The organism is Vibrio sinensis (genome assembly GCF_003605645.1).
Classification (GTDB): Bacteria; Pseudomonadota; Gammaproteobacteria; order Enterobacterales; family Vibrionaceae; genus Vibrio; species Vibrio sinensis.
In genome coordinates this window covers 55,658-228,056 of the sequence record NZ_QVMU01000005.1, presented here as the reverse complement: position 1 = coordinate 228,056, position 172,399 = coordinate 55,658, and the positions used below count along the sequence as shown (strand labels likewise).

The following is a 172,399-nucleotide window of genomic DNA, read 5'->3' as shown; positions in this document are numbered from 1 at the left end:
TATTCTCTAGAAATAGAGAGAAAGAATTTGCTTGGCGACCATAGCGTTGCGGACCCACCTGACTCCATGCCGAACTCAGAAGTGAAACGCAATAGCGCCGATGGTAGTGTGGGGTCTCCCCATGTGAGAGTAGGACATCGCCAGGCTTTAATATCGTTTTTAGATTGTTCATTGTACGTATTTTATTGCTTACAAGTGATGTCTAAGAACAAAACTAAAATATAGCATCATTAGTATCAGACTAAATTTTAGTAAAGATTTGCGGAGAGATGGCTGAGTGGTTTAAAGCACCGGTCTTGAAAACCGGCGTGGGTTTATAGCCCACCTAGGGTTCAAATCCCTATCTCTCCGCCACTATTTAAGAAACCCGCTGATTTATCAGCGGGTTTTTTGCTATCTAGCGTTTGGTAAATTCAATGTTATTGCTTTCAAATCCAATGATAGTCGGTAATTAATGCCAATATAGGGTACGTATAGATCGCGTATCGGCTTTATCGTGTTTGATAAAATTCGTCTTATCTTCAATATCCAGACATAAAAAAACCGACATGTTAATGCCGGCTCTATTCTAAATTTTCTTATTTAAGCTCGTTGTGCTGCTTTTTGCGTTAATTCATCTTTCTCTGCATCAGACAAGAATGCCAACTCTAAGCCATTAGCTTGTGCTTGACGAATTTGCGCTTGAGACAGGCCAGCTTGCGGCGCAGCAACTTCGTATTCGTAAGGTAATTCAATTCCCTCGACTGCTGGATCATCGGTGTTCAGACACGCTAACACGCCGTGTTCTAGGAACTGTTTAATCGGGTGAGTTGCCAGTGATGCGACTGTACTGGTTTGAATATTAGAGGTTAGGCAAGATTCAATGCCAATATGGTGCTGAGCAAGGTAATCCATTAACTTTGGATCTTCGATAGCTTTAACACCATGACCGATACGAGTCGCGCCTAATTGTTGAATTGCCTGCCACATACTTTCAGCACCAGCGGCTTCACCAGCGTGGACGGTAATATTAAGGCCGGCATCTTTAACTTGAGCAAAGTGCTTCACAAAGCGATCACCAGGTTGACCTAGTTCATCACCCGCTAGATCAACGGCAACAATGTGGTCTTTTTGCGTCAAGATAGCATCCAACTCCTGTTGGCATGCATCGGTACCGAAAGTGCGGCTCATAATGCCAATAAGATTCGCTTTAATACCAAAGTCACGCATACCAGCTTGAACACCATCAACAACGGCTTCTACAACACCAGCAATAGGTAATTTGTGTTTCATAGCCATATAGTAAGGTGAAAAGCGTAATTCAGCGTAGTCGATTTGGGCGTTAAGCGCATCTTCCACATTTTCATAAGCGACACGACGACAAGCATCAAGATCACCAAGAACAGCGACCCCCCAATCAAGTTTAGATAGGAAAGCGATAAGAGATGGTTCAGCTTCTACGATTTGAACATGAGGAGTAAGAGCAGCAACATCGTAAGCTGGTAGAGCAACACCAAATTTTTGGCCTAAATCTAAAATAGTCTGAGTACGGATATTGCCATCTAAATGACGGTGTAAATCGGTCAGTGGTATGTTTTTGGTTATCATAGTCGTCATTCCAATAGTGTGATTTGTGCTAAGTATATGAATCAAACTACTGAGTGTCAGTACAATAAGCACCTTAAAACACGACTAATTGATGATAGTTACTTCATGTTAACTAAATTTGTTGGCCAATGATCATCGGGAACTGGGCTGTTGAACAAATAACCTAAATCTGACTTTTAATTATTTCCAGCGAGATATCGACAAGCTTTTATTGGTTTTGATTTATTGGCGACAGCAAGAGGTGTTAAACGCTGGCCGCCAATGTACTACCGCAAAATGTCGTCGAGTTCTAAATACCCTCAAAGATTCGCTACCTATGTTTCCTAAGGTATTCCCAGAAGTTAATAAAGCTCTTTAAGCTTTCTTGTTAAGGTGTTTCTTCCCCAACCTAATAACTTCGCGGCATCTTGCTTATGACCACCGGTATGTTCAAGAGCGGCTTCGAGTAAAATACGTTCGAATTCAGGTAGCGCATACGAGAGCAACTCTGAATCCCCATGAGCAAGAGCACTCTTAGCCCAACTCGCTAAATGATGTTGCCAATGGTCATCGACTTGGAGTGAGGCTGAAGAGGTATTTTCAGTCAGCTCACTTGGTAAATCGCTCGGTAAAATCTCACTGCCACTGGCCATTACAGTTAACCAACGACAAGTATTCTCAAGTTGGCGCACGTTTCCGGGCCAATCCAGTTTGGTTAGAGCTTCAACAGCACTATCGTGCAAGGTTTTCATCTCGACGCCAAGTTCTTCTGCGGCAGAATTGAGAAAATGCAGTGTGAGCTTTTCGATATCCTGCTTTCGTTCTCGAAGTGCCGGAATATGAATTCGAATGACATTTAAGCGATGGAATAAATCTTCACGAAAATCGCCTTTCTTTACTAAATTTTCAAGGTTTTGATGTGTGGCCGCAACGATACGAACATCCACCTTGATTGGCGAATGTCCACCAACGCGATAGAACTGGCCATCGGCAAGTACGCGTAACAGACGTGTTTGAATATCAAGTGGCATATCGCCAATTTCATCAAGGAATAACGTGCCGCCATTGGCTTGTTCAAATCGTCCTTGGCGAACATTACCTGCACCAGTAAATGCTCCTTTTTCATGGCCAAACAACTCAGACTCAATCAGGTCTTTTGGTATTGCAGCCATGTTTAACGCAATAAAAGGTTTTTTTGCTCTAGGACTATGACGGTGCAGGGCTTGGGCGACAAGTTCTTTACCTGTACCAGATTCTCCGTTGATTAGAACCGAGATCGACGAACGAGATAATCGCCCAATCGCACGAAAGACTTCCTGCATCGCAGGCGCCTCACCAATAATCTCAGGTGTTGCTGCGTTAGGTTCCTCTTCCTTTGCTTGATCTTGTCGTTGCTCTTGGCTATGAGCAATAGCACGCTCCACCAATGTGAGTGTTTCATCGACATCAAAAGGCTTTGGTAGATATTCAAATGCCCCTTGTTGATAAGCATTAACCGCTGCGTCTAAATCGGAATGAGCGGTCATGATGATGACAGGCAGTGTCGGTGAGTGTTCATGAACTTGATTAAGAAGTTCAATACCATCAATGCCCGGCATACGAATATCAGAGACAAGTACATCTGGGGTTTCTCGTTCAAGCGCAAGTAAGACACTTTCCGCATCGGAAAAGGTTTCGCACTTAATGTTCGCGGAAGAGAGCGTTTTCTCTATAACCCAACGAATTGAGCTGTCGTCATCAACGACCCAAACGTATCCTTTACTCATAAAATTGGTTCCTTACAGCCATGAGCTGTCATTTCAATGGGAAGGTAAATCGTAAAGCAAGTTCGCCCCGGCCAGCTTTCAACGTCTATTTTGCCTTTATGTTGATCAATGAGATTTTGAGCAATGGAGAGTCCAAGTCCGGTTCCTCCATCACGTCCGCTGACCATAGGATAAAAAAGCGTATCTTGAAGTTCAGATGGGATACCTGGACCGTTATCAATCACCTCAATTTTTGCGGCGAGCTTATAGCGTTGTCCGTGAATATTTGCTTGATGGACGGTTCTGGTTCGCAACTTAATTTTACCGTGACGCTGAGTTGCGAGGATTTGTCCTGCATTACTGGCAATATTCAGTAGTGCTTGTTCTATCTGGTCAGTATCGATTAAAAGATCAGGGAGGCTAGGATCATAATCTCGCTCAATCTCTATTTTCCCCTCAGCTTCTAGATCGATCAGCTGTCTAACTTTTTCTAAAACAAGGTGAACATTTTCGTATTTCTTCATACCCGGTTTTTGTGGGCCGAGTAATCGATCGACGAGTGCACGTAGACGGTCAGCCTGTTCAATAATGATCTGGGTATATTCTTTTAAGCTAGGATCAGGCAGCATGCGTTCTAGTAACTGCGCAGCTCCACGTAACCCACCTAACGGATTCTTGATCTCGTGTGCTAAACCACGAACGAGAAGTTTCGCCGCTTGCTGCTGTGCGTGTTGGTTTAGCTCTTGAGAGAGACGACGTTGTTGATCGATTTTTCGCATTTCGACCAACAACATTAATTCTTTTTGCCATTCGACAGGACTAGCTGTGACCTCGAGCATTAAAGGGCGACCATCGACAATCAAGGTTACGTCGCTGTCAGTCATGCTTTGTCCACTTTGTAACGGTTGTGTTATCAGAGACAACTCAATCGAAGAGTGCTGAATCAACTGTTTTAGTGGTTGGGCAGAAATGCGTTTTGCGCTTTGTGAAAAGAGCTGCTCTGCCGCAGGGTTGGCATAATGAACGTTTAGCTGTTCATCCATAATCAGTACAGCGGTGACTTGATGATTGAGGATAATATTATCCAATGCTCCATTCACTCGATATGCTCCCTTTATTGCCCATTCAGTTAGCGCACCAAAGTGGTGCAAAGACGGATTGAGTATGGCGCATCAGTACGCGGAGATGAAGAGAAAAAGCAGTGAAAGAGGAGATAATCTCTATTTACTGACCTTAATCGCACTCGCTCGTTTCAAATGCACAGTAATCGTTATAGACGATGCAATAACCTTGCCGAGAGAGACAACTTGAATAGAAATTTGATGCTTACCACGATCAATATTTTTTAGTATCCATCGTTGAGTGGTTTGTGGTGCTCCGTATGATGTGCCACCTAGGATTAGCTGCAATTGTTCATCTGGTTTGAGTTTACGACTTAGTTCTGTTGTGATGACAATTTCCCCTTGGTTATTTCGCAAGGTTTCATTTTGTCGCGGAGAAAGTATTTCAATATTGGTTGCTTCAGTTGCTTCAGCTGTGTCTCTATTTTTATGTAATGGTGTTTTTTTCTGCAGCTCTTCATCTGGTGTAGGGGTTAGGGGAAGTGGTTTATTTTCTAGGGTGATAGGCTGTGCATCTATATGTTGAGGATGGTCGTTAAAATGACGAATTCCTTTACTATCAACCCAGGTATAAATGGTTTGCTTTGATTGAGCGGAAGATAAAAAGCTAATCAGTAGCAAGCTCATGATTAGAATCGCCTTTGCTACATTTTTCATGGTGTTATCTCCTCCTCTCAATCTATGTTGGTCTTTCAGTGAATCATCATAAGTGTCCGCGATAGTCAGAACTGAGAAGAAAAAGAGAAAAAAAAGGCCCGCCTGCGAGGCGAGCCTAAGTAATCATGCAATCAACTTACACTGAGTAGTAAAGTTCAAACTCAAGTGGGTGTGTTGCCATGTTGATTTTCTCAACATCTTGCATTTTTAGCTTGATGTAAGAATCGATGAAGTCATCAGAGAATACGCCGCCAGAAGTTAGGAACTCACGATCTTCGTCTAGTGCTTTTAGAGCCACTTCTAGTGATTCTGCTACTTTTGGAATCTCAGCTGCTTCTTCTGCTGGTAAGTCGTACAAGTCTTTATCCATCGCTTCGCCTGGGTGGATCTTGTTCTTGATACCGTCAAGACCAGCCATTAGTAGACAAGCAAACGCTAGGTATGGGTTAGCTGCTGGATCTGGGAAGCGAGCTTCGATACGACGCGCTTTCGGGCTTGGTACCACTGGGATACGGATAGAAGCAGAACGGTTACGAGCAGAGTATGCAAGCATAACTGGCGCTTCAAAGCCTGGGACTAGACGCTTGTATGAGTTAGTTGATGGGTTAGCAAATGCGTTGATTGCACGAGCGTGTTTGATGATACCGCCAATGTAGTAAAGCGCCATCTCAGATAGGCCGCCGTACTTATCGCCAGCAAACAGGTTTTGGCCATCTTTGTTTAGAGACATGTGAACGTGCATGCCGCTACCGTTGTCACCAACAAGTGGCTTAGGCATGAATGTTGCTGTCTTACCAAATGAGTGTGCTACGTTGTGTACAACGTACTTGTAGATTTGGATCTCATCCGCTTTCGTTGTTAGCGTGTTAAAACGAGTTGCGATTTCGTTCTGGCCCGCAGTCGCTACTTCGTGGTGGTGAGCTTCAACAACAAGGCCCATCTCTTCCATGATTAGACACATTGCAGAACGGATGTCTTGTGATGAGTCAACAGGTGCTACTGGGAAGTAACCGCCTTTAACGCCAGGACGGTGACCTTTGTTACCACCTTCGAAGTCTGCGCCAGTGTTCCATGCTGCTTCAACATCATCGATCTTGAAGAAAGAACCAGACATGTCGTTTGAGTATTTAACATCGTCAAATAGGAAGAACTCTGGCTCTGGACCAACAAGAACAGTGTCAGCTAGACCAGTTGCACGCATGTAGTCTTCAGCGCGTTTTGCGATAGAGCGAGGGTCACGGTCGTAACCTTGCATTGTTGCAGGCTCAAGGATGTCACAACGGATGTTTAGTGTTGCATCTACTGTGAACGGGTCAAGAACAGCTGATGTTGCGTCAGGCATCATCACCATGTCTGATTCGTTAATGCCTTTCCAACCAGCAACTGAAGAACCATCAAACATCTTACCGTCTTCAAAGAAGTCTGCATCGACTTGGTGAGAAGGGATTGAGATGTGTTGCTCTTTACCTTTTGTATCAGTAAAGCGTAGGTCAACAAACTTAACTTCGTTTTCTTGGATCAGCGATAGAACGTTTTCAACTGACATCTTGGATAACCTCCAGTGTTATTAAAGCGGTAATGACTCGACGTATGCACTATAAAGTAATTTATCTCGCATTGATTAATTTTCTATTATTCATCATTAATCGATGCTGATTTCTCTTTAGCTAAAATCGTGCCAAAAAATATAATCCATTAATTTCAGTGCTTTATGTGTTTTCATCATTATTGAGTATAAAAAAACGCACCAAAATGATCATCAAATGCACTAACTTGGTGCGTTCGAGTTAAATTGCACCAAGATGCGACATCCTAGCAACCTATTCAGCCTATTAATTGCACAATAGTCAATGTGTATTGATCGGGGAATTGAGGAAAGTGACTAAAAATCAAGGGTACTTTTTGTCTCAGGCGTCAAAACACGAAAAAATGTTAGAAAAGCTCTGGAGTAGATCACATATTTCTATGCTTTTTGCTAGAATCTGGTACATTATGGTCGTTTTTTTAATCAGCAAATGTCGCTTGAGAACACCCGTTCTTTTACAAAGGGGCATTTCTTCTATTAAGTGAATAATAATCCATGGCTACTCCACAGATTGATAAACTAAGAAATATCGCGATCATCGCGCACGTTGACCACGGTAAAACCACACTTGTTGATAAGCTACTTCAACAATCGGGTACGCTAGAGTCTCGCGGTGAAGCTGAAGAGCGAGTCATGGACTCTAATGACATCGAGAAAGAGCGTGGCATTACCATCCTTGCTAAGAACACAGCAATCAACTGGAATGATTACCACATCAACATCGTAGATACTCCGGGACACGCGGACTTCGGTGGTGAAGTTGAACGTATCATGTCAATGGTAGACTCTGTACTACTTATCGTTGATGCGGTTGACGGCCCAATGCCTCAAACTCGTTTCGTTACTCAAAAAGCATTCGCTCACGGTCTTAAGCCAATCGTTGTAATCAACAAGATTGACCGTCCAGGCGCGCGTCCTGAGTGGGTTATGGATCAAATCTTTGATCTATTCGACAACCTAGGCGCAACTGACGAACAGCTAGACTTCACTACTGTATACGCATCAGCTCTAAACGGCTGGGCGACTATGGAAGAAGGCGAAACTGGCGAGAACATGGAACCATTGTTCCAAGCTGTTGTTGACAACGTAGAAGCTCCAAACGTTGACCTTGACGGTCCACTACAGATGCAAATCTCTCAGCTAGATTACAGCTCATACGTAGGTGTTATCGGTGTTGCTCGTGTTACTCGTGGTAGCGTACGTGCAAACCAACAAGTAACAGTTGTTGGCGCTGATGGTAAAAAACGTAACGGTAAAGTTGGCACAGTAATGGGCTACCTTGGTCTTGAGCGTCACGAAATTGAACAAGCTAACGCGGGTGACATTATTGCAATCACTGGTCTTGGTGAGCTGAAAATTTCAGACACAATCTGTGATCAAAACCACGTTGAAGCGATGACTCCACTTTCTGTTGATGAACCAACAGTAACAATGACGTTCCAAGTAAACACTTCTCCGTTCGCGGGTAAAGAAGGTAAGTTCGTGACTTCACGTAACATCCTTGAGCGTCTACAAAAAGAACTAGTACACAACGTAGCACTACGTGTTGAAGAAACTGACAACCCAGACCGTTTCCGTGTATCAGGCCGTGGTGAACTTCACCTATCTATCCTGATCGAAAACATGCGTCGTGAAGGTTTCGAGCTAGCGGTATCTCGTCCAGAAGTTATCATCAAGAAAGATGAGAACGGTGAACTTTCTGAACCGTTCGAAGTAGTAACTATCGACGTTATGGAAGAGCACCAAGGCGGTGTTATGGAGAAAATTGGTCTACGTAAAGGTGAGCTAACAGATATGGCTCCAGATGGTAAAGGCCGTGTTCGCATGGACTTTATGATGCCTTCTCGTGGTCTAATCGGTTTCCAAACTGAATTCATGACTCTAACTTCAGGTTCTGGTCTTCTTTACCATACGTTTGATCACTACGGTCCACACAAAGGTGGCGTAATTGGTATGCGTAACAACGGCGTTCTAATTTCAAACGCTACTGGTAAAGCACTAACTTACGCACTATTTAACCTTCAAGATCGTGGTCGTTTATTTACTGAGCACGCTGATGAAGTTTATGAAGGTCAAGTTATCGGTATTCATAACCGTTCAAACGACCTAACAGTAAACTGTCTGAAAGGTAAGCAGCTAACGAACGTTCGTGCATCTGGTACTGATGAAGCGCAAACTCTATCTCCAGCAATCAAATTCACACTAGAGCAAGCTCTAGAGTTTATTGATGAAGATGAGCTAGTAGAAGTTACACCAGAAAGCATCCGTATCCGTAAGCGTCACCTAACGGAAAACGATCGTAAACGTGCTGGTCGTGCTCCTAAGTAATTTACTTAGTTAGCCAAGATTGAAAAAACCCTGAGTTATTGATTAACTCAGGGTTTTTTATTGCCTCAAACAAAAGACGGTTGTCGATAGAGAAGAGTTCATGAGACCCATTATTATTACTGGCGGACCTGGCGCGGGAAAAACGACGCTAGTGAACGCATTCGCTAAACAAGGCATTATGACGTTCGAAGAGGGATCTCGTTATCTTATCGAGCAGCAAAGTCAGCTTGATGCAGGTATTTTGCCTTGGACGAATTTGCCTGGATTTGCTCGCCTATGCTTGCAACTGATGAACCAGCAAAAGCAGCAGGCTTATAATCATCCGATTGCTTTTATGGACAGAGCCATTCCGGATATCTGTGCGTATTTGAAAGTGGGCGGTTGTGAGGTTGGTGCTGAGTACGTGGCATCATGCGCTGATTACCATTCACAGGTCTTTGTTTGTCGCCCTGAGGCATCTATTTACGTTCAAGATGAGATACGTCCTCATAGTTTTGAAGAAGCACTACAAATACACGATACTTTAATCGAAACCTATCGAGAGCTTGGTTTTGATGTTATCGAAGTACCTTGGGGGAGCATAACCCAAAGAGTGCAATTTATCGCAATGACGTTGGGCTTTGTGTTAAATGATATCTGTTGAGTCTGAGAGAGTGCGGTATTAGATAGCGCTATTGTTGCAGATATATGGCTTTCACCTAACCAATCATTTAAGAGTGGTTAGGTGAGGAAATAACGCTACTTTTGATTGAGCTTTTGCAAAAACTTATCCGATTCTGCGATAGCCGTATTCATTTGGGCAATGGCATACTGAATTTCTTTTTCTAAGTCACTAAACTCCCCTTGCAGTGAGCCAATCGCGCTCGCATTGAGGTTATGTTTAAGAAATAGAGTGTTATCTCGTAGCGTGTTTAGAACCGGTGTCATTTTCTGTTCCGCGTTCTTCATTGCTCGAATCATACTTCTATATGACGTCTCTGTTTGACGCAGTTTTTGTTCACTGGCTCGGCGTAGTTTACTGCTGGTGTACAACGACAGCTCTTCTTGCCACTCGGCAAATAAGGCTTCAGAAACATCTTCAATGGCAGCGATGCGGCTTCTTACGTTTTCAGCAGCTTGCTCACTGTCTTGGTATTTCGCATTGATGTCATTGTAAACGTCTTCAAGTTCACCACCATTAAAATTAGTTAGTGCTGATAACGCTTCCAGAGCACTGGTGAACTCTTGCTGAGCTTCTTCTTGTGACTCTTTGGCATCTTCAACACGATCGACCATGATATCGCGTTTATGGTAGCCAACTTGTTCCATGGCAGAGTAATACGCAGACTGGCAGCCAGTTAACGTAAATAGTGAGAGTACGATCGCGAGTAGGTAAGGCATCTCAAGTTCCTTTCAATTAGAATGATAGGTGCATAATATACCAAGCTATTCACACAGAAATACGTATCTTGAGATCACTTGGGTATACAAAGAATGAATGAGTTATTGGAGAGATACAAGTTGAAATTCGATTCTATCGTGAAGCAGTTTATCCTATTTTCTCGTTACTTATGGACGAGAGTTATCCATGACCGTATTAATGTTAATGCCGGCTACCTAACCTATATTACGCTTTTATCTTTGGTTCCAATGCTGACGGTCTTGTTGTCGGTATTATCTTCTTTTTCGATTTTTGCCACTGCCGGAGAGGTGATACAAAACTTTGTTATCACACATTTTGTTCCAACGGCGGGGGATGCGGTTAAATCAGCATTGCTCGAATTTATTGCCAATACGGGAAAAATGACAGCGGTGGGTAGTGTGTTTTTATTCGTTGCTGCTTTGATGTTGATTTCCAATATCGACAATAACCTCAACTACATTTGGCGAGTGAAGCAAAAACGTCGTGCTGTTTTTTCATTCTCAATGTACTGGATGGTTTTGACTCTCGGTCCGATCCTAGTGGGAGCGAGCATTGCGGTGACTTCCTATGTGACATCACTGCAAATATTAGACAACCAAGTGTTATCTCAAGCTTACAACCTACTGTTGCGCTGGCTTCCTCTTATCTTGTCGTTTAGTGCTTTTGTCGGCTTGTATATGTTGGTCCCGAATAAACGAGTCCATCTGTCTCACGCATTAGTCGGTGGAATGATTGCCGCTTTGTTGTTTGAACTGAGCAAAAAAGGCTTCGCAATCTACATCACTCAATTCCCATCCTATCAGCTTATTTATGGTGCACTCGCTGCCATCCCTATTTTGTTTATTTGGGTTTATCTGTGTTGGTTGATTGTATTAATTGGTGCTGAGGTCACTGCGGCATTGGGTGAGCGTGAACAGTGGAGTGTGGATACAGACGTGTTAGACTCCTCGCCAGATGTTGTAAAGTATTTAGAAGGAAAACCAAGTGATCGCTCTGATTCAAAGAGTAAGTGAAGCCGCAGTTCGTGTTGACGGTGAAGTTGTTGGTGAAATTGGGCAAGGCTTATTAGTATTGCTTGGCGTTGAAAGGGATGATGATGAAGCGAAAGCGAAGCGCTTAGTGGAACGCGTTTCAACGTATCGTGTCTTTGAAGATGCCGATGGCAAAATGAATCTTAACGTTCAACAAGTGAACGGTCAGGTTTTAGTGGTGTCTCAATTTACATTACCAGCGGACACGAAAAAAGGGACACGAGCAGGCTTTTCTCGTGGTGCTCACCCTCAAGACGCCGAACGCTTGTATGATTACTTCTCGGATCAATGTGAGTTAATTTTACCAACGGCTCGTGGTCGTTTTGCCGCTGATATGAAAGTTTCTTTGATTAATGATGGTCCGGTGACTTTTTGGCTGCAAGTGTAGCTTGTTTGCTTTGCCTATATCTGTTTGTCTAGGTAAAGCAAAACTATTTGATGCGTACACTCAAAGGATTGATATGTTCAAACTCATCACACCCAAAACTGAAAATCAGCTCAACAAGTACTATCAATTTCGTTGGCAAATGCTGCGTGAACCATGGCAAATGCCTATTGGTTCGGAGCGAGATGAATACGATGTGATGAGCCACCATCGAATGATCGTGGATAGTCGTGGTCGGCCAATGGCTATCGGTCGATTGTATATAACGCCTGATAACGAAGGTCAGATTCGTTATATGGCAGTTAAAAGTAATCGTCGTAGTCGTGGTATGGGATCATTGGTGTTGGTGGCGCTGGAATCCTTAGCGCGTCAGGAAGGGGTAAAGCGTTTAGTGTGTAATGCACGTGAAGACGCAATAACCTTTTATGATCATAACGGTTTTGATCGCCGGGGTGAGTTAACTGATGAGCGTGGGCCTGTTCGACACCAACAGATGGTGAAGCATCTTGACCCTATGGCTAATGTGCTACGAAAACCAGATTGGTGTGCCCAATTACAAGAACGCTGGGAACAACAGATTCCGATCAGTGACAAAATGGGCATCAAAATTAATCAGTACACGGGCTATCAATTTGAATGCTCCGCTCAATTGAACCCAAATCTTAACCCTCATAATACGATGTTTGCTGGCTCTGCATTCACATTGGCAACCTTAACTGGCTGGGGAATGACTTGGCTACTGATGAAAGAGCGCAATCTTCAAGGAGATATCGTATTAGCTGATAGCCGAATTCGTTATCGTCACCCCGTAGAAGAAAGCCCTGTCGCTTCAACATCTTTGGATGGTATTAGTGGCGATTTAGATCGCTTAGCGTCTGGGCGTAAAGCGCGTATTGTGATTCACGTGACCATATATAGTGGCACGGTTGCCGCGGTTGATTTTGTTGGAACTTATGTTTTATTACCTAGCAATGAAGCTTAGTAATGAAGCTTAGCAATAAAGCCAAGTGATGAACTCAGGTAATGAGCTTATTAATCCGAGTTCAGCCTAGTTAACCTGAACCTCAAGTTCTTGTGCCGCTTTGGTTTCAGTCGGTTCCATTTCTTTCGTTTTAGAGTCTACCTTAGTCTCTGAGACCGCCGATTCACATTGTTTAGTCAGATATTGCTTAGTCAGATACTGTTTGCCTGTGAATAAATCGAACCAGAGTCGCTGACAGGGCTCTTGATGGGTATAAAGTAAGGTGGCGTAAGCCATTTTTGTCAGGTCAAGGTCACCCATAATTAATGCGTTGTCTTCATTTACATCAGACTTTATTTTAATTCGACCTCTATCCACCACAATAGCGATGTTATCTAAAGAGAATGGCTGAGCGATTTTTTCGTGCGTTGTAGCATCGTTAAGCATCTCATTTGGTGTTTGTTTTAATGATGCACGACCTTGGTGAATATCCGCAAACCCCTCACCGCTTACAGAATGAGCAAACATGGCGTAATCTCCAGATAGCCCTTTCGCTTCGAACTGAATATCAAACAAACCATCGAATGGTAGATGCGGCGCTACAGGGGTAAGTATGGCCTTTAAAGGGAGGCTATCGGCCTCCACATCCAATGACCAAGGGGCACTTTTTTTACTTTTGTCCCACTGGGCAGATGCTCTGAAGTAACCATGTTCTAATGGAAATATGGCTCGCTCAATCGTCAAAACATCCTGATCTGAATGGGCAGAAAAAATCGGTTGGGTGACCAATGTCTTGTCGACGCTAAGGGTGTTTGCTGACAGTTCGATAGAACCTTGCCACAGTCCTAACTGGTGTTGGCGAACTAAGGTGAGGTTTGTACCATCAACTTGTAGCCCAGAAACTTGCCAGAAAGGAGCTTGCTCTATCTGAATAAACTGACTGTTTTCGATATTTAATGACTGGATCGATAACTGCTCCAACTGTTGGCTGCTCAGCCATAGTTGTGCGCCTAATTCATTAGTGTTTTCTAGCCATTTCACACCGCTTAATGTCAGTGAATCAAGCGCCAGTTGCCCTGGTGAAATCAAGCCCGAGAACAATATGCGACCTTCATTTAGATCTGCATCAAAATCTTCGATTTGTATTCCAAGCTCTGAGAATGTGAACTTGGCTGTGGGTGCAATAAGCATAACGTCATGATAACGAGCATTATCAGCATCAAATGAGAGGTAACCTTTTGGCTGATCCCAGATGCTTTTCTCAAGGTCGATGTTTTCTATCGAAGCAGCAAGATTCTCAAACTGTACATCTCCAATCGATAAGTTGCTGCGCATGATATCTAGACTGTTGATATGGTTAACCGGAAAGTTAAACGATGCCAATAATCGGGTGAGTTCCGTTAAGGAAGAAGAGAGTTTAGACGGCGCTGATGTCGAGCGTTCGTGTATTTGAGGTTCTTCTATTAGAGCTTCTTCTAGAGCTTCTTCTATTAGAGATAGGTGCTTAATGGTGACATTCACGAGTGACCATTTTGATTGGTATTGCTCTGCTTGGCCGGTAAAAGAGGCACCTTGCCATTGGAAAGAAGCGCCATACACAGTGCTGTTTTCCGCTTTATTATCAATGTCCAGCAAGATATCGTCGAGGGCTTGCCCTTGCGTGTATAGCTGTTCGATTTCAATTAAGGCCTTGCCGTAAGGCAGGTGTTGAGATTGATTGACCCATTTAGGTTGTTCAATTTGTACGTTTACATTACGTGCTGACCACTCTTTGCCTATAAGATCGACATGCTGAAAAGCGAGTTGCTGTAAAGAGAGGGAGTGGAGAGGTCGAGTGAGCGTTGAATGTAGTTCAATATTTCCCCCATTGATGATTAACGAATCGATGGCGAGCTTGCCATTTTTCCATGGCATCGTGCTGAGCCAAACGCGCACACTTGGAAGGTAGTACGCCTGTTGTTCTACTTGAAACTGAAGCCCCTCTAGTTCGAAATTGAGTGGTGGCGTATAGTGCACATTTTCAACGGAAGCTTGATAGGTGGAATCTTGGGAAAAAAGGGCGTTAACGATATTTTTGGCGTAATGAGTTTGCAGTGCGAAAAATAACGCAGCGATGAGAAGTGCTGTCACAACAATGAGTGCGGTAACGAAAATACAGAGTTTTTTTCTCACAGCTCGTCTTTATCCTTATTAAGCAAAGCGTCTTTCAGTTGATTATATCGCTTTAAGTTGACTGTATAGAGTGGTCTATTTTGCATGCGCAAGCAATAAAAAGCCCCTCGAAAGAGGGGCTTAGGAGTCTAATTTAGCACTCTTACTTGATTTTGTGACTGATTGCTATCAATCAGCAGTGACCAGTTAAACCATAGTCATTAATCTAGTTGAGGACCTGCAGCGACAAGTGATTGACCTTCTGCATTGTCAGTGTACTTATCGAAGTTATTTACAAAGCGTTGAGCAAGATCGCGCGCTTTGCTATCCCATTGTAGAGGATCAACATACGTATCACGTGGGTCAAGGATGCTTGAATCCACGCCAGGTAGTGATGTAGGAACTTCTAAGTTAAAGATTGGGATGTGTCGAGTTTCTGCATGCTCAATTGAACCATCCAGAATCGCATCGATAATGCCGCGCGTATCTTGAATAGAAATACGCTTGCCAGAACCATTCCAACCCGTGTTAACCAAGTAAGCTTCTGCACCCGCCGCTTCCATACGTTTAACCAATACTTCTGCGTATTTTGTTGGGTGTAGAGTTAGGAATGCTGCACCAAAGCAAGAAGAGAAGGTTGGTGTTGGTTCAGTGATGCCACGCTCAGTACCAGCTAGTTTAGCGGTAAAGCCAGATAGGAAGTGGTACTTCGTTTGCTCAGGTGTCAATTTAGACACTGGAGGTAGAACGCCGAACGCATCTGCCGACAAGAAAATAACTTTATTGGCATGACCGCCTTTAGAGACAGGCTTAACGATATTTTCGATATGGTGGATTGGGTAAGAAACACGCGTGTTTTCTGTTTTAGAACCATCGTCAAAGTCGATAGAACCATCGCTACGAACTGTTACGTTCTCTAGTAGCGCATCACGACGAATTGCGTTGTAGATATCAGGCTCAGCTTCTTTAGATAGCTTGATGGTTTTTGCGTAGCAACCACCTTCAAAGTTGAATACGCCGTCATCATCCCAACCGTGCTCATCGTCACCGATTAGCGCACGTTTTGGATCTGTAGATAGAGTTGTTTTACCTGTGCCAGATAGGCCGAAGAATACCGCAACATCGCCATCTTCACCTAAGTTTGCACTACAGTGCATTGATGCAATGCCTTGAAGAGGAAGGAAGTAGTTCATCATTGCGAACATGCCTTTCTTCATCTCACCGCCGTACCAAGTACCGCCGATTAACTGCATACGTTCAGTTAAGTTGAATACTGTGAAGTTTTCAGAGTTCAGACCTTGCTCTTCCCACTTCTGGTTGGTGCATTTCGCGCCATTCATAACCACAAAGTCAGGTTCAAACGTTGCTAGCTCTTCTTCGCTAGGGCGGATGAACATGTTTTTTACGAAGTGCGCTTGCCACGCAACTTCGGTAATTACTCGAATACTTAGGCGAGTATCCGGGTTTGCACCACAATAACCATCGATAACAAATAGGCGTTTGTCAGAAAGTTGAGTTGTTACCAACTCTTTAAGTTCGTTCCATACTTCTTGATTGATCGGTTTGTTGTCGTTTTTCACAGCATCAGAAGTCCACCACATATGTTCTTCTGTTGTTGCATCTTTAACAATGTATTTATCTTTTGGTGAGCGGCCAGTAAAGATGCCTGTGTCGACTGCTACTGCGCCAAGTTCAGTAACAATACCACGCTCGTAACCTTCTAGATCGGCACGAGTTTCTTCTTCAAACAACACTTCGTAGCTCGGGTTGCGCACAACCTCTTTAACGTTATGAAGTCCGTGTTTACTTAGATCAATTGTTGCAGCCTTTGTATGTTCCATAACGGTCATAGGTGCTCCTTGTGGATATTTTTTTGTAGGGATTTTGTAATAATGTTTTTAATTGTTATCTGCTCACCATGCTAGCAACGGGCCGGAGAGAAAACAGGGAGATAGCTCAAAAAACACCCATGATTTCAAAGTTGATTTAGGCGACTCGTCACATATTGGCATGGCCATTTTATCGCGCACGCAAAGCATTGCGCTAGATCAAAAGAATTATTGTTATTTAGAAATTAAGTACAGCATGCGGTAGGGGGTTTTAGTGAAATGGGTAAAATTTGGACACAAAAAAGCCAGCACTAGGCTGGCTTTATGCGGGATTTTCACGTACTTGTTAAAGTGAACGAATTAATGTTAACAGTTGTTAACACTCGCATTGTCACCTAAGAAGCTTAGTGTACAGTCTCATTTCCGCCTTCAACGAACAGAGCTTCAACTTCTGCTTCATCAAATGCGTAAGTGGTACCACAGTAATCACAATGTAGAGAAACGTTGCCATCTTCTGCAAGGATTTGTTTGATCTCCTCACGGTCAACCGTCATGATCGCTGCGCCGCTGCGTTCACGAGAACAGCCACAGTGGAAAGAGACAGGTTGAGGTTCAAATAGGCGAACCGTATCTTGGTTGTACAAGCGGTACAGTAAAACATCGGCTGCTAAACCAAATAGCTCTTCATTTTTCACTGTATTGGTTAGTTGCTCTAAATGTTCAAAATCGTCTGGCGCACCAGTGCCATCTGGCATGATTTGAATCATCATACCTGCAGCGTGAGCTTTACCTTCAAATTCGCCAGTGCGGATCCATAGGCGAGTTTTCAACTGTTCAGAGTTAGCGAAGTAACCCTCGAATACGTCTGCTAGAGTTTCACCGTCTAAGCCAACGACACCTTGGTAGCGTTCGCCTTTCTTAGGTTCAATCGTAATAACAAGGTAGCCTTTACCCATCATCTCGTGCAGCGTTGCGTCATCAGCAATCTCACCTTCCCAGCGAGCAACACCACGGATCTTCTGATCGTGGTCGCCATTGATAACTGCCAATGAAACCGGGCCATCACCTTGAAGTTGCATGGTAATAGAGCCTTCGAATTTCAAAGTTGCTGTTAAAAGAGTCGTAGAAACGAGTAGCTCACCAAGCAGCTTTTGCAGTGCTGCTGGGTATTCCTTGCTGGCAATAATCTGTTGGTACACTTCATCTAGTTGTACCATTTCGCCACGTACAGAAAGATCTTCAAATAGGTAGCGATTTAAAACGTTGTTGGCCATTGAGCGATATCCTCGTAGGTATTTTCTGGCTTTTTACTGAAGCTTAAATTTGATAATGTCGCGGCGCTGCTTTTTATCAGGGCGGCGTTCTGGGCTCGGGTTATGAGCATGAAGCTTGCGGCGAAGTGAATTTTCTTCACGTTTAGCGATGCTGCCAGCGGTTTCCGAATAAAGCGTTTGTGCTTCAGGAGCACCTCGACGATGGCCAGAAATTTTCTCGATAATAACGGTCTTTTCTTCCTGACCTTGGCGAAGCGTAATTTCTGCACCCAGTTCCACCGTTTTGCTGGGTTTGCTGCGCTGGCCATTATAATGAACTTTACCGCCATCGACCATGTTTCGAGCGATTGAACGTGTTTTATAAAAACGTGCCGCCCATAGCCATTTATCGAGTCTTATTGCTTCTTCTGGGGAACCCATGTCGGTCTTTATCCTCTAAGATGATGATTGTTGCTGAGTCGCTGGGTTTATCACTACCGCATTGATGAACTAACAATGGTGATGTAGTGCTCATTTTTCAAGTTACTTTGTGAAAATGAATCTGGAACACCTTGCATCGGCACGATTTTATATTTTGCAAGATACATAATTTGATAGAATAGATGGCTCATAAATCGCATCTGTCATCTATCATGCAGTGTCATCATTTTTCTTGTCTTGGTAATCATTTGCTTCTTCTTTTCTATGCGATGATCAATAAAAAGGTATTTGAGTGAATCAATTTGGCTTTGGGCCTGACAAAGGGCGCAAGTACATACAAAAACTGGTGAAGAATCAGGCACGAGTTAGTGCACTCACTACCGTTGGCTTATTATTTACATCGGCTTGGGTTGCAGGACAGTTAGTGTGGCAGCCATTCATAACGCAACAAGTTGCGACTTGGACTCCGATGACAAGTTCTACCTCAATAAAAGCGGATGCCTCAGTATTCGATATGGCGGGTCTTCAGAACAGCCAATTGTTTGGTCGTTATCAGCAAGACACACCTAAAGTGGTTGAAAAACCTAAATTGGAAGACGCACCTAAAACTCGCCTCAATGTTGTTTTAGTCGGAGTAGTGACCAGCACAACACCAGAAAAAAGTTTAGCGGTGGTAGCAAACCGAGGTAAACAGAATACCTATGGTGTTGGTGAAAGTATTGATGGCACCAGAGCGAAAATCGTTCAGGTACAAGTTGATCGCGTCATCATCGACAACTCAGGACGCAATGAAACGGTGATGCTTGAGGGGTTAAAGTATTCAAAGCCCGTTCAGCAACCAGTGCAACGTAATCAGCAGCCGAGTAAAACCATGACGTCTGCCGAAATGGACAAGATTCGCGCAGATATTAATAAAGATCCTAAACAAATTTTCCAATATGTGCGTATGTCGCAAGTTAAACGCGATGGCAACATCTTGGGATATCGATTGTCTCCAGGGAAAGATAGCCAGCTATTTAATTCGGTTGGCCTGAAATCAGGCGATGTGGCAACACATCTTAATGGCCAAGATTTACGTAATCCGGCGGCAATGACAGAAATTTTTAAAAGCTTATCAGAGATGAGTGAGCTGAATTTAACGGTTGAGCGAGATGGTCAACCTTACGACATCTACATCGAATTATGATACCGACCCAGTGTAAGAGTAATAGGCGTGCAAAGATGAATCCTTTAAGGAGTAAAGAGTGAAGCATTGGCTTAAAAAAAGCGCGTGGCTGTTAGCCGCAAGTTTAGTGGCGCCATCGCTGGTATCAGCAAGCGAATATAGTGCGAGCTTTAAAGGCACAGACATTCAAGAGTTTATCAATATTGTTGGACGTAACTTAGAAAAAACCATCATTGTTGATCCGTCTGTGCGTGGCAAAATTGATGTGCGCAGCTATGACACGCTTAGCGAAGAGCAATACTACAGCTTTTTCCTGAATGTCCTTGAAGTGTATGGCTACGCAGTTGTTGAAATGGACAACGGTGTACTCAAAGTTATTAAGTCAAAAGACGCGAAAACCTCGGCAATTCCAGTCGTGGGCGATGGTCACGTAAAAGGTGATGAAGTTGTGACTCGCGTAGTGGCAGTTCGTAACGTTTCCGTTCGTGAACTATCTCCTTTGCTACGTCAGCTGAACGATAATGCGGGTGCGGGTAACGTAGTTCACTACGATCCAGCCAACATCATCCTGATTACTGGTCGAGCGGCGGTAGTAAACCGTTTGGCAGACATCATCAAACGTGTTGACCAAGCGGGTGACAAAGAGATTGAGGTGGTGGATCTTAAAAACGCTTCTGCCGCTGAAATGGTGCGAATTGTTGATGCATTAAATAAGTCTTCAGATAGTAAGAACACTCCTGCATTTTTGCAGCCTAAGCTAGTAGCGGACGATCGCACTAACTCAATTCTGATTTCGGGTGATCCGCAAGTGCGTAAGCGTCTGCGTAAACTGATCCAGCAACTTGATGTTGAGATGGCGACCAAAGGCAACAACAAAGTGGTCTACTTGAAATACGCGAAAGCGGAAGATCTCGTCGACGTACTAAAAGGTGTCTCTGATAACCTGCAAGCTGAGAAATCATCTGGGAGCCAATCGGCTTCGGCACAACGCTCTAACGTGATGATCGCTGCACATAAAGATACTAACGCGTTAGTGTTAACGGCTCCGCCAGATATTATGAATGCGCTACATGACGTGATAGCTCAGTTAGATATCCGCCGTGCGCAAGTGTTGATTGAAGCGCTGATTGTCGAAATGGCAGAGGGCGATGGTATTAACCTTGGTGTGCAATGGGGCTCATTGGAAACCGGTGCTGTTGTTCAATATGGCAATACGGGCGCGCCGTTAGGGCAAGTGATGATTGGCTTGGAAGAAGCCAAGGATCAAACGAGTACGGAATACTACAATGATAGTAACGGCAATCGAGTTCCTTATACTGTAACTGAATCAGGTAGTTACGATACGTTAGCTTCTGCCCTTGCAGGTGTGAATGGTGCGGCAGTCAGCTTAGTGATGGGCGACTGGACGGCATTAATTAGCGCTGTTTCGACGGATTCTAATTCGAATATTTTGTCTTCACCGAGTATTACCGTTATGGATAACGGCGAAGCTTCTTTCATTGTGGGTGAAGAAGTACCGGTGATTACGGGCTCAGCGGCGGGTTCAAACAACGATAACCCATTCCAAACTGTGGATCGTAAAGAAGTCGGTATTAAGCTTAAAGTCGTACCACAAATTAACGAAGGTAACTCAGTTCAACTTAATATTGAGCAAGAAGTCTCTAACGTGCTTGGTGCAAACGGTGCGGTTGACGTGCGTTTTGCTAAGCGCCAATTGAACACTTCCGTTATCGTGGAAGATGGTCAAATGATCGTGCTTGGTGGCCTTATTGATGAGCGTGCTTTAGAAAGTGAATCAAAAGTACCGCTATTGGGTGATATTCCAATATTGGGTCACTTGTTCAAATCAACCAGTACTCAGGTTGAGAAAAAGAACCTGATGGTATTCATCAAGCCAACCATCATTCGTGATGGTGTGACAGCAGACGGTATTACCCAGCGTAAGTACAACTTTATTCGTGCAGAACAACTCTATAAAGCGGAAGAGGGTTTGAAGTTAATGGCTGACGATCATATTCCAGTATTACCTAAATTTGGTGATGACCGTCGTCATCCTGCTGAAATTCAGGCATTTATTGAACAGATGGAAACGAAGTAATGATCGATGCTGATGTGGCGATGGACTATCGTCGTTTGCCATTTAGTTTTGCGAATCGATTTCACTTGGTGTTGGAATACACACCAAGTGGCTTAACCTTGTGTTATGTCGAGCCAATCGCGATGGAAGCCTTAGTGGAAGTGAAGCGTGTTGTAAATCAGCCGTTTGCTCTGCAAGCCGTATCGAAACAAGAGTTCGAAAGTAAGTTAACCAGCGCCTATCAGCGTGATTCTTCAGAAGCACGTCAGTTGATGGAAGACCTTGGTGCCGATAACGATGACTTCTTTTCGCTCGCAGAAGACTTACCGCAAGATGAAGACTTATTAGAGTCCGAAGATGATGCACCGATCATCAAACTCATCAATGCGATGCTGGGTGAGGCGATCAAAGAAGGCGCGTCGGATATTCACATCGAAACTTTTGAAAAGACGTTGATGATTCGTTTCCGTGTCGATGGTGTATTGCGTGATGTATTGTCACCGAGTCGTAAGCTTGCGCCATTATTAGTGTCTCGTGTGAAAGTAATGGCGAAACTTGATATCGCAGAAAAACGTGTCCCTCAGGATGGTCGTATTTCATTGCGTATTGGAGGTCGTGCTGTCGACGTGCGTGTTTCAACCATGCCGTCGTCTCACGGTGAGCGTGTGGTAATGCGTCTACTAGACAAAAACGCGACCCGTTTAGATTTACACAGCCTAGGTATGACGCCAGAAAACCATGAAAACTTCCGTCATATGATTCAGCGCCCGCATGGGATTATCTTGGTAACAGGGCCGACAGGTTCGGGTAAGTCGACAACCTTGTATGCTGGGTTACAAGAGCTGAATAGCAATGAAAGCAATATTCTGACGGTTGAGGATCCGATTGAATTTGATATTGATGGTATCGGTCAAACACAAGTAAACCCAAAAGTAGATATGACATTTGCTCGCGGTTTACGTGCCATCCTTCGTCAAGATCCGGATGTGGTGATGGTCGGGGAAATTCGTGACTTAGAAACCGCTCAAATTGCGGTTCAAGCTTCATTAACCGGTCACCTTGTTATGTCGACATTGCATACCAACACGGCGATTGGTGCGATCACGCGTTTACGTGATATGGGGATTGAACCGTTTTTGATCTCTTCTTCACTGCTTGGTGTCTTAGCTCAGCGTTTGGTGCGTACATTGTGTTCTAGCTGTAAGGTGCCGTATGCCGCCGACAAAGAACAGAAGAAACTATTTAACCTACAAGAAAGCGATTCGTTAACTCTGTACAAGCCTCATGGTTGCGAACACTGTAATCAGAAAGGTTATCGCGGACGAACCGGTATTCACGAACTGCTGATTGTTGATGAATCGGTACAAGAGCTTATTCACAGCGAAGCGGGTGAACAGACGATTGAAAAAGCAATACGTGGTAAGACGCCAAGTATTCGCCAAGATGGTTTGAAAAAGGTTCTTCGTGGTGTGACTTCGTTAGAGGAAGTGATGCGAGTGACCAAGGAAGCATAATGGCGGCATTTGAATACAAAGCTCTGAATGCGAAAGGCAAAACTCAAAAAGGAGTGATTGAGGGCGATAATGCGCGTCAAGTTCGTGCTCGTTTGAAAGAGCAGGGGCTGATTCCCGTTGATGTAACGGAAGCACGTCAAAAAGCCAGCAAACAAAGCCAATCGACTTCAATGAGCTTCAAGCGCGGTATTAGCACGCCGGACTTAGCGTTGATTACCCGCCAATTAGCCACATTAGTGCAATCTGGTATGCCGCTTGAAGAGTGTTTAAAAGCGGTATCGGAGCAATCTGAGAAACCTCGTATTCGCACCATGTTGCTAGCGGTTCGCTCTAAAGTGACCGAAGGTTATACGTTATCGGATAGTTTGGCGGATTTTCCTCATGTTTTTGATGATCTGTTCCGTTCAATGGTGTCGGCGGGGGAGAAATCTGGTCATCTTGATTCGGTACTAGAGCGTCTGGCTGATTACGCTGAGAATCGCCAAAAAATGCGTTCAAAGCTACAACAAGCGATGATTTATCCGGTGGTGCTGGTGGTTTTTGCTGTCGCTATCGTAGCGTTTTTGTTAGCGGCTGTCGTACCAAAAATTGTGGGTCAGTTTGTTCAAATGGGACAAGAACTACCGCAATCAACACAAATTTTGCTCGCTTCCAGTGAATTTATCCAAAATTGGGGCTTATTGCTCTTAGCTTGCATTGTGATTGTTGGGTATCTGTTTAAATTTGCCCTTACCAAAGCGAGCATTCGCTTAAGTTGGGACAAAAAGGTGATACACATGCCGATTGCCGGCAAGATATCGCGCGGTTTAAATACCTCCCGTTTTGCTCGTACGCTTTCGATTTGTACCTCCAGTGCTATTCCTATTTTAGATGGTATGAAAGTGGCGGTAGACGTGATGTCGAATCATTACGTTAAGCAGCAGGTTTTACTCGCGACAGATAATGTCCGAGAGGGGGTAAGCTTAAGAAAATCACTGGAGCAAACCAAACTTTTTCCGCCCATGATGCTACACATGATCGCCAGTGGTGAACAAAGTGGTGAGTTAGAAAGCATGTTAACTCGAGCTGCAGATAACCAAGACCAGAACTTCGAGTCGACGGTGAATATTGCATTGGGTATTTTCACGCCAGCATTGATTGCTTTGATGGCGGGATTGGTTCTATTTATTGTGATGGCAACTATGATGCCGATTCTAGAAATGAATAATTTAATGAGTGGCTAGTACGCTCTTGTTTTATATTGCACGGCCTAAAAATCAGGGCTATTCAATTCCAACTTCGTGCTTGCCTTTTGGAGAACAAAATGAAAAACAAAACAAAAAAACAAACTGGTTTTACTTTATTAGAAGTGATGGTCGTTGTGGTCATCTTGGGTATTTTGGCTAGCTTCGTGGTACCAAACCTATTGGGTAACAAAGAAAGAGCCGATCAACAAAAAGCGATTACCGATATTGTTGCATTAGAAAATGCACTCGATATGTACAAAATCGACAACCATATCTACCCAACAACGGATCAAGGTTTAGAAGCGCTCGTGAACAAGCCGACCAACCCTGAGCCAAAAAACTACCGTGACGGTGGCTACATTAAGCGTCTACCTAACGACCCATGGGGTAATGAATACCAATACCTAAGCCCTGGCGATAAGAGCTCAGTAGATATCTTCACTCTTGGTGCTGATGGCCAAGAAGGTGGTGAGGGTGCGAGTGTCGATATTGGCAACTGGAATCTGCAAGATTTTCAATAAGGCTATGGCGGCGTAGGCCGCCATTTTTATCTTATGGTGAAGAACAAAGGCTTTACGCTTTTAGAAGTGTTGCTGGTGCTGTTGTTGGTGTCTTTGGCATCGGTTGCAGTGATCAGCACGCTACCAAGCAATAGCAAAGATGAAGCAAAGCAACACGCGAATGCTCTTTGGCAGCGACTGCAACTGCTAAATGAAGAAGCAATGCTCAGTGGCAAGGATTTTGGTTTACGGATTGATGAAGCTAAAAGCCAATACTTTTTGCAGCAAATGAGCGTTGATGGTTGGCAAGCATTAACCGTGAATAAAATTCCCGAGCAAACGGATCTACCAGAAGATATTTCGATCGAGTTGAAGCTTGGGGGAGATGCTTGGCAAGATGATGACCGCTTGTTTAAGCCGGGCAGTTTGTTTGATGAAGAGATGTTTGCGGAGTTTGAAGAGAAAAAGGCGTTGCCACCGCCACAAATTTTTATCGTAGCGAGTGGTGAAGTCACACCCTTTACGATTGCTATTTATCCAAAGAATGACAAGACCAAACAAGATGCTTGGCATGTTGTGGCAAAAGAGAATGGTCAAATACTATTGCTCGCACCGGGAGAGTTGGATGAAGACGCGTAGTCGAGGCATGACACTTATTGAAGTGTTAGTCGCTTTAGCCATTTTTGCTACGGCTGCTATAGCAACGATTCGTTCGGTGAGTCAGCACATCAATACCTTAAATTATTTAGAAGAAAAAACGTTTGCCGCTATGGTTGCTGATAATCAGTTAGCCAAAGTCACGTTACAACCACAGGCGTTAAAAAAACAAACGGGTAAAGAAGAGTTGGCGGGTCGAGAGTGGTTTTGGACGGTAACACCGGTCCCCACTTCTGATGGATTGCTACAAGCGTTTGATGTGAGTGTTTCAGCGAAGAAAACAGGTTCGTCTATCGTGACCGTGAGGAGCTACCTTGCAAAATAAACGAGGTACTGACCACGCCGCTATTCGAAAAAGTCATGTTCATAAGAGCGGCACTCGAAAAACCAGTACTCGAAAAAGCAGTGTTCGAAACAAAGGCTTCACGCTAATCGAAGTACTGGTGGCGATTGCTATTTTTGCGAGCCTAAGTGTGGGCGCATATCAGGTGCTCAATCAAGTACAGCGAAGCAACGAAATTTCACTAGAGCGTGGTCAGCGGTTAAAAACCTTGCAACGCGCACTGGTTTTCATGGACAACGATTTTCGTCAAATGGCGCTGCGTCAATCACGAACCAATGGTGAAGCACCAAGTAAGAACTTGATCCATTGGCAAGATTACTTATTGGATTCGGATGCAAGAGGCGTCATGTTTGCGCGCACCGGATGGCACAATCCTCAGCAGCAATTTCCACGAGGAGAAGTGACTAAGGTTGGTTACCGAATTAAAGATGGTGTCTTAGAGCGTTTGTGGTGGCGTTATGTCGATACCCCAGCCGGACAAGAGCCGATAGTGATGCCTTTGATAGATGGCGTTGAAGAATTCGATATGCGTTTTTTTGATGATAAATCTTGGCAAATGACGTGGGATAAGCCAGGCAAATTACCTGCAGGAGTATCGGTTCGATTGAAGCTAAAAGACTTTGGCGATATTGAACGTATTTACTTAACGGGCGGTGGTGCTCTGGTCGGTGCAAAGGGTGAAAACGATGACAAATAGCGTTCACCTAAAACACGCAACAGGCCAAAGCTCAGTACGTAAAATAGAACAAGAGCGTAAAACAGGTCAAAAACTCAAAAGAGGCCAAAGACGTAACTATGCTCGGCCTAAGCATTCAGCGCGCCAAACAGGTGTCGCCTTGATTGTGGTGTTAATGCTATTAGCGATAATGGCGACCATTGCGGCGACGATGTCGGAACGTTTGTTTAGTCAATTTAAACGTACAGAGAATCAACTCAATTACCAACAAGCTTATTGGTATAGCGTTGGCGTTGAATCGCTAGCCAAGGTGGGTATTGAACAAAGCTTTAAAGACAGTGATAACATTAACTTATCTCAACCTTGGGCATTGGAAGAGCAAACCTATCCACTTGAGAATGCAACCTTGGTCGGGCGTTTAGTCGACAAGCAAGCGTGCTTCAATCTCAATGCACTGGCAAGTGCTGAAGCCAGTACGACAACGGATAAGACGCCATACTTGGTTGAGACACTGCAAGTGTTACTAGAAGAGCAGGGTGTTGAAAATTATCAAGCAGAGATAGCGGCTCAATCTTTGTGGGAATTTGTTGATAACAACGGCGCGATCAATTCGACCGTGGGTGTGGAAGATAGTACTTATGAGTCACTAAAACCCGCTTATATGACAGCAAATTCTCTATTAGCGGATAGCAGTGAATTACGCTCTGTCTATCAAGTGAGTGCTCAAGTGATGGAGAAAGTGCACCCCTTTGTGTGTGCGCTTCCAACCACTGAATTTCGGTTGAATGTGAATACGATCAGTGTCGATAACGCGGCACTGTTGGCGGCGATGTTTCATCCGGCTTTAGCAGAAAGTGATGCAAAAAAAATATTAGAAGATCGCCCTTTTGATGGGTGGGACAATGTCGATGACTTTTTAAGTGAACCCGCATTAGCGAGTGTAAAAGAACAGCAAAAGAAGCAGGTTAAAGGCTACTTAACAGTCGATAGCGCTTACTTTGAATTGGATGCAACCATAGAAGTTGACCACTCGCGAGTGCGAGTTCGAAGCTTACTATTTAGCGATGACAGAGAAACTGCAACGGTAATACGCCGTCGCTTTGGAGGAATCGGTGAGCGAGTTTTTGATCGTTCGGCTGAGCAAAAGTAATACAGCTAATAGGCAATGGTTAGTTTGGTCTGAAAACCAGCATGAAGTGATCGCTAGCGGTGATTTGATGATGGGGCAACCTTTGTCAGACATAGCCTCATATGCAAACCAGAGACCGACAATCGTTCTGTTATCTGGGATGGATGTGATCTTAAAAAACGTCGAGATCCCTGCGGGAGCGAGTCGTCAGTTTGATAGCATGTTGCCGTATCTACTTGAAGATGATATCGCACAAGATGTCGATCAATTGCATTTTAACGTGTTGAACAAACAAGATGGCCGAGCACAGGTTTGTGCTGTGGAGCTCGCTTGGCTAGAGGCGCAGGTCCAACAACTGCAAGAGCAGGGTTTTAACGTACGTAAGGTTCTACCGGATGTACTTGCCTTGCCTGATGTTGAGGGAATAGCGGCGGTTGAATTGGCGGGTAATTGGCTATTAAAGAAATCAGCTTATCAAGGCATGGTGGTTGAATCTGACTGGCTAGCCATGATGGCAAAATCTGACTGGGTTAAAGAGGATGGGGAATATCTACCTCTGAACGCCTACTCTGCGCTGCCGACACTGGAATTGGCAGATGATCAGCAGTGGCACAATGATGAACCACAGTTAGTGATGAGTTTACTGGCCAAACAGGCAATAAAAAGCAAAATTAACCTGTTAACAGGGAAGCTCAAGCCTAAGTCTTCAGCGTTGCGTCACTTAAAAGTTTGGCAAAAAACAGCCGTTGCCGCGGGCGTGCTGGTGGCGGTGTTATTTGTCAGCCATGTGATGCAGACTCAAAATGCAGAAGCACAAGCGGCAGCTTATCGTGCTGAGAGTGAGCGTATATTCCGTTCGGTGATGCAAGGTAAGCAGCGAATTCCAACCGTGAGTTATTTAAAGCGCGAAATGGAACGTGAAACTGCAGTGTTATCGGGTGGCAGCAGTGATGATTCGATTTTGAATTGGTTGGACAAACTGCCAACGGCGCTGGCGAAAGTGCCAGGGTTTATCTTGGTAAGCTTTAAGTTTGATCAAGGTCGTGGTGAGTTACGCTTGCAAGCCCAGAGCAAAGACTTTCAGTCTTTTGAACAAGCAAGAATTGAATTGGCAAAGCAGTTTAATGTGGAACAGGGTCAGCTAAGTAAAACCGGTAACCAAGTGAATGGTACGCTGGTATTAAAGCGTCTGTGAGGAAAACAATCTAATGGCAAATTTACGAGAATCCTTACTACGCTGGTGGGGTAGCATTAGCCTAAGAGAACAACGTCTAGTGATGATTTGTTCTGTATTGCTTACGATAGGCGCGATTTATTGGTTGGTACTTCAACCTGTCGCGCAACGTGCAGAAATGGCTCAAACTCGCATTCAAAGTGAAAAACAGTTATTGAGCTGGGTGAAAAACCAAGCCAATCAAATTGTTGAACTTCGAGCCCAAGGTGGACGTTCTGTTTCTAGCTTGCCACTTAACCAAGCGGTCTCCTCATCGGCTCGCCGTTATAATGTGGAGTTGGTGCGAGTTCAGCCTCGAGGTAAAGAATTACAGGTATGGGTGCAGCCTTTGCCGTTCAACCAATTCCTAAATTGGGTTGCAGATATGCAGGAAAACCATGGCGTTAACGTGATGTTTTTAGATATCGATAAAGCAGACCGAGACGGTATGGTGGAAGTGAAACGCCTACAGTTAAGTAAGGGATGATTCGGTGAAAAAAACAGTGTTACTCATCATTGCGGTTGTTTTGGTTTTTTTGACGAGCGCGATCGTTTCTTTACCTGCCCAGTTGGTTGTGGCGCAAGCGCCATTACCTAACCAGCTGAAAATTAATGGTGTACGTGGCACCCTTTGGCAAGGCCAAGCCAGCAGTGTTGTTTGGCAAGGTACCCAAGTTGGCAATGTGAGTTGGACGATTCAACCACTTAAACTGTTAACCGGTCATGTTGAAGCTAATGTCCGTTTTGGTCGTGGTAGTGATTGGCAGATGAAAGGCCGAGGAACCGTGAGTTATGGAATGTCAGGGATCACCTTGAGTAACTTCATCGCTTCGATGCCAGTGGAACAAGTTGTAAAGATGGCACCACCACTGCCAGTTCCTCTTGGGCTATCAGGTCCATTAGAGCTGAGTATTAAACAACTGAAATATGCCCAGCCTTATTGTGAAAGTGGTCGCGGTGCATTGGTTTGGAATACGAATACGATTGGTACGCCGTTAGCTGATTTAACCGTCGGCCCGGTTGTGGCTGATATCGTGTGTAGTGACAATCGACTCGAAGTGCGTGGCTCAAGTGACAGCGCTCAGGTGAGCAGTGAATTTTCTGCAACGCTATCGTCGGCAAAGCAATACGATGCGAAAGCATGGTTTAAACCGCAAGCAGAATTCCCTGAGGCGCTTGCACAGCAGCTTAAGTGGCTACCGAGTGCTGATGCTAAAGGTCAATATCACTTTAGCTACAAAGGGCGCTTATAATGCTCATATGCATAAATAAAGAGTGAAACACAAACGGCCCCAGTCAATGACTGGGGCCGTTTACATTTGGGGCTAGATAAACCAAGTGAAGTTAGATTTTACGTGTCGGGAAGCTAATCTGTACTTTTAACCCGCCCTCACTGCGATTGTTGACCACGACAGAGCCGTGATGTTGGCTCACTATGCGTTTGACAATCGCTAAGCCCAATCCGGTTCCCTCACTGCCTCGTGCGGTATCACCTCGAGTAAATGGTTCAAATAGTTTTGCAACTTGGCTCGGTTCAATACCTGGGCCATTGTCTTCAATACATAACCAAGCTAGCTTGCTGTCAGCTGTCATCCCCGAACTTACTTTGACCCAGCCATTACCATAGCGAATCGCATTGGTGACTAAGTTGCTTACTGCGCGTTTAATCGCAATAGGGCTACCGTGAGCCTGTTTGATCGTTGGCTCGAATTCCGTATCTATCTGGATGTCATAGCTTCCCTCTGATGTCGCGACATCGGAAGCGATATCATTGAGGTTTACCTTTTCAAATGACTGCACATTGACCGGTTTAAGGTAATCCATAAACTGGCTGATGATTTCATTACACTCTTCAGTATCACTAATAATGCCTTCTGCAAGGTAGCTATCATCAGGTGACATCATTTCAGTGGCGAGTCGGATGCGCGTGAGTGGCGTTCTTAAATCGTGACTAATCCCAGCCATCAATAACGCACGGTCTTCTTCCAAGGCTTGAATGCCTTTAGACATACGGTTGAATGCTCGTGTCACTGAACGAATTTCTGATGCGCCCTTTTCAACTAGCGGTGGAGGAATTTCCCCTCTTCCGACGATCTTTGCGGCTTTCTCTAATGCTATCAGAGGCCGGTTTTGCATTCTAATAAACAGCCAGCCGCCCGCAATAATCAGTAATGCCATCATTAAACTATTATGAAATAAAGGAGCGAAATCCTCTTCTTGCAACTCGGAGAGTGGAATTCGAATCAGTGACCCTGGTAGCGACTCTATCTTCAACCACAAGACATAGCTGTCATCGCCAAGCAACATGCGTACATCGGTCGGTGTGCCGAGTTGATGGCTCATCTCCTCACTCATCAAATCAATCGAAATAGCGTGTTTGTATTCTTGTGCTATTTCGCTATTTTCTGCATGAATGGTGACGCCAAGCTGTTCTAAAACACGTTGGCGGAGCGGAGCATCCATTCCTAGACCATTTTCAAGGTTCTTTGAATCATCAAGCATCAGGTTGATTTCGTAACTCAGGATCTTATTGAACTGCTGCAAACTTGGCATCAATGCATAGTTGAATACCGCGTAGTAGGAGTAAACCTGACTGGCGATCAGCAGCGTGACAAAAAGAAGAATGGATTGAGTTAACGAGCTGCGAATACGCATAGTTAAAATCCTGTTGATGGTGAGAGTATTGGCGGTGGTTTAGCTCGATGATTTCGATAGCGAAAACGGCCGCTTAATTTGATATTGAGCTGGGTACTTAAAGAGCTGAGTACTTAAAGAGATGGCTAAAAAAGCAGGTCGTAAAAAAACAAGTGCGAGAAGATTTTCTCGCACTGACTATTTATTTTAAACGTTATGCTTCTTTGCCGTCTGGGACAAATACATATCCCAAGCCCCATACCGTTTGGATGTAGCGTGGTTTACTTGGGTCAACTTCAAGCATGCGGCGTAAGCGAGAAATTTGCACGTCGATAGAACGTTCCATCGCGGAATATTCACGACCACGAGCCATGTTCATTAGCTTGTCGCGAGAAAGAGGTTCACGCGCGTTGGTCACGAGAGCTTTCAGTACAGCAAACTCACCAGACGTTAGCGGCATTGGCTCTTCACCACGGTACATTTCACGCGTACCTAAGTTCAGACGAAACTCACCAAACTCGACTACAGACTCTTCGCTGCTTGGTGCTCCAGGCAATTCAACAGTTTGACGACGCAGTACCGCTTTAATACGAGCCAATAGCTCACGTGGATTAAACGGCTTTGGTAAATAGTCGTCAGCCCCAACCTCTAAGCCAACAATACGGTCAACTTCGTCACCTTTTGCCGTTAGCATCAAGATAGGTAACGTATTGTTTGCATTACGCAGACGACGACAAATAGAAAGTCCATCTTCGCCCGGTAACATTAGGTCGAGTACCATCAAGTGGAAGTTTTCACGCGTTAATAAGCGATCCATTTGTTCGCCATTCGCTACGCTACGTACTTGGAAACCTTGTTCAGAAAGGTATCGCTCTAAAAGCGCACGCAAACGAGCATCGTCATCAACCACTAATATTTTATGATTTTCCTGCATTGAAACACCTTAATCACAAGCATCTATGTGAAAAATGTATCACTGTTTGGAAAATCGCGCTTGCCCAAATTGTTACTCTTTTTATCTTAAGCTCGGTTTTTGTTGAATATGTTAGCCATATGAACGAATAGTTCTCAATAATGACGCTATTTATGACTCATCTTTTTGAGCGAGCTTGGCTATGTATGGCAAGTTTTTGAAGCGATCTTGCCACGATAAGCCATAACCGATCACCATGTCATCGTTATCCATTTCATAAGCAAAATATTGAGTGAAAGGAATATCAATTCGGCCGGGTTTCACAAACAGTGTCGCGATAGAGACGGATTGTACGCCCTGTTGCTCGGCAAAAAACGCGGCGACTCGCTTCATTGTGCCGCCAGACTCGATCGCATCATCAAGCAAAATGACATGCGCACCATCAATGCTAATATTTTGTTGATAGATAATCGGGGAGTTATTAGTTCGAGACCCCGGAGTATGGTGGCAAGAAACATAATCGAGTTTCACATCAAAGCTGAGCTTTCTAATCAGATCCGCAGTAAACAAAATGCCACCGGGAACGACAGAGATAAACACCACATTTTCGTTTTGGAAAGTGTGGTTTAGCTTCTCCGCTACGATAGAGACCCCATGGTCAATTTGTTCGCTGGAATAAAGAATGTCACCAATGAGGTTAGAGTCGTTCGCTTTATTACTGGATTGCTGTAAATCATTCGCCATCTTGCGTCTCTCGTGATTAGTGATTAGTGATTAGTGATTAGTTACAGGCAGCTGGCAATTTGGAAACGCTGCAAATTCAGTACTATTTTTACCCAATATTTACCCGAGTAAAACTGAACACTATGACTACAAACCATTCCTCATTTCGACGTTTTTCGTCCCAATTATGCGAATATTGGTGTGATAAGAGATAAAAAACCGGAGCAGTTATTCAAACATTTATCATGGTTACTTATTTATGCAGACCGAACTTTATGAAGATCTAGCGTTACGAACGATGGAGATTTTGCAATGAGAGTGTGTTTGCTATTGCCTGTAATGAAAAAACAGCGACAATCAAACTATATCAACTGTGATGGATAACTAGTGTGAGAACTAACCTGATCACCCGTGAGGGCTTCAACCGCCTAAAGACTGAGCTGGATTACTTGTGGCGAGAAGAACGCCCTGAAGTAACGAAGAAAGTGACTTGGGCTGCGAGTTTAGGCGATAGAAGTGAGAACGCTGACTATCAGTACAACAAAAAACGCCTGCGCGAAATCGATCGCCGTGTCCGCTTTTTGCGTAAACGCTTAGAGCAGGTAACCGTCGTTGACTATTCATCGCAGCAAGAAGGTAAGATTTTCTTTGGGGCATGGGTCGAAATTGAAAATGAAGCGGGCGACGTTAAGAAGTTTCGAATTGTGGGTCCAGATGAAATTTATGGCGATGCTAAAGCCTACATTTCTATTGATTCGCCAATGGCGCGAGCTTTACTTAAGAAAGAAGTCGATGATGAGTTTAGTGTGAAAACACCTGAAGGTGAGAAAGAGTGGTTCGTCAATGCCATCGAATACGATAAAACGGTACTCGAATAACATTTTTCCTTTTATGTTTTGTTCTTGTCTCAATGAGGCCATAAAAACACAGTGATGAATTTTTCCCGTGTTCTAATGGCCCATCCTGTCTCAATTTAAATTGAAATTAGTGCTGCATTTTGGTTGCTAGTGCGAAGCGATTCCATGCGTTGATCATGATGATTTGCATCATTGCTTCTGCGACACCTTGCTCGCCTAAAGCATCAATACATGCTTGGTAAGTTGAATCTGAAACACCTCGTTGATGGATTAATGTCATCTCATCCACTAAACGTAGTAGTGCTTGCTCATTTTGAGAAAAACGAGGTGACTCTTCCCATGCAGAAAGTGCAAAGATCTTTTGTTGTTCCATACCAAGTTTAAGTGCCTCTTTAGTGTGCATTTCAATACAATAAGCACAGTGGTTAATGAAAGAGGCTCTTAGCATAATCAGGGCTTTTAGTTCAGGGCTGAGTTCGACAGTTGAAAGGTAACTTTCAACGCCTAATAAGGCTTGTAATGCTTTAGGTTGGATTTTTGCGATATCGATACGATTACTCATGATAGTGCCCTTAATTTGGTTGTTATGTCTCATCGACAGGTAGAATTGTGAGCTAAAATCTCTGAAAGCAGAATAGCCCTATGAGCTAAATGAGTTTTGCGAAATTTGCAAAGGTGGAATAAAGCGTCGTGTTAAATCAAATTAGAGTTTTTGACCAAGTGGTGGTCTCAGGAAGTTTTTCAAAAGCGGGACGAGTGCTGAATATGGCACCCTCATCCGTCTCAAGAACCATCGATAATTTAGAGCATACACTGCAATCGACACTGTTTAGACGAAGTACTCGTCATGTCTCTTTGACAGAAGAGGGGGAGTATTTTTATCAACAGTCCGCCAAAATATTGCTAGAAACGAATTCTCTTATCGCTGAAATGAAAGGTGATAACACCGAACCTAAAGGTGCATTGCGCATCTCTGTATTTGAGAGTTTTGGCAATTTGGTGATAGCGTCAATCTTACCGCGCTTTCTCGCCAAATACCCGCAAGTGACGGTTGAGTTAGATTTAGATAACAATATCGTCGATTTAAATCGTGAAAATATCGACGTCGCAATCCGTATTGGGACGCCTCAGGATAGCAATTTAAAAGCGCGCAAGTTGATGCCTAACTTAACCTCGTTAGTGGCAACACCTGAGTATCTCGCGACTCACCCCAATATTGATCAGCCTGAAGATCTCCATCAGCATAATTGTTTGTTGATCAGCCATGCGCGCCAGCGAAATTACTTCTACTTCTCTAATGATTCAGAGCAGAGAAGAGTCTCTGTATGTGGCAATTTAATCTCAAAAGGTGGTTCACCGTTATTGAGTGCGGCGCTGCAAGGGGCGGGAGTGCTTTTGCTATCAACTTGGATGGTTGAACCTTACTTAAAATCCCAACAGCTGGTGGAAGTGCTACCTCACTGGACCGTCAACCATAGTGAAGAGGGTAGTGGCGAAATCTATGCGATTTATAAAGGTATGGAATACCCGAAACCTCATGTTAGAGCTTGGTTGGACTTTTTGGTCGCAGAGCTTAAGCCTCGTTAATGGGGTAATTTATTTTGCAAAGTGATAAATGCACCGACGGATTTTCCGTGAGGGAATCATCACCATTGTGGCTAGAAAGCTGGATTTTTCACAATTCGCCCTAATATATACACAAACGCCCTTAATAATAGAGATTCAACGGATGAGCCAAGCTATCTGTAATTTGATTGCTCAAGAACTGAATGTTCGTGCTGAGCAAGTCACCGCCGCGGTTAACTTAATTGACGACGGCAATACGGTTCCCTTTATCGCTCGTTACCGTAAAGAGGTAACGGGAGGATTGGATGATACCCAATTGCGTAATTTAGATAGCCGCTTATCCTATCTGCGTGAACTGGAAGATCGCCGTCAAACCATTATTAAATCGATTCAAGACCAAGGCAAAATGACCTCTGAGTTGGAGCGAGATCTTCAACAAGCAGACAGTAAGACACGTTTAGAGGATTTGTACTTACCTTATAAACCTAAGCGTCGTACTAAAGGGCAAATTGCAATTGAAGCTGGTTTAGAACCATTAGCTGATAAGCTATGGAATGATGCGCAGACGGCCCCAGAAACGGAAGCAGCAGGTTATACCAATGCCGATAAAGGCATTGCAGATAACAAAGCGGCACTTGATGGCGCACGTGCGATCATCATGGAACGTATCGCTGAAGACGCTAACCTGTTAGAAAAAATTCGTCACTACTTAAATCGTCATGCTGAACTGACTGCACGTGTTGTGGCAGGTAAAGAGCATGAGGGTGAAAAATTTAAAGACTACTTTGAACACAATGAAGCACTAAGCAAAGTACCATCACATCGTGCGTTAGCAATGCTGCGTGGCCGTAATGAAGGTTTCTTAACGGTTGCGATGAATGCGGATCCTGCTCAAGAAGAGGGTGTTCGTCAGTCTTACTGCGAAACGATTATTTCTGACCACTATGGTATTAGCTTAAGCAGCGCACCTGCGGATGCATGGCGCAAGCAAGTGATCAGCTGGGCATGGCGCATTAAAGTGTCGATGCACATGGAAACTGAATTGATGGGCGCTCTGAAAGAACGTTCAGAAATCGAAGCTATTGAAGTATTCGCAACTAACCTGAAAGACCTATTAATGGCAGCGCCAGCGGGTCCTCGTGCAACATTAGGTCTCGATCCTGGTCTACGTACGGGTTCTAAAATTGCTGTAGTCGATTCAACGGGCAAAGTATTAACGACAGAAACTATCTACCCACACCCACCACAAAAGCAATATGACCAAGCAATGAGCGTGGTGGATAAGCTGGTACGTAAATACAACGTTGATTTGATTGCAATTGGTAATGGTACAGCATCGCGTGAAACCGATAGTTTTGTCGCTGATTTGATTGCTCGCGGTAATCTGAAAGTACAAAAAATCATGGTGAGTGAAGCGGGTGCATCGGTTTACTCTGCATCAGAACTGGCAGCAAAAGAATTTCCAAATATGGATGTTTCTTTACGTGGCGCGGTGTCGATTGCTCGTCGTCTACAAGATCCGCTAGCAGAATTAGTGAAAATCGATCCTAAATCTATTGGTGTGGGCCAATACCAACACGATGTTAGCCAAGCAATGCTGGCGAAGCGTTTGGATGCAGTCGTAGAAGATTGTGTAAACGCTGTGGGTGTAGATGTGAATACTGCATCAGCAGCCTTGCTGACTCGCGTCGCTGGTCTTTCAACCACGATGGCGCAAAATATCGTTGATTACCGTGATGAAAATGGTCGTTTTGAAGCGCGTACTACTTTGAAAAAAGTGGCACGTTTAGGGCCTAAGGCATTTGAACAGTGTGCGGGCTTCTTGCGTATTATGGATGGTAAAAACCCACTGGATGCCTCTTCTGTTCACCCAGAAGCGTACCCAGTTGTAAAAGCGATTGCAGAAAAGAACAGTAAAGCGGTGAAGAGCCTCATTGGTGATACCGAGTTCCTACGTGGCCTGCATGCGGTTGATTACACGAATGACAGCTTTGGTTTACCAACGGTAACCGACATCATCAAAGAGTTGGATAAACCGGGCCGTGACCCTCGTCCTGAGTTTAAAACCGCTACTTTTGCTGACGGTGTAAATAAAGTGTCTGACTTAGAAGTCGGCATGGTACTTGAGGGTGTCGTATCAAACGTGGCGAACTTTGGTGCGTTTGTTGATATCGGTGTGCACCAAGATGGCTTAGTTCATATTTCTGCGCTGACTGACCGTTACGTGTCGGATCCTCGTGAAGTGGTGAAAGCCGGCGATATCGTCAAAGTGAAAGTGATGGAAGTCGACGTGCAGCGTAAGCGTATTGCTTTGTCGATGCGCTTAAGCGATGAACCGGGCCAAGATAATCGTGCTCAGCGCTCTTCTGCGCCTCACTCATCAACACCGCGTTCAACATCGGCCAGCAACACTCGTCACAATACCCAAAAGAATGAGCCTCAAGGCAATGCCATGGGCGGTGCGTTTGCCGCTGCTTTTGCAAAAGCGAAACGCTAAAAGCTTATTTTGATTGGTATAACTTAAACCTATAAAAAATCCCCATCCAGTATTGCTGAATGGGGATTTTGTTTTGTGGCTTTTTCGGTATTTGGTTTTCGGTATTCACCACAGTGGGTGACTACAACACCGCAATGACTTCCGAAGGAGTGTTTGGCGCAACAGCATGCCCGTAGTGAAACTTAATCACGACCCTGCGCTTTGCCATTTTGCCCTCTGCTATCGCTGCATCGATTACACGTTTAGGTAAACGAAACCGCATTGCGTAGCCTGTACCTTGCTGCTCGCTGTAACTGCGAATAGAGATCAGTTCAAACAATCGAGTCAAAGGATCATCTACGGTCTCATGTTGAGATGCTTCAACAGCATGCTCCTCATCACCATAGCTTGGGTGCTCTGATGGATCCCATGCGGTTTGACGCCGCCTTTTATCATCAGCATCGATTTTTCGTTCAGCAGTGGTTTTTGTTAATGCAACGGTTGGTATTATCGGCTCACGTACTTTGTTATCACGTGCAGCTTGCTCCGTTTGAACATTAACCGATGGGGCGATAAGTGGCACACTCACATTCGCTGGTGACACTATCATAACTAAGGCCTCCTCAGCATCGCCCACCCACCAAGTTTGCGCTTGATGGGGGTCGCCTATTTATCGACCAGTTGAGGAAAATATTTAGTACTGAAGAAAACTAAATTTTTAGCAGTGATATCTTAAGGGTTGATAAAATCCACGACTTGTTGGCAAAAAGCATCGAGTTCGGTCATGAATGGCGCATGAGATGAGGCATTAAAAACAAACTGTTGGCTGCTTGGCATTAACTGTGCTGTATCTTCTGCGACTTTTATCGGTACCAGACCATCCAACCGCCCATATAGACGTAAGGTCGGCAGGGTAATATCGGTTAATGATGGACGTAAATCGACATCAGCAAGTAAGGCTAAGCCAGCAAGCAAAGCTTCTGGATTCGGAGCTGGCCTAGAAAGTACCGCCTGTTTCAGAGCTTTGACATCTTGACGAGCCGATGGGCTCCCCATTGCTTGTAGCGCCATAAATCGCTCAATGGTGAGTTGGAAGTCATCAACAAGCTGAGTGGTGAACGCATCCAATACCGTGGGTTGAATGCCGCGCCAAGGTTTACTGGCTGCAAATCGAGGTGAGCTGGCCACCGTGATGAGATGAGAGACTCGCTGAGGTTGAGTTAATGCTATCTGAGTCGCGACTAAACCACCGAGAGACCAACCTAACCAGATAGCCTTATCAGGCGCAGAAGCTAATACTTGTTGGCTCAGTTGCTCTAGAGAATCAAAACTGTGTTGATGGCTATGACCGAAACCCGGTAAGTCGACTACGTGGACACGAAAGTGTTTACTTAATTGCTCGGCGGTTTGCTGCCATACAGCACCATTCATTCCCCAACCGTGGATCAAGACTAAATCAGGCCCTTGTCCTGAGACTTGCCAGAATAGCGGTGTTGTTAAACTCTCAATTTGTGCCACTTATTCCATCCTTTTTACTGCGCTTTGAACGTCACAATCAGTGACTCCCCCTCAAATAGAGTCAGTTATGTTATCGCAATGCGTCATAAAAAGCATACTCGCCGTCTTGCCTAATTGGTGCGACCTATGTCGCTTGCCCATGCATCGACAACTGGCTGTTTCAGGAGGCGCTAATCATGAATCGGTTTGGTTTTGTTTGGTGTGCCAACAGTTATTTGCTGCAGAGCCGAGGTGCCAGCAATGCGGCTTGCCGATGACCGATGAAGTTGAGCAGTGCGGTGCCTGTCTAAAGCAGCCACCGCCTTGGCGCCATCTTTATTGTGTGAGTGATTACCAGTTTCCATTATCGACCTACATTCATCGGCTTAAATACCATCGTCAGTTTTGGCAAGCGAAGCCGTTAGCGCACATATTGGCGGAGCGTATCTCACAGCCTGCTGAATTTATTACTTGGGTCCCTTTGCATTGGCAGAGGAAAATGACACGAGGCTTTAATCAAAGTGAACATCTCGGGTTAGCATTGGCTCGTCAGTTGAATCGTCCTTGTGGTGGGTTATTTAAGCGTACGAGATCGACGCCGCCACAAAAGGGAATGTTGAGGAAAGAGCGCTTACGGAATTTACGTGGTGCATTTCAACTTCGATTGCCACCATCATTACCACCATCTGTGAGCCATGTAGCGATTGTGGATGATGTTGTGACGACAGGAAGTACGGTTCAACAATTGTGTCAAATATTGCTTGATGCAGGGGTAAAAACCATTGATATTTACTGTATATGTCGAACTTCTGCCGCATAATTTTGCGTGGTATTTTTGGAATTTAGTGCAAAGGGCTAGATCTCAGAATTTTCAGGAGTAGAATGGTGAACAAATAGCCTACAAAATTACTCAGGTATTCGTCGTGTCAAATACTACTATTACTATTACCGAAGCTGCTCAAGAACATTTTTCTAAACTTTTGGCCCAGCAGCCGGAAGGAACGAACATTCGTGTCTTTGTAGTGAACCCTGGTACTCAAAATGCTGAGTGTGGTGTTTCTTACTGCCCACCAGAAGCGGTTGAAGCTACTGATACTGAGCTGACATTTGAAAAACTATCTGCTTACGTTGATGAATTAAGTTTGCCATTTTTAGAAGATGCGCAAATTGATTACGTGACGGACAAAATGGGTTCTCAACTTACGTTGAAAGCACCGAACGCAAAAATGCGTAAAGTGGCAGACGATGCGTCATTAATTGAACGTGTTGAATATGTCATTCAAACGCAAGTAAACCCACAGTTAGCTGGCCATGGCGGTCATGTTAGTCTTGTCGAAATTACCGATGACGGCATGGCGATCGTTGCATTTGGCGGCGGCTGTAATGGTTGCTCAATGGTTGATGTAACGCTAAAAGATGGCATCGAGAAAGAACTACTGCAGCAATTCGAGGGTGAATTGACAGCCGTTCGTGATGCAACAGAGCATGATCGTGGTGAGCACTCTTACTACTAATCACAATTTCGTGATGAGGTATATACCCAAACTACTTCAAGATACATGATTCAGAGCGATGTCACTGATGCGATTTCGCGGAAAATAATGCCGCGGAATAGCATTCTATTTCCAAGTTATTTGACAAAGAAATTGAGTCAGTGACACGCTCCCAAAGGGCGAGTTGCCTTGGCTCTCATACTTCGTTAACGATTTTTGATTTAGAACCACTAGATCTTTAAATCGTTGCCTTGCCTGAAAGCCAATGCATTCTCGCTGAAACTCGTATCTTGAGGTTGTTTGGGTATAAGAGACCAGAGGGTTGGCTATTGTGCCAGCCCTTTTTGTTATTTGGCGTAGGAAAAACCATCGAGGTTTTTCTTTTCAATCCGCTGAGTTTTCTCATATATTAGGAAGATAAACAAAGGTAAAGGAGTTCCCCCGTGGCTAAACGTTCACCACCACAGATATTGGCTAAACAGATTGTGGCGCAATCCAAGTTATTCTCTATTGAGTCTCTTGATTTGCGATTTAGTAATGGGGTTGAACGTACCTATGAACGCATGAAGCCAAGTGGTCGACACGCAGTAATGATGGTCCCAGTGACAGAACAAGGGGACATCCTATTAGTGCGTGAATATGCGGCTGGCACAGAACGTTATGAGTTGGGTTTTCCTAAGGGCCTGATTGATCAAGGCGAAACGCCAGCGCAAGCAGCAAACCGTGAATTGAAAGAAGAAATCGGCTTTGGTGCCAATACGCTGATTCCGTTAAAAGATGTGATTCTTGCACCTTCTTATTTTTCTAGCAAAATGACATTATTTGTCGCGCGTGATTTATATCCAGAACAATTGCTGGGGGATGAACCGGAACCGCTAGATGTGGTTCGTTGGCCTCTAGCACAAGCAGAAGAGCTGCTTACTCACCTTGATTTTAGTGAAGCGCGAAGTATTACCGCACTGTTGCTTGCTTTACGTTTGCTAAGAGCATAGCGAACGAAAGCAACAAAGGATGACCTTATGACCATGACCAAAGATTATTCCCATTTATTGCCAGCGGTAATTGAAATCGCTCGCTCTGCTGGGCAACTGATTCTCGATATCTATGAAAATAAGCAGTATGAAGCTTATACCAAAGAAGATCAGACACCAGTGACCAGTGCTGATATCGCCGCACATAAGTTGATTATGAAAGCGCTGAGCGAATTGACGCCGGATATTCCAGTGTTATCGGAAGAGGCCGCAGATATTAGTTTGGAGCAGCGAACGCAATGGGATCGTTATTGGTTAGTTGACCCGTTAGATGGCACACAAGAGTTCATCGCTCGCAGTGGTGACTTTGCGACAATTATTGCTTTGATTGAGAACAATAAGCCAATCATGGGCGTTGTGTATGGCCCTGTTTCTGGTGTGACTTATTACGCTTATCAAGGCAAAGGGGCATGGAAAATTCCAGACATGTCAGAAAGTGTGCGTATTCAAAGCCATAAGCATGTCGGCCCTCAACAAGCGATCGCCATTGCTATCAGTCGTCGCCAAGATATTAACCGCATTACGAGCCGTATGAGCAGTGCATGGAATTATGATTTGGTACCTTTGGGCTCTGCTGCTTTGAAAGCGTGCTTAGTGGCTGAGGGTGCTGTGGATTGTTACTTGCGACTTGGTCCGACTGGTGAATGGGATACGGCGGCAACGCAGTGCATCGTGGAAGAAGCGGGTGGCCGAATTTTGAATACTCAGCTTGAACCCTTGTCGTATAACGAACGAGAAACCTTAGAAAATCCTAATTTCATTGTGCTTGGGGATGAAAGCTTACCTTGGAATGAAATTCTTCAAGATAAAGATTAAAGTTTAGGCCGAGCTAAGTTTTAGCAGAATCCGGTTTAAGCGGAAATAAAAAACAAAGCCCCTGAAGTACTCAGGGGCTTTGTTCGTTCAGATAGAGATCTTTTTAATACTGATGCCAGAAGCATAAAAAGAGTATGAAATTAGGCTTTAGAGTAAACATCTCGCTCACCAAGCCAACGGTCAATAATGGCTGCCGCATTGCTTGGGTAGCTGTCATGAATATAACGCGCAATACGCTGAACTTCAGGGATTAGGCGTTGATCTCGCACTAAATCAGCAATTTTAAAATCGGCCATGCCGGTCTGCTTGGTGCCTAATAGCTCACCCGGACCACGAATTTCCAAATCACGTTGGGCAATAACAAAACCATCGTTGCTCTCTCGCAAAACACTCAGACGCTTTTGCGCCGTCTTAGAGAGAGGCGAATGGTAAAGTAGAACACAATGGCTGGCGACGGAACCCCGACCGACACGGCCACGTAATTGGTGTAATTGAGCCAAACCGAGACGCTCTGGGTTTTCGATGATCATCAAACTGGCATTCGGCACATCAACGCCAACTTCGATCACTGTGGTTGCGACCAATAAGTGCAGCCTGTTCTCTTTGAAATCTTTCATCACGGCTTGTTTTTCAGCCGGTTTCATTCGGCCATGCACCAAACCTATCTTTACGTCTGGTAATGTTCGTTGAAGTTCCTCCGCGGTATCGGCAGCAGCTTGTGCTTCTAATACTTCGGATTCATCGATTAATGTACACACCCAATACGCCTGTTTTCCCTCATTCAGACAGGCGTTACGCACTCGATCAACAATATCATCGCGCTTGGTATCGGGAATGGCGACGGTTTGAATCGGTGTTCGACCGGGCGGCAATTCATCAATCACGGATGTTTCAAGATCCGCGTACGCCGTCATGGCAAGTGTGCGGGGAATGGGCGTCGCCGTCATGATTAACTGGTGTGGATAGGTACCTTGTTTAGCGCCTTTTTCTCTTAATTCAAGTCGTTGATGGACACCAAAACGGTGCTGTTCATCAATAATGACGAGCGCAAGATGCTGAAAATGAACGTGCTCTTGAAACAGAGCGTGAGTCCCTACCACCATTTTGGCTTCGCCACTGGCAATTCGAGCTAACTCGGTTTCTCTGGCTTTCCCTTTTAGCTTGCCGGCGAGCCAACCGACGGGAATGCCCATTTTCTCAAACCAATTAGCAAAGTTTATTGCGTGTTGCTCGGCAAGCAGTTCCGTTGGTGCCATTAGAGCAACTTGGTAACCATGCTCGATAGCGCGCACAGCGGCCAACGCGGCAACTAAGGTTTTTCCTGAACCCACATCCCCTTGTACAAGGCGCATCATCGGATGAGGTTTTTCTAAGTCAGCTTCAATTTCTGTCGTAACACGAGCTTGCGCGTTGGTTGGCGAGAAGGGCAGTTGCGCCAATAATTGCTGCTTGAGATTGTCGCAAGGAGCAAGAGCTAACGCGTTATCTTGCTGCCCTTTGCTGCGCACCGATAACATCGATAAGTTCTGGGCAAGCAACTCTTCCATAATCAAGCGTATCTGAGCAGGGTGCTTACCCTCATCAAATTCGTCTAAATTGATAGTTGGTGGTGGGCGGTGGATAGTGTGTAGTGCTTGTGCGAGAGTGATCTGATGGTTGTATAACCCATCAGGAAGTAACTCTTGTACCGCGGCTTTGTCGAGTAACTCGAGTGCCTGATCCGTCAAGCTACGCAGGGTTAATTGACGTAACCCATCTGTGGTTGGGTATACCGGCGTTAAATTTTGTTCAGATTCTGCTTTTTGGTTCGGCGTATGAAATTTGTAATCAGGATGGTTAATCTCCAATCCGAATCCACCGCGTTTTATTTCACCATAAGCGTGAACGACTTTGCCTTCGGTAAAGTTATTTTTCATTGCTGCGGTGAAATTAAAAAAGCGCAGCGTGAGGGTGCCATTCCCATCACTGATTTTGACCGTCAGCATTTTGCGTCGACCAAAAATGGTATCGACATGCATCACCTTACCTTGAACCGCTGCCCACAATCCGGCGTGCAGTTTGGCGATAGGATAAACACGAGTGCGATCTTCATAGCGCAATGGCAAATGAAACAGCAGATCTTGTACTGAATTGAGGCCGACTTTTTCCAGCTTTTCGGCGACTTTAGCGCCGACGCCTGAGAGCGACGTTAATGGGATAGCTGATAATAGTTGCGACATGCTCAATTTGCTCATAAACGGAATTAATAATAGTTAATCATTGAGCTGTGTTTTTGTACAGGAAAAGTTCTTATCAAACAGAGTTGCGGTAAAAACAGATAAAAGCGTGTGATAGGAGGGAGAGCCCGGGAGTGACCCCGAGCCAAATAGCTTTAGGCTTTTTGCATCTCTTTCCACCAAGCTTCATCTGCGATGATTTGACCCTCATCGTCTAATGGTGGGTAGCTTAGTCCTTTACGCTTGGCGACTTTGGCTAATACCGGATGACCACGTTCGAACAAAATGCGATGGATTACTTCTTCTGGCAGAGAGCTGACTTCCTTGTTGTACATGCCTGCAGCTTCACGTTGACGCTGCGCTTCATACAAAATTACTGCGCTGGCAACCGATACATTTAGGGACTGCACCATTCCCACCATAGGAATAATGATGTCTTGATCTGCCAGCTGTTTTGCTTGTGCAGATGCACCTTCTTTTTCACCACCTAAGATAATGGCGGTTGGCTTGGTGTAATCAATCTCGCGAAAATCAACGGCGGTATCAGATAGGTTAGTAACTAAAACCTGCATCCCTTGTGCCTTTAAGGTTTGAATCGCGTCGGCAATACTGCTGTGGTTATCGACTTCAACCCAGTTTCGAGCACCTGCTGAGGTGTGAGTTAATGTGCGCATTCGATGTGGCCAAACCGCATGGATTTTATGTAATCCAGTCGCATCAGCACTGCGAATAACAGCAGAGACGTTATTAGGTTTGTGTACTTCTTCGAGGCACAGGGTTAAGTCAGTTTGACGAGCTTTAAGGACTTGTTGGATGCGTTGGTAGCGTTCTAAGTTCATAGTATTTATGTGCAGATAAGATAACGATATGGACATCAATAAAATGCCCTTAATATCAATGATGTTAAGGGCATGAGAGTCAGGTGACTAGTTTTTACGACGGCGTACTTTGAGCGTCTGTGGCATGGCTTTGATTCTTCGCATAATGCTTGCCAAGTGAACGCGGTCTTTCGTCGTTAGTAGAACCATAACCGTGTATAAACGGCCATCACGCTCTTCAGTGGTTAAACCGTGAATGTTTGAGCCGGTTTTCGAGATAACATTGGTCAGTTCTGCCAAGGCACCTTGACGGTTCTGAACATCGACTTTGAGTTCAGTAATAAACTCTTGGTCGTAATCTTCAGACCACTCAACGGCCATGTACTTATCAGGTTCACGTTGGTAACCACGTACATTAGGACAGGTTTCACGGTGAACAACAAGGCCACGACCCGGAGAAACGTGCGCAATAATATGGTCATCAGGAATTGGGTGACAGCAATTAGCAAATGTCAGCAAAATACCTTCAGATCCACGAATTGGTAGTTTCTTCCTTGGTTTCCCATCGACGTTTTCGACTTCAGTGAGTTCATCGGCATCGCCTAATAAACGACGAGCAATCACGATACTCATCAGTTCACCAAGACCGATTTCGGCCAATAGCTCTTCCACGGATTCGATTTTAAGTTCGCTTAGTACGTGGTTGATGTTAGCTTCACTAATATCACCTAAAGAACGTTCACCGAGGGCATGATTTAGAAGACGACGCCCAAGAGCAACGGATTCTTCACGACGCATGGTTTTCAGAACTTGACGAATCTTAGTTCGAGCACGAGAAGTTACGACATAGTTCAACCAAGCCGCATTAGGTCGAGCACCCGGCGCACTGATGATTTCGATGGTTTGGCCATTTTTCAGTGACTTGCTAAGAGGGTATGGGTTGCGATCAACACGAGCACCGACACAGGTATTACCTACATCTGTGTGTACCGCATACGCAAAGTCAACCGCCGTTGCACCCACTGGGAGTTCAACGATACGACCTTTTGGTGTGAAGACGTAAATCTCATCTGGGAACAGATCGGATTTTACGTTTTCAATAAATTCGAATGAGTTGCCCGCACTTTGCTGTAGCTCAAGTAAGCTTTGCATCCAGCGCTGAGCTTTCACTTGTGCGGTGGTTCCGGTACGTTCGCCATTACCTTTGTACGACCAATGCGCAGCAACACCTTTGTCCGCCATTTGGTCCATGTCTTCGGTTCGAATTTGAACTTCAACAGGAACACCATGTGGACCTACCATCGAGGTATGCAGAGATTGATAGCCGTTCGCTTTTGGTACGGCAATGTAATCTTTCATACGACTTGGACGAGGCTTGTACAAGCTGTGTACTTGGCCTAATACGCGATAACAGGTATCAGCGCTATCGACGATTACGCGAAATGCATAGATGTCCATGATGGTGTGGAATTTCTGTTCTTTGGTTTTCATCTTGTTATAGATGGAGAACAGATTCTTCTCACGGCCTAAGACTCGTGCAGGTAATCCGACTTCTTCTAAGCGACCTTCGATTTCACTGTGGATGCGTTGAATCATCTCTTTACGATTACCACGAGCCGCTTTAACCACTTCTTTTAATACACGGTAGCGATTTGGATATAGCGCTTCAAAGCCTAACTCTTCGAGTTCAGTTTTGATGTTGTGGATACCAAGGCGGTGGGCTAGAGGAGAGTAAATTTCGAGAGTTTCACGCGCAATACGGCGTTTTTTGTCAGGACGTAATGCACCGAGAGTGCGCATATTGTGGGTTCGGTCAGCCAGTTTAATTAGGATGACTCGAATGTCTTGCACCATGGCAAGAACCATCTTACGGAAGTTCTCAGCTTGCGCTTCTTTGCGATCGCGAAATTTGAGCTTATCAAGCTTAGATACGCCATCGACCAGTTCGGCTACCGTTGTTCCAAATTGAACTTCGAGATCTTCTTTGGTGACATCACAATCTTCGATGACATCATGAAGTAAAGCCGCTTGCAGGGTTTCAATATCCAAGCGCATTTCTGCGAGAATACGTGAAACAGCAACTGGATGGATGATATAGGGTTCCCCGGTCGAACGGGTTTGCCCTTCATGGGCATTTTTCGCTACCACATAAGATTGACGCAGAGCCTCAATTTGAGGCTCTGTTAGATATTCTTGGGCAACGTCTTTGAGGCTATCGAATAGATACAAACTTTAGGCCCGTAAGATAGTTGAGTTAGAAAGTCGATTAACGACTATGAGCGATGCTGCTAACTGCTGCTAGTTCAGCTGCTTCTTGCTCTTGCTGTTCTTGACGCTCACGAGCATCAAGGATCTCTTTAGTGATCAGGCCTTCTTCGATTTCGCGTAGAGCGATAACCGTTGGCTTATCGTTCTCTTCTGGCACAAGTGAATCTTTACCACCAGTTTGCATTTGACGTGCGCGGCGTGCTGAAATTAGAACTAGGTCGAAACGGTTGCCAACTTTTTCTACAGCGTCTTGAACTGTTACGCGTGCCATGAGGACTCCAATAAGTTAACTAAATTTTAGTATGACGAGAAATTATACAGTCTTCACTATCTATATTCTAGCGAGAAGATCGTCTCATCTGTAAACAGCGGTGATTATTCCGCCAATAGCGCGTCAAGCATGCCTTTATATTTAGATGCTTGCTTATCTTGCTTTAATCTTTCTGCACGAATGATGGCTTTAAAATCCATCAAAGCGTTGTCAAAGTCATCATTAATGATTACGTAATCGTATTCATCGTAATGTGAAATCTCTGCTTTTGCTTCCGCCATGCGTTTCGCAATGACAGCTTCGCTGTCTTGACCGCGAGCATTTAAACGACGTTCTAGCTCACCATTTGATGGTGGTAGAATGAAAATACTCTTAGCAAGAGGCATTTGCTCACGAATTTGGCGAGCGCCTTGCCAGTCGATATCGAGAAAGACATCAATGCCTTTTTCTAGATTTTCTTCAATCCAAACACGAGAAGTACCGTAGTAATTACCAAACACTTCTGCATATTCTAGGAACTCTTTCTTTTCGATCAGTTCTTCAAAAAATTCTTTCTGCACGAAATGGTAATGAACACCATCTTGCTCACCCGGACGCATACCGCGTGTCGTGTGTGAAACCGACACTTTCATTGCGTAGGTTGGGTTGGTTTCTAGCATCGCAGAAATTAAGCTGGATTTACCTGCGCCGCTTGGAGCTGACACGATATAAAGAGTACCTTTGCCCATATGTACACTTCCACATTTGGTTGGATGGTTAGCCGATACTTTATATCGACTTACTTTAAAAGATAGCACTGACCAGCGTATTTCATCGAATTGGTGAAATTTAGGCCAGAAAAATGGAGGCGAAGAGTAGCACGTTTCCTCTATTTAGGACAACTAGAACACAATTATTCACCACTTGAGTCAGGTGGTGATGGTGAGTTTTTCTCTATGCCATGAACAGATGGCTTGAAACAAAATTTTCGCCAAAAGGCAAACGTTTGCTTTAATTTGCTTGTTTCGTACGAAATTCATTGAACTCTCATTCAAATTCCTTACAATGCCGCGCAAACGATTTCGTTGCTGTATATGTCTAATAAAATGGTTTAGACGTTTCTACTACCGAGCCTATCTTGGTCACTACAGTACTTCTGTGTAGAAAAGTAATATCTGCATAGAAAAGCAGTATTTGCATGTAAAAGCATAGGTTGCGAAGAAAGGCACCAGTGCATTCATACAGCAATGGAACGTATTGATCTAATTTACGTCCATACCTTTTTATAAAGGTCTAACCCAAGCTGTAAGAGGTTTACTGTGAGTCTCGATTCAACCCTAAAGTCGCAAACTCCCCCTAGAGTCCTTGATTCTGTTTTTAAAATTACTCAACGCAATACTACCGTTGGTACTGAGCTGTACGCTGGTTTCATTACATTCTTAGCGATGAGTTACATTTTGGCAGTAAACCCTGCGATTCTAGGAAGCATTCCTGGGATGGATAAAGGTGCGGTATTTACAGCAACGGCTATCGCTTCTGCTATTGCTACCTTGATTATGGGTATTTGGGGTAACTACCCAGTGATGCTTGCTCCAGGTATGAGCATGAACGGCTTCTTCAAAGGTATGCTATTGAGCAGTTCAGTGGCGTTGGTTTGGCATGAGGCTTTATTCGGTATCTTCCTTTCTGGTGTGCTTTACCTGATTCTTTCAATGACGAATATCCGCAAAGCGTTAATTGAATCGATTCCTGAAGACCTAAAACTCGCGATCACCGTTTCACTTGGCCTTTTCATCGCATTTTTAGGTTTGAAAAACGCAGGTATTATTGTTGCGAACCCAATCATCTTGGTGAGCATGGGCGACATTTCTAACCCGCAAGTGATTATCGCTTATATCAGTATCTTTATCGCACTTGGTTGTATGGTACGTGATATTAAGTTGGCGACGTTTATTTCGTTCATCTCTGCGATCATTCTGACAGTGCTTGCTGATGTCATCATGGGCACCAACAACGCACCAATTCCAGACCAGTTCTTCTCGATGCCGCCAAGTATTGAGGGCAGCTTTGGTAAGGTGTTCGATTTCTCTAATCTCACCACAGACAAGATGTTTGACCTGCTGTTTATCGTCATCATCTTCCTAATTGTCGACTTCTTTGATGGTTTGAGCACAATTATCGGTGTAGGTCGCGATGCCGGCATTATTGATAAAGACGGTAAAGTGCCAAATGCTCGTTCAGCACTGGTTGCAGACGCAGGTGGTACAGTTATTGGTTCGATTTTAGGTACTACATCAATCACTGCATTCTCTGAATCAGGCATCGCATCTTCACAAGGAGCGAAGACAGGTCTTGCTGCAGTGATGGTTGCTGGCTTATTTGCACTATCTCTATTTATGTTCCCATTGTTCTCAGTTTTTTCTGCTGCAATGGTTGCGCCAGCGATGGTAGTTGTCGGCATCTACATGATTGGTCGTTTAGGGCAAATTCAGTGGGAACAAAAAGAGTCTCGCATTGCAGCGTTCTTTACCATTATGTTTACCGTGGTGAGCTTCTCTCCAGCAAATGGTATGGCGATGGGCTTCATCAGCTACGCATTTACCATGGTGGTCGCAGGTAAAGGTAAGCAAGTTCATCCTGTTATTTACGGATTGTGTGTCTTGTTCCTTGCCTACCTAGTGATGCTCTAATCTACAGCTCATGCCTTAGAAGCAATTGATGTGAAAGCCCGCCGTTTAGTCTGCGGGCTTTTTTATTCATTCTTTAGTCGTGATGGGATGAAGCACGTTTTTTGTGTGTTTTTTCTTTATATCAGCATGCTAAACTCATAACGAGTTGATTTTGTATATGGATACCACACATGCCTTCACACTTACCTAAATCATTTAGTCGTCCATTTTTAAAAGTGTTTCACATCCTTGAAGCCGTTTTGCTGGTGGCGATTACATTAGCCACGCTTTTTGCAATGGTGGAGGAGTTTGTGCATGTCTTTGTCGAGAAGCGCATTCAGTTGACGGACATTTTGTTGATGTTTATTTATCTCGAAGTGCTCGCCATGGTGCAGCAGTTTGTCGTCAACGGTAAGATTCCGGTACGTTACCCAATTTATATCGCGATGATGGCCATCGCCCGATACATCACCTTGGGAATGAAAGAACTCGATTCTGCCATGATTGTTTGGCTATCTTTAGCCGCATTTGTGCTGGCTGGTGCGACGTTACTGATTCGAGTCGGGCACCATTATTGGCCCTACGTGGATCCACGCACTGAAGAAAAAGATGAGTAGAGAACTTAATATCGATAATTTCATATTGCTAGTAAATTAGCCTACTAGTAACCACTACGTATAAGTAAATCAATGTAAAGCTCTGTTTTGCTTGTTGCTAATTATTATCTATACCGTTATCGTTGCACGATTAAATTGATTCTTTGACGAGACATTGTGGTGTTCAGTAAAAACATACCCACTATCTGCTTTTTCGTGATAACTCTGATGGCTGTTTTGCTATCGAGTGTTTTCGTTCGTGCAGATGTTTTGTCTACTCAATTTCTGATGTCTAATACCGCAATAGAAGCGGTTCATTGTACCGATCAGGGACTCGATACTCTTTTACAGACTGAATCGGGATGTTGCGATGTTGGCGGCAGTTGCTTGGAAAAACAATGTTGCTCTTCAGGATCAACTCAAGGCAGCTACCTTATTGGTAACTTATTACATTCCTATGAGTCACCTTATCGATTTGTTGTTAATGCAACGCCTTTGACTCTCTATTCAAGTGCAGATATGCGCTCACTCTATCGCCCTCCGATAGCCTAATTCCTATCTCGTAGCACTTTGCTACACCACACTTTTTGTACGAAATCTTTGTGCGAATGTTTCGTGCGTATTTGTTATGCGTGTAAATAAATTTATTTACACCATCCTGTGATGGGAATAAGAAAATGATCTTTATGTCGTTAATTAATACGTTGTGCTTTTCGGCGCAGCGCTCATGCCTAATGCGTATTAGCAGTACAATCACTTTGTTTTGTGTTGGAGGTGGTTATGTTGCGTAAACACCTACCCATGCTATTGTTTTTTTCAGTTTGCTTAATTTGGGGCACGACATGGCTTGCGATGGAAATCGCAGTACAAACCATACCTCCGATTTTTGCCACAGGGCTTCGCTTTTTTATCGCAGCGCCATTATTGATTCTCTTAGCTAAGTTGCTAAAACAGCCTCTATTTTTCCCCAAAGGAAAAATGGTTTGGATGTTAATCGTAGCTATTTTTTATTTTGCGATTCCATTTACTTTAATGATTTTTGGTGAGCAGTATATATCCTCGGGATTAGCTTCGATTATCTTTGCCAATATGCCTATTGCAGTGATGATAACTTCAACCCTTTTCCTTGGTTTGAGGTTACGAAAAGTCCAAATTCTAGGCTTATTGATCGCGGTATGTAGCCTCATCTTAATATTGGTCAATGAGATGAGCTTGGGCGGAGATGATTACCTGCTAGGGTTTGTTTCTTTAGGTGGCGCTGTAATAACACATGCAATGATGTATGTTTTAGTTGAGAAGCACTGTAAAGGCATTCCAGTACTCACGTACAACGCTCTTCCAAGCTTTGTAGCGTCAATCTGTTTGTTTATAACGTCATTGCTAGTTGAGCAGCCAAATATAACCATGTTCGCATTTGATTCTGTCGCAGCCGTGGTTTACTTAGGTTTGTTTGCGAGTGTAGGGGGGATTGTTGCGTACTTTAAGTTGGGGCAAGTTTCGACGCCATTTACGGCTTCAATTTGTTTCTTGTTTTTCCCATTGATCGCTTTGAGTCTATCAACGTGGTTTGCAGGAAACAGTATTTCGATGGCATCTATTTTGTTGATGATCCCATTATTAGGCGGGATTTTTGTGACGAAACTTGAGGTTTCATCATTGAATCAGTGGCATTCAATTCGACAAAGATTAAATGGTAAGCGACGAAAAGAGCTTTCCGCAGACGTTAATATTTGTCAGTCACTGCTCAAATAGCGATGGCCATAACAAACAAAAGCGCGACGAATCGCGCTTTTGTTTTTCTTCAATGAAAAATTATTCAATGTTTTGGATCTGTTCACGCATTTGCTCGATAAGTACTTTTAGCTCAACGCCTGAAGCGGTGATGTCAGTACTAATTGACTTAGATGCTAGTGTGTTTGATTCACGGTTAAACTCTTGCATCATGAAATCAAGACGACGACCCACAGCGCCACCTTTTTTCAAAATGCTAGTGGTCTCTTTTACGTGTGAATCAAGACGGTCAAGTTCTTCAGCAACATCAGATTTTTGAGCCAAGATAATCAGTTCTTGCTCTACGCGAGACGCATCAAGGTCGATCTTGGCATCTTCAAATTTATTCAATAGACGCTCACGTTGCCATTCTAGAATTTCTGGCATACGTGCACGAACTTTAATGACTTCAGCAGAGATAATAGCAAGACGTTGATCGATCAACGCTTTCATGTTCTCGCCTTCACGACCACGAGCTTCAATGAACTCACCGATTGCAGCATCAAAACCAGCAAGAAGGTCTTTGTTTACTGAATCCATGTCTTGTTCAGGAGCTTCCATTACGCCAGGCCATTGCATCACTTGGAATGGGTTCAAACGGCTAGACTCACCAGTCATTTTCATTACTTGCTCAGCGGCGTTGATCACTTGTTGAGCCAGTGTTTCGTTGATTGTAAGCTCGCCTTTTGCTGATGGGTTTGCTTCAAATCGCAATGCGCACTCTACCTTGCCGCGAGCAAGGCGTTGACGAAAGCGCTCACGCAGTACAGGTTCTAAACCACGGAACTGTTCAGGAAGGCGGAAGTAAGTTTCTAGGTAACGTTGGTTTACGCTGCGAATTTCCCATACAGCCGTGCCCCAATCGCCTTTCACTTCTTTGCGCGCGTAAGCGGTCATACTATAAATCATCGAATTTTCCTGTCTTTTATCTATGCTGAAAATTAACTCAGCTATAGTAGCAGGGATAGTGGGTATGGGCGAGAAATAGACTTCTCGCAACCGTTGTCTATTTCCGTTATAATCCTGCTCCAACCAAGCTCAACTCCCCTTAATTAATAGGTAGATGCCCATGCGTCCAAACGATCGCAAGGCGGATCAAATTCGCCCAATCAAAATTACTCGTAATTACACTGCTTACGCTGAAGGCTCGGTTCTTGTTGAGTTTGGCAATACCAAAGTATTGTGTAACGCGACAGTAGAAGACTCAGTTCCACGCTGGATGAAAGGCAAAGGTAAAGGCTGGGTAACCGCTGAATACGGAATGCTACCACGTGCGACACACTCACGTACTCGTCGTGAAGCTGCCAATGGTAAGCAAGGCGGTCGTACTATGGAAATCCAACGCTTGATCGCTCGTAGTTTACGTGCGGTTGTTGATCTAGAAGCGATGGGTGAGTTCATGGTAACAGTTGACTGTGATGTTATCCAAGCTGATGGCGGTACACGTACAGCGTCTATCTCTGGTGCAAGCGTTGCTTTGGCTGATGCATTCCAACACCTTATCGATAGCGGTAAGTTGAAAAAGAACCCAATGAAAGGCCACGTTGCTGCAGTCTCTGTTGGCATCTTGGGTGAAAACATTCTGTGCGATCTTGAATACGTTGAAGATTCAGCAGCAGATACAGATATGAATGTCGTGATGACTGAAGATGGTCGCATGATTGAAGTTCAGGGCACGGCAGAGGGTGAACCATTTACTCATGAGGAGTTGATGGATCTACTGACGGTGGCGAAGAAAGGCATCGCAGATATCGTTGTTGCTCAAAAATCCGCGTTGTCGGAATAATTTGATTTCTTTAATAGCTTCCTAAATGGAGGCTATTTTTTTATTTTCGTTATTGTTTATGAATGGTCTAGTGTATTGGGCCTTTAAGTAGAGATTGAGAGATGAAAGCATACCAGCGTGAGTTTATTGAATTTGCATTAGAGAAGGAAGTTTTGAAGTTTGGTGAATTCACCTTGAAATCAGGACGTAAAAGCCCTTATTTCTTTAATGCTGGCTTATTCAATACCGGTCGTGACTTGGCGCGTTTAGGTCGATTCTACGCAGCTGCTTTGGCTGATTCAGGTATTGAGTTTGATGTATTATTTGGCCCTGCATACAAAGGCATTCCAATTGCGACCACAACAGCGGTTGCACTAGCAGATCACCATGATATCGACACGCCTTACTGCTTTAACCGTAAAGAAGCAAAAGATCACGGTGAGGGTGGCAACTTAGTGGGTAGCGCGCTAGAAGGCCGCATCATGTTGGTTGATGATGTGATTACAGCGGGTACTGCGATTCGTGAATCAATGGAAATCATCCAAGCGAATGGCGCTGATCTAGCGGGTGTTCTTGTTGCGATTGATCGCCAAGAAAAAGGCAAAGGTGAATTGTCTGCGATTCAAGAAGTTGAACGTGACTTTGGCTGTGTCATTATCTCTATCGTAAGTCTGACAGACCTTATCACTTACCTTGAAGAAAAAGGTACTAGTGCTGAGCATTTAGAAGCGGTAAAAGCATATCGCGCTGAATACGGCATCTAACGTATAGAAACGTATTCGATTAAGTTTTTTCAAAGCCCCAAACCTAATGGTTGGGGCTTTTTAGTATAAGCGTTACCGTCGATATGACAGTTCAAAGCTAGCACAGAAGAGCGCTAGGACAAAAGAACACGAATACAGAGCTATTGGTAACGAATGCCTTTAGGCTGACTAGGATCTGCCATTGTTTTGAAGCGCTTGTGTAGCCACATCCATTGAGCTGGCGCACGCATAATAATTTGCTCAACATAGGTGTTCATGTAAGCAGCTGCGGCAGTTTCATCTCGTGGGTAGTCTTGCTCTATCGATGTGTCAGCAATAATGTCGTATTGCCCGTGACGATTTCTGAAACCAGATCCGGGAACGATGGCGCATTTGCTGGTATGAGCGATAATGCTGGTTCCTGTAGTTGTGCTTGCATCAGGCACAGCGAAAAAAGGCACAAAAACGGATTTGTTTCGACCGTAGTCATGGTCTGGAAGATAAAATAGTCGAGCACCTTTGCGCAGCACGCGGATCATCTGTTTGACATCTTTGCGGTCAATCAGCAAGTTACCATTGTGAGTACGTCCCCAGTGCTGAATGAAGTTGTAGGCCGGATTCTTATGTGGTCGATAGACACCATAGCCACCCACGCCCAGTACTGCGAACGCTCGCGCGGTAATTTCTAAATTCAAAGCGTGGACACAGCAAAGCAACACACCTTTGTTCGCGGCTTTGTGTTCATGCAGTACATGAATGTCTTTTTCTACGATAATTCGTTTGAAACGCCAAGTTGGCCAAAACCAAGTGATCCCTGTCTCAATGATGGCCATGCCCGTATTTTTGAAGTTCTCTAATACGATGGCATCACGCTCTTCTTTCGTTTGTTCTGGGAAAGCGAGTTCAAGATTGCGTTCAGTGATAGCTGCTCGTTTTTTTCCGTACTTTAATCCTAAAGTACCTAATGAGCGGCCGAACTTATATAGCAGAGAATAGGGGAGTATGTTGACGATAATGGCAAGAGAGCCAAAACCGAGCCATACACCCCAGTGCTTAGGGTGAAGTAAGGAGAAAGAGAATTCCGGTTTCGTATATTTGTCTTTACTCATAAACCTATCGCTTAACTTATTACTGAATTTGTGCGCTTAAGAGAGCCCAGTACTCTTCAAAATTGGCAGTGGGTGGGTACTTAAAATCAGAACGAACGAAGCGATTTAAACTGCCTTCTACTTGACCAAGAAGTTGGGCTGCAAGGATCTTTTCATCAATAGGAAAAGCTTTGCCTTCTCGTAATTTACGTTCACGAAGTATTTGGCGCAGTGATGTTTCAATACGCTCAAATAATTGATTTATACGGTCACGTAAGCGTTCATTTTCAAACATTAACGCATGTCCAGAAAGAATGCGAGTGAGTCCCGGATTTCGCTCTGCAAAAACAAGGATTAATTGCAAAACTAAGCGAATTCTCGTCAGAGTATCTTTCTCTTCATCAAGAATCCGGTTGATGCGAGACATCAAGGATTCTTCAATAAATTCAATCAAACCCTCGAACATGCGTGCTTTACTTGGGAAGTGGCGGTATAGCGCCGCTTCAGATACGCCAACTTGTTTTGCTAGTTTCGCGGTTGTAATTCGTGATGCGCCATCGGTCGATTCGAGCATTTGCGCTAGCGCTTGTAGTATTTCATCTCGGCGGTTTGTTTTTCTTGTTGCGGACATGAACGCTTTCCTTTAATTGCCACTTTATAGCAAAGAAGATTCGGCCCATTCTTAGTGAAAAGAAGAGGCGGCTATCTGGTATAAGTAAAATTCTCGATTACAGTTGGTTGGCGATAATCTGTAGAATTTGTTGGGCGATATTGTTTTTAGAATCTAAGGTAAGTGCTTGCTCACCTTCTTTCCAGTATACGGTTATCGCATTGTTGTTGCTATTGAATCCTTGGCCTTGGACTGAGACGTCGTTAGCACAAATCATGTCGAGGTTTTTACGCGCTAACTTGCCTCTAGCATACTGTTCAACATCTTGAGTTTCCGCAGCAAAACCGACAGTAAACGGACGTTGGCTAGTTAAAGCTGCGACAGATGCGACGATGTCAGGGTTTTTAACCATGCGCAGTGTCATGTCATCATTATCGCTAGTCTTCTTGATTTTCTGCTCTGCAATGGTTTCTGGGCGGTAGTCTGCAACTGCAGCGCAACTGATAAAGATATCGTTCGCTATTGCTTGCGTCATCACGGCTTGGTGCATTTCTTGTGCACTTTCAACATCAATACGAGTCACGTCTTGAGGTGTTGCTAGGGCAACTGGGCCACTGACAAGAGTCACTGTCGCGCCAAGTTGACGAGCTGCTTGCGCTAAAGCAAAGCCCATTTTTCCTGAGCTATGATTTGAAATATAACGAACAGGATCGATCGCTTCACGAGTTGGACCCGCTGAAATCAGGATGTTTTTCCCGAGTAGCGGCTTCGGGCTAAAGAATGCTTCACACAAATGCACAAGTTGCATTGGCTCTAACATGCGGCCAGGGCCGACATCACCACAAGCTTGTTCGCCAGCAGCTGGTCCCCAAATATGTATGCCACGACGCTCTAAAGTCGCGATGTTTTCTTGTGTCGCAAGGTTACGATACATCTGCTGATTCATTGCAGGAGAGACGGCAATCGGTGCCTCAGAAGCAAGAACTAGAGTCGATAGAAGATCGTTACCCATGCCAGCAGCCATACGTGCGATGAGATCTGCAGTAGCAGGTGCAAGTAAAACCAGATCGGCCCACTTAGCGAGCTCAATGTGGCCCATTGATGCTTCCGCAGCTGGGTCAAGTAAGCTATAGGATACTGGGCGACCCGATACGGCTTGCATGGTTAGCGGAGTAATGAATTCTTTTGCGGCAGCGGTCATCACAACTTGGACCTGCGCGCCACGCTCAATAAGACGACGGGTTAACTCCGCGCATTTGTAAGCAGCAATGCCACCACTGATGCCGAGTAGGATCTTTTTGCCTGCTAATGTTTGCATGATGATCTTTCCTTAAATTTTCTGCGCTAAAGATATCACGCAGCCGCGCTGGACTCTAGAAGTGTGGGCGGATGTTTTTGTATGAATGCTCAAGCTTGTGATGCCTGATAAACAAGTCACTTGCACGCTAGCACTTACTAACTGCCATACCGACTTAGCTAAAATTGACCAGCGTTCTTTCTCGGAGCGTACTCTGCCATATTGTTCCTTAGCATAATGAATCTCAAAGCATGAAGCTTAAGCAACGTTGCAATGCTAAATGAAATGCAGCCATACAGCAGTGACGCAATGAAGTAGGGCGGATGGCCCAAAGCCAAAAGATCAGAACTGAATAGAGAATAGCGAACAGAAAACTGCGAGGAAGCACAATGAAAGGAATTCCAACAGAATCAATGCCGAGAGAGAAGCTGCTCAATCAAGGGCCGCAGTCATTAACAGACGCAGAATTGTTGGCTATTTTTCTCCGAACCGGAACGCAAGGCATGAACGTTCTCGAATTGGCGGATTATTTACTCAAAGATTGTGGATCATTACGTCAACTTTTTGCAGCCAGTTGTGATGAATTTTGTCAGCATCGAGGTCTTGGTGAAGCAACGTATGTTCAATTACAGGCGGTGATTGAAATGACGCAGCGTTATTTGAGTGAAACACTCAAACGTGGAGATGCCTTAACCAGTCCGGAACAAACCAAGTTGTATCTTTCTAGTCGATTAAGGGATCGACAAAGAGAAGCATTTTATGTTCTGTTTTTAGACAATCAGCATCGCGTGATTAAAGATGAAATTCTTTTCGAGGGTACGATTGATTCAGCCTCGGTTTACCCACGAGAAGTCGTTAAACGCTCACTTGAGCATAATGCCGCTGCTTTAATTTTGGCCCACAATCACCCATCCGGTGTCGCAGAGCCGAGTCAGTCAGATCGGCGAATAACTCGTCGATTGTGTGATGCACTGGCTTTGGTCGATATTTCTATTCTTGACCATTTTGTTATCGGTGATGGTGAGGTCGTTTCTTTTGCGGAAAGAGGCTGGCTATGATTATTTTTGATTAATTAGTTTTGAAAAATTTATTTCTCATTTTTCGTGATTAATGAAATTACAGGGGCTTAGAGATGTTTTTTTCCAGATTCTATCGATTATCGCGCTAGGAGTCGGTGGAATAAGGAAAATGCTTGACGAATTGCTCATATTTTAGTTGTGAGATATGTGTTTTCTGCTACAATCGCCCGACATTTTTTTGAACTTAAATCAGCTCTGCTTAAAAAAAGATCACAGAAATCTATAAAAAGGATCTGTTCGGGTCTTGAGCAATGCTAACCAAGTTAGTATAATGCGCGACCTTTGATAGCCTTGTATAGACTTTCTATAGCGGATCTAAACCTCTAACCTTCTGTTTAGAAATAGAAGAGGTTCGGCCACCAAGGTTGATATCGAGCTGAAACGATTTTGGAGAAGACATTTATGTCACGAGTATGCCAAGTAACTGGTAAGCGTCCAGTAACGGGTAACAACCGTTCACACGCACGAAATGCTACTAAGCGTCGTTTTCTGCCGAACCTACAAACTCATCGTTTCTGGGTAGAGAGCGAAAAACGTTTTGTTAAACTACGCCTTACTGCAAAAGGTATGCGCATCATTGACAAGAAAGGCATCGATGCTGTTCTTGTTGAAATCCGTGCACGCGGCGAAAACGTTTAAGAGGAAATAGGCAATGGCAAAGAAAGGCGTTCGTGAAAAAATTCGTCTAGTATCTACTGCAAATACTGGTCACTTTTACACAACTGATAAAAACAAACGTAACATGCCGGGCAAATTTGAGATCAAGAAATTTGATCCAGTTGTTCGTCAACACGTTCTGTACAAAGAAGCTAAAATCAAGTAATTGATTTTTTCTTTGATGTTTATAAAAACCCAGCATTCAGTGTTGGGTTTTTTTATACCTGCAATTTATACATGTCCACCTAAGCGTCATCGAAACCGCACTAACTAGGCTAATTTAAGTAAGCTAATTTAAGCGTAAAATCTCTTAGGCTCAGCCCTTGAAAAGAGCGCCTTACCGACAAAATCTCTCCGATTGCATAAATTCAGTATATACTTCAATCAACTAGACAGTTGTAGGACGGCTACTATGCGAGCTTCTATTTCCCGACGTCGCCGTTGGAATAACATCTTAATCATTGGCGTTGTTGCATTCATGCTTATCTTGAATTTACCGAGCATCATCAAAACCTATTTGATTACGCCTGCACAAGAGAGCCAATATCCCTCTTTACTTCAGCCAGGTCATGATATTAAAGCGATCTATTTTTCTAAGTGGTCACTAGACAAAAATCAGGGGCAGTGGCGCTTAGAACCAATGATGGCTGTGGATGCTGACGAGTTAGTTCAGCGATGGCAAGACCTCGCAGGCACGGAAGTTGGCGATGAAAGCTATCAAAAATTACTACCGCAACTCTCGTCTCCTCAAACGATAGAGATTTGGTATGAAGATCTTGAAGAGCCTCAAAGGATCACTTTCTATCAAACCCCGAACTTCTGGCTACTAAAAAACTGGCAAGATAAATGGATAGCTGTTTCAGTTGAAGCGAGCTACTTATTCCCTTAAGGTATTACTTTCTAAAGGGAATCCACCATGCCAGAGCTACCCGAAGTCGAAGTCAGCCGAATGGGTATTACACCTCATTTAGTGGGTGAAACCATTCAATCCCTCACATTCCGCACGCCTAAATTACGTTGGGATATTCCTCAACAGCTCAAGCAACTAGAGCATCAAGTGATTCGCCGTATTTCTCGACGTGCAAAATACCTCATTATTGAAACCGATGTCGGCAGCGCCATTGTTCATCTTGGTATGTCTGGCTCACTGCGCATTTTAGATGCAGACCTCACAGCGGGTAAACATGACCATGTTGATATCAAGCTGACTAACGGAAAAATCCTCCGCTATAACGATCCGCGCCGTTTTGGAGCTTGGCTTTGGTGTGCGCCAGGCGAAAATCATGCAGTCCTAAACAATATCGGCCCAGAACCGTTAACCGATGAATTCAATGCCGAATACATGTTTGCGAGAGCGCAAGGTAAGCGAGTCACGGTTAAACAGTTCATTATGGACAATAAAATCGTTGTCGGCGTTGGTAACATTTATGCGTGTGAATCTTTGTTCAGTGCTGGCATTAACCCGACGAGAGCTGCGGGGCAAATATCTTTGGTTGAATGGCTGCGTTTAGTTGACGAAATAAAACGAGTATTAGCGAAAGCGATTCAGCAAGGTGGAACCACACTTAAAGACTTCGCCCAAGCTGACGGAAAACCTGGCTACTTCGCACAAGAGCTTTTGGTATATGGTCGAGCGGGTAAACCTTGTACAATTTGCGGTGAATTGATCGAAGAGCAGAAGATAGGTCAAAGGAATACGTTTTTTTGTTCACAGTGTCAGAGGTAGTGTATTTGTCTGATTCGAAAGAAAACAGACAGCAATGCTGAATTACTGACCAAGAAGTCGTGAAACATAGGTTAAGTATCGCTATAATTACTCCCTTTGTTTAAGCCTAAATTGTTGTAGGAGACGCCTTAAATGGTGCAACCCATTGAGCATGTTTTTGTGATTCACGTAAGTGAAGGATATGAAGAGCGAAGACAACACATTGAATCACATCTACCTAAATGTGGTCTCGCTAGTTTTGAGTATATGCTTGATGGTGATATTAAAGACTTAACGACAGATGTATTAGAGTCCCTGTTTAAAGGCAGTTCTCAAAGCGCTCCTGAAAAATCTTGTTTTTATAAGCACTTTCTTGTTTATAAAGCGATTGTAGAGCGCAAGTTACCATTTGCTCTAGTATTAGAAGATGATGCGTATTTAGCTAAAGATTTTTCAAATAAGCTCAAGCGTGTTGTTGATGAAGCTTCAAATTATTCAAATTATTTGATTAATATTGAAAGTGCTTATCTCAGTGTTCCTATTAAATATAGAGTGGCAAATCAACATATCTATCTAGCTAAGTATACAAAAATGACCGGTGGGTATGTTATTGACTATGTTGCAGCTAAAAAAATATATGATTATCTTTTGCTGAATCCGGCTCATCTTCCAATTGATGTTTATCAAAGTGAAATGAGAGATATTATAGGGTTTAATATTTGTTGGTCTCATCCTGCACTAGTTCAACAAGGTAGTAAAAATGGAACATTTGCTAGTTCAATCAATTGTGAAGGTGATTCAATAATTGATAAATGTAAATTTGTGATAAAAAACTATCACAAAAAATACATCTGGAGTCATATAAATAAAAGAGTACTGAGAGTGTTTGAAAATGTTAAATATCATAAATAAAGAAAAAACACTTAGTGTCATATTTTTACTACCATTATTTTGGATGGCCACTGGAATGTTATGGGATGGTGATGGTGATATGCGCCTGGTTCCTATCATTCTAATTGTTTCGCTAATATCGACATTTTATTTCCGGTTTGAGGTTATAAAAGAAAATTTCAAGAATAGTATTTGGATTAAAGCATTATTAGTGAGTGGTGTTTTTTCTATCGTTGCATATCAAACTTATGGTTTTGACTCTCGAGAACTGCGAGCAACGCTTGGTATTTTATTTTTATTATCAATTACACCAAAAAAATATTATACAGTTGAACGTTTACAATGGTTTTTATTTTTTAGTGCGATAACGTGTTTTGTATACGCGTACTATTATCAAGAGATGACTTTACTTAATCGAGGAGCTTGGCCTATTAATGCGATACCATTCGCGACAATTTGTGGGCTAATTTCAGTTTCATCAATAGGTGTTATTTTTTTACAGTTAAATAAGTTATTGAAATGGCTGTCAATTTTTTCTTTAATATTATCTTTTTCTTCTTTGTTGATTAGTCAATCTCGAGGTCCTTTAATCGCATTTGTTTCTATTATTGTGTTTGTGTTGTTTTTTTATGGACTAAAAAAATCCAAATTAAAAACAATTGTTTTTTTATGCTTGGTAATATTAAGTTGCTACTTTATAAGTAATATCCCTATCGTAAAAGAAAGGATAGAGACAACAGTCGCTGAATACAATTCTATTAAAAATGGGAATTATAATACATCCATAGGTTACCGAATAAATATGCAGAAAATTGCATTTAAGCTATGGTGTAAAAAACCTATTATTGGCTACGGGAAAGATATTAGGTATGAATTTGACGAAATGTTATTAAAAGGAGATATTGATAAAGAGTTGCATAGATTCATCACAATGACATTCCATAATGGTTATTTAGATAAGTTTGTCATGTATGGATTGATGGGCGGTGGAATATTTTTATTATTCATTATATATCCAATTATAGTGGCAAGGAAATATCGAGAGACTAATCATTGGATATTACTTATCTTGCTATCTGGGTTTATTGCAATATGTAATCTCTCGGATGCTCCATTTATCAATGCTCAGGCTGCGATTTATTATTTCTTCTTGATTGGTTTTATTATGACGATGCTTGAAAATGAAAGGGAGAAGCAGGATGAAGCTCTTCTATTATCTTAAACACGCCTCTTTAGAGATTCTTCCACAGAGCGTATTTAACTTTAACCGCAGTCGGTTGGAGAAGAAGTACCAAAGCTTGTCTCAAGAAATAACCAATCGAGTGAACTACTACTGTAAGGTAGAAAGTCCTTTTGTGCTTCCTGAAAATGAAACGCAGATTGGAAATTATAGACGCAAAGGCTATACCTCTTATTATTTTGATTTAAAAGAGTTTTTGCATTACTTCCCGAAGCAGTATCGTTTTAAGTATTATTTTGGTGATGAAACGCACATTGAACCTTTACCGACCTTGTTTAAGGCGAGGCCAGTAGCAGGTGACAATCAAAATTCAGTACTGTTTAAACTGGATAAACGTCGTCATTTTCGCTTCGTGAACGATACGCTTTCATTTGATGATAAAAAGGATATGGCGGTCTTTCGCGGTGCAGTAACGCAGCCGCATCGTATCCGTTTTATGCAGGCGTTGTTTGATCATCCGTTAGTTGATGCTGGGCAGTCTAACCCATCTTCCGAGCACCCAGAGTGGCAACAACCCTTTATGTCGGTTGAAGAACAGCTACAGTATAAATTCTTAATTTGCTTAGAGGGCAATGATGTTGCTTCTAACTTAAAGTGGGCGATGTCTTCAAATTCAGTCGTCATTACACCGAAGATGCATTTTGAAACTTGGTTCATGGAAGGAACTTTACAAGCAGGTATACATTACATCGAAGTGAAAGATGATTTTTCCGATTTTGAAGAGAAAATTGAGTATTACCTAGCTCATCCAGAAGAAGCAAAACAAATCATTCGTAATGCACATGAATACCTTAAACCATTTATGAATGAAGAACTTGAGCAGCTTGTCAGCATTAAAGTGTTAGAACGTTATTTTGAGTTGTCCGGCCAACGTCAGAAGAAAGAAGTATGAAAATTTTAGTAATTGGACCGTCATGGGTCGGCGATATGGTGATGTCTCAAGGTTTGTATATTGAGTTAAAATCGCAATATCCAGAGGCGAAAATTGATGTTTTAGCCCCTGCTTGGTGCAAGTCAATCTTAGAAAGAATGCCCCAGATTGATCAAGCCTTGGCAATGCCACTTGGACATGGCGAGTTCGATCTTAAAACTCGTTATAAGATGGGGAGATCATTAGCGAATCAAGGCTATGATCGGGCGTATATTTTACCAAACTCGGCTAAGTCTGCTCTGATTCCATTTTTCGCAGGTATTAAACAGCGCATTGGCTGGAAAGGTGAAATGCGTTATGGCTTGTTGAATGATATTCGTAGCAACAAAAAAGCATTCCAATATATGTTGGAACGTTACGTTGCACTTGCTCATCCCAAATCTGAAATGACGGGAAGCGGGTGCCTTGGTGCGTTGGCTGACTTACCTTACCCGCACTTAACGATTTATAATGAAAGTCAGCAGAGTGCCATTAAACAATTTAACCTAAATCAAGAGCGACCAATCCTTGGTTTATGTCCCGGTGCTGAATTTGGCCCGGCAAAGCGTTGGCCTGATGCACATTTTGCACAAGTTGCGACAGCAATGATTAAGCAAGGTTATCAAGTGTGGCTATTTGGTTCAGCAAAAGATAACGAAGTCACCACTCAGATCATTGAGCAGGTTGAACCGGATTTACAACAATACTGTGCTAATTTGGCAGGTGGCACGAGTTTGATTCAAGCGATTGATCTTATTGGGGCATGCAAAACAGTCGTGAGTAATGACTCTGGGCTTATGCACGTTGCGGCGGCGGTAGGGGGTAATGTGGTCGCGGTTTATGGTTCTAGTTCTCCTAAATATACCCCACCACTAACGGACAAATTAGCAATTCTAAATACGGATATTGATTGTCGTCCGTGTTTTGAACGTACCTGCCCGAAAGGTCATTTAAAATGTTTGGTGGATTTACAACCAAGCAGAGTGATTAATGCTATCCAGCAATTTGAAACGGTAGCTTAAAGCCATGACTGCTATCACTCGTGGCCTATATACGATCTTGCTTGCTCTGGTTAGCCCGCTTCTATTATGGGGTTTATATCGCTCTAAGCCAAATAAACCCTCGTTTGGTAAGCGTTGGAGAGAGCACTTTGGTTTTACTCTTAAAATTGAAAACTCTCGCAATGGGGTGATTTGGCTACATGCAGTTTCTGTCGGGGAAGCTATTGCAAGCAGCAAGTTAATTGCTGAGCTAACAGCAAGATACCCGGATAAAACATTACTGATTACAACGACAACCAGTACCGGTGCTGAACAAATAGCAAAGATCATAAAAAACCTTGGTGCTAGTGATAATATCGTTCACCGTTATATGCCGATCGATTTTTCTTGGTGTGTGCGTCGTTTTATCCGTATCGTTAACCCTGAAATGATGCTGATTATAGAAACAGAAATTTGGCCGAATACGATACATACAGTCGCGAATCGAAATATTCCTATTGTTTTGGTCAATGGTCGTTTATCTGAAAAATCAGCAAGAAATTATCATAGATTGCGCCTGTTAATTGATCCTATATTAAAAAAATTAGCGGAATTACTTGTTGTGCATGGGGCTGACCAAGATCGTTTTATCGCTCTTGGTGTCAGTCAACAAAAAATAAAAACGACAGGGTCGTTAAAGTATGACATTGCGATTGACGATGGGGCGATCACTTTAGGCAATCAACTTCGTGACCAGTTGGGCTGTGAGCGAAAAGTTTGGATTGCCGCCAGTACACATGCGGGGGAAGATGAAAACGTGCTTGCAGCTTACCAACAAGCCAAAGCAATGGTTCCAGAATTACTGTTGGTACTAGTCCCTCGTCACCCAGAACGGTTTGATGATGTCGCTCAGTTAGTTGAATCCTATCAGCTAAAAGTGGTTCGCCGTACTCAATTGGGCGCTAAAGAGTTAGATAATACGGTAGATGTTTACCTAGCAGATACCATGGGCGAGATGATGACGCTGCTTGCAGCAAGCGATATCGTGTTTATGGGCGGTAGCTTACTTGGCCAGAAAGTCGGTGGCCATAATTTTATTGAACCGGCCATACTCGGTAAATTCTGTATAACAGGACCAAGTTATTACAATTTTGCAGATTTAGCCCAACAACTAATGGCAGAAAATGCATTATCAGTGGTTGAAGACAGTGCTTCATTAGCTGACGTATTAATGAGTAATTTAGCAAACCAAAATGAAATGTTTAAAAAAGGGATCGCAGGAAAAGAAGTAGTGGTGCGTAATCAAGGCGCACTGATCAAAACACTTTCTGCTATTGATGCGATTCAAACCAAGAAGAATATACAATGATCAAAACGTTTATTATCCATGTTAGCAAAGGTTATGAAGACCGTCGCCAGCATATCGACACCCATCTTCCGCAAGTCGGTCTAACTGATTATGAATATATGTTGCGTGGTGATATTGATGATTTGAGTGAAGAAATTCGTCATGAGTTTTTTTCTAACGATCTGAATCTTCCGCAGATGTCGTGTTTATATAAGCACTACCTAGTAATGAAAAAAGTGGTTGATGAAAATATTCCTTTAGTTTTGGTATTGGAAGATGATGCATTGTTGGTCCCTGACTTTGTCACTAAGTTAAATACTTATATAGAGGAAGTGCAAGGACAACAAGGTTTTGTTGTTAATATAGAAGAAGCCTCTAATCTAGTACCTTTCTCAGTTCGTAAGCCTAATCAGAACCTTTATTTATGCAAAACAAATAAATTGACGGGTGGTTTGTTGTACGATTTAGAGTTTGCAAAGCGAATGGTTAAGTATTTAGAAAGTACGGTTACCAATGCTCCAATAGATGGTTTAATCGGCAATGAAAGAGAAAATTTACAGTATAATATTTATTGGACCCATCCACCGTTGGTAAGACAAGGAAGTAAAACTGGTCTTTTTGCAAGTGAGTTAAGTGGTAGAACGGCAGGCTTATATGCAACAGTTCGTAGTTGGTTTAAAGAGAATTATAGAACACATGTACGCAGTCATCTTAGCAATAAGCAAAAAGCACTATTTCAGAATATAGATAAGTATTAGGGCGACGACAGGATGGAATCAAAACAGTATCTAACATTTGTTATTTATGGACATGATCTTACTTATTATCAAGGTGCTCGCTTTGGTATTTTGTCTTTTTTAGCAAACTGGCATGGCAAGAATCGGCCACAAGTCGTCGTACTAACAGAAGAAACAGAACATTTTGATGATTTACCAATTCTCGTAATTCCGATAACTTCAGAGCAAAAGAATGATTGGAGCTTAGGAAATAATTATCATTTTCGTATTAAAAATCGAGGATTGAAATATATCTCAAAATATATCAACTTACAGCCTGAAGATAAGTTGGTTTTTCTAGATACGGATACTTACTTCACTCAAGCGACTAATATCTATTTTGATTCGATAACATCAAAAAAGGCGTTGATGTATTTTCCTGAAGTAAAGATCAATGATCTACCTGAATCGAATGAATACGCGATAATACGGAACAAAAATCACCTATTAGCAGATGGTAGTTCTTATCGTGTAACTGATAAATCCACTATGTGGGCGTCAGCGGTTATTGGTGTGACTGGGTCAATGATTAACAGTCTAGATTATGCTGATATGCTTATCACGACTCTTAGAGAAAATGGATGCAGAGCGCATACACTGGAACAATATGCGTTATCTGAAGCTTTATCTCGTGATGTTGAATTAGTCGCAGCAAAAAGCTGGTTAAATCATTATTCAACTAGTGGAAGAAAAGATTGGGGTCGTAAAGTCCTTCAGCGATTTTTTGCACAATATGGGCAGTTATCTTTTGAAGAACAAATAGAACGAGCGAAAAAAGTGAGTTTCGCTCGTCCATTATCAGAAGTTATTCGTGGACATATATACAAAAAGAAGAAAAAGTTACTCGCGTTATTTAAAAATACCTCAAGCAAGTGATTTATAGTTATTTTTACTTATGATGGGAGCAACTGCTCCCATTTTACTTCCCCCATGCCTGCTTAAATAGAGGGATTAATTGTTGAGCACCATACTCACTTAAATGGTCATCATCAAAATACATAGGCTTATTGTTTATATCGCCATCACATGATGTTTCATCACAGAGCCATGGTGCAGGATCTAAAACAGTGACGTTGCAATCTGCTTCAAGCTCTTGATACAACTTGTTCAGTGGTTCAATTCTTCTTTGATATTCATTAAGTGTAATACTTACAGAGATATCATCCTTTCCTTGAAGTAAGTTTTTGTACATTGTCTTTGGAACATTATCTCTAAGCTCTGGGGTTTGCTTAAGCAAATAGACAGGATTAGATTGACTAATTTCACAGACAGTCGCTTTAAATGATTCTAATATCCCTAACTCATAATCTTGTGTAGGTGTTTGATATTTTTTGTCATCAATAATGAGATTTGCCTTATGGCGCAATCCTTTCCAATCATTATCATTTGCTCCCGAAACGTAGAGAGCCGTCCTATTAATAATAAAAACAGGAATGCCGGGGTAAAGAGATTTAACCTTATTTATCGAAGATTCAATGAATAAACCACATTCGGGTGACACCTCTCCTCCATTCAACTCACGTTTGACATTTTTAATGGTTGGGCAAGAACTTCGAGTCCAATCTAAAGTAGAGGTTTTTGAAGGTGCCGATTTTTCTATGCTTCTAACTACTGATTGCGCATGGCTATCACCAAGAACAATAGCACCAATAGGACCATTGCCGTATTGGCACTCAGGAGAATCACCAAATTCGACATGGCATTGCTTACTTTGAGGATTGCGATCATTTATAGCATCCGCAATTGTTAACTCTTGTGTCGTTAATCTCCACAGCATACCTTTACTGTCATAAACCAGTTGACCAAGTAGTGCTGTCAGCAACATTAACAAGAATGGTGGGTAAGTAAGGACTGTTTTCAGGCTGATATTTTGTAGTTTTGGTCGATACTGCTCAATACTTCTATAAGAAATAAAGCCTAACAATATTGAAATGCTCAGGCCCAATAAATTGATTATGTTGGTGTTACTTGTCAGTGTTTTGATGTAAACATTGACCGGCCAGTGCCAGAGGTAAATCGAATATGACCATAACCCTAGACTATTTATTACACGATTACTTAAGTAATCTGTAGAACTTGATTGATTTATATAGAGAATGATTGCCGTTGCAAGGACCGGCAATGCCGTGTAGTAGTTTGGCCAAACATTAGAGCTTGAGAAAATAAAGATACTCACAATCAGAGCAAAAAAACTTATAACATTAATGGCTTTAACATGTTTTAGTGATGATTTTTTATAAGACAATTGTGTCGCGGCGACCCCACCGAGTAATAATTCCCAAGCACGAGTTGGCAATGTGTAATAAACAGATGAGGGGTCGACTTTTGCATAAATTAGACATAGGACAAAACTAAAAGCGGTCAATATCCAAAGTAATTTATTTAGGTATTTAATGCTAAATAGTTTTTTTATGGCCAAGATTATTATCGGGTAAATGAGGTAGAACTGCCATTCAACAGAAAGTGACCAAGTATGTAGTAACCACTTCTCTTGAGCTGCGACATCAAAGTAACCAGATTCTTTTAAATAGGCAATATTCGAGATAAATCCCATACTCATGAGGATATGCTTGCCTAACTTTCTTAAATCCCATGGTGTTAGGTAAATCATGCCGACAATAAGAGTGACGATACACATTATGGCTAAAGCGGGGATTATTCGACTGGCTCGTGCTGCATAAAATTGAGCCAAGGAAAAAGTCTTCTTCTCGATACCGGTAGCGATGATTTTTGTCATTAAAAATCCCGATATAACAAAAAAAATATCGACGCCAACGAAACCACCAGGAAGGTAGTGTGCAAAGAAATGGAAAACAACCACACTGATTACGGCAAAAGCCCGTAATGCGTTAATATCATAGCGAAAATTCATAATTAAATCGTTTCTTCGTAACCAGCAAGGATTGCTGTCCACATAGTATTAGAAAAAGGAATATTGCGGAGACGTTGCTCTTTCAAAAAAGAGCGTTGTAAGCGATCTAGGTTGTTTTTTTTCCAAGATTCACCTTGCTGGCGATAACATTTATCAAAGTCAATAATCCATACTTTTTGCTCTGCATCGAGCAAAATATTATGAATGTTAAGGTCGGTATGATTAACACCAGCATCATGCATGGCACGGATTTGACACCCGATGTCATGCAATGTTCGTTGTTCTAGTTGTTGTTCTTGTAAGACAGCGACAAGATCGCGAGCATTAGCTATTTTCTCAATAATAATATCAGCCTGATAAGTAAAGCCTTGTTTTATTATTCTTGCTGCGACAGGTCTTGGAACATTAACACCCTGTTTGTGGAGGGTATCAAGGAGGACCAGTTCTTGAAAGGCGCGATTTTTCTTTATGCCAGTAAACCAATAGTGATCTTTAACGATTTTTCCGAATAAACCACCGCGATGATAATGTCGAATTGCTAATTCGAGGCGATCTCCTTGTACAAACCAAGTTGTACCACGGCCTTGTGCAGAACCAAGAACTGCTTGTTGTTCTTTCCAAAATTGAATATCAAAGACTCGGTGTATATCTTCACTTAATAATGCAGAGTCATACCAAAAGTGAGTGTTGTTCAATACTAGATGAGTAAACATGAATCTCTGTCGTGGTTGCGGTTATTTATGGCATACTAGACGCAAAAGTATACCAGATCAGCTGACGATTCATGAGCCATTCTTATTCATTTCAGAAAATATTAGTTATTGCGACTCACTGTATTGGAGATAGCTTACTAATAACGACTTTTACCCGCAGCCTAAGGGAAGCATACCCTAATGCCCAGATCGATGTGTTGGTTAACGCGAGAGGGGAAATGGTGTTTGCGACTAATCCGGATATAAATAATTTGGTAGAGATATCGCCAAGAGCGAGTTTTAAAGATTACTTTCGGATTTTACGTGCACGTGGTCGTTATGATCTTGTGGTTAATGAAATGCTGAATGATAGAACCGCGATTTATAGCTTTATATTTGGTAAAAAACGCCTTGGCGCTGTTGATGATAGCCTAAAAGGGGCATGGTTAAAGAAGCGTATCTTCAATTGGCATATTATTGAAAAGCATGTTTTTGAACATAAAATGAGCCGTAGTGCTCGCATGCTTCGTTTAATTGGCGTTGATGTCGTGCCCCGTTTGATTTCACCGGAAGACGCATTACCGGATGCAATTGCCCATTCCTTGCCAGAGCATTATGTTGTGGTTCATGCTCCATCATCCAATGAAATAAAGCAGTGGCCTGTAGAATCTTGGTTTGAGGTGGTGCAGGGAATGCTTAATATGGGATATAAGGTCGTGTTAAGTGGCGCAGCTTTTGAAAGAGATGAAACGATCGTCAATGAGATCTTGGCCCGCCTTCCTCAACACCCTAATTTGTATAGTGTATTAGGCCAGCTGAACTTGGCGCAAACATCCATCTTGCTAAAAAATAGCATGGGATTTGTTGGGCCGGACAGTGGTCCTGGTCATATGGCGTCAGGATACCCAATACCGATTATCTCATTGATCAGTGTTGCTCCAGCGAGTATGTGGTCACCATGGCCTTATCTGCATAAGGTCAATTGTGAGGCCAACTTGTATAAAAACGGAATTGCTCAGCAAACTATCGGTAATGTCACTCTGTTGCAGTCAGAGCGTCGTTGCGTGCCATGCTATAAAAACAAATGTGCAATCAGTGATGATTTTTACTCTCCTTGCTTGCAGGATATTAAACCTCAAAGTGTGATTGAGGCGATAAAAGCTAGAATTCCGATTGGAGATTCTTATGAGTAGAAAGATTCTCGCCCCTAGCTCTATTTGTGTTTTACGTTTGTCGGCGATCGGCGATGTTTGTCATGCATTGTCAGCTGTACAGCGAATTCAAGCCACTTACCCTGAATGCAAGGTGACTTGGGTAATGGGAAAGATTGAAGCTCAATTATTGGGGGATTTACCTAACATACGAGTTGTGGTGTTCGATAAAAAGCAAGGCTTTGCTGGAATGCGAAAAGTATGGGCGCAGTTAGGTAGTGAACGCTTTGACTATTTATTGCATATGCAAGTAGCGCTGCGAGCAAGCTTATTAACGTTAGGAATTAAAGCAAAAATTAAGTTGGGCTTTAGTTGGTCTCGCGCGCGAAAAGAAGCGCAATGGCTTTTTACCAATAAGAAATTACCGGCAACCCAAGCGCCTCATGTACTCGATAATTTTGCACAATTCGCTGATTTCTTAGGGTGTAAATCAGAGGGGCCATCTTGGTTTATTCCTTTATCTGAACAAGATTTAGCGATTACCGCTTGTGTAGAAGATAAGCCCTTTATCGTGATTAGCCCAGCAGCTAGTAAAGATGAACGTAATTGGTTAGCAGAGCGTTATGCACAGGTCGCCGACTTTGCTCATGAAAAGGGTTATCAGGTCGTTCTCTGTGGTGGACCGACAGAAAGAGAACAAAAACTGGCTGATGAAATCGTTGGATATGCGACTTCACCATTACTCAATTGGGTCGGGAAAACCACGCTAAAACAGCTTACGGCTGTTTTAAGAAAAGCGACGGTTGTTATTGCCCCCGACTCTGGCCCCGCCCATATAGCGACAACACAAGGTACGCCGGTTATTGGGCTTTATGCTCACAGTAATCCGAATCGAACCGGACCTTACAATAGCCTTGGCCATACAGTATCGGTTTATGAACAAGTGACTTTAGAGCAATATGGCAAACGAGTGAATGATTTACCTTGGGGGACGCGTGTGAAAGGCAAAGATCTAATGGCACGCATCTCTGTAGAGGCCGTCATTGAGCAACTTGAGCCTATTCTAGTAAACTCTCAATCCATCTTATCTAATAAAGCCGAAGCTTAAAGATCATACTTAAGCTTTAAGTTAAGCGAAAAGAGAAAAAGGTATAGAAAGCGTATGCGTATAGCCATTTATCCAGGGACGTTTGATCCCGTTACTAACGGTCATTTTGATTTGATTAAACGAGCAGCCACGCTATTTGATCATATTGTTATTGGCGTAGCCGCTAGTCCAAGTAAAAATACCTTGTTTACACTAGACGAGCGCGTCGCACTATTACAACAAACATGCAGTGTACTACCCAATGTCTCGGTTGCTGGCTTTAGTGGGTTACTTGTTGACTTTGCAACGGATCAGAAAGCCAATATCTTGATTCGTGGACTACGTACAACTATGGACTTTGAGTATGAATTTGGTTTAACAACGATGTACCGCCGTTTGAAACCTGATCTGGAAAGCTTGTTTCTCACACCATCGGAAGAGTATGCATTTCTTTCTTCTACTTTGGTTCGAGAAGTCGCGATCCATGGTGGGGATGTGGAACAGTTTGTTCCAGACAATGTACACCAAGCCATTATGGCGAAAATCAAAGTGAAAGGTCACTAACAAAGGCTCTCAATAAATTTCATGCATATTTTAATTTACACCCATGCGACATTACCTGTTGTTAATTATGGTGGAACAGAACGAGTGATTTGGGATTTGGTATATGCATTATATCAAGCTCAACATCGTATTACGTTACTGGCAGGAAAAGGCACTCATTGTGAATGGGCTCGTGTCATTGAATATAATCCTGATTTGCCATTGGATAATCAGATTCCTGACGATATTGATGTTGTGCATTTTCATTCGCAGTTTGAAGCGATATCAAAGCCTTATGTTATAACTCAGCACGGTAACGCTCATGGGCCTATCGATGCGAACACGATTTTTGTCTCTTCACAACACGCCAAAAACCATGGCGCTGAAGCGTATGTTTATAATGGATTAAATTGGGATAATTATCTAAAACCTGACTTGAATTGCTCGCGTGAGCGATTTCATTTTTTAGGTAAAGCGGCTTGGCGCGTGAAGAATGTGCAAGGGGCGATAGATATTACTCGTAAGGCGCAGCAATCTTTAGATGTTCTAGGCGGGCATCGCTTAAATTTCAAAATGGGATTTCGTTTTACATTAGATCGTCATGTGCGATTTATGGGCATGGTAGATGATGTCACCAAATCAAAAGTAATGACGCAATCAAAAGGTTTGGTATTTCCAGTGACATGGCATGAACCCTTTGGTTTAGCGATTACGGAAAGTTTGTTTTTTGGTTGCCCTGTTTTTGGTACGCCTTATGGCTCTTTACCAGAGTTGGTGCCTAACAATATCGGCGTATTATCTGTTAATGAAAATGAATTAGTTGATGCGGTCAAAAACTCAGAACAACTTTCTCGTCGAAAATGTCATGAGTACGCAAGAGATCGATTTAACGCCGATGTGATGGCAAAAGCTTATTTAGTGCAGTATGAAAAGGTATTAAATGGGCAGGTCTTGAACCAAAATATGGGTAAGGTAATCGATAGCTTTAAAAAGCTCTCTTATATCAGATGAATAATAAAATGAAAAAATTAGTGTTTGTTGGCTATAAACAAAGCTATGAAAAAATGGAAATTGACGCATTAAGTGGTTGTTATGAAAAAAATCACATAGTTCTTCCCAAGTGGAAAATTAAGTGTATTTCCGCGGTGTGTTTTTTTAGGAAAGAGCTGTACCACTCAATTTATGGGTATTTTATTCGTAAAGAAATTAGGAGAATAAAAAACGTTGATGTCATATTTTCCACTGATACTTTGAGAGATATTAAAGCTGTTAAAAAATTTAATATACCTAAAGTGATTACATTTAGAAATGTATTTGATGGGAGTTTTTTACCTGAAACGGAGCAGTTCATCAACTACACCTTTGATAAAGGTGACTCAATAAAGTATAAATTTAGAGAATTTAATGTACCGATTCCAAGCTTAAATTTAATTTCAAAGTATAATGAAAGTAATGATTATGACTTTAGTTTTGTCGGTGTAGATAAAGGAAGAAAGGGAGTAATCAATAATTTATCGAAAGTGTTAGAAAGTTACCAATGTAACTTTATTGTTTTTGATAAATCACCGAAATTTTCTTATGAGGAATACTTGTCTGAGTTGCTTAATTCAAAATGTGTGTTGGAGATAGCCATTGATGGACAATCATCTAACACGATGCGATATATTGAAGCCTTATACGCTGGAAAAAAAATTATCACCAATAACCCTTATTTAATAGAGCATTTCTTGTATCGAGAGAACAATGTTCTACTATTTCGAACGCTAGAAGAGCTGAAAGTCATGATAGATGACTTTATGGCCAAGCCATTTGATGAATCGGTGTTTGAGCAAATTAATGAGTATAAGGTAAACACAGTATATGAGCATATTCTTGAAGATGTTAAGAATATGCAATCATAAAATCATATGGCCGGTATCGATGATACTAGCCATATAAGTTAGTACCCCACGTAAGGATCGTTCCCATCACGGCGAGTTTTAAGTAATTTTAGAATCCACATATATTGTTCAGGTTTTGGCGTAACAAACTCTTCGACGACTTGATTCATAACGCGAGCGTCTTGCATTTCATCACCAGAAAGATCATCTAATGGTGCTTTAATTTCAATTTCGTACTTTCCGGTGGCAGTATTGTAACTAGCAAATAGTGGCACAATTTTAGCGCGACTCACCTTGGCTAGTTTTCCTAAACCGGGAAGGGTTGCTTTTTCTGTAGCGAAAAAATCAGTGAATACGCTCTGATCTGGGCCATGATCTTGATCGGGCAAGTAGTAACCTAAATAACCATCTTTGACCGACTTAATAAAAGGCTTGATACCGCCACTGCGATCGTAAACTCGACCACCATATTGCACGCGTTGCTTGTGCATTAACCAATCAATCAAAAGGTTTTTTTGACTGTTGGCCATGGCCGAAACAGGTAATCCACGGGATGCGAGTAAAATCGCTGGAATATCAATGGCCCAAGAATGGGGTACCAGTAAGATGGCACTTTGCCCTTGCGACTGTAGGGTTTTTAAGTGTTCTAGGCCATAGATAACTGAATTACGCTCTAGCCATTGTTTACTACGCAAAGAAATCGCTGGGAAACCAATTAAAAAAGTGCCTGCAGTAATAAAGCACTGCTCGATAATGTTCTCACGTTCTTGTTCCGATTTTTCAGGAAAACAAAGCGCTAAGTTAATTCTGGCTTTCTGAACAGGGCCTCGTTGTCTCTTGGTTAGCTTTTTCGCAATGAATCGAGCAATCGAAACTCGAGTGTTGTTGGGTAGTAGAGACAGAGGTAATCCGATAGCTAAGCCAAGCCAGACTCCCCAATATTTGGGAGCGAGAAAGCCCCACTGAAACCTTGGGTTATACGCTTTTGGATCGTAGTCATTACGTTTAGTATTCATAATTCTCAAATAAATTATTATAGAGGCAGGGTAGAGCGACTACCGAGCCTCTATAGAAACTAGCTCTAAGCAACCATCTTAGCCGTTTATAATAGCCATGTATTCAGTTACGCCTTCAGCTACAGTTTTAAACTTATGCTCGCAACCTGCAGCGCGTAGTTTAGTTAAATCCGCTTGAGTAAACTCTTGGTAGGCGCCTTTTAGGTGCTCTGGGAATGGAATAGTCTCCACTTCGCCTTTACCATGATATTTAATTACCGCTTTTGCTACTTCTTCAAACGATTCCGCATTGCCCGTACCTAGGTTAAAGATACCTGAGACACCACTTTCCATAAACCATAAATTCACTGTAGCAACATCACCAACGTAGACAAAATCACGTTGGAAAGTGGCGCTACCTGCGAACAGTTTAGGGTTTTCGCCTGCGTTCATTTGATTGTTTAAGTGGAACGCAACGGATGCCATTGATCCCTTATGCTGTTCACGGGGGCCATAAACGTTGAAGTAACGGAAACCGGTAATTTGAGACAGTGTTTCGTTGTGTTCTTTTGCATCTTGCTCAAGGCAGCGTACATAGTTATCAAATAACTGTTTTGAATAGCCATACACATTGAGAGCACCTTCATACTCAGGCTTTTCGATGAATATGTCAGTTTCACCATAAGTTGCTGCAGAAGAAGCATACAGGAATGGGATTTCACGTTCTAAACAGTAATGAAGTAGCTCTTTTGAGTATTCATAGTTGTTTAGCATGACATATTTGCCATCCCACTCTGTGGTTGCAGAGCAAGCGCCTTCATGGAATACAGCATCAATTGGGCCGAAATCATCACCCGCCATAATCTGGGTAAGAAAATCATCACGATCCATATAGTCGGCAATATCCAAATCAACCAAGTTTTTAAACTTGCGGCCATTTTTAAGGTTATCGACCACAAGGATATCTCGTATGCCTTTTTCATTAAGCGCTTTAATGATGTTGCTGCCAATCATGCCAGCACCGCCAGTTACGATGATCATACGGTTTCCTATCAATTTATATAAGTTTACTAAAGTATATCATTGTCGGAGTAATGGATGCTATGAGTGATGTTTCTCGATAGTAGAGGCGTTGATTTACAATGCCTTAAGTCGTCTGTGATGCATTTCTGACATAGTGTGCCATAAGAGTGTTGGATTTGGGGGGCGTTGGTGTTTTGGTATCATTTCATGTAAAATTCAGCGCAAATTTGGCGCGGTGAAATTAAACAAAATTTGTGTATCTGCTTTTGAGGGCGTAACTCAAGGGCGGTAGCGTATTTTATCGTTATAGTGTTATTGAGATAGCCTAGGAAAAGCTGCGAAAAATAATTACATGAGGCGATCATAAATTGGCTTTCTTAAATAGAATTATCGAAGAGTTTCGATCTTACATAATCACTTGAAGTGCAATAACATCAAAGTCTTATGCTAGCTACTTTTAGAGTTTACAACTAACGGTTTGCTATTGTTCAACTTGAATATTTAGTAATTTTCGTGATGATAGCTTTGTGTGGAGAACATAGAAGCTTATACAAAAGGTACAAAGATATGTTTAAAGGTAAAGTCCTCATGATCACTGGTGGGACAGGATCTTTTGGTAACGCAGTTTTAGACCGTTTTTTAGGTTCAGAAATCCAAGAAATTAGGATTTTTAGCCGAGACGAGAAAAAACAAGAAGATATGAGAATAAAATACAAGAGTGATAAACTTAATTTTGTAATCGGTGATATTAGAGATTTTGATAGCATAAACAATGCTATGCGTGGTGTTGATTATCTTTTTCATGCTGCTGCCTTAAAACAAGTCCCATCGTGTGAGTTTTACCCAATGGAGGCTATTAAAACGAATTTGTTAGGTGCTGAAAATGTTCTAGAAGCTGCTGCAGCAAATAACGTTAAAAAAGTAGTTGTGTTGAGTACTGATAAAGCGGTTTATCCAATTAACAGTATGGGGATGTCAAAAGCACTGATGGAAAAATTAGCAATATCTAAAGCTCGTGATAAGCGCGTCAAGGATAATGGAGGAACTATTTGTGCTACGAGATATGGAAACGTGATGGCTTCTCGAGGATCAATTATCCCTCTTTTTATCGAACAAATTAAGAATGGCCTTCCACTTACAATAACTAATCCACAAATGACTCGATTTATGATGTCGTTAGTCGATTCAGTTGACCTAGTTTTATTTGCATTTGAGAATGCTAATTCAGGTGATGTATTTGTTCAGAAAGCACCAGCGGCAACTGTGGGTGACCTTGCTATTGCTTTAAAAGAGCTATTCAATGCTGACAATGAAATTAAAATTATTGGCGAACGCCATGGTGAAAAATTATTCGAATCTTTATGTGGCCGAGAAGAAATGGCTAAAGCAACGGATATGGGGGACTTCTATCAAGTCCCAGCAGATTACAGAGATTTAAACTATACAAAATATGTTCAAAAAGAAGCACAGAAATTAGATTTTGATGAGTATAACTCTCACAATACAGAAAGACTAAATGTTAATGAACTTAAAGAATTGCTGCTAACTTTAAATTACGTCAAAGAAGAATTAGGGATAAACTAATGATACCTTTAACTAAAACATTTATGCCGCCTAAAGATGAATTAATGCCGGCACTAGAAAAAGTATTGTATTCTGGCTATATAGCTCAAGGAGAAGCTGTAGATATTTTTGAAAATAAGCTGGCTTTATATTTAGGTAACTCAAATTGTTTGACCGTAAATAGTGGTTCTTCGGCACTTCATATAGCTTTAATACTTGCCGGTGTTAAAGATGGCGACGAAGTAATTACGACGGCTCTTACTGCTGAACCGACCAATACAGTAATTAGTCAATCTGGAGCTAAAATTGTTTGGGCTGATATTGACCCTAAAACGGGAAATTTATGTCCGGAAGATGTTGAAAGGAAAATTACGGAGAAAACCAGAGCTATAATGGTCGTTGATTATGCTGGTGTTCCGATGGATATCAAGAAGTTTCAAGAAATAGAAAAAAAATATGGTATACCTATTATTGAAGATGGAGCACATGCTTTTGGTGCATCTTTTGAAGACAAGAAGATTGGAAACCATTTTAGATATACAGTTTTTTCATTTCAAGCAATAAAGCATTTTACCACTATAGATGGTGGAGTTTTATGTTTAAAAGATGATCATGAGTTTGAGAAGGCAAAACTAATTCGTTGGTTCGGAATTAGCAAAAAACTGACTAGACAAGAAAATGATATTACAGTACAAGGGTATAAGTATCACATGAATAATGTGAATGCCACTGTAGGTCTAATTCAACTCAATCATATAGAAAAAGTTGTCGATAGGTATATTAAAAACGGGAGATTTTTTGACGAAGCTTTGAAGAATATACCTGGAATTGAGTTGCTAGAGTATTATCCGAACTCTCAACCATCCTATTGGCTTTACACTGTCAAAGTAAAGAATAAACAGAATTTTATCAAAACAATGACAGATAAAGGAATAATGGTTTCTGATCTGCATAAGAGAAATGATTCCCATACAATTTTTAGAGACAGCAAAATACAACTAAGCAAGTTGGATGAGTTTGAGAGAGAATGGGTTCATATTCCATGTGGATGGTGGGTTACAGATGAGGATAGAGAATATATTGTCAATGTAATTCGAGAAGGATGGTGATTTCATGGTTCCTATATTTAGAGTATTTATGCCAGAGGGTTTAGAAGATGGTATTAATAAAATATTATACTCTGGACAACTGAGTTATGGAACGTATACAAAAGATTTTGAAAAAAAATTACAATTATATGTCGGAAATAAAAAACTACTGACAACTTCATGTAACTCTGTTTTTTTTGCTTTAAAGCTTATAGGAATTGAACCGGGAGATGAGGTTATTGCTTCTCCTATGAGTTGTTTGATGAGTACACAGCCAGTAAAATATGCAGGGGCAAAGGTCGTTTGGGCCGATATTGACCCTTTAACTGGCTCGTTAGACCCTAAAGATGTAGAAAGGAAGATATCTAAAAAAACCAGAGCAATTATTCATTATCATTGGGCTGGAATTCCAGGGTATATTGATGAAATAAATCAAATAGCTCGGGATAACAAAATATTTGTCATTGAAGATGCAACAGAGTCATTTGGTGCTGAATATAAAGGTAATAAAATCGGAAATAATGGTACAGATATTGTTTGTTTTTCATTCACACCTGTTCGATTACCTAATGCCATAGATGGTGGTGGACTCGCTATTAGGGACCAAAGTTTATTTGAAAAGGCTCTACTTGTCAGAGATTTGGGGGTTAATCGTAGTATCTTTAGAGATCAGTTTGGCGAAATATCAGAAAGTTGTAATATTGATGTTATTGGCGATTCCTCGGCAATGAATAACATTTCAGGTTTTGTTGGTTCTTCTCAGATGCCTTATGTCGATTTGCTATTGAAACAACAGCGAATTAATGCAGAGCGTTGGGAGGCGTATTTTGAAAATAATTCAAATGTGCAATTTATCAGGAAGAGAAATGAGTGTACACCATCCTATTGGGCCTACACAATACTTTCTGAATGCAGGGATGAATTATTATTGGAATTGAGAGGAAAAGGAATATATGCATCAAAAGTTCATGTTAGAAATGATATCTATTCTATCTTTGGTCGTAACGCTTGCCATTTACAAGGAGTAAATGAATTTTCAAGAAAACAATTGAACCTACCTTGTGGTTGGTGGGTGGAAGAATCAGATTTTGATATTTAGATTTCTCTACGAAAATGAAGTTGTAATAATTACTTATTAAAAGTATTAAGTGCTAATGATAATTCGCGTGATTAAAAGCTTGCTGATTATGATTTGTGCTGCGCATGGTAAGTAAACAAAATGGTTATATGTAAATTTTTTGATGTTTTAAATATAAAAAATTGGAATGGTAATGAGAAAAATTATTTTAGATAAATTTAATGAAGCGTTAGAGCAAACAGATGTTGATAAACGTTATGACAGCATAGAAGAAACTCAAATACTGTTAGAAAGTGGCTTAGATTCGCTTGGGTTCGCTATTTTGGTCGCTTTACTTGAAGAAGAGTTAGATTTTGACCCTTTTCAAGAGATGGAAGATGCCATTTATCCGTCAACGTTTGGTGAGTTTGTAGCTATTTATGAAAAAAGAAACGCATAATAAAATCATAAGTTATTTGCACGACGTACCAAGAGAAAGAGTATTTCTCAATTTAGAGAGTTCTTTCTATACATTTGGTAATGTTTTTGATTTAAGTCAGGAGTTTAAAAGTAAACACCATGAATTAGAAGGCAAAAATTGCACAGTAATTTCTGATGATAAAGAGTCTTTAGCCCTATTTTTACCAGGAATAGATAGTGTATTCTCTAATGTTTTCTTACAGCCGAATGATATTGGTGGAGATGAAACGGAACTTTATCAGGCTGCAAGAATAGATTATATTGTGAGATTGGGAAATCACACAGTTATATCCGTGGAAAGGTTCACTGAAGTACAAAATGTAATAGAGAGAAGAAAAAATGAAACTAGTTACATTCTTTCTACGTCAGGGACTACAGGTCAACCTAAACTCGCTTCATATAATTTGGACTCATTGACAGCTACGGCACAAAAAAATATAGCGCGAGGCTCTGAGTTTATCTGGGGACTGTCTTATGATATTAACCGTTTTGCCGGCCTACAAGTTTATTTACAAGCAATTGTTGCAGGTTCAGAGTTAGTTATCCCGTCAAGTACGCAACGTATTGACTCTTTAGTTACGTTGTTTGCGAATAAAAATGTTAATTGTCTTTCAGCAACACCGTCATTTTGGCGAAAAGTGCTTATGGTTCCATCGCATAAGTTAATGCCTCTTAAGCGAATTACGTTAGGAGGTGAGATAAGCAACCAAAATATCCTCACAGCTCTCTCTAATAGCTACCCTAATACGAATATCATTCATATTTATGCATCTACAGAAGCAGGTGTAGGTTTTGCCGTGAGAGATAAGAAAGAGGGTTTTCCTTCTGATTTTTTAGAACCAGAATCAGGGCTGGTTAGTCAACTTAAAGTTGAAAGTGGTTTGTTATGGATAAAAAGTCGGCATGGTTGCACTCACTTTGTAAGAGGTGCGTTAGATGTAGATGCTGATGGTTTTATTAATACAGGGGATTTAGTTGAAGTTAAAGATAAAAGAGTTTATTTCCTGGGGCGTGCAAGTGGTTCGATAAACGTTGGCGGTAATAAAGTGATGCCGGAAAAAATTGAGTCCGCGCTCGAAGAAAGTCCTCTAGTTGCGATGGCTCGTGTATTTGCCAAAAAGAACCCTGTATTAGGGGCTTTAGTCGCTACTGATATAGTGCCTACAGACATAGGTGCAACATATACAAATAAAGAGTTAAAAGCCGTGTTAATTGAGCACTGTCGAAAGAGGCTTGAAGCGTTTGAAATTCCTGTAATGTTTAGGCAAATTGATTCGATAGAAACTAATGCTACTGGTAAAAAAGTTAGGAATAAAAAATGAAAACTATTATCGTTACGGGTGCTTCAAAAGGACTAGGCTTAGAGATCTCAAAGCAATTAATAGTTTCTGGATACAAAGTGATTGGTATTAGCCGCACTATAACTAAAGAATATGAAAACTTATTAAATGAGCACTCACGACAAGTATGCTTTTATCAATTCGATTTTTATGATACAGATAAAATTGCTTCTTTAGTGAAAGAGATAACTAAAAAACATGGTCGAATTTATGGGCTCATTAACAATGCTGCTTTAGGTCATGATGGTATTCTTGCGACGATGCATGAGGCCGATATCGCGGAAGTGATAAAAATTAATGTGGAAGCCCCAATACTTCTGACTAAGTATGTTTCTCGTTCTATGTTACTTAATAAAACTGGAAGAATTTTAAATGTTGGTTCGATTATTGGTGCAACAGGATTTAATGGACTTAGCGTTTATGGTGCGACTAAATCAGCTTTAAGTGGATTTACAAAATCACTGGCTCGCGAATTGGGCAAAGCGCAAATTACGGTGAATACACTTGCTCCAGGTTATATGGAGACCAATATGACAGAGGGATTAGTTGGAGACAAGCTTGATAAAATTAAGAGACGCAGCTGTCTTGGTCGACTCGCTAGAGTGTCAGATGCCGCGAGTATGGCTGTATATTTAATGTCTGAGAGTGCATCTGGCTTAACGGGAGCAACATTTACGGTAGATGCGGGAAGTACAGCTTAATATCTCACATATTATGCTGTATTGAATTGGGTAATTTAAAGTGGTTTTCTCATTGTTTTACTTCCAACTGACTCACAATGAACACGAAAATCTGATGTTGTGAATCGGTAATGGTTGGCTCTACATTTAAAACAATATTCCACTAGTGTCAATGTAGTAGACGTTATCTGCTATATTTATATATGACAAGATAGGTTAGATATGACATTTAGAAAAATAGAGTTGAAAGAAATATCAGATATACTTGAGGTTGAACTAGTTGGAACTAGCGTAGAAATAAACTCATTAAACCTAGCTAATAGAGATCTTTTTGGCAACAACTTAACATATATAGGTAATGAAAGCTACTTGGAATACTTGGCACAAAAAGAAATAGTAGCTGCTTTTATTTCAAAAGAACACTTAGATTTACTAGATGCTGAAATAATAGAAAGTAAATCGTTCATTGTTGTTGATAAACCTGAGCAGGAGTTTTATAAATTACATGAGTATTTGTGCGAACAAACTGATTTTTATTTTAAACATGTGAATGTAAAATATGGTGAGAATGTAAAAATACATCCTACCGCCGTGATCGAGGACGGGGTTCAAATAAGTGATAACGTCATAATAGGGGCAAATGTTGTTATACATAGCGGAAGTATAATAGGTAATAATGTTGTAATCGAACCCGGTTCGGTTATTGGCACTCAAGGGTTTCAAGTTCTATACAATAATGAAGTTCCATATTTAGTTAAACATGTTGGTGGCGTGAAAATTAGTGATAATGTATCAATTGGAGCTAATACTTGTATATCAAACAGTTTGTTTGATGGTTATACAGAGATTGGTGAATCTACAAAGATAGATAGTTTAGTCTTTATTGCTCATAACTGCAAAATAGGGTCAAATTGCGTAATTACATCTGGTGTGGTAATGGCTGGTAGTTCAACACTCGATAGTGGTGTATGGTTAGCGCCTAATTCTGTGATTCTTAATAGAGTTAATGTTGGAATGGAATCTTTTGTTGGATCTCATACATTAGTAATGAAAAGTGTACCGGATAACACTAAAGTAATAGGGGTGCCAGCTAGAAGAGTTGGAAATACAGAATCCAGATACACCCCATCTTAAGCTAATAGTTAAATGGCATGGAATATATTTTATCATTGCCGCAATAGGTTAAAATAAAATCCTTGAACAAGAAAGTTAAAACAATATTAAGCTCTTGTTGGGTGGTTTTGTGTAATAACTTTATCTAGAGCTAGGATTAAATGAAAATCAGATGTGGATGATAGGTTTAATATATACATGCTTGTTTGGTTTTTGTGAGCTTTTAAATATAAGTTGATGAGGTTAATAGCTTACCAATGAAAGTGAAGTATATGGTTCGAAATGCCATTAAAGTATTAGAAGGATAATGGGCTTTATTGATTTTAAGTTATAAGTTAATTAATAAGACTCGAATTTTGTGAAATGAAAAATAGTAAATTAATTTCTAACACGCTCGCTAATTATTTAAGTAAGCTTTGGGCAATCACATCAATTTATGTTTTTGTTCCATTTTACATTAAAATACTCGGTATAGAAAACTATGGAATAATAACATTTCAAACTATAATATTTAGCTTTGTTTATATTGCTGATGCTGGGCTTTCAGCTGCTTTTTCTCGAGAATGTGCAAGAACTGAATCTAGATTACATTTAAGACCCTTGCTTCTTACGCTAGAGAAAACCATATCTATGGTACTGCTGTTGGTTTTATCTATCGTATACTTTAGTGCTGAGTGGTTAGCTAATTACTGGTTAAATTCAAATGGTGAGATGAATCCAGAAGTCATTGAATATTGTATCAAATTGATGGCTATAGGAATGGGACCTCAGATATTAATGGCACTATATTTTGGTGGTTTGATGGGGCTAGAGAGACAATCTGAAGCGAATTTAATTCATGTCATATATGGTTTTTTTAGGTCTGCAATTGTTCTATTACCCCTCGTGCTTATACCAAAGATAGAAGTGTATTTTTATTGGTATATACTTGTATCAATAGTTTTTTGTCTTGTTTTTAGAATTAGGCTGTTAAGCTATATAGGCTGTAGTTCATCAAATAGGAATAAAGAAAGTCATATATCTGCATTAAAGAAAGTTGCTGGTTTTTCGACGGGAATGTTAGCTCTATCTATTATGTCGGCATTGATTAACCAAATGGATAAAATATTTGTTAGTGGTCGTTTTGACTTATCTGACTTATCTTCATATAATTTGGCGTCTATTCTATCTCAAAGTCCATATTTTCTAACATTACCAATAGCTGTTGCAGTTCTGCCAAGGATAACGAATTTATTATCGTTGGGAGAATACGAAGATAAAGATACTCTTTATCTTCGAGCATCAATAATAATAAGTGTAGTTAGTTCCTTGGTTTGTTTTAATGTGTACTTCTATTTAAAAGACATTTCAAGCATCTGGTTAGGGGCCGTGACAGCTAGCACAGTTCAAGAATTGGCGCCATATTTATTGTTCGGAAATTTGTTTTTATCATTACAACTTATGCCTTTTCAGCTAGCTATAGCTAATGGACATAATATGACGTCTGTTAAATTGGGTATTATCAATATATTCCTTTATCTTCCTTTGTTGTATTATTTTTCAGAGATGTTTGGATTACTCGGTGCAACAATACCTTGGTTAATAATAAATGCTCTAAATTTTATATTGTTGTCAATTTTTATTAATAAGCGGTATTGTAGTGGTAATTATTTAACTTGGTTATTCATATGTTGTTTAAAACCGGTTTTAATAATATTTTCCATTGTTTATATTGGGGTTTTTATTAATGTTAGTTTCGGGTTTGAAATTGGATCGATATTATCCATTCCATATGCTTCATTATTTTCTTTAATTGCGTTGCTAGTAGTGTATGTATTTAACTTTAAGGATTTAAAAAGGTAGTACAATGAATGAAATCACCAAGCCAAAGCTATCGGTAATAATACCGACTAAAAATAGATATTCTACATTAACTCAAGTTCTAGATGTGATGCTTGATGCTTTTCCATACGAAGTTGAGTTTGTTGTACAGGACAATACGCCTGATAATGGTTGTTTTTCTAGTTACCTTTTAGCTAAAAATGACAAAAGGATTAAGTATTTTCATCAAAAAGACAGTATTTCAATAGTAGATAATACCGAGATGGCAATTAGTAACGCATGTGGTGATTATATGTGTTTTATTGGCGATGATGATTTGGTTTTACCCGAAATAATGAGTGTAATTGAACAAATAGATGACAAGAATGTCGACGTTGTTATTTATCCAGGTGCCTATTATTGGTGGAAAAATGTTAAATTTGAGCGTGAAGATCACTATAATCAACCCGGTGCTTTGTGGATACCCACAAACAGAGGTGAAAAAAATCTTTATCCGGCACATACTAAATTAGATAGTTTATTATCGAATGGATGTACTTCGATTGGAGAGTTACCTAGGTTATACCATGGTCTCGTGAGGTCTTCAGCATTGAAGAAGATAAAAAAATTGACTGGGAACTATGTTTTAGGTGCATCTCCGGATATGGCATTGGCAGCGTCACTTGCGCTTACAGATGCAAACGTGATGTACCAAGCTACACCACTCACTATATATGGTGCTTCAAAAAATAGTGGTGGAGGGTATACCGCCGAGAATAAACATTTTGGTAAAATACAGGATCAAGAACATATACCTGAAGCTACGAAAAATAATTGGTCAAAGTATTTGCCAGAAATATGGTCTGAACATACCGTTTATCCTCAAACGGTTATTGAGGTATATGAACGTTTTAAACAACCCTGTCCTCTTAATTTTACCACGTTTTATGCATCAATGTATGCCAATGAACCACATCTGAGAAGTATTACAAAACCATATATTGGGAGTTATTTAAAAAATCATAAACTAGAAATCATAGTATTTATTCAGAGTTTATTGATTAAATCGTTGGGGAGAATTAAACGAAAAGCATTATCACGATTAAAAGCTAAGTCATTTATAGTTAAACATGGTGTTGATATTTTTCAAGTTAATCATGAAATATCACGTAGTAAAATCGGCAAATGAGTATTAAGTTAAGATGCTCTGATAATAGCATAAGTTATAACTATGGGATGGGTAGTTGTTTTCTTATTTTTATCGGTGCAACAATACTATCATATTTATACGTCAATATTACTGGGCTGTATAATGGTGATTTTGGTGGTGTTTCAACTGAATTATCAAGATTGGATTTGGCAGTTGTATTGTTATTGACATTACTTCCTTATGTTGTTTTATTCTTCTTCTATGTTTTTTTTAAATCCATCTCATTAGGTAATGAGCGTAAGGTAATAATTACTACCTCTAGAAGAGTTACTTATCTATTTTGTCTTATTCTTATCTGGTATTTATTTGTTACTTTCTATTTTGGTGTTGGCCTTATGGGGCAGGGTGATGTGGGTGTGCCAGCTTTTATTTCGCCGTTTATCAAAATAATAAATAGAATTAACCCTTTTTATCTGGGTGTTTTATTTATTTTAGTCCATGAGGGATCGAAAAAAGTTCTATTTTTTATCGTTATTGCCCTTGCCGTTCTTGGTTTGTCGAGGGCGGGAATAGGTGTTTTCTTATATATAATAATGGCTTTTTTTGTTAGGCTAAACTTTAGTCCAACTTCATATGTAAAAAAGTATCCAATAAGATTTATTTTGTTGATATTTATTTTTCCATCTTTTATTGGGACTATATATGATATTAGAAATGAACTTAGGGATGAAATTTTAGTTTCTAGCTTATCAATCTTTGAGTTGGTTTTTATTAAACTAATAGGTAGGTTTTCTTCATTCCCAAATCTAGCTATGATAATTCAAGAAAATATTTATTTCATAAACAACTTGCCAAATTTAAGTGAAAATTATTTCATGCTACATGGATTTGCTGCAGTTGCAGGTGTTTCAGTCATTCCAGATGTTATCCCAGAAAGATTGTTGATTAATATTTTTGGTGGTGACTTATTCGATAAGTCATACATGGTTGGATTTTTTGGTAATCTATATATTTCATATTTAAAGTCACCAATTATATGTGTTTATAATTTATTTTTTCTTTTTCTATGTATATTGATTACATATGTATATAGCATTAAATTGAGGTTCAAATATTCAGTTGAATATGCAACATTATTACTTATTTATCCAATGACCAGCGGGAGTTCATTGGAGTTTTCTACGTTGGCTCTATCAGTATTTTTATTCTATTGCGTGTTTAGAGGTATAAATATAATTTTAAGTCAGATGAAAAGGAGGTATGTCCTTGAGTAATATAGTTAACTACGCATTCCTTTTAGAGGAATTCCCCTATCCTAGAGATAGAAGTGGAGTAAGCCTCTATGATTACGAAATGTTAATTAATGCGCCGGTAAATGCTAATATTGATGTTTATATTTTATTTGGTGAGCGAGATGTGTCTTATGAGAATGCTCTAAGACAAGATATCAATTGTAGTGTTACATTTTTTTACCTTGCTAAAAAAAAGAGTAGAATTTTATTTTTCTCTTCGGTGTTAATAAGATCTTTATTAGGCTTGGTAGGTAGTTCTAGAGATGTTGGTTTTAAAGTGCCAATGTTAAAAGAAAAAGAATATAAATCGCTGTATTCTAGTCCCATGTTATCTCAGTTTTCATTTGGGCATGGCTATCCTGTACTTCTTAATGCTGTAGACTCTTTTTCAAAATATAACTATCGACTTTATAGGGAAAATAAAAAAACCTCAGCGTTGTGTAAATATAAAATTTATTCTTTTTATGAAAAGCACCTATTAAATATAGCTAGCAAAGTTAGTTTTGTTAGTTGTGAAGATGCTGATTTCGTTAAAAATAATTTAAAAAACAAAGGCAATTGTAACATTATAGTTTCACCACTAGGTGTGGATAAGGAAGCTTTTCGGTATGTTGGCTTAGATAATGGTAGAAATAAGTTTTCAATACTTTTCCTTGGTAACTTTAACTATTACCCTAATGTTGATGCAGCTAGGTATCTAGCATTAGAAGTATTCCCTAAAATAAAGGAAAAAATATCCGATGCAACTCTAGTTATAGTTGGGAATAATCCACCGTTAGATATATGTGGTTTGCCTGATGTTGAATGTACAGGGTACGTTGAAGATGTTAAGGATTACTATTGGTCTAGTTCTATATTTATTTGCCCTCTACGATTAGGGGCAGGTACAAAGAACAAAATTTTAGAAGCCATGGCGTCCGGTTTACCTATTATTTCAACAAGAGTTGGAGTGGAGGGTATTCCAAATATCGAACATAAAATACATTTTGTTGAAGCGAATACACTAGAGGACATTGTTGATAGTGCGATTGATGTTATGAATGATTCAAGGTTAGCTTCTAAATTATCAAAAAATGCCATATCTTTAATTAATGGCAATTTTTCATGGAAAGCTATAATAGATAATGCTTTTCAGGTTCTCAATAGACTTGATTAGTTTGGCAGTATAATATGAAAATATGTTTTATTTTACCCTCTTTATCCAAAAAGGGCCCAAATATTGTTGCCGCCGATATAATAAATTCGTTGGTTTCTAGAAAATTAGTAAATAAACTTGATGTTTATTACTTTAATGATAGTGATGGGCCTGAAATAGATATTGGAGTTGTTCCTAAGAAAATTAGTTTTTTTGGTGGCGTTGATATCGGAATATATGATGTTGTACACACTCATATGTTAAAACCGGACTTGTTTGTCTTTGTGAAAAAATTATTGTCATTTGGAGTGTATAAATGTAAGTGTATATCTACATTACATCAAATTGATATGATTAACTTAAAATATGACTACAATAGCCGCCTTAAGGCACTACTTTTTAGTTTGATTTGGCGACTAGGGTTGAGCTTTCATGATAAAGTTATCTGTTTATCTAAATCGATGAGGGACTATTATGTTAGCAAACTTATTTTTTCCGATGTTGATTATGTTTATAATGGACGAGATTTCTCTATACAAAATTGTGATAATGATTTGAAATTAAAGACAGCTGATGGACATTTCAAAATAGGAACAGCTTGCCTGTTAACTGAAAGGAAAGGGCTTGACCAAATTATTAAAGTTCTGGACAAATTCCCATTTGTCCATTTTTATATTGCAGGTACCGGCCCTTATAAAAGTGAATTGGAAAATCTAGCTCACAATTACAACGTCTCAGATCGTGTTCATTTTTTGGGATTTGTCAATAACACGCTATCATATTTGAAAGATATGCATGCTTTCACATTGCCATCTAGGGGAGAGGGGTTTCCATTAGCTTTACTAGAGGCAGCTTCTTTAGGTTTGCCCTGTATCGTGTCAGACTTGGATGTGATATCAGAAGCATTTACTGAAGATGAGGTGATTATGTTTGAATTGGACAACCTCAAGTCGCTATCTGATGCAATTGCAAGGTGTATTGTTGACGGTGATACGTTTGGTGTAAATGTAGAGAGCAAATATCGTTGTTGTTATACATCTAAACATATGGCAGATAATTATTTGAGGTTATATCTATCTTTATAGTCGCTATAATTAATTGTTCCAGAGTGTTGGGGTAATATTTACTGCCCATGAAATATTGAAATTTCATACTGATTTTATTGGTTTTTTGTATTGATATGTTTTTCTTTCATATTAGTTTATTTTTAATTGAGTGGTTTATAGGATAATACCTATATTTTCTGTTTAATGTGTAGGATTAATAATGCTTTACCCAGTTATTATGGCAGGTGGGTCTGGAAGCCGCCTTTGGCCTTTATCTCGCGATCTTTATCCAAAACAGTTTCTAAAAATATCCAGTGATGACTCTATGCTGCAGCAAACTTTTGCTCGTTTACAAGGGATTAATCACCAACCACCTCTATTGGTTTGTAACGAAGAACACCGGTTTATTGCAGCAGAACAAATTCGCCTAGGAGGATTCAAACACTCAGGTATTATTTTAGAACCATTTGGTCGTAATACGGCTCCAGCAATAGCTTTAGCTGCGCTACAAGCTTTAAAAACATCGGCAGTTGACAAGACTGATGCAGACCCAATTATATTAGTACTAGCGGCTGACCATTTGATCGAAAATCGGGATGCTTTTCAATTTGCAATTAGAGATGCACTGCCTTACGCGAAAGCGAATCAACTCGTCACTTTTGGAATTGTTCCTACGGCCGCTGAAACTGGTTATGGTTATATCAAACGTGGCAAGCAGAAAGGAGATTCTGCATTCAAAGTCGAGAGTTTTATCGAAAAGCCAGACTTAGATATTGCTCGAGCTTATTTTTGTTCTGGCGAATATTATTGGAATAGTGGGATGTTTATGTTTAAAGCATCTCAATACTTAAAGGAGCTCGGAAAGCACAACCCGCTAATGCTCGAGGTGTGTAAAAAATCCATGGAGGGTACTCAATTAGATTTAGATTTTGTGCGGATTGATCAAAAAGCATTTGAAGAATGTCCATCTAACTCTATTGATTATGCAGTGATGGAACCTGTTTGTTCTGCTTATGGTTCGGGTAATCTTGTTGTTGTACCAATGGATGCCGGTTGGAATGATATAGGGTCTTGGTCGGCATTATGGGATGTATCAGACAAAGATTTACATAATAATGTACACCAAGGTGATGTGCTTGCGGTTAATTCCAACAATAATTATGTGTACTCAGAGAACAAGTTGATTGCTACTGTTGGTATTAATAATTTAGTAGTCGTCGAAACTAAAGACGCCATATTAGTTGCAGATAAGTCACATGTACAAGAAGTTAAGATGATTGTTGAAAAACTAAAAGAAGCAGGTCGTCAAGAGTATAAAATTCACCGGGAAGTTTATCGACCTTGGGGAAAATATGATTCAATTGATTTTGGTCAACGTGACCAGGTAAAACGCATCACCGTAAACCCAGGACAAAAGCTGTCCATCCAGAAGCATTACCATCGTGCGGAGCACTGGATTGTCGTTTCAGGCACAGCCAGTGTCACTCATGGAGAAGATACGATTTTAGTGACAGAAGATCAATCAATCTATATACCACTAGGAACGATTCACGCATTGGAAAATCCTGGAAAAATTCCATTAGAAATGATTGAAGTTCAAACGGGTTCTTATTTAGGTGAAGATGATATTATTCGTTATAGAGACTGTTTCGGGAGATTGTAAGCTATGCTAATTAGTTCTAGAGTTATTAAAAATAGCGGCGTTACTTTTGGGACTAGTGGTGCTCGTGGTCTTGTAGAGCAGTTTTCTCCCGAAGTATGTGTTGCCTTTACTTACGCTTTTATAAAAAGCATAAAAGAACGGTTTGTCTTTAACACGGTTGCTATCGCTATTGATAATCGTCCAAGCAGTCCAGTCATGGCGCAAGCTTGTATGAAAGCACTGGAGCAATTGGGCCTTAATGTTAATTATTATGGTGTCGTTCCTACTCCTGCATTAGCTTATGTAGCGATGCAAGATAATATTCCTTGTATTATGGTGACAGGTAGTCATATTCCTTTTGACCGAAATGGTCTTAAGTTTTATCGGCCGAATGGCGAAATTAGTAAAGATGATGAGCAAGCAATTCTTAACGCCAATGTAAAATTTGATATTTTAGGTGCTTTACCTGAATTATTGGTAAACCCAAGAGCGGCTCAAGTTTATGTAGAGCGTTATATTAGTTTGTTTAACGCTAGTACCCCTCTCAATGGCAAGCGAATTGGTATCTATGAGCATTCAAGTGCGGGACGGGATTTATATTCAGAATTGTTTACGCGCTTAGGGGCCGAGGTTATATCACTCGGGCGTAGTGATAAGTTTGTACCGATTGACACAGAAGCAGTTTCAGAACGAGATAGGCGAAAAGCACAACGTTGGTCAAAGCAATACGATCTTGATGCTATTTTTTCAACGGATGGTGATGGTGACCGCCCACTAGTTGCTGACGAAAATGGTGATTGGTTACGTGGTGATATTTTGGGTGTTCTTTGCTCAAAAGCTTTGAACATTGAGGCAATAGCGGTACCAGTAAGCTGCAATACACTGATTGAAAATTGTGATTGGTTTAATCACGTAAAGCGGACTAGAATTGGTTCGCCATATGTGATTGCTGAATTTGATAATTTAAATTATAAATACAAAACAGTCGCAGGTTTTGAAGCTAATGGTGGTTATTTATTAGGTAGTGATGTTTGGGTGAATCATTGCTATTTACAAGCGCTACCAACCCGCGATGCAGTATTACCGGCATTAATGTTACTTGCTACTTCTGGTTCTCTAGGTATCGCAAACCTTGTGAATGAGCTACCTAAGCGAGTAACTTACAGTGATCGTATTCAAAACTTTTCTATAGAACGTAGTGATATTATTTTGAAGCATGGAATAGCTAACACGGTAGATTTTTTAGATCAGCTTGGTTTTTCTGATATAGAGATAAGAGACGTAAACACACTGGACGGCTTACGAATAATTTTATCAAATAATGCTATTATTCATTTACGACCATCAGGCAATGCTCCTGAGCTGCGTTGTTATGCAGAAGCTGATGATTTGAAAAGTGCTCAATTATATGTTGGTAAATGTTTAGAAAAAATTAAATATATCCAAATATAATTGGTGTTGAGTTGAAATTGTTTAATGTGCACATTCCACATCAATAATAAGTTATATTTATCTCTATTGATTTTAGATAATTGAGTCGGCAGTTAATTGTCATTAACTTAATTCTAAACAAAGGATTTTAAATGAGAATCTTAATAACCGGAGGCGCAGGTTTTATCGGCTCAGCAGTCGTGCGCCATATAATTGAAAAAACGAATGATAGTGTCGTCAATGTTGATTGCCTGACATACGCAGGAAATCTTGAGTCTTTAGCGTCGGTAGACTCCAGTGAGCGTTATTCTTTTGAGCAAGTTAATATTTGTGATCGAGCGGAGTTGGGGAGAGTATTTGCACAGTATCGACCTGATGCTGTAATGCACTTAGCGGCGGAATCTCATGTAGACCGCTCTATTACAGGCCCGGCAGCTTTTATTGAAACTAATATTGTAGGAACGTATACGCTTTTAGAAGCGACGCGAGAATACTGGAATACGTTGGATGATGCTGCGAAGAGAGTATTTCGTTTCCACCATATTTCAACGGATGAAGTTTACGGTGATTTACCACACCCAGATGAATTCGCTAGTAGTACAGATCTTCCACTGTTCCTTGAAACGACACCATATGCGCCATCAAGCCCTTATTCAGCCTCTAAAGCATCCAGTGATCATTTAGTTCGAGCATGGCTACGCACCTATGGATTGCCGACACTGGTAACTAACTGTTCGAACAACTATGGCCCATATCATTTCCCTGAAAAACTAATTCCTTTAGTGATTTTAAATGCACTCGACGGCAAACCGCTGCCGATTTATGGCAAAGGCGATCAAATTAGAGATTGGCTTTATGTAGAAGATCATGCTCGCGCACTTTATAAAGTCGTGACCGAGGGTAAAGTTGGCGAAACCTATAATATCGGTGGACATAACGAGAAGAAAAACCTCGAAGTAGTCGAAACAATTTGTTCTATTTTGGATACATTGGTGCCAAAAGATACGGCATATTCAGAGCAAATTACTTACGTGCAAGATCGGCCAGGCCATGATCGCCGTTATGCGATCGATTCAAGTAAGATGCAAAAAGAGCTTGGTTGGACTCCTATCGAAACATTTGAAACAGGTTTGCGTAAAACAGTGCAATGGTATTTAGATAACAGTGAATGGTGCCAGCATGTACAAGATGGTAGTTATCAGCGTGAGCGCTTAGGTGTAGAGTCTGCTAAATCAAAGGAAAGCAAATAATGAAAGGGATTGTTTTAGCAGGTGGTTCAGGCACCCGTTTGTACCCATTAACTCGTGGTGTATCTAAGCAGCTCTTGCCTATCTACGATAAGCCAATGGTATTTTATCCTATTTCAACGTTAATGTTGGCTGGTGTTAAAGAGATTTTAATTATTACGACGCCAGAAGATAACGCAGGTTTTAAACGGCTATTGGGTGATGGTTCAGATTTTGGTATTCAACTTGAATATGCAATACAACCAAGCCCTGATGGATTAGCACAAGCTTTCATTATTGGTGAGGAGTTTATTGGTGATGATAGTGTATGTTTAGTGCTAGGAGACAATATTTTCTATGGTCAGTCCTTTAGCCAGCAGTTAGCTCGAGCAAGAGAGCTGACACCGAAAGGTCTAGCGACTGTTTTTGGTTATCAAGTTAAAGATCCAGAGCGCTTTGGTGTTGTTGAGTTTGATGAAAATATGAAAGCGGTTTCGATTGAAGAAAAACCAGAAACGCCAAAATCAAACTATGCCGTAACAGGCTTATATTTTTATGATAATAGAGTCGTGGAGATGGCAAAGCAAGTTAAACCATCACACCGTGGTGAACTTGAAATTACCACGCTCAATGAAATGTATCTCAATGATGGTTCTTTAAACGTTGAACTATTAGGCCGAGGTTTTGCGTGGTTAGACACTGGCACTCATGAAAGTTTGCATGAGGCATCTTCATTTGTACAAACCATAGAGAATGTTCAAGGGCTAAAAGTTGCTTGCTTAGAAGAGATAGCTTGGCGTAATGGTTGGTTAAGTGATGAGAAACTTTTAACGTTAGCCAAACCAATGATGAAAAATGAATACGGACAGTATTTATCCCGTTTAGTCAGTGAAAGCTCAAAAAAGGTAATGAACTAATGCGCGTGCTAATTACTGGTAGCCACGGTCAAGTGGGGTATTGCCTTACTGAACAATTGAAAGAATGTAACAATATTACCGTGCTGGCGCTTGATAGAGACGCTTTGGACATTACCGATGAAACTGTCGTCAAACGAGTGGTTAATGAATTTCAACCCAATATCATTATAAATGCGGCAGCACATACCGCGGTAGATAAGGCTGAAGAAGAAGTTGAACTTTCTTACGCGATTAATCGTGATGGTCCAATGTATTTAGCACAAGTTGCACAAAGTATAAATGCTGCAATATTACATATCTCGACCGATTATGTCTTTGAGGGCAACAAACAGGGTGAGTATGCTGAAAACGATGCGACAAATCCGCAAGGGGTTTATGGTGCAAGCAAATTAGCGGGCGAACAAGCGGTTGCAAAGGCCTGTAACAAACACATTATTTTGCGTACAGCATGGGTGTTTGGTGAAAATGGCAATAATTTCGTCAAAACCATGCTTCGCTTAGGAGCGACGCGAAATGAGCTTAGTATTGTTGGCGATCAATTTGGTGGCCCAACATACGCTGGCGATATCGCTAAATCATTAATTCTGATCGCAAAGAGAATTTTTCTAAGTGATAGTGAGTTTGAGTACGGTATTTACCACTATACGGGCTTACCTCATGTGAGTTGGTTTGAGTTTGCGGAGACTATTTTTGATGTAGCGCTACAAAGTGGCGTAATATCAAAAAAAACGAGCTTAACCGCTATCACCACCGATCAATATCCAACAGCAGCAAAACGCCCTAATAACTCTTGTTTAAGTATGGAAAAAATTGGAAGTACTTTTTCCATTGAACCGAGCAATTGGAAATTGGCATTAAATAATATTCAAGCTTATGTAGGATAAAACCATGAAAGTCATTGATACTCGAATTCCAGATGTAAAGATTATTGAGCCGACAGTGTTTGGTGATGAGCGTGGTTTCTTTATGGAAACTTGGAATCAAAAGCAGTTTGAAGAGTTAGTAACAGGTAAGCCTACGCAATTTGTTCAAGATAATCATTCAAAATCTAAGAAAGGTATTTTGCGTGGTTTACATTACCAAACAGAGAATACTCAAGGTAAATTGGTACGAGTAGTTTCCGGTGAGGTATTTGATGTTGCTGTCGATATCCGAAAAGATTCACCAACGTTTGGACAATGGGTTGGAGAATATCTTTCTGCAGAGAATAAGCGTCAGCTATGGGTTCCCAAAGGATTTGCGCACGGCTTTTATGTGACGAGCGATGAGGCAGAGTTTGTTTATAAGTGTACTGATTATTATGAACCGATGTCTGAAGTTTCAATTATTTGGAATGATAAAACCTTAGCAATTAATTGGCCTATACTTTCAGAACCTTTAGTATCAGAAAAGGATAAGCTTGGAAAGTGCTTTTCTTGGGAAACTTCATTATAATATGAATATTTATATTGCTGTAATATCGCACGGTCACTCAGATTTAATTAATCAATTAGCTTGTTTACCATTATTATCTAAAGAATATCAAGTGGTAATTAAAAGTAACAAATCGAAAGATCACTTTGATTCTTGGATAGAAAGTCCTAATTTATACTGGATCGATGATCAATATGGGTGCGGTTTTGGCCGAAATAATAATATTGTTTTTGAATATTGCCGCTCAGAACTTAGAATGACTGAGGAAGACTATTTTATTGTCTTGAATCCCGATGTAATTATTGAGTCGAAGGAAATTGAGCGATTAATTGACCATATGAGCGTAGGAGGCGTAAAGTTATCGGCGATTAATTTGCTTAAAGATAGAAATAAAATGATTTATGACCAATCGATCAGAAAATTCCCTACTTTGTTGCAATTTGTTAAATCGTTTCTTGGGCTGGGTAACAGTTCTATTCTGGATAAAAGTTCTTTAATCAGTTCGTCAAAAGTTGACTGGGCCGCTGGTTCATTTCTTGCCTTTAAATCTGGTCACTATGCAAAACTCGGTGGTTTTGATGAAAATTATTTCATGTACTGTGAAGATATTGACATTTGCTATCGGAGCTACTTGTCAGGTGAAAGAGTAACTTATTATCCTGAAATTAGTGCGTTGCATCTAGCTAAGCATGCAAATAGAGAATTGTTTTCTATGCATTTTTATTGGCATATAACAAGCGCGTTACGTTTTTTGTTGACCAAGGTTGGGTTGACAAAGAAAAAGTCTAGTTTACTTGAGTGAAACGATTTCTCGATAAAATTAATCAACTAGATAGAGCAAATTGTAGAAAAAGTAGTACTTACCCTTTTTGCGCATACTTAAATTCTTAATAATAAGTTATTTTGTGATTATTTTTTGACTTTATATAATTCAACTTGAAAATTTATGAGGCTAAGCTAAGGCCTCATAAATTAATTGGATATTTATATATGGTGGAGTTGTCAAAGTTAAAAGATATAACACTTCTAAAATTTATTAACTGATTTTTTTCTTAAAAATGATGTAATTTTCCAGATATTACTTAATATCGTCAGATAAATGCCAAAGCACCCCATAAATGCATAGAACATAATATATTCAGGAATTGCCTTTATTTCTGAATAGATCCCAATGCCAGCATACAATGATGCGATAGAACAAATCGCAATTAGAGTTTGTGTTGAGCTAAAACCTAAGCGCTGAAAAATATGATGTAAGTGTTCTCTGTCTGGTTTGAATGGAGAATCCCCACGGCGCACACGTCGAATCATAATTGCCGCCATGTCCATTAATGGTACGGCAATTAACCATAGGGCTGTCACTGGGCGTAGTGGAGGATTACTGCCATTTTGGCTTGAAAGTAACAAAAACCAAATTACCGTAAAGCCAATAAGCATGCTACCCGCATCCCCCATAAAGATTTTTCGCTTACGACCAAACGCGCCTAAGTTAAGTAGAATGTATGGCACTATTACGGTCACAAGCACCATGCAAAGATAAGCGATATTAGCTTGGCCATCATAGGTCAGCATGATGCCTAACCCGCCAAATGTCACAATAGATAACCCACCTAGCAAGCCATCAATACCGTCAACCATATTAAACGCATTGATCGCACCTACCACAGCGAATATGGTCACCACATAGCCAAGCCAACCTAAGTCAACTTCACCACTACCAAATACATTGCCAATAGTATGCAGTTCAATGCCACCTAGTGTCATCATGGCAACGGAAAGCCCAGCCTGCACCGCAAAACGTAGCTTAAAGCTCAGGTCAAACTTGTCATCAAGCGCTCCGACAAAAACAAGGATTAAGATGCAACCAGCATAAAGGTGTACATTAGGGATGATGGATTGATTATTTAATAGAAAATACAGTAGCGAAACACAGATTGAGATACCACCGACAAGTGGTATGGCACCATTATGAAATTTACGTTCATTGGGTTTGTCGACTAAACCTATTTTTTTGGCAATTTTGCGCAGCAAAAACAGCGATGCGAGAGAGAAAAAGAACAAAAAAGCCAAGTCGACAAAGGGAATGAACACGATATTAAGCCTGTATTAAAGAATAATTAGTATAGCCAGAGAGGATTTTAGAAGAAACGTCGCGCTGAATAAAGACCAGTCGTACGTAAAGTCGGACAATCTCGGGATTATATAATAGAGTTACTTTGTTTATATCCTTATCTTACTTAACTTTATGCTTAGAGTTCGTTTGCCAAATCACAGAGTTTGACCTTATAAAAACTAGCTGTTTAGGCTTTCGTTCATCTGTTGACTAGCCTCTTACCTTACTCACATAACCATAAGTTCTCATTTCAATCTTTGCACCGAATGTTGCTTGTCAGTTCCATTTTTAGTTTACAGTACCTAGGAAATGGAAACCATGTATTCGTAATTATGTTATTACAACAAAACCGTTGTATTAATCACTCTGTGTCGGGTTTAGCTAAGGATAGTCAATGCAAGTCATTCATCATGGTGGAAAAAATACCGTCACTGGCTCTTGTCATGAACTGCGCTCAGGTAGTGTCAGTATCTTGATTGATTGTGGTTTGTTTCAAGGCAAAGATGCTCGGCCGCTTGATATTGATTTTCCCATCAAACATATCTCTGCCTTAGTGGTTACCCATGCTCACATTGATCATATCGGGCGCATTCCTTGGTTACTTGCGGCAGGTTTTCAAGGGCCAATTTATTGCACTCCAGCCACCGCTGAGTTAATTCCTATCATGCTTGAAGATGGTTTAAAACTACAGTTAGGTTTAAACCAAGGGCAGCGTAATCGAGTGTTGGAATTACTTCGTCGGCGCATGAAACCGGTTGATTATAACCAGTGGTTTCGAATTTCCAGCAAGTCGAGTAAGAGTAGTAAAAGAAATGACAAAAAGCGGGAAGCATCTAAGGAAGCCTTGTTAGTGCGTTTTAACCCAGCGGGGCACATATTGGGCTCAGCTTATGTTGAGGTAAAACTACCGAACAACGAAATCGTGGTGTTTTCTGGTGATCTCGGGCCAATGAATACGCCGCTGATTCCTGATCCAGTTTCCCCACCAAGAGCCGATTACTTGTTTATCGAATCTACCTATGGCGATAAAACTCATCAAAGTGTGGCTGAGCGTGGTGAGCGGCTAATGGCTGTCATTCAGCGTTCTTTACGTGATGGTGGGGTAATCATCATTCCTGCGTTTAGTGTCGGTCGAACTCAAGAACTGTTGTTTGATATCGAACAACTCATCCACAAAGCGCAAATTACTCAGCATATTCCCATTATTCTTGATTCGCCCATGGCGAAGAAAGTGACCAAGTCGTATCGTCGTTATAAAAAACTGTGGGGCAAAGAGGCCAAGCAACGGTTACAGGCTCATCGCCATCCTTTGGCATTTAAACAGTGCATCGTCGTTGATAGCTATCGCGATCACCGCGCCATCGTGAATCGACTGGCGTCGACAGGTGAAGCGGCGATTGTTGTCGCAGCCTCGGGGATGTGTGAGGGTGGCCGAGTGATGGATTATCTCAAAGCATTATTACCTGATAAACGTAGTGATGTGATTTTTGCTGGCTATCAAGCCCAAGGTACATTAGGCCGTCAGATCCAATCCGGTGCAGAAACGGTTGAAATTGATGATGAATGGGTAACGGTCAATAGCCAAATACATACGCTATCAGGCTACAGTGCTCATGCCGATAAAGCTGATTTACTTCGCTTTATCGAGGGCATCGAGCGTAAACCTAAGCAAATTCATCTTATTCATGGGGAAGAAGAGGCGAAACAAGAGCTCTATCAAACCTTAACTCAGCTCTATCACCACCAAGAACGCAATCAAGCACGTAATCAAGATCGCAACCAAGATTTCAACCAGGCTCGGCAACAAGAAAAACAAGATCTGGGTACTAAAAGAAAGCCCCAAGACGATGCGTCTCAGGGCTTACAGGATTTAGTCGAGATTATTCGTTAATTGCTTTTTCAGGGACTGCTTCTTATGCAGATCACAAAATCTGTTTTAGTACGCGGTCCGCTTTCACTCGTGTTACTTTCTTCATCAGTTTTTGTACTGCATCTGGGTAGCACTCAAACTTTTCAATTTGTCGGTAAGTACAGACTAGTTGAGTGTGCTGAAGAATGTTCGCCACTTCTTGATCGAACTGCTCAGTTAAGTGGTGGTAGTGATCTTGAATTAGCAACGCATTTTCTAAATCTAGTTTCCAAGCGCGTGGGTTGAGGTTATTACCCGTGATCAACATGTAACGTTTATCAACCCAAATACCTTTAAGGTGGAAGCTGTTTTCTTCGTGTTTCCACAAGTGAATAGAAAGCTTACGGCTGGCAATGTTGGCTTCATTCGCTTTGGCAAATTGACGTAGATTACGTTCGTACAGGTAAGGCAAGCCACCAATGGTTTTGAATGCTTGCTCTGGCGGAATGTAAAAATCGTTCGCGGTTTTGTCACCAACCACAATGTGCACTTTTACACCGCGTTTAAGCGCTTTTTTTACTTCCTTTGCTACGCTGCGCGGGAAGTTGAAATAAGGGGTGCAGATGAAAATTTCATCTTGAGCCATGGCTAAAAGCTGGTTGATGCACTGATTGAGTTTGTTGCGCTTTTTGCCCACGCCGACCAATGGAGTGATTGCCACTTGATTCGCGTTCACTTCTTGAGGTTCAAACTGATACGCAGCTTTTGCTAGCGAGCTTCTCAGTTGGCGAATGGTAGCTTTGATCTCTTTGGTTTCTGGCTTTGATAGGCAAGCCAGATTATTAACCGCAGGGTGTTCAATCATCTCTTGTTGAACAAAGTTCACCATGCTGTCAGCAAGAGCTGGATTGGTGATGACATGGTAGCGGTCAAAGCGGTAACGGTCTTTATAGTTGAGGTAAATGTTATTTAAGCTAGCACCACTGTAAATCACTTGGTCATCAATAATGAAGCCTTTTAGATGCAGTACGCCAAAGACTTCTCTGCCACGAACTGGAACCCCATACACAGGGAATTTATGTTCATATTTCTCTGCAAATGCGCTGTACATTGCCGCATTGGTTTCAGTTGGCGCTACGCCAATCAAACCACGCTGTGCACGGTGCCAGTCGACACAGACATTGATGTCTAAACCTGGGTTGCGTTGCTTGGCTTCATAAAGCTCGGTCAGAATTTCACGCCCAGCTTCATCATCTTCTAAATAGAGAGCAACAAGGTAGATGCGTTTGCTTGCTTCACGGATAGCTTGGATCAGACGAGTTCTGAAGTCTCTCGCTGCAAATAGCGTTTCAAATTGAGCGGGATCCTGCGCTAATGTTGGCAGTTGTTCAAACAAGTTCTTATTGATCATCATGCTGGGTGATTTACCTCGGTAGTCCCAATTATTTATAAGATCGCGGAGTTTAGCAAAACTCGACAAGTCTTTACTAGTTATGGGTTAAGTTATTGCGCATCTTGGCATACACCCAAGCCGCTTAAAGTTGTTTTCGTTTTACTTCAATTCGTTTGACTTCAAGTCGTCTCGAGCTAGCTTTCGGTATCATCTAGAGCACCTGAATAGTGCATGGGTGTAAGACGCTTTCCACTATGCGAGTATCGGTTATAAAGTAATTTAAGGCTATTAGGAAGTGTACTCGCAGGAATCGTTGTAAAACCGTGTTGTTGGTAAAATAATTCCAAATGTGAGTAAGCAAAACAGTAATCTTTGCTTGTGAGGGTATGCTGTTGGCAGTAGTTCATTAATTGGTGACCAACCCCTTGTTCACGGTATTGAGGTATCACTAACATGCCCGTCAGTAATCGAAACTCTTCAATGGGGCGAAATCGCACCACCGCGGAAAGCGATTGTTCAATATAGCCAACAATGGTCAGTTCATTACTTTTCGCCTTACCGGATGGGTAGTGGGCTTTATAGAGCCTTGTAACCAGAGGAAGCTTAATTGGGTCTAAAACCTCAATTGTTAGTTGGTTCATTCTCACTTTGCTTATATCTATGTAGAATAGGGGCAGTTTAATCATCCCACACAGTAAGTACAATTATCAGCATGCAATCTATCTTGAACGCTAATCTTCGTTGCCATCATACCTTTGCTATTGAACAGACTTGCCAACAGTTAGTGGCAGTCAATTCTATTGAAGAGTTGATTGAGGTGTACCAAGCGCCGCAATGGGCCGCTATGCCTAAACTCGTACTCGGTAAAGGCAGTAATATGCTCTTTACGCAGCCTTATCAAGGCGTGGTGGTGCTCAATCGCTTGATGGGTAAACAAGTGACTCAATCGATGGATGCATGGCATCTGCATATTTCTGCTGGGGAAGATTGGCCATCGCTGGTGGCTTGGTGTGTTGAAAAAGGTTACTGGGGTATCGAAAACTTAGCGTTGATTCCCGGCTGTGCGGGTTCTGCGCCGATTCAAAATATTGGCGCGTATGGTGTCGAATTTAAAGATATCTGTGAATATGTGGATGTACTCCATTTAGATACATTCCAAGTTGAAAGAATGTCAGCGCAAGCGTGTCAATTTGGTTACCGAGACTCCATCTTTAAGCACCAGCTCTATCAAAAAGTAGTGATCGTCGCGGTCGGGCTAAAATTAGCAACCTCGTGGCTGCCTAAAGTGGAATATGGCCCGTTGAAAGAGTTTGCTAACGGCGCTACGGCGCAGCAAATTTTTCAACGTGTCTGCCAAATCCGTATGGAAAAGCTACCTGATCCAGCTATCAGCGGCAACGCTGGTAGCTTCTTTAAAAACCCGGTTATTGATGCAGCGACATATCAGCAATTAATCCAGCAATACCCCAACGCGGTGGTTTACCCAGTAGAAGAGGGATACAAAGTGGCGGCTGGCTGGTTAATCGATCAATGTGGCTTAAAAGGTTACATGATAGGTGGCGCTCAAGTGCATCCGAATCAAGCCTTGGTGATTGTTAATAAAGATCATGCCACTGCCAATGATGTGGTGCAGTTAGCTGCCCATGTAAGCCAAACCGTGCTTGAGCGATATGGTATTCAACTTGAACATGAAGTGCGTTTTATGGACGCTACTCAAGAAACCTGTTTAGAGAATCTGATAGGAGAGCAGGAATGAAAGATCATTCGGTTAAATTAGCGATTCTAAAAAACTTGTCGTTAGGTGGCTTTCATTCTGGTGAAGAATTAGGTGAACAGTTCGGTATTTCACGAGCGGCGGTCAGTAAGCATATTCAAGGGATTCAATTGTGGGGTGTTGATATTTTCCGTGTTCAGGGGAAAGGCTATCAACTAGCACAACCTTTGCAGCTGTTAGATGAGGCTATACTCGATCAACAAAAACGAGCATCAGGGTTAAGTACTCCTATTGAGTTAATTCCAATTATTGAATCAACCAACCAGCATTTGCTGGATAAGGTCCATCAACTTGAATCTGGCGCAGTCTGTTTAGCTGAGTATCAATCGAAAGGGCGAGGTCGTCGAGGACGTGAATGGGTATCACCTTTTGGTTCAAACCTATACCTTTCGATGTTTTGGCGTTTAGATGCGGGCATGGCAGCGGCGATGGGTTTGAGTTTAGTGGTTGGCGTTGCCATTGTCGAAGCGCTGGAGCAACTCGGTGTTAATGGCGTTAAACTTAAATGGCCCAATGATCTTTATTTTCAAGATCGCAAACTGGCCGGTATTTTGGTTGAAATGTCTGGCCAAGCGGGTGGCGCTGCGAATTTAGTGATTGGTACGGGGATGAACTTACAAATGTCTCCGGCTACGCAAGGAATCACTCAACCATGGGCTTCTTTAAGTGATGTGATTGCTGATTCGACGCTCGAGTCTGCGACTGACTTTGCGCTTGATCGCAATGAGCTGGCGATTACGTTAATTAATACACTCAAAACCACGTTAGAGCAGTATGAACTCAATGGTATGGCGGGTTTTGTTGAACGCTGGAATCGCTTAGACAACTATTTAGGTCGCCCAATTAAACTGATTATGGGGCCTCGTGAAGTGGTCGGTATTGCTCGGGGCATCAATGAGCAAGGGGCTATTTTGATAGAGACTTCAGTTGAAGAACAGCAAACGGAATCAAAAATAGAAGCCTTTATTGGTGGTGAAATATCACTGCGTTCAGCGTAATGAATGCGTTATTTTGTCAATGGAGCCAGTTTAGTAACATTCGGTGTAGGTGTACATTTGGTTGCGTTGGCATAAAGCGTTTGAGTCAAATTAACCCGTTACCTCACTATTCTGGATTGGAGAAGCGTGCATGAAAACCAGTGACAGGATACTACAAACCATTAAACGTGGTGGGGCGATCACGGCTAAACAGTTGGCCGATCAACTGGATATGACGACCATGGGCGCTCGTCAACATTTACAAAGCTTAGAGAATGAAGATTTACTGCGCTTTGAAGATGTTCGAGTCAAAATAGGGCGACCAACTCGTTATTGGTCACTTACGGCCAAAGGGCACGCACAGTTTTCCGATCACCATGGTGATCTTATTGTTCAATTGCTTGATTCAGTTGAAAGTGTTTATGGTCCATCAGGGGTTGAGCGCATCCTAAGTGATAGAGAACAGAAAACTTTTCACAACTATCGCGTACAGCTCGAACCTTTTGCTTCTTTACAAGAAAAATTGGCAAAGCTGGTGGCATTGCGAGAAGCTGATGGCTACATGGCGGAATTGTTGGTTACCGAGACCGGTTTCTTGATTATTGAAAACCATTGCCCGATATGTAAAGCGGCAAGCCGAACGCCGAGTCTTTGCCAATCAGAATTATCGATATTTCGTGAATTATTGAGTGGCTTAGGGGATGTCAAAAGAGTAGAGCATATTCTTCAACGACATGAACATGAATATGAACATGACGATCTACGTCCATATCTGCATCAAAACCAAGCGCAAAACCAAGACCAAAATAAAAACCCAGATCAAGCTCAAAAGAAAAGACAAAGACGCTGTGCCTATCAGGTGATACCTCGCATATAGCACTCGGCTTGTTAGCCAGTTTACCAGTCAGTTTGTTTGCCAGTGTTTCTGTCGATAGAGCGTGCTGATCGAATCTACCGATAAAGATGCTTGAGGTAATTGAGTTGATTGAAATGATTAAGTTGATAGATATGATGAGTGTCTTATTTTTGATACAGTAACCTGTTGCCTTACAGCAAAGCTTAATTCTCTCCTATGATCTTAACATCAACTTACTACATGTGTAGTGGTTGAATTGGTTAAGAGTTAGGAGTGATTATGCGTTTAGTTCCCCCACCATCAGCTAAATCAACTAGTCCGATGGCTGATATAGCCAACTCCTGTGATTCTGCTTTGCCATCATTTGATGAATTAAAAGCGTTAGCAGAGTCCGATCCTCAAGCCTTTGACCGATTCAAACAGCAAAAGTGCGAACAAGTGATCGCGTCAGCCTCAGAAGAGATGCAACCGAGGTTGAGAGCGCAGCAAAGTCATATCGATAGATTGGTCGGTCATTGTCGTAACCCTAATCATGTCAATATGGTGCTGATGCAAGAGTTGTGTAAGCAGTTTTCTAAGTTTCAACAGGCGCTTCAAGGGGATCATCCCCACTATCATACTTCGCGTTTATCTCCATCTTCTAGTTCAGCGACTTCTTCGTCATCTGGGCCTACCTCGGAATCTAGCGTCACTCATATTGATGAATGGCGTTAGCTGCCTTTATATGTTTTTTATACGGTTAATGGCACACCCTGTCAGTAGTACACAGTTGCGGTTGCGGTTGCAGTAGCTGTTTTAGTCGTGAACAGTTTCAGAAACACGCTGCTTCTGTAGTATATCGCTTTAGCGATCAGTCGTTTCAGCAGTAAACGTATTTAAATCAACTGATTTGCTGAAGATATTTACCACTCAATACATTTTAGCTCTCAATCCTGCTGTTTCGTGACTTTCTCGTTATTTCACCCTATGTTAAAATTCTCACCTTATGATTTTGTCATATTGTTGTCTCTAATATAGCTATGCCCCAATTGCTATACCTAAACAGCTATACACAAACACTTATAGATAGGCAAGTTAGAGTGACCAGTATGCGATTAACACTATTTAAGTTTCAAAAGGATTTCGTGTGAGCGAACAGCCATCGCAATTAAAACAAGAGCAAAATGCTCCACAAGTACCTCATGACTATCATGCTGGAAATCGTTATTTTGAAAATAGTAACTCAAGTGATGAAATCGATTTGAGAGAGCTGTTCAAGGCATTGTGGGACGGTAAGTTAATTATTATTGCTACGACTGTTGTGTTCGCGATAGCCGCGGTTGCTTATGCACTGACTGCGCAGCAGTGGTGGTCTTCTAGTGCTAAAGTGACTCAGCCACAAATTCAAGATATTGCTGCTTACCAGCAGCAAGTGAAACAGTTCCAACCAGTCTTCGATATCTATCAAGAAGATGGTACGGTTCTGGTGAGCGAAGAGTTGGATGACTTAATCGACCCTGAGATATTGTTCCAGCGTTTTATCGGTGAGTACAACTCAAGCAACAGTAAGCGTAAGTTCCTTGATGGTAGTGAAGAATTTCAGGTCTTTAAATCTCAGCTTGATCAAGATGCAGAAAACGCGGAAGACAGCAGTAAAGCCCTTTATGCTGCTTGGTTTCAGAAAATTACCGCATCGGCAGAAAATAGAACAGCTAACTCACCTTACAACTTGAATTTCCAGTCAACTACCAAACAAAGCAGTTTTGTGTTGTTAAGTGACTATTTGGATGGTATTGAACGTACCGCTAAAAATGATGCGTTTAACAACTTACAAGCGGTGATTAACTCAAAGCAAAACGAACTTGTGCAACAAAAAATGATTTTGGAATCACAAGCTCGTAACCGTTTAACCGTAGAAGCGGAGCGCACCCAATATGCCTTAGCTATTGCTAAAGCAGCAGGAGTTAATCAACCAATCCAAACTAACGCTAATAATGAGCTTTTTGCGATTGATATGGGTAGTAAAGCCCTTGAAGCAAAAGTGAAAGCATTAGAGTCAGTGAAAAACTTAAGTGTGATTGAGCCTCGCTTACAGCAAATTGATGCGAAGTTAGACATGCTGAACACGCTAAAAATCAATCGTGATGTTGAGTTCCAAACTTTCCGTTTTATTGAAAACGTAGAGCCACCAATTTCTCGTGATAAACCAAAACGCGCATTGATTGCAGTATTGGGTACGCTACTTGGTGGTATGTTGGGTGTCGCTATTGTGCTAGTGCGTTTTGCATTTAGAAAAGAGGACTAATCTAGCGAGCTATTCTGGTCAGTTAGTCGGAGCAGTGTGTCCGGTAAAGCCAGTAAACAAGCCGTTTAGTTAGTGATTCTTTAATGATTTAAGATAGGCCAAAAGTGATTTTGGCCTTTTTTATCCGCCTTTCCCCAGTTTTCGCTACTCCCTTCACAAAAAACCGTTCACTTCCCCTTGGGTTCTTGAGTAACACCCCTTATATATAAACAAATAACATAGCTTTGAATTGTGTCAGAGCCATTATCCCATTACATATGGAAATTATCAGGAGATACGTCCCATGAACATTCGTCCATTACATGACCGAGTTATTGTAGAGCGCCAAGAAGTTGAATCTAAGTCAGCAGGTGGTATCGTTCTTACTGGTTCTGCTGCGGAAAAATCAACTCGTGGCGTTATTCTAGCTGTTGGCAAAGGCCGCATCCTAGAAAACGGTACAGTGTTACCGCTGGACGTTAAAGTGGGTGACTCAGTAATTTTTGCTGAAGGTTACGGCACTAAAACTGAAAAAATCGACGGTAAAGAAGTGCTAATCATGTCTGAAAACGACATCATGGCTATTGTTGAGTAACTATTGAATAGTTTTTGCTCTTATTCTAAAACGAGTAAATAAAACCGAATTAAGAAAGGAAATTAAAGATGGCTGCTAAAGACGTAAAATTTGGTAATGACGCACGTATTAAAATGCTAGAAGGTGTCAACATTCTAGCAGACGCAGTAAAAGTAACATTAGGTCCTAAAGGCCGTAACGTTGTACTAGACAAATCATTTGGTTCACCAGTAATCACTAAAGATGGTGTTTCTGTTGCGCGTGAAATTGAATTGGAAGATAAATTCCAAAACATGGGCGCACAAATGGTGAAAGAAGTGGCATCTAAAGCGAATGATGCTGCGGGTGACGGTACAACAACAGCAACAGTACTTGCTCAAGCGATTATTGCAGAAGGCCTAAAAGCGGTTGCTGCTGGCATGAACCCAATGGATCTTAAGCGCGGTATCGATAAAGCCGTTGTTGCAGCAGTAGAGCAACTAAAAGAGCTTTCTGTAGAATGTAATGATACTAAAGCGATCGCTCAAGTAGGTACTATCTCTGCGAACTCTGATTCAACTGTGGGTAACATCATTGCTGAAGCGATGGAAAAAGTAGGTCGTGATGGTGTTATCACGGTTGAAGAAGGTCAAGCTCTACAAGATGAGTTAGACGTTGTTGAGGGTATGCAGTTCGATCGCGGTTACCTATCTCCTTACTTCATCAATAACCAAGAAGCGGGCTCAGTTGATCTAGAAAGCCCATTCGTATTGCTTGTTGATAAGAAAGTATCAAACATTCGTGAGTTGCTACCAACTCTAGAAGCGGTAGCAAAAGCATCTCGTCCACTACTTATCATCGCAGAAGATGTTGAAGGTGAAGCGCTTGCAACTCTTGTTGTGAACAACATGCGCGGCATCGTTAAAGTGGCAGCAGTAAAAGCACCTGGTTTTGGAGATCGTCGTAAAGCTATGCTTCAAGACATCGCTATCCTAACTGGCGGTACTGTGATTTCTGAAGAGATCGGTCTAGACCTAGAAAAAGTGACACTTGAAGATCTTGGTCAAGCGAAACGCATTGCGATCACTAAAGAAAACACCACTATCATCGATGGTGCTGGTGAAGAAGTGATGATCCAAGGTCGCGTTTCTCAAATTCGTCAACAAATCGAAGATGCAACTTCTGACTACGACAAAGAAAAACTGCAAGAGCGCGTAGCTAAATTGGCTGGTGGTGTTGCGGTTATCAAAGTTGGCGCAGCAACTGAAGTTGAGATGAAAGAGAAGAAAGACCGCGTTGAAGATGCTCTACACGCAACTCGCGCAGCGGTTGAAGAGGGTGTGGTTGCTGGTGGTGGCGTGGCTCTAATCCGTGCGGCTTCTAAAGTGGCTAACCTAACTGGCGACAACGAAGAGCAGAACGTGGGTATCCGCGTAGCACTACGTGCAATGGAAGCGCCTATCCGTCAAATCACTAAGAATGCGGGTGATGAAGAATCAGTCGTTGCGAACAACGTTCGTGCTGGCGAAGGTAACTACGGTTACAACGCAGCAACGGGTGAGTACGGCGACATGATCGAGATGGGTATTCTAGATCCAACTAAAGTAACACGTAGCGCACTTCAGTTCGCAGCATCAGTTGCTGGTCTAATGATCACAACAGAAGCAATGGTGACTGATAAGCCTCAGAAAGAAAGTGCTGGCATGCCTGATATGGGTGGCATGGGCGGTATGGGTGGCATGGGCGGTATGATGTGATCCGACTCATTCACCTCTGATTGAGATGAAAGCTAATAAGCCAAGGCATATGCCTTGGTTTTTTTATATCCGTCATCCAGCGATTAGCGAGTTCATTACCTGCTTGTTGCCCACCTCTTCAAGTTTCTAGGGTATATTTTTATCATTCTGCTAAAATGCGCTTCCCAATTTTACCGATGACCTTTGTGTGACCAGAATTATAAGTAATGAAATAAAAAAGATGATGGTGCTGACCAGCGTCTTATTACTATTTATAACCCTACTGGTGCTCGATTCTGCTGATGACTCCCTACTGGAATACCAGCAAGAGAAACAACGGGTTGAACAATCATTGAAGAGCTTAAGTCAGGTTCTTAAGTCATTGGACTATCATATTAGCGCACTTTATTCGCATAAAAACGAAGAGATTGTGCTATCCATTCATACCGAACTCGTTGGGCAAACATGCCGCTTTACTGGGCAAGACAATGGTTATGAGGGGGCTGACTTCGTATTTTCTGGTCCTAGCGAAATGTGTAACCTTGATTCCCCATTGTATGATGAGGCCAAGAAACGTCTTTTTATCGCGCCATCCATCTCTTATATCGTCAACAGCGTACGTTCAGTCTCGGCGATTTACTTTGTCTCGAAAGAGCACTTTGTTATCACCTCACCACAAGAAAATGCATTAAAAGTGGACGGGGATGTTTTTAAAGATGTGATTCAGAATCGCCCGTATTGGAATAACTCTCTTCCTAGTCATCCTGAATATCAAATAAACAGAGTGATTTATACGGGTGGATATCAAGATTACCTTAGCGACGAAGAGGTGGTGACCCTTTCTCGCTCGATTATTGTTGGTGATGATTTTAAAGGGGTATTGGCGATCGATATTCCGTTTAATGATCTGATCCGAGATAAAATTTCTGGTTACCATTTAACCCAACAGCAAGGTAATAATCATAACGACGTTTTCGGGTTTACATTCTCCGAACCGCTATTGGTGGATGACCAAGAAACTGGTTTATTCCTTACCGTCGATGAGCCAAAGCGAGTCCACATCGTTCATGCGTTGAAACATCAAAAAAACTATCTGATCATGGCTTCAATGCTCTATCTCTTTTCTCTGTTTGGGATTTGGTATCGCTACAGCGAAGCAACAAAGCGCCGTTTGAAGAGCTTGGCAATGCATGATCCGCTGTCCGGGCTGCTAAATCGTCGAGGGTTTGAAGATAAACTTAAAGACAGCAACAAATCCCCATTTATTGGTATTGGCGTCTTTGATATTGATGACTTTAAGCTTATCAATGACCGCTTTGGTCATGAAATTGGTGATGAAGTGATTTGCCATGTCGCTCACTTGATCGCAAATAGTATTCGTCAAACGGATACCGTGGCTCGTTTTGGCGGTGAAGAGTTTGTTGTCGCGGTGGCAGGGGAATCTGAAAGCCATCTTGCTTTGATTCTTGAACGAGTTCAGCGAGATCTCAGTCTACAAGCAATTCATTTATCTACTGATGAAAAGATTCATGTGACGCTTTCTGGTGGAGCCTGCATTTATGCGACCGATGACTATGGAAATCATATTGAAGTTTGGCGAGAAAAGGGTATTCGACAAGCGGATAAGCTGCTTTATCATGCCAAAAAATCCGGTAAGAATCGGGTCAGTATTGTCTATTAGACCTGTTATTTATTAGAACAGGTATTTACTAGAGCTATTGTTTCTTAGAGCACTTGTTTACTAGAGCTACTGTTTATAGCAATAGCTAGTCTACTAGAATCGCTGTTTACTGGAGTCGCGGTTTAAATCAACTGATCAAAAAAGGATGGCAGAGCCATCCTTCTTTCACAATTAGATGTGAATCATCCAATTACATAATAATATCGCGAACTTCAGGGTCTTTACGATCTAAGTAATGCGTCGATTTGATGCGGCGAATCGTACGGCATCGACCACGAATCAGTAGTGTTTCAGTGGTTGCGATATTGCCTTGGCGAGAGATACCCTCAAGTAGGTCACCTTTAGTAATACCTGTCGCAGAGAAGATAACATTGTCGCTGCGTGCCATATCTTCCATGGTTAATACCACATTAGCTTGAACGCCCATCTCTTGGCAGCGTTTAAGTTCAGCCGCACCATAAATGCGGTTTTCTTCGCTATCGCCTTTCACTTCGTGACGAGGAAGAAGTCGACCATGCATATCACCATCAAGTGCACGGATAACGGCAGCAGAAACCACACCCTCTGGTGCGCCGCCAATACAGTACATCACATCAACTTCACTATCTGGCATACAAGTTAGGATTGAAGCAGCAACATCACCATCAGGCACAGCAAAGACACGTACGCCCATCGCTTGCATTTCAGCGATCATTTTATCATGACGAGGTTTAGCAAGCGTGGTCACTACAAGCGTATCGAGAGTTTTACCCAGCGCTTTCGCGATAGCTTCTAGGTTTTCAGTGAGAGGCTTGTTTAGGTCAATACAGCCTTTCGCACCAGGGCCAACGACCAATTTTTCCATGTACATATCAGGTGCTTTCAAAAAGCTACCTTTCTCACCAGCGGCAAGAACAGCCAGTGCGTTTGATTGACCCATGGCGGTCATACGTGTCCCTTCGATAGGATCGACAGCGATATCGACTGCATCACCACCTAGACCGACGACTTCGCCGATGTAGAGCATTGGTGCATCATCAATTTCACCTTCACCAATAACAATTTCACCGCTAATTTCGGTTTTATTTAAAAGCGTACGCATGACTTCTACAGCAGCACCGTCAGCGGCATTTTTATCGCCACGGCCAAGCCATTTGTAGCCTGCCAGTGCAGCGCCTTCAGTTACTCGAGAAAAGGCCATTGCTAAATCGCGTTTCATGATGACTCCAAATCAAAAGGACGAAAGAGAATTTTCGCCGAGGATTCTAACATATCAAAAAGGAAAACGTTTGCTCTTTCGTTGTTTGCTCGACAGAATTGGGTGAATTCGAGGGTCAGATTTGCGTTGAGATAAGCGATTTGGCAAGGTAAGTTAGCCCAAGGTCAATATGTGACGGTTTTTTAATCGAATGGCGCAAAATATCAAATATAGGGCGTGTTTATCCATTGCGGGCTGAGTAGAATGAGGGTTACTTGCACTATCACCTCAACCGAACAATACAAAGGTAGGCTTAGATGTCTTTTGAAATACTTGAAAAACTAGAAGCAAAAATCCAAACAGCTGTAGATACTATTTCACTGCTACAAATGGAAGTTGAAGAGCTTAAAGAAGAAAAAGAACAATTGTCTGTAGAAGCATCAGAGCTTCGTGCAAGCCGTGAAGAGCTAGAGCAGAAGTCACAACAAATGCAAGAAGAGCATTCTGCATGGCAAGAGCGTATTCGCAACTTGTTAGGTAAGATGGACGAAGTAGAATAAATTCCCCGTCCTAATTGAAACTGCAGCGTTGTTGACGGCACTTACTCACCCTAATCACATAGCGAGTCTATGCTCATAGGGATTCGTTCGTTTGTCGCCTAGCTGCAGCTCCAATTAGTTAGGGTAAGCTACTTAGTTAGGGTAAGCCAGTTATTGCCGAAACTACAGCTCCAATAGCTTTACGTGTGTTCTTCTAACTAAAAGTTGAGTCATCGGCGTAGTGCTCTGAGTCATGTGAAAAAAGCTGACGTTATGTCAGCTTTTTTGATCTTCCCATTTTTATCCTATCATCTTCCCACTAGACGTTTGGGCGAATACCTAGGGTATGGCACAGTGCGTAGGTCATTTCAGCACGATTAAGAGTGTAGAAGTGGAAATCTTTCACCCCTTCACGACTGAGTACTCGCACCATATCGATTGCTTGGCTAGCACCAACTAATTGGCGCGTTGTTGGGTCGTCGTCTAACCCCTCAAACTGCTTGGCCATCCAACCAGGGACTCTGACATTATTTTGCGCGGCAAAGCGAGATGCTTGCTTGAAATTTGAGACGGGAAGAATGCCTGGAACGATTTCCACATCAATACCAGCTGCGACGCAGCGGTCTCGAAAGCGTAAGTAAGATTCCACATCAAAAAAGAACTGAGTGATCGCTCGGTTTGCTCCTGCATCCACTTTTCGTTTTAGATTCAAAAGATCCGCTTGAGCACTTTTGGCTTCAGGGTGAACTTCAGGGAATGCCGCGACCGAAATATCAAAATCATGGCGTGATTTGAGTAGCTCAACTAAGTCTGACGCATACATGTCAGGCGCACCGCCACCCGGTGGGATATCGCCACGCAAAGCGACAATACTTTCGATGCCATTTGACCAATAGTCATCAGCGATTTGAATTAGTTCTTCGCGTGAAGCGTCGATACAAGTTAAGTGAGGCGCGGCGACTAGACCGGTACCGGTTTTGATTTCTTTAATGATGGAGTGAGTTCGGTCACGTTCGCCAGAATTAGCGCCGTAGGTGACGGAAACAAATTTAGGATTAAGAGTTTTTAAGCGATGAACAGAGTTCCATAGGGTCTTTTCCATTTTCTCGCTGCTTGGTGGAAAAAACTCAAAAGAAACATTGATGTTGTCTGATAGCTCGGCGATGTTTTGATTTAAAGCATCGATATGGCTCGCGTGTGTATAACCCATTTCACTCTCCCTGTCGCGCTCAGTACTCCGAGTGCACATTATCCTTTAATAACGAATTCCTTTACGTCTGAATCCTTTCTGACGTTTGGACGTCTATATGTCCACAGAATGAATTGAATATGATTTAATGTCAACAATGTGATTATGAATTTTACTCATGTTTGTAATTAAACTTTTTCAAGTTTAACAATTGTTAACAGGGTTGAACCCGTTCTGAGCCTCATTCATCAATTTTCTATGCTCCATATAATGGAGAAAAAAAAGCACATCTAAAGATGCGCTTTCTATAATTCGGTTATTGAGCTCGCTACAACAAGCTCGAGAGTAAATTAAGGTCTGACTGAATCGCCCCTGCGGTGACTTCTCGTCCGGCACCCGGACCACGGATCACCAGAGGGTTATCTTTGTACCATCGACTTTCAATGGCAAAAATGTTGTCACACGGCAGTAGGTTTGCCAGAGCATGTTCTTTCTGTAGCGCTTCCACACCTACGGTCGCTTGACCATTTTTCTCTAGCCTTGCCACATAGCGTAATACTTTATCTTCACGCTGGGCCTTTTCGAGGCGCTCCGCTAATAAAGTGCTGAGTACTTGGCTGTTATCGAGAAAATCATCTAAAGAGAGTGACGCCAGTTCTTCTGGCACCAAGCTTTCGACTTTCACTGATTCTGGTTCAATATCGAGGCCTGATTCACGGGCGAGAATCACTAACTTTCTCATCACATCGGAACCATCGAGATCATGACGTGGGTCTGGCTCTGTTAGCCCCTGTTGCCAAGCAAGATCAACCAATTCAGCGAAAGGTATCGAGCCATCATATTGCTGGAATAACCACGATAGAGTGCCAGAGAATATTCCCGACAATGCAATGATCTCATCACCACTTTCTCGCAGGTCTCGAACCGTATGGTTTATGGGTAACCCTGCGCCAACAGTGGCGTTATATAGCCAATGTCGGTTAATTTTGGCAAACGAATCTTGCACTTGGTGGTAGTACTCACTCGAAGAGGAGCCAGCTACTTTATTGGCTGAGATTAGATGTAAACCTTGTTCCGCAATATCGAGGTAGCTTTTCGCCAGTTCAGGGCTGGCTGTTACATCTAATACGACAGCTTCATCAAAGCCTTGAATTGCACCGAGTCTTTGAATCCACTCATTATCTTTATGTTGTTGCGCTTCATTATCGAACTGCGCGACAGCACTTGCTGCATCAATGCCATTGGCATCAAACCAATAGTGGTTGCTATCAATGACAGCCACTAACTCGAAATTCATTCCGTAGCGTTTTTCTAGTTCACCTTTTTGTCCTGTGAAGAGATCTAGCCATCGTGAGCCAATATTCCCTTTGCCACATAGAGCAACCGCGATACGTTTCTGTGCCTGGAACAGTTGACTGTGAATGCCAGTAACTAGGGTCTGGGTGTTGGTTCGGCGAAGAACAGCGGTCAAACTTAACCCAGATTGGGATTCAGAAATAAATTCAACTGGGGATGATTTAAGTTGTTGGTAAAAGCCATAGCAGTGATGAGCATTTTTGGTGACACCAGCCCCAACAGCGGCGACTAATGAATACCCCTCTTTGAGCTTAATTTCGGCATCGATGGCGGCTTCTTGCAAGTAGCCTAATGCGCCATTAGCAATTTCCGCGGTGTAAGCTAAACGCAAACAGTGTTGATCGCTTTGTACTTCGTACGTGAGTGGTTCAAGTTGAGCTCGCTTAAGACGCTCTAGGACATCTTGTTCAAGGCGATGAAAATCATGCCCAGAAGTAAAATTAATTTGAATCAGCAAAATGTCATCAAGTGACGATATTATTTTTGCTCCGCGTCCTGAAGCAAGAACGCGTTCAATGCGTGTAGAGCCTGATTCCGGTTGGTAGCTACAGCGAAGGTGTAGATCCATCGCACTTTGGGCAACGGGCTGTAAAGTGCGGCTATGCAATACTGGAGCAGCGAGGCGAGCAAGTTCACTGACTTCATCTAGGCGCAGCAGTGGTAATAAGCAGGCATCGGAAACTAGGCGAGGGTCCGCGCTGTATACCCCAGCCACATCGCTCCAAATCGTTACACGTTCTACTTCCGCTAATGCGCCGATAATTGTCGCAGAGTAATCCGAGCCATTTCGGCCTAGTAATACCGTATTTCCTAATGAGTCTTGTGCCATAAAGCCGGTGATGACAATGCGATGCAAAGAGTGCTGGGCCAAGATTTCCTTTAATAATGGATAAGAGGCTCCGCGATCCACTTCTGGTTGCGTGGCATATTCAGCGCGCAAGAAAGAGCGAGCATCGAGGTTAATCGCAGCAAGCTGTTGTTGATTAAGCAAGCTAGCGAGTAGGCGAGCTGACCAAACTTCACCATGGCCTAATACTTGTGCTTTTTGTGCTTGAGTCAATGGGGCGGTGAGCTCTCCAAGTGCACGAATTTCATCAGAGAGTTGCTCAAGTAATTGTTGCTGTTCATGGTCAATAAGTAGTGCTTCGATAAGATCAGATTGGTATTGACGAATCGCTTGCAGTGCTTCATGGGCCAAGCGGCCATCTTTGTCTAAGCCCTCAAGAAACTCAATCAGATGATTGGTCGTTTTCCCTGCTGCTGAAACAACCACGAGATCGTCAGGTGAGGAATATTCTTTAAGAATGTGGGCGACTCGACGATAACATTCGGGATCCGCTAAGCTGCTACCACCAAATTTATGCAGTTGGCGTTCAATCGACATTTAGCATTGCTCCTGATTTGAGTGAATAACTTGGGCGAAAGCTTGGTTTAAATCGGCAATGAGGTCATCGGTGTCTTCTAAACCTACTGAAATGCGCAGTAGTTGCTGAGAAACACCAGCCTCTTCGAGCGCAACTTCTCCCATTGCTCTGTGAGTCATCGATGCTGGGTGACAAATTAGACTTTCTACACCACCGAGTGATTCCGCTAAAGAGAATAGCTTTAACGCGCTAACAAACTGCTTTAGTTGTTCAAAGCTACCAGTAAACTCAAAGCTCAACATGGCGCCAAATCCCGATTGTTGTTTTTTAGCAATCTCGTGGCCCGGGTGCTCAGGTAAGCTTGGGTGGTAAATCGTTCCAACTAATGGTTGCTCGATGAGGTAGTTGAGCAGAGTGCCTGCGCTCTCTTCATGAATTTTCATTCTTGCGCCGAGAGTACGAATACCGCGTAGGGTCATGTAGCTATCAAATGGTGTTCCCGTTGCGCCAATACAGTTGCCCCACCAAGATAACTCCTCGGTATGTTGCTCTATTTTGGTAATAATCACCCCACCAATCACATCGGAATGGCCGTTGATGTACTTTGTTGTTGAGTGGATGACAAAGTCAGCACCAAGCTCTAAAGGCTTTTGGAACACAGGTGTCAAAAAGGTATTATCGACGGCAACCAGAGCACCCACTTCTTTCGCTTGTCGGCAAATCTGTTCAATATCGACGACTCGCACTAAAGGATTAGATGGTGTTTCGATAAGAATTAATTTGGGTTTGTGGGAGAGTGCTTCAGCGAGAGCGTCAGGGTTGGATTGATCGACAAAGAAAACTTTAAAATCACCTTTTTGCGCCCTAGTATTAAATAAGCGGTAGGTTCCGCCATAGCAATCATGAGGGGCAATGATGATGTCGGTTGGCCCTAAAAATGCAGTAGCCCAAAGGTTAATTGCGGATGTACCACAGTTGGTGACCACAGCACCGTGACCAGACTCAAGTTCAGACAAAGCATTTTCGAGTAAACCGCGATTTGGATTACCAGAACGAGTATAATCGTACTTTGGAACCTCCCCAAAAGCAGGGAATCCATAGTTAGTTGAAAGGTAAATCGGAGGGACGACCGCGTGAAATTGGGTATCTGACTCAATGCCGGTACGTACTGCGATTGTTGCGGGCTTGTGGACGCTCATAGATGTATCCTTCCTAACTATGGTAACTGGTCGAGTATTTTTTTATCGAGAGTATTTTCTTATTGCGTGTATCGTTCACTCTTACTCAAGCGAGTGATTGGATAGCAAACTCAGCCAAACTAGGCTTTTGAAGTATCGAGTTGAACTATTTTTAATCTATTCTCTTCACTTTACGCATCAAAAATTGAGACGTCAATACTTCTAGACGTCCATATATCTTTGCTTATAGACTTAAATGCGGCTAAAATTGCGGACTCTTAATATCTACCCACAATAATTATCGAAGGTGCGCAATGGCAGACTGGAATGGCGATTACATTAGCCCATACGCGGAACATGGAAAGAAAAGCGAACAAGTAAAGAAAATTACGGTTTCGATTCCACTGAAAGTACTAAAAGTACTGACAGACGAGCGTACACGTCGTCAAATTAATAACCTACGCCATGCCACGAATAGTGAATTGCTTTGTGAAGCATTTCTGCATGCTTACACGGGTCAACCGTTACCAACGGATGAAGATTTACGTAAAGATCGCCCAGATGATATTCCGGCTGAAGTGAAAAAACTCATGATCGAGATGGGTATTGAATTTGAAGCATTTGATGATTAATGCGCTAATTCATAATCAAACATATTGAAAAAAACGAGCTCTATTATGAGCTCGTTTTTTTATGTCTGAACATTGCTTAGGCCTTAAGGTTTAAGCATCAAGCATCAAGCATCAAGCATCAAGCATATAGTTGTCTGGCATTGGAATACGGGCAACACCCGAATCCACCGCTGCTTGAGCGACCGCTTTTGCTACTCGTGGCAATAAACGTGGATCCATTGGTTTAGGAATAATGTAGTCAGCACCAAATGATAAGTGCTCGACACCTGCTGCTCGAAGTACCGCTTCTGGAACTTCTTCTTTAGCAAGATGACGAATGGCATCAACGGCTGCCAATTTCATCTGGTCGTTAATTTCACTGGCACGAACATCCAATGCACCACGGAAAATAAATGGGAAACATAGGACGTTATTGACTTGGTTTGGATAATCGGAGCGACCTGTACCCATGATTAAGTCATCACGGACTTGGTGAGCCAGTTCTGGTTTAATTTCCGGATCAGGGTTAGAACAAGCGAAAACAATCGGCTTATCCGCCATCAATTTTAATGCTTCTTGTGGCAACAAGTTTGGCCCTGAAACACCTAAGAATAGATCGGCACCTTCAATCACATCTTCTAATGTGCGTTTGTCGGTATTGTTGGCAAACAGCTGTTTGTATTCATTAAGGTCGTCACGTCGAGTATGGATGACTCCTTTGCGATCCAGCATGTAGATTTTTTCACGCATCGCACCGCATTTAATCAAAAGCTCCATACAAGCAACCGCGGCGGCTCCCGCACCGAGACAAACAATGGTTGCCTCATTGAGTTGCTTACCTTGCAGTTCAATCGCGTTAAGCATACCTGCGGCGGTAACAATAGCTGTACCATGTTGGTCGTCATGAAAAACCGGGACATCACAACGTTCAATCAGTTGCTTCTCAATTTCAAAGCAATCAGGGGCTTTGATATCTTCTAAGTTAATACCACCAAAGGTATCAGCAATCGCTGCAACGGTATCGACAAACTCTTCGATGGTTCGATGCTTAACTTGAATATCGATAGAGTCTAGACCAGCAAAACGCTTAAAGAGTAGCGACTTTCCTTCCATGACAGGTTTTGATGCCAATGGCCCAAGATTTCCTAAACCAAGAATTGCTGTACCGTTTGAGATCACTGCGACCATATTTCCTTTCGACGTGTATTTGTACACTGTGTCTGGGTTTTGGGCGATCTCACGAACAGGCTCAGCAACACCCGGGCTATAAGCGAGGGATAAGTCTTTTGCTGTTTCTGCTGGTTTTGTCAGTGCGATTGCGATCTTACCTGCCGTTGGGTAGGCATGGTAATCCAATGCTTGCTGGCGGAACTGTTCTTCTGGAGAAACCTCTTGGGTGTGGTCTTCTGACATAGTTGTGGGCACTCTTTAATTGTAATAATTTCGTTAATAAGAAGTGTATTCTAGAGGATGTAAGTCAAGCTGCCTAGGTAGGATTACGACTCAAGTAGTTATAATACTCAGATATTGCTCTGATAAGACCAGATAGATCACATATTTGAGTTTCCCTGTCTGACTTGACGATGTGAGCAGGCTGAAGATGTTATCTCGAAGTAACTAGAAGTTTGTAATGGTAAGCTTGTAACGAATGGCGATCTTGTAATTAGCGAGGGGAGTTACTGTCATTTTTTAAAGGGATGAATAGCAGGCAATAAAAAAGGACGCCTGAGCGTCCTTTTTAAATTTAATCAGTAAGAAGTAATTACTTCTTGCTTGATAGAGCACCGAAACGCTTGTTGAAGCGATCAACACGGCCGCCAGTATCAACGATACGTTGCTTACCAGTGTAGAATGGGTGACATTGGTCACACACGTCTAGGTGGATTGAATCTTTAGCTAGAGTAGAGTTGAACTCAAAAGAGTTGCCGCAAGAACAAGTAGCGCTTACTGCTTTGTATTCTGGGTGGATACCAGCTTTCATGGGAGAACCTCGGTTAGGCCGTGTCGCTATCCGAATCTAAGCCGGACACCACACGTAGTTAATAAAAAACTTGCATACCGCTTGTCGATAAACTCAACAAGCCATAGTGCTAAGGCGCAGTATAGTAATGAATCCATGCCTTATGATCAACTGATTTGCTAACTATTTAGCTACTTTTTTAATCACTCTGAACTCTGCGACTAGGCATGTGACCTAGCATATAACTCATCATACAACTAACCATGCAACTTATAGTGACTTGGGTATAATCAAGGCAATAGCCTAATTAACTTTTAAGAATGTATGCGCCCAACCATTGCTCGAGTCGCTTTGCCTGTTCCACTCGACAAGCAGTTTGATTATTTGATTCCCTCACACCTATTTCCAATTGTCGGTGGGCGAGTGTCTGTGCCGTTTGGTTTTGGTAAGCAAACACTGGTTGGAATCGTCACGGCAATGGTTAATCATTCTGAATTTAGCCAAGATCAGCTTAAATCGATCAAAGCGGTGCTCGATGATAGACCAGTGTGGCCAGATTCCTTGTATGACTTGCTGCAATGGACAAGCCAGTTCTATCAGTATCCGTTAGGGGAAACTTTAGCTAATGCGATGCCGAGTGCGCTGCGTAAAGGTAAAGTGGCCGATTTTACTTCTTCAATAGAATGGTCATTAACCCCGCAAGGGCGAGATAAACTGATGCAAGGTTTTGGCAGTGCGGTTAAGCAAGCCAAAGTGATGCATATGCTCGAGTCTGGTCCTGTAGCGCATCAAATGTTTCTTGATGAGGAAATCACCAATAGGTTCCTAAACTCACTGCAAGACAAAGGTTGGATTAGCTCTCAAGAGAAAAAGCCCAAGCTGCAACCTTGGCCTGTGAATATTGAAGCGGCAGTTGATAAACCAAAACTGAATCAAGAACAGGCGATTGCGATTGCGACAGTCAATAGCCATAAAGAATTTGGTTGTTTCCTACTTGAAGGCGTTACCGGTTCAGGGAAAACCGAAGTCTATTTAAATATGATTAAACCGATACTGGAACAAGGCCGACAGGCGTTGGTTCTGGTACCTGAAATTGGTTTAACGCCTCAAACAATTAGTCGATTCCGTAAGCGCTTTAATGTGCCAGTTGAAGTGATCCATTCAGGGTTGAATGATACTGAGCGACTAAATGCTTGGTTATCTGCACGAGACAAGGTCGCTGGTATCGTTATCGGTACTCGTTCTGCTTTGCTGACGCCATTTGCTGATTTAGGCATCATTATCGTGGATGAAGAACACGATGCTTCTTATAAGCAACAAGACAGCCTTCGTTATCACGCGCGTGATGTCGCGGTTATGCGTGCCAATAAAGAGCAGATCCCGATTGTATTAGGCTCGGCGACCCCAGCGCTAGAAACCCTTCATAATGCAATGACAGGCAAATACCATCATCTTATTTTGTCTTATCGAGCGGGTAATGCGGTTCCAACCACTAATAAGGTGTTTGATGTTAAAGGTCTCTATTTAGAAAGTGGCTTATCCGCCCCATTGATTGCAGAAATGCGCCGTCATTTATCGGCTGGCAATCAAGTGATGCTGTTTTTAAATCGACGTGGCTTCTCTCCGGCTCTGATGTGCCATGATTGTGGTTGGATTGCAGAATGTAAGCGCTGTGATGCTTATTACACTTACCATCAATATAGTAATGAAATTCGTTGTCACCACTGTGGATCTCAACAACCCATTATTCACCAATGCCAAGGTTGTGGTTCAACGAACTTAGTGACCGTTGGCGTCGGAACCGAGCAACTTGAAGTGCAACTTGAACAGCTCTTTCCTGATTACAAAACGATTCGAATTGATAGAGACAGTACCAGACGAAAAGGTAGTTTAGAATCTGCTTTAAGTGCGATTCGAAAGGGTGAATATCAGATACTGATTGGCACTCAAATGTTAGCGAAAGGGCATCACTTCCCAGATGTGACCTTAGTGGCATTATTAGATGTGGATGGCTCGCTATATAGCAGTGATTTTCGTGCATCAGAACGTTTGGCACAGCTATTTACCCAAGTGGCAGGCCGTGCTGGCCGCGCAAGTAAACCGGGGGAAGTGGTGTTGCAAACGCATCATCCCGAGCATCCACTACTGCAAGCGTTGCTGCATAAAAACTATCGTCATTTTGCAGAAGCGGCATTGTATGAACGTCAAACCGCGATGTTGCCGCCTTATACTTACTTAACCTTGTTTCGAGCAGAGGCTAATCAATCACAGTTAGTGGAGGATTTCTTACGTCAGGTCCGCCACACGTTAGAAGCCAATCCTTTATTTGATAGAGGCTGTTTAGTGTTAGGACCAACGCCAGCACCGCTAGCAAAGCGAGCGGGTAAATACCGTTGGCAGCTATTGTTGCAGACCCAAAGTCGACCACAAATGCAAAGATTATTAGCGAGTTCAAAAGCAGCGATCAATATGCTGCCAATAGCAAAGAAAGTTCGCTGGACTTTGGATATAGAGCCACAAGATCTAAGCTAGTAGGCATTTTGTAATGTCACATTCATTACTATTAACTTGTTTTTGTGACCACTATCACGCACTGCGGTTTAGTTTTGTTAATTCCCCCGTAACATTATGTCTCTGATTGAATAAACTAGAGAGGTTTTCTACATTTCTACGTTTTTCTCAATTAGGAAACGTTTGCGTGAGGCATAATCGGTTGCTAGAAGAGTGAGCATTAGCTCATCAGCAATTTATTTTATTAATCTGAACTCAGAATAAGAAAGGCTATCAATCAATAGGTTAGATCTTTTCAGTTCAGGTTTATTAGGTTTCGGTGACGAATGATCACCACGCAAGGACATAAGAGGGTTAATCATTTATGGCGACAATGAAGGATGTTGCCCAGCTGGCAGGAGTTTCAACGGCGACGGTATCAAGAGCGTTGATGAATCCTGAAAAAGTATCTTCAGCAACACGTAAGCGTGTGGAAGATGCCGTATTGGAAGCGGGCTATTCACCAAATTCTCTTGCGCGTAATTTACGTCGTAATGAATCAAAAACCATTATCGCAATTATTCCAGATATCTGTGATCCTTATTACACGGAGATTATCCGTGGCATTGAAGACGCAGCGATGGAACACGGTTATGTTGTTTTGCTAGGAGATAGCGGTCAACAGAAAAAACGTGAGCATTCATTTGCGAATTTGGTTTTTACTAAGCAAGCCGATGGTATGTTATTGCTTGGTTCCGATCTTCCATTTGATGTCAGTAAACCAGAACAAAAAAACTTGCCACCTATGGTGATGGCATGTGAATTTGCTCCTGAATTGGAGTTACCGACAGTTCATATCGACAACTTAACGTCGGCATTTGAAGCGGTGAATTACTTGACGCAAATGGGTCACAAAAGAGTGGCTCAGATTTCAGGGCCAGAACATGCCGTTTTGTGTCAGTTCCGTCAGCAAGGCTATCAGCAAGCACTGCGTCGTGCGGGTATTACTATGAACCCGACATACTGCACTTACGGTAACTTTACTTTTGAAGATGGTGCCAAAGCGGTACGTCAGTTATTGGCTTTACCAGAGCCACCGACCGCTATTTTCTGTCATAACGATGCTATGGCGATTGGTGCGATTCAAGAAGCTAAAAAATTAGGCTTACGTGTTCCTCAAGATTTATCCGTAGTTGGGTTTGATGATATTCATTTTGCTCAATACTGTGATCCACCATTAACGACCATCTCTCAACCTCGTTATGAGATTGGACGTCAAGCGATGTTGATGATGTTAGAGCTTCTAAGAGGCCATGATGTAAGAGCGGGTTCTCGTCTTTTAGAGACGGAATTAGTGATTCGTCAGAGTGCCGCACCACCAAGAGTGGTGTAGATCGCGCAGTTTCATGATCTTAACGTTAGTTCTATGTAAAAGTGGCGCATTTGATGCGCCGCTTCCACATCAGGATATGTCATATTTTCCGAATCTGCATTAACATAGCGATAGTTGAAAACCAACCAGACGGTAGACAGTGGCGAATAAAGATTACGTAAGACGCGGCAATAAAAAGCCGACAAAAAAGAAACAAGCCCCAAAACGCAAGCCTTGGCGTAGCAGTTTAGCTGCCGTCATTTGTGTCGGTGCATTAGGTTTCGGTTTATATACGTTGAGCAGTGATCCTGAGCCAGTAGCTGAACCGGTTGTTCAACCACCTGCTAAAGTGGTGAAACCTAAAAACACAGCGAAAGAGCTTCCTCGACCTCCTGAAGAAAAATGGGATTACGTCGAAAGTTTGCCTAATCGAGAAATCGAAGTGCAAGCTAAAGAGCAGGTTATTTCGGCTATTCCTTATGTAATGCAGTGTGGTGCTTATAAAACAGCCTCACAAGCAGAGGCACGTAAGCTTGATATCGCATTCCAAGGACTGAAAAGCCAGATCATTAAGAAAGATGGCAGTTCATGGTATCGAGTTGTTCTTGGCCCGTACAAATTAAAACGTAACGCTGAGAAAGATAAGCATAAGTTGCAACGAGCCAAAATTGAGCCTTGTGCAATTTGGAAAGAAAATCAATAAAAGAAGAGCGAGTTCAATGGGAACTCGCTCTTTTTTTATTGGCCTCACATTTTGCCTTTTTACCCAGCGAGTTGTTTGCCGTTGTTTGTCATCTAGCTTGTCATCAACCTTGATTTTTCTCCCGCATAGCCTCATATATTCATTAACTCCAAAATTAAATTACAAGAGGCCCTACACGTGACTACCATTGTATCTGTACGTCGTAATAACAAAGTTGTCATCGCGGGTGATGGACAAGTATCCCTCGGTAACACGGTCATGAAAGGTAATGCTCGTAAAGTTCGCCGCCTATATAACAATAAAGTCCTCGCTGGTTTCGCCGGTGGTACGGCAGATGCGTTTACGCTATTTGAGCGTTTTGAAAGCAAGCTGCAAATGCACCAAGGACACTTAACAAAAGCCGCGGTTGAATTAGCGAAAGATTGGCGCAGTGATCGTGCACTTCGTAAGTTAGAAGCGCTATTAGTGGTTGCTGATGAAACTGCCTCTTTAATCATTACCGGTAATGGTGATGTGGTTCAGCCTGAACATGATTTAATTGCGATTGGTTCAGGTGGTAACTATGCGCAGGCTGCTGCGATGGCCCTACTAGAAAATACCGATTTAAGTGCACGCGAAATCGCGGAAAAAGCACTGACTATTGCTGGTGATATTTGTGTGTTCACTAACCACCATCACACGATCGACGAACTGGACATCCCTGAGGGTAGCGATCCAGTAAGCAATAGTGCGGAATAAATAACAGATATCCTAGATTGACTTGAGATCGCAGTGCTTATTCCTATCCATATGGAGCTTAGGAGCATTGTTTACTTGATACGAATCTCAAGCGCTAGGGTGTTGTGAAACAAGAATTTAAGGAATTTGATTATGTCTGAAATGACGCCTCGTGAAATTGTTCATGAACTGAATCGCCATATCATTGGTCAAGATAACGCAAAACGCTCAGTAGCTATCGCTCTACGTAACCGCTGGCGCCGTATGCAATTAGAAGAAAGTCTACGTGTGGAAGTGACACCAAAGAACATTCTGATGATTGGTCCTACCGGTGTGGGTAAAACAGAAATCGCTCGTCGTTTAGCAAGACTGGCGAATGCACCTTTTATTAAAGTCGAAGCAACCAAGTTTACTGAAGTTGGTTATGTTGGTAAGGAAGTTGAGACCATTATCCGTGATCTAACCGACGCGGCGATCAAAATGACTCATCAACAAGAGATGGAAAAAGTAAAATTCCGCGCAGAAGAGCAGGCGGAAGAGCGCGTATTAGATGCATTGCTTCCACCGGCACGCGATGCATGGGGTCAAAATGAGCAATCTGAAGACACAAGCAATTCAAATACTCGTCAAATTTTCCGTAAGAAGTTACGTGAAGGCCAATTAGACGATAAAGAAATCGATATCGATGTTGCTGCGCCTCAAATGGGTGTAGAGATTATGGCTCCTCCTGGTATGGAAGAGATGACGAACCAACTGCAAAGCATGTTCTCTAATCTTGCTGGCGACACCAAGAAAAAGCGCAAGATGAAAATCAAAGATGCTTTGAAAGCGCTGACTGAAGAAGAAGCTGCGAAGATGGTCAACCAAGAAGAGCTGAAAGAGCAGGCGATCTTTAATGTTGAAAACAACGGTATCGTATTCATCGATGAGATTGATAAAATCTGTAAGCGCGGTGAAAGCTCTGGTCCTGATGTTTCACGCGAGGGTGTTCAGCGTGACCTATTGCCTTTAATTGAAGGTAGTACTGTATCGACTAAGCACGGCATGGTAAAAACAGACCATATCTTGTTTATTGCTTCTGGTGCATTCCAAGTGGCGAGACCTTCTGATTTGATCCCTGAATTGCAAGGCCGCTTGCCGATTCGTGTCGAACTAGAGGCACTTTCAAGCAACGACTTTAAACGTATTTTGACTGAGCCAAAAGCATCATTAACCGAGCAATACGTTGCATTGATGAAGACAGAAAATGTCGATATCGAATTTACCGAAGACGGTATTGTGCAAATTGCAGAAGCAGCATGGACGGTAAACGAAACGACTGAAAATATCGGTGCTCGCCGTTTACACACTGTGATGGAACGCTTGATGGATGAGATTTCATTCGAAGCAACGGACAAAGCCGGTTCTAGCATGGTGATTAACGCAGAATACGTGAAATCACGTCTAGGCGAATTGGTTGAAGATGAAGATCTAAGCCGCTTTATTCTATAGCGTCTCATGTTCTCGTTCTTTGATTAGTAAAATCTGAACAACAAAAAAGGCTGATGTGAAAACATCAGCCTTTTGTTTGTCTGTTATCTATTGAAATTAGATCATGAAGACAAAGATCACAGCAAGTGCTGAAATTAAGCCAGCAATTGCGTAACACGCGATCTTACCAACCACACCAGTGTGGAATTTAAGGTCATGCATGCCGTGGTGTACACGGTGCATTGCATGCCACATTGGTAGTGCTAGCGTACCAATGATAAACAGTGCGCCAATGATGCTGGTGGCAAAATCTGCCACGCGATCATAGCTTAGAGCTTCAGCATCAATGATACCAAGTGGTGCAAGGATACCTAATACCAAGATAGTGATTGGCGTGATCATAGCAAACCAAGTACCACCTGCACCAAATAGGCCCCACCATACTGGCTCATCAGAACGTTTTGGTGATCGATTTACTTTGTAGTTTGGATTCATTTCAATAGCTCCTTACACTACAACAAGAACGATCAGTGAGATAAGTGCAACAGCAGCCCACTGAGTTAGTACGATGATTTTCTTGTCAACCGGCTTACCTTTTAAGCGGATTGGCATTACTTGCGGCATCATGCTGAAAAATGTTTGAGCGTGTAATAGGCTACCTGCTAGTGCGACGATGTTAATCGCAACAACCACTGGGTTTGCCATAAACTCCAACCAGCCTTGCCAAGCTTCTGGGCCTTTCACAAGTGCGCCTAAACCAAAGGTTAGGAACAGAGTGAATAGGATCAAAGGCAGTACAGTTGCTTCACGTAGCATGTAAAAACGGTAGAACGGGTGATCTTTCCACCAAGTACGTGTCATTTCACGAACGTAAGGTTTACGATTGCTCATCCTTATGCCTCCTCTGCGATTTTCGCTGGTGTGCCATCAGGCTTTAGCATGGCAATAACGAAGTCCATTGATGACGTGATCTTGCCTTGGTTTACTGCAGCAGCAGGATCAACACTCTTTGGACATACTTCTGAACAGTAACCTACGAACGTACAGCCCCAAGCACCGTTGTCACCATTGATAAGCGCCATACGCTCAGCTTGACCGTTATCACGGCTATCAAGGTTGTAACGGTGTGCAAGAGTCAGTGCAGCAGGACCGATAAACTCAGGGTTTAGACCAAACTGAGGACATGCTGCGTAGCAAAGACCACAGTTAATACAGCCTGCAAATTGCTTGTATTTCGCCATTTGCTCTGGTGTTTGTAGGTTTGTTCCGTCTTCTGGCTTACGATCGTTACCAATGATGTAAGGCTTGATAGCTTCAAGGCGCTCAATGAATGGCGTCATATCTACAATCAAATCTTTCTCGATTGGGAAGTTCGCTAGAGGCTCAATTTTCACGCCATCTGGGTAGTCACGTAGGAAACTTTTACATGCCAGTTTAGGCACACCATTCACCATGATGCCACATGAACCACAGATAGCCATACGGCAAGACCAGCGGTAAGACAGCTCTTTATCTTGGTAATCTTTCACGTAACCAAGTGCATCTAATACCGACATGGTTTCATCGAATGGTACTTCAAACTTTTGGAAGTACGGTTCTGCGTCTTGCTCTGGGTCGTAACGCAGAATGTCTACTTTTTGAATACGATTTGCCGACATTATGCTTGCTCCTCTGCTACTTTTTTAGCTTCTTCCGCTGCTGCTTTCTCAGCCGCTTCGCCGTATAGACGAGCTTTTGGTTGAGATTTAGTAATGGTGACATTACTGTAATCAATGCTTGGTGCAGCATCAGCTTGATAGAAAGCAAGCGTGTGTTTTAGGAAGTTCACATCGTCACGCTCAGTGCAGTTATCATCAAGACGTTGATGCGCACCGCGTGATTCTTTACGTAGAATCGCAGAGTGAACCATTGCTTCTGCTACTTCCAGTCCGTAACCAAGTTCAATTGCATACAGAAGGTCGGTGTTAAACACTTTGCCTTTATCTGTAATGCTAATGCGCTTGTAACGCTGTTTAAGTTCAGCAATTTTATCGATGGTTGCTTGCATCAAATCTTCTTGGCGGTAGATACCACAACCCGCTTCCATGGAGTGACCCATTTCATTACGGATATCCGCTAAGTTTTCTTCGCCTTCTTGCTCCATTAGCGCAGCAATACGTTCTTCAACCGCTTTCACTTGAATAGCAATTGCTTCGTCATTCCAGCCTTTGAACTCTGCAGCACGTTCTACAGCGTGCTCACCAGCAACGCGACCAAATACAACGAATTCAGCTAGTGAGTTTGAGCCAAGACGGTTTGCGCCGTGTAGGCCAACAGAAGCACATTCACCAACGGCGAATAGACCTTTGATGCGAGTTTCACATTGTCCGTTTGTTTCAATACCACCCATGGTGTAGTGCACGGTAGGGCGGATTGGAATTGGCTCTTTTGCTGGGTCAACGTTAACGTACGCTTTTGCCAGTTCACAGATGAATGGTAGACGTTCTTGTAAGTACTCTTCACCAAGGTGGCGAAGGTCTAGGTGAACAACATCACCAAGTGGGTGCTTGATGGTGTTACCTTTTTGTTGTTCATGCCAAAACGCTTGAGAAACTTTGTCTCGTGGACCCAGTTCCATGTATTTGTTTTTCGGTTGACCAACAGGTGTTTCCGGGCCCATTCCGTAATCTTGTAGGTAACGGTAGCCGTTTTTATTGACGATAATACCGCCTTCACCACGACAACCTTCCGTCATCAAAATACCTGTGCCAGGTAGACCGGTTGGGTGGTATTGAACGAATTCCATGTCACGTAGTGGAATACCATGACGGTACGCCATTGCCATACCATCACCAGTAACGATACCGCCATTGGTGTTACAGTGGTAAACGCGACCTGCGCCGCCTGTTGCAAGTACAACAGATTTTGCTTTAATCGTAACCAATTCGCCTTCTGACATATGAATAGCGACTAGGCCTTGTACTTCCCCCTCTACAACAAGCAAATCCACCACAAAGTACTCATCAAAACGTTTGATGTTTTGGTACTTCATCGATGTTTGGAAAAGCGTGTGTAACATGTGGAAGCCAGTTTTGTCTGCCGCAAACCAGGTGCGTTCAACTTTCATACCACCAAAGCGGCGTACGTTGACTTCACCATTTTCTTTACGACTCCAAGGGCAACCCCATTGCTCCATTTGGATCATTTCACGCGTTGAGTTTGCTACGAAATACTCAACAACATCCTGTTCACATAGCCAGTCACCACCACCAACGGTATCGTTGAAGTGGTTGTCCAAGCTGTCTTCTTCCTTGATAACTGCTGCAGAACCCCCTTCAGCGGCCACAGTGTGAGAACGCATTGGGTAAACTTTAGAAATCAGAGCAACTTCTAAATCTGGGTTTGCTTCAGCTGCTGCAATAGCTGTACGAAGACCAGCGCCGCCAGCGCCGATGACTGCGATATCTGTGGTAATAATTTTCACAGTTATCCTCCAGTGTGTGATTGCGGAAAACCCGCTTGTTATAGTGGTTGGGGGAGAACCCCAAAGTTGTTTGAAGCTAGTGTAGAAGAGGAAAAGGAGGCAAAAATTGATGTAATTAGGTTTTTGCTTCGGAAGTGCAAGAGAAAGCATAAAAAATATAGGTTATGTGACTGTAATCACGGCGTGGAATGTCACTCTTATCACCCGCGCATTGCCTAGTGTTACGGGATTGTTGTAATTATTTTCCTTGGCTGATCTCAGAGAAAATAGGTTGTGTTTTTTTGTTTGTAGTACGTAAATTTCTGGCTTCAAAGCTCGAGCCGTTTTTATCAGAAAAATGAATGGTGCTGTCGGTGCTTACGTGATTAAAGCACTAGGAAAAGTCACGCAAAGTTGATACTTTCTTTAGGTTTATAGATTTCCTGAGATATCCGATATGCAGACAAATTGGCAACCGACCGCTTCCATAAAACAACTTCGTCAACGTGCCGCGATAATTGGCCAAATTCGTCAATTTTTTGCGAAGCGAGATGTCCTAGAAGTCGATACTCCCGCAATGAGTCATGCAACGGTGACGGATATCCATCTGCATACGTTTCAAACGGAATTTGTTGGCCCAGGTTACGCCGATGGCCGTAAATTGTATTTTATGACTAGCCCTGAATTTCATATGAAACGTTTGTTAGCTGCGGGTAGTGGCTGCATTTATCAGATGAACAAAGCATTTCGTAATGAAGAGAGTGGCCGTTTTCATAACCCTGAGTTCACCATGTTGGAATGGTACCGTGTCGGGTTTGATCATCATCAGTTGATGGATGAGATGGACAGCTTGTTGCAGTTAACATTAGGAACTGGTTCGGCAGAGCGTATGACTTACCAACAAGCGTTTCTTAATGTCTTAGGCGTGTGTCCTCTTGATGGCTCGATGGAAGAACTCAGAAAGGTTGCCGCGACGTTAGGCTTGAGTGATATCGCAGAGACGGAAGAAGACCGTGATACCTTATTGCAATTACTTTTCAGCATGGGTGTTGAAGAAAAAATAGGTCAACATGTACCGGCCTTTGTTTATGACTTCCCTGCATCGCAAGCGGCGCTAGCTAAAATCAACCCCAAAGATAGTCGTGTTGCCGACCGTTTCGAGGTTTACTTCAAGGGTATTGAATTGGCAAATGGTTTCCATGAGTTGGATAACGCACAAGAACAACTTGCTCGTTTTGAACATGATAATGCCACTCGAATTGAAATGGGTCTTAAGTCTCAGCCGATCGATTACCATCTGATCGCTGCATTGGAGTCAGGTCTACCAAACTGTGCAGGTGTTGCTCTTGGTGTCGATCGTTTAATCATGCTCGCGCTGGGTTATGATCATATTGATGAGGTAACGGCTTTTCCGTTCCCTAGAGCTTAAATCTAGAGCAGAGAACTTAGAAGCTAAAACTCTGAAATTGATAGTAATACTCCCAACTCGTTATTGGTTGCAGTCGCTTGTATTTTCAGTCGCTGATGAAATGATGGGTAGGGAGTAACAATAGCAAGTAGAAGATAGCAAATGGGAACTAGCAAATGGAGAATTGCTAATGCACTATGACGTTTTTAATGGGGATGCGGACGGCATTATCGCGTTACTTCAGTTGCGCCTGGCTGATCCTAGAAAGAGTTGTCTCGTAACAGGAGTGAAGCGAGATATCCAGTTAGTGTCTCACGTTGAACGAGAGCAAGATGTCACATCGGTGACGATTTTAGATCTGTCCATGGATAAAAATAAGGCAGCGTTGCTAAACCTTTTAGCGCGAGAGATCCCGGTTTTTTATTGTGACCATCACCAAGCCGGGGATATTCCGTGTTCTCCACACCTTGATAGTTTGATCAACTTAGATGCGGAAGTTTGCACTAGTTTACTGATCAACCAGAAGTTGAAAGGGCGGTTTGTGACATGGGCAATCGCTGCCGCTTTTGGCGATAACCTTCATGCTCATGCAAATCGATTAGCTCAATCTCAAGGGCTGAGTCGTGAAGATACCGATTTTTTATGTGAGTTAGGTACTCTGATTAACTATAACGGGTATGGTGCAACCTTGAATGACTTGCATATTTTTCCCACCGTGTTGTACCAAGAGTTACTCGACTATCAAGATCCATTCAACTTGCGAAATGACCCTCAATCTCCATTTTATTTGTTGAAACAAGGTTATAGGGATGATTACCACCACCTTGAACAATTAGTTCCTATCCACCAATCATCCTCTTGTAAAGTTTTTGAGTTGCCAGATAAAGCGTGGGCACGTCGAATTAGTGGGGTATTTGGGAACGAATTAGCCAACCAATCACCATCACTGGCTCATGCTGTGCTGACACTGAATCCTAACCAACAAGATTACACTGTGAGTGTGAGAGCCCCTCTTAGTGATCGTCTGGGCGCAGATGAAATTTGTCGTCAATTTCCCACAGGGGGTGGACGTAAAGCCGCGGCGGGAATTAATGCGTTACCCAAAGTGAGTAAGTCAGCGTTTATTCGTCAGTTGGAGGCTTATTATCTCAAGTAGCTGTTATTTTAAGTAGCTATTATCTCTAGTAGCTATTATCTCTAGTTGTTATTTCAAGTAAGTGTTATCTCGAATCGTATTTATTTTCGAGTATCGGTTATTTAAAGCAAGAGTAGGGCTTCATTGGTGGAGCCTCTTAACGTTGTTACTTTCTCGTTTTTGGTATGTCGGGACGTCGCTCTCTCGCTAAAGCGAAATAACTCTTATATACTCCCAATCTGAATTTTCGTTCCAGGGTGTATTAGCGCCCTTTTTATGCAAGAGCACAGGATATGCAAGAATACATCGCGTTTTTTCAAGAGAATATGATTCTTTGTGTGGTTTGGATCGGCTTAGTTGTCGCTATAATCATGAGTTTTGTTAAATCAGCTACAGCAGCATACAAAATCATTGGTGCATCTGAAGCGACTCAATTTATCAACCGTGAGAATGGTGTGATTGTTGATATTCGTACTAAAGACGAATTCAAAAAAGGCCATATTACCGATGCAACTCACATTTTGCCGTCGGATATCAAAGCGAGTAACTTTGGTAGCCTTGAAAATCGCAAGGCAGACCCAATCATTGTGGTATGTAAAACAGGTCAAACTGCACCAGATAACGCTAACCTACTAGCAAAAGCCGGCTTTGAAAAAGTGTACGTGCTGAAGAATGGTTTGATCTCGTGGAGTGAAGCTAACTTACCTCTAGTACGTGGTAAAAAGTAACGACAGGTTAAGCGCTGACGATAAAGTCGGCGTTTATTTAAGAGAGATGTGAGTCTCACCACGAAATCATGGTGATGATGAGTTTTCTTTTTATCTCTCAGTTAGTCTCAAACAGACTTTGATGTTAAAGAATAAAGGATTTGAAAATGGCTGAAGCAGCACCGCAACAAGAAGCACAAAACTTCGCAATTCAACGTATTTTTCTAAAAGACGTTTCTTTTGAAGCGCCTAGCTCACCAGCTATGTTCCAAAAAGAGTGGAACCCAGAAGTTAAGCTGGATTTAGATACGCAAAGCCGCGAACTTGGTGAGGGTGTTTACGAAGTGATTCTTCGCCTTACTGTAACGGTTCAAAATGCTGAAGAAACAGCGTTCCTATGTGAAGTTCAGCAAGGTGGTATCTTTACTGCAGATAAGATGGAAGCGGGTCAACTAGCTCATTGCCTAGGTGCATTCTGCCCGAACATCCTTTTCCCTTATGCGCGTGAAACAATTTCAAGCCTAGTAGTTAAAGGTACTTTCCCTCAGTTGAACCTTGCACCAGTTAACTTTGATGCATTGTTCATGAACTACCTGCAGCAGCAAGCTCAGGAAGGTCAAACTGAAGCGTAATTGACAAGTTTTGGATCTTTCCTGAACATGTTATAAAAATGCACAAGGCATCATTAATGGATGTGTTGTGCATTTTTTGTTTTTACTGAACTCAGTTTATACCTAAGGTGTTTCCGTATTACGCTGCCTTTTAAGGCTCCTTAGGTATAAAATAATAAAATAGCGAATTGGTGAAACACCAATCGAACATTCATTAGGTGGAAGAATGACTAATTCAGACCTCAATAATGCCTACGGCAAAGAGATCGCAATGGTAGTACTTGGTGCGGGCTCTTATGGTACTTCGCTGGCAATTTCTCTTGCGCGAAATGGTGCGAATATTGTTATTTGGGGCCATGATCCTAAGCATATGGAGCGCCTAGAATCTGAGCGAGCCAACCATGAGTTTTTACCAGGTATTGATTTTCCTGAGAGCTTAATTGTTGAAACGGATCTAGGCAAAGCCGTTCAGTCTAGCCGTGATTTGCTGGTGGTCGTGCCAAGCCATGTATTTGGTACGGTACTAAACAGCGTTAAACCGTTTTTACGTCAAGACTCTCGTGTTTGCTGGGCAACCAAAGGCTTGGAGCCAGAAACAGGTCGTTTATTAAAAGATGTCGCTCATGACGTTCTGGGTGAGGGGTACTCACTAGCCGTTCTGTCTGGCCCTACGTTTGCAAAAGAGTTGGCGATGGGGATGCCTACCGCGATTTCAGTTGCTTCTCCAGATGCTCAATTCGTTTCTGACTTGCAAGAAAAAATCCACTGTAGCAAAACATTCCGCGTATATGCTAATAGCGACTTCATCGGTATGCAGCTTGGCGGTGCGGTGAAAAACGTGATCGCTATTGGTGCTGGTATGTCAGATGGTATCGGGTTTGGCGCCAATGCTCGTACTGCGCTTATTACCCGTGGCCTTGCTGAAATGACACGCTTAGGCGTAGCACTTGGTGCTCAAAAAGAAACGTTTATGGGTATGGCTGGACTTGGCGATCTTGTTTTAACTTGTACCGATAACCAATCCCGTAACCGACGTTTTGGTCTAGCATTGGGTCAAGGTAAAGACGTCGATACCGCGCAACAAGAAATTGGTCAAGTCGTTGAGGGATATCGCAATACCAAAGAAGTTTGGTTATTGGCTGAGCGTATGGGTGTGGAAATGCCTATCGTCGAGCAGATTTATGAAGTACTTTATCAAAATAAAGATGCGCGCTTAGCAGCAAAAGACTTGCTCGCTCGCGATAAAAAATCAGAAGCATAAATAGTATAAGTATCAGCAAACACGGCGACAGGAGCAGGTAAGCTTCCAATAGGTTTAAGATGAAACATTGTGAAAAACAGAAGGTATGGCAAGCGATTGTTCGTGAAGCTCGAGAGCAATCAGAACAAGAGCCAATGCTAGCAAGCTTTTATCATGCAACCATTATTAAGCATGATAGCTTGTGTGCAGCATTGAGTTACATTCTTGCTAATAAGCTGAACACTGCTTCAATGCCAGCAATGGCAGTGCGAGAAGTGGTAGAAGAGGCGCTAGAGTCTGACCCATCGATTATACAAGCGGCTGCGTGTGATATCTGCGCGACTGTTAATCGTGACCCTGCTGTATCAATGTATTCAATTCCATTGCTTTATCTTAAAGGCTACCACGCACTACAAGGTTACCGAGTAGCTAACTGGCTATGGAAACAAGGCCGTGTTGCGCTGGCAACATACCTTCAAAATCAGATTTCAGTCGCTTGTCAGGTTGATATCCATCCAGCTGCGCGAATTGGCCAAGGTATCATGCTCGATCACGCGACTGGCATTGTTATTGGTGAGACTGCTGTCGTTGAGAATGATGTTTCAATTTTACAAGACGTAACTCTAGGTGGTACAGGGAAAGAGTGTGGCGATCGCCATCCTAAGATCCGTGAGGGCGTTATGATTGGAGCTGGTGCGAAAGTTCTGGGTAATATTGAAGTTGGAGAGGGGGCGAAAATCGCATCTTGTTCAGTCGTATTACAGCCAGTTCCTGCTCATACAACCGTAGCCGGTGTACCTGCTAAGATTGTTGGTCGACCAACGACAGACAAGCCATCGTTAGATATGGACCAACAGTTTAATGGTAAATCGCAGGGCTTTACTGGCGGTGATGGGATTTAGTTAAACTGAACTTAGAGTAACTGAAGTCTCTTGTGAGTAAGTGGACTTATTACTGCCAATAAAAAGCAAAAAGGTTGATGTTTTCACATCAACCTTTTTCGTTTGTATCAACGTTTTTTCGTTTGTATCAACGTTTTTTCGTTTGTATCAACGTTATAGCTGCATGATTAAGCGATTACATCAAGCTCTGTTAATACTTCTTCAGCCCAATCGATCCAAGCTTGGCGAATTAGCAAGTTGCGACGTAGCGTTAAACGCTCTAGGCGTTGTTGCTTATCTAAATTAGCTGATGCTGCATAATATGCATTTTCGATATCTTTGTAGTGCGCAACCACTTTACGTGATTCTTCAACCAATTCAGTTAATTGATTTTTGAATGGTTCAGCAGATTGAACAGAACAAGCCATCAATTTTGCTGAAAACTCATCTCGTACTGTTGGATGAACAGTTGGTTGATCAAACCATTCACCAAGAGCCGCTCGACCAGAATCAGTAATGGAGTAAACTTTTCGGTCTGGTTTTCCGTCTTGTGGTTGCAATACGCAAGTAACAAGATCGTTTTGCGCCATCTTATTCAGTTCACGATAAACTTGTTGATGGCTTGCCTTCCAGAAATATCCGATTGTTGCGGAAAATTCTTTGGTGATGTCGTATCCAGTAGCATCGCGTGTACTAAGAACGGTTAGGATTACGTGTGGTAATGACATGTCTTCAATCCAAATGGTCAATAAAATACAAATAACTGCGTAGCATCTGATGGTACTTCTTGAGGTACCTGATTCGATATGATGCAAGCAGCGCCAACGCTATGTTGGCCATGTCACCTTTAAAAAGCCGTATTACACCTAGTTCGGTAGATAAACCACCGAAAAGAGCAACGTTATGATTTTATAATTTGTCGCAATAGAGCGACATTATATCTAAATAATAAGCACAAAGTGGAATAGATGGACAAATAACAAGGAAAAAACTGACAAAAAACTCAATAAATAAAATATATAGTTTTAAATGTTGATTTAATGGTTGTGAATGTCCCATTCTTGAATGATTGTATCGAAAGTGCGACGATTTGTTAGTAGGGTTAGTGATTTCCAAGAGCGGATTATGACAAAATAATAGCAACTTGCACTATAGTCAGCCTGCGATAAAACAAGAGGCGACAATTAATGCCGCCTCTGTTGCTAACAGTAAACTGTTAGGCTTATGGCACGAGCTTAACAGCCTATTCTAGCTAGTATTAACCGGTATTACGCATTCCTGCTGCGATACCGGCAATAGTGACCATTAGTGCTTCTTCCAGTTCAGCCGATGGCTCTTCAGTTTGTCTAGTTCGGTAAAGTAACTCAGCCTGAAGCATGTTCAATGGCTCAACATAGATATTACGTAAGCGAATCGACTCAAAGCCCCAAGGGTCGCTTTGCATTAAGTTTTCGTTGTTCTCAACATTTAAGACTGTTTTGATATCTTTTTGCAGTTGTGAACGGAGACGATCGCCAAGCGGTAATAGAGCGGCATCAACAAGGCGTTCATCGTAGTAACGAGAAATACCGATGTTACATTTGGAATACACCATCTCTAACATACCGAGACGCGTAGAGAAAAATGGCCACTCACGACACATCTCTTCTAGTAGCTCTTGGTGACCTTGGTCAATTGAGTACTGAATCGCTTCACCAGCACCTAACCATGCAGGTAGAACTAGGCGGTTCTGGCTCCATGAGAAGATCCAAGGAATCGCACGTAGACTTTCCACTCCACCGTTCGGATTACGCTTCGATGGGCGTGAGCCTAATGGCAGTTTACCTAGCTCGAGTTCTGGGGTAGCTTGGCGGAAGTAAGGTACAAAATCTGGCTCGCCGCGTACAACGCCACGATAGGCTTCGCAGCTGACCGCAGATAACACGTCCATTTGATCACGCCATGCTTGCTTCGGTTTTGGCGGCGGAAGTAGGTTCGCTTCCAAGATAGCACTGGCATACATATTAAAGCTGTTCACAGCTACATCCGGTAAGCCAAGCTTAAATCGAATCATCTCACCTTGTTCAGTAACGCGCAGGCCACCTTTTAGACTTTTTGGTGGCTGAGAAAGTAGCGCAGCATGTGCTGGCGCACCACCACGACCGATAGAACCACCACGGCCATGGAAGAGGGTTAACTCTATGCCTTCTTCATCACACACATCGACTAAAGCATCCATCGCTCGATATTGAGCCCAACCCGCAGACATGACACCAGCATCTTTTGCTGAGTCAGAATAGCCAATCATGACCATTTGGTGGTTTTGGATAAAGCCGCGGTATAAATCGATACCCATTAATTGGCGAATTACCGCTTCTGCGTTGTTTAAGTCATCTAACGTTTCAAACAGAGGACAAACGTTCATGCGGTAGTTACAGCCCGCTTCTTGTAAAAGAAGATGGACGGCGAGAACATCTGATGCGGTGCGAGCCATTGAAATGACGTAGGCGCCAAATGCATCACGAGGCTGAGCTGCAACAATTCGGCAGGTATCGATAACTTCTTGAACTTGCGCTGATGGCTGCCAATCTCGAGGCAGAAGCGGACGTTTGGATGCCAATTCGTTGGTTAAGAATGCGATCTTATCTTGTTCGCTCCACTGCTCATAGTCACCAATACCGAGGTAGCGGGTCAATTCAGAAAGTACATCGGCATGACGAGTGCTCTCTTGACGAATATCCAAGCGAACAAGGTGAACACCAAATGCTTTCACGCGACGTAAAGTATCCAATAACGAGCCATCGGCAATCACGCCCATGCCACATTCATGCAGTGAACGGTAGCAAGCAAGTAACGGTTCCCAAAGCTGATCGATGTTTTGCAGAGGCGCTTTTACGGCAAGTTTCTGACCATGAATCTTCGCATCCAGGATTTCTTTGGTTTCCTGAAGAAGGGTGCGTAGCCCTTTTAAAACAGCACGATAAGGTTCATGCTCCTGCTCACCTGCAAGTGCTCGTACATCATCATTACACTTGGTCATCGACAGTTCGCTAACCAATTCATTGATATCATTGAGGTATAGGTCTGCTGCTTTCCAACGTGATAACAGGAGAACTTCACGTGTAATGGTGTGAGTCACAAATGGGTTACCGTCTCGATCGCCACCCATCCATGAAGAGAAATGCACCGGGCGAGCATCAATTGGAAGCCCTTCGCCAAGATGTTGTTCTAAGTGATCATCAAGTTCACGTAAAAACTCAGGAACCGCTTGCCACAGTGAGTTTTCAACCACAGCAAAGCCCCATTTGGCTTCATCTAGTGGTGTTGGACGCTGTTGGCGGATGACGTCAGAGTGCCAACTTTGAACAATCAATTGCTCTAAGCGACGTTCTGTCTTTTGACGCTCTTTTGGTGATAAATCACTGAGTTCAAGATTAGAAAGACATTCATTAATTTTGACCAATTTATTGATCATGGTGCGGCGAGTAATTTCGGTAGGGTGTGCAGTAAGAACAAGTTCGATGTTTAAGTCTCGTACTGCTTGAGCCGTATCAAGTTTACTTACATCATTTTGTTTCAGTTTCGCGAATAAGGTATTGATAGCGTCTGGTTCGCAGACGTGGGCATCACAATGACGAGAAATAGTGTGGTATTGCTCAGCAATATTAGTGAGATTTAAGAATTGATTAAAAGCGCGGGCTACAGGAGTAAGTTGTTCATTTGGCAGGTTTTTGATTTCTTCAACTAAACTATCCCTGTCTTCTTGATTTCCTGCTCTGGCCGATTTAGAAAGCTTACGAATCGTTTCTACTTTCTCTAAAATAACATCCCCATGTGCATCCCTGATGGTGTTACCGAGTAAGTGGCCTAACATGCTTACGTTACTTCTGAGCGCAGAGTATTTCTCGTTCATTGTATTCCTGCCTTGTAAAAAAATTACATCCAATGTTTTTAGCTTGAATAACAATTTAGCTAAAAATATCGTTGCTAGTCAACGGCCGAAGCTTAAGTTTGCAATTATTGTGCAAACGAATGCAACTGACGTCCTGTCATAAGAATTACTGTATTTGGTGAAATTAAACTACAAATAAGGCGTGGCGTCGATAGTTATAGTTGTCTCTCACTGTACCTGTTTCTGCTCGCACTCTTTTATTGGTATATCTATTTTGTCGTTAAGTTGATTTTACTTGCTGTCTCTATCAAATGTTTCGCGGTTGGAGCTCTGCTTTTGCTACCAACCGCTTCTCATCGAGTGATTATAACTACCTCATTTATAACTACCTCATTTATCAATATGCCGAGGTTAGTTAACGCAGTCGAGGTTAGTTAAAGCAGTATTGATGCATCGTTTTCTTTAAAATGTTGATGGTTGGATCGATAAACTCAAAAGCCAAAAATTCATCGGGCTGGTGAGCTTGTTCAATCGAACCCGGACCTAGCACTAATGTTGGGCATAATTGACTTAAAAATGGCGCTTCAGTGCAGTAGTTCACGGTTTCAGATGGTGTGTCGCAAAGAGTTTCCATACCACTTACAAAAGGGTGCTCATGGCTGCACTCAAAACCGGGAACAGGATCGTGCAATGGTTTAATTTCAATGCGCCCCGGCCATTTTGCTTCGACTTCATGTAAAGCGCTGCGCAGCATATTGTCTAAACCGTCTAAACTGATACCCGGTAGGGGACGCACATCGTAATGCAACTCGCAGCAACCACAAATGCGGTTTGCGCTGTCACCACCATGAATATGGCCTAGGTTTAACGTTGGGCTTGGAATGGCAAAGCCGGGGTGGTGGTACTCTTTTACCAGTTTGTCGCGTAATTGCATCAAGGCAAATAGGACTTCATGCATAATTTCAATCGCATTCACACCAAGTGCAGGATCAGAAGAGTGACCAGATTTCCCCGTGACACGCACAGCATTAGCGACATGTCCTTTATGGCCGCGAATCGGGACTAAACTGGTTGGTTCACCAATAATGCAGTAATCCGGTTTAAATGGCGTGGTATCAGTAAAGTGACGAGCGCCGAGCATAGAGGTTTCTTCATCACACGTCGCAAGAATATAAAGTGGCTTGGTTTGTTTACTCCAATCAACTTTCTTTACCGCTTCAATAATAAAGGCAAAGAAGCCTTTCATATCAGCAGTACCTAAACCATAAAAACGATTATTTGCTTCTGTAATCGCATGAGGCTCGAAATTCCAACGCCCTTCATCATACGGAACGGTATCGCTGTGTCCTGCAAGCAGCAAACCACCATCACCTTGTCCTTTCTTGGCAACGAGGTTGAATTTACCCGGAGCGGCTTCAATGATGTCGACGTCGAAGCCGATGTCTTTGAGCCAATTCGCGAGCTTTTCTATCACTTTCTGATTTCCCTCATCCCACGTTGGATCCGAAGAGCTAATCGAAGAGGTCGAAATTAGGCCGCGATAGACCTCTATAAAGCTAGGTAGTTGCATATTATCTTCTTTTCCCTGTTGACAGATGTTAACTAAGAATGTAAAACATAATAAATCATTTTTAATGAATAAAAAATCAATAAAGAGCGATTTAATTAGTTTTTTAATCAATTCCTCCCAATGGGATGGGAGTAAAGATACGGATGTCTCAGATGCTAAAAACAACCATCATTGGTGCCACTGGCTATACCGGAGCAGAGCTTGCACTAATGGTGCATAAACACCCAGAGCTTACGCTATCAGGTTTATACGTCTCCGCCAACAGTGCCGATGCCGGTACTGCGATTTCTAGTTTACATGGCAAGCTAGCCGGTTTGGTTGACGATGAAGTGCAGCCGCTTGTTGATGTTGAGGCTGTTGCCAAAGAGGCAGATGTTATTTTCTTAGCCACGGCTCATGAAGTCAGTCACGACTTAGCGCCAATATTGCTTGAACATGGATGCCAAGTTTTCGATTTGTCTGGCGCTTTTCGCGTTAAAAAAGGCGATTTCTACCCAACATTTTATGGCTTTGAACATCAACACGAGCAGTGGTTAGATAACGCCGCATATGGTTTAGCTGAATGGGCAAGTGAAGAAATTAAACAGAGTCAACTTGTCGCAGTACCTGGCTGTTACCCAACAGCATCACAATTGGCAATAAAGCCTCTGAAGCAAGCCGGCTTAATTGATACCAACCAGTGGCCAGTGATTAACGCAACCAGTGGCGCTTCTGGCGCAGGTCGTAAAGCGACGTTAGCGAATAGCTTGTGTGAAGTGAGCTTGCAGCCTTACGGTGTGTTTAACCATCGTCATCAACCTGAAATCGCGACACACCTTGGTTGTGATGTGATTTTTACGCCCCACTTAGCCGATTTCAAACGTGGCATTTTAGCCACCATCACTATGAAGCTTGCTGATGGTGTATCAGCAGAGCAAATCGCCAGCGCTTACCAGTCGGCTTATCAAGATAAACCTTTAGTTCGCCTTGTCGAGGGTATGCCTAAGTTACAGAACGTTCAGTTTACTCCTTTCTGTGATATTGGCTGGCAGGTACAAGGAGAGCACATCATCGTTTGTGCGGTGATAGATAACTTATTGAAAGGGGCATCAAGTCAAGCGATGCAATGTTTGAATATCCATTATGGGTACCCTGAGTTAACGGCACTGATTTAATTCAGTATACCCGTCCCACTTGCAGTTGCTGCGGTGTTGACTGGCGCTCACAAACCTCATCACATAGTACATCTATGCTCAGAGGCTTTGTTCTCTTGTCGCCTACCAGCATCTCCAAGTTGTTTGGGTAGGCATCTAAGCCAGTCATACCAAGGAGCAGTTATGACAGAGAGTAAACACACACCATTAGTGATCAAGTTAGGCGGCGCTGCGCTCTCTTGTACTGACACGCTAAGTAAAGTTTTCGGCGCAATTAGTAAGTACCAGACTCAAGCTCAGCGACCTATCGTGATTGTGCATGGTGGTGGCTACCTTGTTGATGATTTGATGAAACAATTGCAATTACCAACCGTGAAAAAGCAAGGCTTACGTGTGACGCCATACGAGCAAATTCCACTGATTGCCGGTGCGCTTGCTGGGACGGCAAATAAACAACTTCAAGGACAAGCGATCAAAGATGGTTTAAATGCTGTTGGCTTAAGTTTAGCGGATGGTGGTTTGTGCCAAGTAGAAGAGCTTAATCCTGAACTTGGAGCTGTCGGTAACGCAATGCCAGGTAACCCTGCGGTGTTACAAGCGGTTTTAGCAACGGGAGCCTTGCCGATCATTAGTTCGATTGGATTAACTTCTGAGGGCCAGTTGATGAACGTAAATGCTGACCAAGCTGCGGTCGCGGTCGCAGGAGCGTTAGATGCTGAGTTAGTTTTGTTGTCAGATGTGAGCGGTGTATTGGACGGCAAAGGTAATTTGATCAAGAGTTTAGATGAGAAAAAGGCCAATCAGCTTATTGATGGTCATGTTATTACTGATGGGATGATCGTCAAGGTACAAGCGGCGTTACAAGCAGCAAATGATCTCGGTCGTCCGATTGAAGTTGCCACATGGCGCTACCCAGAAAAATTAGCCCAGCTCTTTGCGGGTAAAAGTATCGGAACACAGTTTCTGCCGCAGTAAATTTTTGTTGCAGCAAACATTAACAAGGATGAGAACCTGAGCGGCAAAAGCTTAGGTCCGGAGAGTTAGAAATGAGCAAAGTAAAAGTAAACAAAGTTGTTGTGGCCTATTCGGGTGGTTTAGATACATCAGTGATCATTCCATGGTTGAAAGAGAATTATGATTGTGAAGTTGTCGCCTTTGTTGCCGATGTCGGTCAAGGCTACTACGAGCTTGAGGGTATTGAAGCTAAAGCTATCGCTTCAGGTGCATCAGAATGTTATGTGATGGACCTAAAAGAAGAGATGGTTGCACAGTATATTAACCCAACGCTAAAAACAGGCGCGTGCTATGAAGGCAAATATCTACTGGGTACTTCAATGGCTCGTCCAATTATCGCGAAAGCACAAGTAGAAGTTGCACGTAAAGTTGGTGCTGATGCGCTTTGTCACGGTTGTACCGGTAAAGGCAACGATCAAGTTCGTTTTGAGGGAGCATTTGCGGCACTCGCCCCTGATCTTAAAGTGATTGCACCATGGCGTGAGTGGGATTTAGTGAGCCGTGAAGAGTGTTTAGATTACCTAGAAGAACGCAACATTCCGTGTTCAGCGTCCATCACTAAGATTTACTCGCGTGATGCAAACGCATGGCATCTTTCTACAGAAGGTGGTGTGTTGGAAGATACGTGGAATGCGACCAATGAAGATTGTTGGGCGTGGACCGTTGACCCTGAGCAAGCACCTAATGAAGCTGAATACGTCACGCTGAAAGTTGAAAAAGGCGAAGTGGTTGCTGTTGATGGCGAGACGATGAATCCATACAACGCACTCGTGTACCTGAATGAAAAAGGTGCTAAACATGGTGTCGGTCGTATCGATATCGTCGAAAACCGTTTGGTTGGTATGAAGTCTCGTGGTTGTTATGAAACGCCAGGAGGCACCATCATCATGGAAGCTTTGCGTTCAGTCGAGCAACTTGTACTTGATAAAACATCATTTGAATTCCGTGAAGAGTTAGGCGTAAAAGCTGCGCAACTTGTGTACGATGGTCGTTGGTTTACGCCGCTTTGTAACTCAGTGATGGCAGCAGCAGAAGAGTTAGCCAAAGATGTTAACGGTGAAGTTGTTATCAAGCTTTACAAAGGTCAGGCGACGGCGACACAAAAACGTTCAGACAACAGTCTATACAGTGAGGAGTTTGCGACCTTTGGTGCTGACGAAGTCTACGACCAAAGCCACGCTGATGGCTTTATCCGTTTGTACTCACTGCCAAGCAGAATCAGAGCGCTTAACGCTGCAAATAAGAAATAATATAAGCTCGGCGGAGTCCGAGCAGTGTGACCAACTTTAGGATCCGGCCAGCGCGCTTGTCTGGATCCTTTCATTATCAGGAGAGATGTAATGGCACTATGGGGCGGTAGATTTACCCAAGCAGCAGATACCCGTTTTAAAGACTTTAACGATTCACTTCGTTTTGATTATCGCTTAGCCGTGCAAGATATTGTCGGTTCGGTCGCGTGGTCTCAAGCTCTTGTTACCGTTGGTGTACTGACGACTCAAGAGCAAAAGCAACTCGAGCAAGCTCTGAATGAGTTGAAAGAGAGTGTCGAGCAAAATCCAAAACAAATTTTGGCTTCTGATGCGGAAGATATCCATTCTTGGGTTGAACAACAGTTGATTGCAAAAGTCGGAGACTTGGGTAAAAAGCTCCACACTGGACGTTCACGTAATGATCAAGTGGCTACCGATCTAAAGCTTTGGTGCCGTGAGCAAGGTGAAGTTCTATTAAGCGCACTGGAGCAGTTGCAACAGCAGATGGTGACAGTGGCTCAGGCTCATCAAGCAACCGTCTTACCTGGTTATACTCACTTGCAACGTGCTCAACCGGTCACATTCGCTCACTGGTGTTTGGCTTACGTTGAAATGTTCGAACGTGATCATTCTCGTTTAAAAGATGCAGTTGCGCGTCTTAATACTTGTCCACTGGGTTCTGGCGCCTTAGCGGGAACGGCTTATGCCATGGATCGTGAACAGATCGCACAAAATCTTGGCTTTGCTCGTGCAACGCGTAATTCGTTAGATTCTGTATCTGATCGTGACCATGTGATGGAGTTGATGTCAGTCGCTTCAATTTCAATGTTACATCTTTCTCGTCTGGCTGAAGATATGATCTTCTATAATTCAGGTGAAGCAAACTTCATTGAGTTGGCAGATACGGTAACGTCAGGCTCTTCATTGATGCCACAAAAGAAAAATCCAGATGCACTTGAGCTTATCCGTGGTAAAACCGGACGTGTGTATGGTTCGCTTGCTGGCATGATGATGACGGTGAAAGCACTGCCTCTGGCATACAACAAAGATATGCAAGAAGACAAAGAAGGGTTATTTGATGCACTCGACACTTGGTTTGATTGTATTGAAATGGCGGCACTTTGTTTTGACGGTATTAAGGTCAACGGTGAACGTACACTAGAAGCTGCGCAGCAAGGCTATGCCAATGCAACAGAGTTAGCGGATTATTTGGTAGCTAAAGGCATTCCTTTCCGTGAAGCGCATCATATTGTTGGTGTTGCGGTAGTGGGGGCGATTGAAAAAGGTTGTGCATTGGAAGAGCTTTCGATTGCAGAACTACAGACGTTTTCGTCAGTGATTGAAGAAGATGTTTATGCCATTTTGACTATTGAATCTTGTCTTGCGAAGCGAAATGCTTTGGGTGGTGTAGCACCTGAACAAGTGGCATTTGCTATCGAACAAGCTCAGTCCCGTTTAAAGTAATCGATACTCGTCATAGTCGAGGTTACCCTTGTATAGACTCATCGTGATTAGCTATATTCATGCAGCTAAATGGGTTTAAATATAGGTAATAATTTACTCTGTAACTTCCTGATTTTGTTTTACTTGGGAAAAAGATCTAAAAAAGATCGTATTAATTATGAACCATTAAGAAAGAGTGCGGTCTATAAATATACCACTGCTTTTTCTTAGACAAATCTAAGAAAGCCCCAAAACCTAAATTGGTTTTGGGGCTTTTTTCTATGTTCTTTTTTCTATTTTCGATGCCTATTGAGCGTGAGTTCAGATTATTTAGCGTTTAGTGCGCCTCAGGTGCTTTCGCCGCCTCAATGGAAGTACGACAAAAAACATCCACAGATGCAAAAATAACAGTCCATTGAAAGTGACGTTCGCCATCAACAGTGCGATTGATTCAATGGACTTGGGCCGTTCTTGAAATAGAAACCACCATGCCACCCAACCAACGACCGATAATAAGGTGAGCTGGTTCATGCAGCGTTGGCATTTTCCGATTTTTTTCCAGAACCAGTTCTGCTTTTCACAGTTATTACATGTCATGGTGTTGGCTTATTTCGTAACATAGGGATACAGGATACTGTAATCAAATGAGAAAGTGAGAAAAATGATAGAACGTCAACAAACAAAACAGCGTATGAGTCGTATTGTAAAACACAATGGTGTGATTTATCTGTGTGGGCAAGTATGTGCTGATGCGACAAAAGGCATCACTGAGCAAACCCAAACGATGCTAGATAAGGTTGATGAATTGCTGTTAGAAGCAGGTAGTGACAGAGAGCATATGCTTTCTGCAACCATCTATCTTAAAGATATGAAAGACTTCCAAGAAATGAATGCAGTATGGGATGCATGGGTTCCTGAAGGGCATGCCCCTGCTCGAGCTTGCATCACTGGTAATATGGCCAGAGAAGAGCTGCTGGTTGAAATATCAGTTACTGCCGCTGAAAAATAAAGATAAAAAAACGAGCTTGATAGCTCGTTTTTTTATTGCTGATTCTGGAGAGGTTAACAACCAGGACCGCAATCTAGACAGTGTTTAATCACTTCTGGACCTAAGTTTAACTTAGCATTTAGGTCACGTAGTGCGGTACGAACACCTTCTTCAATAACTGGATGGTAGAAAGGCATATCGAGCATTTCTGATACTGTCATTTTATTTTGATGCGCCCAAGCTAATAGGTGTGCTAGATGCTCCGCATTTGGCCCCATCATCTCTGCGCCAAGGAAGCGACCTGTACCTTGTTCACCGTATACGTGTAGTAAACCTTTGTTACGCAACATAACGCGAGAACGACCTTGGTTTTCAAATGACACTTCACCAATCGCGAAACAGCCACAGGTACCTAAGCGTGCTTCAATTTGTTTGCGAGTTTCACCGACCATTGCAATTTGTGGGTCAGAAAACACAGCTGAAATTACTGAGCGACGTAAACCTGCTCGCATGTCAGGGAAGCGGCCTGCGTTGTCACCAGCGATACGTGCTTGGTCGGCAGCCTCATGAAGCAGTGGAATCTGGTTGCTTGCGTCACCGGCAATAAAGATACTTTTCACTGATGTTTGCAGTGTGTAGTAATCAGCAGTTGGCACACCACGTTGATCCAATTCTAATGTCGTATTTTCAATTGCTAGCTTATCTACGTTAGGGCGACGGCCTGTCGCTGCAAGTACATAGTCAACAATGAAAGTTTCTAGCTCACCATCGTGATTAACGAATTTAATTTCAACGTGGTTGCTATCGCTTCCATCAGCAGAAACCATACGCTTCATGCTTTCGACTTGTACATTTGGATCTAGATAGAACTCTTCTTGGAACGCTTTAGTTGCGTAAGCCATAACATCAGGGTCAGTCAGAGGGCCAACTTGACCACCAAGGCCAAAGACTTTCACTTTGACGCCTAAACGGTGTAGTGCTTGACCAATCTCTAAGCCAATCACGCCTGGGCCAAATACCGCAACGGATTTAGGTAAGTCATCCCAATCAAAAACGTCATCGTTAATCACTAGGCGATCGCCAAGCTCATTCCAAACAGCAGGATAAGCAGGGCGGGAGCCTGTCGCAATTACAATACGATCTGCTTTGATGGTTGTATGGTCATCAACGATCAGGGTGTTGTTATCGATAAATTTTGCGTAGCCAGACACTTTATCTTGTGCCGGGATTTCATCGACCCCTTCCAGTACAAAACCGACAAAGCGATCACGTTCGCGTTTAACTCGGTCCATCACTTCACGACCGTTGATAATAATCTCGCCTTGAGGGTGAATACCAAAACCCGGTGCTTTTTCGATTTGGTGTACGCTTTCTGCTGCTGCAATTAATAGTTTTGATGGCATACAGCCAACTCGAGCACAAGTTGTGCCGTAAGGGCCACCTTCAATAATGACAACGCTATCTGTATGTTCTTTTGCTGCGCGGTAAGCGCCAAGACCTGCAGTACCACCACCAATAACGGCAACTTCAACATTTAAATGTTTCATAATGGAATCTCGCTTCTTGTTTCCGCCAGATTTTTTAAATCGAGCCGAAATAAATTAATTTGGTCAAATTTAGATAAATAGAGACCCTTCGATAAGGATTGCTACTTATCTAAATTGAAATTTTGTTTTTTTAGGGAGACTCTCCCGACAACCTTTCGTTAAACGTTAAAGCTTGTCGGGAGAAATTAGGCTAGTGCTTTCGATAGAATGACTAGCCTACAGGCAAGTTAGCCTAGGAATGCTTCTAGCTCTTCGCTACCACCGATGTGTTTACCACCGATGAATACTTGAGGAACCGTTGTACGGCCTGAGATAGCACGTAGACTTACTGTTGTTGCGTCTTTACCTAGTACCACTTCTTCGTAGTTCAGACCTTTGTCGATTAGGTTCTGTTTTGCTTTCATACAGAAAGGACAGCCTGGCTTAGTGAATACTGTGATTGACTCTTGCTCTTTGTGTTCAGGAGCAATGTAGTTCAGCATTGTATCAGCATCAGAAACTTTGAACGGGTCACCTGGTACGTCTTCTTCGATGAACATTTTTTCTACCACGCCGTTTTTAACCAGCATGCTGTAGCGCCATGAACGTTTACCGAAACCAATGTCGTTCTTCTCAACTAGCATGCCCATACCATCTGTAAAATCACCGTTACCATCTGGGATGAATGTGATGTTTTCAGCTTCTTGGTCCGCTTTCCAAGCGTTCATTACGAATGTGTCATTTACTGAAACACACAGAATGTCATCAACACCGTTTTCTTTGAACACAGAGTGTAGCTCGTTGTAACGAGGTAGGTGGCTAGATGAACATGTTGGTGTAAATGCACCTGGTAAGCTAAATACGATTACCGTTTTGTTTTTAAATAGTTCGTCAGTAGTCACGTTAACCCAAGCATCACCTTTACGTGTTGGGAAAGTAACTTGTGGTACCGCTTGACCTTCTTTAGATGCAAACATAATTGTTTCCTTAATAATTGGATAATTCGGTTCAGAGCTTAATCTTTTTCGCCGCTCTGTTTCGTTTTGTTGAGCCCATTATTAAAAAAAAACTTTGATAGCTCTAATCGTTTGATGCTATGGTTTTGATAGGTTATTTCTATTAATTGTAATGGTTAATAGTTTCTTCGTCGATTGATTGGTAGGGCGTATGAATATACGAGATTTTGAATACTTGGTTGCCTTGGCTGAGCATAAGCATTTTCGTAAAGCGGCTGAGGCCTGTTTTGTTAGTCAGCCAACATTGAGCGGGCAAATTCGTAAGTTAGAAGATGAATTGGGTACCGCGCTACTAGAGCGCAGTAGTCGCCGTGTTTTATTTACAGATGCGGGTTTGCAATTGGTCACGCAAGCTAAGTGCATTCTTAGTGAAGTAAAAACATTTAAAGAAATGGCGAGTGGTCAGAGCCGAGATATGACAGGGCCGATGCATATCGGTTTTATACCCACTGTTGGACCTTATCTCTTGCCTCGTATTATTCCTCATCTTAAAGAGCAATATCCAGATCTCGAGTTATTTTTGCATGAAGCTCAAACAAATCAATTAGTAAGTCAATTGGAAGATGGCAAACTTGATTGCTTGGTACTGGCGTCCGTGTCAGAGACTGAGGCGTTTAAAGAGATTGAAGTATTTAACGAACCCTTGAGCGTCGCAGTACCTTGTGATCATGAGTGGGCGAAATTAGATGAAGTTGAAATGCTTGAGCTCAAAGGCAAAACAGTCTTAGCGCTAGGCGATGGTCACTGTTTACGAGATCAAGCTCTGGGTTTTTGTTTTGCTGCAGGCGCAAAAGATGATGAAAGGTTCAGAGCGACGAGTTTGGAAACATTAAGGAATATGGTGGCAGCTGGGGCTGGGATTACCTTATTACCTCAATTATCCTTGCCAAAAGAGAAGCAAAAAGATGGTGTCTGTTATTTGCCGGCGGTGAATCCAACTCCATCACGAAGCCTCGTTTTAGCTTATCGTCCTGGCTCCCCGTTGCGAGAGCGATTTGAACAGTTAGCTAATACGATTAAGCTGCAGTTAGCGAGCTAATCGTTGTACGCATAAATATAAAAGGGTTGCCAATTGGCAACCCTTTTTGCAAAAGAATCCGTTAGAACAACTCTTCTTCTTCCGTGGTTGAATAAATATTATCAGTTAGTTCATCTTGAGCGTATTCAGTTGGCTCAGTGCCTTTTTCGAAGTACTCAAACATAGTGCTCGAATCTGATTTATTGGTGAGTAAGCCAGTGGCTTCATCAATACGAATACGAACGATATTTGGTGGAAGTACTTTCGGTTGCTCTGGCGTATTCGCGAGAGCAAGGCGCATGAACTCTATCCAAGCTGGTTGCGCTGTTTTTGCACCGGCTTCTGCCCCTGATGTTTGATTCTTACCAAGGTTAGCATTAGGTTTGGTTCTTCCAAGATTACGAGAGTGATCATCAAATCCAACCCAAGAAACAGCGACTAAGTTTGGACCAAAACCGTTGTACCATGCATCTTTCGAGTCATTCGTTGTACCGGTTTTGCCACCAATATCGCGACGTTCTAGTTTTTGAGCTCGCCAACCTGTGCCGTTCCAACCGGTGCCATCACGCCAGTTACCACCACCCCAAATGTTGCTGTACATCATTTCGCGCATCAAGAATGCCGTCTGTTCACTGATAACATGAGGTGCGTATTGAGGTTGGTCTGTCGTTACATCTACATCGATATCAATATCTTGCTCGTTAAACTCTCCAGTAGGCTGTGAAGCATTGTTTGTCTCTGGACAATTTTTCTCACAAATCGTTTTCGGAGAAGCGGTGTACTCAAGTTCACCGAATGGGCTTTCAATTCTATCAATGTAGTATGGCTCTACGTAGTAACCACCGTTAGCAAATACCGAGAAACCTTGCGCCATTTTAAGCGGTGTTAAACTACCTGCGCCTAAAGCAATGGTTTCAGATTTTGGTAATTGTGAAATATCAAAACCAAAACGAGTCAGATATTCACGTTCACGTTCAAGGCCAACTTCGCGAAGTACTCGAACAGCCATTACGTTTTTAGATTGAGCAAGACCAACACGTAGACGAGTAGGGCCCATGTACGTTGGTGGTGAGTTTTTTGGTCGCCATGCCGTACCTTGGCTTTGATCCCACTGGTTGATTGGTGCATCGTTAACCAATGAAGCCAGCGTCATGCCGTCATCAATTGCTGCTGAGTAAATAAATGGTTTAATACTCGAGCCAACCTGACGTACAGATTGAGTGACACGATTAAATTTGTTGTGGATGAAGTTAAAGCCACCAACCAAAGATAAAATTGAACCATCTTGTGGGTTCATAGCAACAAAAGCCGTGTTCGCATTAGGTACTTGGCTTAAGTTCCAATGATAAATGCGTTCGCCATCTTTATTTTGTGTTTCGATTTCACGAACCCAAATTTGTTGGCCAACAGCCATAATATCACTGGCTTTTTTCGGTGCTGGGCCTTGTCGTTCATCGTTAATGAACTTACGAGCCCAGTTCATGCCATCCCAATTAATGGTCTGTTCACCCTCGCGTTTAACGATGACCGTCGCACTCTTGTTGTCTACTTTTGTGACAACTGCTGGAGTGAGTTCTCCGTAAGTCGGTACATTTTCGAGAGTCTTATTGATTTGTTCTGTATCAAAGGCGGTAGCACCTGCTTTCCAAAGTACTTTTTCTGCACCGCGGTAGCCGTGGCGTTCGTCATAACCGATGAGGTTCTCAATTGCCGCTTTATTTGCTGCTTCTTGAAGTCTTGAATCGACAGTGGTGTATACACTCATTCCTGATTCGTAGACAGCCTCACCATAACGTTCAACCATCCAAGCACGTGCTAGCTCAGCGACATAAGGAGCACTGAGTTCGATTTCTGCACCGTGATAACGAGAAACGATAGGTTCAGACTTAGCTTGGTCATATTCAGCTTGAGTGATGTACTTCTCATCTAACATACGAGCCAATACAACGTTACGACGGTTAGTTGCACGAGACAGTGAGTAAATTGGGTTCATTGTTGACGGTGCTTTTGGCATGCCCGCTAACGTTGCAAGTTCACTGAGAGTAAGGTCTTGTAGATCTTTACCAAAATAGACGCGTGCAGCGGCACCAAAACCATACGAACGGTAACCAAGGAAAATCTTGTTTACGTACAGTTCCATGATTTCTTGCTTAGTCAGCAATTGCTCAATGTGAATCGCAATAAATATCTCTTTCACTTTTCGCATGATCTTCTTCTCATTTGAAAGGAAGAAGTTTCGCGCTAGCTGCTGAGTAATCGTACTTGCACCTTGTTTCGCACTACCAGACATCATGACAACGATGGCGGCACGAGTGATACCAATTGGGTCAATACCGGGATGGTCGTAAAAACGACTGTCTTCAGTAGCAATCAGTGCTTCAACAAGATGTTGCGGAATTTCGTCGTATTTAACTGGAATTCTGCGCTTTTCACCAAACTGGGAGATTAGCTTTCCATCTTTACTGAAAACTTGCATCGGTGTTTGCAACTTAACATCTCGTAAAGTTGCTACATCGGGTAGTTCGGGTTTTACATAAAGATAGAAGCCGAAAATTGTTCCCACTCCAATAATTATGCAAACCAATGTGAATATTAACAGTCGCTTTATGAACTTCACCGGATAATCCCTGAATAATTGAGGCTTACAATGTATAAAGCCTAGTACTCTAAGCCTAAGATAAGCTTATTTTAGTCGTTGTGCTGATCAAACCAATAATTCTAAGCATAAGAGCCAAGCAAATAGCATGGAGCGACGCTTTATGGGTAAATCAACTATTACTGGCATTGATATAGGCCATCACAGCATTAAAGCCGTGGTGTTAAAGCCAGCAAAAGGCACATATGTGCTTTCTGATTATCTTGAATTGCCTGTTGAAACGGGTATTTTCACCGATAATCATGCGTTAAATTATCAGAAAATTGTAAAGAAACTCAAAGAACTAAGAAAGGCTTTGCCGTTATTTAGTCGCCAAGTCGCTTTGTCGATCCCAGACAATGCAGTAATAAGTAAGGTATTACAAATAGATAGTGATCTTGACGATCATGAAAAAGAGTATGCCATTACACAAGCTTTCTCGCTTCAAACATCGTTTCCTACCCAAGAATTATGCTTAGACTACTCTGAAATAGATGATGACGATACTCGAGCAGGCATGCAAAGTATTCAAGTTTATGCGACCAGAAAGGAAATGGTTGAAAGCCGAATGGCAACATTTCATAAAGCGGGTTTTGAACCGGTAGTACTGGATGTGCATGGACACAGTTTGATAAAAGTTTGGCAACGGGCCGCTTTGGCACAACAAAAACAAGATTGGTTTCTGCTTGATATCGGTTTCTTGCACTCGACGGTGTGTATCGATTTACTCAATAAGCCTCCTTATAGCAAAGATATTCCTATTGGCACACAGATGATGGCCAATCCTATTCTAGAACGACAATCCATAGCGGAATCATTGGCGGTGACAGAACCAATGGAACTTGCTGAACCCAAACCACTTTACGCTCAGAACTATTTGAATCGAAACGAAGAGTCGATCGTTTCACTTTTGGTGGAAAAGCTTCAACGCCATATTCAAATGTTAGGGACGACACATGATCTGTCTGTTCAGGGCATTTGGTTAACGGGTGAGGGGGCGCTAACCCCTAATTTACTCTTGGAAATAACCAAGCAATTAGCGATTGAATGTGAACCTCTTGATCCGTTTGAATTACTAGATAATTTCAATGTCAGTCGGCAAGTTTCCTCATTAAACAGTCATGCTTATACCGCAGCCGTTGGTTTGGCACTTAGAGCAATAGACTGGAGGAGTTAATCTCATGCTGCATAAGGTTAATTTTTTACCTTGGCGAGATATTCAGCGAAGGAAACACAAACAAGGTTTTATTTTGTCACTGCTTTTGTGTGTGATTCTTACCTTGGTTGTTCAATTCGGCTCCGGTCACTATCTAGCGAGCAAACAAGTCCGTCAGAGTGAGCGTTTAAAGGAGCTAGATGCCTATATCACTAAAGCGAATCAAGAGATTGCTGAACTGAGTAGAGTTGAACAAAAACATAAGGCACAACTTGCTAGGCTGAGTACTGTGGAGCAATTACAGATTCAACGTAATCAAACCACGCAACTGCTTAACACGCTTCCTACTCTGATTCCTGATGGTGTCTATCTTGATAGCCTCATAATGCAGACGGATAAGAACATGCAGACGGGTAAGAGTATCAAGATGAGCAAGATAACGTTACGTGGGATCAGCGATACCACAGCACGTCTAGCTTCGATGCTTAATAACTTGGAGCATTCAGCAAGTCTGAGCGGCGTAGAAATTCACTCTATTGTGCATGATAAATTACGCTTTGGTCATCGCTACCAAGCATTTGACGTCTCGTTTTTTATCTCCTCGCAATCTAATCAAGGAGGAACGTGACTATCGATTACTCCGATTTGGAGATAGAAAATGTAGCCCAGTGGCCGAAGTTAGCTCAGCGAATGGTTGTTCTGGCGCTATTTGTCGCGCTTAACGGGGTTGGATATTTTATCTACCTTACTCCTAAATTAGATGCCTTAGATGTATCGTTCAACCGAGAAGTTGAGTTGAAATCGGTCGTCGTGACTAAAATGAACCAAGCGGCAAAGCTCCCCATTTTAAAGGTTCAACTTGAAGAGCTGCATCGTAGAGGAGAAGCACTCGTTCATTATTTTCCTCAACAGAAAGAACTCGCCAGTTTATTAGCTGCAGTTAACAACGTTGGATTAGAAAGTAACTTAACGTTTACCCGTATCGAGTGGGGGAAAAAGCAGCAACAACCTTTCTTCTATCGCCTACCTCTCAATATAGAGTTAACGGGAACATATGATGACATCGCGGATTTTTCACAAAGAATTGCTGAGTTGCCGCGACTGATCCTATTTGATCATGTCAACTGGCAACGGGTCAGTGAGGGCAGCCAAACTTTGCATTTAAGGATCAAAGCCTATACCTATCAATTTAAATCAGAGAGTGGCCAGTTAAAGTCGGAGAGTGACGATGCAAGCTAACGGTTCATTGGTCCAGATTGGTTCACTGGTAAAAATCAGTTCATTGGTAAAAACGGGTTTATTGGCAAAAGCTGGCTTATGTGCCGTTCTATTGCAGGGTTGTGGTGCAGAAGAGGGCCCGATTGGCGATTTTATTGCTCAGAAAAAAGCACAAATCAATAAGGAAACCGTGCAACTTCCGAATTCTGTCGTCTTTAAGCCCTTTCAATACCAGAGCCACTCGCTTCGTAACCCCTTTGAGTTGCCATCGGCTGCTTTAGTGCCTCACCAGCCTCAGATCTCCAATGCATGTTGGCAACCCGATGAGAGAACTGAGAGAAGTCCGCTGGAGCGATACCCTCTTGTGGAACTAAAACTTAAAGGAGTAATGAGCCGCGATGGCGTGATGTCTGCACTGATACAAATGCCTGATGGCATGCTCACTCAAGTGACGAAAGGGCATTATATGGGGTTGAATCATGGACAACTGCTCGAGGTCACCTCTGAGTATGTGAATATTAAAGAAACGCTTCCTGATGGATTAGGTTGCTGGAATCATCGCAACGTGAAACTAACGTTGAAATAGACATTGGGAATGAAGACGATGAACAATGGATTGATACAGTCTCAAATGATGTTTTGTTACTTCAATAAAGCGCGCTTGCTCTTCTTGGTTGGGACTCTCTTACTATCAAGTTTTGCTAATGCGACACCATCGGCTAATCGCTTAAATCATTTGGACTTTCGCATCAGCGACGAAAATAATGCGAATGTTTTGGTTGAGCTTATTCATTCAAAAATAGCCGTAGATTTACAAAAAGTGTCAGAGGGGCTGAGCATAGAGTTACTTGATACTGAGGTATCAGATGAACAGTTATATGTGCTTGATGTGACTGATTTCGCAACTCATGTCGATGCGATAGAAGTTTTTCGCCGCAACGGCAAGGTGCAATTGCTTGTCAGTATTAATGGTGATTTTGATTATGACTACTCCCTGAATGGCCCTTTACTTCATGTTGTGATCAAGCCAGTCAACAATGTGGATGTAGCGAACAAAAAAAGTCTTTTTGATCAGAAAGGAAAAAAGATTTCGATTAATTTTCAAGATATTCCTGTTCGTAATGTTTTGCAGTTGATTGCGGAATATAACGGCTTCAACTTAGTCGTTTCCGATTCGGTGTCGGGTAGCGTGACTTTACGTTTAGATGAAATCCCATGGCAGCAAGTTTTAGATATTATCTTACAAGTTAAAGGGCTCGATAAGCGCGTTGAGGGGAGTGTGGTATTGATTGCTCCCGCATCGGAACTGGATAGCCAAGCGAAGCAACGCTTTGAAAAGCAGCGACTTGTAGACGAGTTTGGCGATCTGACATCTGAAATTATCAAAATTAACTATGCGAAAGCGTCTGAGGTTGCGAGCTTAATCGGTGATGGCACACAGAGCATGTTGTCAGAGCGTGGTTCAATCGCCGTCGATGAGCGCACTAACGCTTTATTGGTTCGTGATTTGAAAGATAATATTAATGTGGTACGTCGTATTATCACATCGCTCGATGTACCGATTAAACAAGTTCAAATTGAAGCGCGTATTGTGACCATCAGTGAAGGGCATCTAGATGAGCTAGGCGTACGCTGGGGGTTCTCTTCAAGTAATGACAGTACAACGGTTGGTGGTAGTCTTGAGGGGAATAAAGCTGTCATTCTTGATGACACGGCAAATCTTGATGATTTTCTTAATGTAAACCTAGCAGCAACCGCCGCCAATGCTTCGTCTATCGCTTTTTCTGTCGCCAAACTTGGTTCAGACACGTTATTAGATCTTGAATTGTCGGCGCTACAAACTGAATCAAAAGCGGAGGTGATTGCGAGCCCTCGCTTGATTACCACTAATAAAAAACCGGCGTATATTGAACAAGGTACCGAGATACCTTATGTTGAATCTTCATCGAGTGGTGCAACGACTATCGCCTTTAAAAAGGCAGTGTTGAGTTTAAAAGTGACGCCTCAAATTACATCTGATAACCGCTTAATTCTGGATTTAGATGTCACACAAGATAGACCGGGGACGGTTGTTAAAACTGGAACTGGTGAAGCAGTCTCTATTGAAACTCAACGAATCGGCACTCAGGTGTTAGTTGAGAATGGTGAAACTATCGTACTTGGTGGTATATTCCAGCATAGTGTTGCCGATACTGTAGACAAAGTGCCATTATTGGGTGATTTGCCACTGATTGGGGCACTATTTAAGCGTAGCTATCAAAAAATGGGTAAAAGTGAGTTACTTATTTTTGTTACACCGAAAGTCGTGGTGCAATAATTCTCTTATATAAGCTACTATTGTACCGTCGCTCGAATTACAGGGAATATTAGCTTTTCCTTATAGTAAGTCGATAAAATAGGGTGATATGAGTATGATTGCCCTCCAAGCCTCTATATAGAACGATGCGTCTCATTTTTTATGACGAATGCAGGGGATATTTCCTTCCTAAAATTGTCTTAATCTGAAAATAAATTTGCATTAGGCGCACCTTATCTAGATAATTTCGGGTCTTATCACGAAACATCTGTGAGGAATAGGTGCCACAAGCATTCTTTAAGTTAGCTAATGCTGACACTTCTTGTGGCGATGTCATTGAATTAACGTTGTAAATTACTGCTAAACATGGCTGAGAAACGCAATATTTTCCTTGTTGGCCCTATGGGCGCCGGCAAAAGTACAATTGGTAGACATCTTGCTCAACAACTTCATATGGAGTTTGTTGATTCTGACACGGTTATTGAAGAGCGTACAGGTGCGGATATCGCATGGGTCTTCGATGTAGAAGGCGAAGAAGGCTTTCGTGTACGTGAAGAAAAAGTGATTAACGACCTCACGGAAGAACAAGGTATTGTTCTTGCGACTGGTGGTGGTTCAATCATGAGCAAAGAAAACAGAAATCGTCTATCTGCTCGCGGTATCGTTGTATACCTTGAAACAACTATTGAAAAACAATTGGCGCGCACAAATCGTGACAAAAAGCGTCCGTTGTTACAAACAGATAGCCCACGTGAAGTACTGGAGACTTTGGCCGGCGAACGTAATCCTCTTTATGATGAAATTGCGGATTACACTGTACGTACAGACGATCAAAGTGCAAAAGTGGTAGCCAACCAGATCGTAAAAATGCTAGAAGAACGTTAATACGTTTAATTTCTAGTTATTGGAGACGAACCATGGAACGGATTACGGTCAGCTTAGATGAACGTAGCTATCCAATCACAATTGGCGCCGGATTATTCAACGATCCGGCTCCCCTTTCTTTTTTAACAGCAAAACAAAAAGTTGTCGTGATATCTAATGTCACTGTTGCCCCTTTGTATGCTGATAAAATTCTCGCGTTACTTAAGCATCATGGATGCTATGCCTCTCTCTTAGAATTACCTGATGGTGAGCAGTACAAAACGCTCGATACATTCAATACCGTAATGAGCTTTTTACTGGAAGCCAACTACAGCCGTGATGTGGTTATTGTGGCTTTAGGTGGTGGTGTCATTGGCGATCTTGTTGGTTTTTCGGCAGCCTGCTATCAGCGTGGTGTCGACTTTATCCAAATCCCGACGACATTGCTGTCACAGGTCGATTCTTCTGTCGGTGGAAAAACAGCGGTTAATCATCCTCTCGGTAAAAATATGATAGGCGCGTTCTATCAACCTAAGTCCGTTATTATTGATACCCATTGTCTATCGACTTTGCCTGAGCGTGAGTTTGCGGCTGGATTAGCAGAGGTGATCAAGTACGGGATTATTTATGATTATGATTTCTTTGTTTGGCTGGAAGATAACTTAGACCGTTTACTTCAGCATGAAGAAGATGCATTAATTTACGCAATTTCCCGCTGCTGCCAAATTAAAGCTGAAGTGGTTGCTCAAGATGAAAAAGAGTCTGGAATTCGAGCATTGCTCAATTTAGGTCATACTTTTGGGCATGCGATAGAAGCTGAGCTGGGCTATGGAAACTGGCTTCATGGTGAAGCTGTCTCTTCAGGTACGGTGATGGCCGCTAAGACTGCTGAGTTGTATGGTTTATTAGAGCCTCAACACGTTGAGCGCATTCTTGCCTTATTGCGTCGAAGTCGTTTACCTGTTCATACGCCAGAAAGCATGTCGTTTGATGATTTCATGAAACACATGATGCGTGACAAAAAAGTATTGTCCGGTGAGCTAAGATTAGTGCTGCCAACCAGTATAGGTACGGCATCTGTCGTGAAAGGTGTTCCAGAAGCATTAATTGAGCAAGCGATCGACTACGGTCGAACGTTGTAATTTTATGATTTGATAGTGACTAGAGACGTATGATGCATCATTCGCGAATGTTAGAGTTGGAATCACAAACGGAACTATTAGAACGTTTACAGCTTCTGACTCAGTTTAGTTCCAATTTTATCAACGTGACGGGCGTCTCTGGTGCCGGAAAGTCGTGGATTGCTCAGCGTTATCTAGAAGCTTGGGTTCAAGACAAGAATCAGTCGTTACTGATGTGTCACCCTAACCAGAGCGATGGACAGCATCGCTCTACAATCTTGAATCAACTTATTCCCGGTGTGTCATTTGATGCTAATTTGCCTTTGTATGAGAGTTTCTCGTATCAGATGGCAGAAGAATCATGCGATATGGTCATTGTTGTAGATGATGCTCATCTTCTTTCTGATTCGCTACTGTCAGAGTTGTGGCGATTGGTATTACAGTCACAAATAACCCCATATTGGACAATTACTGTCGTTTTATTCTCGCGTCAAAATAGCCTTGAAGCCAAAGTATCACGACTGGCTCAAGGGCAAGACCTAAAACCAGTCGAGTTAGAAATCGAAACCTTGACAACAGATGACGCGGACCGTTTCTTTGAGCATTTGGTCGTACGTTTTGTTGAAGACGATATGGAAAAGCGAGTGCGTAGTGCTTATAAGAAAGTAGCGCTTCGTCCTGGAGATATCATGGCGTTAGGGGAGCAGAAAGTGGAGAAAAAAATTATCATCCGTTCAATAGTAGGTTCACCGTTTAAGATTGCAATTTTAGTGCTGATTCTTCTATTGTTCATTGCTGGTGGTTACTGGTGGATGATGGGTAACTCAATGCCAAAGCAAAATGAATCCATAATACCGGCTGTCGAACAAACAGTGATCCCGACCTTAACAGATATCCCATCTGAACAAGCCAAGTTATCTGAGCAGGAATCTGTTTTGGCTATTGAAACTGCGGAAGATGATTCAGATGCGCTCCCTCCAGAAGTTTTAGATGATGCATCGAGTGTTGGGCAGTCTGATGATGATAAACATAAACGTTTAGTCATTACCTCTGATGTCGTTGACGCTTTACTTGACAATAAATCGGCACCGTCGAAGCTTAATGACTCGGCATTGCCTGCGCAGGATTCATCTTCGGTTGATCCCTCGAATGAGAACAGCACATCGGCTGAACCTGAGGGGATATCACCACCTGTAGTCGCCTTTTCTTTTGCAAGAGATACGCTAAAAAGTTTTTCACCTCATAGTTATACTTTGCAGCTTGCGGCTGTTAGCTCCCCAGAGGAAGTTCAGCTATTTCTCGATAAGCATCAGTTAAGTCGTAAGATTTACGTTTATCCGACGGTTCGCAATGATACCGAGTGGTTTATCATTACTTTTGATAATTTCCCAACGATTCAGTCTGCGCGAGATGCTGTTTCTGCGTTACCTGAAAAGCTACAACAGCTTGACCCTTGGGCAAAATCACTCAATCAGGTCCATCGAGAGATAGATAGAGTGAAATAACGCTGAGCTTAGCTGCAAAATATGTTACATTCCGCAGCCTTAATTTGTGGTCGATAGATAGAGCAGTAGATGAAGAAGCAGCGTGCCTTCCTAAAATGGGCTGGCGGAAAATACGGACTTGTCGAAGATATTCAGCGACACTTACCTGACGCTAGGAAACTAGTGGAACCGTTTGTGGGCGCGGGATCTATTTTTCTAAACACAGATTACGACCATTATTTACTCGCGGATATTAATCCAGACTTAATCAACCTATACAACTTACTGAAAGAGAGCCCAGAGCTTTATATTTCAGAAGCGAAACGTTGGTTTGTTGCCGAGAATAATCGTAAAGAAGCGTATCTGCACGTCAGAGAACAGTTCAATAAAACCGATGACGTGATGTATCGCTCATTGGCATTTTTGTATATGAATCGTTTTGGTTTTAATGGCCTATGCCGTTATAACAAAAAGGGTGGATTTAATGTCCCGTTCGGTTCATACAAGAAACCATATTTCCCTCAGCAAGAACTAGAGTTTTTTGCAGAAAAAGCGCACAAAGCGACCTTTATCTGTGAGGGCTATACCGAGACATTTAAGCGTGCTCGCAAAGGCAGTGTGATTTACTGTGATCCGCCGTATGCACCACTTTCAAATACAGCCAACTTTACTTCATACGCAGGCAATGGTTTTTCACTTGATGATCAAGCGGCCCTTGCTGATGTTGCTGAAAGAGCAGCATTTGAGCGTGGTATTCCTGTCCTGATTTCAAACCATGATACGACGTTAACTCGCCGTTTATACCATGGTGCAGACCTCAGTGTCGTGAAGGTCAAACGTACGATTAGCCGTAACGGAGCAGGGCGCAACAAGGTTGATGAGCTACTCGCTTTGTTCAATCCTAAAAGTGACCTCTAGCTAACTATTGCTATACCGACCCTATCTTCTGCCTCTGAGCTTAGGTAATATTGCGCGCATTTAGAACAATAACGCCCAATAACTAATTCACAGAGGCTTGGTATGAAAGATTTCCTTATCGCTCCATCTATTTTGTCTGCGGACTTTGCACGTCTTGGCGAGGATGTTGAACGAGTTCTGGCCGCTGGTGCTGATGTGGTTCACTTTGATGTGATGGATAACCATTATGTGCCAAACCTAACTTTTGGTGCGCCGGTATGTAAAGCGCTTCGTGATTACGGCATTACTGCACCTATCGATGTACACCTAATGGTGAAACCTGTTGATAGCATCGTGCCTGATTTTGCGAAAGCGGGTGCAACTATGATTACGTTTCATATCGAAGCGTCAGATCACGTTGATCGCACCCTTCAGCTAATCAAAGAGCATGGCTGTAAAGCGGGTGTTGTACTAAACCCAGCCACACCACTTGCCCACCTTGAATACATCATGGATAAAGTCGATATGATTTTATTAATGTCAGTCAACCCTGGTTTTGGCGGACAATCTTTTATCCCAAATACACTTGATAAGCTACGTGCTGTACGCAAGATGATTGACGATTCTGGTCGCGATATCCGTTTGGAAATCGATGGCGGTGTGAAGGTTGATAATATCCGTGAAATCGCAGCAGCGGGTGCGGATATGTTTGTTGCCGGTTCTGCTATTTTTAGTCAGCCAGACTACAAACAAGTGATTGATGAAATGCGTGCTGAATTGGCAAAAGCGTAATCGTCTAAATCAGAGCAACAATTAAAAGCAAAGTAGTAGGATAGAGCATTGAAAGAACTAAAACTGATCGCCTTCGATCTCGATGGAACATTGCTCGACAGTGTGCCTGACTTAGCAGTTGCTGCTGACCAAGCTGTACAAGCATTGGGTTTTCCAGCGGTGAGTGAAGAGCAAGTCCGTGACTATGTCGGTAACGGCGCTGATATCTTAATTGGCCGTGCATTAAGCCAAAGCTTAACCATTAACCCAGAGCTTAGCCCTGAACTACTTGCTGAAGGTCGTGTATTGTTTGACGATTTTTATGAGAAAAGTGGTCATAAATTAAGTCATCTTTACCCGGCAGTCGTCGAGACTTTAATTGAGCTTAAGCAAGCTGGTTTTATCTTGGCGTTAGTGACGAATAAGCCATCGAAATTTGTGCCTGAGGTTTTAGCGAAACATGACATTGCTCAGTTCTTTACTGATGTATTAGGTGGCGATGCGTTCCCAGAACGTAAGCCAAACCCAATTGCATTGAATTGGTTGATGGAAAAGCATAACTGCAAACCGAGTGAAATGATCATGATTGGAGATTCAAAGAACGACATCCTCGCAGCGAAAAATGCAGGTTGTCATTCATTTGGTCTGACTTATGGTTATAACCACGGTGAGCCAATCGCAGCAACATCGCCTGATTTTGTCGCGGATAGCATCGCAGAATTACTTGAAGTGATCGCTGTTTCCGCTTAAGTGCGCGAAAAAATCTTTCAAAATATTTACCATTGGGTACACTGAGAAAACCGCATCTAGCGGTTTTTTCTATTTATCTAATTAAGAAGTCAAAGGAATCATTCTCATGAGCAAGCCCATCGTATTGAGTGGCGTTCAACCATCAGGTGAACTAAGTATCGGTAACTACTTAGGTGCTCTACGTCAATGGCAACAGATGCAAGACGATTATGATTGCCAATACTGCGTTGTAGACCTTCATGCTATTACGGTTCGTCAAGATCCTAAAGCGCTGCATGAAGCGACTCTAGATGCATTAGCAATCTGTCTAGCGGTTGGTGTTGATCCTAAAAAGAGCACGCTATTTGTTCAGTCACATGTACCAGAGCACGCTCAACTAGGTTGGCTTCTTAACTGCTACACCCAAATGGGTGAACTAAACCGCATGACGCAGTTTAAAGATAAATCTGCACGTTACGCTAACGATGTAAACGTTGGTTTATACGATTACCCAGTGCTAATGGCGGCAGATATTTTACTTTATGGTGCGCATCAAGTTCCTGTTGGTAGTGACCAAAAACAACACTTGGAACTAGCGCGTGATATCGCGACTCGTTTTAACAACATCTATTCTCCTGAAGCGCCAATCTTTACCGTGCCAGAGCCTTACATTCCAACAGTGAATGCGCGTGTAATGAGTCTTCAAGATGCAACGAAGAAGATGTCGAAGTCGGACGACAACCGTAAGAACGTGATTACCCTGCTTGAAGATCCAAAGTCGATCATTAAGAAAATCAATAAAGCACAAACGGATGCAGAAACGCCTCCTCGTATTGCTTTAGATTGGGAAAACAAAGCGGGTATTTCTAACTTAATGGGTCTTTATTCTGCGGCAAGCGGTATGAGCTTTGAAGAGATTGAAGCGAAATACCAAGGCGTGGAAATGTATGGTCCATTCAAGAAAGATGCTGGTGAAGCGTTAGTTGCAATGCTTGAGCCTATCCAAGCGGAATACCACCGTATTCGTGCTGATCGCGCTTATATGGATCAAGTGATGAAGCAAGGTGCTGAGAAAGCATCTGCTCGTGCAGCGATTACATTGAAGCAGGTATATGAAGCCGTCGGTTTCGTTACGCGTCCATAGAAATATAGAAGCATAAATATAGGGATAGCATCAGGTTATCTCACTGGAAAGGTCAGCATTGCTGGCCTTTTTTTATGGAATAATCCTTTGCCTTTCTATATTGATATTGCACAATAACGCTCCCAAATAGACTTATTCTCGAGCTGTACACTGACTATGTTGCTGATTATCGATAATTACGATTCTTTTACTTATAACCTGTACCAATATTTTTGTGAATTGGGCGCAGAGGTTCAAGTTATCCGTAATGACCATATTGATATCGCAGGTATTGAGGCGCTCAACCCAAGCCATCTAGTTATCTCTCCAGGCCCTTGCACCCCAAATGAGGCTGGTATTTCCTTAGCGGCTATCGAGTATTTTGCTGGAAAGCTACCTATTCTAGGTGTTTGTTTAGGGCACCAAGCTATTGCTCAAGTATTTGGATCTCAAGTAGTACGGGCTCGTCAGGTAATGCATGGGAAAACATCATCGATTCGCCATACTGGTAAGAGTGTGTTTAAAGGGGTCAATAATCCGTTGACTGTAGCTCGTTACCACTCTTTAGTTGTTAAGGCTGATACATTACCTGATTGTTTTGAATTGACGGCTTGGACGGAGCTGGCAGATGGCTCTATGGATGAGATCATGGGGTATCAGCACAAAACCCTAGCTATTGATGCTGTTCAATTTCACCCTGAATCGATTAAAACAGAGCAGGGTCATCAGTTACTTGCTAATTTCCTGTTACGTTGATTTTTTGATTATTAAATCCTGATTCAGATCACCTTTCTTAACATTTTAATCATATTTTAGACCAATTGGTTTTGATGCAAAACTATGCGTTTTTAGCATGTCGGTTAAAAATTCTCGATCTCCTCTCTTGCTCTGTTAACTTGAACTTATGGTATCTATAAGCATAAATTGCTTCATTAATTGACTGTCTTGGTGCATAACTAATCATTGAAAGTGATTTTAATGTTCTTTTGTCGCTTTCAAAAAGAACAAAACACTATTGAATTGGTTAATTAAATGTAAATACAATGCAATGTCTGCTTAAACGCAAAACAATATCTTACTTTTAGTATGTGATAGCGCTTTCTACACAGGTAAGGATACGACCTGCGAGACATGCAGTATCGAGAGGGAATGTGGAATGACAATCGAAAATAACGTAGAGCGTAGTGTGTTCGACGAGGTGATGGTGCCTTGTTACAACCCAATGGAGATGATTCCAGTAAAGGGTGAGGGCTCACGCGTATGGGATCAGCAAGGTAATGAGTATATCGATTTTGCTGGAGGAATTGCGGTCAGTTGTCTAGGTCACTGCCATCCAGCTATGGTGAGTGCGCTTACTGAGCAAGCTCAGAAATTGTGGCATTTGAGCAATGTTATGACTAATGAACCGGCATTGCGTCTGGCAAAAAAACTGACGGAAGTGAGTTTCGCAGAAAAAGTCTTTTTTGCTAACTCAGGTGCTGAAGCGAATGAAGCTGCATTGAAATTAGCTCGTCGCTACGCCGCAGATACATTCGGACCTGAAAAATCAGAAATCATCGCATTTAAACAAGGCTTCCATGGTCGAACTTTCTTTACGGTAACCGTGGGTGGGCAAGCTGCTTATTCAGATGGCTTTGGACCAAAACCCGGCGATGTTACGCACCTTCCTTATAACGACGTTGAAGCGCTGAAAGCACATATTTCTGATCGCACTTGTGCTGTCATGATGGAACCACTGCAAGGTGAGGGTGGAATTATTTCCCCTACAGACGAATTCGCCCAAACCGTTCGAGAGTTGTGTGACAAGCACAACGCATTACTCGTATTTGATGAAGTTCAAACGGGTAACGGTCGTACGGGACATTTTTATGCTTACCAAGGTTTGGGTGTCACCCCTGATATTTTAAGTACCGCAAAATCGCTCGGCGGTGGTTTTCCTATCGGTGCAATGCTAACGACCACAAAGCTCGCAGCTCACATGAAAGTGGGAACCCATGGTTCGACCTATGGTGGTAACCCTCTTGCCTGTGCAGTGGCGCAAGCGGTCGTTGATGTTGTTAGTCAGCCAGAAACGCTACAAGGGGTAGCTGAGCGTGAAGCGCTATTTCGTCAAGGCTTAGCTAAAATTAATGACAAGTACCATATTTTTAGTGAAGTTCGCGGTAAAGGACTGTTGCTAGGTGCTGTGCTTAATGAGCAATGGCAAGGCCGAGCGCGAGATGTTCTTGTCGCCGCTGGTGAACAAGGACTGATGGTATTAGTTGCCGGTGTGAATGTGGTGCGTTTTACTCCATCACTTGTGATTGATAAGCGCGATATCGAACAAGGTCTAGAGAAACTTGATCAAGCGATCGCGTCTTTAGTCGCATCAAATGCGTAATAGAAACGCGTAATAGAAAAGCTCAATTGAGTTTATGTTGGAGGTCGGTAATCAGTTACTGGCCTCTATGAGCATTCGGAGGGAGTATCGATGCTAGTTGTTCGTCCTATCTCTATGTCAGATTATGATGCGTTGCATACCTGCGCGGTTGAATCTGGCCACGGCTTTACCTCTTTACCTGTCAATGAAACGCTTCTGACTGACCGCATTACGCATTCTGAATACAGCTTTTCCAAAGAGTCTGTCACTGAACCCGGTGATGAGGGCTATCTGATGGTTGGTTTTGATAGCGAGACTGGTGAAGTGGCTGGTTGTACGGGTATTGAAGCGTCAATTGGTTGGGATGTGCCGTTTTATTCTTACCATATCAGCACCATAGTGCATTCATCACCCAAGTTGGGAGTGAATAACGTGGTGAAGTTGCTCACTTTTGGTAATAACTACACGGGTTGTTCTGAAATTTGCACCCTGTTTCTAAGACCTGTATTTCGTCAGGGGCTCAATGGCCGTTTGATGTCTAAATGCCGATTTTTAATGATGGCAGAACATCCTCATCGCTTCTCTGAAACGGTTTTTGCTGAAATGCGAGGTGTTTCAGATGATGACGGGAACTCTCCGTTTTGGCAGTGGTTACAAGAGCATTTCTTTACCATTGATTTCACCATGGCGGATTATTTAACGGGTATTGGTAAGAAAGGTTTTATTGCGGATTTAATGCCGAAGTTACCGATTTACGTCAACCTATTGAGTAAAGAAGCACAAGCCGTTATTGGACAGGTGCATGAGAATACGAAGCCAGCATTAAGCTTGTTGAAAAAAGAGGGTTTTAGCTGTCGAAACTACGTCGATATTTTTGATGGCGGTCCAACGGTTGAGTGTGATCTTCGTAATATTGAAT

155 protein-coding genes, 1 tRNA gene, 1 rRNA gene, 3 pseudogenes and 1 riboswitch (1 of these 161 only partly in view) are annotated in these 172,399 nt (G+C 42.3%); of the genes and pseudogenes, 111 read left to right on the top strand and 49 right to left on the bottom strand.

From position 1 onward, the window contains the following. The first annotated feature begins 30 nt into the window (after positions 1-30). Both rrf and DZ860_RS08605 read left to right on the top strand, forming a co-directional pair. Positions 31-146, top strand: a 5S ribosomal RNA gene (gene rrf / locus DZ860_RS08610). 117 nt (positions 147-263) lie between these two features. After that, a tRNA-Ser gene (locus DZ860_RS08605) sits at positions 264-354 on the top strand. 228 nt (positions 355-582) lie between these two features. Here DZ860_RS08605 and add read toward each other — a convergent pair. The 5 genes from add to glnA all read right to left on the bottom strand — a co-directional run bounded on the left by add (position 583) and on the right by glnA (position 6,635). Continuing rightward, on the bottom strand, positions 583-1,587 hold the full coding sequence (gene add / locus DZ860_RS08600) for an adenosine deaminase (protein ID WP_120030523.1): 1,005 nt from the start codon (positions 1,585-1,587) through the stop codon (positions 583-585). Between the two features lie 341 nt (positions 1,588-1,928). Beyond that, positions 1,929-3,332, bottom strand: coding sequence for a nitrogen regulation protein NR(I) (gene glnG / locus DZ860_RS08595; protein ID WP_120030522.1), 1,404 nt, complete (start codon positions 3,330-3,332; stop codon positions 1,929-1,931). Further along, positions 3,329-4,411 (bottom strand): nitrogen regulation protein NR(II), encoded by a 1,083-nt coding sequence (gene glnL / locus DZ860_RS08590; protein ID WP_120030521.1) that lies wholly within the window; start codon positions 4,409-4,411, stop codon positions 3,329-3,331. The genes glnG and glnL overlap by 4 nt, the downstream gene beginning before the upstream one ends. A 120-nt stretch (positions 4,412-4,531) precedes the next feature. Next, a complete protein-coding gene (locus DZ860_RS08585) occupies positions 4,532-5,089 on the bottom strand; it encodes a DUF4124 domain-containing protein (RefSeq protein ID WP_120030520.1) in 558 nt (185 codons plus the stop codon). A gap of 136 nt (positions 5,090-5,225) precedes the next feature. Continuing rightward, entirely contained in the window at positions 5,226-6,635 is a 1,410-nt protein-coding gene (glnA, locus tag DZ860_RS08580) for a glutamate--ammonia ligase (RefSeq protein ID WP_120030519.1), read from the bottom strand. A 534-nt stretch (positions 6,636-7,169) separates the two neighbouring features. On the opposite strand from glnA, the gene typA reads away from it, so the two are divergent. Continuing rightward, a complete protein-coding gene (typA, locus tag DZ860_RS08575; RefSeq protein ID WP_120030518.1) occupies positions 7,170-9,002 on the top strand; it encodes a translational GTPase TypA in 1,833 nt (610 codons plus the stop codon). 100 nt (positions 9,003-9,102) lie between these two features. Beyond that, positions 9,103-9,645 (top strand): AAA family ATPase, encoded by a 543-nt coding sequence (locus DZ860_RS08570; protein WP_120030517.1) that lies wholly within the window; start codon positions 9,103-9,105, stop codon positions 9,643-9,645. 95 nt (positions 9,646-9,740) lie between these two features. Here the strand turns inward: DZ860_RS08570 and DZ860_RS08565 are convergent, their stop codons facing one another. Next, a complete protein-coding gene (locus DZ860_RS08565) occupies positions 9,741-10,382 on the bottom strand; it encodes a DUF2959 domain-containing protein (RefSeq protein ID WP_120030516.1) in 642 nt (213 codons plus the stop codon). Between the two features lie 93 nt (positions 10,383-10,475). On the opposite strand from DZ860_RS08565, the gene DZ860_RS08560 reads away from it, so the two are divergent. The 3 genes from DZ860_RS08560 (at position 10,476) to DZ860_RS08550 (ending at position 12,802) form a co-directional block, all read left to right on the top strand. Then, the gene (locus tag DZ860_RS08560; RefSeq protein ID WP_120030515.1) at positions 10,476-11,417 is read left to right on the top strand and encodes a virulence factor BrkB family protein; all 942 of its coding nucleotides are present in this window, start codon (positions 10,476-10,478) and stop codon (positions 11,415-11,417) included. Then, complete coding sequence (gene dtd / locus DZ860_RS08555) at positions 11,389-11,823, top strand: D-aminoacyl-tRNA deacylase (protein ID WP_120030514.1); 435 nt, start codon at positions 11,389-11,391, stop codon at positions 11,821-11,823. The genes DZ860_RS08560 and dtd overlap by 29 nt, the downstream gene beginning before the upstream one ends. A gap of 73 nt (positions 11,824-11,896) precedes the next feature. After that, entirely contained in the window at positions 11,897-12,802 is a 906-nt protein-coding gene (locus DZ860_RS08550; RefSeq protein WP_120030513.1) for a bifunctional GNAT family N-acetyltransferase/hotdog fold thioesterase, read from the top strand. A 66-nt stretch (positions 12,803-12,868) separates the two neighbouring features. On the opposite strand, the gene DZ860_RS08545 is transcribed toward DZ860_RS08550, so the two are convergent. From DZ860_RS08545 to hslR, 4 genes are all read right to left on the bottom strand, one after another. Further along, entirely contained in the window at positions 12,869-14,953 is a 2,085-nt protein-coding gene (locus tag DZ860_RS08545) for an AsmA family protein (RefSeq protein ID WP_120030512.1), read from the bottom strand. A gap of 200 nt (positions 14,954-15,153) precedes the next feature. After that, complete coding sequence (gene pckA, locus DZ860_RS08540) at positions 15,154-16,782, bottom strand: phosphoenolpyruvate carboxykinase (ATP) (protein ID WP_120030511.1); 1,629 nt, start codon at positions 16,780-16,782, stop codon at positions 15,154-15,156. Positions 16,783-17,165: 383 nt separating this feature from the next. Beyond that, positions 17,166-18,035: an Hsp33 family molecular chaperone HslO gene (gene hslO, locus DZ860_RS08530; RefSeq protein ID WP_120030509.1), complete on the bottom strand. Its 870-nt coding sequence runs from the start codon at positions 18,033-18,035 to the stop codon at positions 17,166-17,168. A gap of 33 nt (positions 18,036-18,068) precedes the next feature. Continuing rightward, positions 18,069-18,455 (bottom strand): ribosome-associated heat shock protein Hsp15, encoded by a 387-nt coding sequence (gene hslR / locus DZ860_RS08525; protein ID WP_120030508.1) that lies wholly within the window; start codon positions 18,453-18,455, stop codon positions 18,069-18,071. Positions 18,456-18,747: 292 nt separating this feature from the next. Here hslR and gspC point away from each other — a divergent pair, with 292 nt between their 5' ends. The 12 genes from gspC to DZ860_RS08465 all read left to right on the top strand — a co-directional run bounded on the left by gspC (position 18,748) and on the right by DZ860_RS08465 (position 30,208). Next, a complete protein-coding gene (gene gspC / locus DZ860_RS08520) occupies positions 18,748-19,641 on the top strand; it encodes a type II secretion system protein GspC (protein ID WP_243641830.1) in 894 nt (297 codons plus the stop codon). 58 nt (positions 19,642-19,699) lie between these two features. Beyond that, complete coding sequence (gene gspD / locus DZ860_RS08515; RefSeq protein ID WP_120030507.1) at positions 19,700-21,718, top strand: type II secretion system secretin GspD; 2,019 nt, start codon at positions 19,700-19,702, stop codon at positions 21,716-21,718. Continuing rightward, positions 21,718-23,211 (top strand): type II secretion system ATPase GspE, encoded by a 1,494-nt coding sequence (gene gspE / locus DZ860_RS08510; protein WP_120030506.1) that lies wholly within the window; start codon positions 21,718-21,720, stop codon positions 23,209-23,211. The genes gspD and gspE overlap by 1 nt, the downstream gene beginning before the upstream one ends. Beyond that, positions 23,211-24,434 carry a type II secretion system inner membrane protein GspF gene (gene gspF, locus DZ860_RS08505; protein WP_120030505.1) on the top strand — a complete coding sequence of 408 codons (1,224 nt, stop codon included), beginning with the start codon at positions 23,211-23,213 and terminating at the stop codon, positions 24,432-24,434. Before gspE ends, gspF begins: the two co-directional genes overlap by 1 nt. 80 nt (positions 24,435-24,514) lie before the next feature. Beyond that, positions 24,515-24,958 (top strand): type II secretion system major pseudopilin GspG, encoded by a 444-nt coding sequence (gene gspG, locus DZ860_RS08500; RefSeq protein WP_120030504.1) that lies wholly within the window; start codon positions 24,515-24,517, stop codon positions 24,956-24,958. Between the two features lie 33 nt (positions 24,959-24,991). Next, the gene (gene gspH, locus DZ860_RS08495; protein WP_120030503.1) at positions 24,992-25,576 is read left to right on the top strand and encodes a type II secretion system minor pseudopilin GspH; all 585 of its coding nucleotides are present in this window, start codon (positions 24,992-24,994) and stop codon (positions 25,574-25,576) included. After that, positions 25,563-25,919 carry a type II secretion system minor pseudopilin GspI gene (gene gspI / locus DZ860_RS08490; protein ID WP_120030502.1) on the top strand — a complete coding sequence of 119 codons (357 nt, stop codon included), beginning with the start codon at positions 25,563-25,565 and terminating at the stop codon, positions 25,917-25,919. Before gspH ends, gspI begins: the two co-directional genes overlap by 14 nt. 22 nt (positions 25,920-25,941) lie before the next feature. Continuing rightward, on the top strand, positions 25,942-26,634 hold the full coding sequence (gene gspJ, locus DZ860_RS08485) for a type II secretion system minor pseudopilin GspJ (RefSeq protein ID WP_120030531.1): 693 nt from the start codon (positions 25,942-25,944) through the stop codon (positions 26,632-26,634). Continuing rightward, positions 26,624-27,763, top strand: coding sequence for a type II secretion system minor pseudopilin GspK (gspK, locus tag DZ860_RS08480; RefSeq protein WP_120030501.1), 1,140 nt, complete (start codon positions 26,624-26,626; stop codon positions 27,761-27,763). The genes gspJ and gspK overlap by 11 nt, the downstream gene beginning before the upstream one ends. Beyond that, positions 27,726-28,937 (top strand): type II secretion system protein GspL, encoded by a 1,212-nt coding sequence (gene gspL / locus DZ860_RS08475; RefSeq protein WP_120030500.1) that lies wholly within the window; start codon positions 27,726-27,728, stop codon positions 28,935-28,937. Before gspK ends, gspL begins: the two co-directional genes overlap by 38 nt. A 13-nt stretch (positions 28,938-28,950) precedes the next feature. Next, positions 28,951-29,442 (top strand): type II secretion system protein M, encoded by a 492-nt coding sequence (locus tag DZ860_RS08470; protein WP_120030499.1) that lies wholly within the window; start codon positions 28,951-28,953, stop codon positions 29,440-29,442. 4 nt (positions 29,443-29,446) lie between these two features. Continuing rightward, a complete protein-coding gene (locus DZ860_RS08465; RefSeq protein WP_120030498.1) occupies positions 29,447-30,208 on the top strand; it encodes a type II secretion system protein N in 762 nt (253 codons plus the stop codon). A 91-nt stretch (positions 30,209-30,299) separates the two neighbouring features. On the opposite strand, the gene envZ is transcribed toward DZ860_RS08465, so the two are convergent. The 3 genes from envZ to DZ860_RS08450 all read right to left on the bottom strand — a co-directional run bounded on the left by envZ (position 30,300) and on the right by DZ860_RS08450 (position 33,246). Beyond that, a complete protein-coding gene (envZ, locus tag DZ860_RS08460; protein WP_120030497.1) occupies positions 30,300-31,610 on the bottom strand; it encodes a two-component system sensor histidine kinase EnvZ in 1,311 nt (436 codons plus the stop codon). A gap of 193 nt (positions 31,611-31,803) precedes the next feature. After that, the gene (ompR, locus tag DZ860_RS08455) at positions 31,804-32,523 is read right to left on the bottom strand and encodes an osmolarity response regulator transcription factor OmpR (RefSeq protein ID WP_120030496.1); all 720 of its coding nucleotides are present in this window, start codon (positions 32,521-32,523) and stop codon (positions 31,804-31,806) included. 150 nt (positions 32,524-32,673) lie between these two features. Further along, the gene (locus tag DZ860_RS08450; RefSeq protein ID WP_120030495.1) at positions 32,674-33,246 is read right to left on the bottom strand and encodes a phosphoribosyltransferase; all 573 of its coding nucleotides are present in this window, start codon (positions 33,244-33,246) and stop codon (positions 32,674-32,676) included. A gap of 368 nt (positions 33,247-33,614) precedes the next feature. Here DZ860_RS08450 and greB point away from each other — a divergent pair, with 368 nt between their 5' ends. Further along, positions 33,615-34,103, top strand: coding sequence for a transcription elongation factor GreB (greB, locus tag DZ860_RS08445; protein ID WP_120030494.1), 489 nt, complete (start codon positions 33,615-33,617; stop codon positions 34,101-34,103). Between the two features lie 106 nt (positions 34,104-34,209). Here greB and DZ860_RS08440 read toward each other — a convergent pair whose 3' ends face one another. Then, positions 34,210-34,644, bottom strand: coding sequence for a carboxymuconolactone decarboxylase family protein (locus DZ860_RS08440; RefSeq protein WP_120030493.1), 435 nt, complete (start codon positions 34,642-34,644; stop codon positions 34,210-34,212). A 128-nt stretch (positions 34,645-34,772) separates the two neighbouring features. Here DZ860_RS08440 and DZ860_RS08435 point away from each other — a divergent pair, with 128 nt between their 5' ends. Together DZ860_RS08435 and DZ860_RS08430 are read left to right on the top strand one after the other, a co-directional pair. Continuing rightward, complete coding sequence (locus DZ860_RS08435; protein WP_120030492.1) at positions 34,773-35,669, top strand: LysR family transcriptional regulator; 897 nt, start codon at positions 34,773-34,775, stop codon at positions 35,667-35,669. A 142-nt stretch (positions 35,670-35,811) separates the two neighbouring features. Then, the gene (locus DZ860_RS08430; RefSeq protein ID WP_120030491.1) at positions 35,812-38,145 is read left to right on the top strand and encodes a Tex family protein; all 2,334 of its coding nucleotides are present in this window, start codon (positions 35,812-35,814) and stop codon (positions 38,143-38,145) included. Positions 38,146-38,266: 121 nt separating this feature from the next. Here the strand turns inward: DZ860_RS08430 and DZ860_RS08425 are convergent, their stop codons facing one another. Then, positions 38,267-38,734, bottom strand: a complete 468-nt coding sequence (locus DZ860_RS08425; RefSeq protein ID WP_120030490.1) for an ATP-dependent Lon protease — start codon at positions 38,732-38,734, stop codon at positions 38,267-38,269. Between the two features lie 122 nt (positions 38,735-38,856). After that, complete coding sequence (bioH, locus tag DZ860_RS08420) at positions 38,857-39,642, bottom strand: pimeloyl-ACP methyl ester esterase BioH (protein WP_120030489.1); 786 nt, start codon at positions 39,640-39,642, stop codon at positions 38,857-38,859. A gap of 67 nt (positions 39,643-39,709) precedes the next feature. On the opposite strand from bioH, the gene DZ860_RS08415 reads away from it, so the two are divergent. From DZ860_RS08415 to cysQ, 4 genes are all read left to right on the top strand, one after another. Then, positions 39,710-40,441: a ComF family protein gene (locus tag DZ860_RS08415; RefSeq protein ID WP_120030488.1), complete on the top strand. Its 732-nt coding sequence runs from the start codon at positions 39,710-39,712 to the stop codon at positions 40,439-40,441. Between the two features lie 103 nt (positions 40,442-40,544). Further along, complete coding sequence (gene nfuA, locus DZ860_RS08410) at positions 40,545-41,135, top strand: Fe-S biogenesis protein NfuA (protein ID WP_120030487.1); 591 nt, start codon at positions 40,545-40,547, stop codon at positions 41,133-41,135. Between the two features lie 422 nt (positions 41,136-41,557). Continuing rightward, positions 41,558-42,106, top strand: a complete 549-nt coding sequence (gene nudE / locus DZ860_RS08405; RefSeq protein ID WP_120030486.1) for an ADP compounds hydrolase NudE — start codon at positions 41,558-41,560, stop codon at positions 42,104-42,106. A gap of 27 nt (positions 42,107-42,133) precedes the next feature. Further along, the gene (gene cysQ / locus DZ860_RS08400) at positions 42,134-42,961 is read left to right on the top strand and encodes a 3'(2'),5'-bisphosphate nucleotidase CysQ (protein WP_120030485.1); all 828 of its coding nucleotides are present in this window, start codon (positions 42,134-42,136) and stop codon (positions 42,959-42,961) included. A gap of 140 nt (positions 42,962-43,101) precedes the next feature. Here cysQ and recG read toward each other — a convergent pair whose 3' ends face one another. From recG to gmk, 5 genes are all read right to left on the bottom strand, one after another. Then, positions 43,102-45,180, bottom strand: a complete 2,079-nt coding sequence (gene recG, locus DZ860_RS08395) for an ATP-dependent DNA helicase RecG (RefSeq protein WP_120030484.1) — start codon at positions 45,178-45,180, stop codon at positions 43,102-43,104. 152 nt (positions 45,181-45,332) lie between these two features. Beyond that, on the bottom strand, positions 45,333-46,016 hold the full coding sequence (trmH, locus tag DZ860_RS08390; RefSeq protein WP_120030483.1) for a tRNA (guanosine(18)-2'-O)-methyltransferase TrmH: 684 nt from the start codon (positions 46,014-46,016) through the stop codon (positions 45,333-45,335). 87 nt (positions 46,017-46,103) lie between these two features. Next, the gene (spoT, locus tag DZ860_RS08385; protein ID WP_120030482.1) at positions 46,104-48,224 is read right to left on the bottom strand and encodes a bifunctional GTP diphosphokinase/guanosine-3',5'-bis pyrophosphate 3'-pyrophosphohydrolase; all 2,121 of its coding nucleotides are present in this window, start codon (positions 48,222-48,224) and stop codon (positions 46,104-46,106) included. Between the two features lie 37 nt (positions 48,225-48,261). Then, complete coding sequence (gene rpoZ, locus DZ860_RS08380) at positions 48,262-48,534, bottom strand: DNA-directed RNA polymerase subunit omega (RefSeq protein WP_120030481.1); 273 nt, start codon at positions 48,532-48,534, stop codon at positions 48,262-48,264. A gap of 104 nt (positions 48,535-48,638) precedes the next feature. Then, entirely contained in the window at positions 48,639-49,262 is a 624-nt protein-coding gene (gmk, locus tag DZ860_RS08375; RefSeq protein ID WP_120030480.1) for a guanylate kinase, read from the bottom strand. Positions 49,263-49,581: 319 nt separating this feature from the next. After that, a riboswitch (purine riboswitch) is annotated at positions 49,582-49,681 on the top strand. Between the two features lie 151 nt (positions 49,682-49,832). Here gmk and DZ860_RS08370 point away from each other — a divergent pair. The 4 genes from DZ860_RS08370 (at position 49,833) to DZ860_RS08360 (ending at position 53,530) form a co-directional block, all read left to right on the top strand. Then, entirely contained in the window at positions 49,833-51,203 is a 1,371-nt protein-coding gene (locus DZ860_RS08370; RefSeq protein ID WP_120030479.1) for an NCS2 family permease, read from the top strand. Positions 51,204-51,373: 170 nt separating this feature from the next. Beyond that, positions 51,374-51,799 (top strand): phosphate-starvation-inducible protein PsiE, encoded by a 426-nt coding sequence (locus DZ860_RS08365; protein ID WP_120030478.1) that lies wholly within the window; start codon positions 51,374-51,376, stop codon positions 51,797-51,799. A 207-nt stretch (positions 51,800-52,006) separates the two neighbouring features. Continuing rightward, positions 52,007-52,330 carry a hypothetical protein gene (locus DZ860_RS24300; RefSeq protein ID WP_133305440.1) on the top strand — a complete coding sequence of 108 codons (324 nt, stop codon included), beginning with the start codon at positions 52,007-52,009 and terminating at the stop codon, positions 52,328-52,330. Between the two features lie 228 nt (positions 52,331-52,558). Then, the gene (locus DZ860_RS08360; protein ID WP_120030477.1) at positions 52,559-53,530 is read left to right on the top strand and encodes a DMT family transporter; all 972 of its coding nucleotides are present in this window, start codon (positions 52,559-52,561) and stop codon (positions 53,528-53,530) included. 60 nt (positions 53,531-53,590) lie between these two features. Here the strand turns inward: DZ860_RS08360 and DZ860_RS08355 are convergent, their stop codons facing one another. Continuing rightward, positions 53,591-54,457: a YicC/YloC family endoribonuclease gene (locus DZ860_RS08355; RefSeq protein WP_120030476.1), complete on the bottom strand. Its 867-nt coding sequence runs from the start codon at positions 54,455-54,457 to the stop codon at positions 53,591-53,593. Positions 54,458-54,617: 160 nt separating this feature from the next. On the opposite strand from DZ860_RS08355, the gene rph reads away from it, so the two are divergent. Beyond that, positions 54,618-55,334: a ribonuclease PH gene (gene rph, locus DZ860_RS08350; RefSeq protein ID WP_120030475.1), complete on the top strand. Its 717-nt coding sequence runs from the start codon at positions 54,618-54,620 to the stop codon at positions 55,332-55,334. Positions 55,335-55,435: 101 nt separating this feature from the next. Continuing rightward, a complete protein-coding gene (gene pyrE, locus DZ860_RS08345) occupies positions 55,436-56,077 on the top strand; it encodes an orotate phosphoribosyltransferase (RefSeq protein WP_120030474.1) in 642 nt (213 codons plus the stop codon). Between the two features lie 140 nt (positions 56,078-56,217). On the opposite strand, the gene DZ860_RS08340 is transcribed toward pyrE, so the two are convergent. The 3 genes from DZ860_RS08340 to coaBC all read right to left on the bottom strand — a co-directional run bounded on the left by DZ860_RS08340 (position 56,218) and on the right by coaBC (position 59,072). Beyond that, positions 56,218-57,165, bottom strand: coding sequence for a Kdo(2)-lipid IV(A) acyltransferase (locus tag DZ860_RS08340; protein ID WP_120030473.1), 948 nt, complete (start codon positions 57,163-57,165; stop codon positions 56,218-56,220). Positions 57,166-57,184: 19 nt separating this feature from the next. Beyond that, entirely contained in the window at positions 57,185-57,775 is a 591-nt protein-coding gene (gene slmA, locus DZ860_RS08335; RefSeq protein ID WP_120030472.1) for a nucleoid occlusion factor SlmA, read from the bottom strand. Between the two features lie 97 nt (positions 57,776-57,872). Beyond that, positions 57,873-59,072: a bifunctional phosphopantothenoylcysteine decarboxylase/phosphopantothenate--cysteine ligase CoaBC gene (gene coaBC / locus DZ860_RS08330; protein ID WP_120030471.1), complete on the bottom strand. Its 1,200-nt coding sequence runs from the start codon at positions 59,070-59,072 to the stop codon at positions 57,873-57,875. Positions 59,073-59,440: 368 nt separating this feature from the next. On the opposite strand from coaBC, the gene radC reads away from it, so the two are divergent. The 12 genes from radC to DZ860_RS08270 all read left to right on the top strand — a co-directional run bounded on the left by radC (position 59,441) and on the right by DZ860_RS08270 (position 69,513). After that, positions 59,441-60,109 (top strand): RadC family protein, encoded by a 669-nt coding sequence (gene radC / locus DZ860_RS08325; protein WP_120030470.1) that lies wholly within the window; start codon positions 59,441-59,443, stop codon positions 60,107-60,109. A 423-nt stretch (positions 60,110-60,532) separates the two neighbouring features. Further along, entirely contained in the window at positions 60,533-60,769 is a 237-nt protein-coding gene (gene rpmB, locus DZ860_RS08320) for a 50S ribosomal protein L28 (RefSeq protein ID WP_120030469.1), read from the top strand. Between the two features lie 13 nt (positions 60,770-60,782). Continuing rightward, positions 60,783-60,953, top strand: a complete 171-nt coding sequence (gene rpmG / locus DZ860_RS08315; protein WP_120030468.1) for a 50S ribosomal protein L33 — start codon at positions 60,783-60,785, stop codon at positions 60,951-60,953. 246 nt (positions 60,954-61,199) lie between these two features. Further along, positions 61,200-61,676 (top strand): hypothetical protein, encoded by a 477-nt coding sequence (locus tag DZ860_RS08310; RefSeq protein ID WP_120030467.1) that lies wholly within the window; start codon positions 61,200-61,202, stop codon positions 61,674-61,676. Positions 61,677-61,703: 27 nt separating this feature from the next. Then, complete coding sequence (mutM, locus tag DZ860_RS08305) at positions 61,704-62,513, top strand: bifunctional DNA-formamidopyrimidine glycosylase/DNA-(apurinic or apyrimidinic site) lyase (protein WP_120030466.1); 810 nt, start codon at positions 61,704-61,706, stop codon at positions 62,511-62,513. A 132-nt stretch (positions 62,514-62,645) separates the two neighbouring features. Further along, complete coding sequence (locus DZ860_RS08300) at positions 62,646-63,404, top strand: glycosyltransferase family 25 protein (RefSeq protein ID WP_120030465.1); 759 nt, start codon at positions 62,646-62,648, stop codon at positions 63,402-63,404. After that, positions 63,385-64,605: an O-antigen ligase family protein gene (locus DZ860_RS08295; RefSeq protein ID WP_120030464.1), complete on the top strand. Its 1,221-nt coding sequence runs from the start codon at positions 63,385-63,387 to the stop codon at positions 64,603-64,605. The genes DZ860_RS08300 and DZ860_RS08295 overlap by 20 nt, the downstream gene beginning before the upstream one ends. Further along, on the top strand, positions 64,583-65,515 hold the full coding sequence (locus DZ860_RS08290) for a glycosyl transferase family 90 (protein ID WP_120030463.1): 933 nt from the start codon (positions 64,583-64,585) through the stop codon (positions 65,513-65,515). Before DZ860_RS08295 ends, DZ860_RS08290 begins: the two co-directional genes overlap by 23 nt. Further along, positions 65,512-66,555: a lipopolysaccharide heptosyltransferase II gene (gene waaF, locus DZ860_RS08285; RefSeq protein WP_120030462.1), complete on the top strand. Its 1,044-nt coding sequence runs from the start codon at positions 65,512-65,514 to the stop codon at positions 66,553-66,555. The genes DZ860_RS08290 and waaF overlap by 4 nt, the downstream gene beginning before the upstream one ends. A 4-nt stretch (positions 66,556-66,559) precedes the next feature. Further along, positions 66,560-67,882, top strand: coding sequence for a lipid IV(A) 3-deoxy-D-manno-octulosonic acid transferase (waaA, locus tag DZ860_RS08280; RefSeq protein WP_120030461.1), 1,323 nt, complete (start codon positions 66,560-66,562; stop codon positions 67,880-67,882). After that, positions 67,879-68,619: a glycosyltransferase family 25 protein gene (locus tag DZ860_RS08275; RefSeq protein WP_120030460.1), complete on the top strand. Its 741-nt coding sequence runs from the start codon at positions 67,879-67,881 to the stop codon at positions 68,617-68,619. The genes waaA and DZ860_RS08275 overlap by 4 nt, the downstream gene beginning before the upstream one ends. 12 nt (positions 68,620-68,631) lie before the next feature. Continuing rightward, positions 68,632-69,513, top strand: a complete 882-nt coding sequence (locus DZ860_RS08270) for a hypothetical protein (RefSeq protein WP_120030459.1) — start codon at positions 68,632-68,634, stop codon at positions 69,511-69,513. A 43-nt stretch (positions 69,514-69,556) separates the two neighbouring features. On the opposite strand, the gene DZ860_RS08265 is transcribed toward DZ860_RS08270, so the two are convergent. Together DZ860_RS08265 and DZ860_RS08260 are read right to left on the bottom strand one after the other, a co-directional pair. After that, positions 69,557-71,509, bottom strand: a complete 1,953-nt coding sequence (locus tag DZ860_RS08265) for an acyltransferase family protein (RefSeq protein ID WP_120030458.1) — start codon at positions 71,507-71,509, stop codon at positions 69,557-69,559. A 2-nt stretch (positions 71,510-71,511) separates the two neighbouring features. Then, positions 71,512-72,222, bottom strand: a complete 711-nt coding sequence (locus DZ860_RS08260; protein ID WP_120030457.1) for a 3-deoxy-D-manno-octulosonic acid kinase — start codon at positions 72,220-72,222, stop codon at positions 71,512-71,514. A gap of 71 nt (positions 72,223-72,293) precedes the next feature. On the opposite strand from DZ860_RS08260, the gene DZ860_RS08255 reads away from it, so the two are divergent. From DZ860_RS08255 to DZ860_RS08235, 5 genes are read left to right on the top strand one after another with little or no spacing between them, the layout of a single operon-like run. Continuing rightward, the gene (locus DZ860_RS08255; protein WP_120030456.1) at positions 72,294-73,394 is read left to right on the top strand and encodes a glycosyltransferase family 9 protein; all 1,101 of its coding nucleotides are present in this window, start codon (positions 72,294-72,296) and stop codon (positions 73,392-73,394) included. Further along, positions 73,387-74,460, top strand: coding sequence for a glycosyltransferase family 9 protein (locus tag DZ860_RS08250; RefSeq protein WP_120030455.1), 1,074 nt, complete (start codon positions 73,387-73,389; stop codon positions 74,458-74,460). The genes DZ860_RS08255 and DZ860_RS08250 overlap by 8 nt, the downstream gene beginning before the upstream one ends. Before the next feature lie 54 nt (positions 74,461-74,514). Continuing rightward, on the top strand, positions 74,515-75,003 hold the full coding sequence (gene coaD / locus DZ860_RS08245) for a pantetheine-phosphate adenylyltransferase (protein WP_120030454.1): 489 nt from the start codon (positions 74,515-74,517) through the stop codon (positions 75,001-75,003). 21 nt (positions 75,004-75,024) lie between these two features. Next, positions 75,025-75,993: a glycosyltransferase gene (locus DZ860_RS08240; RefSeq protein WP_120030453.1), complete on the top strand. Its 969-nt coding sequence runs from the start codon at positions 75,025-75,027 to the stop codon at positions 75,991-75,993. 8 nt (positions 75,994-76,001) lie between these two features. Beyond that, complete coding sequence (locus tag DZ860_RS08235; protein ID WP_120030530.1) at positions 76,002-76,883, top strand: WaaS/CpsH family glycosyltransferase; 882 nt, start codon at positions 76,002-76,004, stop codon at positions 76,881-76,883. Positions 76,884-76,921: 38 nt separating this feature from the next. Here the strand turns inward: DZ860_RS08235 and lpxM are convergent, their stop codons facing one another. Next, the gene (lpxM, locus tag DZ860_RS08230) at positions 76,922-77,878 is read right to left on the bottom strand and encodes a lauroyl-Kdo(2)-lipid IV(A) myristoyltransferase (RefSeq protein WP_120030452.1); all 957 of its coding nucleotides are present in this window, start codon (positions 77,876-77,878) and stop codon (positions 76,922-76,924) included. A 78-nt stretch (positions 77,879-77,956) separates the two neighbouring features. Further along, on the bottom strand, positions 77,957-78,898 hold the full coding sequence (rfaD, locus tag DZ860_RS08225) for an ADP-glyceromanno-heptose 6-epimerase (protein ID WP_120030451.1): 942 nt from the start codon (positions 78,896-78,898) through the stop codon (positions 77,957-77,959). Positions 78,899-79,447: 549 nt separating this feature from the next. On the opposite strand from rfaD, the gene DZ860_RS08220 reads away from it, so the two are divergent. The 19 genes from DZ860_RS08220 (at position 79,448) to DZ860_RS08130 (ending at position 100,055) form a co-directional block, all read left to right on the top strand. After that, the gene (locus DZ860_RS08220; RefSeq protein WP_120030450.1) at positions 79,448-80,464 is read left to right on the top strand and encodes a polysaccharide biosynthesis protein; all 1,017 of its coding nucleotides are present in this window, start codon (positions 79,448-79,450) and stop codon (positions 80,462-80,464) included. Beyond that, entirely contained in the window at positions 80,464-81,552 is a 1,089-nt protein-coding gene (locus DZ860_RS08215) for a DegT/DnrJ/EryC1/StrS family aminotransferase (RefSeq protein ID WP_120030449.1), read from the top strand. The genes DZ860_RS08220 and DZ860_RS08215 overlap by 1 nt, the downstream gene beginning before the upstream one ends. Positions 81,553-81,556: 4 nt before the next feature. Beyond that, complete coding sequence (locus tag DZ860_RS08210) at positions 81,557-82,630, top strand: DegT/DnrJ/EryC1/StrS family aminotransferase (RefSeq protein ID WP_120030448.1); 1,074 nt, start codon at positions 81,557-81,559, stop codon at positions 82,628-82,630. 172 nt (positions 82,631-82,802) lie between these two features. Next, on the top strand, positions 82,803-83,048 hold the full coding sequence (locus DZ860_RS08205) for an acyl carrier protein (protein WP_120030447.1): 246 nt from the start codon (positions 82,803-82,805) through the stop codon (positions 83,046-83,048). Next, positions 83,029-84,390 carry an AMP-binding protein gene (locus tag DZ860_RS08200; RefSeq protein ID WP_120030446.1) on the top strand — a complete coding sequence of 454 codons (1,362 nt, stop codon included), beginning with the start codon at positions 83,029-83,031 and terminating at the stop codon, positions 84,388-84,390. Before DZ860_RS08205 ends, DZ860_RS08200 begins: the two co-directional genes overlap by 20 nt. Next, positions 84,387-85,109, top strand: coding sequence for an SDR family NAD(P)-dependent oxidoreductase (locus DZ860_RS08195; protein ID WP_120030445.1), 723 nt, complete (start codon positions 84,387-84,389; stop codon positions 85,107-85,109). The genes DZ860_RS08200 and DZ860_RS08195 overlap by 4 nt, the downstream gene beginning before the upstream one ends. A gap of 201 nt (positions 85,110-85,310) precedes the next feature. Continuing rightward, positions 85,311-86,222 carry a hypothetical protein gene (locus DZ860_RS08190; RefSeq protein ID WP_120030444.1) on the top strand — a complete coding sequence of 304 codons (912 nt, stop codon included), beginning with the start codon at positions 85,311-85,313 and terminating at the stop codon, positions 86,220-86,222. Between the two features lie 342 nt (positions 86,223-86,564). Then, entirely contained in the window at positions 86,565-88,043 is a 1,479-nt protein-coding gene (locus DZ860_RS08185) for an MATE family efflux transporter (protein ID WP_120030443.1), read from the top strand. A gap of 4 nt (positions 88,044-88,047) precedes the next feature. Beyond that, positions 88,048-89,190, top strand: a complete 1,143-nt coding sequence (locus DZ860_RS08180) for a glycosyltransferase family 2 protein (protein ID WP_120030442.1) — start codon at positions 88,048-88,050, stop codon at positions 89,188-89,190. Beyond that, positions 89,187-90,425 (top strand): oligosaccharide repeat unit polymerase, encoded by a 1,239-nt coding sequence (wzy, locus tag DZ860_RS08175; protein ID WP_120030441.1) that lies wholly within the window; start codon positions 89,187-89,189, stop codon positions 90,423-90,425. Before DZ860_RS08180 ends, wzy begins: the two co-directional genes overlap by 4 nt. Continuing rightward, positions 90,418-91,599 carry a glycosyltransferase gene (locus DZ860_RS08170; RefSeq protein ID WP_165862870.1) on the top strand — a complete coding sequence of 394 codons (1,182 nt, stop codon included), beginning with the start codon at positions 90,418-90,420 and terminating at the stop codon, positions 91,597-91,599. Before wzy ends, DZ860_RS08170 begins: the two co-directional genes overlap by 8 nt. A gap of 14 nt (positions 91,600-91,613) precedes the next feature. Beyond that, complete coding sequence (locus DZ860_RS08165) at positions 91,614-92,663, top strand: glycosyltransferase family 4 protein (protein WP_120030439.1); 1,050 nt, start codon at positions 91,614-91,616, stop codon at positions 92,661-92,663. A gap of 181 nt (positions 92,664-92,844) precedes the next feature. After that, positions 92,845-94,287 (top strand): mannose-1-phosphate guanylyltransferase/mannose-6-phosphate isomerase, encoded by a 1,443-nt coding sequence (locus tag DZ860_RS08160; protein WP_120030438.1) that lies wholly within the window; start codon positions 92,845-92,847, stop codon positions 94,285-94,287. Positions 94,288-94,290: 3 nt separating this feature from the next. Then, positions 94,291-95,718, top strand: a complete 1,428-nt coding sequence (locus DZ860_RS08155) for a phosphomannomutase (protein WP_120030437.1) — start codon at positions 94,291-94,293, stop codon at positions 95,716-95,718. A 131-nt stretch (positions 95,719-95,849) separates the two neighbouring features. Next, a complete protein-coding gene (gene rfbB / locus DZ860_RS08150) occupies positions 95,850-96,947 on the top strand; it encodes a dTDP-glucose 4,6-dehydratase (protein ID WP_120030436.1) in 1,098 nt (365 codons plus the stop codon). Beyond that, positions 96,947-97,840, top strand: a complete 894-nt coding sequence (gene rfbA, locus DZ860_RS08145; protein ID WP_120030435.1) for a glucose-1-phosphate thymidylyltransferase RfbA — start codon at positions 96,947-96,949, stop codon at positions 97,838-97,840. The genes rfbB and rfbA overlap by 1 nt, the downstream gene beginning before the upstream one ends. Then, positions 97,840-98,724 carry a dTDP-4-dehydrorhamnose reductase gene (gene rfbD / locus DZ860_RS08140; protein ID WP_120030434.1) on the top strand — a complete coding sequence of 295 codons (885 nt, stop codon included), beginning with the start codon at positions 97,840-97,842 and terminating at the stop codon, positions 98,722-98,724. The genes rfbA and rfbD overlap by 1 nt, the downstream gene beginning before the upstream one ends. A gap of 4 nt (positions 98,725-98,728) precedes the next feature. Continuing rightward, positions 98,729-99,274 carry a dTDP-4-dehydrorhamnose 3,5-epimerase gene (gene rfbC / locus DZ860_RS08135; RefSeq protein ID WP_120030433.1) on the top strand — a complete coding sequence of 182 codons (546 nt, stop codon included), beginning with the start codon at positions 98,729-98,731 and terminating at the stop codon, positions 99,272-99,274. Continuing rightward, positions 99,240-100,055, top strand: coding sequence for a glycosyltransferase family protein (locus tag DZ860_RS08130; RefSeq protein ID WP_341537390.1), 816 nt, complete (start codon positions 99,240-99,242; stop codon positions 100,053-100,055). The genes rfbC and DZ860_RS08130 overlap by 35 nt, the downstream gene beginning before the upstream one ends. A gap of 224 nt (positions 100,056-100,279) precedes the next feature. Here DZ860_RS08130 and wecA read toward each other — a convergent pair whose 3' ends face one another. Then, on the bottom strand, positions 100,280-101,344 hold the full coding sequence (wecA, locus tag DZ860_RS08125; RefSeq protein WP_120030431.1) for a UDP-N-acetylglucosamine--undecaprenyl-phosphate N-acetylglucosaminephosphotransferase: 1,065 nt from the start codon (positions 101,342-101,344) through the stop codon (positions 100,280-100,282). 416 nt (positions 101,345-101,760) lie between these two features. Here wecA and DZ860_RS08120 point away from each other — a divergent pair. Next, positions 101,761-103,101, top strand: a pseudogene (locus DZ860_RS08120) (MBL fold metallo-hydrolase RNA specificity domain-containing protein); the annotation flags it as partial. 187 nt (positions 103,102-103,288) lie between these two features. Here DZ860_RS08120 and pssA read toward each other — a convergent pair. Both pssA and DZ860_RS08110 read right to left on the bottom strand, forming a co-directional pair. Then, the gene (gene pssA, locus DZ860_RS08115; RefSeq protein WP_120030429.1) at positions 103,289-104,629 is read right to left on the bottom strand and encodes a CDP-diacylglycerol--serine O-phosphatidyltransferase; all 1,341 of its coding nucleotides are present in this window, start codon (positions 104,627-104,629) and stop codon (positions 103,289-103,291) included. Between the two features lie 173 nt (positions 104,630-104,802). Next, positions 104,803-105,249: a GNAT family N-acetyltransferase gene (locus DZ860_RS08110; RefSeq protein ID WP_120030428.1), complete on the bottom strand. Its 447-nt coding sequence runs from the start codon at positions 105,247-105,249 to the stop codon at positions 104,803-104,805. A gap of 71 nt (positions 105,250-105,320) precedes the next feature. Between DZ860_RS08110 and murB the strand changes: the two genes are divergently transcribed. The 8 genes and pseudogenes from murB to DZ860_RS08070 all read left to right on the top strand — a co-directional run bounded on the left by murB (position 105,321) and on the right by DZ860_RS08070 (position 114,448). Beyond that, a complete protein-coding gene (murB, locus tag DZ860_RS08105) occupies positions 105,321-106,364 on the top strand; it encodes a UDP-N-acetylmuramate dehydrogenase (protein WP_120030427.1) in 1,044 nt (347 codons plus the stop codon). Further along, positions 106,361-107,380 (top strand): bifunctional biotin--[acetyl-CoA-carboxylase] ligase/biotin operon repressor BirA, encoded by a 1,020-nt coding sequence (gene birA / locus DZ860_RS08100; RefSeq protein ID WP_120030426.1) that lies wholly within the window; start codon positions 106,361-106,363, stop codon positions 107,378-107,380. Before murB ends, birA begins: the two co-directional genes overlap by 4 nt. Positions 107,381-107,510: 130 nt before the next feature. Further along, a pseudogene (locus tag DZ860_RS08095) lies at positions 107,511-108,086 on the top strand (helix-turn-helix transcriptional regulator); the annotation flags it as partial. A 450-nt stretch (positions 108,087-108,536) separates the two neighbouring features. Beyond that, complete coding sequence (locus tag DZ860_RS08090) at positions 108,537-108,929, top strand: DUF3135 domain-containing protein (RefSeq protein ID WP_120030529.1); 393 nt, start codon at positions 108,537-108,539, stop codon at positions 108,927-108,929. A gap of 412 nt (positions 108,930-109,341) precedes the next feature. Beyond that, the gene (locus tag DZ860_RS08085) at positions 109,342-110,499 is read left to right on the top strand and encodes an LPS O-antigen chain length determinant protein WzzB (protein WP_120030424.1); all 1,158 of its coding nucleotides are present in this window, start codon (positions 109,342-109,344) and stop codon (positions 110,497-110,499) included. Between the two features lie 283 nt (positions 110,500-110,782). Then, positions 110,783-111,073 (top strand): co-chaperone GroES, encoded by a 291-nt coding sequence (locus tag DZ860_RS08080; RefSeq protein ID WP_120030423.1) that lies wholly within the window; start codon positions 110,783-110,785, stop codon positions 111,071-111,073. Between the two features lie 68 nt (positions 111,074-111,141). Beyond that, on the top strand, positions 111,142-112,788 hold the full coding sequence (gene groL / locus DZ860_RS08075) for a chaperonin GroEL (RefSeq protein WP_120030422.1): 1,647 nt from the start codon (positions 111,142-111,144) through the stop codon (positions 112,786-112,788). Between the two features lie 187 nt (positions 112,789-112,975). Next, positions 112,976-114,448, top strand: coding sequence for a sensor domain-containing diguanylate cyclase (locus DZ860_RS08070; RefSeq protein ID WP_133305439.1), 1,473 nt, complete (start codon positions 112,976-112,978; stop codon positions 114,446-114,448). 190 nt (positions 114,449-114,638) lie between these two features. Here the strand turns inward: DZ860_RS08070 and glpX are convergent, their stop codons facing one another. Continuing rightward, on the bottom strand, positions 114,639-115,646 hold the full coding sequence (gene glpX, locus DZ860_RS08065; protein WP_120030420.1) for a class II fructose-bisphosphatase: 1,008 nt from the start codon (positions 115,644-115,646) through the stop codon (positions 114,639-114,641). Between the two features lie 296 nt (positions 115,647-115,942). Between glpX and zapB the strand changes: the two genes are divergently transcribed. Next, a complete protein-coding gene (gene zapB / locus DZ860_RS08060) occupies positions 115,943-116,185 on the top strand; it encodes a cell division protein ZapB (RefSeq protein ID WP_120030419.1) in 243 nt (80 codons plus the stop codon). A 298-nt stretch (positions 116,186-116,483) separates the two neighbouring features. Here zapB and metF read toward each other — a convergent pair whose 3' ends face one another. The 3 genes from metF to DZ860_RS08045 form a co-directional block, all read right to left on the bottom strand. Continuing rightward, positions 116,484-117,374 (bottom strand): methylenetetrahydrofolate reductase, encoded by an 891-nt coding sequence (gene metF, locus DZ860_RS08055; protein ID WP_120030418.1) that lies wholly within the window; start codon positions 117,372-117,374, stop codon positions 116,484-116,486. A gap of 307 nt (positions 117,375-117,681) precedes the next feature. Further along, complete coding sequence (locus tag DZ860_RS08050; protein WP_120030417.1) at positions 117,682-120,093, bottom strand: bifunctional aspartate kinase/homoserine dehydrogenase II; 2,412 nt, start codon at positions 120,091-120,093, stop codon at positions 117,682-117,684. Beyond that, a complete protein-coding gene (locus tag DZ860_RS08045) occupies positions 120,094-121,272 on the bottom strand; it encodes an O-succinylhomoserine (thiol)-lyase (RefSeq protein WP_120030416.1) in 1,179 nt (392 codons plus the stop codon). A 293-nt stretch (positions 121,273-121,565) separates the two neighbouring features. Between DZ860_RS08045 and metJ the strand changes: the two genes are divergently transcribed. Further along, positions 121,566-121,883 (top strand): met regulon transcriptional regulator MetJ, encoded by a 318-nt coding sequence (gene metJ, locus DZ860_RS08040; protein WP_120030415.1) that lies wholly within the window; start codon positions 121,566-121,568, stop codon positions 121,881-121,883. A gap of 111 nt (positions 121,884-121,994) precedes the next feature. Here metJ and DZ860_RS08035 read toward each other — a convergent pair whose 3' ends face one another. Next, a complete protein-coding gene (locus DZ860_RS08035) occupies positions 121,995-123,275 on the bottom strand; it encodes a malic enzyme-like NAD(P)-binding protein (RefSeq protein ID WP_120030414.1) in 1,281 nt (426 codons plus the stop codon). A gap of 349 nt (positions 123,276-123,624) precedes the next feature. Next, the gene (gene rpmE / locus DZ860_RS08030) at positions 123,625-123,843 is read right to left on the bottom strand and encodes a 50S ribosomal protein L31 (protein ID WP_120030413.1); all 219 of its coding nucleotides are present in this window, start codon (positions 123,841-123,843) and stop codon (positions 123,625-123,627) included. A gap of 303 nt (positions 123,844-124,146) precedes the next feature. Here rpmE and priA point away from each other — a divergent pair, with 303 nt between their 5' ends. The 5 genes from priA to hslU all read left to right on the top strand — a co-directional run bounded on the left by priA (position 124,147) and on the right by hslU (position 130,595). Further along, on the top strand, positions 124,147-126,354 hold the full coding sequence (gene priA, locus DZ860_RS08025) for a primosomal protein N' (RefSeq protein ID WP_120030412.1): 2,208 nt from the start codon (positions 124,147-124,149) through the stop codon (positions 126,352-126,354). A 343-nt stretch (positions 126,355-126,697) separates the two neighbouring features. Continuing rightward, complete coding sequence (cytR, locus tag DZ860_RS08020; RefSeq protein ID WP_120030411.1) at positions 126,698-127,705, top strand: DNA-binding transcriptional regulator CytR; 1,008 nt, start codon at positions 126,698-126,700, stop codon at positions 127,703-127,705. A gap of 139 nt (positions 127,706-127,844) precedes the next feature. Next, positions 127,845-128,387 carry an SPOR domain-containing protein gene (locus DZ860_RS08015; protein WP_120030410.1) on the top strand — a complete coding sequence of 181 codons (543 nt, stop codon included), beginning with the start codon at positions 127,845-127,847 and terminating at the stop codon, positions 128,385-128,387. Between the two features lie 177 nt (positions 128,388-128,564). Further along, complete coding sequence (hslV, locus tag DZ860_RS08010; protein WP_120030409.1) at positions 128,565-129,125, top strand: ATP-dependent protease subunit HslV; 561 nt, start codon at positions 128,565-128,567, stop codon at positions 129,123-129,125. A 132-nt stretch (positions 129,126-129,257) separates the two neighbouring features. After that, positions 129,258-130,595, top strand: a complete 1,338-nt coding sequence (hslU, locus tag DZ860_RS08005) for an ATP-dependent protease ATPase subunit HslU (RefSeq protein ID WP_120030408.1) — start codon at positions 129,258-129,260, stop codon at positions 130,593-130,595. A 96-nt stretch (positions 130,596-130,691) separates the two neighbouring features. Here hslU and frdD read toward each other — a convergent pair whose 3' ends face one another. From frdD to frdA, 4 genes are read right to left on the bottom strand one after another with little or no spacing between them, the layout of a single operon-like run. Further along, positions 130,692-131,069 carry a fumarate reductase subunit FrdD gene (frdD, locus tag DZ860_RS08000; protein WP_120030407.1) on the bottom strand — a complete coding sequence of 126 codons (378 nt, stop codon included), beginning with the start codon at positions 131,067-131,069 and terminating at the stop codon, positions 130,692-130,694. A gap of 12 nt (positions 131,070-131,081) precedes the next feature. Further along, positions 131,082-131,465 (bottom strand): fumarate reductase subunit FrdC, encoded by a 384-nt coding sequence (frdC, locus tag DZ860_RS07995; protein ID WP_120030406.1) that lies wholly within the window; start codon positions 131,463-131,465, stop codon positions 131,082-131,084. Positions 131,466-131,467: 2 nt separating this feature from the next. After that, on the bottom strand, positions 131,468-132,232 hold the full coding sequence (locus tag DZ860_RS07990) for a succinate dehydrogenase/fumarate reductase iron-sulfur subunit (protein WP_120030405.1): 765 nt from the start codon (positions 132,230-132,232) through the stop codon (positions 131,468-131,470). Next, positions 132,232-134,037 (bottom strand): fumarate reductase (quinol) flavoprotein subunit, encoded by a 1,806-nt coding sequence (frdA, locus tag DZ860_RS07985; protein ID WP_120030404.1) that lies wholly within the window; start codon positions 134,035-134,037, stop codon positions 132,232-132,234. The genes DZ860_RS07990 and frdA overlap by 1 nt, the downstream gene beginning before the upstream one ends. Before the next feature lie 436 nt (positions 134,038-134,473). Between frdA and epmA the strand changes: the two genes are divergently transcribed. The 6 genes from epmA (at position 134,474) to cysE (ending at position 140,019) form a co-directional block, all read left to right on the top strand. Continuing rightward, entirely contained in the window at positions 134,474-135,445 is a 972-nt protein-coding gene (gene epmA / locus DZ860_RS07980; RefSeq protein WP_120030403.1) for an elongation factor P--(R)-beta-lysine ligase, read from the top strand. A 169-nt stretch (positions 135,446-135,614) separates the two neighbouring features. Then, positions 135,615-136,580 (top strand): DHH family phosphoesterase, encoded by a 966-nt coding sequence (locus tag DZ860_RS07975; protein WP_120030402.1) that lies wholly within the window; start codon positions 135,615-135,617, stop codon positions 136,578-136,580. Between the two features lie 272 nt (positions 136,581-136,852). Beyond that, the gene (locus DZ860_RS07970; protein ID WP_120030401.1) at positions 136,853-137,287 is read left to right on the top strand and encodes a rhodanese-like domain-containing protein; all 435 of its coding nucleotides are present in this window, start codon (positions 136,853-136,855) and stop codon (positions 137,285-137,287) included. Positions 137,288-137,433: 146 nt separating this feature from the next. Next, the gene (gene secB / locus DZ860_RS07965) at positions 137,434-137,898 is read left to right on the top strand and encodes a protein-export chaperone SecB (RefSeq protein ID WP_120030400.1); all 465 of its coding nucleotides are present in this window, start codon (positions 137,434-137,436) and stop codon (positions 137,896-137,898) included. Positions 137,899-138,103: 205 nt separating this feature from the next. Further along, entirely contained in the window at positions 138,104-139,138 is a 1,035-nt protein-coding gene (gene gpsA, locus DZ860_RS07960) for an NAD(P)H-dependent glycerol-3-phosphate dehydrogenase (RefSeq protein ID WP_120030399.1), read from the top strand. 59 nt (positions 139,139-139,197) lie between these two features. Further along, positions 139,198-140,019: a serine O-acetyltransferase gene (cysE, locus tag DZ860_RS07955; protein ID WP_120030398.1), complete on the top strand. Its 822-nt coding sequence runs from the start codon at positions 139,198-139,200 to the stop codon at positions 140,017-140,019. Between the two features lie 167 nt (positions 140,020-140,186). Here cysE and DZ860_RS07950 read toward each other — a convergent pair whose 3' ends face one another. The 3 genes from DZ860_RS07950 to argE all read right to left on the bottom strand — a co-directional run bounded on the left by DZ860_RS07950 (position 140,187) and on the right by argE (position 145,439). Beyond that, positions 140,187-140,726, bottom strand: coding sequence for a PadR family transcriptional regulator (locus DZ860_RS07950; protein ID WP_120030397.1), 540 nt, complete (start codon positions 140,724-140,726; stop codon positions 140,187-140,189). 530 nt (positions 140,727-141,256) lie between these two features. Beyond that, on the bottom strand, positions 141,257-143,890 hold the full coding sequence (ppc, locus tag DZ860_RS07945) for a phosphoenolpyruvate carboxylase (protein WP_120030396.1): 2,634 nt from the start codon (positions 143,888-143,890) through the stop codon (positions 141,257-141,259). A 409-nt stretch (positions 143,891-144,299) separates the two neighbouring features. Then, positions 144,300-145,439 (bottom strand): acetylornithine deacetylase, encoded by a 1,140-nt coding sequence (argE, locus tag DZ860_RS07940; RefSeq protein WP_120030395.1) that lies wholly within the window; start codon positions 145,437-145,439, stop codon positions 144,300-144,302. Between the two features lie 152 nt (positions 145,440-145,591). Here argE and argC point away from each other — a divergent pair, with 152 nt between their 5' ends. From argC to argH, 4 genes and pseudogenes are all read left to right on the top strand, one after another. Continuing rightward, complete coding sequence (argC, locus tag DZ860_RS07935) at positions 145,592-146,593, top strand: N-acetyl-gamma-glutamyl-phosphate reductase (RefSeq protein ID WP_120030394.1); 1,002 nt, start codon at positions 145,592-145,594, stop codon at positions 146,591-146,593. Between the two features lie 162 nt (positions 146,594-146,755). Beyond that, complete coding sequence (gene argB / locus DZ860_RS07930; protein ID WP_120030393.1) at positions 146,756-147,547, top strand: acetylglutamate kinase; 792 nt, start codon at positions 146,756-146,758, stop codon at positions 147,545-147,547. A gap of 71 nt (positions 147,548-147,618) precedes the next feature. Next, positions 147,619-148,836 carry an argininosuccinate synthase gene (locus tag DZ860_RS07925; protein ID WP_120030392.1) on the top strand — a complete coding sequence of 406 codons (1,218 nt, stop codon included), beginning with the start codon at positions 147,619-147,621 and terminating at the stop codon, positions 148,834-148,836. 90 nt (positions 148,837-148,926) lie between these two features. Beyond that, positions 148,927-150,294 (top strand): annotated as a pseudogene (gene argH, locus DZ860_RS07920) (argininosuccinate lyase); the annotation flags it as partial. Positions 150,295-150,609: 315 nt separating this feature from the next. On the opposite strand, the gene DZ860_RS07915 reads toward argH, so the two are convergent. Further along, entirely contained in the window at positions 150,610-150,876 is a 267-nt protein-coding gene (locus DZ860_RS07915) for a DUF3624 domain-containing protein (protein ID WP_120030390.1), read from the bottom strand. Between the two features lie 64 nt (positions 150,877-150,940). Here DZ860_RS07915 and DZ860_RS07910 point away from each other — a divergent pair, with 64 nt between their 5' ends. Next, positions 150,941-151,288, top strand: a complete 348-nt coding sequence (locus DZ860_RS07910) for a RidA family protein (RefSeq protein WP_120030389.1) — start codon at positions 150,941-150,943, stop codon at positions 151,286-151,288. Between the two features lie 53 nt (positions 151,289-151,341). Here DZ860_RS07910 and DZ860_RS07905 read toward each other — a convergent pair whose 3' ends face one another. Further along, positions 151,342-152,814: a dihydrolipoyl dehydrogenase gene (locus DZ860_RS07905; protein WP_120030388.1), complete on the bottom strand. Its 1,473-nt coding sequence runs from the start codon at positions 152,812-152,814 to the stop codon at positions 151,342-151,344. Positions 152,815-153,041: 227 nt separating this feature from the next. After that, positions 153,042-153,770 carry a glutathione peroxidase gene (locus tag DZ860_RS07900; RefSeq protein WP_120030387.1) on the bottom strand — a complete coding sequence of 243 codons (729 nt, stop codon included), beginning with the start codon at positions 153,768-153,770 and terminating at the stop codon, positions 153,042-153,044. A gap of 190 nt (positions 153,771-153,960) precedes the next feature. On the opposite strand from DZ860_RS07900, the gene oxyR reads away from it, so the two are divergent. Beyond that, positions 153,961-154,848: a DNA-binding transcriptional regulator OxyR gene (oxyR, locus tag DZ860_RS07895; protein ID WP_120030386.1), complete on the top strand. Its 888-nt coding sequence runs from the start codon at positions 153,961-153,963 to the stop codon at positions 154,846-154,848. 61 nt (positions 154,849-154,909) lie between these two features. On the opposite strand, the gene DZ860_RS07890 is transcribed toward oxyR, so the two are convergent. Then, complete coding sequence (locus tag DZ860_RS07890; RefSeq protein ID WP_120030385.1) at positions 154,910-157,444, bottom strand: penicillin-binding protein 1A; 2,535 nt, start codon at positions 157,442-157,444, stop codon at positions 154,910-154,912. Between the two features lie 142 nt (positions 157,445-157,586). On the opposite strand from DZ860_RS07890, the gene pilM reads away from it, so the two are divergent. The 15 genes from pilM to astA all read left to right on the top strand — a co-directional run. Then, positions 157,587-158,639, top strand: a complete 1,053-nt coding sequence (gene pilM, locus DZ860_RS07885; RefSeq protein ID WP_120030384.1) for a type IV pilus assembly protein PilM — start codon at positions 157,587-157,589, stop codon at positions 158,637-158,639. A gap of 4 nt (positions 158,640-158,643) precedes the next feature. Continuing rightward, positions 158,644-159,246: a PilN domain-containing protein gene (locus tag DZ860_RS07880; protein ID WP_120030383.1), complete on the top strand. Its 603-nt coding sequence runs from the start codon at positions 158,644-158,646 to the stop codon at positions 159,244-159,246. Then, positions 159,243-159,857, top strand: a complete 615-nt coding sequence (locus tag DZ860_RS07875; RefSeq protein ID WP_243641829.1) for a type IV pilus inner membrane component PilO — start codon at positions 159,243-159,245, stop codon at positions 159,855-159,857. The genes DZ860_RS07880 and DZ860_RS07875 overlap by 4 nt, the downstream gene beginning before the upstream one ends. Beyond that, positions 159,847-160,422, top strand: coding sequence for a pilus assembly protein PilP (locus DZ860_RS07870; protein WP_120030382.1), 576 nt, complete (start codon positions 159,847-159,849; stop codon positions 160,420-160,422). The genes DZ860_RS07875 and DZ860_RS07870 overlap by 11 nt, the downstream gene beginning before the upstream one ends. 18 nt (positions 160,423-160,440) lie before the next feature. Beyond that, positions 160,441-162,153 carry a type IV pilus secretin PilQ gene (locus tag DZ860_RS07865; protein ID WP_439333109.1) on the top strand — a complete coding sequence of 571 codons (1,713 nt, stop codon included), beginning with the start codon at positions 160,441-160,443 and terminating at the stop codon, positions 162,151-162,153. Between the two features lie 345 nt (positions 162,154-162,498). Then, positions 162,499-163,017, top strand: a complete 519-nt coding sequence (gene aroK / locus DZ860_RS07860) for a shikimate kinase AroK (protein ID WP_120030380.1) — start codon at positions 162,499-162,501, stop codon at positions 163,015-163,017. A gap of 32 nt (positions 163,018-163,049) precedes the next feature. Continuing rightward, the gene (aroB, locus tag DZ860_RS07855; RefSeq protein ID WP_120030379.1) at positions 163,050-164,138 is read left to right on the top strand and encodes a 3-dehydroquinate synthase; all 1,089 of its coding nucleotides are present in this window, start codon (positions 163,050-163,052) and stop codon (positions 164,136-164,138) included. Positions 164,139-164,170: 32 nt separating this feature from the next. Continuing rightward, positions 164,171-165,622 carry an AAA family ATPase gene (locus DZ860_RS07850; protein ID WP_439333113.1) on the top strand — a complete coding sequence of 484 codons (1,452 nt, stop codon included), beginning with the start codon at positions 164,171-164,173 and terminating at the stop codon, positions 165,620-165,622. A 69-nt stretch (positions 165,623-165,691) separates the two neighbouring features. Continuing rightward, on the top strand, positions 165,692-166,519 hold the full coding sequence (locus DZ860_RS07845) for a Dam family site-specific DNA-(adenine-N6)-methyltransferase (protein WP_120030377.1): 828 nt from the start codon (positions 165,692-165,694) through the stop codon (positions 166,517-166,519). A gap of 102 nt (positions 166,520-166,621) precedes the next feature. Continuing rightward, a complete protein-coding gene (gene rpe / locus DZ860_RS07840) occupies positions 166,622-167,290 on the top strand; it encodes a ribulose-phosphate 3-epimerase (protein WP_120030376.1) in 669 nt (222 codons plus the stop codon). A 48-nt stretch (positions 167,291-167,338) separates the two neighbouring features. Next, positions 167,339-168,019: a phosphoglycolate phosphatase gene (locus tag DZ860_RS07835; RefSeq protein WP_120030375.1), complete on the top strand. Its 681-nt coding sequence runs from the start codon at positions 167,339-167,341 to the stop codon at positions 168,017-168,019. A 106-nt stretch (positions 168,020-168,125) separates the two neighbouring features. After that, positions 168,126-169,142 carry a tryptophan--tRNA ligase gene (trpS, locus tag DZ860_RS07830; RefSeq protein ID WP_120030374.1) on the top strand — a complete coding sequence of 339 codons (1,017 nt, stop codon included), beginning with the start codon at positions 168,126-168,128 and terminating at the stop codon, positions 169,140-169,142. Between the two features lie 156 nt (positions 169,143-169,298). Beyond that, the gene (locus DZ860_RS07825; protein WP_120030373.1) at positions 169,299-169,877 is read left to right on the top strand and encodes an aminodeoxychorismate/anthranilate synthase component II; all 579 of its coding nucleotides are present in this window, start codon (positions 169,299-169,301) and stop codon (positions 169,875-169,877) included. A 400-nt stretch (positions 169,878-170,277) separates the two neighbouring features. After that, entirely contained in the window at positions 170,278-171,501 is a 1,224-nt protein-coding gene (locus DZ860_RS07820; protein WP_120030372.1) for an aspartate aminotransferase family protein, read from the top strand. 90 nt (positions 171,502-171,591) lie between these two features. Further along, positions 171,592-172,399, top strand: the 5' portion of a protein-coding gene (astA, locus tag DZ860_RS07815) for an arginine N-succinyltransferase (RefSeq protein WP_120030371.1). Its footprint extends 212 nt past the window's final position; 808 of the gene's 1,020 nt are visible here — the first part of the coding sequence; it begins with the start codon at positions 171,592-171,594; its stop codon lies off the right edge, out of view.

Excerpts from the sequence above, each read along its gene's own strand:
- pckA (WP_120030511.1), bottom strand. The coding sequence starts at position 16,782 with ATGACCGTTATGGAACATACAAAGGCTGCAACAATTGATCTAAGTAAA.
- cysQ (WP_120030485.1), top strand. The coding sequence starts at position 42,134 with ATGACCATGACCAAAGATTATTCCCATTTATTGCCAGCGGTAATTGAA.
- DZ860_RS08240 (WP_120030453.1), top strand. The coding sequence starts at position 75,025 with ATGCATATTTTAATTTACACCCATGCGACATTACCTGTTGTTAATTAT.
- hslR (WP_120030508.1), bottom strand. The coding sequence starts at position 18,455 with ATGGGTTCCCCAGAAGAAGCAATAAGACTCGATAAATGGCTATGGGCG.
- waaA (WP_120030461.1), top strand. The coding sequence starts at position 66,560 with ATGACTGCTATCACTCGTGGCCTATATACGATCTTGCTTGCTCTGGTT.
- DZ860_RS08360 (WP_120030477.1), top strand. The coding sequence starts at position 52,559 with ATGTTGCGTAAACACCTACCCATGCTATTGTTTTTTTCAGTTTGCTTA.
- DZ860_RS07905 (WP_120030388.1), bottom strand. The coding sequence starts at position 152,814 with ATGAAACATTTAAATGTTGAAGTTGCCGTTATTGGTGGTGGTACTGCA.
- slmA (WP_120030472.1), bottom strand. The coding sequence starts at position 57,775 with ATGTCCGCAACAAGAAAAACAAACCGCCGAGATGAAATACTACAAGCG.
- DZ860_RS08215 (WP_120030449.1), top strand. The coding sequence starts at position 80,464 with ATGATACCTTTAACTAAAACATTTATGCCGCCTAAAGATGAATTAATG.
- DZ860_RS08265 (WP_120030458.1), bottom strand. The coding sequence starts at position 71,509 with ATGAATTTTCGCTATGATATTAACGCATTACGGGCTTTTGCCGTAATC.
- rpoZ (WP_120030481.1), bottom strand. The coding sequence starts at position 48,534 with ATGGCACGCGTAACAGTTCAAGACGCTGTAGAAAAAGTTGGCAACCGT.
- DZ860_RS08255 (WP_120030456.1), top strand. The coding sequence starts at position 72,294 with ATGAGCCATTCTTATTCATTTCAGAAAATATTAGTTATTGCGACTCAC.
- DZ860_RS07850 (WP_439333113.1), top strand. The coding sequence starts at position 164,171 with ATGCATCATTCGCGAATGTTAGAGTTGGAATCACAAACGGAACTATTA.
- DZ860_RS08050 (WP_120030417.1), bottom strand. The coding sequence starts at position 120,093 with ATGTCGATTGAACGCCAACTGCATAAATTTGGTGGTAGCAGCTTAGCG.
- DZ860_RS08565 (WP_120030516.1), bottom strand. The coding sequence starts at position 10,382 with ATGCCTTACCTACTCGCGATCGTACTCTCACTATTTACGTTAACTGGC.
- cysE (WP_120030398.1), top strand. The coding sequence starts at position 139,198 with ATGAAACATTGTGAAAAACAGAAGGTATGGCAAGCGATTGTTCGTGAA.
- gspE (WP_120030506.1), top strand. The coding sequence starts at position 21,718 with ATGATCGATGCTGATGTGGCGATGGACTATCGTCGTTTGCCATTTAGT.
- DZ860_RS08425 (WP_120030490.1), bottom strand. The coding sequence starts at position 38,734 with ATGATAGTGTCACCAGCGAATGTGAGTGTGCCACTTATCGCCCCATCG.
- glpX (WP_120030420.1), bottom strand. The coding sequence starts at position 115,646 with ATGAAACGCGATTTAGCAATGGCCTTTTCTCGAGTAACTGAAGGCGCT.
- DZ860_RS08550 (WP_120030513.1), top strand. The coding sequence starts at position 11,897 with ATGTTCAAACTCATCACACCCAAAACTGAAAATCAGCTCAACAAGTAC.
- argB (WP_120030393.1), top strand. The coding sequence starts at position 146,756 with ATGACAGAGAGTAAACACACACCATTAGTGATCAAGTTAGGCGGCGCT.
- rfbD (WP_120030434.1), top strand. The coding sequence starts at position 97,840 with ATGCGCGTGCTAATTACTGGTAGCCACGGTCAAGTGGGGTATTGCCTT.
- DZ860_RS07975 (WP_120030402.1), top strand. The coding sequence starts at position 135,615 with ATGCACTATGACGTTTTTAATGGGGATGCGGACGGCATTATCGCGTTA.
- DZ860_RS07990 (WP_120030405.1), bottom strand. The coding sequence starts at position 132,232 with ATGTCGGCAAATCGTATTCAAAAAGTAGACATTCTGCGTTACGACCCA.
- DZ860_RS08290 (WP_120030463.1), top strand. The coding sequence starts at position 64,583 with ATGAAGCTCTTCTATTATCTTAAACACGCCTCTTTAGAGATTCTTCCA.
- DZ860_RS07880 (WP_120030383.1), top strand. The coding sequence starts at position 158,644 with ATGCTGCATAAGGTTAATTTTTTACCTTGGCGAGATATTCAGCGAAGG.
- hslO (WP_120030509.1), bottom strand. The coding sequence starts at position 18,035 with ATGGCCAACAACGTTTTAAATCGCTACCTATTTGAAGATCTTTCTGTA.
- gpsA (WP_120030399.1), top strand. The coding sequence starts at position 138,104 with ATGACTAATTCAGACCTCAATAATGCCTACGGCAAAGAGATCGCAATG.
- recG (WP_120030484.1), bottom strand. The coding sequence starts at position 45,180 with ATGTCGCAACTATTATCAGCTATCCCATTAACGTCGCTCTCAGGCGTC.
- DZ860_RS07865 (WP_439333109.1), top strand. The coding sequence starts at position 160,441 with ATGAACAATGGATTGATACAGTCTCAAATGATGTTTTGTTACTTCAAT.
- rpmE (WP_120030413.1), bottom strand. The coding sequence starts at position 123,843 with ATGAAAGCTGGTATCCACCCAGAATACAAAGCAGTAAGCGCTACTTGT.
- aroB (WP_120030379.1), top strand. The coding sequence starts at position 163,050 with ATGGAACGGATTACGGTCAGCTTAGATGAACGTAGCTATCCAATCACA.
- DZ860_RS08430 (WP_120030491.1), top strand. The coding sequence starts at position 35,812 with ATGAGCCAAGCTATCTGTAATTTGATTGCTCAAGAACTGAATGTTCGT.
- gspK (WP_120030501.1), top strand. The coding sequence starts at position 26,624 with ATGACAAATAGCGTTCACCTAAAACACGCAACAGGCCAAAGCTCAGTA.
- rpmB (WP_120030469.1), top strand. The coding sequence starts at position 60,533 with ATGTCACGAGTATGCCAAGTAACTGGTAAGCGTCCAGTAACGGGTAAC.
- DZ860_RS08355 (WP_120030476.1), bottom strand. The coding sequence starts at position 54,457 with ATGATTTATAGTATGACCGCTTACGCGCGCAAAGAAGTGAAAGGCGAT.
- DZ860_RS08275 (WP_120030460.1), top strand. The coding sequence starts at position 67,879 with ATGATCAAAACGTTTATTATCCATGTTAGCAAAGGTTATGAAGACCGT.
- gspG (WP_120030504.1), top strand. The coding sequence starts at position 24,515 with ATGAAAAACAAAACAAAAAAACAAACTGGTTTTACTTTATTAGAAGTG.
- DZ860_RS08160 (WP_120030438.1), top strand. The coding sequence starts at position 92,845 with ATGCTTTACCCAGTTATTATGGCAGGTGGGTCTGGAAGCCGCCTTTGG.
- DZ860_RS08415 (WP_120030488.1), top strand. The coding sequence starts at position 39,710 with ATGTTATCGCAATGCGTCATAAAAAGCATACTCGCCGTCTTGCCTAAT.
- DZ860_RS08440 (WP_120030493.1), bottom strand. The coding sequence starts at position 34,644 with ATGAGTAATCGTATCGATATCGCAAAAATCCAACCTAAAGCATTACAA.
- ompR (WP_120030496.1), bottom strand. The coding sequence starts at position 32,523 with ATGCAGGAAAATCATAAAATATTAGTGGTTGATGACGATGCTCGTTTG.
- DZ860_RS08195 (WP_120030445.1), top strand. The coding sequence starts at position 84,387 with ATGAAAACTATTATCGTTACGGGTGCTTCAAAAGGACTAGGCTTAGAG.
- rfbB (WP_120030436.1), top strand. The coding sequence starts at position 95,850 with ATGAGAATCTTAATAACCGGAGGCGCAGGTTTTATCGGCTCAGCAGTC.
- DZ860_RS08080 (WP_120030423.1), top strand. The coding sequence starts at position 110,783 with ATGAACATTCGTCCATTACATGACCGAGTTATTGTAGAGCGCCAAGAA.
- DZ860_RS08155 (WP_120030437.1), top strand. The coding sequence starts at position 94,291 with ATGCTAATTAGTTCTAGAGTTATTAAAAATAGCGGCGTTACTTTTGGG.
- DZ860_RS08110 (WP_120030428.1), bottom strand. The coding sequence starts at position 105,249 with ATGAACCAACTAACAATTGAGGTTTTAGACCCAATTAAGCTTCCTCTG.
- DZ860_RS07825 (WP_120030373.1), top strand. The coding sequence starts at position 169,299 with ATGTTGCTGATTATCGATAATTACGATTCTTTTACTTATAACCTGTAC.
- trpS (WP_120030374.1), top strand. The coding sequence starts at position 168,126 with ATGAGCAAGCCCATCGTATTGAGTGGCGTTCAACCATCAGGTGAACTA.
- radC (WP_120030470.1), top strand. The coding sequence starts at position 59,441 with ATGAAAGGAATTCCAACAGAATCAATGCCGAGAGAGAAGCTGCTCAAT.
- DZ860_RS08560 (WP_120030515.1), top strand. The coding sequence starts at position 10,476 with ATGAATGAGTTATTGGAGAGATACAAGTTGAAATTCGATTCTATCGTG.
- lpxM (WP_120030452.1), bottom strand. The coding sequence starts at position 77,878 with ATGAATACTAAACGTAATGACTACGATCCAAAAGCGTATAACCCAAGG.
- coaBC (WP_120030471.1), bottom strand. The coding sequence starts at position 59,072 with ATGCAAACATTAGCAGGCAAAAAGATCCTACTCGGCATCAGTGGTGGC.
- DZ860_RS08220 (WP_120030450.1), top strand. The coding sequence starts at position 79,448 with ATGTTTAAAGGTAAAGTCCTCATGATCACTGGTGGGACAGGATCTTTT.
- rph (WP_120030475.1), top strand. The coding sequence starts at position 54,618 with ATGCGTCCAAACGATCGCAAGGCGGATCAAATTCGCCCAATCAAAATT.
- DZ860_RS08045 (WP_120030416.1), bottom strand. The coding sequence starts at position 121,272 with ATGAGCGTCCACAAGCCCGCAACAATCGCAGTACGTACCGGCATTGAG.
- secB (WP_120030400.1), top strand. The coding sequence starts at position 137,434 with ATGGCTGAAGCAGCACCGCAACAAGAAGCACAAAACTTCGCAATTCAA.
- rfbA (WP_120030435.1), top strand. The coding sequence starts at position 96,947 with ATGAAAGGGATTGTTTTAGCAGGTGGTTCAGGCACCCGTTTGTACCCA.
- cytR (WP_120030411.1), top strand. The coding sequence starts at position 126,698 with ATGGCGACAATGAAGGATGTTGCCCAGCTGGCAGGAGTTTCAACGGCG.
- typA (WP_120030518.1), top strand. The coding sequence starts at position 7,170 with ATGGCTACTCCACAGATTGATAAACTAAGAAATATCGCGATCATCGCG.
- add (WP_120030523.1), bottom strand. The coding sequence starts at position 1,587 with ATGATAACCAAAAACATACCACTGACCGATTTACACCGTCATTTAGAT.
- DZ860_RS08295 (WP_120030464.1), top strand. The coding sequence starts at position 63,385 with ATGTTAAATATCATAAATAAAGAAAAAACACTTAGTGTCATATTTTTA.
- DZ860_RS08205 (WP_120030447.1), top strand. The coding sequence starts at position 82,803 with ATGAGAAAAATTATTTTAGATAAATTTAATGAAGCGTTAGAGCAAACA.
- DZ860_RS08270 (WP_120030459.1), top strand. The coding sequence starts at position 68,632 with ATGGAATCAAAACAGTATCTAACATTTGTTATTTATGGACATGATCTT.
- DZ860_RS08260 (WP_120030457.1), bottom strand. The coding sequence starts at position 72,222 with ATGTTTACTCATCTAGTATTGAACAACACTCACTTTTGGTATGACTCT.
- waaF (WP_120030462.1), top strand. The coding sequence starts at position 65,512 with ATGAAAATTTTAGTAATTGGACCGTCATGGGTCGGCGATATGGTGATG.
- groL (WP_120030422.1), top strand. The coding sequence starts at position 111,142 with ATGGCTGCTAAAGACGTAAAATTTGGTAATGACGCACGTATTAAAATG.
- gspH (WP_120030503.1), top strand. The coding sequence starts at position 24,992 with ATGGTGAAGAACAAAGGCTTTACGCTTTTAGAAGTGTTGCTGGTGCTG.
- DZ860_RS07950 (WP_120030397.1), bottom strand. The coding sequence starts at position 140,726 with ATGTCATTACCACACGTAATCCTAACCGTTCTTAGTACACGCGATGCT.
- gspF (WP_120030505.1), top strand. The coding sequence starts at position 23,211 with ATGGCGGCATTTGAATACAAAGCTCTGAATGCGAAAGGCAAAACTCAA.
- DZ860_RS08340 (WP_120030473.1), bottom strand. The coding sequence starts at position 57,165 with ATGAGTAAAGACAAATATACGAAACCGGAATTCTCTTTCTCCTTACTT.
- trmH (WP_120030483.1), bottom strand. The coding sequence starts at position 46,016 with ATGAACTTAGAACGCTACCAACGCATCCAACAAGTCCTTAAAGCTCGT.
- DZ860_RS07910 (WP_120030389.1), top strand. The coding sequence starts at position 150,941 with ATGATAGAACGTCAACAAACAAAACAGCGTATGAGTCGTATTGTAAAA.
- rfbC (WP_120030433.1), top strand. The coding sequence starts at position 98,729 with ATGAAAGTCATTGATACTCGAATTCCAGATGTAAAGATTATTGAGCCG.
- DZ860_RS07925 (WP_120030392.1), top strand. The coding sequence starts at position 147,619 with ATGAGCAAAGTAAAAGTAAACAAAGTTGTTGTGGCCTATTCGGGTGGT.
- DZ860_RS07970 (WP_120030401.1), top strand. The coding sequence starts at position 136,853 with ATGCAAGAATACATCGCGTTTTTTCAAGAGAATATGATTCTTTGTGTG.
- DZ860_RS08470 (WP_120030499.1), top strand. The coding sequence starts at position 28,951 with ATGGCAAATTTACGAGAATCCTTACTACGCTGGTGGGGTAGCATTAGC.
- envZ (WP_120030497.1), bottom strand. The coding sequence starts at position 31,610 with ATGCGTATTCGCAGCTCGTTAACTCAATCCATTCTTCTTTTTGTCACG.
- hslU (WP_120030408.1), top strand. The coding sequence starts at position 129,258 with ATGTCTGAAATGACGCCTCGTGAAATTGTTCATGAACTGAATCGCCAT.
- frdC (WP_120030406.1), bottom strand. The coding sequence starts at position 131,465 with ATGAGCAATCGTAAACCTTACGTTCGTGAAATGACACGTACTTGGTGG.
- glnA (WP_120030519.1), bottom strand. The coding sequence starts at position 6,635 with ATGTCAGTTGAAAACGTTCTATCGCTGATCCAAGAAAACGAAGTTAAG.
- ppc (WP_120030396.1), bottom strand. The coding sequence starts at position 143,890 with ATGAACGAGAAATACTCTGCGCTCAGAAGTAACGTAAGCATGTTAGGC.
- DZ860_RS08235 (WP_120030530.1), top strand. The coding sequence starts at position 76,002 with ATGAAAAAATTAGTGTTTGTTGGCTATAAACAAAGCTATGAAAAAATG.
- birA (WP_120030426.1), top strand. The coding sequence starts at position 106,361 with ATGAAAGATCATTCGGTTAAATTAGCGATTCTAAAAAACTTGTCGTTA.
- epmA (WP_120030403.1), top strand. The coding sequence starts at position 134,474 with ATGCAGACAAATTGGCAACCGACCGCTTCCATAAAACAACTTCGTCAA.
- metJ (WP_120030415.1), top strand. The coding sequence starts at position 121,566 with ATGGCAGACTGGAATGGCGATTACATTAGCCCATACGCGGAACATGGA.
- DZ860_RS08585 (WP_120030520.1), bottom strand. The coding sequence starts at position 5,089 with ATGAAAAATGTAGCAAAGGCGATTCTAATCATGAGCTTGCTACTGATT.
- glnG (WP_120030522.1), bottom strand. The coding sequence starts at position 3,332 with ATGAGTAAAGGATACGTTTGGGTCGTTGATGACGACAGCTCAATTCGT.
- gspI (WP_120030502.1), top strand. The coding sequence starts at position 25,563 with ATGAAGACGCGTAGTCGAGGCATGACACTTATTGAAGTGTTAGTCGCT.
- DZ860_RS07870 (WP_120030382.1), top strand. The coding sequence starts at position 159,847 with ATGCAAGCTAACGGTTCATTGGTCCAGATTGGTTCACTGGTAAAAATC.
- rpe (WP_120030376.1), top strand. The coding sequence starts at position 166,622 with ATGAAAGATTTCCTTATCGCTCCATCTATTTTGTCTGCGGACTTTGCA.
- murB (WP_120030427.1), top strand. The coding sequence starts at position 105,321 with ATGCAATCTATCTTGAACGCTAATCTTCGTTGCCATCATACCTTTGCT.
- DZ860_RS08365 (WP_120030478.1), top strand. The coding sequence starts at position 51,374 with ATGCCTTCACACTTACCTAAATCATTTAGTCGTCCATTTTTAAAAGTG.
- argC (WP_120030394.1), top strand. The coding sequence starts at position 145,592 with ATGCTAAAAACAACCATCATTGGTGCCACTGGCTATACCGGAGCAGAG.
- DZ860_RS08570 (WP_120030517.1), top strand. The coding sequence starts at position 9,103 with ATGAGACCCATTATTATTACTGGCGGACCTGGCGCGGGAAAAACGACG.
- DZ860_RS08310 (WP_120030467.1), top strand. The coding sequence starts at position 61,200 with ATGCGAGCTTCTATTTCCCGACGTCGCCGTTGGAATAACATCTTAATC.
- DZ860_RS08165 (WP_120030439.1), top strand. The coding sequence starts at position 91,614 with ATGAAAATATGTTTTATTTTACCCTCTTTATCCAAAAAGGGCCCAAAT.
- mutM (WP_120030466.1), top strand. The coding sequence starts at position 61,704 with ATGCCAGAGCTACCCGAAGTCGAAGTCAGCCGAATGGGTATTACACCT.
- DZ860_RS07900 (WP_120030387.1), bottom strand. The coding sequence starts at position 153,770 with ATGTTTGCATCTAAAGAAGGTCAAGCGGTACCACAAGTTACTTTCCCA.
- DZ860_RS08210 (WP_120030448.1), top strand. The coding sequence starts at position 81,557 with ATGGTTCCTATATTTAGAGTATTTATGCCAGAGGGTTTAGAAGATGGT.
- wzy (WP_120030441.1), top strand. The coding sequence starts at position 89,187 with ATGAGTATTAAGTTAAGATGCTCTGATAATAGCATAAGTTATAACTAT.
- DZ860_RS08180 (WP_120030442.1), top strand. The coding sequence starts at position 88,048 with ATGAATGAAATCACCAAGCCAAAGCTATCGGTAATAATACCGACTAAA.
- DZ860_RS08190 (WP_120030444.1), top strand. The coding sequence starts at position 85,311 with ATGACATTTAGAAAAATAGAGTTGAAAGAAATATCAGATATACTTGAG.
- coaD (WP_120030454.1), top strand. The coding sequence starts at position 74,515 with ATGCGTATAGCCATTTATCCAGGGACGTTTGATCCCGTTACTAACGGT.
- DZ860_RS08035 (WP_120030414.1), bottom strand. The coding sequence starts at position 123,275 with ATGTCAGAAGACCACACCCAAGAGGTTTCTCCAGAAGAACAGTTCCGC.
- DZ860_RS24300 (WP_133305440.1), top strand. The coding sequence starts at position 52,007 with ATGGCTGTTTTGCTATCGAGTGTTTTCGTTCGTGCAGATGTTTTGTCT.
- DZ860_RS08185 (WP_120030443.1), top strand. The coding sequence starts at position 86,565 with ATGAAAAATAGTAAATTAATTTCTAACACGCTCGCTAATTATTTAAGT.
- DZ860_RS07820 (WP_120030372.1), top strand. The coding sequence starts at position 170,278 with ATGACAATCGAAAATAACGTAGAGCGTAGTGTGTTCGACGAGGTGATG.
- zapB (WP_120030419.1), top strand. The coding sequence starts at position 115,943 with ATGTCTTTTGAAATACTTGAAAAACTAGAAGCAAAAATCCAAACAGCT.
- DZ860_RS08450 (WP_120030495.1), bottom strand. The coding sequence starts at position 33,246 with ATGGCGAATGATTTACAGCAATCCAGTAATAAAGCGAACGACTCTAAC.
- rpmG (WP_120030468.1), top strand. The coding sequence starts at position 60,783 with ATGGCAAAGAAAGGCGTTCGTGAAAAAATTCGTCTAGTATCTACTGCA.
- argE (WP_120030395.1), bottom strand. The coding sequence starts at position 145,439 with ATGCAACTACCTAGCTTTATAGAGGTCTATCGCGGCCTAATTTCGACC.
- oxyR (WP_120030386.1), top strand. The coding sequence starts at position 153,961 with ATGAATATACGAGATTTTGAATACTTGGTTGCCTTGGCTGAGCATAAG.
- DZ860_RS08200 (WP_120030446.1), top strand. The coding sequence starts at position 83,029 with ATGAAAAAAGAAACGCATAATAAAATCATAAGTTATTTGCACGACGTA.
- priA (WP_120030412.1), top strand. The coding sequence starts at position 124,147 with ATGCGCCCAACCATTGCTCGAGTCGCTTTGCCTGTTCCACTCGACAAG.
- DZ860_RS07915 (WP_120030390.1), bottom strand. The coding sequence starts at position 150,876 with ATGACATGTAATAACTGTGAAAAGCAGAACTGGTTCTGGAAAAAAATC.
- frdD (WP_120030407.1), bottom strand. The coding sequence starts at position 131,069 with ATGAATCCAAACTACAAAGTAAATCGATCACCAAAACGTTCTGATGAG.
- pilM (WP_120030384.1), top strand. The coding sequence starts at position 157,587 with ATGGGTAAATCAACTATTACTGGCATTGATATAGGCCATCACAGCATT.
- DZ860_RS08250 (WP_120030455.1), top strand. The coding sequence starts at position 73,387 with ATGAGTAGAAAGATTCTCGCCCCTAGCTCTATTTGTGTTTTACGTTTG.
- metF (WP_120030418.1), bottom strand. The coding sequence starts at position 117,374 with ATGGGTTATACACACGCGAGCCATATCGATGCTTTAAATCAAAACATC.
- pyrE (WP_120030474.1), top strand. The coding sequence starts at position 55,436 with ATGAAAGCATACCAGCGTGAGTTTATTGAATTTGCATTAGAGAAGGAA.
- DZ860_RS07845 (WP_120030377.1), top strand. The coding sequence starts at position 165,692 with ATGAAGAAGCAGCGTGCCTTCCTAAAATGGGCTGGCGGAAAATACGGA.
- rfaD (WP_120030451.1), bottom strand. The coding sequence starts at position 78,898 with ATGATCATCGTAACTGGCGGTGCTGGCATGATTGGCAGCAACATCATT.
- aroK (WP_120030380.1), top strand. The coding sequence starts at position 162,499 with ATGGCTGAGAAACGCAATATTTTCCTTGTTGGCCCTATGGGCGCCGGC.
- gmk (WP_120030480.1), bottom strand. The coding sequence starts at position 49,262 with ATGGGCAAAGGTACTCTTTATATCGTGTCAGCTCCAAGCGGCGCAGGT.
- DZ860_RS08300 (WP_120030465.1), top strand. The coding sequence starts at position 62,646 with ATGGTGCAACCCATTGAGCATGTTTTTGTGATTCACGTAAGTGAAGGA.
- pssA (WP_120030429.1), bottom strand. The coding sequence starts at position 104,629 with ATGATGATCAATAAGAACTTGTTTGAACAACTGCCAACATTAGCGCAG.
- DZ860_RS08090 (WP_120030529.1), top strand. The coding sequence starts at position 108,537 with ATGGCTGATATAGCCAACTCCTGTGATTCTGCTTTGCCATCATTTGAT.